General features: G+C 64.9%; 193 protein-coding genes, 2 tRNA genes, 1 other RNA gene, 7 pseudogenes and 1 riboswitch (2 of these 204 cut by a window edge). Of the genes and pseudogenes, 110 read left to right on the forward strand and 93 right to left on the reverse strand.

All coding sequences use genetic code 11. The features are described from left to right. Positions 1-186 carry the beginning of a glycosyltransferase family 4 protein gene (locus tag KNJ79_RS06600; protein WP_317153306.1) on the reverse strand. Its footprint begins 882 nt before the window's first position, so only the first 186 of its 1,068 coding nucleotides appear in the window; its start codon is at positions 184-186; the stop codon falls past the left edge of the window. 522 nt (positions 187-708) lie between these two features. On the opposite strand from KNJ79_RS06600, the gene KNJ79_RS06605 reads away from it, so the two are divergent. Next, positions 709-1,827, forward strand: a complete 1,119-nt coding sequence (locus KNJ79_RS06605; RefSeq protein WP_317153307.1) for an acyltransferase family protein — start codon at positions 709-711, stop codon at positions 1,825-1,827. Between the two features lie 95 nt (positions 1,828-1,922). Here KNJ79_RS06605 and KNJ79_RS06610 read toward each other — a convergent pair. Further along, a pseudogene (locus KNJ79_RS06610) lies at positions 1,923-2,492 on the reverse strand (integrase core domain-containing protein); the annotation flags it as partial. Positions 2,493-2,764: 272 nt separating this feature from the next. On the opposite strand from KNJ79_RS06610, the gene KNJ79_RS06615 reads away from it, so the two are divergent. From KNJ79_RS06615 to KNJ79_RS06630, 4 genes are all read left to right on the forward strand, one after another. Further along, positions 2,765-4,063 carry a hypothetical protein gene (locus tag KNJ79_RS06615; RefSeq protein WP_317153308.1) on the forward strand — a complete coding sequence of 433 codons (1,299 nt, stop codon included), beginning with the start codon at positions 2,765-2,767 and terminating at the stop codon, positions 4,061-4,063. Positions 4,064-4,076: 13 nt separating this feature from the next. Further along, positions 4,077-5,201, forward strand: coding sequence for a hypothetical protein (locus KNJ79_RS06620; RefSeq protein WP_317153309.1), 1,125 nt, complete (start codon positions 4,077-4,079; stop codon positions 5,199-5,201). Between the two features lie 164 nt (positions 5,202-5,365). Beyond that, positions 5,366-6,127 (forward strand): class I SAM-dependent methyltransferase, encoded by a 762-nt coding sequence (locus KNJ79_RS06625; RefSeq protein ID WP_317153310.1) that lies wholly within the window; start codon positions 5,366-5,368, stop codon positions 6,125-6,127. Beyond that, positions 6,106-7,440 (forward strand): MATE family efflux transporter, encoded by a 1,335-nt coding sequence (locus tag KNJ79_RS06630; protein ID WP_317153311.1) that lies wholly within the window; start codon positions 6,106-6,108, stop codon positions 7,438-7,440. The genes KNJ79_RS06625 and KNJ79_RS06630 overlap by 22 nt, the downstream gene beginning before the upstream one ends. 32 nt (positions 7,441-7,472) lie before the next feature. Here KNJ79_RS06630 and KNJ79_RS06635 read toward each other — a convergent pair. Continuing rightward, positions 7,473-8,422, reverse strand: a pseudogene (locus KNJ79_RS06635) (IS481 family transposase). Between the two features lie 56 nt (positions 8,423-8,478). Beyond that, the gene (locus tag KNJ79_RS06640) at positions 8,479-9,834 is read right to left on the reverse strand and encodes a sugar transferase (protein WP_317153312.1); all 1,356 of its coding nucleotides are present in this window, start codon (positions 9,832-9,834) and stop codon (positions 8,479-8,481) included. A gap of 348 nt (positions 9,835-10,182) precedes the next feature. Here KNJ79_RS06640 and KNJ79_RS06645 point away from each other — a divergent pair, with 348 nt between their 5' ends. The 8 genes from KNJ79_RS06645 to KNJ79_RS06680 all read left to right on the forward strand — a co-directional run bounded on the left by KNJ79_RS06645 (position 10,183) and on the right by KNJ79_RS06680 (position 23,435). Continuing rightward, positions 10,183-11,652 carry an O-antigen ligase family protein gene (locus tag KNJ79_RS06645; protein ID WP_317153313.1) on the forward strand — a complete coding sequence of 490 codons (1,470 nt, stop codon included), beginning with the start codon at positions 10,183-10,185 and terminating at the stop codon, positions 11,650-11,652. A gap of 4 nt (positions 11,653-11,656) precedes the next feature. Further along, positions 11,657-12,823 (forward strand): hypothetical protein, encoded by a 1,167-nt coding sequence (locus KNJ79_RS06650; RefSeq protein WP_317153314.1) that lies wholly within the window; start codon positions 11,657-11,659, stop codon positions 12,821-12,823. 123 nt (positions 12,824-12,946) lie between these two features. Next, positions 12,947-14,407 carry a protein adenylyltransferase SelO gene (locus KNJ79_RS06655; RefSeq protein ID WP_317153315.1) on the forward strand — a complete coding sequence of 487 codons (1,461 nt, stop codon included), beginning with the start codon at positions 12,947-12,949 and terminating at the stop codon, positions 14,405-14,407. Positions 14,408-14,491: 84 nt separating this feature from the next. Then, a complete protein-coding gene (locus KNJ79_RS06660; RefSeq protein WP_317153316.1) occupies positions 14,492-15,703 on the forward strand; it encodes a nucleotide sugar dehydrogenase in 1,212 nt (403 codons plus the stop codon). A gap of 179 nt (positions 15,704-15,882) precedes the next feature. After that, positions 15,883-18,198: an autotransporter assembly complex protein TamA gene (locus KNJ79_RS06665; protein WP_317153317.1), complete on the forward strand. Its 2,316-nt coding sequence runs from the start codon at positions 15,883-15,885 to the stop codon at positions 18,196-18,198. Next, complete coding sequence (locus tag KNJ79_RS06670; RefSeq protein WP_317153318.1) at positions 18,198-22,430, forward strand: translocation/assembly module TamB domain-containing protein; 4,233 nt, start codon at positions 18,198-18,200, stop codon at positions 22,428-22,430. The genes KNJ79_RS06665 and KNJ79_RS06670 overlap by 1 nt, the downstream gene beginning before the upstream one ends. A 17-nt stretch (positions 22,431-22,447) precedes the next feature. Beyond that, on the forward strand, positions 22,448-22,624 hold the full coding sequence (locus tag KNJ79_RS06675; protein ID WP_317153319.1) for a hypothetical protein: 177 nt from the start codon (positions 22,448-22,450) through the stop codon (positions 22,622-22,624). 37 nt (positions 22,625-22,661) lie between these two features. Further along, a riboswitch (yybP-ykoY riboswitch) is annotated at positions 22,662-22,769 on the forward strand. Positions 22,770-22,862: 93 nt separating this feature from the next. Then, a complete protein-coding gene (locus KNJ79_RS06680; protein ID WP_317153320.1) occupies positions 22,863-23,435 on the forward strand; it encodes a TMEM165/GDT1 family protein in 573 nt (190 codons plus the stop codon). A gap of 1 nt (position 23,436) precedes the next feature. Here KNJ79_RS06680 and galE read toward each other — a convergent pair whose 3' ends face one another. The 8 genes from galE to cyoA form a co-directional block, all read right to left on the reverse strand. Then, the gene (gene galE, locus KNJ79_RS06685; protein ID WP_317153321.1) at positions 23,437-24,468 is read right to left on the reverse strand and encodes a UDP-glucose 4-epimerase GalE; all 1,032 of its coding nucleotides are present in this window, start codon (positions 24,466-24,468) and stop codon (positions 23,437-23,439) included. 110 nt (positions 24,469-24,578) lie between these two features. After that, a complete protein-coding gene (locus tag KNJ79_RS06690; protein WP_317153322.1) occupies positions 24,579-25,112 on the reverse strand; it encodes a response regulator transcription factor in 534 nt (177 codons plus the stop codon). Beyond that, positions 25,109-26,413 carry an ATP-binding protein gene (locus KNJ79_RS06695; protein WP_317153323.1) on the reverse strand — a complete coding sequence of 435 codons (1,305 nt, stop codon included), beginning with the start codon at positions 26,411-26,413 and terminating at the stop codon, positions 25,109-25,111. Before KNJ79_RS06695 ends, KNJ79_RS06690 begins: the two co-directional genes overlap by 4 nt. Further along, complete coding sequence (locus KNJ79_RS06700) at positions 26,410-27,114, reverse strand: SURF1 family protein (protein WP_317153324.1); 705 nt, start codon at positions 27,112-27,114, stop codon at positions 26,410-26,412. The genes KNJ79_RS06695 and KNJ79_RS06700 overlap by 4 nt, the downstream gene beginning before the upstream one ends. Next, a complete protein-coding gene (cyoD, locus tag KNJ79_RS06705; protein WP_317153325.1) occupies positions 27,111-27,485 on the reverse strand; it encodes a cytochrome o ubiquinol oxidase subunit IV in 375 nt (124 codons plus the stop codon). Before cyoD ends, KNJ79_RS06700 begins: the two co-directional genes overlap by 4 nt. Continuing rightward, positions 27,482-28,117: a cytochrome o ubiquinol oxidase subunit III gene (cyoC, locus tag KNJ79_RS06710; protein WP_317153326.1), complete on the reverse strand. Its 636-nt coding sequence runs from the start codon at positions 28,115-28,117 to the stop codon at positions 27,482-27,484. Before cyoC ends, cyoD begins: the two co-directional genes overlap by 4 nt. Before the next feature lies 1 nt (position 28,118). Further along, positions 28,119-30,128, reverse strand: a complete 2,010-nt coding sequence (gene cyoB, locus KNJ79_RS06715; protein WP_317153327.1) for a cytochrome o ubiquinol oxidase subunit I — start codon at positions 30,126-30,128, stop codon at positions 28,119-28,121. 18 nt (positions 30,129-30,146) lie between these two features. Next, positions 30,147-31,325: a ubiquinol oxidase subunit II gene (cyoA, locus tag KNJ79_RS06720; protein ID WP_317153328.1), complete on the reverse strand. Its 1,179-nt coding sequence runs from the start codon at positions 31,323-31,325 to the stop codon at positions 30,147-30,149. 172 nt (positions 31,326-31,497) lie between these two features. Between cyoA and KNJ79_RS06725 the strand changes: the two genes are divergently transcribed. Then, on the forward strand, positions 31,498-32,823 hold the full coding sequence (locus KNJ79_RS06725; RefSeq protein ID WP_317153329.1) for an MFS transporter: 1,326 nt from the start codon (positions 31,498-31,500) through the stop codon (positions 32,821-32,823). Between the two features lie 142 nt (positions 32,824-32,965). On the opposite strand, the gene KNJ79_RS06730 is transcribed toward KNJ79_RS06725, so the two are convergent. Next, positions 32,966-34,978, reverse strand: coding sequence for a TonB-dependent receptor (locus KNJ79_RS06730; RefSeq protein WP_394357154.1), 2,013 nt, complete (start codon positions 34,976-34,978; stop codon positions 32,966-32,968). 103 nt (positions 34,979-35,081) lie between these two features. On the opposite strand from KNJ79_RS06730, the gene KNJ79_RS06735 reads away from it, so the two are divergent. Then, entirely contained in the window at positions 35,082-37,346 is a 2,265-nt protein-coding gene (locus tag KNJ79_RS06735) for an FdhF/YdeP family oxidoreductase (protein WP_317153330.1), read from the forward strand. 263 nt (positions 37,347-37,609) lie between these two features. On the opposite strand, the gene fdhD is transcribed toward KNJ79_RS06735, so the two are convergent. Genes fdhD through KNJ79_RS06755 form a run of 4 tightly spaced genes read right to left on the reverse strand, consistent with a single transcriptional unit; the run spans position 37,610 to position 41,193 of the window. Beyond that, on the reverse strand, positions 37,610-38,404 hold the full coding sequence (fdhD, locus tag KNJ79_RS06740; RefSeq protein ID WP_317153870.1) for a formate dehydrogenase accessory sulfurtransferase FdhD: 795 nt from the start codon (positions 38,402-38,404) through the stop codon (positions 37,610-37,612). 5 nt (positions 38,405-38,409) lie between these two features. Then, entirely contained in the window at positions 38,410-39,261 is an 852-nt protein-coding gene (locus KNJ79_RS06745) for an FAS1-like dehydratase domain-containing protein (protein ID WP_317153331.1), read from the reverse strand. A 53-nt stretch (positions 39,262-39,314) separates the two neighbouring features. Further along, positions 39,315-40,559: an MFS transporter gene (locus KNJ79_RS06750; protein WP_317153332.1), complete on the reverse strand. Its 1,245-nt coding sequence runs from the start codon at positions 40,557-40,559 to the stop codon at positions 39,315-39,317. 52 nt (positions 40,560-40,611) lie between these two features. Then, entirely contained in the window at positions 40,612-41,193 is a 582-nt protein-coding gene (locus KNJ79_RS06755; RefSeq protein ID WP_317153333.1) for a TetR/AcrR family transcriptional regulator, read from the reverse strand. A 149-nt stretch (positions 41,194-41,342) separates the two neighbouring features. On the opposite strand from KNJ79_RS06755, the gene KNJ79_RS06760 reads away from it, so the two are divergent. From KNJ79_RS06760 to KNJ79_RS06770, 3 genes are read left to right on the forward strand one after another with little or no spacing between them, the layout of a single operon-like run. Then, positions 41,343-42,527, forward strand: coding sequence for an efflux RND transporter periplasmic adaptor subunit (locus tag KNJ79_RS06760; protein WP_317153334.1), 1,185 nt, complete (start codon positions 41,343-41,345; stop codon positions 42,525-42,527). After that, a complete protein-coding gene (locus tag KNJ79_RS06765; protein WP_317153335.1) occupies positions 42,524-45,721 on the forward strand; it encodes an efflux RND transporter permease subunit in 3,198 nt (1,065 codons plus the stop codon). The genes KNJ79_RS06760 and KNJ79_RS06765 overlap by 4 nt, the downstream gene beginning before the upstream one ends. After that, positions 45,721-47,142: a TolC family protein gene (locus KNJ79_RS06770; protein WP_317153336.1), complete on the forward strand. Its 1,422-nt coding sequence runs from the start codon at positions 45,721-45,723 to the stop codon at positions 47,140-47,142. Before KNJ79_RS06765 ends, KNJ79_RS06770 begins: the two co-directional genes overlap by 1 nt. 172 nt (positions 47,143-47,314) lie before the next feature. Here the strand turns inward: KNJ79_RS06770 and KNJ79_RS06775 are convergent, their stop codons facing one another. After that, a complete protein-coding gene (locus KNJ79_RS06775) occupies positions 47,315-48,436 on the reverse strand; it encodes a sensor domain-containing diguanylate cyclase (protein WP_317153337.1) in 1,122 nt (373 codons plus the stop codon). Between the two features lie 138 nt (positions 48,437-48,574). Between KNJ79_RS06775 and KNJ79_RS06780 the strand changes: the two genes are divergently transcribed. The 3 genes from KNJ79_RS06780 (at position 48,575) to KNJ79_RS06790 (ending at position 50,270) form a co-directional block, all read left to right on the forward strand. Continuing rightward, complete coding sequence (locus KNJ79_RS06780; protein ID WP_317153338.1) at positions 48,575-48,958, forward strand: hypothetical protein; 384 nt, start codon at positions 48,575-48,577, stop codon at positions 48,956-48,958. A 72-nt stretch (positions 48,959-49,030) separates the two neighbouring features. Then, positions 49,031-49,327 (forward strand): hypothetical protein, encoded by a 297-nt coding sequence (locus KNJ79_RS06785; RefSeq protein ID WP_317153339.1) that lies wholly within the window; start codon positions 49,031-49,033, stop codon positions 49,325-49,327. 61 nt (positions 49,328-49,388) lie between these two features. After that, positions 49,389-50,270, forward strand: a complete 882-nt coding sequence (locus KNJ79_RS06790) for an SGNH/GDSL hydrolase family protein (protein WP_317153340.1) — start codon at positions 49,389-49,391, stop codon at positions 50,268-50,270. On the opposite strand, the gene KNJ79_RS06795 is transcribed toward KNJ79_RS06790, so the two are convergent. Beyond that, complete coding sequence (locus KNJ79_RS06795; protein WP_317153341.1) at positions 50,267-51,847, reverse strand: sulfatase family protein; 1,581 nt, start codon at positions 51,845-51,847, stop codon at positions 50,267-50,269. The two genes, KNJ79_RS06790 and KNJ79_RS06795, sit on opposite strands and share 4 nt — an antisense overlap. A gap of 10 nt (positions 51,848-51,857) precedes the next feature. Then, complete coding sequence (bglX, locus tag KNJ79_RS06800; RefSeq protein ID WP_317153342.1) at positions 51,858-54,164, reverse strand: beta-glucosidase BglX; 2,307 nt, start codon at positions 54,162-54,164, stop codon at positions 51,858-51,860. Positions 54,165-54,409: 245 nt separating this feature from the next. Here bglX and KNJ79_RS06805 point away from each other — a divergent pair, with 245 nt between their 5' ends. Beyond that, the gene (locus KNJ79_RS06805) at positions 54,410-57,478 is read left to right on the forward strand and encodes a TonB-dependent receptor (protein ID WP_317153343.1); all 3,069 of its coding nucleotides are present in this window, start codon (positions 54,410-54,412) and stop codon (positions 57,476-57,478) included. Between the two features lie 90 nt (positions 57,479-57,568). After that, positions 57,569-59,074 carry a glucoamylase family protein gene (locus KNJ79_RS06810; protein ID WP_317153344.1) on the forward strand — a complete coding sequence of 502 codons (1,506 nt, stop codon included), beginning with the start codon at positions 57,569-57,571 and terminating at the stop codon, positions 59,072-59,074. Positions 59,075-59,240: 166 nt separating this feature from the next. Here the strand turns inward: KNJ79_RS06810 and KNJ79_RS06815 are convergent, their stop codons facing one another. The 9 genes from KNJ79_RS06815 to KNJ79_RS06855 form a co-directional block, all read right to left on the reverse strand. Further along, the gene (locus KNJ79_RS06815; protein WP_317153345.1) at positions 59,241-61,406 is read right to left on the reverse strand and encodes a glycoside hydrolase family 2 protein; all 2,166 of its coding nucleotides are present in this window, start codon (positions 61,404-61,406) and stop codon (positions 59,241-59,243) included. A 3-nt stretch (positions 61,407-61,409) separates the two neighbouring features. Further along, positions 61,410-62,282 (reverse strand): endonuclease/exonuclease/phosphatase family protein, encoded by an 873-nt coding sequence (locus KNJ79_RS06820; protein WP_317153346.1) that lies wholly within the window; start codon positions 62,280-62,282, stop codon positions 61,410-61,412. Next, the gene (locus KNJ79_RS06825; protein ID WP_317153347.1) at positions 62,279-63,625 is read right to left on the reverse strand and encodes a GH1 family beta-glucosidase; all 1,347 of its coding nucleotides are present in this window, start codon (positions 63,623-63,625) and stop codon (positions 62,279-62,281) included. Before KNJ79_RS06825 ends, KNJ79_RS06820 begins: the two co-directional genes overlap by 4 nt. 76 nt (positions 63,626-63,701) lie before the next feature. After that, a complete protein-coding gene (locus KNJ79_RS06830; RefSeq protein ID WP_317153871.1) occupies positions 63,702-64,511 on the reverse strand; it encodes a carbohydrate ABC transporter permease in 810 nt (269 codons plus the stop codon). Continuing rightward, positions 64,511-65,407, reverse strand: coding sequence for a carbohydrate ABC transporter permease (locus tag KNJ79_RS06835; RefSeq protein WP_317153348.1), 897 nt, complete (start codon positions 65,405-65,407; stop codon positions 64,511-64,513). Before KNJ79_RS06835 ends, KNJ79_RS06830 begins: the two co-directional genes overlap by 1 nt. Continuing rightward, on the reverse strand, positions 65,404-66,672 hold the full coding sequence (locus KNJ79_RS06840) for an extracellular solute-binding protein (protein WP_317153349.1): 1,269 nt from the start codon (positions 66,670-66,672) through the stop codon (positions 65,404-65,406). Before KNJ79_RS06840 ends, KNJ79_RS06835 begins: the two co-directional genes overlap by 4 nt. 22 nt (positions 66,673-66,694) lie before the next feature. Further along, on the reverse strand, positions 66,695-67,720 hold the full coding sequence (locus KNJ79_RS06845; RefSeq protein WP_317153350.1) for a LacI family DNA-binding transcriptional regulator: 1,026 nt from the start codon (positions 67,718-67,720) through the stop codon (positions 66,695-66,697). Between the two features lie 90 nt (positions 67,721-67,810). After that, positions 67,811-68,908, reverse strand: a complete 1,098-nt coding sequence (locus KNJ79_RS06850; protein ID WP_317153351.1) for an ABC transporter ATP-binding protein — start codon at positions 68,906-68,908, stop codon at positions 67,811-67,813. Between the two features lie 46 nt (positions 68,909-68,954). After that, entirely contained in the window at positions 68,955-70,328 is a 1,374-nt protein-coding gene (locus KNJ79_RS06855; RefSeq protein ID WP_317153352.1) for an MFS transporter, read from the reverse strand. Between the two features lie 237 nt (positions 70,329-70,565). On the opposite strand from KNJ79_RS06855, the gene guaB reads away from it, so the two are divergent. The 3 genes from guaB to KNJ79_RS06870 all read left to right on the forward strand — a co-directional run bounded on the left by guaB (position 70,566) and on the right by KNJ79_RS06870 (position 73,876). Then, on the forward strand, positions 70,566-72,023 hold the full coding sequence (gene guaB, locus KNJ79_RS06860; protein WP_089214716.1) for an IMP dehydrogenase: 1,458 nt from the start codon (positions 70,566-70,568) through the stop codon (positions 72,021-72,023). Between the two features lie 102 nt (positions 72,024-72,125). Then, positions 72,126-73,316 (forward strand): RsmB/NOP family class I SAM-dependent RNA methyltransferase, encoded by a 1,191-nt coding sequence (locus tag KNJ79_RS06865; RefSeq protein WP_317153353.1) that lies wholly within the window; start codon positions 72,126-72,128, stop codon positions 73,314-73,316. A gap of 32 nt (positions 73,317-73,348) precedes the next feature. Then, positions 73,349-73,876, forward strand: a complete 528-nt coding sequence (locus KNJ79_RS06870; protein WP_317153354.1) for a tetratricopeptide repeat protein — start codon at positions 73,349-73,351, stop codon at positions 73,874-73,876. An 84-nt stretch (positions 73,877-73,960) separates the two neighbouring features. On the opposite strand, the gene mtgA is transcribed toward KNJ79_RS06870, so the two are convergent. From mtgA to KNJ79_RS06890, 4 genes are all read right to left on the reverse strand, one after another. Next, the gene (mtgA, locus tag KNJ79_RS06875) at positions 73,961-74,668 is read right to left on the reverse strand and encodes a monofunctional biosynthetic peptidoglycan transglycosylase (protein WP_089214101.1); all 708 of its coding nucleotides are present in this window, start codon (positions 74,666-74,668) and stop codon (positions 73,961-73,963) included. 42 nt (positions 74,669-74,710) lie between these two features. Further along, positions 74,711-75,832, reverse strand: coding sequence for a M23 family metallopeptidase (locus KNJ79_RS06880; protein WP_317153355.1), 1,122 nt, complete (start codon positions 75,830-75,832; stop codon positions 74,711-74,713). A 44-nt stretch (positions 75,833-75,876) separates the two neighbouring features. Next, positions 75,877-76,779 carry an RNA polymerase sigma factor RpoH gene (gene rpoH, locus KNJ79_RS06885; RefSeq protein ID WP_089214103.1) on the reverse strand — a complete coding sequence of 301 codons (903 nt, stop codon included), beginning with the start codon at positions 76,777-76,779 and terminating at the stop codon, positions 75,877-75,879. Between the two features lie 80 nt (positions 76,780-76,859). Then, positions 76,860-77,816 (reverse strand): RluA family pseudouridine synthase, encoded by a 957-nt coding sequence (locus tag KNJ79_RS06890; RefSeq protein ID WP_317153872.1) that lies wholly within the window; start codon positions 77,814-77,816, stop codon positions 76,860-76,862. A 127-nt stretch (positions 77,817-77,943) separates the two neighbouring features. Here KNJ79_RS06890 and KNJ79_RS06895 point away from each other — a divergent pair, with 127 nt between their 5' ends. The 9 genes from KNJ79_RS06895 to KNJ79_RS06935 all read left to right on the forward strand — a co-directional run bounded on the left by KNJ79_RS06895 (position 77,944) and on the right by KNJ79_RS06935 (position 85,327). Next, on the forward strand, positions 77,944-78,585 hold the full coding sequence (locus KNJ79_RS06895) for a histidine phosphotransferase family protein (protein WP_089214104.1): 642 nt from the start codon (positions 77,944-77,946) through the stop codon (positions 78,583-78,585). 58 nt (positions 78,586-78,643) lie between these two features. Continuing rightward, positions 78,644-78,925, forward strand: a complete 282-nt coding sequence (locus KNJ79_RS06900; RefSeq protein WP_089214105.1) for a type II toxin-antitoxin system RelE/ParE family toxin — start codon at positions 78,644-78,646, stop codon at positions 78,923-78,925. Beyond that, entirely contained in the window at positions 78,925-79,227 is a 303-nt protein-coding gene (locus tag KNJ79_RS06905; RefSeq protein WP_317153356.1) for a HigA family addiction module antitoxin, read from the forward strand. The genes KNJ79_RS06900 and KNJ79_RS06905 overlap by 1 nt, the downstream gene beginning before the upstream one ends. Positions 79,228-79,320: 93 nt before the next feature. Next, positions 79,321-81,729 carry a chemotaxis protein CheA gene (locus KNJ79_RS06910; RefSeq protein WP_317153357.1) on the forward strand — a complete coding sequence of 803 codons (2,409 nt, stop codon included), beginning with the start codon at positions 79,321-79,323 and terminating at the stop codon, positions 81,727-81,729. Beyond that, positions 81,726-82,163: a chemotaxis protein CheW gene (locus KNJ79_RS06915; RefSeq protein ID WP_245836426.1), complete on the forward strand. Its 438-nt coding sequence runs from the start codon at positions 81,726-81,728 to the stop codon at positions 82,161-82,163. Before KNJ79_RS06910 ends, KNJ79_RS06915 begins: the two co-directional genes overlap by 4 nt. A 63-nt stretch (positions 82,164-82,226) precedes the next feature. Beyond that, positions 82,227-82,601 carry a response regulator gene (locus KNJ79_RS06920; RefSeq protein WP_089214109.1) on the forward strand — a complete coding sequence of 125 codons (375 nt, stop codon included), beginning with the start codon at positions 82,227-82,229 and terminating at the stop codon, positions 82,599-82,601. Between the two features lie 9 nt (positions 82,602-82,610). Beyond that, a complete protein-coding gene (gene cheB, locus KNJ79_RS06925; RefSeq protein ID WP_317153358.1) occupies positions 82,611-83,720 on the forward strand; it encodes a chemotaxis-specific protein-glutamate methyltransferase CheB in 1,110 nt (369 codons plus the stop codon). Further along, positions 83,717-84,571, forward strand: a complete 855-nt coding sequence (locus KNJ79_RS06930; RefSeq protein WP_317153359.1) for a CheR family methyltransferase — start codon at positions 83,717-83,719, stop codon at positions 84,569-84,571. Before cheB ends, KNJ79_RS06930 begins: the two co-directional genes overlap by 4 nt. 66 nt (positions 84,572-84,637) lie before the next feature. After that, complete coding sequence (locus KNJ79_RS06935) at positions 84,638-85,327, forward strand: N-acetylmuramoyl-L-alanine amidase (RefSeq protein ID WP_089214111.1); 690 nt, start codon at positions 84,638-84,640, stop codon at positions 85,325-85,327. A 15-nt stretch (positions 85,328-85,342) separates the two neighbouring features. On the opposite strand, the gene KNJ79_RS06940 is transcribed toward KNJ79_RS06935, so the two are convergent. Together KNJ79_RS06940 and gyrA are read right to left on the reverse strand one after the other, a co-directional pair. After that, entirely contained in the window at positions 85,343-85,651 is a 309-nt protein-coding gene (locus KNJ79_RS06940) for a DUF952 domain-containing protein (RefSeq protein ID WP_089214112.1), read from the reverse strand. Beyond that, positions 85,648-88,374: a DNA gyrase subunit A gene (gyrA, locus tag KNJ79_RS06945; protein WP_170935427.1), complete on the reverse strand. Its 2,727-nt coding sequence runs from the start codon at positions 88,372-88,374 to the stop codon at positions 85,648-85,650. Before gyrA ends, KNJ79_RS06940 begins: the two co-directional genes overlap by 4 nt. Before the next feature lie 267 nt (positions 88,375-88,641). On the opposite strand from gyrA, the gene KNJ79_RS06950 reads away from it, so the two are divergent. From KNJ79_RS06950 to KNJ79_RS06960, 3 genes are read left to right on the forward strand one after another with little or no spacing between them, the layout of a single operon-like run. Then, on the forward strand, positions 88,642-89,856 hold the full coding sequence (locus tag KNJ79_RS06950) for a hypothetical protein (RefSeq protein ID WP_089214114.1): 1,215 nt from the start codon (positions 88,642-88,644) through the stop codon (positions 89,854-89,856). A gap of 58 nt (positions 89,857-89,914) precedes the next feature. Next, the gene (locus KNJ79_RS06955) at positions 89,915-90,838 is read left to right on the forward strand and encodes a hypothetical protein (RefSeq protein WP_317153360.1); all 924 of its coding nucleotides are present in this window, start codon (positions 89,915-89,917) and stop codon (positions 90,836-90,838) included. Further along, the gene (locus tag KNJ79_RS06960) at positions 90,835-92,214 is read left to right on the forward strand and encodes a sensor histidine kinase (protein WP_317153361.1); all 1,380 of its coding nucleotides are present in this window, start codon (positions 90,835-90,837) and stop codon (positions 92,212-92,214) included. The genes KNJ79_RS06955 and KNJ79_RS06960 overlap by 4 nt, the downstream gene beginning before the upstream one ends. Before the next feature lie 25 nt (positions 92,215-92,239). Here the strand turns inward: KNJ79_RS06960 and trpC are convergent, their stop codons facing one another. From trpC to KNJ79_RS06985, 5 genes are all read right to left on the reverse strand, one after another. After that, entirely contained in the window at positions 92,240-93,025 is a 786-nt protein-coding gene (trpC, locus tag KNJ79_RS06965; RefSeq protein WP_317153362.1) for an indole-3-glycerol phosphate synthase TrpC, read from the reverse strand. 115 nt (positions 93,026-93,140) lie between these two features. Then, positions 93,141-94,139: an anthranilate phosphoribosyltransferase gene (trpD, locus tag KNJ79_RS06970; RefSeq protein WP_317153363.1), complete on the reverse strand. Its 999-nt coding sequence runs from the start codon at positions 94,137-94,139 to the stop codon at positions 93,141-93,143. Then, the gene (locus tag KNJ79_RS06975; RefSeq protein WP_317153364.1) at positions 94,136-94,726 is read right to left on the reverse strand and encodes an anthranilate synthase component II; all 591 of its coding nucleotides are present in this window, start codon (positions 94,724-94,726) and stop codon (positions 94,136-94,138) included. The genes trpD and KNJ79_RS06975 overlap by 4 nt, the downstream gene beginning before the upstream one ends. A gap of 289 nt (positions 94,727-95,015) precedes the next feature. Then, the gene (gene trpE / locus KNJ79_RS06980) at positions 95,016-96,533 is read right to left on the reverse strand and encodes an anthranilate synthase component I (RefSeq protein ID WP_317153365.1); all 1,518 of its coding nucleotides are present in this window, start codon (positions 96,531-96,533) and stop codon (positions 95,016-95,018) included. Between the two features lie 2 nt (positions 96,534-96,535). Further along, positions 96,536-98,479, reverse strand: a complete 1,944-nt coding sequence (locus KNJ79_RS06985) for a peptidylprolyl isomerase (RefSeq protein WP_317153366.1) — start codon at positions 98,477-98,479, stop codon at positions 96,536-96,538. Positions 98,480-98,823: 344 nt separating this feature from the next. Here KNJ79_RS06985 and tpiA point away from each other — a divergent pair, with 344 nt between their 5' ends. Then, the gene (gene tpiA / locus KNJ79_RS06990; protein ID WP_317153367.1) at positions 98,824-99,567 is read left to right on the forward strand and encodes a triose-phosphate isomerase; all 744 of its coding nucleotides are present in this window, start codon (positions 98,824-98,826) and stop codon (positions 99,565-99,567) included. 162 nt (positions 99,568-99,729) lie between these two features. Here tpiA and KNJ79_RS06995 read toward each other — a convergent pair whose 3' ends face one another. Next, complete coding sequence (locus KNJ79_RS06995; RefSeq protein ID WP_317153368.1) at positions 99,730-100,890, reverse strand: CaiB/BaiF CoA transferase family protein; 1,161 nt, start codon at positions 100,888-100,890, stop codon at positions 99,730-99,732. Positions 100,891-101,050: 160 nt separating this feature from the next. Between KNJ79_RS06995 and KNJ79_RS07000 the strand changes: the two genes are divergently transcribed. The 11 genes from KNJ79_RS07000 to KNJ79_RS07050 all read left to right on the forward strand — a co-directional run bounded on the left by KNJ79_RS07000 (position 101,051) and on the right by KNJ79_RS07050 (position 117,379). Continuing rightward, positions 101,051-101,932, forward strand: coding sequence for a hydroxymethylglutaryl-CoA lyase (locus tag KNJ79_RS07000; RefSeq protein ID WP_317153369.1), 882 nt, complete (start codon positions 101,051-101,053; stop codon positions 101,930-101,932). Positions 101,933-102,165: 233 nt separating this feature from the next. Further along, a complete protein-coding gene (locus KNJ79_RS07005; RefSeq protein ID WP_394357171.1) occupies positions 102,166-105,144 on the forward strand; it encodes a TonB-dependent receptor in 2,979 nt (992 codons plus the stop codon). A 106-nt stretch (positions 105,145-105,250) separates the two neighbouring features. Then, complete coding sequence (locus KNJ79_RS07010) at positions 105,251-106,786, forward strand: tryptophan halogenase family protein (RefSeq protein WP_317153371.1); 1,536 nt, start codon at positions 105,251-105,253, stop codon at positions 106,784-106,786. Next, entirely contained in the window at positions 106,786-107,505 is a 720-nt protein-coding gene (locus KNJ79_RS07015) for a SapC family protein (RefSeq protein WP_317153372.1), read from the forward strand. The genes KNJ79_RS07010 and KNJ79_RS07015 overlap by 1 nt, the downstream gene beginning before the upstream one ends. Continuing rightward, positions 107,498-108,529: a cupin-like domain-containing protein gene (locus tag KNJ79_RS07020; protein WP_317153373.1), complete on the forward strand. Its 1,032-nt coding sequence runs from the start codon at positions 107,498-107,500 to the stop codon at positions 108,527-108,529. The genes KNJ79_RS07015 and KNJ79_RS07020 overlap by 8 nt, the downstream gene beginning before the upstream one ends. After that, positions 108,526-110,028, forward strand: coding sequence for a tryptophan halogenase family protein (locus KNJ79_RS07025; protein WP_317153374.1), 1,503 nt, complete (start codon positions 108,526-108,528; stop codon positions 110,026-110,028). The genes KNJ79_RS07020 and KNJ79_RS07025 overlap by 4 nt, the downstream gene beginning before the upstream one ends. Further along, positions 110,025-110,954, forward strand: a complete 930-nt coding sequence (locus tag KNJ79_RS07030; protein WP_317153375.1) for a glycoside hydrolase family 16 protein — start codon at positions 110,025-110,027, stop codon at positions 110,952-110,954. The genes KNJ79_RS07025 and KNJ79_RS07030 overlap by 4 nt, the downstream gene beginning before the upstream one ends. Then, positions 110,954-112,015: a LacI family DNA-binding transcriptional regulator gene (locus KNJ79_RS07035; RefSeq protein WP_317153376.1), complete on the forward strand. Its 1,062-nt coding sequence runs from the start codon at positions 110,954-110,956 to the stop codon at positions 112,013-112,015. The genes KNJ79_RS07030 and KNJ79_RS07035 overlap by 1 nt, the downstream gene beginning before the upstream one ends. Next, a complete protein-coding gene (locus tag KNJ79_RS07040) occupies positions 112,012-113,211 on the forward strand; it encodes an MFS transporter (RefSeq protein ID WP_089214132.1) in 1,200 nt (399 codons plus the stop codon). The genes KNJ79_RS07035 and KNJ79_RS07040 overlap by 4 nt, the downstream gene beginning before the upstream one ends. A 337-nt stretch (positions 113,212-113,548) precedes the next feature. Next, complete coding sequence (locus KNJ79_RS07045) at positions 113,549-116,035, forward strand: glycoside hydrolase family 3 protein (RefSeq protein ID WP_317153377.1); 2,487 nt, start codon at positions 113,549-113,551, stop codon at positions 116,033-116,035. Positions 116,036-116,155: 120 nt separating this feature from the next. After that, a complete protein-coding gene (locus tag KNJ79_RS07050; RefSeq protein WP_317153378.1) occupies positions 116,156-117,379 on the forward strand; it encodes an NAD(P)/FAD-dependent oxidoreductase in 1,224 nt (407 codons plus the stop codon). A gap of 6 nt (positions 117,380-117,385) precedes the next feature. Here the strand turns inward: KNJ79_RS07050 and KNJ79_RS07055 are convergent, their stop codons facing one another. Further along, a complete protein-coding gene (locus KNJ79_RS07055; protein ID WP_317153379.1) occupies positions 117,386-118,537 on the reverse strand; it encodes a BamA/TamA family outer membrane protein in 1,152 nt (383 codons plus the stop codon). Between the two features lie 385 nt (positions 118,538-118,922). Here KNJ79_RS07055 and KNJ79_RS07060 point away from each other — a divergent pair, with 385 nt between their 5' ends. Then, on the forward strand, positions 118,923-119,927 hold the full coding sequence (locus tag KNJ79_RS07060) for an autotransporter outer membrane beta-barrel domain-containing protein (protein ID WP_317153380.1): 1,005 nt from the start codon (positions 118,923-118,925) through the stop codon (positions 119,925-119,927). A gap of 140 nt (positions 119,928-120,067) precedes the next feature. Here KNJ79_RS07060 and KNJ79_RS07065 read toward each other — a convergent pair whose 3' ends face one another. Then, entirely contained in the window at positions 120,068-120,853 is a 786-nt protein-coding gene (locus tag KNJ79_RS07065; RefSeq protein WP_317153381.1) for an acid phosphatase, read from the reverse strand. 243 nt (positions 120,854-121,096) lie between these two features. On the opposite strand from KNJ79_RS07065, the gene KNJ79_RS07070 reads away from it, so the two are divergent. Next, on the forward strand, positions 121,097-121,630 hold the full coding sequence (locus KNJ79_RS07070; protein ID WP_089214136.1) for a DUF4136 domain-containing protein: 534 nt from the start codon (positions 121,097-121,099) through the stop codon (positions 121,628-121,630). 2 nt (positions 121,631-121,632) lie between these two features. Here the strand turns inward: KNJ79_RS07070 and KNJ79_RS07075 are convergent, their stop codons facing one another. Beyond that, positions 121,633-122,736 (reverse strand): BamA/TamA family outer membrane protein, encoded by a 1,104-nt coding sequence (locus tag KNJ79_RS07075; protein ID WP_317153382.1) that lies wholly within the window; start codon positions 122,734-122,736, stop codon positions 121,633-121,635. 248 nt (positions 122,737-122,984) lie between these two features. On the opposite strand from KNJ79_RS07075, the gene KNJ79_RS07080 reads away from it, so the two are divergent. Continuing rightward, positions 122,985-124,214, forward strand: a complete 1,230-nt coding sequence (locus KNJ79_RS07080; protein WP_317153383.1) for a BamA/TamA family outer membrane protein — start codon at positions 122,985-122,987, stop codon at positions 124,212-124,214. 27 nt (positions 124,215-124,241) lie between these two features. Here the strand turns inward: KNJ79_RS07080 and KNJ79_RS07085 are convergent, their stop codons facing one another. Then, positions 124,242-125,099 carry a bestrophin-like domain gene (locus tag KNJ79_RS07085; protein WP_317153384.1) on the reverse strand — a complete coding sequence of 286 codons (858 nt, stop codon included), beginning with the start codon at positions 125,097-125,099 and terminating at the stop codon, positions 124,242-124,244. A gap of 297 nt (positions 125,100-125,396) precedes the next feature. On the opposite strand from KNJ79_RS07085, the gene KNJ79_RS07090 reads away from it, so the two are divergent. Further along, positions 125,397-126,047: a response regulator gene (locus KNJ79_RS07090; protein ID WP_089214723.1), complete on the forward strand. Its 651-nt coding sequence runs from the start codon at positions 125,397-125,399 to the stop codon at positions 126,045-126,047. On the opposite strand, the gene KNJ79_RS07095 is transcribed toward KNJ79_RS07090, so the two are convergent. The 3 genes from KNJ79_RS07095 to KNJ79_RS07105 form a co-directional block, all read right to left on the reverse strand. Further along, entirely contained in the window at positions 126,034-126,789 is a 756-nt protein-coding gene (locus KNJ79_RS07095; protein ID WP_317153385.1) for a sensor histidine kinase, read from the reverse strand. The genes KNJ79_RS07090 and KNJ79_RS07095 overlap by 14 nt on opposite strands. Positions 126,790-127,002: 213 nt before the next feature. Then, the gene (locus KNJ79_RS07100) at positions 127,003-127,920 is read right to left on the reverse strand and encodes a formylglycine-generating enzyme family protein (protein WP_317153873.1); all 918 of its coding nucleotides are present in this window, start codon (positions 127,918-127,920) and stop codon (positions 127,003-127,005) included. A gap of 265 nt (positions 127,921-128,185) precedes the next feature. After that, a complete protein-coding gene (locus KNJ79_RS07105; RefSeq protein ID WP_089214140.1) occupies positions 128,186-128,836 on the reverse strand; it encodes a YidH family protein in 651 nt (216 codons plus the stop codon). A gap of 259 nt (positions 128,837-129,095) precedes the next feature. On the opposite strand from KNJ79_RS07105, the gene KNJ79_RS07110 reads away from it, so the two are divergent. Beyond that, positions 129,096-130,001, forward strand: a complete 906-nt coding sequence (locus KNJ79_RS07110) for a hypothetical protein (RefSeq protein ID WP_317153386.1) — start codon at positions 129,096-129,098, stop codon at positions 129,999-130,001. Positions 130,002-130,126: 125 nt separating this feature from the next. Here KNJ79_RS07110 and KNJ79_RS07115 read toward each other — a convergent pair whose 3' ends face one another. After that, the gene (locus tag KNJ79_RS07115) at positions 130,127-131,002 is read right to left on the reverse strand and encodes an outer membrane beta-barrel protein (RefSeq protein WP_212541875.1); all 876 of its coding nucleotides are present in this window, start codon (positions 131,000-131,002) and stop codon (positions 130,127-130,129) included. 412 nt (positions 131,003-131,414) lie between these two features. Here KNJ79_RS07115 and KNJ79_RS07120 point away from each other — a divergent pair, with 412 nt between their 5' ends. From KNJ79_RS07120 to KNJ79_RS07140, 5 genes are all read left to right on the forward strand, one after another. Beyond that, complete coding sequence (locus tag KNJ79_RS07120; protein ID WP_317153387.1) at positions 131,415-132,386, forward strand: SphA family protein; 972 nt, start codon at positions 131,415-131,417, stop codon at positions 132,384-132,386. 19 nt (positions 132,387-132,405) lie between these two features. Beyond that, positions 132,406-132,759, forward strand: coding sequence for a DUF1622 domain-containing protein (locus KNJ79_RS07125; RefSeq protein WP_317153388.1), 354 nt, complete (start codon positions 132,406-132,408; stop codon positions 132,757-132,759). A gap of 144 nt (positions 132,760-132,903) precedes the next feature. Then, positions 132,904-133,722 carry a DUF2092 domain-containing protein gene (locus tag KNJ79_RS07130; protein WP_317153389.1) on the forward strand — a complete coding sequence of 273 codons (819 nt, stop codon included), beginning with the start codon at positions 132,904-132,906 and terminating at the stop codon, positions 133,720-133,722. Then, positions 133,719-134,303: a DUF6515 family protein gene (locus tag KNJ79_RS07135; protein WP_245836430.1), complete on the forward strand. Its 585-nt coding sequence runs from the start codon at positions 133,719-133,721 to the stop codon at positions 134,301-134,303. Before KNJ79_RS07130 ends, KNJ79_RS07135 begins: the two co-directional genes overlap by 4 nt. Before the next feature lie 30 nt (positions 134,304-134,333). Beyond that, positions 134,334-135,215: a bile acid:sodium symporter gene (locus KNJ79_RS07140; RefSeq protein ID WP_317153390.1), complete on the forward strand. Its 882-nt coding sequence runs from the start codon at positions 134,334-134,336 to the stop codon at positions 135,213-135,215. Between the two features lie 24 nt (positions 135,216-135,239). Here the strand turns inward: KNJ79_RS07140 and KNJ79_RS07145 are convergent, their stop codons facing one another. Beyond that, the gene (locus KNJ79_RS07145; protein WP_317153391.1) at positions 135,240-136,061 is read right to left on the reverse strand and encodes a hypothetical protein; all 822 of its coding nucleotides are present in this window, start codon (positions 136,059-136,061) and stop codon (positions 135,240-135,242) included. A 576-nt stretch (positions 136,062-136,637) separates the two neighbouring features. On the opposite strand from KNJ79_RS07145, the gene KNJ79_RS07150 reads away from it, so the two are divergent. The 8 genes and pseudogenes from KNJ79_RS07150 (at position 136,638) to KNJ79_RS07185 (ending at position 142,437) form a co-directional block, all read left to right on the forward strand. Next, positions 136,638-137,813: a Fic family protein gene (locus KNJ79_RS07150; RefSeq protein WP_317153392.1), complete on the forward strand. Its 1,176-nt coding sequence runs from the start codon at positions 136,638-136,640 to the stop codon at positions 137,811-137,813. Further along, positions 137,806-137,985, forward strand: a complete 180-nt coding sequence (locus tag KNJ79_RS07155) for a hypothetical protein (RefSeq protein ID WP_317153393.1) — start codon at positions 137,806-137,808, stop codon at positions 137,983-137,985. Before KNJ79_RS07150 ends, KNJ79_RS07155 begins: the two co-directional genes overlap by 8 nt. Before the next feature lie 210 nt (positions 137,986-138,195). Continuing rightward, positions 138,196-139,353 carry a tyrosine-type recombinase/integrase gene (locus KNJ79_RS07160; RefSeq protein ID WP_317153394.1) on the forward strand — a complete coding sequence of 386 codons (1,158 nt, stop codon included), beginning with the start codon at positions 138,196-138,198 and terminating at the stop codon, positions 139,351-139,353. Further along, positions 139,325-139,972: a hypothetical protein gene (locus tag KNJ79_RS07165; RefSeq protein WP_317153395.1), complete on the forward strand. Its 648-nt coding sequence runs from the start codon at positions 139,325-139,327 to the stop codon at positions 139,970-139,972. The genes KNJ79_RS07160 and KNJ79_RS07165 overlap by 29 nt, the downstream gene beginning before the upstream one ends. A gap of 107 nt (positions 139,973-140,079) precedes the next feature. Next, entirely contained in the window at positions 140,080-140,289 is a 210-nt protein-coding gene (locus KNJ79_RS07170; RefSeq protein ID WP_317153396.1) for a helix-turn-helix transcriptional regulator, read from the forward strand. Positions 140,290-140,321: 32 nt separating this feature from the next. Next, positions 140,322-141,008, forward strand: coding sequence for a DNA-primase RepB domain-containing protein (locus KNJ79_RS07175; protein WP_317153874.1), 687 nt, complete (start codon positions 140,322-140,324; stop codon positions 141,006-141,008). Further along, positions 141,002-141,322: pseudogene (locus KNJ79_RS07180) on the forward strand (ATP-binding protein); the annotation flags it as partial. The gene KNJ79_RS07175 and the pseudogene KNJ79_RS07180, both read left to right, overlap by 7 nt. A gap of 206 nt (positions 141,323-141,528) precedes the next feature. Continuing rightward, the gene (locus KNJ79_RS07185; protein ID WP_317153397.1) at positions 141,529-142,437 is read left to right on the forward strand and encodes a hypothetical protein; all 909 of its coding nucleotides are present in this window, start codon (positions 141,529-141,531) and stop codon (positions 142,435-142,437) included. Between the two features lie 79 nt (positions 142,438-142,516). Here KNJ79_RS07185 and KNJ79_RS07190 read toward each other — a convergent pair. The 6 genes from KNJ79_RS07190 to KNJ79_RS07215 all read right to left on the reverse strand — a co-directional run bounded on the left by KNJ79_RS07190 (position 142,517) and on the right by KNJ79_RS07215 (position 148,204). After that, a tRNA-Lys gene (locus tag KNJ79_RS07190) sits at positions 142,517-142,592 on the reverse strand. Between the two features lie 119 nt (positions 142,593-142,711). Beyond that, a complete protein-coding gene (gene rodA / locus KNJ79_RS07195) occupies positions 142,712-143,818 on the reverse strand; it encodes a rod shape-determining protein RodA (RefSeq protein ID WP_089214729.1) in 1,107 nt (368 codons plus the stop codon). Beyond that, on the reverse strand, positions 143,815-145,731 hold the full coding sequence (mrdA, locus tag KNJ79_RS07200; protein ID WP_089214163.1) for a penicillin-binding protein 2: 1,917 nt from the start codon (positions 145,729-145,731) through the stop codon (positions 143,815-143,817). The genes rodA and mrdA overlap by 4 nt, the downstream gene beginning before the upstream one ends. Positions 145,732-145,738: 7 nt before the next feature. Next, positions 145,739-146,260 carry a rod shape-determining protein MreD gene (gene mreD / locus KNJ79_RS07205; RefSeq protein WP_317153398.1) on the reverse strand — a complete coding sequence of 174 codons (522 nt, stop codon included), beginning with the start codon at positions 146,258-146,260 and terminating at the stop codon, positions 145,739-145,741. Further along, the gene (gene mreC, locus KNJ79_RS07210; RefSeq protein WP_089214165.1) at positions 146,257-147,150 is read right to left on the reverse strand and encodes a rod shape-determining protein MreC; all 894 of its coding nucleotides are present in this window, start codon (positions 147,148-147,150) and stop codon (positions 146,257-146,259) included. Before mreC ends, mreD begins: the two co-directional genes overlap by 4 nt. A 7-nt stretch (positions 147,151-147,157) precedes the next feature. Next, positions 147,158-148,204 (reverse strand): rod shape-determining protein, encoded by a 1,047-nt coding sequence (locus tag KNJ79_RS07215; protein WP_317153399.1) that lies wholly within the window; start codon positions 148,202-148,204, stop codon positions 147,158-147,160. Positions 148,205-148,404: 200 nt separating this feature from the next. Between KNJ79_RS07215 and mutL the strand changes: the two genes are divergently transcribed. Further along, positions 148,405-150,228 carry a DNA mismatch repair endonuclease MutL gene (gene mutL / locus KNJ79_RS07220; RefSeq protein WP_317153400.1) on the forward strand — a complete coding sequence of 608 codons (1,824 nt, stop codon included), beginning with the start codon at positions 148,405-148,407 and terminating at the stop codon, positions 150,226-150,228. Positions 150,229-150,370: 142 nt separating this feature from the next. Then, complete coding sequence (locus KNJ79_RS07225; protein WP_141133894.1) at positions 150,371-150,883, forward strand: hypothetical protein; 513 nt, start codon at positions 150,371-150,373, stop codon at positions 150,881-150,883. Positions 150,884-150,887: 4 nt separating this feature from the next. On the opposite strand, the gene KNJ79_RS07230 is transcribed toward KNJ79_RS07225, so the two are convergent. The 6 genes from KNJ79_RS07230 to KNJ79_RS07255 all read right to left on the reverse strand — a co-directional run bounded on the left by KNJ79_RS07230 (position 150,888) and on the right by KNJ79_RS07255 (position 157,715). Continuing rightward, on the reverse strand, positions 150,888-151,343 hold the full coding sequence (locus KNJ79_RS07230) for a MaoC family dehydratase (RefSeq protein ID WP_089214170.1): 456 nt from the start codon (positions 151,341-151,343) through the stop codon (positions 150,888-150,890). A 41-nt stretch (positions 151,344-151,384) separates the two neighbouring features. Continuing rightward, on the reverse strand, positions 151,385-152,590 hold the full coding sequence (locus tag KNJ79_RS07235; protein WP_317153401.1) for a nucleotide pyrophosphatase/phosphodiesterase family protein: 1,206 nt from the start codon (positions 152,588-152,590) through the stop codon (positions 151,385-151,387). Between the two features lie 46 nt (positions 152,591-152,636). Next, positions 152,637-154,205 carry an alkaline phosphatase D family protein gene (locus tag KNJ79_RS07240; RefSeq protein ID WP_317153402.1) on the reverse strand — a complete coding sequence of 523 codons (1,569 nt, stop codon included), beginning with the start codon at positions 154,203-154,205 and terminating at the stop codon, positions 152,637-152,639. A 74-nt stretch (positions 154,206-154,279) separates the two neighbouring features. Further along, positions 154,280-155,284 carry a copper resistance protein B gene (locus tag KNJ79_RS07245; protein ID WP_317153403.1) on the reverse strand — a complete coding sequence of 335 codons (1,005 nt, stop codon included), beginning with the start codon at positions 155,282-155,284 and terminating at the stop codon, positions 154,280-154,282. Further along, complete coding sequence (locus KNJ79_RS07250) at positions 155,281-156,972, reverse strand: copper resistance system multicopper oxidase (RefSeq protein ID WP_317153404.1); 1,692 nt, start codon at positions 156,970-156,972, stop codon at positions 155,281-155,283. The genes KNJ79_RS07245 and KNJ79_RS07250 overlap by 4 nt, the downstream gene beginning before the upstream one ends. Next, a complete protein-coding gene (locus KNJ79_RS07255) occupies positions 156,969-157,715 on the reverse strand; it encodes a glutaredoxin family protein (RefSeq protein WP_317153405.1) in 747 nt (248 codons plus the stop codon). The genes KNJ79_RS07250 and KNJ79_RS07255 overlap by 4 nt, the downstream gene beginning before the upstream one ends. Before the next feature lie 41 nt (positions 157,716-157,756). Here KNJ79_RS07255 and KNJ79_RS07260 point away from each other — a divergent pair, with 41 nt between their 5' ends. Further along, on the forward strand, positions 157,757-158,158 hold the full coding sequence (locus tag KNJ79_RS07260; RefSeq protein WP_317153406.1) for a MerR family transcriptional regulator: 402 nt from the start codon (positions 157,757-157,759) through the stop codon (positions 158,156-158,158). A 168-nt stretch (positions 158,159-158,326) separates the two neighbouring features. Here the strand turns inward: KNJ79_RS07260 and ychF are convergent, their stop codons facing one another. After that, entirely contained in the window at positions 158,327-159,424 is a 1,098-nt protein-coding gene (gene ychF / locus KNJ79_RS07265; RefSeq protein ID WP_317153407.1) for a redox-regulated ATPase YchF, read from the reverse strand. A 148-nt stretch (positions 159,425-159,572) separates the two neighbouring features. Here ychF and KNJ79_RS07270 point away from each other — a divergent pair, with 148 nt between their 5' ends. After that, the gene (locus KNJ79_RS07270) at positions 159,573-160,238 is read left to right on the forward strand and encodes a CAP domain-containing protein (protein ID WP_317153408.1); all 666 of its coding nucleotides are present in this window, start codon (positions 159,573-159,575) and stop codon (positions 160,236-160,238) included. 240 nt (positions 160,239-160,478) lie between these two features. On the opposite strand, the gene KNJ79_RS07275 is transcribed toward KNJ79_RS07270, so the two are convergent. The 4 genes from KNJ79_RS07275 to KNJ79_RS07290 all read right to left on the reverse strand — a co-directional run bounded on the left by KNJ79_RS07275 (position 160,479) and on the right by KNJ79_RS07290 (position 164,270). Continuing rightward, positions 160,479-162,350 (reverse strand): PhoX family protein, encoded by a 1,872-nt coding sequence (locus KNJ79_RS07275; RefSeq protein WP_089214179.1) that lies wholly within the window; start codon positions 162,348-162,350, stop codon positions 160,479-160,481. Between the two features lie 152 nt (positions 162,351-162,502). Next, a complete protein-coding gene (locus KNJ79_RS07280) occupies positions 162,503-162,916 on the reverse strand; it encodes a GNAT family acetyltransferase (protein WP_317153409.1) in 414 nt (137 codons plus the stop codon). Beyond that, positions 162,913-163,482 carry an aminoacyl-tRNA hydrolase gene (pth, locus tag KNJ79_RS07285; protein WP_317153410.1) on the reverse strand — a complete coding sequence of 190 codons (570 nt, stop codon included), beginning with the start codon at positions 163,480-163,482 and terminating at the stop codon, positions 162,913-162,915. Before pth ends, KNJ79_RS07280 begins: the two co-directional genes overlap by 4 nt. Before the next feature lie 143 nt (positions 163,483-163,625). Further along, the gene (locus KNJ79_RS07290) at positions 163,626-164,270 is read right to left on the reverse strand and encodes a 50S ribosomal protein L25/general stress protein Ctc (RefSeq protein WP_089214182.1); all 645 of its coding nucleotides are present in this window, start codon (positions 164,268-164,270) and stop codon (positions 163,626-163,628) included. A gap of 163 nt (positions 164,271-164,433) precedes the next feature. On the opposite strand from KNJ79_RS07290, the gene rnpB reads away from it, so the two are divergent. Both rnpB and KNJ79_RS07300 read left to right on the forward strand, forming a co-directional pair. Next, positions 164,434-164,822, forward strand: an RNA gene (rnpB, locus tag KNJ79_RS07295) — RNase P RNA component class A. Positions 164,823-164,897: 75 nt separating this feature from the next. Beyond that, the gene (locus KNJ79_RS07300; protein ID WP_170935394.1) at positions 164,898-165,056 is read left to right on the forward strand and encodes a hypothetical protein; all 159 of its coding nucleotides are present in this window, start codon (positions 164,898-164,900) and stop codon (positions 165,054-165,056) included. Here the strand turns inward: KNJ79_RS07300 and greB are convergent. Together greB and KNJ79_RS07310 are read right to left on the reverse strand one after the other, a co-directional pair. Further along, positions 165,047-165,529, reverse strand: a complete 483-nt coding sequence (gene greB / locus KNJ79_RS07305) for a transcription elongation factor GreB (RefSeq protein WP_317153411.1) — start codon at positions 165,527-165,529, stop codon at positions 165,047-165,049. The genes KNJ79_RS07300 and greB overlap by 10 nt on opposite strands. A 175-nt stretch (positions 165,530-165,704) precedes the next feature. After that, positions 165,705-167,729 (reverse strand): lytic transglycosylase domain-containing protein, encoded by a 2,025-nt coding sequence (locus KNJ79_RS07310; protein WP_317153412.1) that lies wholly within the window; start codon positions 167,727-167,729, stop codon positions 165,705-165,707. A 110-nt stretch (positions 167,730-167,839) separates the two neighbouring features. Between KNJ79_RS07310 and dapA the strand changes: the two genes are divergently transcribed. From dapA to alaS, 10 genes are all read left to right on the forward strand, one after another. Continuing rightward, positions 167,840-168,715, forward strand: a complete 876-nt coding sequence (dapA, locus tag KNJ79_RS07315) for a 4-hydroxy-tetrahydrodipicolinate synthase (protein ID WP_317153413.1) — start codon at positions 167,840-167,842, stop codon at positions 168,713-168,715. 10 nt (positions 168,716-168,725) lie between these two features. Beyond that, entirely contained in the window at positions 168,726-169,211 is a 486-nt protein-coding gene (gene smpB / locus KNJ79_RS07320) for an SsrA-binding protein SmpB (protein ID WP_089214185.1), read from the forward strand. After that, positions 169,208-169,792: a DUF2062 domain-containing protein gene (locus KNJ79_RS07325; protein WP_089214186.1), complete on the forward strand. Its 585-nt coding sequence runs from the start codon at positions 169,208-169,210 to the stop codon at positions 169,790-169,792. Before smpB ends, KNJ79_RS07325 begins: the two co-directional genes overlap by 4 nt. 83 nt (positions 169,793-169,875) lie before the next feature. Continuing rightward, on the forward strand, positions 169,876-171,939 hold the full coding sequence (locus KNJ79_RS07330) for a M13 family metallopeptidase (RefSeq protein WP_317153414.1): 2,064 nt from the start codon (positions 169,876-169,878) through the stop codon (positions 171,937-171,939). A gap of 94 nt (positions 171,940-172,033) precedes the next feature. Continuing rightward, on the forward strand, positions 172,034-174,412 hold the full coding sequence (locus KNJ79_RS07335) for a hybrid sensor histidine kinase/response regulator (protein ID WP_317153875.1): 2,379 nt from the start codon (positions 172,034-172,036) through the stop codon (positions 174,410-174,412). Further along, on the forward strand, positions 174,402-174,752 hold the full coding sequence (locus KNJ79_RS07340) for a response regulator (protein ID WP_089214189.1): 351 nt from the start codon (positions 174,402-174,404) through the stop codon (positions 174,750-174,752). Before KNJ79_RS07335 ends, KNJ79_RS07340 begins: the two co-directional genes overlap by 11 nt. Positions 174,753-175,246: 494 nt before the next feature. Continuing rightward, entirely contained in the window at positions 175,247-176,326 is a 1,080-nt protein-coding gene (recA, locus tag KNJ79_RS07345) for a recombinase RecA (protein WP_317153415.1), read from the forward strand. A gap of 284 nt (positions 176,327-176,610) precedes the next feature. Continuing rightward, the gene (locus KNJ79_RS07350) at positions 176,611-177,237 is read left to right on the forward strand and encodes a glutathione S-transferase family protein (protein WP_317153416.1); all 627 of its coding nucleotides are present in this window, start codon (positions 176,611-176,613) and stop codon (positions 177,235-177,237) included. Further along, positions 177,227-177,817 carry a hypothetical protein gene (locus KNJ79_RS07355; protein ID WP_317153417.1) on the forward strand — a complete coding sequence of 197 codons (591 nt, stop codon included), beginning with the start codon at positions 177,227-177,229 and terminating at the stop codon, positions 177,815-177,817. The genes KNJ79_RS07350 and KNJ79_RS07355 overlap by 11 nt, the downstream gene beginning before the upstream one ends. A 72-nt stretch (positions 177,818-177,889) precedes the next feature. Then, positions 177,890-180,535, forward strand: coding sequence for an alanine--tRNA ligase (gene alaS / locus KNJ79_RS07360; protein ID WP_317153418.1), 2,646 nt, complete (start codon positions 177,890-177,892; stop codon positions 180,533-180,535). Positions 180,536-180,673: 138 nt separating this feature from the next. Here alaS and bla read toward each other — a convergent pair whose 3' ends face one another. Further along, positions 180,674-181,627, reverse strand: a complete 954-nt coding sequence (bla, locus tag KNJ79_RS07365) for a class A beta-lactamase (protein ID WP_317153419.1) — start codon at positions 181,625-181,627, stop codon at positions 180,674-180,676. 109 nt (positions 181,628-181,736) lie between these two features. Between bla and KNJ79_RS07370 the strand changes: the two genes are divergently transcribed. After that, positions 181,737-182,621: a LysR substrate-binding domain-containing protein gene (locus KNJ79_RS07370; RefSeq protein WP_317153420.1), complete on the forward strand. Its 885-nt coding sequence runs from the start codon at positions 181,737-181,739 to the stop codon at positions 182,619-182,621. A gap of 114 nt (positions 182,622-182,735) precedes the next feature. Here KNJ79_RS07370 and KNJ79_RS07375 read toward each other — a convergent pair whose 3' ends face one another. After that, on the reverse strand, positions 182,736-183,149 hold the full coding sequence (locus KNJ79_RS07375; RefSeq protein WP_317153421.1) for a holin family protein: 414 nt from the start codon (positions 183,147-183,149) through the stop codon (positions 182,736-182,738). Positions 183,150-183,205: 56 nt separating this feature from the next. Beyond that, positions 183,206-183,775, reverse strand: a complete 570-nt coding sequence (locus KNJ79_RS07380) for a glycoside hydrolase family 108 protein (RefSeq protein WP_317153422.1) — start codon at positions 183,773-183,775, stop codon at positions 183,206-183,208. A gap of 71 nt (positions 183,776-183,846) precedes the next feature. On the opposite strand from KNJ79_RS07380, the gene KNJ79_RS07385 reads away from it, so the two are divergent. Continuing rightward, positions 183,847-184,824, forward strand: a complete 978-nt coding sequence (locus tag KNJ79_RS07385) for an NADPH:quinone oxidoreductase family protein (RefSeq protein WP_317153423.1) — start codon at positions 183,847-183,849, stop codon at positions 184,822-184,824. A gap of 18 nt (positions 184,825-184,842) precedes the next feature. Here the strand turns inward: KNJ79_RS07385 and KNJ79_RS07390 are convergent, their stop codons facing one another. The 7 genes from KNJ79_RS07390 to ectA are packed head-to-tail and all read right to left on the reverse strand — an operon-like array spanning position 184,843 to position 192,085. Next, positions 184,843-186,195: an MFS transporter gene (locus KNJ79_RS07390; protein ID WP_317153424.1), complete on the reverse strand. Its 1,353-nt coding sequence runs from the start codon at positions 186,193-186,195 to the stop codon at positions 184,843-184,845. Continuing rightward, a complete protein-coding gene (locus KNJ79_RS07395; RefSeq protein ID WP_317153425.1) occupies positions 186,192-187,460 on the reverse strand; it encodes an MFS transporter in 1,269 nt (422 codons plus the stop codon). The genes KNJ79_RS07390 and KNJ79_RS07395 overlap by 4 nt, the downstream gene beginning before the upstream one ends. A gap of 22 nt (positions 187,461-187,482) precedes the next feature. Continuing rightward, complete coding sequence (locus tag KNJ79_RS07400) at positions 187,483-188,925, reverse strand: aspartate kinase (RefSeq protein ID WP_317153426.1); 1,443 nt, start codon at positions 188,923-188,925, stop codon at positions 187,483-187,485. Continuing rightward, the gene (thpD, locus tag KNJ79_RS07405) at positions 188,922-189,845 is read right to left on the reverse strand and encodes an ectoine hydroxylase (protein WP_317153427.1); all 924 of its coding nucleotides are present in this window, start codon (positions 189,843-189,845) and stop codon (positions 188,922-188,924) included. The genes KNJ79_RS07400 and thpD overlap by 4 nt, the downstream gene beginning before the upstream one ends. A gap of 30 nt (positions 189,846-189,875) precedes the next feature. After that, positions 189,876-190,277: an ectoine synthase gene (locus tag KNJ79_RS07410; RefSeq protein WP_089214202.1), complete on the reverse strand. Its 402-nt coding sequence runs from the start codon at positions 190,275-190,277 to the stop codon at positions 189,876-189,878. Positions 190,278-190,304: 27 nt separating this feature from the next. Continuing rightward, on the reverse strand, positions 190,305-191,612 hold the full coding sequence (ectB, locus tag KNJ79_RS07415) for a diaminobutyrate--2-oxoglutarate transaminase (RefSeq protein WP_317153428.1): 1,308 nt from the start codon (positions 191,610-191,612) through the stop codon (positions 190,305-190,307). 2 nt (positions 191,613-191,614) lie between these two features. After that, a complete protein-coding gene (gene ectA / locus KNJ79_RS07420; RefSeq protein WP_317153876.1) occupies positions 191,615-192,085 on the reverse strand; it encodes a diaminobutyrate acetyltransferase in 471 nt (156 codons plus the stop codon). Positions 192,086-192,394: 309 nt separating this feature from the next. Here ectA and KNJ79_RS07425 point away from each other — a divergent pair, with 309 nt between their 5' ends. Continuing rightward, entirely contained in the window at positions 192,395-192,886 is a 492-nt protein-coding gene (locus KNJ79_RS07425) for a MarR family winged helix-turn-helix transcriptional regulator (protein WP_089214204.1), read from the forward strand. Between the two features lie 146 nt (positions 192,887-193,032). Here KNJ79_RS07425 and ybaK read toward each other — a convergent pair whose 3' ends face one another. After that, positions 193,033-193,506 carry a Cys-tRNA(Pro) deacylase gene (ybaK, locus tag KNJ79_RS07430; protein ID WP_317153429.1) on the reverse strand — a complete coding sequence of 158 codons (474 nt, stop codon included), beginning with the start codon at positions 193,504-193,506 and terminating at the stop codon, positions 193,033-193,035. A gap of 43 nt (positions 193,507-193,549) precedes the next feature. Further along, positions 193,550-193,626 (reverse strand) — tRNA-Pro (locus tag KNJ79_RS07435). A 259-nt stretch (positions 193,627-193,885) separates the two neighbouring features. Here KNJ79_RS07435 and yajC point away from each other — a divergent pair. Genes yajC through secF form a run of 3 tightly spaced genes read left to right on the forward strand, consistent with a single transcriptional unit; the run spans position 193,886 to position 196,882 of the window. Continuing rightward, positions 193,886-194,215 carry a preprotein translocase subunit YajC gene (gene yajC, locus KNJ79_RS07440; RefSeq protein WP_089214206.1) on the forward strand — a complete coding sequence of 110 codons (330 nt, stop codon included), beginning with the start codon at positions 193,886-193,888 and terminating at the stop codon, positions 194,213-194,215. Between the two features lie 53 nt (positions 194,216-194,268). Continuing rightward, entirely contained in the window at positions 194,269-195,882 is a 1,614-nt protein-coding gene (gene secD / locus KNJ79_RS07445) for a protein translocase subunit SecD (protein WP_317153430.1), read from the forward strand. A gap of 16 nt (positions 195,883-195,898) precedes the next feature. Then, positions 195,899-196,882 carry a protein translocase subunit SecF gene (secF, locus tag KNJ79_RS07450; protein ID WP_089214208.1) on the forward strand — a complete coding sequence of 328 codons (984 nt, stop codon included), beginning with the start codon at positions 195,899-195,901 and terminating at the stop codon, positions 196,880-196,882. A 59-nt stretch (positions 196,883-196,941) separates the two neighbouring features. Here secF and KNJ79_RS07455 read toward each other — a convergent pair whose 3' ends face one another. The 5 genes from KNJ79_RS07455 to KNJ79_RS07475 form a co-directional block, all read right to left on the reverse strand. Then, on the reverse strand, positions 196,942-198,669 hold the full coding sequence (locus KNJ79_RS07455) for a recombinase family protein (RefSeq protein WP_317153431.1): 1,728 nt from the start codon (positions 198,667-198,669) through the stop codon (positions 196,942-196,944). Continuing rightward, the gene (locus KNJ79_RS07460; protein ID WP_317153432.1) at positions 198,654-198,860 is read right to left on the reverse strand and encodes a hypothetical protein; all 207 of its coding nucleotides are present in this window, start codon (positions 198,858-198,860) and stop codon (positions 198,654-198,656) included. The genes KNJ79_RS07455 and KNJ79_RS07460 overlap by 16 nt, the downstream gene beginning before the upstream one ends. Then, positions 198,847-199,083 carry a helix-turn-helix transcriptional regulator gene (locus tag KNJ79_RS07465; protein ID WP_317153433.1) on the reverse strand — a complete coding sequence of 79 codons (237 nt, stop codon included), beginning with the start codon at positions 199,081-199,083 and terminating at the stop codon, positions 198,847-198,849. Before KNJ79_RS07465 ends, KNJ79_RS07460 begins: the two co-directional genes overlap by 14 nt. A gap of 243 nt (positions 199,084-199,326) precedes the next feature. Beyond that, complete coding sequence (locus tag KNJ79_RS07470; protein WP_317153434.1) at positions 199,327-200,517, reverse strand: hypothetical protein; 1,191 nt, start codon at positions 200,515-200,517, stop codon at positions 199,327-199,329. Beyond that, on the reverse strand, positions 200,510-201,514 hold the full coding sequence (locus tag KNJ79_RS07475; RefSeq protein ID WP_317153435.1) for a nucleoid-associated protein: 1,005 nt from the start codon (positions 201,512-201,514) through the stop codon (positions 200,510-200,512). Before KNJ79_RS07475 ends, KNJ79_RS07470 begins: the two co-directional genes overlap by 8 nt. A 22-nt stretch (positions 201,515-201,536) precedes the next feature. On the opposite strand from KNJ79_RS07475, the gene KNJ79_RS22500 reads away from it, so the two are divergent. Further along, positions 201,537-201,611 carry a hypothetical protein gene (locus KNJ79_RS22500; RefSeq protein WP_394357172.1) on the forward strand — a complete coding sequence of 25 codons (75 nt, stop codon included), beginning with the start codon at positions 201,537-201,539 and terminating at the stop codon, positions 201,609-201,611. A 358-nt stretch (positions 201,612-201,969) separates the two neighbouring features. Beyond that, entirely contained in the window at positions 201,970-203,718 is a 1,749-nt protein-coding gene (locus KNJ79_RS07480; protein WP_317153436.1) for a ParB/RepB/Spo0J family partition protein, read from the forward strand. Between the two features lie 121 nt (positions 203,719-203,839). Here the strand turns inward: KNJ79_RS07480 and KNJ79_RS07485 are convergent, their stop codons facing one another. Next, the gene (locus tag KNJ79_RS07485; protein WP_317153437.1) at positions 203,840-204,010 is read right to left on the reverse strand and encodes a hypothetical protein; all 171 of its coding nucleotides are present in this window, start codon (positions 204,008-204,010) and stop codon (positions 203,840-203,842) included. A 225-nt stretch (positions 204,011-204,235) separates the two neighbouring features. Here KNJ79_RS07485 and KNJ79_RS07490 point away from each other — a divergent pair, with 225 nt between their 5' ends. From KNJ79_RS07490 to KNJ79_RS07500, 3 genes are all read left to right on the forward strand, one after another. Beyond that, on the forward strand, positions 204,236-204,814 hold the full coding sequence (locus tag KNJ79_RS07490; protein WP_317153438.1) for a hypothetical protein: 579 nt from the start codon (positions 204,236-204,238) through the stop codon (positions 204,812-204,814). Continuing rightward, the gene (locus KNJ79_RS07495) at positions 204,811-205,314 is read left to right on the forward strand and encodes a sigma-70 family RNA polymerase sigma factor (RefSeq protein WP_317153439.1); all 504 of its coding nucleotides are present in this window, start codon (positions 204,811-204,813) and stop codon (positions 205,312-205,314) included. Before KNJ79_RS07490 ends, KNJ79_RS07495 begins: the two co-directional genes overlap by 4 nt. 297 nt (positions 205,315-205,611) lie before the next feature. Beyond that, a complete protein-coding gene (locus tag KNJ79_RS07500) occupies positions 205,612-206,724 on the forward strand; it encodes a coiled-coil domain-containing protein (RefSeq protein WP_317153440.1) in 1,113 nt (370 codons plus the stop codon). Between the two features lie 60 nt (positions 206,725-206,784). Here KNJ79_RS07500 and KNJ79_RS07505 read toward each other — a convergent pair whose 3' ends face one another. Together KNJ79_RS07505 and KNJ79_RS07510 are read right to left on the reverse strand one after the other, a co-directional pair. Further along, entirely contained in the window at positions 206,785-207,057 is a 273-nt protein-coding gene (locus KNJ79_RS07505) for a conjugal transfer protein TraD (protein WP_317153441.1), read from the reverse strand. Further along, positions 207,041-207,346, reverse strand: a complete 306-nt coding sequence (locus tag KNJ79_RS07510) for a conjugal transfer protein TraD (protein ID WP_317153442.1) — start codon at positions 207,344-207,346, stop codon at positions 207,041-207,043. Before KNJ79_RS07510 ends, KNJ79_RS07505 begins: the two co-directional genes overlap by 17 nt. A gap of 173 nt (positions 207,347-207,519) precedes the next feature. Between KNJ79_RS07510 and traA the strand changes: the two genes are divergently transcribed. From traA to KNJ79_RS07565, 11 genes are all read left to right on the forward strand, one after another. Further along, the gene (traA, locus tag KNJ79_RS07515; protein WP_317153443.1) at positions 207,520-210,540 is read left to right on the forward strand and encodes a Ti-type conjugative transfer relaxase TraA; all 3,021 of its coding nucleotides are present in this window, start codon (positions 207,520-207,522) and stop codon (positions 210,538-210,540) included. Positions 210,541-210,554: 14 nt separating this feature from the next. Further along, positions 210,555-211,292 carry a DUF6118 family protein gene (locus tag KNJ79_RS07520; protein ID WP_317153444.1) on the forward strand — a complete coding sequence of 246 codons (738 nt, stop codon included), beginning with the start codon at positions 210,555-210,557 and terminating at the stop codon, positions 211,290-211,292. A gap of 418 nt (positions 211,293-211,710) precedes the next feature. Further along, a complete protein-coding gene (locus tag KNJ79_RS07525) occupies positions 211,711-212,085 on the forward strand; it encodes a nuclear transport factor 2 family protein (protein WP_317153445.1) in 375 nt (124 codons plus the stop codon). A gap of 73 nt (positions 212,086-212,158) precedes the next feature. Beyond that, on the forward strand, positions 212,159-213,154 hold the full coding sequence (locus KNJ79_RS07530) for a VOC family protein (RefSeq protein ID WP_317153446.1): 996 nt from the start codon (positions 212,159-212,161) through the stop codon (positions 213,152-213,154). Positions 213,155-213,212: 58 nt separating this feature from the next. Beyond that, positions 213,213-214,316, forward strand: coding sequence for an amidohydrolase family protein (locus tag KNJ79_RS07535; protein WP_317153447.1), 1,104 nt, complete (start codon positions 213,213-213,215; stop codon positions 214,314-214,316). A 77-nt stretch (positions 214,317-214,393) separates the two neighbouring features. Continuing rightward, on the forward strand, positions 214,394-215,911 hold the full coding sequence (locus tag KNJ79_RS07540; RefSeq protein WP_317153448.1) for an aldehyde dehydrogenase family protein: 1,518 nt from the start codon (positions 214,394-214,396) through the stop codon (positions 215,909-215,911). A gap of 71 nt (positions 215,912-215,982) precedes the next feature. Then, positions 215,983-218,388, forward strand: coding sequence for a TonB-dependent receptor (locus KNJ79_RS07545; protein WP_317153449.1), 2,406 nt, complete (start codon positions 215,983-215,985; stop codon positions 218,386-218,388). A gap of 163 nt (positions 218,389-218,551) precedes the next feature. Then, positions 218,552-219,937, forward strand: coding sequence for a sulfatase-like hydrolase/transferase (locus tag KNJ79_RS07550; protein WP_317153450.1), 1,386 nt, complete (start codon positions 218,552-218,554; stop codon positions 219,935-219,937). A gap of 117 nt (positions 219,938-220,054) precedes the next feature. Continuing rightward, a complete protein-coding gene (locus tag KNJ79_RS07555; protein WP_317153451.1) occupies positions 220,055-220,930 on the forward strand; it encodes a fumarylacetoacetate hydrolase family protein in 876 nt (291 codons plus the stop codon). A 22-nt stretch (positions 220,931-220,952) separates the two neighbouring features. Then, positions 220,953-221,426, forward strand: coding sequence for a VOC family protein (locus KNJ79_RS07560; RefSeq protein WP_317153452.1), 474 nt, complete (start codon positions 220,953-220,955; stop codon positions 221,424-221,426). Then, complete coding sequence (locus tag KNJ79_RS07565) at positions 221,423-222,646, forward strand: FAD binding domain-containing protein (RefSeq protein ID WP_317153453.1); 1,224 nt, start codon at positions 221,423-221,425, stop codon at positions 222,644-222,646. Before KNJ79_RS07560 ends, KNJ79_RS07565 begins: the two co-directional genes overlap by 4 nt. Here the strand turns inward: KNJ79_RS07565 and istA are convergent. The 3 genes and pseudogenes from istA to KNJ79_RS07580 all read right to left on the reverse strand — a co-directional run. Then, positions 222,624-223,140 (reverse strand): annotated as a pseudogene (gene istA, locus KNJ79_RS07570) (IS21 family transposase); the annotation flags it as partial. The gene KNJ79_RS07565 and the pseudogene istA overlap by 23 nt on opposite strands. Before the next feature lie 220 nt (positions 223,141-223,360). Continuing rightward, positions 223,361-223,651, reverse strand: a pseudogene (locus KNJ79_RS07575) (IS21 family transposase); the annotation flags it as partial. A 90-nt stretch (positions 223,652-223,741) separates the two neighbouring features. Next, complete coding sequence (locus KNJ79_RS07580) at positions 223,742-224,887, reverse strand: HlyD family secretion protein (RefSeq protein WP_317153454.1); 1,146 nt, start codon at positions 224,885-224,887, stop codon at positions 223,742-223,744. Between the two features lie 104 nt (positions 224,888-224,991). Here KNJ79_RS07580 and KNJ79_RS07585 point away from each other — a divergent pair, with 104 nt between their 5' ends. The 4 genes and pseudogenes from KNJ79_RS07585 (at position 224,992) to KNJ79_RS07600 (ending at position 230,331) form a co-directional block, all read left to right on the forward strand. Further along, positions 224,992-225,483 (forward strand): MarR family winged helix-turn-helix transcriptional regulator, encoded by a 492-nt coding sequence (locus tag KNJ79_RS07585; RefSeq protein WP_317153455.1) that lies wholly within the window; start codon positions 224,992-224,994, stop codon positions 225,481-225,483. A gap of 5 nt (positions 225,484-225,488) precedes the next feature. Further along, positions 225,489-226,370: an ABC1 kinase family protein gene (locus tag KNJ79_RS07590; RefSeq protein WP_317153456.1), complete on the forward strand. Its 882-nt coding sequence runs from the start codon at positions 225,489-225,491 to the stop codon at positions 226,368-226,370. Between the two features lie 60 nt (positions 226,371-226,430). After that, positions 226,431-226,972, forward strand: a pseudogene (locus tag KNJ79_RS07595) (transposase); the annotation flags it as partial. 422 nt (positions 226,973-227,394) lie between these two features. Continuing rightward, positions 227,395-230,331 (forward strand): TonB-dependent receptor, encoded by a 2,937-nt coding sequence (locus KNJ79_RS07600; protein ID WP_317153877.1) that lies wholly within the window; start codon positions 227,395-227,397, stop codon positions 230,329-230,331. A gap of 245 nt (positions 230,332-230,576) precedes the next feature. Here KNJ79_RS07600 and KNJ79_RS07605 read toward each other — a convergent pair. Next, positions 230,577-230,686, reverse strand: a pseudogene (locus KNJ79_RS07605) (IS481 family transposase) (it continues 883 nt past the right edge of the window).

Genomic DNA, 230,686 nt, shown 5'->3' on the forward strand with positions numbered 1-230,686 from the left:
ATAAGAAATTAAACAGGGAATAGTGCTTATATGCTTCAATACTCCAGGTAGGTCGTAACGGGATATTTTTTCGAAAACGGAAATATCATCATGGGACGATTCGATCTGCCTGATTAGGTAATAGGCATACTTCTCAATCCCGCCTTTTGCATGGGATCCGTTGGCTAGCAGTATAATAACGGACATGGGGCGGTCTGGCAAAGGGGACTCCTGACGCGACATCTAAGTTTGGAATGCGCATAGCTTTCGAGCCTGAGTGCCGCAAGGTAATCCGCTGGGAATGCTCGGGTGAGTTGGTCGCAGCGTGCCCAGAAGCCATTATCCTGATGAGCGTGTGTGTGTCGCCGATTTGCTATACGTGCTATGGCATCAGTGTCCCATGGGATGCAGAAATCAGTAGAGCTGGAGTTGGGGGAAACTAGCTCGCCGCTCTCTCTAGCTCCTGCTGTTGTTCGCAACTGCTTGCTTCGTCAAACTGGTTATCGCTTATCGCGCAAGCGACGGCCCGAGGCGGTGTCGAGCTCCGAATTGCAGGTGAGGGGCGACATGCGCTTCAGCGCTGTCCGATCTGAAATGAACCAGCGACTTCGTAGCCCGATTTAGCCCGAAATGCCTGAATGCGCGCTGTCCCCAATGTGGAGCACGGCACTTGTGGGAAGCTAGCCCACTTGCTACTGCCTCGCACCTCATCCAGGATGGAGATACGAGTTGCCCACTAACGATGCCGCCAAAGGTGGCGGATATATTGCCGGACTGGACGGAATTCGGGCGATTAGTGTCTCCTTAGTGATGATAGCGCACTTCGGCTTTGCGGACGTCGTGCCGGGTGGGCTGGGCGTGACAATATTTTTTTTCGTCAGCGGCTTTTTGATCACGACGTTGCTACTTCAGGAGCGTGCTCAATTTGGGCGTATTTCGCTCCCAAATTTTTATGCACGCCGGTTTCTTAGGTTGAGCCCTGAGCTTCTCCTGCTAATTATATTTGGATCCACTTTGGGATTGTCATACTCGTCGTTACGCATGTCAGATGTGGTTTCGGCCATCACGTATACTACGAACTATTATGCATTGTATTCCGAGCATAGCCTAAATGAATTTATGCGGTGGCCGCACCTTTGGTCACTCGCAGTTGAAGAGCACTTTTATCTAAGCTTTCCATTGGTGGTGCTTCTATTTGGAAAGCGCGCTCGTACGGTGATATGGATACTTGCGAGCGTTTGTGCCTCAATTTTAATTTGGCGCCTATGTATTGCGCAGTGGGGTGCTCCATTCGGCTGGGGGAATGCTGAACATCCTTACACTTATCTGGCTACCGACACGAGAATTGATAGTATTGCTTACGGATGTCTTTCGGGAGCGCTTCTCCAAGACAGGAACTTTCGCGCTCACTCGATTGTGGGTAGCTACACCGCGATCGCCGCAGCCGGAATTTTAATGCTATTCTCTTTGCTATATCGCGATATAGATTTTCGCGAAACAGTCCGTTATTCCCTCCAAGGGGCTTCGCTTATGTTGCTATTCTACGGACTGTTTGGACGCGGAGGCGCGCCAGTGATTTGGCTGCTTGAAATTGCTCCATTGCGGCATCTTGGTGTGCTTTCTTATGGCGCTTATTTATGGCATTTAGAAATTATCCGGGTATTTGAGTACGTAACCGATATCACACCAGATTCTCTGGGCCTTTCCGCGAGGATTGCTTTTGCTCTAGTTGGGTCGATAGCGACGTTCATTGTGGCCGACGCGTCGTTTCGATTGACTGCGCCCGTCCGCCGCTGGAGGAAGAACTTCCATATGAAAACCTCACAGGTTTCTGCCGGAGCCCCATAGTCTCCTAACCTCCAGATTTAGAGTGCGGTCGAAAATCGGCACGTGATTTCCTGGTTTTCAACAGCCAGGATTAGAGCCCATGGATTTGTTGCGCATTGCTGATCCAGTTCTGTGGCGAGCGCCGCCCGTGTGTCATATCCAAGCCCTGAGCGCGGCCGCGACAGTTGTAATCTTGGACCCGGGCCGCGATCACCTTGCGGACATATTCGAGGTCGAGGAACAGCGTCTCGTTCAGAAGCTCGTCACGCATCCGGCCATTGAAGCTTTCGACATAGCCGTTTTGGATCGGCTTTCCGCGTGCGATATAATTCTACTCGACGCCGACCTCACCGTGCCAAGCGAGCACCGCGTTCGATGTCAAATCGGTTTCACCGTCGCTGTCGATCATCCCTGGCCTGCGTCCTTCCTCGATCGGATCGCTAAGCTCGCGCACGAGCCGGCGCCCGTAGATTGAAGTGTCGGGCACCGCGCGCAGACACTCCCGGGTCACATCGTCGACGACATGAGGCCGCCGCTCGGCGCAGCGGAATATGCAGGCGCCGATAACCGAGCCGGCTACGTTGCTGCGCCAGCTCGCGCAGCTTCTCCCAAACCTCGGTATGGTCACCCCGCTGCGACCGGTAGCGAATGCTCTTCCGAGCGGCACCTGTGATACGGCACGCCCGCCCCCCTCCCTGCGATCCTCACGTGGATTTGCCGTTCGACGGTCGCCAACGTTGGCTAACCGCAGCAAGCGATCTTCGACCTTGTTGCTCCGCTTCGTGCCTGCTAGGCGCAATGCATCCTGCGGCCTTTTCGGCTTGAGTTCAGAGACGAGAGACCCTTGCTCGCCCAAAAAACATATCATTCGCGAGCGGCGGTTGCCGCGCCTCGGATTGCAACGCCGAAAGCGCGACCTCGCTTTGACGCGTTAGCGATCGCCTCTGTGGTATTCATCTTGGCTCGCCTTGTGTACCAGTTTACGCAATCAAAGTTTGCGCCGTCCTTTTTAGATGAGGCTCTCGTTGTTGTAGTAGGCCTTATGGCTCCTGCTGGATCATACTATTTATTTAAAGATGAGCTAGGCAGAAAAATACTTCTGAGTATTATTGCATATATATCAATAATATTATTGTCAAGCTTAATATTTAAATACTCTTTTGAAAGAGGAAGTTGGGCATTTTATAAGAGCTTTTTGCTGGATCTAAAATTTTTCATCTTCTTTCTTGGCGCTGCGGCACTCGCGCTTCGAAGTGAGAGGAGGGGGGGGCTGAGACGCGTCGTCCGATTGATCATGTTGTCGTTGGTGTTGGTCGCATTGGTTGATTCAGTTCAAGTGTTGCGTGACATCATGGGCAATGGAATAGGCTTTGATGGAGAGCCGCTGGCCACACGTGGAGCTTTTTTCCGACCGAACGGCTTCTTTCATCACCCAGTTCAAAGTGCGCAGGTTGCCCTGTTTGGATTTCTTTCCGCCCTAGGTTTTTTGGCTCGGCGGCTTACGACCGGGCGACTAGCTTTGGCAGTCTACCTCTTTCTGATCCTGATTTTTCATGTGTCGGTAAAGGAGATCATTGTAGGCTGCCTCTTTCTGCTCATGTTCGTCATGATTTTTGTTCGTACAAACGCATTTACAAAGGCGCTCGCTGTATTGCTTGGGGTCTCAGCGATTGGATCTGTGTTCGCATCTTCTGCTGGCGGAGAGGTGACCTCAAGAATCTCCTATTATACCAGCGAACAAGGATCGGATACGGTGCGGCGCGCGCTCTATCGCGGCGGATATGAGATCGCATTGGACCTGTTCCCGCTCGGCGCGGGTGCAGGCACCTTCGGAAGTGAGGGGTCCAGAACTGACGGCTACAGCAGTCTCTACTTTAAGTATGGAATCTACGGCCGGTGGGGAGCTAATAGGCAAAATGATACGTATCTTTTGGACACATTCTGGCCAAAAGTTATGGGTGAGTCTGGAATTGCCGGATTGGGGGCAATGCTTTCAATTATTTACCTAATGATATCATGTTCTTGGAGAGTGATGCGTCGAACAAGAGCGCCTGAGGATTTTGTGGCGTTGTCGGCGGTGATGGGCGTGATCATAATTTCGGTAGCGACCGCAGCCCTCAACGAAGAGCTAAATGGGGCAATATTCTTTCTCTTTGCAGCCATTGCGTTTGCTCGCTCTCGCGCCGTCGATCCGAAGCGATCCGGGAAGTCTGTGCGCTCGACATCGCGACCCACCTCGCGCTCGCATGGTCAGTGACGGAACGAACGTTATGCAGCAGCGCTTTGGTTTAGGTGCGTTGGATTTTGAGGTAGTCGGCGATGGGCCTTTGGCTCACGCAGTGCGCGAGGAGATTCATCCCCAATTTTTGCGGTGTGGCAACGGTCTCCCGGATGCGAGCTTTAAGTTCGGCGACTTCGGCTGCCCCCAAGGGGATCAAATTCGACTGAAGAATTGCAGCATTGGATCCAACTGGGCCTGGGTGGATGATGCGTATATTCCTCATTTGGTCAAAATTGATAAAGGCCGACTTGAGGTGCAAGTTTCGTCGAACGCTCGCCTTCTGGGGAGTCGGGTCGTTAGAAACATTTTAAAGCCGTTCGATAACAATTTTGACGATGTTTGGCGAAGAATTTCTAAACGGTTTTATTACCGCATTTTCATTCCTTACATTCAGCTTTATCAATTGAGTCGCGGGCAGACATTTTGCCACGCTAGTGCTTGCACGGACGGCGAGCGTACTGTTCTACTAATGGCGTGGAGTGGTATTGGGAAAACGACGAGCCTTCTTCAGTTGCTCCACTCATCTTCCAAATGGAAATTTATTTCCGACGATGTCGCGTTGCTGACTCGTGATGGTCAGGTTCATCGAACACCATTTCGGATGCAGCTCTATCCCTTCAATCTGGTCAGCGCGAAGCAGCAATCCGACTTATTTCGTGGCCGTTCAATGGGGGATCGGCTGCATTGGGTTCTACGGCAACGGTTCTTAGGCAAAGGTGCAGTCCTGAGGCGCGTCCAGCCCGACGAAATATGGGGCGCTGACCGCTCAGCCATGTCAGCACCTTTGACGCACGTGTTGTATCTGAGGCGAAGGGATGGGATTTCCGATTTTGCCCATCAAGTCGTCTCGGCTGAGGAAATTGCGCTCGCGATGGCACATATTATGCAGCATGAACTGGGACCGTTGACCCTCCTGCTTGAACAATCTGCAAGCGCTCAATTTCACGAGAACAGATTTGGGTTCGAATTGAATGCCGAGGGCGCGATGCACGGGGTAAGGGATATCGTGACATCTGGTCTGGGCAACGTTCAAGCTCCCCCGATGGTGCTTGACGTGCCAACTGGTGCTTCCGCTTCGGAGCTACTTTCGGCAGTGCTGGCGCGCGCTGGCTGATCGGAGCTGTCGCGAACCAATCGTGGCTTGAGTTTGACCACGTGCCGGGGCATGGGACACTTCATCAACCGCTGATTTTGATCGGCTCGGCCTTTCCCCGATTTCCATGCAGGAAGGCCGTATATTCCGTCCTCCTTGAGTCTATTGGAAGGTGAAAATTTTCTATGATCAAACAAATTAAGTCTTACTTGTCTCAGTTCACGATGTTGAGACGATTTTACCGTAAGCATATTAAGCGGGATCCTGAAGAATTCTATGTTTTTGAAAGGCAGGTTTGCGCCGGGTCGGACTTGGATTCAGTGACCCAAATTTTGAACCTCCTGAACTATTCGAAAACCGCTACGCCACCGTACGCCGCGAAGACTTATCCCGCCGGCTATCATACGATTTCTCTAGGTGGACACGAATTGCGCGGCCGCCGGAATCCCGCAGAACGCTTTTCCTATATCCCCGTTGATTTTAACGGGAAAACTGTCCTTGATGTTGGCTGTAACCAAGGCGGCATGCTCTTCGCTATTCGCGACCAGGTTGCCGGAGGCACCGGCGTGGATATCGACTATCGCCTGATTAATGCCGCAAATGCAATGAGGCGCCACGAAAATGCGAGCAATCTGAGCTTTTTCGTTTTTGACTTACAACGCGACCCACTCGCGCTACTGTCCGATCTTGTCCCGAACGGTCGGGTGGACGTCGCTTTCCTTCTCTCGATCTGTGCTTGGATAGAGAATTGGAAGGATGTCATCTACTCACTGTGGCAGCTTTCAGAGGAGCTCGTCTTCGAATCGAACGGTACGGAAAAGCAGCAGACCGCGCAGATGGCCTATCTCGCTACGCTTTATAGCGAGATCGACCTTTTGTCGGCCACATCGACTGATGATGAGAGCGCCCAGCGCAGCCTGTATTTGTGCCGCGGAAAAGTTATTTAGAGCTTGTCAATGATTCTACAGGTTTCTATTTCACCTTGAGAAAATTATTTGCGCTTTGCATGCGCTCTGTGAAGAGCGTGGGGTTGATTAGCGTTGATCAAGCCCTTTCGAGTCTGTCTAACCTTGTCGCCTCAATAATTGCAGCCCACGCGCTGGAGCCAGCGGATTTTGGGGTGTTTGGGATCATCTTTGCTATTTACTTGTTAGCGATCGATTCCGTACGCGCAATTACAGGGGAAACCTTGCTGCTTGCCGGCGCACAACGTGCGAAGGAGGCTGCTGCTATAAATTTAGTTGTTTCGGCAGCGTTCGGTCTTCTGATTGGCATGGTGGTCTTGGCGGGTAGTTACTTTGTGGATGGAGCGCTTGCAACGGGGCTGGCAATTTTGGGGTTTGGTCTCGCCGGTCTTACAGTTCAAGACACCATCCGGTACATAGGTTTCGCTGCTAAGCAGATTCATCTCTCCTTGATCGCAGACAGTCTATGGCTAGCGTTTATGGCGGTTGCTTCGCTCTTAACCGCGACCGGCGAGACTGCCTCACTTGCCCGCGTCGCTGGGACGTGGATATTTACCGGCTGCGCCGCAGCTCTGTGCACTCTGCCTTTTGTAAGGGTGCATGGCCCAATCTTCACACGCTTGACTCTGTGGTTGCGTGAAAAGCGCGTGATGATGGCTAGCCTGTTGATAGACAGAGGTATTGTCTCGGCAACACAGCAAAGCGTCATTTTCATCATCGCGATTCTAATCGGCCTTGAAGGCAATGCTGCTTACCGGGGCGCTCAGATCGTAATGGGGCCTATCAACGTTTTTGCCATGGGAATATCAACTGCCATGATCCCTCATTTCGTCGGGATCTGGCAGGAAAGACCTGAAGCCCTTCACCGGGAAGCAATTAAATTCTCGGTGCTGGGCGGCTTTTCGATACTAGCAATTTCGCAGGCAGCCGCTTGGATGCCGGATCAGATAGGTCGCGCGCTTGTGGGCCAATCGTGGCAACTTAGTCAGCCGATTCTTCACGCGATGGCGCTCATCATTCCATTGCAAATCTCGAATTTTGCTGCCTTGGGCGCGTTGCGCGCGATGGGGCGAGTTCGTGGGGCGCTAGTGGTGCGTGTGATTGTTGCTCCATCTACGGTGCTCGCCATAGCCGTAGCTGCATATTTCGGTAGTATCTCTGCCGTGGTTTGGACGCAGGCAGTTTGTACAGCGCTAGCTGCCGTTGTGTGGTGGAGCGTAACGAAAAAAAATCACCAACTTGGCTTAAAGGAGCTAATTGTGTCGAAATCGGCTTCCGTCGACAGTGGGAAATGAGGTGGTGCCGGTTTTCTGGACAGGGTGTTAAGCTAGGTGTTTAGTCCCAGCGTGTGATGGTGTGGCTCCATATTGAAGATATTTGGTTTTGATTTCCAGAGTTCTTCGATCGCCTCATAGGGTGTCCTGAACCGCAGCGCCTTCAACTGCTTGGCGAAGTTGTAAGCGACCAGCCAGTCGCCCACATGGCGGCGCAGTTCGTTGATCGAGGTATAGTGGAAGGATTTGACGGTGACCTCCTTGATGGTGCGCACCATCCGCTCGGCCTGGCCGTTGGTCCAGGGATGATAGGGCTTGGTGAGGCGACGCTCGATGCCGTTTGCCTCGCAGACGCGGCCGAAGATATGGCCGATCCACCCCAGTGCACCGCCCTGATCACGCTGAACGAACTGCACGCCGTTGTCGGTCAGGATGGTGTGGATCTTGTACGGAACCGTCTTGATCAGCACGCGCAGGAACGCTGCCGCAGCGAGCTTCGTCGCCCGGCGATAAATCCGGGCGAACACCAGCTTCGAGGTGCGATCCACCGCGACATAGAGGAAGCCTTTGCCGCCTTCGTGCGCAGTTCGGCGATATCGATATGGAAGTAGCCGATCTCATATTTCTTGAACTGCTTCGGCTTCTCGCGATCCGCTTTGGGCAACCGGCTGATCCCGTGCCGCTGCAAGCAGCGGTGAAGCGACGAGCGCGTCAGGTGCGGGATCACGTCCTTCAACGCAATGAAGACGTCATCGAGTGGTAATCGGGCCTGAACCCTGAGCGCCACGATCGCTGCCTCTTCCATCGGCGACAGCACGGTGCTGCGCCGTTCCCTCGGGCCCATCGGCATATCCTCGACCGACTGCCGGCTGCGCCACTTGATCACCGTCTTCTCGTTGATCCCGTACCGCTTCGCGAGCTGCGCGACCGGAGCTTGCGATCGCTGTAGCTCGCCTCGAATGGCGTGCGTGGTCTTGGCGTTCCCATGTAGAACCTGTCCCATACGTCCTTCCGCTGTGACGATGACAAATTACACCATCACACGCTGGGACTAAACATCTAGAAGGCGTTTTTGTGGAAAAGGACTGAAAAAGTCTGCAAAATGATTCTTACGTCAGTCAGCAGCGACCACTCGGCGATATATTCGAGGTCCGACTGCAGGCGGTTTGTCAGATCCAATTTCATCTCAGTCGCTCCGCGATACCCACGGATCTGAGCTAAGCCAGTCAAGCCCGGCTTGACCGAGTGCCTGTGCCAGTATCGATCATCAATATCCCAGAAGAGAGCATCTTCGGCTCGAGATCCCATTGCGTGCGGACGCGGACCGACTATGCTCATGCAGCCAGTTAGCACGTTGAGAAACTGTGGAAGCTCGTCGATGCTTGTCTGTCGAAGAATGCGCCCGAGCCGCGTTATGCGGTCGTCGTCCCGCGCGGCGGACCGGTCCCCATTGGCATCGGTTGCCTCGACGCGCATCGTGCGAAATTTCAGGATGTGGAATTTCCGATTGCCGAGCCCGATACGTTCCTGCCGGAAGAACGCCGGACCGGGGCTATCAAGCTTAACCATCAGCGCGACTATGCCCAAGAATGGAAGCAATATCGGCATAACTGGAAGGGTGACGGCGAGATCGAACGCGCGTTTCAGGGCACGATGCGTCCACGGCATCGGTCCCCCACTCAGCAGCAAACTAGCTTGCCCGGAACGGTGACTAATCCCGAGGGGATGGAGGTCAGTGAGTTCCGGCGTCACTATCTCGCTTGGCACATCGAGCGAGCGCAACATGGACGCCCACTGCATCCGATGGGCTGGCTGGCAATGGACGATGACCCTGTCCATTCCTTGGGCGACATGCGCTAAATTGGACACAGCGACAGGGTCGCTAGGATACGGCGACGAAAGCCCGAACGCACTCGCGTCAATTGAACCTTCCCCGCTTAGAGTGTTGCGCGGAACCTGATCGTAGATACAGAGATTGGCGAACGGGGATTCGCCGAGGTAGCGCCGTCCGATGCGCACTAGCAGGTTACGCCAGACCGTCAGCAATATTAGCGCAAAAACCGTGCCGAAGCCGAAGAGCAAACGTGAAAAATCTTCGCCAATTTTCATAAAGAAGGCGATCAGCAGCATGGCAGCGGCGGAAAATGCGAATGCGGTGCCGGCTCGCCATGCGCTCTTGAAGCCGTTGAGCAGAATTTTAACATGATGGCTCTGATTGTTCAGCGCGATGCCCAAATATATGGGTAGCGTGCAGAGCAAAATGCGGCCCACTTGATCTAAATCGATTTCGCCGGCACGGAACAAACTGGCAATCACGAACGCCAGCGAAATGCAGACGAGATCTACAGACATTGCCCAGGCAGAAAGATTAGCACGGCGCCTCCGCTTGTTAGCGAGCGGGGTCAAGCCAGCCATGGCCTTCCCCAAGTCTAACTTGCGAGACGTGCGGTGACTTAGGTCAGTGCTAGCCTGCGCGACCTTTGAACGGGCATCGGGCAGTGAATCGACTTTCATTTAAGTTACTCGAATTTCAGTGCGCGATGCCCCGTCAGTCCCCTGGCACCGCCTCAATTGCGACTTAAAATCTATCACTAACCCTTTCGTTCCGAGGTGCCGCTTTGCACAAACTCGCTTAGTGGGCAAGGCTGCTGAAATATCATACTGCATGGCGCCACCCAATCGGGATACGTGCCCACCTTGCTATCGTTTAGCGACGGACAGCCGCAGGTGGGCGACAGGTCGCGCCCCTCTCGGGCGTGCGACTTGACGGAGCAGTGCAATTCTTCCATCGACGGGCGCCTCGGCGAGGCGGATCGAGAGCGAGAGAGAGAAGCCATTTTTAAGCAGAACAGATTCGATTCGGGAGCTCAGACGTCGACGCTAACCCGCGCAAACGAGATCCTTCTATACGTGCTGCTGGTCTGCGCATTCACGCTCGGCGGCAGCGCAGGCGACGCAAGCTTGCGCATATTCGTGATCTGCGTTGTGGCATCCATCACGCTGCCCGTCGCGCTTCTCGCCGGGGCATGGGGTGCCGTCGGGCGGTTGCCCCTCTTGCTTAGGGTGGCGCTCGTACTGATCCCGCTTGTTCCGGCCCTCCAACTTGTTCCATTGCCGCCTGCTATTTGGGAGACGCTTCCCGGCCGGGATGTTCCCAAAGCCGTTTTCGATCTCGTCGGCGCGCGAGACCTTGCCCATCCGCTCACGCTCGCACCATCTGCGACTTTACTGGCACTGCTGATGCTATTGCCCCCCTACGCAGCGCTTTTCTCAGCTTCGCTTCTCGACGAGGCTGCGAGAGAACGCTGCGTCGCTCTATTTATCGTGCTGGTCGTGGCCTCGATACTGGTCGGCGTCATTCAGATGGGCAGCGCTGGAGCAACGTTCAATTTTTACAATAGCGCACATCGACGTAACCTCATCGGCTTTTTCGCCAATCGGAATCATGAAGGCTTGATGCTTGCGATAGGGGCGATTTTTTGCGTTGCATTCGTTAACATCCGCGCCCTGTCCAAACAGTCGGCTATCGCCTGGACGACCGTCCTTTCGATCACCTTCCTTGCGACCACGATCGGCACGACATCGCGTGCGGCCCTCGGCCTAATGTTTCTCGGACTCGTTGCGTCGGTCAATCTCTATTTCATTAAGGCTCAGGGAAAACGGAGAGGTTTGCTACTACTAGGTGCGATCGCCGTGGTGATAGCGCTGGTATATTTGCTCAGCTTCAGCACGGTTGTGACGAATGCACTTGAACGGTTCAATGATGTAGCAGACAATGGGCGCGGTGAAATCTGGCGAAACAGCTGGCCTTTGGTCAGTCAATATTTCCCTTGGGGGAGCGGCATTGGGTCGTTCGTACCTGCCTATGCTGCCCGCGAGCCACTCGATCACGTCACTGCGTATTATATCAACAGTCCACATAATGAATATCTCGGCGTTCTCATTGAAATGGGATTGCCTGGCATGTTTGTGCTCTGCCTCTTCGCTGCCGCGATCGCCGTGCGCGCAGTGCGATTGGTGCGTGCCCCGAATAAGGGAGGTGTCTTCGCACCACCAGCCGGTCTCGCCATCGGGCTCATAGCACTGCATTCAATCGTTGATTATCCGCTGCGCACGCCTGCATGGATCGTCGTGTTCGCAATCCTGATCACTTTCTTTTTCTCGGGCGCGGAGGAACGGAAGAGACGCGTTCGAGTCCGAATGGGCCGCGACCGAGAAGGAATGCAGGGATAGAGCCATGATACGCTACATCGCCTCCTTTGTTTTGTTCGCTGCCTTGCTTGGCCTGACTATCTTCACATTCGCCGATCGGCGCGGAGAACGAATTGCCGCCAAACCTGGTTGGGATCTGGCCGGTGTTACCAATGTGGAGATTCCACCTGAGACCGCAGAGAAAGCGAAAGCCGTCCTCGCTCGTCAGCCACTCAACCAGCCCGTCTTGAATCTGTTGTTTGCCATTGAGGCTCGAGGAAATCTGGCTCCCGATCGCCGCAAACGCTTCATCCAGACCCTCGAGGAACTTGGATGGCGCGATACCGCAGCCCAGCAGAATCTGATTATTGAAACGCTGCGCGACGCCGCGCCGCGTGAGGCGGTGCGGCGTGCGGATGCTCTATTACGCCGAGAAAAGCTTATACCTAATGTAATTACCATTCTCTCTCGAATTGAGATCTATCCCGAAGCTGCTGATCTGCTTATCGAGCGCCTCTCATTGCGGCCCCCATGGCGCGATAGCTATTTCGGTTTCAGTGGCACGCTGCGCAGCCAGGACGCGCTCGATGCCCGCATCCGACTTTTCGACAAGATGCTTGCCAAGGGCATGACTCTCACGCGATCGGACCTCAAGGCTTCGCTCGACGCCATGGTGCGGGCAGGCATGCAGGGGGAGGCCGTACGGATTGCCATGGCCGCCAACCCGGCCGGCGCAGGCCAGTCGGCCATCTACGACCCCGATTTCGCGAAATTCGTCGCTCTCGCGCCTCGCGACCGCGACAAGCCCCTGCCGTTCGAATGGACCGTGATCAGCCGCCCCGGCATATCCACGATGATCGTGCCTCGCGGTAAAACAGGGCAACTGCAGATCCGCTGGAACGGCGTCGGCGCGCCCGTCGTTGCAAACACGATGACGATGCTGAAGGAGGGCGATATGGCGCGCCTCGATGTCGGCGTCGACGGCGTCGATGCGCTGACCGGGCTTGAAAGCTTCACTTTCGGTCTGGCCTGCCGCGGCAAGGGCGCGGTTTCGTTCGAGGAAGGGCAGCCTCTGAAGGACAATGTCGCGCACTTCGTCGCAAGGGAAGCGGCGATGTGCGATTATCCCGAACTGGTGATGTACGGCCGGCCGCAAGCCGCGGACAGGCAAGCCGAGACGGCGATCGACGCAATTCGGCTGTCAACCTCCTAGGGAGGTGCGGCTGCTGGAGGGAGGGGGAGCCGTCCCCCGTCTCGTTCCGCGGTGTCTCGCGTCTGCTATTGTGGCCTGGCCGTCTCGCTTCCATATCGCGAGATCAACAGGGATCCGATGCCGATGAACATCGCCTTCGACAACAGCTTCCACCGCACGATGGAAGGCTTCTACGCCCCCGCCGAGGCGGCGCCGCCGCCTGCGCCCAGGCTGCTCGCCTTCAACCGCCCCCTCGCCGAACAGCTGGGCCTGACCCTTGACGCGAGCGACGAAGAGCTCGCCCGCCTCTTTTCGGGCGGCGAGCTTCCCGAAGGCGCCGCCCCACTCGCACTCGCCTATGCCGGGCACCAGTTCGGGCATTTCTCGCCGCAGCTCGGCGACGGCCGGGCGCTGCTGCTCGGCGAAGTGGTCGCGCCGGGCGGCGCGCGTTTCGACATCCAGCTCAAAGGGTCCGGCCCCACGCCCTTCTCGCGGAACGGCGACGGCAAGGCGGCGATCGGTCCGGTCTTGCGCGAATATCTCGTTTCCGAAGCGATGGCGGCGATGAACGTGCCGACGACGCGTTCGCTCGCCGCGGTTGCGACCGGCGAGCGCGTGCAGCGCGAGCGCGCACACCCCGGCGCGGTGCTCACGCGTATCGCCGCGAGCCACATCCGCGTCGGCACCTTCCAGTTCTTCGCCGCGCATTTCGGGGCCGAGCATCTGAAGCAGCTCGCCGATTATTCGATCGAGCGTCATTTCCCGGAGCTCGCCGATGCGCCCAATCCGCCGCTGGCGCTGCTCGAAAGAGTCGTCCTGCTCCAGTGCGACCTCGTCGCGCGCTGGCTCGGCATCGGCTTCATCCACGGGGTGATGAACACCGACAATGTCGCGATCAGCGGCGAGACGATCGACTATGGCCCCTGCGCCTTCATGGACCGCTTCGCTGCCGAAACCGTGTTCAGCTCGATCGACGCGAACGGCCGCTACAGCTACGCGCGCCAGCCGCAGATAATGCACTGGAACATGGCGCGCTTCGCCGAAGCCTTGCTCCCCGCGATCCACGCCGCCGACGAAGGCGGGGTCGAGGAGGCCAAGGCGGTCGTCGCGCGGATTCCCGACCTCTTCCGCACTGCGTGGCTGGCACGGATGCGCGCGAAGCTGGGGTTCGAGGAGGCGTTCGAAGGCGAGGGCGCGCTCGTCGATGCGCTGTTCGCCGAACTCGAGCGCCACGCGGTCGATTTCACCGGCTTCTTCCGCGCGCTCGCGTCCCTGCTGCGCGGCGACGGCGGCCCGCTCGCCGCGCTGCTGCCCGAACCGGACGCGATGGCGCCGTGGATCGCCGACTGGTGGGCGGCGATCGAGCGCGAGGGCGCCGACCCGGTCGCGCGCGCCAGCGCGATGGATGCGATCAATCCGCTCTACATTCCGCGCAACCATCTGGTCGAGGCGGCGCTCGAAGCGGCCGAGGGCGGCGACATGGCGCCCTGGTTCGCGCTGCTCGAGGTCGTCCAGAATCCCTTCGTCGAACGCGAGGCGTGTGGCGACTATGCAAAGCCGGCGCCGGCCGATTTTGGTCCCTATATAACCTATTGCGGTACCTGAAAGGCGTAGCCGCCGACCCCTTTGCCGAGTTGAGCGGGACCTTGCGGCTTGCTAGGGCGCTGCGGCTCAACCGAAAGCAGGAGCATGATAGTGTCCGACTCCCCTTCGCCTTCCGCATCGAGCGGCCGCAAGATCGCCGTCGTCGGGACCGGCTATGTCGGCATTTCCAACGCGGTCCTGCTCGCGCAGCGGAACCGGGTGGTGGCGCTCGATATTGATGCGAACAAGGTCGACTTGCTCAACGCGAGGCGATCGCCGATTTCGGATGCCGAGATCGAGGACTATCTTGCAAACCGGCCGCTCGACCTCGTCGCAACGACCGATAAGCGCGTGGCCTATGACGGGGCGGAGTTCGTGATCGTTGCGACGCCGACCAACTATGATCCCGACACCAATTATTTCGATACCGGATCGGTCGAGGCGGTGATCGCCGATGCGCTCGAACGAGCGCCGGGCGCGTTGATCGTCGTCAAATCGACCGTGCCCGTGGGCTTCACCGAGCGGATGCGCGCCGAAACCGGCAGCAATGACATCATCTTTTCGCCCGAGTTCCTGCGCGAAGGAAAGGCGCTCTACGACAATCTGCATCCGTCGCGGATCGTCGTCGGCGACACGCATCCGCGCGCCGGCGAATTCGCCCAGCTGCTGCTCGCCGCCTCGCTCGACCCCGACACGCAGGTGCTCCAGACCGGCAATACCGAGGCCGAGGCGATCAAGCTGTTTGCCAACACCTATCTCGCGATGCGCGTCGCCTATTTCAACGAGCTCGACACCTACGCCGCACTGCACGGCATCGACCCGCGCCAGGTGATCGAGGGCGTGTGCCTCGATCCGCGCATCGGGTCCTTCTACAACAATCCCTCCTTCGGCTACGGCGGCTATTGCCTGCCCAAGGACACCAAGCAGATGCTCGCCAATTACAAGGAAGTGCCGCAGAATCTGATCCAGGCGATCGTGTCGTCGAACACGACGCGCAAGGATTTCATCGCGGGCGAAATCATCAAGCGCGCCCCGCGCATCGTCGGCATCCACCGGCTCGCCATGAAGGCAGGATCGGACAATTTCCGCGCCAGCAGCATCCTCGGCGTGATGAAGCGCATCAAGGCGAAAGGGATCGAGGTTATCGTTTATGAACCGCTGCTCGAAGAGGAACTTTTCTTCAATTCGCGCGTGATCCGGAACCTGGAGGAATTCAAACGGGGCGCCGATGTCATTATCGCAAACCGCGTCACCGACGACCTCGCGGACGTCGCGGAAAAGGTCTACAGCCGCGACCTGTTCGGCGCCGACAGCTGACCCGGCGCCCGGCGATTGCGCAAGGCTGATTCGCGCGATTGGTCGCAAAGCCCAGAGAATGCGATTGCGCTGCCGATCCGGGCAGGTCACAAGTGCGGATCGGCAGAGACTTGATGCGAAATATTGAAAAGCGTCGCATATTTTTCGCGCCCCTGACTTTCGCGCGCACGCCGCGCGTCGTGCCTGCATTGCTGATCCTTTCGATATCGTGGCTCGCGTGCGGCCATATCGCTTCGGCGCAGGAGCGGACGGTTTCGCCCCCGCCGACACCCCCGGCCGCCGAAGCGCAGGACGCCGCCGGTGCAGCCGAGCCCGACGCGATCGCGGCGCCGACCCCGCCGCCGCCCGAGGTCCAGCTGCCCGAGGTCGCGCCGATCATCGACGAGGATGAGTTCGAGGACGCGATTCCGCCGATCGGCGCCGAGGACGATCCCGAACTCGACCGCCCGCTCGAATCGATCGCCGAGTTCGAGCGCCAGCAGGCCGAAAGGGCCAGGCAGGATAGGGCGAGACAGGACGCCGACAGCGAAGGCGTGGCGCCGCCGGCGGTGGACGGCACGCCGATCCCGGCGCTCGCCGACGGCGATACCGCCGAGCCGATCGGCGATGCGCCGATCAGCGACGGCGAACTCGCGGCGCCGCTGCCCGCGCTTGAGGATTTCAACGTCGAACCCGTCGAATTCGCCGAGCCCGAGGAAGAGGGGCGCGATCGCAGCGTCGAATATAGCGTCCAGATCACCGGGCTCGACGGTCCCGACGTCCGCTCCGACATCGACCTCGGCGATCTGTTCCACGACCTGTCGGCGCTCGAGGAGGGCGACGGCAAGGCCGACAATGTCGCGATGCTGCGCGCGCGGCTCGGCGCCGATGCCGAGCTGATGCAGCGCATCCTGTCGTCCGAAGGCTATTATGATGCGCAGATCGAAACGCGCATCGACCGGGCGCCGGTTGCCGAAGGCAATGGCAATGGCCAAGGGCAGGGACGCCGCCGCGGGCCGCTGACCGCGGTGATCGCGGTGACGCCCGGCGAGCGCTACACATTTTCCGACATCACGATCAAAGCCGAACCGACGGTGCCGCCGCGGCTGATCGAGGACAATTTCGCGCTGAAGGTTGGCGAGCCGATCATCGCCGAGCGCGTGCAGGGTGCCGAGGCCGCGATCGCGCTCAAGCTGCCCGAGGAGGGCTATCCCTTTGCGAAGGTCGGGCAGCGCGACATATTGCTCGACGGCGCGACCGCCGAGGGTGCCTACACGCTGCCCGTGACGATCGGCCCGCGCAGCCGCTTCGGCGGGATCGAGACCAAGGGCGACCTGGCCTTCGATGCCGAGCATGTCGAGGTGCTGTCGCGTTTCGGGCGCGGCGATCTTTACGACAGCCGCAAGGTCGACGATCTGCGGCAGGCACTCGTCGCGACGGGGCTGTTCTCGAACGTCGCGGTCGAACCGAAGCAGACCGGCGAAAGCGCCGGCGACGGCACCGAATATGTGACGGTCGACGTCACCCAGGACGCCGGGCCACCGCGCACGATCGCGGGAACCGCGGGCTATGGGACCGGCGAAGGGATTCGCCTCGTCGCCAGCTGGACGCACCGCAACCTCTTTCCGCCCGAAGGCGCGCTGATCGTCCGTGGCGTCGCGGGCACGCAGGAGCAGAGCCTCGGCGTGACGATGCGGCGTTCCAATGCCGGGCGGCGCGACAAGAGTTTCGAGCTGGTCGCCGAAGCGACGCGCAGCCGCTACGATGCCTATAATGCTTTGACCGGCCGCGTCGGGGTGCGCTGGGCCTATGAATCGACGCCGCTGTGGCAGAAGAAGTTCACCTATGCCTATGGTGCCGACCTGATCGCGACGCGCGAGGATGATTATGACTTCGCGCTCGGCGAGCGGACGAACGACTTTTACACCATCCTCGGCCTGACCGGACAGGTGGGGATGGACCGCACCGACAGCCTGCTCGATCCGACGAAGGGGTTCCGGCTGACCAGCCTGATCCAGCCCGAAGGGTCGATGCGCGGCGATTTCTCGCCCTATGTGCGCACCCAGATCGACGCGAGCGGCTATTATCCGGTGACGGACAGCATCGTGCTGGCCGGCCGGTTGCGCATCGGCTCGATCCTCGGCGCCGCGCGCGAGAAGCTCGCGCCGTCGCGGCGCTTCTATGCCGGCGGCGGTGGTTCGGTGCGCGGCTTCGGCTATCAGGAACTGGGACCGAAGGACCCGAACAACGATCCGATCGGCGGGCGCAGCCTCAACGAAGCCGCGGTCGAGGCGCGCTATCGCTTCGGCAATTTCGGCATCGTCGGTTTCGTCGACGCGGGGCAGGTCTATACGAGCTCGCGGCCTGATTTTTCCGATTTGCGCTACGGCGTCGGGGTCGGCGCGCGCTACTACACCAATTTCGGGCCGATGCGGTTCGACATCGCGACGCCGATCGACCGCCAGCCGGGCGAATCGAAGATCGCCGTCTATATCTCGATCGGTCAGGCCTTCTGATGGCCGATGACGCCCGCCTCGACGCCGAGGGCGCAGCCGCGGCGCCGGCGGCGAAGGGCTGGTCGCGCCGCATCGCGCGCGGCGCGGGAATAGCCCTGCTCGGCCTGATCGCGCTCGTCGCGCTGTTCCTGATCGGGCTCAACAGCGATGCCGGACGGCGCTTCGTCGTCACCCAGATCGAAAAATATGAGTTCGAGAACGGGATGAAGATCGGCATCGGCCGCCTCGACGGCTCGCTCTATGGCGAGATGATCGTGCGCGACTTTTCGCTGTCCGATCCGCAGGGGCGCTTCCTGACCTCGCCCGAAATCCGGATCGACTGGCGGCCCTTTGCTTATCTCGCGAACCATATCGACATCCGCTCGGCGACGGCGAAGCGGATCACGCTCGAGCGGCTTCCCGAATTCAAGCCGGTGCCCGATACGGGCGAGCCCTTGCTGCCCGACCTCGACATCGACGTCGGCAGGCTTGCGGTCGATCGCCTCGTCTTCGAACCCGCGGTCGCCGGCGAGCGGCAGGAGGCGCGGCTTTCGGGCAAGGTCGCGATCGCCGACCGCCGTGCACAGATCAGCGCCAAAGCCGAGACGATCGGAGGAGGAGCCAAGGGCGACGCGATCAAACTGCTGCTCGACGCAGTGCCCGAGAAGAACCGGCTTGCGATGACCCTCGACCTCCGCGCGCCGCAGGGCGGGGTGCTCGCGGCGATGGGCGGCTTTACCGAGCCGCTGACCGCGAAGCTCGATGGGCGCGGCGACTGGACGAAATGGGACGGCACGCTCGTCGCCGACCTCGGCGCCAATCCGCTGGCGCGGATCGGGCTGGCGGCGCGCGACGGCACCTTTGCGGTCAAGGGCAGGGCGCAGCCCTCGCGCCTGCTCGAAGGCACGGCGGCCGCGCTGCTCGGCCCCGAGACCGAAATCGCGCTCACCGCGGCGCTCGACGAACGCAAGGCGGCGCTCGACGGGCGCGTCGGCTCGGGCGCCATCCGGCTCGGGATCAGCGGCGGTGTCGATCTCGGCAAGAATCGCTACGACGCGTTGCAGCTTGCCTTCGTCCTGCTCCGTCCAAGCGCGGTCGCGCCCGGCGTGCGCGGCGACGGGGTTCGCGCGAGCGCACGCTTCGACGGCGCCTTCGCGACGCCGACGGTCGAATATCAGGCGAAGGCGAACGCGCTCGGCGTCAACGACATCATCGTCGAGGCGCTGAGCCTCGGCGGCAAGGCGCGCGTCGACGCCGATCAGATATTGATCCCGGTCGCGGGGCGCGCGGCGCGCATCCGCGGGCTCGATAGCGTCGCGGGCGGTCAGCTCACGCAGGTTCGGCTCGACGGCGACCTCGCCTGGTCGGACGGCCGCCTGCTCAGCGACAATCTGCGGCTGCGTTCGCCGCGCATCGACGCGAAGGCGATCATCGTCGCCGACACGAACAAGGGTTTCTATACCGGGGCGATCGACGGGCGCGTCAACAATTACCGGATCGAAAGCGTCGGCATCTTTAATATCGACACCAACATGGATCTGAAGACCGCACCGCGCGGCGGGTTCGAGATTGCGGGCAATGTCCGGGCGCGTTCGACCAAGCTCTTCAACGACGGGGTGCGCGACCTGCTCGGCGGCAATGCGGTGACGACCGCCAATGTCCGCTATGGCACCGACGGGATCGTCCGTTTCAGCAACCTGCGCCTGACCGCGCCGTTGCTGCGCGTGACGGGCGGGCAGGGGAGCTATTCGCCCGATGGTCGCATCCAGCTCAGTGCGCGCGCGAATTCGACGCAATATGGCCCGCTCGGGGTCGAGGTCGCGGGGACGATCAGCGACCCGCGCGCGGTGCTGCGTGCAGAGCGGCCCGGGCTCGGGATCGGCCTCGCCAATCTCGAGGCGCGGCTCACCGGCGCGCCCAAGGGCTATCGCCTCGCCGCGACGGGCGACACCGATTATGGCCCGCTCGCGGCCGACATCGTGCTGCTCACCGCAGCGGGGCCGCTGACGATCGACGTCGAGCGCGCCGACCTGTCGGGAATCGAGATGAAGGGACGCATCGTGCAGAGCGAGGCCGGCCCCTTCACGGGGCGGCTCGATGCGTCGGGGCAGGGACTCGGCGGCCTGGTCCGCCTCGGCGCCGACGGCCGGTATCAGACGGCGGCGATCAACGTGCGCGCCAACAATATGACGCTGCCCGGACCCGCAGGGCTCGTCGTCGGCTCGGCGGTGGTCGATGCCGATGTGACGCTATACGAGCAGCCGCGGGTCGTCGCCGACATCCAGCTCGCCGATACGCAGCTGCGCGAGGTCGACATCGCGGTCGGCCGGGTCAAGATCGACTATGCCGGCGGCCGCGGCCGCGCGCAGGCGCTTGTCGAAGGCGTGAGCGGCGTGCCGTTCCGCGTCGCGGTGAACGCCGATCTGCAGCCCGAGCTGTGGCGCGCATCGGTGAAGGGCCGCGCGACCGGCATCGCGTTCGAGACCGTTTCGCCGGCGCGGATCGTCCCCGGCGACGACGGCTATGAATTGCTGCCGACGACGCTCGACCTCGGGCGCCGGAGCAGCGCGCGAATCGCGGGCAAATATGGCGATGGCATTTTGCTGCAAAGCCGGCTCGACCGGGTCAATATGGCTTTGCTGAACGCGGTCTATCCCGACCTCGGCCTTGGCGGGCGCGCGAGCGGCAGCCTCGATTTCGCTCAGGCGAGCGCCGACGCTTTTCCCCGCGCCGACGCGCGGCTGACGATCGACAATTTCACCCGGACCACCGCGGCGCAGGTCAGCGAGCCGGTCGACGTCAATTTCGCGGGCAAGCTGCTCGCCGATGGCGGCGAGGCGCGCGCTGTGATCCGCAAGCGCGGCAGCGTCATCGGGCGGATGCAGGCGTCGCTCCGCCCGCTCGGCTCCGGCGCCGGCCCGTGGATCGAGCGGCTGCGCGCCGCGCCGCTCGGCGGCGGCATCCGCTACAACGGGCCCGCCGAAACGCTGTCCTCCTTTGCCGGGATGCCCGACCAGCGGATCGCCGGGCCGGTCGCGGTCGCCGCCGATTTCAGCTGCACCCTCGCGGCGCCGTGCCTGAACGGCGTCGTCCGCGGCAATGGCATGACCTATGAAAATGTGACCTATGGCACGCGCTTCACCGATATGGCCGTCGATGGCCGCTTCAGCGGCAACCGGCTCGAGATCCGGAATCTGACCGCGACCGCCGGCGACGGCGCCGTCACCGCGAGCGGCTTCATCAGCCTGGCCCAGGCCGAGGGCTATCCGATGAACCTCACCGCGACGCTCGACAATGCGCGACTTGCGCGCAGCGACAATATCGCTGCGCGCGCGACGGGAACGCTCAAGCTCACCAAGTCGAAGGGCGAGACGGCGCTGCTGTCGGGCGAACTGCGGCTTCCCGAAACGCGCTATCGCTATGTGCGCGAGGGTGCGGCGCAGGTGCCGACGCTGAGCGGGGTGCGCCGCAAGGCGCCGGCCGGGCGGCGCCGGATCACCGGCGAGGGGATGGCGGCGGCGAGCGGCAGCCTGTTCGACGCGCTGCGCCTCGACGTCCACCTGCGCGCGCCCGACGAACTCTATGTCAGCGGCATGGGTCTCGAATCCGAATGGGAAGCCGACGTGACGTTGGCGGGCACGACGGAGGCGCCGCGCGTAACCGGCGAAATCGAACTCGTCCGCGGCACGCTGGTCTTTGCGAGCCGGTCGTTCGAATTGCAGGAAGGCCGGGTGACCTTCCCGACGGGCGATCCCTATGACCCGTCGATCCAACTCGTCGCGACTGAAGCGATCGAGGATGTCGAGGTTTCGATCAACGTGTCCGGGCGCGCGTTGGCTCCCCAGATCACCTTCTCGAGCGTGCCGGGATTGCCACAGGACGAAATCGTGTCGCGCATCCTGTTCGGCGACTCGATCACCTCGCTGTCGCCGTTGCAGGCGGTGCAACTCGCAGCGTCGCTCAATCGGCTGAACAGCAGCGGCAGCGGCCTCAGCCCTCTGGGCTCGCTACAGTCGGCCACCGGCATCGACCGCCTGCGCGTCCTCGGGGCCGACGAAGCCGAAGGCCGCGGCACCGCGCTCGCCGCAGGGCAGCATATTTCGAACGACATCTATGTCGAGATCATCACCGACGGGCGCGGCTATACCGCGACCCAGCTCGAGATCAGCCTGTCGCGCGCGCTGTCGATTCTCAGCACCGCGGGCGGATCGGGCGAGACGTCGCTGTCGATCCGCTATCGCAAGAATTATTGATGCGCCGCGCCGCGATAATGCTGCCGCTGCTCCTGCTCGGCGCCTGCAAGGACGAGCCCGATTTCGACACGCGCTACGACAAGGCGGCAGCGGAGATCGAGGCGCGGGCAAAGGCGATGGACGCCGATGTCGCCGAAGCCGACAAGGCGGCCAAGGACGATGACGGGACCGGCGCCGCGCCGCAGACCCGTTAGCGATTCAAGCTTGTCAGCGCGCCGAAGCGCCGCTAATCCGCCCGCGTCATCTGGGGAGTAGCCAGCCGTCGCGCCTTGCGACGGGCCACCGCGTCAACATACTCGGTCGAGAGGCCGTGGTGCGGTGGGAGCGGGATCACCGTTCGGGCGAGACCAATGGCATCGTGCCTCCGTCCGGGCCGGGCGGCGGGCGGGATGTCCGTTGGAATCGTTAGCCGCCCGGCCCCGGAGTTCGTTCATGGAAGCCCTGTTCACCTCGACCGCGGTGGTGGCCCTCGCCGAAATCGGCGACAAGACGCAGCTGCTCGCGATCCTGCTCGCGACGCGCTTCAAAAAGCCCGTGCCGATCATCTTCGGCATTCTCGCGGCGACGCTCGCCAATCATGCCCTCGCGGCGCTGCTCGGCGCGCAGGCGGCGGCCTTCCTCGACAGTCCGATCTTTCGCTATGCGATCGGCGCGTCGTTCATAGCAATGGCCGCTTGGACGCTGATTCCCGACAAGCTCGACGATGCGGATGCTCCGGCGCCCCGGTTCGGCGCCTTTCTGACCACCCTCATCGCCTTCTTCCTCGTCGAGATGGGCGACAAGACGCAGGTTGCGACGATCGCCCTCGGCGCGCGCTTCCACGACGTCGTCGCGGTCACCGCAGGAACGACGCTCGGCATGATGATCGCCAATGTGCCGGCGATCTTCCTCGGCCACGAACTGCTGAAGCGCGTCGATCTCGCCAAGGTCCGCCTCGTCGCCGCGACGCTGTTCCTCGCGATCGGGCTGTGGGTGCTGGCGCAGACCGCGGGATGGATCGGCTGAGCTATTCGGCCGGCTTGCCCTTCGCGTTGCGCATCGCGAGCGTGCGTTCGAAGGTCCAGCTCGATCCGCACATCGCGTCGAGCCCGCGCTGGGCGGTCCAGCCGAGCTCGTCGCGCGCGCGGTCGGGGCTGGCGTAGCAGCTCGCGACGTCGCCGGCGCGGCGGGGGGCGATGCGATAGGGGATTTTGACGCCGTTCACCCGCTCGAAGCTCGCGACCATGTCGAGCACCGAATAGCCTTCGCCGGTGCCCAGATTCCAGATCCCGAGCGGCGCGTCGCCCGCGGCGATCGCGCCCAGCGCCGCGACGTGGCCCTCGGCCAGATCGACGACATGGACATAGTCACGCACCCCGGTGCCGTCGGGGGTGCCATAGTCGTTTCCGAACACCGACAGCTCGGGCAGGCGGCCCGCCGCGACGCGGCTGATGAAGGGCATCAGATTGTTCGGAATGCCGCTGGGATCTTCGCCGATCAGCCCGCTGTCGTGGGCGCCGACGGGGTTGAAATAGCGCAGCACCGCGATCCGCCAGTCGGGATCGGCGGCGGCGATGTCGCCGAGCATCTCCTCGATCATCAGCTTGGTGCGGCCATAGGGGTTGGTCGCCGACGTCGGATGCGCCTCGTCGAGCGGCAGATATTGCGGCTGGCCGTAAACGGTCGCGCTCGACGAAAAGACGAGCGTCTTCACGCCGCTGTCGATCATCGCCTCGATCATCGACAGCGTGCCGCGGACATTATTGTCGTAATATTTGATCGGCTCGGCGACCGATTCGCCGACCGCCTTCAGCCCCGCAAAATGCACCACCGCCTCGGCGCCATGCTCGCCGATCGCACCGCGCACCGCAGCGCGGTCGCGAATGTCGCCGACGATGAGCGGGATCGGCTTGCCGGTGATCGTTTCGAGCCGGTCGATGACGTCGGCCTGGCTGTTCGACAGATTGTCGAAACAGATGATGTCGTGTCCGGCGGCGGCGAGCGCGACCGCGACATGGCTGCCGATATAGCCGGCGCCGCCGGTCAGGAGAACTTTCAACTCAGCACCTCATTCTCGTTCGGGTCGGCGCGAGCTAGCGCGTTTGCGGGGGCGCTGCCAAGCCTTGCGGGGTGCGGCGGCGCATTTGGGCGATGGTCGCCCGGCCGCGTTCAGCGGATCTGCCTTTTCTCGAGCTTTCGCGCGAGCGTGCGGCGGTGCATTCCGAGCCGGCGTGCCGTCTCCGAAATATTGAATCCGGTTTCGACGAGCGTCTGGTGGATATGTTCCCATTCGACGGTCTTGATCGAGGTCGCGCGCGCGTCGAGCGAGGCGTCGACATTGCCTTCGGTGCGCTCGAACGCCGCCTCGATATCGTCGGTGTTCGACGGCTTGGCGAGATAATAGGAGGCGCCGAGCTTGATCGCCTCGACCGCGGTGGCGATGCTCGCGAAACCGGTCAGCACGACGATCCGCATCGCCGCATCGGCGGCGCGCAGCGTCTGGACGCAGGCGAGGCCCGAGGCATTGCCGAGCTTCAAATCGACCACCGCATAGCCCGGCCGATAGTCGGCGAGCAGCGCATCGAGCTCGTCGGGTCCGTGCGCCACGCGCACCTCGTAATCGCGGCGCTCGAACGACCGCTTGAGCGTGCGCGCGAAACTCTCGTCATCCTCGACGATCAACAGGCGCCGCGCTTCGCTCATGATGCGTCTCCCTCCTCGCGCGCGATCGCAGAGATCGGCAGGACGATGCGGACCAGCGCGCCGCCGGCATCGCGGTTCGCGACGCTCGCGCCGCCGCCGAGCTTGCGCGCGACATTGACGAGCAGGAACAGCCCGAGCCCGCCGCCGGGCCGGCCCTTGCTCGAACGATAGGGCTGGCCGAAATGTTCCAGCATCTCGTCGCTGAACCCGGGGCCGCGATCGGCGATCTCGATCACCGCCATGTCGCCGTCGCGCGACGCGGTGATGCCGATCCAGTCGGGGGAGACCTCGGCGGCATTGTCCATGACATTGCCGATCACCTGCCGCAGCGCCGGGTCCGAAACGATCGCGACGTCGGGACCGAACAAATCGTTGAACTCGACCGTTCCGGGCATCCGCCCGGCGCGCGAGGCTTCGACGATGTCGGTCAGGAAAGCGCGCATCGTCGTCAGCTGCGGCGCTTCGCCGCGCGCTTCGCCGGCCGACATCAGGATACCGCTGACGATCGCCTTGCAGCGCTGCACCGCGGCGTCCATGTCGGCGAGATCGTCCTGCAGCTCGGCGTTGCGCGCGACCGCGGGCGCCGCCTTCCAGTCGCCGATCAGCACCGACAGCGTCGACAGCGGCGTGCCGAGCTCGTGTGCAGCGCCCGATGCGAGCAGGCCCATGCGCACGATATGATCCTCCTCGGCCGCGCGCTGGCGCGCCGTAGCGAGCGCCGCGTCGCGCTCGCGCAGATTACGGCTGATCCGGGTGACGAAGGCGACGAGCAGCACCGCGATCAGCACGAAACAGACGAGGCTGCCCTTCAGATACAGGCCGAGCGGATCGACGGCATAGCGTTCGGGCAGGAGGAGCGGGGTCGGATTCATCCGCAGCGCGGCGAGGCCCGCGAGCGTCGCGACGACAATCGCCCACGACGAGCGCGGGCTGAGCAGGATCGCGCCGATCACGACCTGAAGCAGGAAGAGCGACGCGAAAGGATTGGCGAGGCCGCCGCTGTGATGGAGCTGCCACGCGAGCGCCGCGACGTCGAAGAGCAACGCGGCGGTCAGCTCGATATTGGTGACCGCGCGCCCGCGCCCGAGCAGAGCCAGACTAATGAGGTTGATGAGGACGAGAACGACGAGCGCGGCGAGCAGCGGCGGCAGCGGCAGCACGATGTCCATCAGGCCGCTCACCACCGCGATGGTCGCGAGCTGCCCGCCCACGGCGAGCCAGCGCAGCTGGATCAGCAGCGCCATATTGCGGCGCCCGGCGTCGGCTTCGGGCGGTGCGATGGTCAGCGATGCGTCGGTCATTGCGCGCCTATATTGGACCGAAGCGGCGCCGGACGCCACAGGCGCCAGGCGAAAAACAGGCAGAGCAGGGCGAGCGCGAACCAGGTGAGGGCATAGACGAGATGATTGTCGGGAAAGCGAACCACGGTGAGTCCCCCGACCGGATAACCGCCGCTGTTCGGCGCCGCGTCGGCGTCGACGAAATAGGGCGCAACACGGCCGAGGCCCTTGGCCTTCGCGATCGCGGCGACGTCGCGCGAATACCAGCGGCCCGCGGCAGGGTCGTTCGCGCGCAGGAAGGCCCCGCCGGGCTCGTTGATCCGGAGCAGGCCGGTGACGATTACGCGGCCCGCAGGCCGCGATGCGGCGTCGCGCTTGTCTTGGGGCACGAAGCCGCGGTTGACAAGCACCGTGAAGGCGGGGGTTTCTAGCGGTGTGACCACCCAATAGCCGCCGCCGCGATCGGTAACCGCCTTCACCAGCACGCTCCTGTCGTGGCGCAGCCGCCCGCTCGCGCGGACGCGGCGATAGGCGTCCTTGTCGGCGGAGATATCCGGCCAGGCCGCCGGACCCGGCGCCGCGACCGGCGCGGTATGGATGCGCGCGTCGACCGCCGCGATCAGATCGTGCTTCCACGCCCGCCGCTCGACCTGCCACACCCCCAGCGCGACGAAGCCCGCCGCGAAGAGCAGCGCGAGCGCCGTCAATAGCGTGCGCTTCACGGCAGCTGGTTCATGTCGTGCGGCGTCGGCATCATGTTGGTGTTGAGGTGGTGCATCACCCACAAGGAGCCCGCGAGCATGATCCCGACGACGATGATCGTGAAGACGAGCGACGTCAGCGACCAGCCGCCTTCGGCCTTGGGCGTCATATGGAGGAAGAAGATCATGTGCACGACGATCTGCACCACCGCAAACGCCATGATGATGGCAGCGGTCGCTGGCGCCGACAGCGGCATCGTCATTACCATCCAGAAGGGGATGGCGGTCAGGATCACCGACAGGACAAAACCGATCATATAGTCGCGCATGGACGCGTGCGGCATCTCGATCTCGTGATGGTCGCCCGCGGCGTGGTCGTGGTTCGCGCTCATCGCAACATTCCCATCAGATAGACGATCGTGAAGACGCCGATCCACACGACGTCGAGGAAGTGCCAGAACATCGACAGGCACATGACGCGGCGCTTGTTCGCCGCGATCAGCCCGTGCCGGCCGAGCTGGACCATCAGTGTGACGAGCCAGACGGTGCCGAAGGTCACGTGAAGCCCGTGCGTTCCGACGAGGGTGAAAAAGGCCGAGAGGAAGGCGCTGCGCTGCGGCGTCGCGCCGATCTCGATGAAATGGTGGAACTCGTAGAGTTCGATGCCGAGGAAGGCGAGGCCGAAGAGGCCGGTGATCGCGAGCCACAGCTGCGTGCCGGCGACCTTGCCCTGCTGCATCTGGAGCACCGCAAAGCCATAGGTGATCGAGGAGAAGAGCAGCATCGCGGTGTTGAGCGCGACAAGCGGCAGCTCGAACAGGTCCTTGGGCGCGGGCCCCGCGGCATAATTGCCGCCGAGCACCGCATAGCAGGCGAACAGGATCGCGAAGATGAGGCAGTCGCTCATCAGATAGATCCAGAAGCCCAGCATCGTGCTGTGCCCTTCGGGATGCGCCTGTTCGTCGAGGTCGTAGAAGCTCGGCGCGTCGGTCGTGGCGGCGGGGGCGAGGGTGGTCGTGCTCATGTCAGGCTCCGGCCGCCGCAAGCTGGCGGGTGCGCGCATCCTCGACCTCGGCGATCGTCGCCGCCGGAATGTCATAGTCGCGCTTGTAGTTGAAGGTATGGCCGATCGCCGCCGCGATGAGCGCGACGAAGCCGAGGCCCGCGAGCCACCAGATATGCCAGACGAGCGCAAAGCCCATCACCAGGCTGATCCCCGCGAGGATCACCCCCGCACCGGTGTTCGCCGGCATGTGGATGTCGCGAAAGCCGCCGATCGGGCGCTCGTGCCCGCGCGCCTTCATGTCGTGCCACGCATCGAGATCGTGGATCACGGGGGTGAAGGCGAAATTATAGGCGGGCGGCGGCGAGCTGGTCGCCCATTCGAGCGTGCGCCCGCCCCACGGATCGCCGCTTTCGTCGCGCAGCTGGTCGCGCCGCCAGATGCTCACCGCGAACTGGACGAGCATCGCGGCGATGCCGACGGCGATCACCGCGGCGCCGATCGCGGCGACGACGAACCAGATCTGCAGGCTCGGATCGTCGAACACGCGCATCCGGCGCGTCACGCCCATCAGGCCAAGGATATAGAGCGGCATGAAGGCGAGCCAGAAGCCGACAACCCAGCACCAGAAGCTGATCTTGCCCCAGAAGACGTCGAGCTTGAAACCGAACGCCTTGGGCCACCAATAGTTGATCGCCGCGAACAGGCCGAACAGCACGCCGCCGATGATCACATTATGGAAATGCGCGATCAGGAAGAGCGAATTGTGGAGCACGAAGTCGGCCGGCGGCACCGCGAGCAGCACCCCGGTCATCCCGCCGACGACAAAGGTCAGCATGAAGGCGACGGTCCACATCATCGGCAGCTCGAAACGGATGCGGCCGCGATACATGGTGAAAAGCCAGTTGAAGAGCTTCGCCCCGGTCGGGATCGAGATCACCATCGTCGTGATACCGAAAAAGCTGTTGACGCTCGCGCCCGACCCCATGGTGAAGAAGTGGTGCAGCCAGACGATGTAGCTCAGAATGGTAATGCAGACCGTCGCATAAACCATTGAGGTATAACCAAAGAGCTTCTTGCCCGAAAAGGTCGAGGTGACCTCGGAAAAGACGCCGAACAGCGGCAGGATCAGGATGTAAACCTCAGGGTGGCCCCAGATCCAGATCAGGTTGACGTACATCATCGCCGACCCGCCGAAATCATTGGTGAAGAAATTGGTCCCGACATAACGGTCGAGGCTGAGCAGCGCGAGGCAGGCGGTCAGCACCGGGAAGCTCGCCACGATCAGGATATTGGCGCACAGGCTCGTCCAGGTGAAGACGGGCATCTTCATCAGCCCCATGCCCGGCGCGCGCAGTTTCAATATGGTGACGATCAGGTTGATCCCCGACAGCGTCGTCCCGACGCCGGCGATCTGGAGCGACCAGATATAATAATCGACCCCGACATTGGGGCTGTAGGCGATCCCCGACAGCGGCGGATAGGCGAGCCAGCCGGTTTGCGCGAATTCGCCGACGAACAGCGAGATCATGCACAGCACGGCGCCCGCCGTCGTCATCCAGAAGCTGAAATTGTTGAGGAAGGGAAAGCTGACATCGCGCGCGCCGATCTGTAACGGCACGACATAGTTCATCAGCCCGGTGATGAACGGCATCGCGACGAAGAAGATCATGATCACGCCGTGCGCGGTGAAGATCTGGTCGTAGTGATGCGCGGGCAGATAGCCCTCGGACCCGCCGAACGCCATCGCCTGCTGGAGCCGCATCATGATCGCGTCCGAAAAGCCGCGCAGGAACATGACGAGCCCCAGGATCATATACATGATCCCGATTCTCTTGTGGTCGATGGTGGTGAACCATTCCTTCCACAAATAGCCCCACAGGCGATATTTGGTGATCGCCGCAAAGATCGCGAGGCCGCCGATCGCGACCGCAACGAAGGTGACGACGAGGATCGGCTCGTGCAGCGGCAGCGCATCGAGCGACAGGCGGCCGAGGAAGGGGCCGGTTTCGGGAGCGGGGTGGGGCGTCATGTCGATTGTCTCGGTCGATCAGGATCGGGGCGCGGGGCGGCTGGCGAGGGCGACGGCGGCGCTATCGGGTTCGCCGGGGCTGGGCAGGCCGGCGCCGGTCAGCGGCGCGAGGTCGACCGGGGTTGCGTCGGGGCGGTCGTCCTGCGCGAGCAGCGGCGAGCTGCACAGCGCGCCGACATAGCGCTTGCCCCAATAGCCGGGCTCGGTGCCGCGCGCGGCGAATTTGTCATAGGTCAGGCTGCGCACATTGCGGATACCCGCGATCCCCGCACCGCCGGCGGCGTCGATCGACATCATATCGTGCATACACATCTTGCCCGGTTCGACGCAGAGGTTGACCACCGCGTCGAACAGTTGCGGCTCGACCGAGGCGAAGCGCTGCACGGGCACCTTCTCGCTCGGCTTTTCGAGCTTGAGGTATGCGGCGCGGTCGAGCGTTCCGCCGCCCGCTTTCGTTTCGGCGACCCATTGGGCGAAGCCGGCATCGGACAGGCTCTTCACCGCAAAGCGCATGTCCGAAAAGCCTGCGCCAGAATAATTGGCCGAGAAACCCGTATATTGTCCGGTCTTGTTGAAGACGCCGTGAAGTTTGGTCTCCATCCCCGGCATCGCGTAGATCTGCCCGGCGAGCGCGGGAATGTAGAAGCTGTTCATCACCGACGAGGCCGAGATGCGGAAGCGCACCGGATGATTCACCGGCAGCGCGAGTTCGTTCACCGTCGCAATGCCCTGTTCGGGGTAGATGAACAGCCATTTCCAGTCGAGCGCTACGACCTGGACGTCGATCGGCTGTGTTTCGGCCGCAATCGCCTGTCCGGGCGCGGTGCGCGCGAGCGGGCGATAGGGGTCGAGCAGGTGCGTCGCAACCCAGGTCACCGCGCCGAGGCAGATGATGATCAGCAGCGGCGCCGCCCAGATCACCAGTTCGAGCTGGGTCGAATGATCCCAGTCGGGCCGATAGGTCGCTTGCCTGTTCGCGGCGCGATACCGCCACGCGAACAATATCGTCAGCGCCATGACGGGGACGATGATCAACAGCATCAGGCCGGTCGACACGAGGATCAGATTGCCCTGCTGGCGCGCGACATCGCCCGCGGGATCGAGCACGACCATATTGCAACCGGCAAGGAAGGGAATCGCGGCCGCGGCCAGAATCAGCCGGAACCGGCGCGCAAGGCGGGGGGCAATGCTAGGCATGCGGCGCCACTAGGCCGACTTTGTTGCACTGCACATAGGACATTTTGTCCAATCCCTTGATCGCGATCAATGACGCAGAGGGCGTTTCATGCACGGGGCCAATGCCCTAATATACCGACTCGCGCGGCGGCAAGCCCGGCTGGCGCCGCGTCAGAAGCAGGAACAGGCTTTCATGGTTGCCGATACCGCGCCCACCGAGCAGGCCGAACGCGACGCGCGCGCGCTTCACGACGATGGTCACCCGATTTCGCCCGCCGAGATCGCGATCGGGGTGATCATCGGGCGCACGTCCGAATTTTTCGACTTTTTCGTCTATGCGATCGCCTCGGTGCTGGTGTTTCCGAAGCATGTCTTTCCGCAGTTCGACCCGCTGACCGGCACGCTCTGGTCGTTCGCGATCTTCGCGCTCGCCTTTTTCGCGCGTCCTGTCGGGACGGTGATCTTCACCGCGATCGACCGCGCCTATGGCCGTGGCGCCAAGCTGACGATCGCGCTGTTCCTGCTCGGCGGTTCGACCGCGGCGATCGCCTTCCTTCCCGGCTATGACTCGATCGGGCTCGGCGCCGCGGCGCTGCTCGCGCTGTTCCGCATGGGGCAGGGGGTGGCGCTCGGCGGTTCGTGGGACGGGCTCGCCTCGCTGCTCGCGATCAATGCGCCAGAGGGCAGGCGCGGCTGGTATGCGATGATACCGCAGCTCGGCGCCCCGCTCGGCCTGATCGTCGCGAGCCTGCTCTTCATGTTCCTGATTTCGGCGCTGCCCGCGCAGGATTTCCTCGACTGGGGCTGGCGTTATCCCTTCTTCGTCGCGTTCGCGATCAACGTCGTCGCGCTGTTCGCGCGGCTGCGCATCGTCGTGACCCCCGAATATGAGCGCTCGTTCCAGCACCGCGACCTCGAGCCCGCCCCGATGCTCGAGACGCTGCGCTCGAACTGGAAGGTGATCGCCGCGGGCGCCTTTGCGCCGCTCGCGAGCTTCGCGATGTTCCATATGGTGACGGTATTCCCGCTGTCGTGGGTGTTCCTGTTCACCGACGAGACGCCCGCGCGTTTCCTGCTGATCGAGGCGGTCGCCGCCTTCGTCGGCGTGCTCGCGATCATCGTCTCGGGCCTGCTCGCCGACCGCGTCGGACGCCGCACGATGCTGGGCGTCACCGCGGCGGCGATCGCGGCGTTCAGCGGCTTCGCGCCGCAGCTACTGGGCGCCGGCGAGGCGGGCGAGGCGGCGTTCATGCTGCTCGGCTTCGCGCTGCTCGGCCTGTCCTTCGGCCAGTCGTCGGGGGCGCTGTCGTCGGAATTCCAGCCGCGCCACCGCTACACGGGGTCGGCCTTCACCTCGGACCTCGCCTGGCTGTTCGGCGCAGGCTTCGCGCCACTGGTCGCGCTGTGGCTGTCGAGCGAATTCGGCCTGCTCGCCGCGGGCGCCTATCTGCTCTCGGGTGCGATCGGCACGCTGGTCGCGCTGTGGCTCAACCGCGAGCTTGCCCGCAACATCGGCTAAATTTTCGTGAATTGAGAAACTGCATGCGCCCGCGAAGGCGGGTGCCCATCATCCGGCGGCGCTATTTCGAACCGGCAGGAGATGGGTCCCCGCCTCCGCGGGGACACACTTGATTTGCCTGGCGCAGTTCACCTGCCACCGGTCACTTCCCGAATGTCACCCCGATCCACAACGTTCGCGGGGTGCCGAGGTCGATCGAGCCGCCCTGGTTGCGCGTCATCACTCGCGTATCGGTGACATTTTCGGCGCGCAGGACGAGCCGGGCGCGCTGCGCGAGCGGGACTTCGGCATAGAGGTCGAGCGTCGTCGCGGCGTCGAGGATGTCGCTTTCGAGATCATCTTCATATTGCGCACCGACATAGCGCAGCGTGCCCGCAAGGCTCCAGCCGGGCGCGGGCGCCAGGCTCAGCGTCGCGCTCGCGGCCCAGCGCGGCGTCTGCGCGGGCCGGTTGCCGTCGAGCGCGGCGGCGGGGCCGCTGCCTTGCGCCTCGGCATCGGTGTAGGCCGCCGATCCGCGAAAGCCGACGATCCCGCGCGTGATCCCCGCCGACAGCTCGACCCCGCGCGCATGGATCGCGTCGATATTGCGCCGCTGGCGCAGGTCGGGGCCGATGGTGACATTGGCGACGGCGTGCTTGACCTTGTTGTCGAACAAGGTTGCCGACAGGTCGATGCCCTTTGCGGGCGTAAGGTCGAGCCCGGCTTCATAGCCGACCAGCCGCTCGTTGCGCAGTTCGGCGTTGGCGAGGGTGGTGACGGGAAAGACGACGAAGGGGCGATAAAGCTCGTTGAGCGTCGGCAGGCGCAGCCCGCTATAGGCGGCGGCGCGCAGCCGCAGCGCGTCGCTCGCCTGCCACGTCGCGCCGCCGCGGACCGAGCCTTGCCAGCCCGAGCGGCCGGCGAAGCGGTCGTCGGCGACGACCACGCCCGCGCCATCGCGCTCGATAAAGAAGCCATCGGCGATGACATAGCGGTCGGCGCGTGCGCCCGCGGTCAGCGTCAGCGCGCCGAGGCTCCAGTCGTCCTCGACGAAGAGGCCGAGATCGCTGTTGGTGCCCCCGGCGTTACGGCGCGCGGTGACCTGGCCGGTCATCGCGCTCAGCGCATCTTCAAATAGTTCGCCATCAGAGCGGCGATAGTCGAGGCCGAGACGCAGCACATGATTGCCGCCGACCGGCGGGCGCAGTTCGAGCTTGCCGCCGAGGCCGGTCGAGGGCGTATTGCGCTGGTCGAGCACCGGCGTGAAGCGGCTCGACGAGATGACGATATTCGTAAAATTGCGCGCCTGAACATAGGCGAGCGCGTCGAACTGCCAAGCGCCGCGCCCGACGAGGCGCAGGCTCGCTTCCTGTCCCTCGCTCGACGAATCGGCGCCCTCGAAGCGCAGGGTGCGGCGATCGTCGAACGCCATCGCGCGCGCCTGCAATTCGACCGTATCGGTGAGCGGGGCGACGAGGCGGATCTGCGCCGACCAGCTGTCATAGGCGGCGCGCGCGGTCGCGGGGACGCGCTGGTCGGCGGGGGTGGTATAATAGCCCTGTCCGCGGTCCCAGCGCCCCGAGACGACGGCGAAACCGGCGCCGAGCGGGGCGGCGAGCGTCGCGCTCGCTTCGCTCTCGCCGCGATCGTCGACGAGCAGCGCGCCGCTCAACGGGCCGAGCGCCTCGGCATTGGCGCTCGCAAGTTCGATCGTCCCGGCAAGCGCGCCGGCGCCGAACGGCCCCGACCCCCCGCCGCGCGTGACCCGCACGCTCGCCAGCCGCTCGGGGGCGAGGGCGGAAAAGGGGATATAGCCGAAAAAGGGATCGGCGACCGGCACGCCGTCGAGCAGCATCGCCGCGCGGCTTGTCGCATTGCCGCCGAGCGCGCGCAAGGTGATGCCCTGTGCCGACGGGTTCGACGCGCGGCTGTCGGAACGGCGGAACTGCTGGAAGCCCGCGACCGACGCGAGCGCATCTTCGAGCCGCCCCGAGGCGGTTGCGGTGAGCGCGTCGCGGTCGATGAGGGTGATGTCATAGGCGGGCGTCGCCGGCGTATCGGCAAGCCCGGTGCCGGTGACGATGATCGCCTGCTCCTGGGCCAGCACCGGCAGGGGCAGCAGCATCAACGCGGTCAGGGGGAGGCGGGCGAGGCGGGCTGCGGCGGTTACGGTCATCGTCTGGAAAAGCCCCTCCGCTTTGATGTTTCGCCGACAGCGGAGTGGATATTGCGAGCGCAAAATGCTCTAATGCCACTCCCACAACGCCGGGACCGACGCCATGGCCGACCGCAAGCTGCACTACAAGACTTATACCGCGCCTGCCGGCGGATGGGGCGCCGCCGCGGCGACCGCCAAGGTGCTGCTCGAACAGAGCGTGGTGACCAAGGGGTCGCGCGCGCTGCTCGCGATGAACCAGCCGGGCGGCTTCAAATGTTCAAGCTGCGCCTTTCCCGACGCGAGCTGCACCAAGACCTTCGAATTTTGCGAAAACGGCGCAAAGGCGCTCGCGCACGAGGCAACCAAATTCCGCGTTACGCGCGACTTCTTTGCCCGGCACAGCGTCGCCGAGCTGATGGCGCAGTCCGACTATTGGCTCGAAATGCAGGGGCGGCTCACCGAACCGATGCGCTACGACGCCGCGAGCGACCATTATGTGCCGGTGAGCTGGGACGAGGCGTTCGCGACGATCGGGCGGCATCTGCGCGGACTCGACAGTCCGCACCGCGCCGAATTCTATACCTCGGGCCGCACCCCGAACGAGGCGGCCTTCCTCTATTCGATCTTCGTCCGCGAATATGGCACCAACAATTTTCCCGATTGTTCGAACATGTGCCACGAGCCGACGAGCCGCGGGTTGCCGCCCGCGATCGGCGTCGGCAAGGGCACGGTGATCCTCGACGATTTCGACCATGCGCAAGCGATCTTCGTCATCGGCCAGAACCCCGGAACCAATTCGCCGCGGATGATGACCTGCCTCGTCGAGGCGCGCAAACGCGGCGTGCCGATCGTCGCAGTGAACCCGATGCCCGAGCGCGCGCTCATCCGCTTCACCGAACCGCAGGACGTCGTACAGATGGCAACCCTGGGTTCGACGCCGATCGCGAGCGAGTTCGTGCATGTGAAGATCGGCGGCGACCTCGCGCTGTTGAAGGGCATGATGCGCGTGCTGTTCGAGCGCGAGGCGGCGGGGGAGGCGGTGCTCGATCATGCCTTCATCGCCGAACATAGCGAGGGGTTCGAGGCGCTGCGCGACGACGTCATGGCGCAGGACTGGGACGAAATCGTCGCGGTGTCGGGCATATCGGAGGAACAGATCCGCCGCTGCGCCGAAATCTATATCGCCTCGAACGCGACGATCATCTGTTACGGCATGGGTCTTACCCAGCACCAGAAGGGCTCGCAGCTGTTGCAGCAGGTCGCGAACCTGCTGCTGCTCAAGGGAAATTACGGCAAGCCCGGCGCCGGCATCTCGCCGATCCGCGGCCATTCGAACGTCCAGGGCGACCGCACCGTCGGCATCGACGAGCGGCCGAGCGAGGCTTATCTCGACCGCGTCCGCGAGGTTTTCGGCTTCGATCCGCCGCGCGCGCACGGCCATCACACCGTCGAATCGGTCGAAGCGATGCTGGCGGGCGAGGCGAAGGTCTTCATCGGCCTCGGCGGCAATTTCGTGCGCGCGGTGCCCGATACCGAGCGCGCCTATGCGGCGATGGCGAAGCTCGACCTGACCGTCGGCATCGCGACCAAGCTCAACCGCGGTCATCTCGTTCACGGCAAGGAGGCGCTGATCCTGCCCGTGATCGCGCGATCCGAACGCATCGAGACCGCGGACGGCGAACAATTTGTGACGATCGAGGATTCGATGTCGAACGTCACCGCCTCGCGCGGGGTGCTCGACCCGGCGAGCCCGGATCTGCTGCCCGAGGTCGAGATCGTCTGCCGCATGGCGATGGCGACGCTGCCCGAAAGCCGCGTCGACTGGGTGCGCTATATCGACGATTATGGCGCGATCCGTGACAAGATCGCCGAGGTCTATCCCGCAATCTACGAAGGTTTTTCGGAGCGGATCAAGGCGCCGCAGGGGTTCCATCTCGACATAGCGCCGCGGCGCCGCGCATGGCTGACCCCGAACGGCAAGGCGAATTTCCTCATCCTGCCCGGCCTGCACGTCGATGCGCCGGTCGACGAAGCCGATATGCTGCGGCTCGCGACCGTGCGCTCGCACGACCAGTTCAATACGACCATCTACAGCTACAACGACCGCTATCGCGGCGTCAGGGGCGGCCGGATGGTGCTGTTCGTCAACGCCGAGGACCGCGCGGCGCGCGGGCTGGAGGCCGGCGCGACGGTCGCGCTCGAAACGATCGCGAGCGACGGCATTGCGCGGCGGGTCGAGGGGTTGACCCTGATCGACTATCCGATGCCGCGCGGCGCGATCGCGGGTTACTATCCCGAACTCAACCCGCTGCTGCCGCTCGACTATTATGACCGGACGAGCGGCTGTCCGGCGGCGAAGTCGATCCCGGTGCGGATTGCGGTCTAGAGTGATTTCGAGTGAAATGGAACATTTCACGGCTCGGAAATCACTGCAAAACAAGAATCTAGAGTGCCGGTTTTGATTCCATCAAAACCGAACGCACTCTGGAGTTTGTTCCGTTCGATTTCACCTGAAGAGGACGGACTTCAGAGTTGGTGTGTCCCCGCGTAGGCGGGGACCCATCTCCGGCCGGTTCAAGATAGAGCCGGCAGGAGATGGGCTCCCGCCTTCGCGGGAGCACACGCGCTTCAATGAAATATGATCGGGCGCTAAAGATCCGGCTCGCCACTGATCAGCAGCGCCGAGTCGGCGCGGGCGAGCGCGAGTAAGGTCAGGCCTGCCGCCGCGGCGCGCTCGGCGGCAAGGCTGGTCGGCGCCGAAATGGTGACGAGCATTGGACAGCCGGCGCGCACCGTCTTTTCGACGAGTTCGTAGCTGCACCGCGCCGAAAGCAGGATGAAGCCGCTCGCCGCGTCGATCCCGCCGCGCGCGAGCGCGCCGAGCAGCTTGTCGAGCGCATTGTGGCGCCCGACATCCTCGCGCACGCAGCGAATGTCGCCCGCGGCCGAACAGAAGGCGGCGGCGTGTGCCGCGCCGGTCGCGCGCCCGAGCGGCTGGTGTTCGGCCAGCGCGGCGAGCGCCTTCGCGACCGCGTGGCGGTCGGTTTCGAGGCGCGCCGTGATGCGCGGCAGCGGGCGCAGCACCTCCTCGATATTTTCGAGACCGCAAAGGCCGCAGCTGCTCTCGCCGACCCGGCGGCGCGCGCGGTCGAGCGCGCGGCGGCTTTGTTCGGGCGCCAGCCACAGGCGGAGCGCGATCCCGCCTTCGAGCGGCTGAACATCGACTCGTTCGATCTCGGCGGCGCGCTCGACCAGCCCTTCGGAGAGGGCGAAGCCGACCGCATAATCTTCGAGGTCGGCGGGGGTCGCCATCATCACCGCATAGCCGATACCGCCGACCTCGACCGAAATCGGCATTTCGACCGGCACCTCTCGGACGAGAACGGCATCCGAGAGGTCGCCGAAGCCGATTTGCCGCACCGGTAGCGGCACCGAGGCGTGCATATCGGTCACAGCGTGGCGGTCGCTTGCATCACCTGCCGCCCGTCGTCCGCAAAGGCGCCGAGCTCGATCGCATCGCCGCCGCCACGCAGCACGAGATGCAGCGGCTCGCTGGCGATCGCGGGCGAAAGCCCACGAAAGGCGAAGCGGGCGAGCGCATTGTCGCCGAAGCGCCGCTGCGCAAGGTCGAGCAGCAGGGTCGCGGTGAGCGGTCCGTGGACGACGAGGCCGCGATAGCGCTCTTCGGCGATCGCATAGGGAAAATCATAATGGATGCGGTGGCTGTTGAAGGTCAGCGCCGAATAGCGAAAGAGCAGCGCTTCGGAAGGCTCGACCGTGCGGTGCGCGTCCCATTCGCTCGGGTCGAACCGTCCGCCGCCGGCGGGGGGCGGCGACAGCGGCGCGTCGGGGCCGGCGGCATCGCGAAAGACGATCGACTGGCTTTCGCGCACCGCGAGGCCGCGGTCGCCATGCGTTTCGTGCGCGATCTCGACGAAGACGAGCGCGCCGCTGCCGCCCTGTTTGGCGGTGATCGCGGCGATGCGCGAGCGGCGCGCGATCGCTTCCCCGGGGTGCAGCGGGTGCAGGAATTCGACCTGGCTCGACGCCCACATGCGGCGGGGCAGGGGCACAGGGGGCATGAAGCTTTCGACGCCATCGGTGCGGCGCGGATGACCGTCGGCGCCAAGCGCGGCGGTCGGCGCGTCGGGCAGCGCGAGGCACCAGTGAAAGCCCTGCGGCACGGCGCCATCGGTGCCTGCCGCCCGGTCGAGCGTCGCGAGCCAGCGTGTCAATGCGCCCGCCTCGACCCGGTCGCTCCGCCGGTCTTCGCGGCCGACCCATTGCTGCCAATCGCTCATGCTCTCTCCTCGTCCCCGCTTTTCGGTCCAGACCGGCGGCGATGCAAGCCGCGTCAGGGGACGACGCGCCCCTCGTCGCGGCGCGGCATCGGCGCGACGGCGCGCAGCAGCAGCGCCGACAGCGTCAGCCAGCCCGCCGCCGCAAGGATCGCCGCGGGCAGCGTCCAGATGTCGGCGAGCGTGCCGAGCAGCCATGCACCGAGCGCCATGCCGCCGAAGGTCACCGCCTGATAGATCGACAGGCAGCGGCCGAGGATCGCTTCGGGCGAGCGCAATTGCATCGCGACGTTGAGCGTCGTCATCGTGCAGACCCAGCATATGCCCGCGACGAAAGCGGCCGCGACCACCGGCGGCAGGCTGCGCGAAAAGGCGATCGTGACGAGCATCGCGGCGAAAACCAGCGACGAGGCGCCGATCAGCGTGTCGCTGCCCCAGCGGTGGCGCGCCTTGCCGACCCACAGCGCGGCAAAGATCGACCCGGCGCCGAAGCCGGCGAGCGCCAAGCCGAACGTCAGTTCGGTGCCGTGCAGCCGGTCGCGCACGACCGACGGCAGCAGCGCCTGGAATCCGGCCGCGCCGAAACCGAAGGCGAAGCCGCGCACGAGCACGCGGCGCACCGGGTTCGACTGGGCGCAGAAGCGGATGCCGGTCGCGATCGCCGAGAGGATCGGCGAACGTTTCGGCGGGTTGACCTCCGGATGCCAGCGCAGCAGCACGACGATCAGCGCGACATAGCTCAGCGCATTGAGCCCGAAGCCGAATGCCGGCCCCGCAAAGGAAATGAGCAGCCCGCCGAGCGCCGGGCCGACGCTGCGCGCGAGATTGAAGGCGATGGTGTTGAGCGCGATCGCCTGCGGCAGATGTTCGTGCCCGACCTGCAACCGCACCGAGGCCTGCCACGCCGGGGCATTGAGCGCGGTGCCGCAGCCGACCGCGAGGGTGAAACAGAGGAGAAGGAAGGGCGTGATCGCGCCCGACCAGGTGATGAGCGTGAGCAATGCCGAGACGATCAGCATTCCCGTCTGCGCCGCGAGCATCACGCGGCGGCGGTCGAAATTGTCGGCGATCGCGCCCGCGAAGACGCCGATCAGCATGATCGGGATCGTCGCGCTCGCCTGAACGAGCGCGATATAAAGGTGCGAGGGCGTCAGCTCCGTCATCAACCAGGCAGCCCCGACCGCCTGGATCGTCGATCCCATGTTCGACGCGAGGTTCGCGATCCAGATCGCGCGAAATGCAGGGAAACGGAACGGAGCGAGCGAGGAAGGAGCGGAGGGCTTGACGGGACTCACAGCCATGCGCCTAAACCGGCAATCCCGGTCGGGCAAGCCTGCGTCCTCGGGCGCTCTTTCAACAGCTCAGCGCTGCTTGGAACAGGCAGCGAAACCGGCCCTCGCATTCGGCGCGCTGATCGGGCGAACCGTCGAGCGCATCGACTCGCATGATCGTGCGCAGCACCCCGATTCCCATCAGGATCGCGAGCAGCATGTTCGCGCGCAGTTCGGCATGTTCGTCGCCGATAATCTCGGCGAGGGGGCCGAGGACGTCGAGATGGACGAGATCGCGGATGATCTGCCCCGCCTTGGGCGAGGAGGCCGAGCGCAGCATGATGACGAACATTTCCATGCGATGCTGCCGGTGGTCGTCGCCATCCTCGACGACGAGCTGCGCCAGATAGGCGGGAAGCTCGGCCGCGGTCAGCGGCTCGCGGATGAGCTTTTCTTCCTTGTCGACCGCCACGACCTCGCGGAACAGCCCTTCCTTGCCGCCGAAATAGCGGCTGATCAGCGCCACATCGACGCCTGCATCGCCCGCAATTTCGCGCAGGCCGACGCTGTCATAGCTTTCGCGCAGGAAACGCTCGCGCGCCGCCGCCAATATCGCGGCGCGCGTCGCGGCGGCGTCGCGCTTCCTGACCGTGGTTTTCGTCATGGTCAGGGTCTATCATGGCTGAGAAATAAATCAACAACTGTTGACTTGCCCGCCAATGCGGATTAGTCGGCGCAAAGGTATCGCGCGGCACCTCCCCCCTCCCTCATGCCGCGCGATGCCGAACCGCCCGTAAAGAAAAGAAAAAGCCCATGCCCATGCGCCCTCTCCTCGCGCCTTTGCTCGCCCTTTCGATGCTGCTCGCCGCCTGCTCGGGCGGCGGCGAGGGACAGGGCGGCCCGCCGCAATTGCCCGTCACCGTGGCGAATCCGCTCGTCAAGCAGGTCACCGAATGGGACGATTATGTCGGGCGATTCGAAGCGATCCAGAGCGTCGAGGTGCGCCCGCGCGCGTCGGGCTATCTGACGCGCACCCATTTCACCGACGGCCAATATGTGAAGGCGGGGCAATTGCTGTTCAGCATCGACGCGCGCCCCGCGCAGGCGGCGCTCGATCAGGCGCGCGCGCAATTGGCGAGCGCGCAGGCGACGCTCGCCAATGCGAAGACCGAACTCGCGCGCTCGACGACGCTCGCCGCGTCGCAGGCGGCGAGCCAGGAAGAGGTCGAACAGCGCCGCGCCGCGCTGCGCACCGCCGAGGCCAATGTCGCGGCGAGCCGTGCCGCAGTGCGCGCCGCCGAACTCAATGTCGGCTTCACGCGCGTCACCGCGCCGATTTCGGGCCGCGTCTCGCAGCGGCTCGTCGATCCCGGCAATGCCGTGACCGCCGATCAGACGGTGCTGACGACGATCGTGTCGACCAACCCGCTGCACTTCAGCTTCCAGGGGTCCGAATCGAACCTGCTTGCCTATGAGAATCGCGGCGACAAGCTGCTCGGATCGCCGGTGCGCATCCGCCTGCAGGGCGAGGATGATTATCGCTATCAGGGCCGGATCGACTTTGTCGACAATGCGCTCTCCACCGGATCGGGAACGATCACGGTGCGGGCGCGCGTTCCCAACAGCGACGGCAAGCTGCGTCCCGGCCTGTTCGGCCAGCTCCAGCTCGCCGCCTCGGCGCCGCACGATGCGATCATGGTTCCCGACACCGCGATCGTCACCGACGCCGCGCGCCGGCTCGTCTATGTGATTGGCCCCGAAAGCAAGGTGCAGGCGCGCCCGGTGATGCTCGGCCCGGTGATCGACGGGCTGCGCGTGATCCGTTCGGGGCTGACCGCGAAGGAGCGTGTCGTCGTCGGCGGCATCCAGCGCGCGATGCCGGGCCAGCCGGCAAAGACGCAGCCGGGGCGCATCACCGCCAGCGGCAAGGTCGTGACCGAAAAGGGCGCGGCGCCCGCCGCCAAGGGCGCCGCCGCGAAGAAGGCGAGCGCCCAGTGAAATTCAGCCGCTTCTTCGTCGACCGCCCGATCTTCGCGGCGGTCATCGCGATCTTCATCACGCTGATCGGGGCCTTCGCCTATCCGCAGCTGCCGCTGTCGCAATATCCGGAAATTGCGCCGCCGACGATCAGCATCACCGCCTCCTATCCCGGCGCGTCGCCCGACACGATCGCCGAAACGGTCGCCTCGACGCTCGAGCAGGAGATCAACGGCGTCGAGAATATGCTCTATCTGCAATCCTCCTCGACGCAGGGGGTGGCGCAGATCACCGTGACCTTCGAACCGGGCACCGACCTCGATGCCGCGCAGGTGCTGGTGCAGAACCGCGTCGCGCTCGCCGAGCCGCGGCTGCCCGAACAGGTGCGCCAGATCGGCGTGCAGGTGAACAAGCAGGAATCGGGCTTCCTGATGATCGTCGCGCTGACCTCGACCGATCCCGCGATCGACATCGACTATGTTGGCAATTACGCCAATTCGACGCTGCGCGACCGGCTGCTCCGCCTCGACGGTGTCGGCGGGGTGCAGATTTTCGGCGGCGGCTTTTATTCGATGCGCGTCTGGATCGACCCCGACAAGGCGGCGGCGCGCAATCTGACCGCGGGCGAGATCATCGCCGCGCTCGAAACGCAGAATGTCCAGGTCGCGGGCGGCTCGGTCGGCGCGCCGCCCTATGGCAAGGGCAACCCCGCCTTCGAACTGCCGCTCGAAGTGCAGGGGCGCCTCGTCTCGCCCGAGCAATTTTCCAATGTCGTGATCAAGACCGACGTTCAGAATGGCGCGATCACCCGGCTGAAGGACGTCGCGCGCGTCGAGCTCGGCAGCCAGGACTATAGCGTCCGCGGGGTGTTCGACGGCAAGCCCGGCGTCGGCATGGCGGTGATCCAGCAGCCCGGCGCGAACGCGCTCGACGCCTCGAATCTCGTGCTCAAGGAGGTTGAGGCGGCGTCGAAGGATTTCCCGCCGGGGCTCGAATATCAGATACCCTATAATCCGACCGAATATGTCGCGGCCTCGGTCGAAGCGGTGCAGCACACGCTGGTCGAGGCGCTTGTGCTCGTCGTCCTCGTGGTGATGGTCTTCCTCCAGACGTGGCGCGCGGCGATCATCCCGATTATCGCCATCCCCGTGTCGCTCGTCGGCACCTTCGCGGTGCAGCTTGCGCTCGGCTTTTCGATCAACTCGCTGTCGCTCTTCGCGCTCGTGCTCGCGGTCGGCATCGTCGTCGACGACGCGATCGTCGTGGTCGAGGCGGTCGAAAAGCATATCCGCGAAGGGCTCAGCCCGCGCGAGGCGGCACATCGGACGATGGACGAGGTGTCAGGCGCGCTGCTCGCGATCGGGCTCGTGCTGATCGCGGTGTTCGTGCCGACCGCCTTCGTCCCGGGCATCCCCGGCATCTTCTATCAGCAGTTCGCGGTGACCATTGCCGCGGCGACGGTGTTCTCGACACTCACGTCGCTGACGCTGTCGCCCGCGCTCGCCGCGCTGCTCCTGAAACCGCACGAGGAGGGGCATCACGCCGAGCCGAAGAATCCGGTGCTGCGCTTCGGCCGCCGCGCCGCGGACAAGTTCAACCAGGGGTTCGATAGACTTTCGGATCGCTATGGACACACGACGGCGAAGCTGGTTCGCAAGACCGGGTTGATGCTGATCATCTATGCGGTGCTGCTCGCCGCGACCGGCTGGCGGCTCACCGCGACGCCGACGGGCTTCATTCCCGAGCAGGATCAGGGTTTCCTGATCGGCGTCGTGCAGCTGCCGCCGGGCGCCTCGCTCGATCGCACCAGCGAAGTGCTGGCGCGCACGCAAGAGGTCGTTTCGCAGATGGAGGGCATCGACGGCACCGCATCCTTCGCGGGCCTCGACGGGTCGAGCTTCTCGACCGCCTCGAACGCCGGCACGATGTTCATTCGCCTCAAGGATTGGGAAGAGCGCGGCAGCAAGCTCAGCGCCACCGCCCTGTCGCAGAAATTGTCGGGTGCGCTCGCCATGGCGCTGCCCGAGGCCAATGCCTTCGTCATCGCGCCGCCGGCGGTGCAGGGGCTCGGCAACGGCAACGGTTTCATGATGATGATCGAGGGGCGCAGCGGGCAAAGCTATCACGACCTTGAAAAGGCGACGCAGGCGATGATGGGCGCCGCGGCGCAGAACGACCAGGTGACGCAGGTCTTTTCGCTGTTCAACACCGGCAGCCCGCGCATCTTCGCCGATGTCGACCGCGACAAGGCGCTGATTTTGGGTGTCGAGCCCAGCCAGGTTTATGCCGCGCTCGGCACCTATCTCGCCTCGACCTATGTCAATGATTTCAACTTCCTCGGCCGCACCTTTCGCGTGACCGCGCAGGCCGAACCGACCGCGCGCAGCCGGCTCGAGGATGTCGGGCGGCTGCAGGTGCGCTCGTCGACGGGGGAGATGGTGCCGCTGTCGTCGGTCGCGACCTTCCGCAACGATAGCGGCCCGACGCGCGTGGTGCGCTACAACCTCTTCCCCGCGGTCGAATTGCAGGGGCAGGCGGCGCCCGGCGTGTCGTCGGGCGACGCGCTCACCGCGATGGAAAATATTGCGGCCAAGACGCTGCCCGACGGCTTCGCCTATGAATGGACCGCGCTCGCCTATCAGCAGAAGGCGGCGGGGAGCAGCGCGGTGCTGATCTTTCTGCTCGCGGTGGTGTTCGTCTTCCTCGTGCTCGCGGCGCAATATGAATCGGTGCCGCTCCCGCTTGCGGTGATCCTGATCGTGCCGATGTGCATCCTCGCGGCGATGCTCGGGGTCAATCTGCGCGGGATGGACAATAATATCCTCACGCAGGTCGGCCTCGTCGTTCTCATCGCGCTCGCGGCGAAGAATGCGATCCTGATCGTCGAATTCGCGAAACAGGGCGAGGAAGAGGAGAAGATGTCGACCATCGAAGCCGCCGTCCATGCTGCGCGCTCGCGCCTGCGCCCGATCCTGATGACCAGCTTCGCCTTCATCTTCGGCGTCATCCCGCTCGCCATCGCAACGGGGCCGGGGCAGGAGATGCGCCGGGCGCTCGGAACCGCGGTGTCCTTCGGGATGCTCGGTGTGACGATTTTCGGGCTGATCTTCACCCCGGTCTTCTACGTCGTGTGCCGCGGACTCGCCGAGCGGGGGAAGAATTGGGTCAAGGATCGCCGCCGCCGGGCGGGCGACGCGCCGGTGGAGGCGCAGTGATGACCCGCTCGATCCTTCTCGCCGCCAGCGCGCTCACCCTGTCGGCGTGCGCCGTCGGCCCCGCCTATCATTCGCCCGAACCGGCGGCGCCGTCGCAGGCGCCCTTCCTCGAAGCGGGCAAGTCGCCCGCCTTCACCGGCGACCAGCCGCCGGGCGAATGGTGGAGCCTGTTCGGCGATCCGACACTCGATGCGCTGGTTCAGCAGGCGCTCGCGGCCAACACCGACCTGCGCGTCGCCGCCGCCAATCTGGCGCAGGCGCGCGCGGTGCTCAAGGAATCGCAGGCCGGCCGCCTGCCGACGACGAGCGTCGGCGCGAGCGGCGCCTATGCCCGCCAGTCGGGCGCGACCACCGGTATCGGCCCGGTCGAGGGTGAAAGCTATGATGTCGGGCTCGACGTCGGCTATCAGGTCGACCTGTTCGGCCGCGTCGAAAGCGCGATCCGCGCGAGCCGCGCCGACGCCGACGCGGTGCAGGCGGCGTTCGACCTGACCCGCATCACCGTCGCCGCCGAAACGACGCGCGCCTATGCCGATGTCTGCTCGTACAACCGCCAGCTCGCGGTCGCGCAGGAAACGCTGCGCATTCAGGAACAGACCTTCGACCTGACGCGCCGCCTGTTCGAGGGCGGCCGCGCGACGCGGCTCGACACGGGGCAGGCGGGGGCGCTGCTCGAACAGACGCGGGCGACCTTGCCGACGCTGAAGGCCCAGCGTTCGGCGGCGCTCTACCGGCTCGCGGTGCTCACCGGCAAGCCGCCCGCCGAGGCGCCCGAAGTCGCGCTGCAATGCCAGGTGCCGCCCGAGCTCGACCGGCCGATCCCGGTCGGTGATGGCGCGACCCTGCTTGCACGCCGTCCCGACATCCGCCGCGCCGAACGCGAGCTTGCGGCGGCAGCAGCGCGGGTCAATGTCGCGACCGCCGACCTTTATCCGAGCATCAGCATCGGCGGTTCGATCGGATCGACAGCGACTTCGCTTTCGGGAATCGGCGATTCGGACAATTTCCGTTTCTCGATCGGTCCGCTGATCTCCTGGAGCTTTCCCAATATCGCGGTCGCTCGCGCGCGGCTGCGACAGGCCGAGGCGGGCGCCGACGCGGCGCTCGCGACGTTCGACGGCACCTGGCTTTCGGCGCTGCAGGAAACCGAAAGCGCGCTCGCCAACTATGCCGGCGAGCTCGACCGGCTCGCGGCGCTGCGCCGCGCGGCGGATGAGGCAGGGGAGGCGGCGCGGATCGCGCGGCTGCGCTATCGGGCGGGGCGCGAGAATTTCCAGGTCGTGCTCGACGCCGAACGCTCGCTCGCCGAGGTGCAGGCGGCGATCGCCCAGTCCGAGCAGCAGCGCTCGACCTATCTCGTCGCGCTCTTCCTCGCGCTCGGCGGCGGCTGGCAGGATGGGGCAGCTGTCCTCTCCGAATGAGAATCCATGCGTTCCCGCGAAGGCGGGAGCCCATCTCCTGCCAGCGCCATCTTGAACCAGCCGGAGATGGGTCCCCGCCTTCGCGGGGACGCACTGCACAGAATAAAAGGGGTGGGACGCACCCCCGTCGTCCCACCCCCGTGCGCCCCCGCAAGAGGGCGGCTTGTAGCCGTCAGGCGATCTCGATGCGGTTCCGTCCGGCCTGCTTGGCACGGAACAGCGCCTCGTCGGCGGCTTTCAGCGCGGCGCGCGGTTCGGGATAGCCGAAGACATCGGCTACCCCGCCCGAAAAGGTGATGACCCCGAAGGGCTGATCGGTCTTGCGGTTGATCAGGCGGCGGTCGGCGAGGCGCTCGCGCGCATCGTCGAGCTTCTTCGCGACCTCGCGCGGCGTCAACCCGCGGAACAGCATCACGAATTCTTCGCCGCCGTGGCGCGCGACGTGGCAATTATCGTTCGAAATCTGCGCCAGCGTATCGGCGATGACCTTGAGCACGCGGTCGCCGGCATCGTGGCCGTGGATATCGTTGATCGCCTTGAAATTGTCGATGTCGCAAAAGGCGACGCTCAGCGCGAACGGGGTTTCCTTGCCTTCGCGATAATGGCGTTCGAATAGCGCTTCGAACGCGCGGCGGTTCGGCAGACCGGTCAGATAGTCGACCTCGGCGTCGCGCTTGGCGCGCGCGAGGTTGCGGCGCAGCGATTTGGCCTCGTCCTCGCTCTTGCGCATCTCGTCCTCGGCCTTGCGCGTGCGTTCGAGCATCGCCTTGGCGAGATCGGCGAGATTCGAGACGATCTGGCCGGTCTTTTGCAGCTGTTCGAGGTCGGTCAGATGTTCTTCGAGTTCGCTGCCATAGTCGCGCGTCATCTGGTGCGCCGCCTTGCTGCGTGTCTGAAAGGCTTCGAGATTGGTTTCGAGCTTCGCCATCAGGCGGTCGAGGTCGGCCTGCCCCTTGGGGTCCGCCTCTTCGCCGCAGATCTCGTCGATCCACTGCTGGGTTACCCCGCCGTGGGTGACTGCGCGCGCCGCGACCTGACGCGCGAGCCGCGGATTGCTGCCCGAAAAGGCGCCGTGTGCGATCACCAGATTGGCGGGCGACACGTCGAGATCATTGTCGAGCAGAAAGCGGCCGATCGCCTCGATCAGATCGGCGCGAACCTGCCGGACGCGACTGGGGTTTCCGTCGGGCGGCGCGCCCGGATCGGCGGCGATGCCGCTGCGGCCGGGGCGTAGCCCCAGCCAGCCAAGGAGCCGCCCTACCGGCTCACCCGAAGATGTCGCGTGTGTGGTCATGCGGAGATTAACGGGCGGCGGGGGCGGCGTTTAAGCCGACTTTGCTCCATTTTCGCGGCAAAATTTCGCGATGCGGTGAGAACGTCTTGCTTCCGTTGGCTTTACCTTGTGCGGCGCAGCGCTTAACGACATTGGCGCATGATTTCGATCCTGTCTCTCGGCCGCAAGCGCTTCGCGGGCCTGCTCGCTTGGCTTGCGCTGGCGTCGCTCGGCGTCGTCGGCGCACCCCGCGACAGCGCGGCGTTCGACGGTCATGCGCAGAAGCCGGTCGTGGGCGCACTGCAGACCGGATCGGGGCCGGTCCTTCGCTCCGCTGCGGTCAAGATCGGCGCCGCCTGCCGCAATGGCGACGACGATCGGCGTGCATCGGGTGGTCCCGGTCCTGCCGGGTTGCCGCCGGCGATCATCCTCGCGGCGCCGGTTGCCGCGGCTCCGGTCTACGAACCCGTCGCCGCTCGCGGCGTCGCGCTCGCCCGCCGTCGCCCCTATGCCGCGCGCGCGCCGCCGGCCCGCCCTGTCTGAACCTTCGCCGGGCGCCGCGCGCGCCCCGATGACGGTGCGTCTCTTTGCGGGGGCGCAATGACGGATATGATCATGACAGACGACAAGGACGGGTCTGCTGCGCAGGCTCAGGCGGCGCGTGCGGAGGATATTTTCCGCCGCTATCCCGCCATCACGAAGGAAGAGGCGCAGGAAGCGCTGATGTTTCTCAAGCGGGGGCGTCACCTCGATGTGGGGCGGGTGACGGGCATGGCCGAACTCCAGACCAGCATCGAGGCCTTTCGGCACGACCATCGCCGAGCGCTTCGCGTGAGCATTGGCGAATATGCGATGTTCGCCGCCGGAGTTTTCTTGTTCATCGGCGGGCTGTTCTGGGTGCTTGCCGGATAATTTAGTCCCGGTCGCCGCGGGCGCCTTGCAGCGCCCGCGGCCTCGCCCTATCGTCCTTGCCATGACGATATTCCGCTTTTTGAACGGCTTGCTGCTGGCAACGGCACTCGCCGCCACCCCCGCCGCGCGCGCCGACGAGCCCCGGTCGATCCTCTTCATCGGCAACAGCTTCACCCAGGGCGCCAATTCGGCGGTGCTGCGCTATCGCGTCGATACGGTGACCGATCTCAACGGCGGCGGGGTCGGCGGCGTGCCGGCGCTGTTCCGCCGCTTTGCCGAGCAGGCAGGGCAGGATTGGACAGTCTCGCACGAATTGCGCGGCGGGACGACGCTCGCGCAGCATCTCGCCGACCGGCTGGACGTGATCGCGAAGCCGTGGGACGTCGTCGTGATGCAGGACTATAGCGTGCTCGATCCCGAGCATCCGGGCAATCCGGCGGTGACCGCGAAGAGCGCCCCCGCACTCGCCGCCGTCGTGACCCGCGCCAATTCCGACGTGCGCGTTTACCTCACCGCGACCTGGTCGCGCGCCGACCAGGTCTACAAGCCTTCGGGTCATTGGCATGGCCAACCGGTCGATCGCATGGCGCTCGATCTGCGCAAGGCGCTCGACGGCGTCGATGCGGCGTCCACCGACATCGACGGCGTCCTGCCGGTGGGTGAGGCATGGAACCGCGCGATGGCCGAAGGCGTCGCCGACCCCGATCCCTATGACGGCATCGCCTTCGGGCAGGTCGATCTGTGGAGCTACGACCAATATCATGCGAGCGCCGCGGGCTATTATCTCGAGGCGCTCGTGGTGTTCGGCCGCGTCACCGGCGTCGATCCGCGCAGCCTGGGCAGAAAGGAACTCGCCGCGCACGAAATCGGCCTCGACCCGCGCGTCGCCGAAGCGCTTCAGCGCGTCGCGGCCGAGGAGCTGGGGCTCCCCGCCGCGCCCTAATTCAGCGGCGCATCGACCGGCGGACCGTCGCTGTCGCCATATTGGCGGCGCAGCGCGACGAGGCGCGTCTTCATCGCCGCGATCCGGCCCTGCATCGCGGGGTCGTCGATGCGGTTGTGCATCTCGTGCGGGTCGCGCTTCAGGTCATAGAATTCCCACGCATTGATGTCGTCGCTGTAGAAGCGGATGAGCTTGTAGCGATCGTCGCGCATCCCGTAATGCGCGCGCACCGAGTGAAAGCCCGGAAATTCGTAATAATGATAATAGATGTCCTTGCGCCAGTTCGCGGGCGTCCGGCCGCCGAACAGCGGGACGAGCGAGCGGCCCTGGATCGTGTCGGGGCCCTTCACCCCGGCAAGGTCGAGGAAGGTCGGCGCATAGTCGATATTCTGGATCGGCGCCGCGATCTTCGTTCCGGGGCGGATATGACCGGGATATTGGATCAGGAAGGGCGTGCGCAGCGACTCCTCGTACATGAAGCGCTTGTCGAACCAGCCATGCTCGCCAAGGTAAAAGCCCTGGTCGGAGGTGTAGATCACCACCGTATTCTTCGCGAGCCCGCTCTCCTCCAGATAGTCGAGCACCTTGCCGACGCCCTCGTCGACCGCCGCGATCGTGCCCAGATACTGCTGCATGTAGCGTTGATATTTCCACAGCGCGAGGTCGCGGCCCGAAAGGTTCGCCGCGTTCATCTTGTCGTTGTCGGCCTGCATTGCGGCGTCCCACTGCGCCTGCTGGTCGTGGGTCATCCGGTCGAAGGCGCCCGGCCAGCGATTGTAGCGCAGCCGCGCCGATCCCTTCGCGACCGTCATCTTGAGGTCGTGCCCCTCATACATGTCGCGATAGATGTTCATTTCCTGCGCGGCGGCCGCCTTGCGTCCCTTGTAGTCGTCGAAATAATTGGCGGGGACAGGGAAGGTGACCCCCTGATATTTGGTGATATGGCGCAGCGCCGGCATGAAATTGCGGTGCGCCGCCTTGTGGTGGATCAGGATCGCAAAGGGCTTCGACTTGTCGCGCCCGTTCTTCAGCCAGTCGAGGCTGTAATCGGTGATCAGGTCGGTCGTATAGCCCGCCACGATGCTGCGCCCCTTCGGCGTGATGATGTCGGGGTTGTAATATTCGCCCTGGTCGTCGAGCACTTTCCAGTCGTCGAAGCCGATCCCCTTGGGCGTGCCGTTGATGTGCCATTTGCCGAACATCGCGGTCGTATAGCCCGCCTGCGCCAGCGCGCGCGGCCATACCCACGAGCTGTTGTCGAAATGCTGGCCGTTCTGGGTGAAGCCGTGCGCATTGCTCTGCCGCCCGGTCAGCATCGTCGCGCGGCTCGGCCCGCACAGCGAATTGCCGACGAAGCTGCGCGTGAAGACCGCGCCATTTTTTGCGATGCGGTCGATATTCGGCGTCGGCGCGAGCTTCGACAGCGCCGAGCCATAGGCCGAGATCGCCTGATAGGCGTGATCGTCGGACATGATATAGACGATGTTCGGCCGCGGGGCCGGCTGCTCCTTCGCGGAAGCGACGCCGGCGAGCATCAGCGGGACGGCGAGCGCGGCGAGCGAGAGATGATGGCGCATCCTTCGCCTCCTATTTCGTCAGCTCGAAATCGGCCTCGGACCCTTCGGCCGACGACGGCCCGACCCGCAGCTTGAACTGGCCGGGCTCGCTGCCCCAGCTCATGTCGGCGCGGGTGAAGGCGAGGTCGGCGTCGGTCAGGGTGAAGCTCACCCGTCGCGATTCGCCCTTCTTGAGCATCAGCTTCTGAAACCCCTTCAGCTCCTTCACCGGCCGCGTCACCGATCCGACGAGGTCGCGGACATAGAGCTGGACGACCTCCTCGCCGTCGCGCGCGCCGCTGTTGGTGACGGTGACGGTCGCGGTCAGCGGCTCGCCGGGCCGGATGCTTGTCTTGCTCAGCGTCACCGGCGAATAGGTGAAGCTCGTGTAGCTGAGGCCATAGCCGAAAGGATAGAGCGGCGTGTTCGGCGTGTTGAGGTAGCGCGAGACATATTTGGCATTCGGCTGCGCGGGGTCGATCGGCCGCCCGGTGTTCTTCATGTCGTGGAAGATCGGCACCTGCCCGACGTTGCGCGGAAAGGTGATCGGCAATTTGCCCGACGGATTATAGTCGCCGTAAAGCACATCGGCGATCGCATGGCCGCCCATCGTGCCGGGGTACCAGGCCTCGAGGATCGCATCGACATGGTCGTTCGCCCATTCGATGCTGTTCGGCCGCCCGCTCATCAGCACGAGGATGATCGGTTTGCCGGTCTTCTTGAGTTCTTCGAGCAGTGCCTGCTGGTTGCCGGGCAGGTCGAGCGAGGTGCGGCTCGCCGCCTCGCCGGTCATGTCCCAGCGCTCGCCCATCGCGGCGACGATCACGTCGGACTTCTGCGCGAGCGCGATCGCCTCGGCGAAGCCGTCGGTCTTGCCCGAATCCTCGAAGGCGTAGCTCGCGCCCTTGGCATAGGCGACGATCTGCCCCTTCGGCGCGCGCGCCTGCATCCCTTCGAGCAGGGTTACGGGACGCGTCTTGCGGTCGCCCGCGGCCGCCCAGCTGCCGATCATGTCGGCCTTGCTGTCGCCGAGCGGGCCGATCACCGCGATCGACTTCGCCGACGCGGCGAGGGGGAGGGCGCCGTCGTTCTTGAGCAGCACCATCGACTTGCGCGCGACGTCGCGCGCGGCGTCGAGGAAGTCGGCGCGATAGACGGTCGCCTTTTCGCGCGCCTCGTCCGAATAGCGATAGGGATCGTCGAACAGGCCGAGGCGGTATTTCATCTCGAGGATCGCCTTCACCGCGGCGTCGATGCGCGCGACGTCGACCTTGCCCTCGGCGACCGATTTCGCAAGGTTTTCCATATAGACCGCGCCCTGCATGTCCATATCGACCCCGGCGTTGATCGCCTGCTCGCCCGCCTGTTTCAGATCCTTCGAATAGCCGTGCGCGACCATTTCGTTGATCGACGTGTAATCGGTTACGACGAAGCCCTTGAAGCCCCATTTGTCGCGCAGCACGTCGGTCAGCAGATAATGATTCCCCGAGGCGGGAATGCCGTCATATTCGTTGAACGAGGTCATGAAGGTCGCGGCGCCGGCATCGGCGGCGGCCTTGAACGGCGGCAGATAGATGTCGCGCAGCGTCCGTTCGGAAATGTCGACCGTATTATAGTCGCGCCCCGCCTGCGCCGCGCCATAGGCGGCGAAATGCTTCACGGTCGCCAGAATGGTGTCGGTGGCCTTGAGGTCGCTGCCCTGAAAGCCGCGCACCCGCGCCTCGGCGATACGGCTGCCCAGATAGACGTCCTCGCCGGCGCCTTCGGACACGCGGCCCCAGCGCGGGTCGCGCGCGATGTCGACCATCGGCGCGAAGGTCCAGTGAAGGCCCTCGGCCGCGGCTTCTGCCGCGGAAATTCTTGCTGATTTTTCAATGGCATTCAAATCCCAACTCGCGGCTTCGCCGAGCGAGATGGGGAAGATGGTGCGGTGGCCGTGGACGACGTCATAGCCGAACAGCAGGGGGATTTTCAGCCGCGTTTCCTCGACCGCCAGCCGTTGCAGGTCGCGCGTATATCTGGCGGTAAAGGCGTTGAAGATGGACCCGATGCGCCCCTTGCGAATATCCTCCTGATAGCCCTTGCGCATCGTCGGCCCGGTCGAATCCCAGTCGCTGGTGAGCAGCGACAACTGGCCGATCTTTTCCTCGAGCGTCATCTTCGCCATCAGATCGGCGATGAAGCGGTCCATCTTCGGGTCGGGCTTTTCCCATCCGGTCGAATCGACCGGCGCCGATTCGGCCGCCGGTTTCGCCAGCAGCGGGGCGGGCGAAAGCGCGCCGGAGAGCAATAATGTCGCGAGCGTCAGGTGCGTGAGGTTGCGCGGCATCGACGGCATGATTCGTCCTTCCCAAAATATTGTCTTGGGCCTTCAGCACGGAGAAACGGCTGAAATCCACCCTTTTCGAAGCGAGCGCCATAGGTTCGCCCGTGTTGCTTGCCCCCTATACAGCGATTGTGAAACCGGTTACAAACCCAAAATACCAAGACGGGCTATCCCGCGATTCGTCGTCATGCCGGTGGCAAGGCCGGCCGACGGAAGAAGCGAGCGCGGGCGCCGGGGCTACAAAAAGGGAGGATGCCGTGACGTCAGTACAGTCTCATCACATTCATGGTGCGCGCCGTTCGCGTGCCCGCGCACTCGCCGCCGCGCTCGCATGGAGCAGCGCCGCCGGCGCGCTCGCGCTCGGCGTTGCGGCACCCGCGCACGCGCAAGTGTCGAACGCTTCGCTGCGCGGCACGGTGAAAGCCGAGGGCGGGGTCAGCCAGGTCACCGCGATCAACGTCAACACCGGCTTCCAGCGCAGCGTCGCGGTCGATGCGAACGGCGGCTATAATTTCGCATCGCTCCCCGTAGGCACCTATCGGCTCGAGCTGACGACGCCGGACGGGGTGCGCAGCACCGACGAATTCACGCTGAGCGTCGCACAAAACGCCGTGCTCGACTTCGATTTCTCGGCGCCCGACATCGCGACCGGCGGCGAAGACGCGATCATCGTCACCGGCACCCGCATCCGCACGATGGAAGGCGGCGAGGTCGGCACGAACATCAGCCAGCGGCTGATCGAACAGCTGCCGCAGAACAACCGCAACTTCCTCGCCTTCGCCGACCTCGCACCGGGCGTGCAGTTCATCACCAACAGCAGCGACCAGTCGCGCCTGCAGGGCGGCGCGCAGGGCAGCCAGGCGGTCAACATCTTCATCGATGGCATCGGCCAGAAGGATTATGTCCTCAAAAACGGCATCACCGGCCAGGATTCGACGCAGGGCAACCCGTTCCCGCAGCTCGCGATCGGCGAATATCGCGTCATCTCGTCGAACTACAAGGCCGAGTTCGATCAGGTGAGCTCGGTCGCGGTCACCGCGGTGACCAAATCGGGCACCAACGAATTCCATGGCGAAGGCTTTTTCGACTTCACCAACCAGGACCTGCGCGACCGGCTCCCGAACGAAATCTATCCGACGACGATCGACAAGGTGCGGACCAAGGACATGCAGTTCGGCGGATCGCTCGGCGGTCCGATCATCGAGGATATGCTGCACTTCTTCGTGACCTATGAGGGCAAGCGCCGCACCAACCCGCGCGACGTCGCCCCTGGGCTCGACCTTCCGGTCAGCTATTTTCCATCCGAATATCAGGGCTATTTCGGCCCCGCGACCGAGACGTTCAACGAAAATCTCTATTTCGGGAAATTGAATTTCACCCCGACTTCGCGCGATCTGTTCGAATTTTCGGTCAAATATCGCGACGAATCGGGCGAGCAGTTCAACAGCGGGATCAGCGCCTTCGACACGCGCACGATCGCGAAGGTCGAGGAATGGCGCGGGCTCGCGCGCTGGGAGCATACCGCCGACACGTGGATCAACGATTTCAAGGTCGCCTATGAAGATGTGACCTGGGGGCCGCGCCCGCTCCAGTTCGGCAACGTCACCGTATTCAACGCGATCGTCCCCGACGCGAGCGGCACCGGTACGCGGCGCGGCGACATCTTGCGCTTCGGCGGCGGCACGAACTTCCAGGACAAGGGACAATCGGGCTGGCAGGTGTCGAACGACTTCACCTACACCGGTTTCGACAATCACACGATCAAGGCCGGCGTGAAGGCGAAATGGGTCGAATTGCACACGACGCAGCTCAACGGCGTGAACCCGGTTTTCACCTATAATGTCAATTACGACCCCGACGGCGACGGCAGCTTCAACGACAGCATCCCCTATCGGATGGCGTTCGGCGCACCGGTCGGCGACGCCGATCCCAACATTACCTCCGACAATTTCCAGCTCGGCCTCTATATTCAGGACGATTGGGAGGTTTCGGACCGGCTGACGCTCAACCTCGGCGTGCGCTGGGATTATGAGGAGACCCCGGCCTTCCTCGACTATGCCCACGATCCCGCGATCGCGGCCTTCGTCAGCGGCCAGGCCTCCTATACCGCGCCCGACGGCACGGTCACGCCGCCCTATACCAATCTGCTCAACGCCAATTACGACATCAACGACTATATCTCGACCGGCAGCGAGCGGAAGGCGTTCACCGGCGCATGGCAGCCGCGCGTCGGCTTCACCTATGAGATCGACGAGGAGGGGCGTTTCGCGGTCTTCGGCGGCTACGGCCGCTCCTATGACCGGACGCAGTTCGACTTCATCCAGCAGGAACTGATCCAGGGCCTCTATGCGACCCGCACGTTCAACTTCAACAACCCCGGCGACGGCGACAATGTCTGCACGCCGAGCGCGACCTGCATTCCCTGGGACCCGGTCTATCTGACGCAGGCCGGGCGCGATGCGCTGCTCGCCGGGCTGCCGCCGGGCACGGGCGGCGAGCTGCGTTTCATCAAGAACGACCTGAAGATGCCCTATTCGGACCAGTTCAGCCTGGGCGTGCGCGGGCGTTTCGGCCTGCTCGATACCGAGGTTGGCTACAGCTATGTCGAAAGCCACGACGGCTTCGCCTATCTGCTCGGCAATCGCAATGCCGATGGCAGCTTCTTCGTCATCAATCCCGACACCGGCATCCCCGGATCGCCCTTCGGCTCGCCGCCGGCGCCGTTCGGCAGCATCATCATCGGCACCAACGGCATCGAGACGCGCGCGAACACGGCCTATCTGAAGCTGTCGAAGCGCTATACGATCGCCTCGCCGTGGAGCCTCGATGCGACCTATACCTTCACCGATGCCGAGGAGAACCGGCAGTTCGGCGAGGTGTTCAGCCTCGATTTCCCGAGCATGGAGGACTATCCCTTCATCACCTCGACCGGCGTGCGCAAGCATCGCTTCGTCGTCGCCGGCACGGTCGATATTCCGGGCGGCTTCACCCTGTCGGGCAAGTTCCAGATCGCCTCGCCCAAATATCTGGCGCGAGTCGTTTCGAGCGCCGGCCCGCCGCCGAGCCGTGACGTGGTTACGACCAAGACCGACGGCAACGGCGATCTGTGGGGCTATCGCCAGATGGACCTGTCGATCACCAAATATGTGCCGATCAAGTTCGTCAGCGACGAGGCGCGGCTGCGTTTCCGCATCGACATCATCAACCTGTTCAACGATCGAAACTACAACAGTTTCAGTGCGGAAACGGGTGCCCGCAATGTCGAGAATGTCGCCATCGACGGCCCACCGCGGACGATCAAGCTTTCGGCCGGTTTCCAGTTCTGAACCGGTCGAACCAGCGGGCGTCCGGTCACACCCCCTCCCGCGACCGGGCGCCCGCTTTTAGGGGCCAGCCCCTAATCTTTGGAGTATGATATGACCTTCCGGCTCGGGTCGCTCGCCTTGCCTTTCCTGGCGCTCGCCGCCTGCACGCCCGCCGCGACGACGGCGCCTGCGCCCTCGTCCGCCCCGCCGGCGCTCGCGCCGCTGACCGAGGCGCAATTTGCCGAGGATCTGAGCGAGCGGACCTTCCGCTATTTCTGGGACACGACGAGCCGCGAGCGCTGCCTTGCGCCCGATCGCTGGCCGAGCAATCCCTTCTCGTCGATCGCCTCGACGGGCTTTGCGCTCACCGCTTTCGGGATCGGCGCCGAGCGCGGCTATGTAACCCGCGACGAAGCGGCGGAGCGGACGCGCGATTGCCTGCGCTTCTACTGGACCGCGCCGCAGGGACCGGCGGCGAGCGGCGTCAGCGGCTACAAGGGCTTTTTCTATCATTTCCTGAACAATGCGGACGGCACGCGCCGCGGCAAGACCGAGCTGTCGACCGTCGACACGACGCTGCTGCTCGGCGGCGTGCTCTTCGCGCAAAGCTATTACGACCGCGATACGGCGGTAGAGGCCGAGATCCGCGACCTTGCGGAAAAAATCTACGCCCGCGTCGACTGGACTTTCGTCCAGCGCAGGAACAGCAGCATCCCCTCGGGCAACGGCGGCGGAGCCGACGCGATCGCGATGGGCTGGTATCCCGAACGCGGCGCGGGCGGCGATTTCGGGACGCACGACTGGGTCGGCTATAATGAAGGGATGCTCGTTTACATCCTCGCGCTCGGCTCGCCGACGCATGCCGTGAGCAAGGACGCCTGGGACAAGGGCTGGGCCGCGCGTCTCGACGAGGATTGGGGCCGCTTCTATGGCCGCGACTTCCTGCAGTTCGAGCCGCTCTTCGGCCATCAATACAGTCATGTCTGGGTCGATTTCCGCGGCATTCGGGACGCGTTCATGCGCGGCAAGGGCATCGACTATTTCGAGAACAGCCGCCGCGCTACGCTGTCACAGCGCGATTATGGCGCCGACAATCCGAATAATTGGACCGACTACAGCGCCGACATCTGGGGCTGGACCGCGTCGGACGGCCCCGGCTATTCAAAGGACAAATATAGCGTCAACGGCACGCCGCGCAGCTTCAACGGCTATATGGCGCGCGGGGTAAGTGCGAAGCGGATCGTCGACGACGGCACGATCGTCCCGACCGCGCCCGGCGGCTCGGTCGCCTTCGCGCCCGAAGCGGCGATCCCCGCGCTGATGGCGATGCGCGTCAAATATGGGGCGCGGCTCTATAGCCGCTATGGCTTCAAGGACGCGATCAACCCCAGCTTCACCTTCACCGATGCCGGATCGAAATCGGGCGCGGTCGATCCGCAGCACGGATGGGTCGCGGGCGACTATCTCGGCATCGACCAGGGCCCGATCCTCGCGATGATGGAAAATCACCGCAGCGGGCTGGTGTGGAAGGTGATGCGCAAGAATCCGCACATCATTCGCGGGCTCAAGCGCATCGGTTTCACCGGCGGCTGGCTCGACGAGGCGAAGGCCGAGTAAGCGTAAACATGTGCGCTCCCGCGAAGGCGGGGCCCCATCTTCCGGCCGGTGCCATGTTGAACCGGCCGAAGATGGGGCCCCGCGTTGGCGCTACGCGCCGCCTTCGGCTCCGCGGGGACACACGAACGCTCCTACGCGTTCATTACAGTCGATCGCCCTCGGGCCGTCACGGCGCTGCGAGCGTCCAGCGCACCTCGTCGCGCACCGGCCCCGACGGAAAGTCCGCGCGCGCCGTCACGACATTCTCGCCCGGCGCCAGCGTTGCATCGGGAAATGTGCAAATCCGGTCCGCGCAGGCAATGTCGCCGAGCGAAGCGCCGTTGAGCGTCAAGGCCACGCGCGGCGCATTGCTGTAAACCTTGATCGCGGTTTTCGCATCGGTGCGATCGCGCCAGCGGCGGCTGGTGATGTGGACGACCGGCGCATTGGACCATTGCGCCTTGTAATAATAAAAGGCGTCCTTCTTGACCTTACGATCATAGGTGACCAGCCCCTTGTCGTTGATGTCGGTCGCGTCGCCCTCCTGCCGCACCTTCGAAGCGAAATCGAACATGTTCCAGATCCACGTCGCCCACAGATAGGGACGGTCGCGCAGCTGCGGCCAGCTCTGTTCGTGGAGCCAGCTCTGATATTCCTCGGGGTGCGGGCGCCCGCCGGCATTGATCTTGTGGCTTGCCGGATCGGCGACATGCTGGGTGAGCGCGCCGCCCGCGCCATATTCGCTGACCGACAAAGGCACCGCGGGATAGCGCGCGTGCATCCGGTCGAGATGCGGGCCGAGGTCGGCGGGCTTGCCGTAATACCAGCCATAATAGCGGTTATAGCCGACGAGATCGGTGATCCCGGTCAGCGGCGGCTGGACGGGCCTGGCGTCCGGCGTCAGCGTCTCGTGCGTCGCTTCGCAGCAATCGGCCATCACCGTCGGGCGCGTCGCATCTTCGCTGTGCGCGAGCGCGTTCAACTCGCGCAGCAGCGGCCGCGCATCGGCCTTGGGATCGAGCCGCCCGAGCGCGACGTCGAGATCGACCTCATTGCCGACCCCCCAGGTCACGACCGAGGGATGATTGTAATTCTGCCGGATCAGCTCCTGCAATTGCGTGCGCGCATTGGCGACGAGATCGGGCGATGCAGTTGCCGCGCCGAACGAGATCTTGTTCACGAACGGAATCTCCGACCAGACGATCATGCCGTAGCGGTCGGCGAGTTCGTACCAGTCGGGCGCATGCTGATAATGGGCAAAGCGGACGGTGTTCGCGCCCATTTCGGCGATCAGCGCCATGTCGCGCTCATGGTCGGCGCGGGTCAGCGCCCAGCCCTTGCCGAGATAGTCCTGGTGCCGCGACACCCCATGGAGCGGCAGATGCCTGCCGTTGAGGAAAAAGCCCTGCTCGGGGTCGAAGCGGATGGTGCGAAAGCCGACCGGCACGCTCACTGCGTCGAGCGTGCCGCCTGCATCGGCGAGGCGCGTGTCGAGGCGATAGAGATAGGGATCGGCGCGCCCGTCCCAGCGGTGCGGCGCGGGGACGTCGATCGAAAATTCGAGGCCGCGCTGACCCGCCGCGACTGGCCGCGTCGCTTCGCCGATGCTGCGGCCTTCGGCATCGCGCAAGGTCGCAACGAGGCTCTGTCCGGCGGCAATGCCTTCGAGTTCGACGCGGACGTCGAGGCGGCCCGATCCGTCGCTCTCGACCACCGGCGTTGCGAACACGCCCGCGCTGCCATGATCGCCGAGCGCGATATGGCTCGGCGCGACATGGAGCAGGCGCACGCCGCGATAGGGGCCGCCGTGGATGAAGAAATCGCCGTCGAGCGGGATCACGCCGGCGGTGCTGCTTCCCGGCGCCGGCGCGCTGTTGTCGGCGCGCAGCAGCAGGATATTGGCACGCGCCGGATCGAGATAGCCGGTCAGGTCGAAGCGGAAGCGCGACCAGGCGCCCGCATGGCGTCCGACATGGCGGCCGTTCACCCACAGGTCGGCGATGTTGCCGACCGCGTCGAATTCGATGACATGACGCTTGCCGGCGGGCAGGGTGCGGCCGTCGAGGCGCAGCCGGTACCAGCCCTTGCCCTGCCGGTTGTCGGTCGCGCCAGTGCGGCCGATCCGATATTCGCCGAGCCGGTTCCACGTATGCGGCAGCGTCACCGCCTGCCATTCGGCGTCGGGCAGGGCGAGCGCCGTTTCGGGCGTCAGCGCGTCGTCGAAACGGAATTGCCAGCCTTTGGCTAGTTCGGTGGCGCTGCGGGCGGGCGGTGGCGGCGCGGCTTGCGGCGGCGGTGTCGCCGCACAGGCGGCGACGAGCAGCGCAGCGAGGAGCGTCGGCCACCGCCACATGGATCAGCAGCCCTTGCCGACGCACAGGTCGGCCAGCACCGGATAATGGTCGGAGGGCAGTCGGCCCCCCGTCTGCTGCGTGATCGTTGCGTGACGCAGCACCGCGACGCCGTCGTTCACGAAGATATGGTCGATCGGGCTGCCGGCAAGCTGTTCGATCTTGAAGCCGGTGAAGGTGCCGTCGGGGCCGAAATGCGGCGTGCGGCTGATATCCTGCGTGTCGTGCAGCGCGATCAGCCCGGCGCCCGGCGCGAGGATCGCCTTGTAGGGCGCGCTGCCCGTCTCGCTGTTGAAATCGCCCATCAGCACGACCGCGTCGCCCTCTTGCCGATGGTCTCCGATCCAGCGGCGGATCAGCTTCGCGCTTTCGACCCGCGCGACCTCGCCGATATGGTCGAAATGCGTGTTGACGACGAGAAAGTTCTGCGCGGCGCTCCTGTCCTTCAGCCGCGCCCAGGTCGCGATGCGCGGCAGCGCGGCATCCCAGCCCTTGCTGGGCGTGTCGGGCGTCGGCGACAGCCAGAAAGTGCCCGAGCCGAGCAGGGCGAAGCGATCGGGACGATAGCCGAGCATCGAAAATTCGCCGGCCTCCTTGCCGTCGTCGCGGCCGACGCCGACGAAGGTGTAGGCGGGCAGGTCGGCCTCGACCTGCCGCTTCTGGTGCAGCAGCACTTCCTGCATTCCGACGAAATCGGGCGCATAATAAGCGACGAGGCTGGTCAGCGCCTTCCTGCGATGCGGCCAGGCGTCGGCGCCGTCGGAGGCGAGGTCGAGGCGGATGTTATAGGTCATCGCGCTGACGCGATCGGCTTTGTCCTTCGCGGCGGCGGGCAGGGCGAGCAGCGCTGCGAACAGGGTGATCAGCCAGCGTTTCATGCGAGATTTCCTCCATTGGTCTTGATGATATTGGCGTAAAAGCGCGCGCTGCGCTTGGGGCTCCGGACCTGCGTCGCATAGTCGACATGGACGATGCCGAAGCGCTTCGAATAGCCAAGCGACCATTCGAGATTGTCGAGCAGCGACCAGACCATATAGCCGCGCACATCGACGCCCTTTTTGATCGCATCGCCGATCGCGGCGATATGCGTGCGCAGATAGTCGCAACGCAGCGGGTCGTCGATGCCGTCGGGGCCGGCCTGCGGCGGATCGTAGAAGGCGGCGCCATTTTCGGTGATATAGACAGGGATATCGCCATAGCTGTCCCTGAACCACAGCAACATGTCGGTCAGCGCGGGCGGGCAGACCTCCCAGCCGGTGGTCGTGTGCGTCGCATTCTGCGGCACCGGCGCGGCGCCGACCGGCCACGCGCCCGGATCGTCCTTCACGACGCTGCGCGTATAATAGTTGATGCCGACGAAATCGAGCGGCTGGTGGATCTGGGCCATGTCCTCCGCGGGCCATTCGGTCCACGCCTCGCCGAAAATCCCTGCCAGTTCGGCGGGATAGCGTCCTTTCAGCGCGGCATCCAGATATTGCCGGTTCATATAGGCGTGCGCGCGCTCGGTCGCAGCGATGTCGGCGGCGCTGTCGCTCGCCGGATATTTGGGCTCGATATTGACGACGAGGCCGATCTCGTGCGCCCCCTCGGAACGATAGACCTCGACCGCGCGCCCGTGCGCGCGCATCAGATTGTGGCTCGCGATCGGCGTCTCGAACAGGTTGCGATGGCCGGGCGCGAGCGCGCCGTGGAGATAGCCGCCATCGGTAATCACCCACGGCTCGTTGAGCGTCACCCATTTCCGCACGCGGCCGTCGAGCGCGCGAAACATTGTCGCGGCATAGTCGGCGAACCAGTCGGCGCTGTCGCGATTGAGCCAGCCGCCGCGATCGTCGAGCGCGACGGGCAGATCCCAGTGATACAAGGTCAGCAGGGGTTCGATGTCGTGCTTCAGCAGCTCGTCGACCAGCTTTTTGTAGAAATCGAGCCCCGGCTCGTTGACCCGGCCCACCCCCTCGGGCAGCACCCGGCCCCAATTGACGCTGAAGCGATAGGCCTTGAGCCCGATTGCCTTCATCAGCGCAACGTCGGCGTCCATGCGGTTATAATGGTCGCACGCAACATCGCCCGTCTCGCCCTTTGCCGCCATCAGCCGCGGATCGTGGCTGAAGCGCTGCCAGATGCTCGCCCCCGCGCCGTCGGCGAGCGGCGAGCCCTCGATCTGATAGGCGGCGGTTGCGGCGCCCCACAGGAAATCGTCGGGGAAAGCGCTGTTCGTCATCCATTGTCCTTGTCACGGGGGCGACGATGCTGCTGCAAACGGCACGCTTGCCTTGTCGCCGTGAGGTGAAGGCGGCTCATCCTTTGACGCTCCCGGCGAGCAGGCCGCTCAGATAGAAGCGCTGAAGCGCGAGGAAGAGGATGAGGACGGGGAGGGTGGTGACGACTGCGCCCGCCATCATCAGCTCATTGTCCTGCACATGCTCGCGGCTCAGGGCCGCGAGTGCGACGGGGAGCGTATAGAGTTGCTGGTCGGCAAGGACGATCAGCGGCCACATGAAATCGTTCCAGCTCGACAGGAAGACAAAGAGCGCGAGCGTCACGACCACCGGCGTCAGCAGCGGCAGCACGATATGGCGCAATATTTCGCCTTCGCTCGCGCCGTCGATGCGCGCCGCTTCGAGCATTTCGTCGGGGATCGACAGGCAATATTGGCGGACGAGGAAGATGCCGAAGATGCCCGCGAGCCACGGGACGAGCGCCCCGGCATAGCTGTTGACGAGCCCCATCGCCTTCAGCTCGAGGAACAAGGGCAGCATTCCGATCTGCCCCGGCACGACGAGCGCGGCGACGAGCAGGCGGAAGACCGCATCGCGGCCGCGAAAGCGCAGCTTGGCAAAGGCATAGCCCGCGGGGACGGTGAAGAGCAAAGCGAGCAGTGTCGCGAGCGTCGAGACGAACAGGCTGTTGGCGAGGAAGCGCCCCACGCCATAGGTGCCGAAAAGCTGCCGGTAATTTTCGAGGCCGGGATTTTCGGGAAGCAGCGGCGGCGGAAATTGCGCCGCCTCGCCCGGCGCCATGAAGCTGACCGACAGCATCCACAGCAGCGGTGCTATGGTCAAGAGCGCGACGAGCGCGGCGAAGCCGGTGACGAGTGCGCGGCGCATCAAATCGCCCCCGCGCGCCTGGCGAAGCGCAATTGCACGAGCGTGACCGCGAGAATGCAGAGGAAGAGCAGCACCGCGACTGCCGCGCCCGAGCCGAGGTTCCACCATTTGAACCCTTCCTCGTACATGAAATAGAGGATGGTGACGGTCGATTGCGCGGGGCCGCCCTCGGTCATCACATAGGGCTCGGCGAAAAGCTGGAACATCGCCGCGACGGTCAGCACGGAGACGAGCAGCAAGGTCGGGGCGATCGCGGGCAGGGTGACGTGGTGCAGCCGCATCAACCATCCCGCGCCGTCGATCCGGGCGGCTTCGTCGAGTTCGCGCGGCACCGTTTGCAGGGCGGCGAGGAAGATGATCATATTATAGCCGAAGGTCTTCCACGCGACGAAGATCAGGATCGCGGGCAGCGAGGCGGTCGGGCTGCCGAGCCAGTCGATCGGCCCCGCGCCGGCCAGCGACAGCAGATAGTTGACGAGGCCGTAGCGCGTGTGGAGCAGATAGCGCCAGACGACCGCGGTCGCGACGAGCGTCGTCACATAGGGCGCGAACAGCGCGACGCGCCAGACCGGGCGCCAGCTCAGCCAGCGCGAATGGACGAGTATCGCGGCGCAGAGCGACAGAAGGGCCACGAGCGGCGTCCCGATCGCCACGAACAGCAGGCTGTTGCCCATCGCGTTCCAGAACAGCGGATTTTCGACCAGGCGCGCGTAATTCTCCAGCCCCACGAAGCGCAGATTGGCGATGTCGCCGAGCGCATAAATGTCGAAATCGGTAAAGCTGAGCAGCAGCGATGCCAGCGCCGGGATCAGGAAGAAGATCAGGATCGCCGCAAGCGCCGGGCCGGTCATCGCCCACCCCGCGCGCGCCTCCTCCGCTCGCCGCTCGGCATTCACAGCGCGCGCCCCTTCTCCAGCATCCAGCGCCGCTTTTCGAGCAGCCGGTCGGCGCGTGCGTCGATCTGTGCCGCCGCCTCGTCGACGCTGTATTCGCCGCGCACCATGCGCTCGGCGACCAGCTGCATCGCGGTCACGATCCGCTCCCATTCGGGCACTTTCGGCAGCGCGCGGGCGCGTTCGAGCTGGGTAGCGAATGGCGCGACGACAGGGTCGCTCGCAAGCCCGGCCTGCTGCCACGCCGCGCGCCGCGCGGGCAGGTCGCCGGTCAGCGCATGGAACTCGATCTGCGCTGCGGGCGCGAGCAGCTGCGCGAGGCAATCCCACGCATGGTCGTTCGCGCGATGGTCGGCGAAGACCACGAGGCTCGATCCGCCGGGCGCCGCCGATCCGATGCCGTCCGGGCCGGGATTGGGGGCCGTCGCCCATTTGCCCCGAAAGCCGGGCGGCAGCCGCTCGCCAAGGTCGCCGATCGTCCATGGCCCCGAAATGAAGACGCTGAACCAGCCGCGCGCGAACTCGTTCCACAGGTTCGCGATCTGCGTCGCCGACACGCGCGGCGCGAGCCCTTCGTCGAACAGCGACTTGTAAAAGGCGAGCGCCGCCTTGAACTCGGGGTCCGAAAAGGCGCCGCGCCCGTCGGCATCGCGCAGCAGCCGCGCGCCCGCCGACTGGGCGATGGTCAGCAATTGCTCGAATTCGTTGAGCGGCAGCCACAGCGCATAATTGCCGTCGCCGGCGAGGCGCTTCACATCGTGCAACATGCGCTTCCACGCCGCCCATTCGAGCGGCGGCGTATCGTGTCCGGCGCGCGCAAGCCTGTCGGTGCGATAAAATTGCAGGCGCGTATCGACATACCAGGGAACCGCCCAGACCTCGCCGCCGATGCGGTTGGTATCGACCACCGCCGCGAATTGGTCGGCGAGCAGCCCCTGCATCGAAGCGGGAACGGGGGCGATCGCGCCGATCGTCGCCATTTCGGCGATCCAGCTGTTCCCGACCTGTCCGATCGCGGGCAGCGACCCGCCGGCGAAACCGGTGAGCAGCTTCTGGTGCGCCGCCGACCAGGGCAGCGGCTGCACCCTTACGCGCGGCGCCCCGGGCGCGCGCCGCATCGTCTCGACGAGGCGCGGCAGTGCCGCCGCTTCATTGCCCATCGCCCAGATGGTCAGCGCGTCGCCGCGCCGCACGCCGCAGCCGCCGAGCGCGGCAAACAGGGGCAGCGCGGCAAGCGCGCCCGTCATCCGGCGCCGCGTCAGCTCCATGCCGTTGGTTGCGCCGCCAGCCTCATCGTGCGAGCGCCTGCGCCTCCGCCGGATGCGATTCCAGCGTCGTCCCGCGCGCCATCAGCGTCGGGGTCAGGATCGTCGCGCTCGCCGCACCCAGCGCATCGCCGCGCAGCAGGCGGAGCAGCATCATCATCCCCGTCGAACCGAGCTGGTCGATCTTGACCCGCATCGTCGTCAATCCCGGGCTGACGTGCCGCGCGAGCGGAATGTCGTCGAACCCCGCGACCATCAGGTCGCCCGGCACCGACTTGCCCGCCTCGGCGAGCTGCATGATGCAGCCGACCGCCATCAGGTCGTTCGCTGCGAATACCGCGTCGGCGGGCAATTGGCCCTGGAGCAGCAGACGCGCCGCCTCGGCCCCCGCTTCCTCCGAAAAGTCGCCGGGCAGGATCACCGGGCTGCGTTCGCCCGCGATCTTCGCCATCGCATCGGCGAAACCGCGCTGGCGGTCGCGCGCATCGCGGTTGTGCTTGGGTCCGGCGATATGGACGATGCGCCGTGCGCCGCGTGCAAGCAGTGCCTCGGTCATCGTCCACGCGCCGCGATAATTATCGACCGCGACATAGGGCAGATCGAGCGTCGCCGCATCATAGTTGAGCAGCACCGTCGGCAGGACCGGGTCGAGGTGCGCGGCGAGCGTTTCGGGCTTCAGTTCGGGCGGCATGACGAGCAGCCCGTCGACGCGCCCGCGCATCGCGGCGATCGCCGCTGCGGTTTCGTGCGCGCTGCCGTGCATATTGCCGAGCAGCAGATGCAGCCCGGCCTCATGCGCGACAAGGTCGATGCCGCGGATGATCTCGGAGAAAAACTCGCCGAACAGATCGGGCAGGATCACCCCGACCGTGTCGCTCTTGCGCCGCGTCAGGCTGCGCGCGCCGCTGTGCGGGACGAAATTGAGCTTTTTCACCGCGGCCATCACCGCCGCGCGCGTCGGGCCGGTGACATTGCTGTGGCCGTTGATCGCGCGCGAGGCGGTGGCGACCGAAACGCCCGCTTCGCGGGCCACGTCCCTCAATGTTGCCATAGGCTCACCCCCCTCTTCCCCATGGGCCGGGTCGCCTTCGCGACTCCGGCCGGTCGCGCGCCGGGCACGGAAGATTGCCAAAGTAACCGGTTACACGACGCCATGGCAAGCATCTTCCTCGGCTTCCGCCGCAAGGCGGCGGCCATCGGCATCGAACAGGTGAAGCCGGTCGGCCGGAAAGCCGACCGGAACGCGCTCGCCTTCGCGCAGCCGCCCGTCGTCGCGGATCTGGCACGCGATCGTCTCGCGTCCCGCGCCGCGCAGGTGCAGCGTCGCAAGCCCGCCGAGCCGTTCGACGAAGGCGATCGCAAAGGGCAGGCCGTCCGCCGCTCCGATCGTCACATCTTCGGGCCGCACTCCGACCGAAACCGGCGTGCCGGGGGGCAGGCCTATGCCCGGCGGCAGCGCGATCGCGCTGCCCTCGGCCAGCATCGCCGCGCCGCCCTCGATGACCGTCGCGGGCAGAATGTTCATGCGCGGCGCGCCGATGAATTGCGCGACGAACAGATTCGCCGGCCGCTCGTAAAGCGCGCGCGGCGTGCCGGCCTGCTCGATACGGCCATCGCGCAGCACGATGATCCGGTCGGCGAGCGTCATCGCCTCGACCTGATCGTGGGTGACATAGAGAGTGGTCGTGCCGAGCGCGCGGTGCAGTTCGGCGAATTCATAGCGCATTCGGACGCGCAGGTCGGCGTCGAGGTTCGACAGCGGCTCGTCGAACAGAAAAAGCTGCGGCTTGCGCACGATCGCCCGGCCGATCGCGACGCGCTGCCGCTGGCCGCCCGACAGCGCGGCGGGCTTGCGGTCGAGAAGCGCTTCGATGTTCAGGATTTCGGCGGCGCGCTGCACCGCGGCGTCGATCTCGGCCTTGCTTGCCTTCGCGATCCGCAGGCCGAACGCCATATTGTCATAGGCGCTGAGGTGCGGATAGAGCGCATAGCTCTGGAACACCATCGCGATGCCGCGCTCGGACGGCCCGAGGCCGGTGACGTCGCGCGCGCCGATGCGGATTGTCCCGCCCGTCAGATCCTCGAGCCCGGCGACCGCACGAAGCAGCGTCGACTTGCCGCAGCCCGACGGCCCGACGATCACCGCGAACTCGCCGTCCGCGACGTCGATCGAAACGCCTTTCAGCACCTCGACGTCGCCGAAACGCTTGCGGGCGCGCTCGATCGACAGCCCCGCCAAGCTCAGCGCCCCCGGCCGGGGCCTGCCGCCGGGCCGCCGTGCCCGATCAATGGACCGTGGCCGCGGCCGCCGCCTGCACCGGCGGCGTGCGCGCCGCGGCGAGCGCGAAGGCACACAGCAGCGCATAGCAGAGCGCAGGCAGGATCAGCGCGGTGCCATAGCCCCAGGCGTCGGACAGGCTGCCGACAAGCACGGGGATCGCTGCGCCGCCGACGATTGCGGTGCAGAGCAGCCCCGACGTCGCCTCGGCCCGCGCCCCGGCGCGCTCGAGCGTCAGCGTGAAGATCACCGGGAACATGATCGAGTTGAACAGCCCGATCGCGAGCGCGACGAAGCCAGCGGTGACGCCGCCGACGGTGACGACATAGAGGCAGAGACCGCAGGCGATCGCGGTAAAGGTCGCGAGCAGCTTCGTCGCCGAAACGCGCGCGAGCAGCAGCGACCCGATCGCGCGCCCGACCATCGCGCCGCCCCAGTAAAAGGCGACCGCCTTGCCCGCTTCCTGGAGCGAGACGCCCGCGACACCGTCGCTGCCCATGGTAAAGCCGAGCAGCGGCACGCCGAAAGGCGCGTCGGACTGGCCCCATACCGCGTCGCTGTTGAGAAACAGCGCCATCTGCGTGCCGATCGCGACTTCGGCGCCGACATAGAGGAAGATGGCGAGCGCGCCGAGCCTGGCCCAGCGCGAGGCGAAGGCTTCGCCCATCAGTTCGAAGATATTGGCGCGCGCGGTCCCGAGCGGCGGCGGCGGCACGGCGGCGTCGACGATGCGGCGGCTGATCCAGAAAAAGAGGAACAGCGCCGCGATCAGGCCGCAGATCCAGAAATAGGCCGAATCGATCCCGGCGAGCGCCTGTTTGCGCACCGCCTCGGTCACGACCGCGCCCTCCTTGACCTCGACCCCCTGCAGGAACAGGTGCGCGCCGATCAGGGGGCCGATGAAGGTGCCGAAGCTGTTGAAGGTCTGGCTCAGGGTCAGGCGGAAATGGCTGCGCTTCGGGTCGCCGAGCGCGGCGGCGAGCGGGTTCGCCGCGACCTGCAGCACGGTGATCCCGCTCGCGAGCATGAACAGCCCGAGCAGCACGAGCGGATAGACGGCAAGGTTCGCCGCGGCGAGCATGACCAGGCAGCCGCCGACCATCGTCGCGAGCGCGATCAGGATCGAGGGCACCGAATGGACGCGCGCGATCAAGGCCGCGGCGGGGAAGGACATGACGCCATAGGCGATGAAGAAGGCGGAGGCCGACAATTGCGCCTCGGCATCGCTCAGCGTGAAGATACCCTTCACCGCGGCGACCAGCGGGTCGATCAGCGACGTGATGAACCCCCAGGCGAAGAACAGGACGGTCACCGCGGCGAAGGCGGCGAGGGCGGTCGATCGGCCGCCCGGGGCAGCTCGCGTCTGGTTCGTCAATTCCATGCGGTTGGACCTCTTCCCCTTGGATGTTATGGAGGCGGTGGTCTAACGAGCGCCATCACACGAGGCAACCGGTTCCACCCGTCCGGGGCTTCGCATAGCTTTGCAGTGCGAAATAATCGTGCGTCGCCCACTGGCGCGGCACGGCGCGACTGGTTACATGGGCCGCCACCAAACGAATCGCGCGCATCGCCCCTTTGCTGCCGGGGCGGAAGCCGCCCGCAGCAGAAAGTGGCATCCATGCAGATCAAGACCGGCCTCACCTTCGACGATGTGCTGCTGGTGCCGGGGCCTTCGGACATATTGCCGTCCGACGCCAATCTCGCGACCAGATTGACGAGCGAGATCAGCCTCAACATCCCGATCCTCTCGTCGGCGATGGACACGGTGACCGAGGCCGACATGGCCATCCTGATGGCGCAGATCGGCGGCATCGGCGTGCTCCACCGCAACCTGACCGTCGAGGAACAGGCGGCGGCCGTGCGGCAGGTCAAGCGCTTCGAAAGCGGCATGATCGTCAACCCGATCACCATCGGTCCCGACGCGTCGCTTTCCGACGCGATCGCGCTGATGGCGCAGCATAATATCTCGGGCATCCCGGTGGTCGAGGCCGCGGGCAAGCTCGTCGGCATCCTGACCCACCGCGACGTGCGCTTCGCCGAAAACCCCAGGCAGCCGGTGCGCGAGCTGATGACCGCCGACAATCTCGCCACCGTGCGTCCCGGCGTCGGCCAGGACGAAGCGCGCCGCCTGCTGCACCAGCGCCGCATCGAAAAGCTGCTCGTCGTCGACGACGCCTATCACTGCGTCGGGCTGATCACCGTCAAGGATATGGAGAAAGCGGTCACCTATCCCGAGGCGACCAAGGATGCGAGCGGGCGGCTGCGCGTTGCCGCGGCGACGAGCACCGGCGATGGCGGTGTCGAACGCGCCGAGGCGCTGCTCGATGCCGAATGCGACCTGATCGTCGTCGATACCGCGCACGGGCACAGCAAGATGGTCGGCGCGACGGTCGAGAAGATCAAGAAATTGTCGAACCGGGTGCAGGTGCTCGCGGGCAATGTCGCGACCGGCGATGCCACGCGCGCGCTCGTCGATGCGGGCGCCGACGGGGTGAAGGTCGGCATCGGCCCCGGCTCGATCTGCACGACGCGCGTCGTCGCAGGCGTCGGCGTGCCGCAGCTCACCGCGATCCTCGACAGCGTCGAGACCGCCGAAAAGCTGGGCGTCCCGATCGTCGCCGACGGGGGGCTGCGCACTTCGGGCGACATTGCGAAAGCGCTCGCGGCGGGTGCGTCGAGCGTGATGGTCGGATCGCTGCTCGCCGGCACGGCGGAAGCACCGGGCGAAACCTTCCTCTATCAGGGCCGCACCTACAAAAGCTATCGCGGCATGGGCAGCGTCGGCGCGATGGCGCGCGGCTCGGCCGACCGTTATTTCCAGCAGGACATCAAGGACCAGATGAAGCTGGTCCCCGAAGGCATCGAGGGGCAGGTGCCGTTCAAGGGCCCGGCAAAGGACGTGATCCATCAGCTCGTCGGCGGCGTGAAGGCGGCGATGGGCTATACCGGCAGCCGCACGCTCAAGGATTTGCGCGAGCGCGCGACCTTCGTTCAGATCACCAACGCGGGCCTGCGCGAAAGTCATGTCCACGATGTCGCGATCACCCGCGAGGCGCCGAACTATCCGGTGGGTTAGGCACTTGCTCCGTCATTGCGAGCGCAGCGAAGCAATCCAGCGAGGTTTACGCCGCTCTGGATTGCTTCGCTGCGCTCGCAATGACGAACTTGGGCACCATCCATGACCCCCGCCGCGCGCATTCAGACCGCGATCGAGATCCTCGACGCCATCGCCGCCGCGGCGCGCGAGGGTGGCGCGCCCGCCGACGCGATCTTCGCCGAAGCGATGCGTGCGCGCCGCTATGCGGGGTCGAAGGACCGCCGCGCGATCCGCGCCCATGTCTATGACGCGATCCGTGCGGTGCGGTCGGCGCCGCCGTCGGGGCGCGCGGCGATGCTCGTGCTCGCCGACGCCGATCCGGGGCTCGCGGCGCTGTTCGACGGCTCATCCTATGGCCCCGCGCCGATTTCGCCCGACGAACCGCGCGCCGAGCCGGGGCTGGCCCCACCGGCGCTCACCGACCTCTTCGACCCGCTCGTCGGTGAAGGGGAGGGAGAGGCGATGCTAGCGCGCGCGCCGCTCGACCTGCGCGCGAACCGTATCGCGGCGAAGCGCGACGACCTCGCCGCGCTCTTCCCCGACGGCGAAGCGATCGCCGGCGCGTCCGATGGCTGGCGCCTGCCGCCCGAAACCGCCGCCGCGCAGCATCCCGCCTATGCCGAGGGGGCGTTCGAGGTGCAGGATGCCGCGAGCCAATATGCGGCGGCGGCGCTCGATGCCGCGCCCGGCATGGCGATCGTCGATCTCTGCGCGGGCGGCGGCGGCAAGACGCTCGGACTCGCTTCGCTCACCGGCGATGCCGCCGCCATCCTTGCCTGCGATACCAATCGCGCGCGCCTCCAGCAGCTTCCGCCGCGCGCCGCGCGCGCCGGGGCGACGCGCATCGAAACGAGGCTGCTCAACCCGGGGCAGGAAAGCGCGATGCTCGCCGACTGGCAGGGACGCGCGGACCGCGTCTTCGTCGATGCTCCCTGCTCAGGCAGCGGGACGTGGCGGCGCAGCCCCGAACTGCGCTGGCGGCTGACCCCCGCGCGGCTGGGTCGCCACATCGCCGATCAGGCGCGCCTCGCCGATATAGGTGCCGATCTGGTGGCGCCGGGGGGCAAACTTCTCTATGCCGTCTGTTCGATCATCGCACGCGAGGGGCGAGACCAGGTGGACGATTTTCTGAAGCGCCATCCCGGCTGGAGCGCCGACACGGGCTATCTTCCCAAAGGCGTCGGGCGCGCCGCGGGGCACGGTTTTCTGCTGTCGCCGGGGCACGACGGATGCGACGGCTTTTTCCTCGCAAGGCTGACAGCGCCATGTTAGCATCGCCGCGAACCAGATATTGGGAGAATGCAATGCGCGTCAGCTTTCTGGCTCTTTCGGCCGGTCTGATCCTCGCCAGCCTGCCCGTCGCCTCCGATGCGCAGCGCGCCGACAACGACATCCTGCCCGCCTCGGTGGCGCTTCAGAAGCAAGGCGAAGCCGCGCAGCATCAGGGCAATCTCGACGCCGCGGTCGATTATTATGAATCGGCGCTCGCCGCCGACCCGCGCAACCGCTCGGCGATCATCGCGCTCGCGCAGGTTGCGCGCGCGCAGGGCCTGCCCGGCAAGGCGATCGGCCTCTATCGCGAGGCGCTGCTGCTCGAACCCAACGACCTCACCGCGCTGACCGGACAGGGCGAAGCGCTCGCCGACAAGGGCGCGGTCGAGATCGCGCGCGAAAAGCTCGCCGATGCGCAGCGCGTGTGCCGCGGCGAATGCCCGCAGGTCGCCGCCCTCGAGCGCGCCATTTCGGCCGCCGGCGAAACGAAGCGTGTCGTCGCCGCCGATGCGGTGGCGCCGAAGCCGGCGGTCACGACGACGGCGAGCAGCCAGAACTGACGCGAAGGGCGCAGCGGTTTTCGGGACTGCTGGCGGGCGACGGCTCACGGTTGGGAGGCTTGTCCGCTCCCCACACCGACCGCGCTACCGATAAACGCACGCATCCAGCCCATCGCGCCGCACGACGCCGATGCGCGCGCGGATCGTGTTACCATAGCGGCGCGTAAAGCCCGATGGGCTGATCGCTTCGCGCTTCTTGGGCAGCGGCAGGATCGCGGCGATGCGTGCTGCCTCGGCGGGCGTCAGCTTGCCCGCGCCATGCTTGAAATAGCGCTGCGCCCCCGCCTCGACGCCATAGGTGCCGATCCCCGTCTCGGCGACGTTCAGATAGACCTCCATGATCCGCCTTTTGCCCCAGATCGTCTCGATCAGAAAAGTGAACCACACCTCGGGCACCTTGCGCACATAGCGCGCCCAGCCGCTCCCCTGCCACAGGAAGACATTTTTCGCGGTCTGCTGGCTGATCGTCGATCCGCCGCGCAATTTCTTGCCCTTCGCATTGCGTTCGATCGCCTGTTCGATCGCCTCGCGGTCGAAACCATTGTGGCTGCAAAATTTGCCGTCCTCGGCCGCGATCACCGCGCGCACCATGTTGCGGTCGATATGCGAAAGGCCGGTCCAGTCCTTGGTGATGCCACCCGAATCGGCGAGCATGGTAAAGGTCACCGGCGGCGGCACGACGGCATAGAGCAGCACCCACGCCGCGCTGATCGCGATGAACCAGAGCAGCCATTTGAACGGCCGCAGATACCAGGGGAGTTTGCGGCGGCGGGCTTTAGTCGCGGGGCTCATCGCCGCGTCTCTATCGCAGCGCGGGGCGGTCGGACAAGCGGCTCATTCGGGAAAGCGGACGACGCTGTTCGCCGGCGGCAGCGCCGGGCCGGGGGCGAGCGGTGGTGCCGGCCGCCACGGCGTCCCGAGGTCGCCGATCGACCGATAACCGCCGATCCGCGTCGCACCCTCGATCAGAAAGGGCAGGCCTTCGGCGGCGAGCGGCGAGGGCGCCGATGCGACGTGAAAGTGGAGGTGCGGCGCACTGCCCTGACCCGTCAGGCCGAGGCGCCCGATCACCTGCCCGCGCGTCACCCGGTCGCCGGGCTTCACGCGGAGGCCGGGCTGCAGATGCTCGTAAAAGGCATAGCGGCCGTCGCCGAGGTCAAGCGCGACGAAATTGCCGCTCGCGTCGCCGATCGCGACTTTTGGGAGGTCGGCGCGCAATTCGGGCTCGGCGAAATCGTCGCGCGTCGCGGCCACCACCGCATCGGCGACGGCGAGCACCTCGGCGCCATAGCTCAGCGAGTCGGCGAGCGTCCTGCCGTCCGAACGGTCGAAACGCCCTTTGGCGTCGACTTTCATCCAGTCGATCGCGAAGCGGCCCGGGATCGTCGCTTGCCCGGCGACGGCATAGGGCACCCGGCGATGGCCGCGCTCCATTTCGGGCGCATAGACGGCGACCCACGGACCTCCGCGCAGCGGCGGGCCGAGACGGGGGAGGGGGCGCGCGTCGATCGCGACGCGCCCGGCGTCGACGATGTGCGCCCCCGTCGGGCGGGCCAGCGTCAAGCGGTGCGCAAGGGCGTCGGGTGCGCGACCGCCCGTCAGCGGAACGTCGAGATAGGCGATGACGCGCTCGCCCGGCGCGATCGTGGGACCCTTGCGATCGCCTCCCGACGGGATGTGGCCAAGCGCCGTCGCCAGCGCTTCGCCCGACAGCGCGAGGAGGGCCGTCCCGTTCGCGGCATCCTCCACCGCGATGCGGTCGAGTGTCAGCGGCTCCGACGCGAAATTGGTGAGGTGCAGCTCATAGACGAGATGTCGGGTGTCGCCGATCCGCACCGGGCCGGGCCGATAGGGGATTTCGGCATCGAAAGCGTCGATGACGGCGTGCTCCGGCGAAACCGGAGCCGCCGCTGCAACGGGCGCGGCGAGAGCCGCGAGCAGGGGAAGAAGCCACATGGCGCCACCTTAGGTCAGGCGGCGCCATCGGCAAATGCTTCGGTTCAAGCGCCGATCAGGCGGCGCTCGCCGGCGAGCTTGAGCATCGCCTTTTGCAGCTTCTCGAATGCCCGCACCTCGATCTGGCGGACGCGCTCGCGGCTGACGTCATAGACCTGGCTCAGATCCTCGAGCGTTTTCGGATCGTCGGTCAGGCGGCGTTCGGTCAGGATATGGCGCTCGCGTTCATTGAGCGTTTCGAGCGCTTCGCCCAGCAGGTCGTGCCGCACGTCGCGCTCTTCGGCTTCGGCGACGCGTTCGTCCTGCAACGGCTCTTCGTCGCCGAGCAGATCCTGCCACTGGCTGTCGCCATCCTCGCCCATCGGCACGTTGAGCGACGTGTCGCCGCCCATCGCCATGCGGCGATTCATGCTGACCACCTCATCCTCGGTGACGCCAAGGTCCTTGGCGATCTTTGCGACATTCTCGGGGCTAAGGTCGCCATCCTCGAACGCTTCGAGGTTGTTTTTCATCCGGCGGAGGTTGAAGAACAGCTTCTTCTGCGCCGCGGTGGTGCCCATCTTCACGAGGCTCCACGAGCGCAGGATGAACTCCTGAATCGACGCGCGAATCCACCACATCGCATAGGTGGCGAGGCGGAAGCCGCGTTCGGGGTCGAATTTCTTCACCCCCTGCATCAGCCCGATATTGCCTTCCGAAATCAGCTCGCTGACCGGCAGGCCATAGCCGCGATAGCCCATCGCGATCTTCGCGACGAGGCGCAGGTGCGAGGTGACGAGCTGCGCCGCCGCCTCATTGTCGCCATGCTCCTGAAAGCGCTTGGCGAGCATATATTCCTGCTCGGGGGTAAGGAGCGGAAATTTACGGATTTCGGCCAGATAGCGGTTCAGACTGGCTTCGCCGCCCAGTGCAGGCACTACGGCCGGGACATTGCTTTTGTTAGCCATTGAAAGAGTGTCTTCCCTAAAACCTGAAATCATCCTGCCGCGGGTTTGTCCCGCGGTCAAAATAGATTTTCATTCGAAACCTAAACGCGCAATTCATTGATCAGTTCCCGCATATCCGCTGGGATTTCGCTATCGAGCGCGACTTTGTTACCGGTCACCGGATGAATAAAACCCAAATGAGCCGCGTGCAATGCCTGGCGGGTGAAATTCCGCGCCTTCAGCACATCCGACAGCGGCTTTCGGGCGCGTCCATAGACCGGGTCGCCGACGAGCGGATGGCCGATATGCGCCATATGCACGCGCACCTGATGCGTGCGGCCGGTTTCGAGCCGGCATTCGACCAGGGTGGCGCCGTTCAGCGTCTCGACCGTCCGGTAATGCGTCACCGCGCGCTTGCCGCGTCCCGCGGCGACCACCGCCATCTTCTTGCGATTGGTCGGCGACCGCCCGAGCGCGGCGTCGACCGTCCCGTTCGCGGGCATCGGCCGTCCGGTCGCGAGCGCCAGATAGCGGCGGTCGATGCTGTGCGCCGCGAATTGCTTGGCCAGCCCCTCATGCGCCTTGTCATGCTTCGCGGCGACGATCAGCCCGCTCGTATCCTTGTCGATGCGGTGGACGATCCCCGGCCGCGCGACCCCGCCGATTCCCGAAAGCTGCCCCGCGCAATGGTGGAGCAGCGCATTGACCAACGTGCCGTCGGCATTGCCCGCGGCGGGATGGACGACCATCCCCGCGGGCTTGTCGACGACGATCAGATGCACGTCCTCATAGGCGATGACGAGATCGAGATCCTGCGCGATATTATGCGCGGGCGCAGCGACAGGAAGGCGGATTTCGAGCGCCGCGGCCGCCGCGGCTTTCGTCGCCGGGTCCCACAGGATCGCGCCGCTCGCATCGGCGACGCGGCCGCCCTTGATCAGCGTCTTCAGCCGTTCGCGCGACAGATTGGGCAGCGCCTCGGCGAGCGCCCGGTCGAGCCGCAGCCCGGCGGCACCCTCGGTCAGCGTCACATGCAAAATCTGATCGTCCCCCGGCATCATCGGCGATGTGGCCCCGAAACGCCAAAAATCAAGGGGGTTGCGCTTGCCCTCGCGGGGGCTGCTGCCCTAGGAGCGAGGGAGCCGGAAACATCCGGACGCTGCGCTGGGGAGCCTTGCATTCATTATGACCGATGACCGCGTCGATTTCGCCTCCATGCTGGCCTCGCGCCTTTGCCACGATCTGCTCAGTCCCGTGGGCGCCTTCGCCAACGGGCTCGAACTGCTCGCCGACGAAAAAGACCCCGAAATGCGCGCGCGCTGCCTCGATCTTCTCGAACAGAGCGCGCGGACCTCGGCGGCGAAGCTCAAATTCTTCCGGCTCGCCTTCGGTTCGGCGGGCGGTTTCGGCGAGGCAGTGCCGCCCGCCGAGGCGAAGGCGGCGATCGAGGGGATCATGGCCGACCGCCCGATCGAGCTCAACTGGATGATCGGCGACGAGCCGCTGCCCAAGCCCGCGGTGAAGATCATCCTCAACCTCGCGCTGATCCTCGTCGATGCGCTGGTGCGCGGCGGGCGGCTCGACATCGGCTGCGAACGGCAGGGCGAGGGGATCGAGATCGCGCTCCATGCCGAGGCCGAACGCATCCTCGTCGATGCCGATGTCGAACGCATCCTGCAGGAAGGCGAGGCGAGCGCCGCCATGACGTCACGCACCGCCCCCGCCGTGCTCGTTCAGGCGGTTGCGGCGCAGAATGACGGACAGGTGATGCTCGCGCGCGAAACCCCGACTTCGCTGCTCGTGGGCGCAGTGCTCAAGGGTCGATAGATATGTCGCGTGTCAATTAACACTTGACATATTGCCAAGCCATGCTTTACACATTGGCATGGAGATCGGGAGTATCAGGCACAAGGGTCTGCGTCGCTTTGCGGAAAGCGGTTCGGCCAAAGGGGTCATGCAGCCGGACCGGCTCCGCGACATGCTGGCCTTCATCGTTGCCGCCGCCTCGTTCGACGAACTTGGCACGCCGCCCAATTTCGGGCTTCATCCGTTACGCGGCGACCGCGCGGGACGTTGGGCCATGACGGTAACCCGCAATTATCGGCTGACGTTCACGCGGATCGATGATCGAACCATCGGCGATCTCGATTTGGAGGATTATCACTGATGACTATCCAGCTTCATGCGTCCTTAGCCGTCCACCCTGGGCCGTGGCTGCGGCGCAATATGGTGGAACCCTATCGCCTGAACGTGTCGCAGGCCGCCAATCATCTGCAGGTGAGCCGCGCGGCGATGAGCAATTTGCTGAACGGGCACGCCGATCTTTCGCCGGAGATGGCGGTTCGCTTCGAAAAGGCTTTCGGCGTGTCGGCGGCGACGCTGCTGAGGATGCAGGCGGCTTTCGATCTGGCGCAAGTTGAGGATGCGGCAAAGGCGCTCAGGATCGAACGGTTGCCGGAGCCGGCCTGAGCCGCGACGGGCCGCTCGTCGCTCCCCCGGTAAAGCCCTCTTTAACCAATGTTCGCCATGGTGGCCGCTCGATTGGGGGCACCGGTTACCGCGATGGACGATCTGCTGAACGATTTTCTGGCCGAAACGTCGGAAATTCTTGCCGAAGCCGGCGGGGCGCTGGTGGCGTGGGAGGCCGATCCCGCCGACCGCGAGCGGCTCGACGCGATCTTCCGCTTCGTCCACACGATCAAGGGCAGTTCGGGCTTTCTGTCGCTGCCGCGCGTCACCGCGCTCGCGCACGCGGCCGAGGATGCGCTCGACCAGGTGCGGCGCGGCCAGCGCCAGGCCGATGCGGCGCTCGTCACCGCGGTCCTCGGCATCGTCGATCGCCTGTCCGATCTTTGCGCCGCGCTCGGCACGCAGGGCAGCGAGCCCGCGGGCGACGACAGCGCGGTCATCGCCGCGCTCGCCGCGACCGGATCGGCGCCCGCAGCCCCCGCCGAAAGCGCCGCCGAGCCCGCGCGCTCCGACGCCGAAGCCGACGATCTTTCGCTCGACCTTCAGGCGTGGCGGTCGATCCGCGTGCCCTTGCCTCTGCTCGACAGCGTGATGACCGGCGTCACCGACATCGTCCTCGCCCGCAACGAATTTTCGCGGATGCTGCGCGAAAGCGGCGCCGACGCCTCGCTCGTCGCCTCGTTCGACCGCCTCTCCGATTCGATCGCCGCGATGCGCCAGTCGGTCAGCCACATGCGGATGCAGCGGATCGACAAGCTGTTCGCTCCGTTGCCGCGCATCGTCCGCGATCTCGCGCAGGATCTGGGCAAGAAGGTCGAATTCAGCGCCACCGGCGGCGAGGTCGAACTCGACCGCGAGATGATGGAGAATATCCGCGATCCGCTGATCCACATCGTCCGCAACGCGCTCGACCATGGCATCGAACCGCTCGATCAGCGTGTCGCCGCGGGCAAGAGCGTCACCGCGACCTTGTCGGTGTCGGCGCGCCAGTCGGGCAACCAGATCGAGATCGAGGTGCGCGACGACGGGCGCGGCCTGTCGCCCGACGCGCTGGCCGCAAAGGCGATCGCCTCGCGCATCCTGACCGCCGCCGAAGCGCGCGCGCTCAGCCCGAAGGACAAGCTCGAGCTGATCTTCCGCCCCGGCTTCTCGACCGCCGCCAAGGTGACCTCGGTGTCGGGGCGCGGCGTCGGCATGGACATCGTCAAGGCGAATCTCGAACGGATCGGCGGCATCGTCGAGCTGCGTAACGAGGAAGGGCGCGGGCTCGCGATCGTGCTGCGCGTGCCGATGACGCTGACGATCATTTCGGGGCTGATGGTGCGCGCCGCGGCGCAATATTTCGCGATTCCGCGCGGTGCGGTTCGCGAGATTCTGCTCGAAAACAGCGACAGCGTGCGCATCGACCGCGTCGGCGGCGGCGAACTCGTCACCGTGCGCGGCGAACAATTCCCGTTGCTCCGCCTCGAAACGATCCTCGACTGCGACGTCGATGAAAGCGACGATGCCGACGAGCGCGCAATCGTGATCGTCCGGCCGGGGCAGGGGCTCAGCTATGCGATCAGCGTCGCGGCGATCCACGACCATGAGGAACTGGTGATCAAGCCCGCCGCGCCGCCGATCATGGCGACCGGCCTCTACGCCGGAACGACGCTGCCCGATAACGGGCGGCCGGTGCTGCTCCTCGACGTGCAGGGCGTGATGGCCGCCGCGGCGATCGACGCGTCCGAAAGCGGGCGCGCCGCTGCCGGCGTCGGCGAGGCGGAGGATGCCGCCGCGAGCGTGCGCGATGCGGCGCAACTGCTGCTCTTCCGCGACATCGACCAGCGCCTGCGCGGCGTGCGCCTTTCGGTCATCGAGCGGGTCGAAGAAGTTCCCGTCCTCGCGCTCTTCGAAAGCGCCGGACAGGTGCGCGCGCAGATCGGCGAACAGATTTTCCCCGTCCACGCCGATCGCCTGCCCGACACGCAAGGCACGGTGAAGCTGCTGCGGCTCCACGACGGCCGTGCGGTGCTCTGCTATCCGATCGACGCGGTGATCGACATCGTCCGCCTGCCCGATGCCGTTCAGCCCGCCGCCACGCCGGGACTCATCGCAGGCGTCGTCCTCGTCGGCGGCGAGCCGGTCGAGGTGATTGATCCTTTCTGGCTGATGGAACGCTATGCACCGGTCGCGGCACCGCTCGTCGAGACACGGCAGCCGCTCTGCACTCTTGCGGGCGATCAGGATGGCTGGGGCGACAATTTCCTCGCGCCGCTGCTCCGCCAGGCGGGCTATCGGGTCGCCGGCAGCGACGAAGCCGGCGGCGAACGCCCCGACGTGATGCTCTGTCTCGCCGACGATCCGGCGCAGTGCGGCGCTGCCGGCGACGATGTGCCGATGATCCGGCTGCGCGCTTCGTTGGAGGCGGCCGCGTCCGACGAGGAAAGCGTTTATCGCTACGACCGCCAGGCGCTGCTCGAAGCGTTGCGCCGGCGCGTCGGGGGAGGCCGCGCCGCATGATGGACAAGCTCTACCTCGTCGCGCGCATCGCCGACACGCGCGTCGCGCTGCGCAGCCGCGCGATCAATTCGGTCGTCGTCGTCGGCACGCCGGTCGCGGTTCCCGCCGCGCCGCCGCATGTCGCGGGGCTCTTCGCGCTGCGCAGCCGCGTGCTGACGCTCATCGATCCGCACGTCGTCGTCGGGCTCGCCCCGGTGCCGGTTGCCGCGGGGCAGCGCGTGATTGTCGTCGACGTTGCGGGCCACGGCTATGCGCTGCTCGCCGACGCGATCGAGGACGTATGCTTCATCGACGCACCCGAAACGCGCGTCGCGGGCAAATTGCTGCCCGGCTGGGCGCGCATCGCCGAGGCGATGATCGAACATCAGGGTGCTTCGCTGCTCGTCGTCGATCCGGCGCGGCTCATCGCCGAACCGGTGGCGAGCGCTTATTAACGGGCTGGACACTCCTTCGCGTTACTACGGCGCGAACCTCGGGGGGGTCGGAGGGAATATAGAATGTCGAAATCTTGTCTGGTCGTCGATGACAGCAAAGTGATTCGCAAGGTCGCGCGTCATATCCTTGAAAGTATGGAATTTGCGGTCGAGGAAGCCGCCGACGGGCAGGAGGCGCTCAGCTTTTGCCGCGCGAATCGCCCCGACGTCATCCTGCTCGACTGGAATATGCCGGTGATGAGCGGTATGGAATTCCTCGGTGCTTTCAATGATCTGGACTTCGGTCTTGAGGAACGGCCGCGCGTTGTCTTCTGCACGACCGAAAACAGCATCGACCATATTCGCGCCGCGATCGAAGCGGGTGCCGACGAATATGTGATGAAGCCGTTCGATCGCGAAACGCTCGAAGGAAAGCTGCAGCTCGTCGGCGTTGCCTGAGAGCTGAAGGTGACCCAGCCCCGACCCGAGATTCCCGAGCCCGTCGGCGCTACCGAAGTCGCGACGGCGCGCAGCGTCCGCGTGATGCTCGTCGACGACAGCCTCGTCGTGCGCAGCATCCTCGAACGGATCGTCGAGCAGCGTGCCGAACTCAAGATTTGCGCGTCGGTCGCCTCGGCGCACGAAGCGCTCGCCTATCTGGCCTGCGAGCCGGTCGATGTCGTCGTCCTCGACATTGAAATGCCCGGCATGAACGGCATCGCCGCGCTGCCGCACATATTGGAGCGAGCGCAGGGCGCGCGCGTGCTGATCCTGTCGTCGAACTGCATCGAGGGCGGTCCCGCGGCGATCGAAGCACTCGCACTCGGTGCCAGCGACACGCTCGCGAAGCCGGGCCGCGGCAGCTTTTCGGGGCGCTTCGCCGACATCCTGACCGAACGCATCCTGACCCTCGGGCAGCAGCCGCTTGCGGTTCCGGTGCTCTGCGCCCTCCCGCCGGCCGCGGTGAAGCCGGCGCCCGCGCTCGAGGGGATTCATCCCGCCGAATGTATCGCGGTCGCCGCCTCGACCGGCGGCATCCCCGCCTTCGCCAATTTCCTGGCCCACCTCGATCCGCGCGTGACCGCACCGATCCTCCTTACCCAGCATCTGCCCGACGCCTTCATGGAATTTTACGCGCGCCAGATCGCGACGATGACCACGCGCAAGGTTTGCGTCGCGACGGCCGGAATGGCGGTCGAGCGCGGCCACGTCTATCTCGCGCCGGGCGACGCGCATCTGCGCGTCGTCGAGGGCGCGCGCGGCCCCGAAATCGCGCTCGACCGCCATCCGGTCGAGAACGGCTGCTGCCCGTCGGCCGACCCGATGCTCGATTCGGTTGCCGCCGTCTATGGCAAGGCCGGTGTCGCGGTGGTGCTCAGCGGCATGGGGCGCGACGGCGCGCTGGGCGCGGCGCGGCTCAAGGCGGCGGGCGGCACGGTCTTCGCGCAGGCGCCCGAAAGCTGCGTGATCTGGGGTATGCCCGGCGCGGTGAGCAAGACCGGCATCGCCGCGGCGACGCTCAATCCCGACGCCATCGCGCTGATGCTCGGCAGCCTCGCGGGGGGATGCAAGCCATGATGGGCGGTGGGGGCGGCAGCGATTCGGCCTATCGCGTGCTGATGGCCGTGCTCGAATCGCGCACCGGCCAGACCTTGTCGCCGAGCCGCATCTGGCGCATCGAAATGTCGCTGAAGCCGGTGATGCAGCGCCACGGCATCGCCGACCTCGACGCGCTCGTCGCGGCGCTCGTCACCTCGACCAGCCGCCAACTGCTCGACGACACGGTCGACGCGATGCTCAACAACGAGACCTTCTTTTATCGCGAACACAGCGTCTTCGACGATATTGCCGCCACCGCGCTCGACCATCTGCGCACGATCAACGCCGCGTCGCGCCGGATCACCATCTGGCATTGCGGCGTGTCGACGGGGCAGGAAGCCTATTCGATGGCGATGCTGTTCGCCGAACAGGAGGCGCGCTGGGCCGGCTGGACGATCCAGATCGTCGGCACCGACGTCAGCTATCATGCGATTTCGCGCGCGCGCGCCGGCATCTATTCGCAGTTCGAAATTCAGCGCGGGCTGCCGGTGCAGCGCATGGTGCGCTGGTTCGACCAGACCGAGGCGGGGTGGCTGGCCAAGGCCGATCTGCGCCGGCGCGTCGATTTTTCGGTGCAGAATATGCTCGTCGACCGGCCGCCGCTTGGCGGTGCCGCCGATCTGATCTTCTGCCGCAACCTCTTGCTCTATTTCGCCAAGCCGATGCGCGAAAAGGCGTTCGCGCGGTTGCGCGCCGCCGCCGCGCCGCAGAGTTTCCTCGTCCTCGGCGCGGGCGAAACGGTGCTCGGCCAGACCGATCAGTTCGTCGCCAGCCCGCGGCTGCGCGGCCTCTACGAGCCCGCCGACCAGAAGGTGCGGCGCGCGGCCTGACTTGCAATTTGCCCCCCGCTGGCGCAAGCGGAGGCGGGGCGGCAGCAGGGATGGACAGCGACACGCATGAGCGATTTTATCGAACGCTGGTCTCCCAATTTCGACGAGCGCGCGCTGCCTGTCTCGATGATCGTGCTGCATTATACCGGCATGAAGACCGGCGCCGAAGCGATCGACCGGCTCGCCGACCCCGCCGCGAAAGTCTCGGCGCATTATGTCGTCAGCGAGGATGGGCAGATCACGCATATGGTGCCCGAGGACAAGCGCGCGTGGCACGCGGGCGCGTCGCACTGGCGCGGCATCAACGACGTCAATTCGGCGAGCGTCGGCATCGAGATCGTCAATCCGGGGCACGAATGGGGTTATGTCCCCTTTCCCGACGAGCAGATCGCCTCGGTCGTCCGGCTCGTCCATCTGATCAAGGACCGCCATGCCGTCACGCGCGGCAATGTCGTCGGCCATTCGGACGTCGCCCCCGCGCGCAAGCAGGACCCCGGCGAGCTTTTTCCCTGGGGCGAACTCGCGCGCCGCCGCCTCGCGCTGCCGCGCCCGACGAAAAAGCTCACCGATCCGCTATGGACCGACGCGGGTTTCCTGCTCGCGCTCGAACGCTTCGGCTATGACGTGACCGACGGTTTCGCGGCGACGGTGGCGTTCCAGCGCCGCTTTCGCCCCGAACTGATCGACGGCACGATCGACGGCGAATGCCGCGCGATATTGCTGGCCTTGCTGCTGCCGCAGCCCGAAGGGGACTGAGGCGCCGCCCGCCGGTCAATCGCGCTTGGTGACCGTCACCACCGCGTCGATGGGCAAATCCCCGTAAAGGTGGGGAAAGAGCGCACCGCCGCGCGCTTCCTCCCAGCGGATCGCGTCGCCGAGCAGGGTCAGATCGACCTCGGCGATGTGCAGCCCCGATTGCCCGGCGAAATGCTTCTCGAGCGTCCCTTCGACCTGTTCGGCGCTCGACAGGTGGATATAACCGTCGGCGATGTCGATCGGCGCGCCGCGGAACACCCGGTCGCGCTCGAACTCGGCCCATTGCTGCGCGGTCAATATCTTGAAGGCGGTGGCGGCGCTCATGCGTCGCCGTCCTTGGCCGCTTCCGCCGGCTCGACCGCTTCGCCGGCCTCTTCCTCGCTCTCCTCAATCAGTGCCGCCGACACGACATGCTCGCCCTCGGCGACGTCGAACAGCCGCACGCCCGCCGAGCCGCGGCCGATGACGCGCAGGCTGTCGAGCCCCATGCGGATCAGCTTCGCCTGGTCGGTGACGAGCATCAGCTGATGCGCCTGCGTCGCGGGGAAACTCGCGACCACCGGCCCGTTGCGGCCGATATTGTCGATGTTGGTGATCCCCTGGCCGCCGCGGCCGGTGCGGCGATATTCGACCGCCGACGACAGCTTGCCATAGCCGTTGGCGCAGACGGTCAGGATGAACTGCTCGCGCGCCGCCAGCTCGGCATAGCGCGCGTCGTCCATGCGGCGCGGCGTGCGGTCGGGGTCTTCGCCCTTCCACGGCGCGTGGCGCAGATAATCCTCGCGCTCCTCCTGATCGGCGATGCCGGTGCGGTGCAGGATCGACAGCGAGATCACCTCGTCGCCCGCCGCGAGGCGCATCCCGCGCACGCCGGTCGAGTTGCGGCTCTGGAATTCGCGGACATCGTCGCCGGCAAAGCGGATCGCCTTGCCCTGCCGCGTCGCGAGCAGCACATCGTCGCTTTCGTCGAGCAGCGCGACGCCGATCAGCCGGTCGTCGGCATCCTCGCCCTCGAACTTCATCGCGATCTTGCCGTTCGACGGCACGTTGGTGAAGGCGTCCATGCTGTTGCGGCGCACGCTGCCCTTCGCGGTCGCGAACATGACGTGCAGCTTGCCCCACTCCTCTTCATCCTCGGGCAGCGGCAGCACGGTCGAGATCGTCTCGCCGGTTTCGAGCGGGAGCAGGTTGACCATCGGCCGCCCGCGCGTCGCGGGGCCGCCTTCGGGCAGGCGCCACACCTTCATGCGATAGACGCGGCCGAGGGTCGAGAAGAAGAGCACCGGCGTGTGCGTCGAGGTGACGAACAGCTCGGTGACGACATCCTCGTCCTTCGTCGCCATGCCGGCGCGCCCCTTGCCGCCGCGGCGCTGCGCGCGGAAGGTGTCGAGCGGGGTGCGCTTGATATAGCCGTCCATCGTCACCGTGACGACCATCTCCTCGCGTTCGATCAGATCCTCGTCGTCGATCCCGTCGGCGGCGGGCGCCATCAGCGTCTTGCGCGGCGTCGCGAATTCGTCGCGCACCGCGACGAGTTCCTCGCGCATCACGCCATAGAGTTTGACGCGATCGGCGAGGATCGACAGCAGCTCCTCGATGACCGCCGCCAGCTCCTTCAATTCGTCGCCGATCTCGTCGCGGCCGAGCGCGGTCAGGCGGTGGAGGCGCAGGTCGAGGATCGCCTTCACCTGTATTTCGGAGAGGCGATAGACGGCGCTCTCTTCCATTTCGCCCTCGATCGCTTCGACGAGGCGGATATAGGGCGCGATTTCGCCGATCGGCCATTCGCGCGCGAGCAGCGCCTCGCGCGCCGCGGCGGGGTTCGGCGCGCCGCGGATGATCCGCACCACCTCGTCGAGGTTCGACACCGCGACGACGAGCCCCAGCAAGATGTGCGCGCGGTCGCGCGCCTTCGCGAGCTCATATTTGCAGCGGCGGGTGATCACCTCTTCGCGAAAGGCGATGAAGGCCGTCAAAATATCCTGCAGCCCCAGCATCTCGGGGCGGCCGCCGCGGATCGCGAGCATGTTCGCGGGAAAGCTCGACTGCGCCGGCGTGTGCCGCCACAGCTGGTTGAGCACGACGTCGGCGGTCGCATCGCGCTTCAGGTCGATGACGATGCGCACCCCTTCGCGGTTCGATTCGTCGCGAATGTCGGCGACGCCCTCGATGCGCTTGTCGCGCGCCGCTTCGGCGATTTTTTCGACGAGCCCCGACTTGCCGACCTGAAAGGGGATCGAGGTCAGGACGATCGACCGGCGCCCTTCTCCCCTGCCGCGGCCTTCCTCGATCTCGTGCGTCGCGCGCATCATGATCGAGCCGCGCCCGGTGGTATAGGCGTTGCGGATGCCGCCCTGGCCCAGGATCATCGCGCCGGTCGGGAAATCGGGACCCGGGATGATCTGCATCAGCTCTTCGGTCGACAGCGGCGCGCCGCCCTCGAGCTGGCGGTCGATCGTCGCGAGGCAGGCGTCGATCACTTCGCCCAGATTGTGCGGCGGGATGTTCGTCGCCATGCCGACCGCGATGCCGCCCGCGCCGTTGACGAGCAGGTTCGGAAAGCGCGCCGGGAGGACCGTCGGCTCTTCGCGGCTCGCGTCATAGTTGGGCTGAAAGTCGACCGTATCCTTGTCGAGATCGTTCAGCAGCACCATCGCGGTCTTGGCAAGCCGCGCCTCGGTGTAACGCATCGACGCCGGCGGATCGGGGTCCATCGAGCCGAAATTGCCCTGACCGTCGATCAAGGGCACGCGCAGCGACCAGTCCTGCGTCATGCGCGCGAGCGCGTCATAGATGGCGCTGTCGCCATGCGGGTGATAATTGCCCATCACGTCGCCGACGATCTTCGCCGATTTCTTGTACGGCCGGCCGGGGACGAAGCCGCCTTCCTGCGCGGCATAGAGAATGCGCCGGTGGACGGGCTTCAGGCCGTCGCGCACGTCGGGAAGCGCGCGGGCAACGATCACGCTCATCGCGTAATCGAGGTAGGACGTCTTCATTTCATCGACGATGTTGATCGGCGACACGCCATCCTCGGACGGCGGCATAGGCGTATTTTCTTCGGTCAAGACCCGGCCTTTTTTCTGCTTATCGGGAGATGCTTCGGGCCTAGCCGATGGGGCGCCGATATGCCAGTGATTCGCGCGGTTTCGGCGGGATTTTTTCACTTTTGCGGCACGGGCCGAAAGCGGCGTCCGGCGGAGGCGAATTCGCGCCGGATTGCGGCGGCATGGCGGCACAGAAGCGGCTTGCCAATCGACGGTCTGCGCCTAAAGGTTCGGCGCCATGCGCTTTTCCAAGATCCCTGACGGCCCATGGCCCTGATCGCGCTGGTGGGGGCCAGCGAGCCGCTGCCCGATGGCGGGCTGCGCGCGCTCGTGTCGGTGGCGGGCGAGACTCTGCTCGAACGGCAGGCGGCGCGGCTCGCCGATGTCGGCGTCACGCATATCGCGGTGTCGGTGGGCGCCGTGCCGGGCGAACTGCTCGCGACCTGCGACCGCATCCGGCGCCGCGGCATGAAGGTGACGCCGGTGCGCGGCGCCGGCGACCTGCTGCCGCTCGTCGAGCCCGACGACCGCATCATCCTCGTCGCCGACGGGCTGCGCGCCGGGGGCACGCACTATGCCGCGATCGCCAAGCCCGGGTCGCCCGCGATCCTCGTCACCGGCGACACGGTGCTGACGCAGGGGTTCGAGCGGATCGACGCGACGCGGCGCTGGGGCGGGCTCGCGTGCATCTCGCAGCCGATGGTCGCCGAACTCGCCGCGATGCCCGGCGAATGGGACATGATGCTCACCTTGCTCCGCCTCGCGGTGCAGGCGGGATCGCGGCGGCTCTATTGCGAACCCGCGCTGTTCGAGCAGGGCGAGATCGCGATCGTCGCCGATCGCCCGACCGCGGCGCTGATCGAGCAATCGAGCCTGCAACGCGTCGAATATGGCGGCATGGGGCTCGGCCGCTCGGCGATCATGATGCCGCTCGTCCGGCTCGCGGGGCCGCTGCTCGTCCGCTCGCCCGCGACCGCGCGCTATCTGCCCTTTCTGACCGGCCTGTCGTGGGTGATCGTCGCGCTGCTCGCGGCGAGCGGGCTCGCGGCGGCGGGGGCGCTGGTGGCGGTGTTCGGCGGGCTCGGCCTCGCGGCGATGCGCTTCCTGTCCGCCTTCCGCGCCGAAAGCGCCGCGCAGGACCGTTGGCGCGAGGTCATCCGTACCTTCGCCTGGGTGCTGCTCGCGGTCTTTCCCTGGCTGCTTTCGCTCGCCGCGCCGGGCCATGTCATGCCGCCCTTTTCACAGGCCGCACTGGCGCCCTGCCTCGCCGCAACGATCCTGCTCGCGCGCTGGCTCTATGTCGATTCGGGCGAAAAACGGCGCTTCCACTGGCTGCTGCCCGACGCCGATCAGGCGTGGATCATGCTCGCGCCGGCGCTGTTGTTCGGCTTCGCGGCGCCGATGTTCGCGATCCTGCCGCTCCTCGCGCTGTTCCAGATCCTGCTGTGGTTGCGTCTCGCGCGGCGCCCGGAGGCGCGGTAAGACGGTGCGCTTCAAGGTTTAGAGCGCATTAACGCCATTCTGATATGGCCCGACACGCATGAGTGACTCTTTCGTCCCCCCCGGCATTGATTTGCCGCCGTCGACGCTGCCGGCGCGCCTCGCCGAGCTGGCGGCCTATCTGGCGGCGCCTGCGGCCGGGCGGCTGACCGAGGAGCAGCGCGCGCTGGCGCTCGGCATCGCGCGGCGCCTGGTGTGCGAGATCGCGCGCGAGCTCGACCGGGGGATCGACGCGGACATATTGTGGCAGAGCTGGCTTGCCGACGGCGTGCCGGCGGCGGCGCGGCTCGCCGCGCCCTGTTTTGCGCGCGCCGAGGAACATCGCTGGCGCGAACAGTCAATGCAGCAGGCGGCGATGCCGTTCGCCGGCGCGGCGGGCGATGCGCGGCCGGAGAGCGAGCAGGAGACGCTGTCGGCGGTCGATCGCGCCTATCTGCAACTGCAGATCGCCGACGGGCGCCGCCGCGATGCGCTCGGCAGCCCCTGCATTGCGCCGGCCGACCTCGACCCGGCGCTGTTCCGCACGCTGCTGCTCGACATCGCCGCCTGGCAGCTCGGCCGGATCGAGGGCGATCAGGGGGAGGGGGCAAGGCTCGGCAACGCCGTCAACGGCCTGATGGCGAAGCAGGCGAGCGCCCCCGGAATCGACGCCGCTGCACGCGACTATCATGCGGCGCTGGCGGCCGAACAGGCGCTCGCCGAAGCGGCCGAAACGGCGATTGCGCGGCACGACTGGCCGGCGCTGATCGCGCTTGCGGCTTCGGCGCATGGCGCGCGTTTCGAAGCGATGGCAGTGGCGCTCCTCAGCGCCGAACCGGCGGCATTGCCGTTGCTGCTCGCACCGCTGCGCCTGGACCGCGCCGCGCTCGCGCCGCTCGAAGCCTCGCTCGCCCAGCTCACCGATCGCGCCGTTCCCGGCGTTCTGGCCGACCATTCGGCGCCGTGGGCAGAGGTGCGGGGATGAGCGAGCGCATCGTCCGGGGCCGGATCGACCGTGCGGGCATATTGGTCAGCGCCGATGCCCCGCTGTTGAAGCTGCAACGGCGCGCCGGGGCGGGGCTCGACCGGCCGCTGGCGCTGCCGCAACTCGCGCGGCTCGTCGCGCTCGCCCAGCGGCTTCAGCGCGACATCAGCCGGCCGCTCTATGCCGCCGACGATCACAGCGACATCCACGCTCTGGTGCGGGTCATGCCCGATGCCGACGGCGCCGATCTGGAGATCAGCGACTGGCGCACCGGGCCGGTCGGCCAGCCGCAGGTGCCCTCGATTCCCGACATGGCCGCGGCGCCGCACGCCTGGGCGTGGGAATGCGACGGCCAATTGCGCCTGGTCGTGCTGCGCGCCGGCGTCGATGCGCCGCCGGTGCCGGCCGGCTGGGAAGGCTTGTCGCTGTCCGAACAGTTCGAGCTGCAGCCCAATGAGGCGGGGCGGTTCGCCGTCCTGCGCGCGCTCGCGCAGCAATCACGCTTCGAGGGGCAGCGCGTGCGCGTTGCCGGCGCCAATGCCCATGCGGCCTGGATGCTCTCGGGCGACCCCCAGTTCGATGCAACCGGGCGTTTTACCGGCTTTCGCGGCATCGCGGTCCCGGTCGACGGGCCGGGTTCGGCGGCGGGCGCACCCGAACCGCGCACCGATCCCGCCTTCGGCTCGCTGCCGCTGTCCGATCCGCAGTTCGGGCGCCGGATCGACGGTGCGCTGCGCGGCCCGCTCAGCCGGATCATCGCCACCGCCGAAACGATCTCGGGCCAGTTCGACGGACCCATCCGCGCCGATTATGCGCGCTACGCCGGCGACATCGCCCATGCGGGACGGCATTTGCTCGGGCTCGTCGACGATCTCGCCGATTTGCAGAATATCGAACGCCCCGGCTTCAAGGCGGCGCGCGATGAGATCGACCTTGGCGACCTCGCCCGGCGCGCGGTCGGGCTGCTCGGCATGAAGGCCGAGGAAAAGGGGATTCGCATCGACACCCCGCGCCCCGACGATCCGATGCCCGCGTGGGGCGAATTCCGCCGCGTCTTGCAGGTGCTGTTGAACCTGCTCGGCAATGCGATCCGCTATTCGCCGCTCGATTCGCAGATCTGGATCCGCGTCGATCGCGACGGCGACCGCGCCTCGGTGACGATCGCCGATCAGGGGCAGGGGCTGTCGGCCGACCAGCAGGACGTGGTGTTCGAGAAATTCGAACGCCTCGGCCGCACCGACAGCGGCGGCTCGGGGCTCGGCCTCTATATCGCGCGGCGCCTCGCGCGCGCGATGGAGGGCGACCTGACGGTCGAAAGCGCGCCGGGGCAGGGCGCGCGCTTCACCCTGACCCTCCCCGCGCGCGATCCCGGCTAGCCCGGAAAGGCTCCAAGCGCGCGCTTCAGCCCTCGAGCAAGGCTTTCGTTGCCGCCGTGACGTCGGCCTGACGCATCAGGCTTTCGCCGACGAGGAAAGCGCGCACGCCGCTCGCCGCGAGCCGCCGGCAATCGGCGTGGGTCGCAATGCCGCTTTCGCCGACGAGCAAGGTTCCCGGCGGCACCAGCTTCGCGAGGCGTTCGGTGACCGCGAGGTCGGTCTCGAAAGTCCTGAGGTCGCGGTTGTTGACGCCGATCAGGCGCGATTTGAGCTCCCTCAGCGCGCGCTCCAGCTCGGCTTCGTCATGCACTTCGACCAGCACGTCCATGCCGCGTTCGATCGCCGCGGCCTCGATCTCGCGCATCGCGCCGTCTTCGAGCGCCGCGACGATAATCAGGATCGCATCGGCGCCGATCGAACGCGCTTCGGCGACCTGCCACGGGTCGATCATGAAATCCTTGCGCAGCACCGGCAAGGGGCACGCCGTGCGCGCGGCGATCAGATATTCCTCATGCCCCTGAAAATAAGGCGCGTCGGTGAGCACCGACAGGCAGGCCGCGCCCCCCGCGGCATAGGCGCGCGCATGATCGGCAGGATTGAAATCCGCCCGGATCAACCCCTTGGACGGCGAGGCTTTCTTGATTTCGGCGATCAGGCCGAAACCGCCCGCGGCGATCTTCGCCTCCAGCGCGGCGGCGAAGCCGCGCACCGGGCCGGCATCGACCGCGTCGAGCGCGGCGACCGAGCGCGACTTGCGGCGCTCGGCGACTTCCTCCGCCTTGGTCGCCAATATTTCGGTGAGCTTGTTCACTGGGTGCGTCCCGCTTGTCCGTCATTGCGAGGGCCGCAGGCCCGCGGCAATCCAGAGCTGCGCAAGACCGCTCTGGATTGCTTCGCTTCGCTCGCAATGACGAGGAAAAAAGTGCTCATTTATACGCGATCCAGCAATTGAGCAGCGCGTTGGCGAGGCCCTTGTCGATCGCCTCGGCGGCTTCCTCGACGCCCTCGACGAGCGTATCCGCGGCGCCCGCGACGATGAGCGCCTCGGCGGCATTATAGAGCACCGCGTCGCGATAGGCGCCGGGCTCGCCCATCAGCAGGCCTCGCAGCGCCTTCGCATTATACGCCGCATCGCCGCCGCGGATATCCGAAATCGGCCGCGTCGGCAGGCCCGCGTCGGCGGCGTGGCTGCGCTGCATCCGAACGCCCTCGGGGGTGACGACCGCGACCTCGTTGCCGCCCGCGAGCGACAGTTCGTCGATCCCCTCGTCGCCCGAGATCACGCGCGAATGGTCGGTGCCGAGCCGGTGGAGCGCCTCGGCATAAACGGGGACATAGGCGGGGCGCGCGATGCCGATCAGCTGGCGCCGCACGCGCGCCGGATTGGCGAGCGGCCCCATCAGGTTGAAGATGGTGCGGCGGCCGAGCGCCTTGCGGATCGGCATGATGCGCGCCATCGCCGGATGGTGGTGCGCGGCGAAGAGGAAGCAGATGCCGAGATCGGCAAGCTGTGCTTCGGCCATTTCGCTCGCGCGCGCCATGTCGAGGCCGAGCGCTTCCAAGGTATCGGCGGCCCCCGACTTGGAGGAAGCGGCGCGATTACCATGCTTTGCGACCGGAACCTCGCACGCCGCGACGACGATCGACACCGCGGTCGAGACGTTCAACGTATGATGCCCGTCGCCGCCGGTGCCGCAAACGTCGATCGCGCCTTGGGGGGCCTCGATCGGGATCAGCCGGTCGCGCATCGCCTGCGCTGCCGCGGCGATCTCGGTCGCGGTCTCGCCGCGGTCGGACAGCGCCGACAGGAAGGCCGCGACCTCATCGTCGCTGCCGCCGCCGTCGAGCATCGTCGCGAACGCCGCCTCGGCTTCGTCCCGATCCAGAAGCGCCGCCGGGTCGGGAAAGGGGCCGAAGCGACTCATGCCGCCTGCCGCTTGGCGACCGGCAGCCCCGCCAGCGCCATGAAATTGGCGAGCATCGCATGACCATGTTCGGTCGCGATGCTTTCGGGGTGGAACTGCACGCCATGGATCGGCAGCTCGGCGTGGCGGAAACCCATCACCGCGCCATCGTCGCTCGTCGCGTTGATCGGCAGGCAGTCGGGAATATCGACGACCTCGAGGCTGTGATAGCGCGTCGCGGTGAGGGGGGAGGGCAGGCCTGCGAACAGTCCGCTGCCGTCGTGACACACCGGCGAGGTCTTGCCGTGCATCAGGTGGCCGCGCTGCACCGTGCCGCCGAAATGCTGCCCGATCGCCTGATGTCCCAGGCACACGCCGAGCAGCGGGCGCGCCGCATCGGCGCAGGCGGCGACGAGATCGAGGCTGATCCCCGCCTCGTTCGGCGTGCAGGGCCCCGGCGAGATCAGCAACGCGTCGGCCCCCGTCGCGAGCGCTTGCGATGCGGTCAGCGCATCGTTCCGCTCGACGCGCACCTCGGCCCCCAGCTCGATCAGATAATGAACGAGGTTGAAGGTGAAGCTGTCGTAATTGTCGATGACGAGGATCATGGACGTCGCCCTAATCGCTTTGGCGCGGTGGGGGAAGGGCGATGTCGTCGGCTCCGAGCCGGAATAAATGCGCGCAGAGGCGCAGAGATCGCAGAGGAAATAGTTCACGCGGAGACGCGGAGGCGCGGAGAGGAAGCGCCGGGCCGTCAGGCCCCATTCCATCTCGACGTCGCATCAAATCGCGGCGTGAGATGACAAGGGCCGCTTTGCGGCAAGTGCCATCTCTCCGCGTCTCCGCGTGAACCATCTGACCCATTTCTCTGCGATCTCTGCGCCTCTGCGCGCAAAATCACTGCCCGTATCCCGGCGTCCCCGCAAGCCGCACCGCCTCGCGCGCCGCAGCGAACAGCGCGCCCGCCTTGGCTTCGCATTCGCGCTGTTCATAGGCCGGATCGCTGTCGGCGACGATGCCCGCGCCCGCCTGCGCATACATGGTGCCGTCCTTGACGATCGCGGTGCGCAGCACGATGCAGCTGTCCATATTGCCGTCGGGCGCGAAATAGCCGACCCCGCCCGCATAGGGCCCGCGGACGTCGGCTTCGAGCTCGGCGATGATCTGGCACGCGCGCACCTTGGGTGCGCCGCTGACGGTGCCGGCGGGAAAGCCTGCGAACAGCGCGTCGATCGCATCCTTGCCCGGCGACAGGCGGCCGATGACGTTCGATACGATGTGCATGACGTGGCTGTAATATTCGACGGTATAGCTGTCGGTAACGGTGACGCTGCCGCCGCTCGCCGCGCGGCCGACGTCGTTGCGGCCGAGGTCGAGCAGCATCAGATGCTCGGCGCGCTCCTTGGGATCGGCGAGCAGGCTCTCGCGATTCTCGGCATCCTCGGCGCTCGTGCGGCCGCGCGGCCGGGTGCCGGCGATCGGGCGGATCGTGATCTCGCCGTCGCGCACGCGCACCAATATCTCGGGCGACGATCCGATCAGCGCAAAGCCGGGGAGGTCGAGGAAATAGAGGAAGGGCGAGGGGTTGATCCGCCGCAGCGCGCGATAAAGGTCGAAGGGCGGCAGGTCGAAGGGGGTCGAAAAACGCTGCGAGAGCACGACCTGAAAAATGTCGCCCGCCGCGATATAATCCTTTGCCGCGCGCACCATTTCGGCATAGCGTTCGGGGCTCGTTGCGGCGTTGCGGACGATGTCGCCCGGCTGCGCGCCGGTGGCTGCGCGCGCGGCGTGCGCGTTCGCGCTCGACAGCCGCGCGGCGATGCCTTCGAGCCGGTCGTTCGCCGCCTCGATCATCCGGTCGATCGCGCCGTCGGCGTCGGGCCAGATCGGCGCGATCAGGAACAGTTCGTCGGCGAGCCGGTCGAAGACGAGGATCGTCGTCGGGCGCACGAAGATCATGTCGGGCAGGCCGAGCCCCGCGCCCGGCGCACGCGGAATGCGCTCGACGAGGCCGATCGTTTCATAGGCGAAAAAACCGACGAGCGTTGCCAGCGCCTTGGGCAGGCCTTCGGGCACGTCGAAGCGGCATTCGGCAACCAGGTCGCGCAGCGCCTGCAGCGCGCCGCCCGCCAGCGGCACGAAGGCGCCCTTGTCGTGGCGCCAGTCGCGGTTGATCCGCGCCGCATCGCCGGTCGCTTCGAACATCAGGTCGGGATCGAGCCCGATCAGGCTGTAGCGCCCGCGCGTCTCGCCGCTTTCGACCGATTCGAGCACCCAGTCGCCGCGCCCCGGCTCGATCAGCTTGAGCGCGGCCGAAACCGGCGTTTCGACGTCGGCGATCAGCCGCTGCCAGACGACCGCGCTGCGCCCCTGCGCCAGCGCCTCGAGCGCTGCGGCTCTGCCCTCGAGCGCCACTTCTACTGAACCGCGGCCGCTCCGGTCAGCTCCTTGCGAAGCTGCTCGAGCAGGTCCTTGTTGATCTGCACCTCGGCGCGGCGCTTCGCCTCGGTCGCGAGTTGCGCGACCAGTTCGTTGCCGAATGCCGGGCCGAGCGGCCGTGCGAGGCCCTTGACCTGTTCGGGGTCGATGTCCTTGGCGTCGGGGCGGTCGACCTTGCCCAGCGAAATCACCATCCAGCCGCGATTGCCGGGGATTTCGAGCGTCTTGACGCTGCCCTCGGCCATCGAAAAGAGCAGTGCGAGTTCGGGCGGCACCTGCGCGCCGTCGCGGGCGATTTCGGCGCGGCTGCCGCCGATCGCCTGGACATTGCCGATATTGGGCCCGGCGGCGCGGACCGCAGCGGGCAGATCCTTGCCGCCCTCGACCGCCTTGACGATCGCGCGCGCCTTGTCGCGGGCGACCTTCTGGCCCTGCGCGAGGCGCCAGTCGGCGAGCAGTTCGCTGCGGATTTGGCCAAGCGGCGGCGGCGCGGCGGCGACGATCGATTTGACCGCGAAGACCGCGAATTGCTCATTCTGCTTGAGCGTCGCGAGCTGGCCTTCGCCTTCCGATGCGCCCTGGAACGCCTGCGTGACCATCGGCGCGAGGTCGGGCGACAGGGCGAAGTCGGGCTTCGCGGGCGCGCTGCCGCTCGGCAGGATCGCGGGGGTCTCGTGCAGTTCCAGCTTGCGGTCGGACGCGACCTCCTCGATCGAGGCGCCGCCGTTCACCGCATCCTGCACCGCGTTATAATAATCGACGACCGCCTCTTCGGCCTTGTTCTTTTCGAGCTGGGCGCGAATCTCCGGCGTCGCGTCGGCCAGGCTGCGCGCCGGCGTCGTGGTGACATTTTCGACGCGCGCGATCGACCAGCCGAGTTCGGTCTGCGTCGGGCCCAAAAGCTCGCCCTCCCTGGCGGCAAAGGCGGTCTTGGCGGCGTCGGCGCTCGTCGTCGCGGCATAGGCCGATTGGGTGAGGTCGCCGGTGTTCGAGCTCGAAAGCCCCGCGGCCCTGGCGGCATCGGACAGCGACGCGCCGCCGCGAACCTTGGCCGCGATGGCGTCGGCAGTCTTCTTGTCGGGGGCGATCACCTGCGCCAGCCGGCGCGTTTCCTTGGCGGCATATTGCGCGGCGTTGCGCTTGTAGAATTCGGCGATTTCGGCGTCGGTCACCGGTGGCGCCTTGACCGAGCCACGATCGAACAGCGCATATTGGATCACGCGGCGCTCGGGGATCGAATAGCGCGCGACATTCTGCGTCAGATATTTGCGCAGCACATCGTCGCCCGGATCGCTTTTGGGCGCAAAGGGGCTCGCGGGCACGAAGGTCGCCAGACCCTGCCGCTTTTCGAGGAGCAGCGCCGCATAGGGCTCGGCCATCGCGGGCGGCACCGCCGGCACGCGGCCGATCGGCGCGGCGACCTGTTCGGCGAGCAGCTGCTGCGCGATGTCGCGGCGAAGCTGCGTCTCGGTCATGCCGTTCTGCGTCAGAAAGGCCTCGAAACGCGCCTGGTCGAAACTGCCCGACACGCCGGCAAAGACCGGAAGGTCGGCGATGCGGCCGTCGACGAGCCGCTTGCTCACGCCAAAGCCCATATCTTCGGCCAGTTGCTCGAAGGCCGCGCCCTCGACGAGCTGGTCGAGCACCTGATCGAGCCCGCCCGATTCGACAAAGGCCGCCATCGTCAATCCGGGCTGCTGTTCGCGCGTCTGGTTATACGCCATCCGCACCCGGTCGCGCAGTTCGCCAAGGCCGATGTCGGTGTTGCCGACGCGCGCGACATTCGCGCCGCCGATGCCGCCGAAGCTCGAGTTGCCGGTCACATCGCCCAGCGCGAAGGCGAGGCCGACGATCACGACAAAGGCAAGCGCGAGGAACTTGCCGACGGCAGATCCGAAAAGGCGGCGAAGGGCGGTAATCATCGAAGGGGCAATCTTTCGCGGCTGGGCGCACGAAGGCGCGGTCGGGCGCTGCTTTAGGCGGGAGGCCGGGCTGCATCAAGGCGGGAAACGGATTCGGCCCGCTTGCGCGCCGCCCCGATGTATGATCATCTTTGAGTGAGTAAGCCCGTGTGCTCCCGCGGAGGCGGGAGCCCATCTCCCGACGGCTCTATCTTGCATGGGCAGGATCTGGGTCTCCGCGTTGGCGCTACGCGCCGCCTTCGGCTCCGCGGGGACACATGATCTTTCACAGGCGCTTCATTCAAGGACGATGATGTTCTAGGGCCAGCTCCGCGGGCGACGAGACCCGCGACGAGGAGGGATGAATGGTGCGGCGCAAATATGTGGTCGGCAACTGGAAGATGAACGGGCTCAGCGGCGCGCTGGCCGAGGCCGAGGCGATTTTCGCCGGCGCCCGCGCGCACGAAGCCGTCGATGTCGCGCTGTGCCCGCCCTTCACGCTGATCGGCCCGATGGCGGCGCTTGGCGGCGCGACCGGCGGGCAGGATTGCCACCCGCAGCCGTCGGGCGCCTTCACCGGCTCGGTATCGGCTCCGATGCTCGCCGATGCCGGCGCGGCGCTCGTCATCGTCGGCCACAGCGAACGCCGCGAGGGGTTCGCCGAGCGCGACGCCGACGTCAAAGCGAAGGCGGGGGCGGCGCTGGCCGCCGGGCTGTCGGTGATCCTCTGCGTCGGCGAACCGCTCGCCGTGCGCGAATCGGGCGGCGCGATCGACTATGTGCTGGCGCAGGTGCAGGGTTCGCTGCCCGGCGACTTCGACCCCGCGCGGCTCGCCGTCGCCTATGAACCGATCTGGGCGATCGGCACCGGCCGCGTGCCGACGATCGAGGATGTCGCCGCGATGCACGGCGCGATCCGCGCCGCCCTGTCCGACCGGATCGGTGAGGGTGCGGCGGCGGTGCGCCTGCTCTATGGCGGATCGGTCAATGGCGACAATGCGGCCGATCTGCTCGGTGCGCGCGACGTCGACGGCGCGCTGGTCGGCGGCGCCAGCCTGACCGCCGCGAAATTCCTGCCGATCATCGAGGCGGCGGCGCGGGTGGGGTAGGCAAGAGGTTTGTCGTCTGGATGAATGCCCGCGATAGTTCGTGTGTCCCCGCGGAGGCGGGGACCCATCTCCTGTCAGTGCAAGATGGCACCGTCGGGAGATGGGCTCCCGCCTTCGCGGGAGCACACGAACTTTGCCAGGCGATTCATCGACGCGGCAAGCCTATCGCCCGAGCCAGCGTTTCAGCACCTCTTCGGTATCCTGCCCGACTTCGAGCGGGGCCGGGCGACGGACCGAGCCGGGGGTCGCCGACAGCTTGGGGAAGACTCCCTGCATCGTCACTTCGCCGAATTCGGCGTCGGGCAGGGTGACGAGCGCCTCGCGCGCCGCGAAATGCGGGTCGGCGAACATATCTTCGGCGTCATAGACGCGTCCGGCGGGCACTCCCGCCTCGATCATCTTCGCCTCGAGTTCGGCGATCGTCATCGTCCGCGTCCAGTCGCCGATCAGCGCGTCGAGTTCTTCCTGCCGCGCGCCGCGCGCGCGGTGCGTCGCGTAGCGCTCGTCGCTCGCGAGTTCGGGGCGTCCCATCGCGGCGGCGAGCCGCGCGAACACCCCATCCTGATTGGCGCCGATCAGATATTCGCCGTCGCGGCACGGATAGACGTTCGAGGGTGCGATGCCCGGCAGCGTCGATCCGGTGCGCCGGCGCTTGGTCCCGCTCGCCGAATAGTCGGCGACGGTCGATTCCATCACCTGCAGCACCGCTTCATAGAGCGCCGAATCGACGATCTGGCCTTCGCCGGTGCGGCTGCGGTGATGCAGCGCGGCGAGCGCGCCCATGCAGCCATAGGTCGCGGCGAGCGTGTCGCCGATCGACACGCCCATGCGCGCCGGCGGCCGGTCGGGATAGCCCACGATGCCGCGCCAGCCGCCCATCGCTTCGCCGATGCCGCCGAAGCCCGCGCGCTGCGAATAGGGGCCGGTCTGGCCGTAACCCGACACGCGCACGACGATCAGCCCCGGATTGGCCTTGCGCAGTTCGGCGGGGTCGAGATTCCATTTCTCGAGCGTGCCGGGGCGGAAATTCTCGATCAATATGTCGGCCTTCGCGATCAGCTCGCGCGCGAGCGCCTGTCCCGCCTCGCTGCGCAGGTCGGCGGCGACCGAATATTTGTTGCGCGCGATCACCCGCCACCAGCTCGGCCTGTCGCCCTGGCCCCAGTGGCGCATCTGGTCGCCGGTTTCGGGCGGCTCCAGCTTGACGATCTCGGCGCCCATGTCGCCGAGCAGCTGACCGCAGAAGGGCCCGGCGATCAACTGCCCCATCTCGACGACCCTGATGCCGTGCAGCGCCCCCGCCTTGCCGTCCCCGTTCGTCATATCGCTCCCTTCGGGCGTCCATCTCGCCTATCATGACCCTTATGCGGCGAAACGCGCCGCAAGCCATGGCCATGATATACTTAGAATGCTATGCAATTGGCAACCTGCCAAATGTGCGCGACGATCGAGAAGTTGAACGACGATGGAAAAGCGAGTGGAAATGGTCGAAGTCGGCCCCCGCGACGGGCTCCAGAACGAAAAGGACATCGTCGCGACCGCCGACAAGCTCGGCCTGATCGAGCGCGCGATCGCCTGGCGCGCGCGGCGGATCGAGGTGACGAGCTTCGTCAATCCCAAGCGCGTGCCGCAGCTCGCCGACGCCGAGGAACTGGTCGCGCTGCTGCCCGAGCGGAGCGACGTCACCTACATCGGCCTCGTCCTCAACCGCCGCGGCGCGGAGCGCGCGCTCGCCACCGGGCGGATCGACGAACTCGGCGCGGTGTGCGTAACCAGCGACACGTTCGGGATTCGCAATCAGGGACAGACTGCGGCCGAATCGCTCGATGCGGCGCGGGAGATCGTCGCGCTGGCGAAAGCGGCGGGGCGAAGCGCGCAGATCACCATCGCGACCGCTTTCGGCTGTCCGTTCGAGGGCGAGGTGGCGATCGACCATGTGGTCGAAATGGCGAAGCGCGCCGCCGATGCGAATCCGCGCGAGGTCGCGCTCGCCGATACGATCGGCGTCGGCGTTCCCGCACAGGTCGCCGAACTGGTCGGCCGCGTCGCCGAAGCGATCGCGCCGCTGCCGGTGCGGGTGCATTTCCACAACACGCGCGGCACCGGCCTCGCCAATGTCTGGGCGGCAGTGGGCGAGGGCGCCGCGGTGGTCGACGCCTCGCTCGGCGGTATCGGCGGCTGTCCCTTCGCGCCGGGCGCCGCGGGCAATGTCGCGACCGAGGATGTCGCCTATATGCTGGAGCGCAGCGGTATCGCGACGGGCTTGTCCTTGCCCGGCCTCGTCGAGGCGGCGGGCTGGTTCGCCGGCGTCATGGACCGGCCGCTCCCGGCACTCGTCAGCCGGGCTCCTGCTTTTCCCTCCTGAGTGCAGCCAACGGCGATTTTGCTGCGCAAAAAGGTGCAGCATTTTTGCATCACATTGCCCGCAATCGTATGCGAGCCAGATTGACAAAGAGAACGTTCCCATTTAGGTGAACGTTCACATTCAACGAATGCCGCCTGACATAATGAGCGGCTGTGACAGGGGAGGACCAAGGGGTGCAGGCATCTCATAAGCTTTGGCTCGGCAGGCTGCTGGTCGGCACGTCGGCGTTCGCGATGATGGGCGTGGCGCAGACCGCCATCGCGCAGGACGTCGTCGACGATCCGGCCGCCGGAGACGCGATCGTCGTCACCGGCATCCGCGCGAGCCTCGCGGCCTCCGCCGACATCAAGCGCAACGCGCAGGGCGTCGTCGACGCGATTTCGGCCGAAGACATCGGCAAATTCCCCGACACCAACCTGGCCGAGTCGTTGCAGCGCATCACCGGCGTCTCGATCGACCGGTCGAACGGCGAAGGGTCGGTCGTGACCGTTCGCGGCTTCGGTCCGGAGTTCAATCTCGTGACCCTGAACGGCCGCCAGATGCCGACCGCGCTGATCGGCGACGGCGGCAGCGCGCCCTCGTCGCGTTCGTTCGATTTCGCCAATCTTGCGGCCGAAGGCATTTCGGCGGTCGAGGTGTACAAGACCGGCCGGGCGACGATGGAATCGGGCGGCATCGGCTCGATCATCAACATCCGCACCCCGCGGCCGCTCGACGAGCCGGGCCTGCGCGGCAGCCTTTCGGTGAAGGGCGTGCTCGATTCGTCGCGTAACTACAGCGATCCGATCACTCCCGAAGTGTCGGGGATCATCAGCGATACCTTTGCCAACGACACGATCGGCATCCTCGTCACCGCCTCCTATCAGCGGCGCAAGGCGAGCGTGAATCAGGCGAATGTCGGCTGGCGCGACGGCTATCTGGGCAGCGAAAACAACTGGGGGTCGCTGGCGCAGCCGACTCGTATCGTCAATGGCGTGGAGGAGCCGGACCCGCGCTATGCCAACATCACCAACCGCCCCGGCCCCGACGACGTCTATCAGGTGCCGCAGAACGCATCCTATGACCTCAACGACATCGACCGCGAGCGGATCAACGGGCAGGCGGTATTGCAATTCCGCCCGACCGACGCGCTGACCGCGACGCTCGATTACACCTATTCGCGCAACACCGTCGAAACGCGCAACAGCAACGTCGGCATCTGGTTCAACCATGACGATACGTCGAGCGCCTGGACCGACGGACCGGTCGCCGGCCCCATCTTCTATTCCGAACATTTCGGTGCGCCCGCCGGCACGCCGAGCCCCGACGCGCTCTATGGCGGCAAGGACCTGTCCTACAGCGGCGCGCTGACCAAGAACCGCGCGGAAAATAATTCGCTGGGCTTCAACCTGAAATGGGAGGCGCCGGGCGGCGTCACCGTCGAGCTTGACGCGCATCATTCGACCGCGCAGGTCAATCCGGTCAACCGCTTCGGGTCCAGCATGTCGCTGGGCAATGCGGTGTTCGGCGTCGAAAGCCAGGCGATCAATTTCGAGAACGACCTGCCGATCCTCTCTTACGAGATGTATCCGGGGATCGACGCGCTCGATCCCTCGTTCATCACGCCGACCGGCAACGCCTTCCGCAACGCCTATTTCCGCAACGAGATCAATCAGGTGCAACTGCGTGGCCATTACGACCACGATGAGGGTTTCCTCGATAGCATCGACTTCGGCGTATCCTTCGTCGACAGCAAGGTGCGCTCGGCCTTCGGCACGATCCAGAACGACGATACCTGGGGCGGTGCCGGTCCGGCTTCGGACATTCCCGACGACATCTTCTCGCTCGTGACGCTCCCCGACAAATTCCCGGGTCTTGCCCAGCCGGGAATGATCGACAGCTTCTATACCTTCGACTTCGAACGGCTCGCCGATCTGGTCGAGGAAAATTACCAGGCGTGCAGCGATCCCGCGACCGGCATGGCCGAGCCGGGAACCTGCCTCGCCGTCTTCAACACCGACCGGCGCATTCGCGAAAAGACGATCGCGCCCTATCTGCAGGTCGCAACCGAGTTCGACGCGTTCGACAATCCGGCGCATCTCGTCGCGGGCGTCCGCTATGAGCGGACCGATATCGCATCCTCGGCACTCGTGCCGGTCCCGACGACGACGACCTGGGTTGGCGACAATGAATTCAACGTCGTCTTTTCGGGCGAAAGCGATTTCACGCGATTCAAGGGCACCTATGATAATTGGTTGCCGGCAATCGACTTCGACATCTCGCCGATGGAGAATGTGAAGCTGCGCGCGTCGTACAGCCACACGATCACGCGCCCCGACTATGCCAGCATGCAGGGCGGGCGCACGATCGACACGCTGTTCCGCGTCGGCGGCGGCACCGGCGCGCAAGGCAACCCCGGGCTGGTCCCCTACAAGTCGAAGAATATCGACCTGTCGGCCGAATGGTATTATGCGCGCGACAGCTATATTTCGGCGGGCTTCTTCCACAAGGATGTCAGCAATTTCATATCCTCGACCCGCGTCGATAGCTTTGCTTTCGGGCTGACGACGCCGGTCGATGGTCCGCGCTGGCAGGCGGCGCAGGCCGATCTTGGGTCCGACGCCACCGTCGGGGAAATCCGTCAGTATATCTTCGAACATTTCCCCGAAACGACGACGATCACCGGTGGAGGAAACGGCAGCCCCTATACGGGCATCATTCACTCCGCGCCGGGCGATCCGCTGCTCAATTTCGAGATCACGCAGCCGATCAACAGCGATCAGACCGCGGCGATCGACGGGTGGGAGTTCGCGCTCCAGCACAGTTTCTGGGACACCGGTTTCGGCGTGATCCTGAACTATACGATCGTCAACGGCGACGCGACCTACGACAATACGCAGCCGTCGACTGTCGCCCAGTTCGCGCTCACCGGGCTCAGCGACAGCGCCAATGCGGTCGCCTTTTACGACAAGGGGCCGATCCAGGCGCGCGTCGCGTGGAACTGGCGCGACAAATTCCTGGCGGGGACGGGCCCCAACCCCTTCTATGTCGAGGAATATTGGCAGATCGACGCCAATGCGAGCTATGAGTTCATTCCGGGCCTGACAGGCTTCGTCGAGGTGATCAACCTGACCGGCGAAGGCCGGCGCGGGCACCTGCGGCACAAGAATAACGTCACCTTCGCATCGCCGGGCTTTGCTCGCTATTCGGCCGGGGTGCGGTTCAACTTCTGACGGGCCGGCGGCATCCTCCGCCGCCTCCCTGGCGCGAGAGCCGCACCGCTTGCCCGGTGCGGCTCTTTTGCGTGACGGCGTGCGGCGGCTCGCCTAGGATATTGGTATGGACCAGATGATCGGGAGCGTGGTGATCCTCGGCGGCGGCACCGCCGGCTGGCTGTCCGCGTGCCGGGTTGCCGCCGCGCGGCCCGACCTCGACGTGACACTGATCGAGGCGCCCGATATTCCGACCATTGGCGTCGGCGAGGGGACCTGGCCGACGATGCGCGCGACGCTCGCGGCGATCGGCATCGACGAGGCCGAATTCCTGACCGCGTGCGACGGGTCTTTCAAGCAGGGATCGCGCTTTGACGGCTGGGTCGATGGCGGCGCGGACGACAGCTATCTGCATCCCTTCACTGCGCCCCCCGCCATGCCCGCCGCCGATCTGATCGCCGCGTGGCGCGATTCGGACGGCACGCCGGATTTTGCCGCCGCGATGACGCCGCAGGCAGCGGTGTGCGCGCGCAACCTCGCACCGCGGCAGCGGACGATGCCGGCCTATCAGGGCGCGCTCAACTATGCCTATCATCTCGACGCGGGGAAATTCGCGGCGCTCCTGCGGCGTCACGCGGTGCAGCGCCTCGGCGTGCGGCATATCGCCGATCAGGTGGTCGAGGTCCGCGCGGACGACGCGGGCGACGTTGCGGCGCTGGTGACGCGCGATCTGGGCGCTGTCGCAGGCGATTTCTTCATCGACTGCAGCGGTCATGCCGCGATGCTGATCGGCGGGCATTGCGGCGTCGGATGGATCGACCGCAGCGACGTGCTGATCAACGATCGCGCCCTTGCGGCACAGGTGCCGACCGCGCCCGGCGCGCCGATCGCGTCGCAGACGGTCGCAACCGCGCACCGCGCGGGCTGGGTCTGGGACATCGCGCTGCCGAGCCGCCGCGGTATCGGCTGCGTCTATGCCAGCCGCTTCATGGGCGATGATGCCGCCGAGGCCGAACTGCGCGCCTATATCGCCCGCAATGTGCCCGGTGCGCCCCAGGTGCCGGTGCGGCGCCTGGCCTTTCCGACCGGCCACCGCGCGCGTTTCTGGCAGGGCAATTGCGTCGCGATCGGCCTGTCGGCGGGTTTCATCGAACCGCTCGAAGCCTCGGCGATCGTGATGATCGAACTCTCGCTCGACGCCCTGATCGACAATTTCCCCGCGCGGCGCGCGGTACTGCCGGTGCTCGCCGGGCGCTTCGATGCGCTGTTCCGCTATCGCTGGGACCGCATCGTCGAATTTCTGAAGCTCCATTATCTGCTCAGCCGCCGCGACGAACCCTATTGGCGCGCACAGCGCGACCCCGCCCATGTGCCCGAGCGGCTGGCGGGCCTGTTGGCGCTGTGGCGCGATCAGGCGCCGTCGCGCTGGGACTTCCCGCAGATCGACGAGATTTTCTCGGCCGAGAGCCACCAATATATTCTCTATGGCATGGGTTATCCGGTCCCTGGTCGGTTGGTGGCCAGCGATCGGGCCCGCGCGGCGATCGCCGAAAATATGCGCCGCGCCCGCGCGCTGGCTGCGGCACTCCCCGCCAATCGCGATTATCTCGATGCGCTGCTCGCCGATCGGGGCGCGGCAAATGTGCAAATGGAAGGATTTTGATGACCCGGCACGCGCCCCTCGACAAGAATAGTCACCGCGACCTGCGCGTGCGCACCGATGTCGGTGCCGACCTCGGCGATGCGGTGATGGCGACGCTGACCGTCCCGAGCGAATTTCGCAACATTCAGGGGCATTTCCCGATCCTGTTCCGCCGCGAGGCCGGACAGTCCGATTTCATTGCCGTCGCGCTGTTCGGTTTCGAGAATGGAGAGAATCTGTTTCTCGAGGGTGATCGCTGGGACGCGCGCTATCGCCCGCTGTCGCTCGCGATTCAGCCCTTCCTCGTCGGCCGCCCCGCGAGTGGCGACGGTCCGGGGCAGGTCCATATCGACCTTGGCCATGCGCGGATCGGCGGCGATGGCGACGGCGTGCGGCTGTTCGACGAAAACGGGATGGCGACCCCCTATCTCGAGGCCGCGGCCGAAAGGCTCGGCGCGCTCGACGAAGGCTATCGCGCGAGCGCCGCCTTTTTCGCGGCCTTGCGCGACTACGACCTGCTCGAACCCTTCACGCTCGACATCGAACTCGACGACGGATCAAAGAATTCGCTCGTCGGTTTTCATATCATCGACGAGGCGAAGCTGCGCGCGCTCGACGCGGCGGCGCTCGGCCGCCTGCATGGCGAGGGGCATTTGATGCCGATCTTCATGGCACTCGCGTCGCTGTCGCAGATTTCGGAGCTGGCGGCGCGCAAGAACCGCCGGATGCGCGATGGCTGAGCGCGACGCCGCCATCTATGATGGGCTCGCGCGCGTGCCGGAGGTCGCATGCGAAAAGGGGGCAGGGCTCGACGCGCTCCTGAAAGGCGCGCGCGAGCCCCTTGTTCTTCGCGGCCTGGTCGCCGACTGGCCGCTGGTCGCCGCCGGCAAGGAGTCCGCACGGGCGGCGCGGCGCTATCTGATGGACCGTGCCCGCGACCGGCCCTTTTCGGTCTCGATCGGGCCGCCCGGCCACGATGGCCGGCTGTTCTACGACGCCGACATGGCGATGAATTTTCGCAGCGGCACCGGCAAGCTCGCCGATATTTTCGCAGGGATCGATACGGCCGAGGAGCAGGGCGAGGCGCGCACCGTCTATCTCGGTTCGATCGACATCCCGTCGCATTTCGACGGACTCGACGAAGCCAACAGCGTCGACCTCGGCGCGCGCGAGCCGTTCAAGAGCATCTGGATCGGCACGCGCACGCGGATCGCTGCGCACAACGACTTTCCGGACAATCTCGCCTGCTGTGCGGTCGGCCGCCGCCGCTTCACGCTCTTTCCGCCCAATCAGTATCGCAATCTCTATCTGGGGCCGATCGACAACACCCCGGCGGGGCGCACGGTGAGCATGGTCGATTTCGACGCGCCCGACCTCGCCGCCCATCCGCGCTTCGTCGAAGCGATGGCGCATGGGCAGGTCGCCGAACTCGAACCCGGCGACGCGATCTTCATCCCGTCGATGTGGTGGCACCATGTCGAGGGGCTCGAGCCGTTCAATATCCTCGTCAACTATTGGTGGCGCGACACGCCCGCCTGGCTCGGCCAGCCGCAGGCCGCGCTCAATCACGCGATCCTCGCGATCCGCGACCTGCCGGCGGCCGACAAGGCGATCTGGCGCGACCTGTTCGACCATTATGTTTTCGATGCCGGTGAGGATGTCACCGCGCATATTCCCGAAAAGGCACGCGGTATCCTCGCGCCGCTGACGGCCGAGACCGCGGGGCGCCTGCGCGCCTTCCTGCTGAGGATGTTGAGCAAATGAACGAAGAGAAGCATGTGCGGCGCATCGTGATCGCGGGCGGCGGCACCGCGGGCTGGATGGCGGCGGCGGCGATCGCGCGGACGCTGGGGCCAGCCGTCGAGCTGACGCTGGTGGAATCCGAGGCGATCGGGACGATCGGCGTCGGCGAGAGCACGATCCCGCCGCTCGTCAATTTCAACCGGCTGCTCGGCATCAACGAGGCCGACTTCATGCGCGCGACACAGGCGACCTTCAAGCTCGGCATATTGTTCGACGACTGGAAGGATGTGGGGTCGCGCTATTTCCACAGCTTCGGCCTGACCGGCAAGGATCACTGGTCGGCCGGCTTCCAGCATTTCTGGATGCACGGGCGCGCCAAGGGGCACGACCAGCCCTATGACGATTATTGCCTCGAGCTGGTCGCGGCGCTCGACGGCAAGTTCGCGCATCTCCCCGACGACCGGATGAACTACGCCTATCAGCTCGATTCGGGGCTCTATGCCCGTTTCCTGCGCCGGATGGCGGAAAAGGACGGCACGAAGCGGATCGAGGGCAGGATCGGGCGCGTCGAACTCGACGCCGAAAGCGGCGACATCGCTGCGCTGGTCCTCGATGGCGACCGCCGGATCGAGGGCGACATCTTCCTCGACTGCACCGGCTTTCGCGCGCTGCTGATCGAAGGCGCGCTGCACGCCGGCTTCGACGACTGGACCCACTGGCTGCCGTGCGACAGCGCGATCGCGCTCCAGACGCCGAATGTGCGCCCGCCGGTGCCCTATACGCGCGCGATGGCGCACGATGCCGGCTGGCAGTGGCGCATCCCGCTCCAGCATCGCAGCGGCAACGGCCTCGTCTATTGCAGTCGCTACCTCGACCGCGATGCCGCGCTCGAACGCCTGCTCGGCAATATCGAGGGCGAGCCACTTACCGAGCCCAATTTTCTGCGCTTCACCAGCGGCGTGCGGCGTCGCCAATGGTATCGCAACTGCGTCGCGATCGGCCTGTCGGGCGGCTTCATGGAGCCGCTCGAATCGACGAGCATCCACCTGATCCAGCGCGCCGTGCTGCGTTTCGTGCGGATGCTGCCCGCCGGCCGCGTCAGCGCGCGCGACGTCGCCGAGTTCAACGATCAGCAGGGACAGGACATGGAGCAGATCCGCGACTTCCTGGTCCTTCACTATAAGGTCACGAACCGCCGCGACAGCGCCTTCTGGCGCCAATGCGCGGACATGCCGATCCCCGACAGCCTGACGCAGAAGATCGAGCTGTTCCGCGAAACCGGCCGCGTCTTCCGCCGCAATGAGGAATTGTTCGCCGAAAACAGCTGGGTGCAGGTGATGATGGGACAGGGGATCGAGCCGCAAAGCTATCATCCGATCGCGACCAAGCTGCGCGACGACGAGCTTGAAAAGCTGCTCGCGACGATCCGCGGGCAGGTTTCCGACACGGTCGCAAAACTGCCCGAGCACCACGCCTATGTCGCGCGTTATTGCGGCGCGGAGGCGGCCGAAGCGGCATGATCGCGGCGCTTGGCCTGATGCTCGCCGCGACGGCGGCCACCCCGGCGCCTGCGGGCGATTGGCGGCTCGTCTGGTCGGACGAGTTCGACGGCCCGGCGATCGACCGCGCGAAATGGGATTTCGACGTCGATTGCTGGGGCGGCGGCAATAAAGAGCGGCAATGCTATACCGGCGATCCGCGCAACGCCGCGGTCGAGGACGGCCGGCTGGTCATCACCGCGCGCAAGGAGCGGATGACCGGTCCCGCCTGGCCGGTCGCGCAGCGCAGCGACCCCGAAAAGGCGAAAGCGACCGCGACGAAGGACTTTACCTCGGCGCGGCTCGTGACGCGCGGCAAGGCCGCCTGGACCTATGGCAAGATCGAGGTGCGCGCCAAGCTGCCGCAGGGGCAGGGGACGTGGCCCGCGATCTGGATGCTGCCCGACGAGGCGCATTTTGGCGCCTGGGCCGCGTCGGGCGAGATCGACATATTGGAGGCGGTGAATCTGGGCGTCGCGTGCAAGGCCTGCGCGGGCGGCATCGAAAACCGCATCCTCGGCACGCTGCATTTCGGCGGCACCGCGCCGGATAATCAGCACAAGGGCGCCGAAACCACCTTGCCCGCGCCGCTCGACGGCTGGCACGTCTTCGGCATCGTCTGGCGCAAGGGTCGGTTCGACTGGACCATCGACGGCCGTGTCTATGCGACCCAGGTCGCGGGCGACTGGAACACGGTCGCAACCGACGATCCGGCCGCGCCCTTCGATCGTCCGTTCCACCTGATCCTGAACCTCGCCATCGGCGGCGGGCTGGCCGAGAGCCGGACCGCGGGCGGAGTCGATGAAACGGGCTATCCGAAGCGGATGGAGGTCGATTGGGTTCGCGTCTGGCAAAGCCGGACAAAGGACGCTAGCAGCACAGCCGAAGCGGGGGGCGAAAAAGACTGATGGGGCGTCGACGGCAGTCGGTAACGATCAAGCATGTGGCGGCGGATGCAGGGGTTTCACTGCAGACGGTGAGCCGCGTCATCAACAACGAACCCAATGTCCGGCCCGAAATGCAGAAGCGGGTGCAGGCGTCGATCGACAAGCTCGGCTATGTGCCGTCGATCGCCGCGCAGCGGATGAGCGGGTCGCGATCCTATCTGATCCTGGCGATCAACGACCGCGAGCGCACGATTGCCGACTGGCGCGGGCGGCAGGGGATCGACTGGGTCGACCAGATGCTGCTCGGCGGGATGCTCAAATGCGCCGAACTCGGCTATCGGATGATCTTCGAACTGGTCGACACGCATAACGACCATGTCGAGCGCGAATTGCGCGCGACGATCGCCGCGCTTCAGCCCGACGGCGTCGTGCTGACCCCGCCGCACTCGGACAATCCGCTGATCGTCGGACTGCTCGACAAGGCGAAGATCCCGTTCGCGCGCATCGGCTCGCTCGGCAACGGCGCGGGCATTCCGCTGACGATGGACGACGAAGGCTCGGCGCAGCTCGCGACCCGGCACCTGATCGACCTCGGCCACCGCCGCATCGGCTTCATCGCGGGCTCGCCCGAATATAATCTGAGCGGCTGGCGCGTCGATGGCTGGCGCGAGGAGATGGAGGCCGCGGGCCTCGCCGACGAAGCGCTGCTCGCGTGGGGCGATTTCAGCTATGCCTCGGGCGAGGCGGCGGCGCGGACCTTGCTCGACAGCGCCGACCCGCCGACCGCGATCATCGTCAGCAACGACCAGATGACGCTCGCGACGCTCGAGGTCGCGCGCGCGCGCGGACTCGAAATTCCCCGCGACCTTTCGATCATCAGCTTCGACAATACCCCGATCGTGCGTTTCACCCAGCCGCCGCTGACTGCGGTCGATCAGCCGATCGCCGAGACGGTGTCGCGCGCGGTCGAACTGATCATTGCGGCGCAGCGTGGCGAGGCACCGAGCAAAACGCCCACCGTCGTGCGCGGCAGTCTCGTCGAGCGCGGCTCGACCGCGCCGCCGCCCAAGGCGCGCCGATGACCGATCAGGAAACGCCGCGGCGCCAGTCGCTCGGCTTCCTGCTGCTCTATGCGCTCGCGGCCGCGGGCGGCGCGATGGCCTATGTGCCCTTCCTCACCATCTTGCTCCCCGCGCGGATGACCGCGCTCGCGGGCGAGGCCGATGTTCAATATCTCGGCTATGTCACCTTTTGCGGCGCTGTCGCCGCAAGCGCGGCGGGCATCCTCTTCGGCTGGCTCAGCGATATCACGCAGAACCGCCGCACCTGGATCGCCGTCGGGCTGACGCTGACGATCGCGCTTCTGCTCGCGGTCCCGCTTGCCGAGGATGTCGGGACGCTGATCGGCATCATCATCGCTTGGCAGTTCGCGCTCAACATGATGCTCGGGCCGCTGTCGGCGTGGGCGGGCGACTGCGTGCCCGACGCGCAAAAGGGATTGCTCGGCGGCCTTCTTGCCTTTTCGCCAACGCTCGGTGCCTGGTCGGGCGCGGTCGCGACGCACCCTGGGCTGGTGTCGGTCGACGGGCGGCTGGGGGTCGTCGCGCTGATGGTCGCAGGCGCCGTGCTGCCGGTGCTGCTGTTCGGCCGGCCGCGCCCCTTTCCCGAACTGACCGCGAAACCCGTGGTCCTTGCGGGGGAGGTGCGTGCGGCGCCCAAGGGGCCGGCGATCCGCATGTGGCTTGCGCGCCTGCTCGTCCAGATCGCCGAGGCGGCGCTGTTCGCTTATCTCTATTTCTGGTTCCGCTCGATCGACCCGACGATGGAGGATAATGAGAAAGCGCGGCTTTTCAGCATCGCGCTGACGCTCGCGGTGCCGATCGCGCTCGTCGCGGGGCGCTGGGCCGACCGCAACGACCGGCCGTTCCTGCCGCTGATCGTGGGAGCCAGCGTTTCGGCGCTGGGGCTGGTCGGCATGGCGCTCGCGGCCGACGCCGATGGCGCGAAGCTCGCCTATCTGTTGTTCGGGATCGCGACGACGGTCTTCCTCTCGCTCCATTCGGGCCAGACGCTGCGCATCCTGCCACGACCGGATCGCCGCGGGCGCGACCTCGGAATCTTCAACCTCACCAACACTATGCCATCGCTCATCATGCCGTGGCTGACGATCTCGCTTGTGCCCGGCTTCGGGTTCGAGATGCTGTTCCTGCTGCTCGCGGCGCTCGCGGTCGCGGCGGTCCTGCTGCTCGCCACCATGCCCCGCGCATTCCGGAACTAGGTCGTAAACTCATAAATGGCGCCATCGAGGTTTGAGGCAAAATGGCCCGGTGCGAGAAGAGAAGGCACAGGAATATGTCGATATTTCAAGACTTCTCGACGAAGCAATGGGCCATTTTGGTCAAATCCCTTCGGGACGCCCAAATGGCTTCCATCTCGGGGCGAAAGCCGCTTGGAAAGGCAACCAGCCTTCCCGGCGCGTCTTTCGCCCCGAGCTGTTCGCCATTTGGGCGCCTCGATGGCGCCATTTATGAGTTTACGACCTAGGCGCTTGATTTCGCATCGCCGCTATGCGAGATCAAAGATTGATAACGTTCACAATATAGAATGGGAGAGACATGAAGCGATCGGCATTTGCGATGGCGACGGCCCTTTTGCTCGCAGGCGCCGCCTTTGCCGCGGCGCCCGAGGGCGGCGACGCCGGATCGGCAACGGTCCATCCCGAACTCTGGCCGGCGGCGAAGAGCCCCGCGGCGATCACCGACGCGGCGACCGAAAAGCGCATCGACGATCTGCTCGCGCGTATGACCGTCGAGCAGAAGGTCGGGCAGCTGATCCAGGCAGACATCAGCACGATTACGCCGGGGGACCTCGAAACCTATCCGCTCGGCTCGATCCTCGCCGGCGGCAACAGCGGCCCCAATGGCAATGAACGCGCGAGCGCGGCCGACTGGGCGGCGCTCGTCGGCGAATTTCGCGCCGCGTCGCTGCAACCGCAGGCGAACGGCGTCGCGATCCCGATCATCTTTGGCGTCGATGCGGTACATGGTCACAATAATATCCCCGGCGCGACGTTGTTTCCGCACAATATCGGCCTCGGCGCGATGCACGATCCCGAACTGCTCCAGCGTATCGGCGCCGTGACTGCGGCCGAGATCGCGGGCAGCGGCATCGAATGGACCTTCGCACCGACGCTCGCGGTGCCGCAGGACCTGCGTTGGGGGCGCAGCTACGAAGGCTATTCGTCCGATCCGAAGCTCGTCGCCGCCTATGCGCGCGCGATGGTTCTCGGCCTGCAAGGGACGCTCGCGACCGGGCGTCCGGTCGGCGCGCACCATGTCGCGGCGACCGCCAAGCATTATCTTGCCGACGGTGGCACCTTCGAGGGCAAGGATCAGGGCGACGCGAAGATCGGCGAGGAAGAGCTGATCGCCAAGCATGCGCAGGGCTATCCCGCGGCGATCGACGCCGGCGCGCTCACCGTGATGGCGAGTTTCTCGAGCTGGAACGGGGTCAAGAACCACGGCAACAAGGGGCTGCTCACCGACGCGCTGAAAGGCAGGATGGGCTTCGAAGGCTTCGTGGTCGGCGACTGGAACGGTCACGGGCAGGTCGCGGGGTGCAGTGTCACCGACTGTCCGCAGGCGGTCAATGCGGGGCTCGACATGTATATGGCGCCCGACAGCTGGAAGGGGCTCTACGAAACGACGGTGCGGCAGGCCAAGGACGGCACGATCCCGGCCGACCGGCTCGACGACGCGGTGCGGCGCATCCTGCGTGTCAAATATAAGCTCGGGCTGTTCGATGTCGACCATGTCGACCGCGGCAACCCCACCGCCATCGGGGCGCCGGATCATCTCGCGGTCGCGCGCGAAGCGGTCGCAAAGTCGCTCGTGCTGCTCAAGAATAATGGCGGCGTGCTGCCGATCAAAGCCGGCGCGAACGTCCTCGTCGCGGGACCGGGCGCCGACAATATGGCGATGCAGTCGGGCGGCTGGACGATCAGCTGGCAGGGCACCGACGTGACCCACGCCGATTTCCCCAACGGCCAGACGATCTGGGAAGGGCTGAAGGCGGCGGTCGACGAAGCGGGCGGCAGCGCGACGCTGTCGGCCGACGGCAGCTTCACCGCCAGGCCCGACGTCGCGATCGTCATATTCGGCGAAGAACCCTATGCCGAATTTCAGGGCGACGTCCCGACGCTCGACTACCAGCCCGCCGAGGCGAAGGATCTCGCGACGCTGAAGAAGCTGAAGGCGGCGGATATTCCCGTGGTCGCGGTCTTCCTGTCGGGCCGCCCGATGTTCGTGAATCCCGAAATCAACGCCGCCGACGCCTTCGTCGCCGCCTGGCTGCCCGGATCGCAGGGGGCCGGGGTCGCCGACGTGCTCGTCGCGGGGGCGGACGGAAAGACGCGCAGGGACTTCACCGGCACGCTGCCCTTCGCCTGGCCGGTCGACGCGCGCTCGCCGGTCGAAAAGCCGCTGTTCGAGGTCGGCTATGGCCTGACCTACGGCTCGGCGCGCCGCGTTCCGGCGCTTCCCGAAGATCCCGGCGTCGATGTCGCGGCGATGATGAATGTCGAGACCTATTTCGCGGGCGGCCGCGCGCGCGCGCCGTGGAGTCTGTCGATCGCCGATGCCGGCGGCTCGCGCCAGGTCGAATCGGGACCGCTGGAGAGCAGCTATGGCCTGCTCGCGACGCGCTCGGTCGATGTGCAGGCGCAGGAGGACGGCAAATCCTTCGTCTGGACCGGGCCGGCGACCTTCAACCTGTCGGGGCCGGTCTCCGACCTGACGCGCCAGCTCAACAACAGCTTCGCGCTGCGGCTCGACTGGCGGATCGACGCCAAGGGCAGCGGCCCGGTGACGCTGGCGTTCGGCGGCGTCCCGCTGGCGATCGGCACGATGGTCGCGGCGGCCGCGGAAGGCGAGATTTCGACGCTGAAAGTCCCGCTGCGCTGCTTCGCCGACGCCGGCGCCAATGTGCAGCGCGTCGACTATCCGGTGTCAGTGAGCGCTGACAAGGGATTTGCCGCGACCCTGCTTTTAGCGAAGGTCGAAGCGGTCGGTGAGGATCTGCCCTGCCCGGCGAAGGTGGAGTAAAGTAGCATCGGTCGCGAAGAGGAGGATGCGGCAGGCAGTCTTTTTTCAACGCGAGGATTAAAGCGCCGCGCGAACAATGCTACCGCCGCCGCCGGACACACGGGCAAGGCGGAGCGGCAGATGCATTTCGACGTGGTGATTGTGGGCGGGGGACATGGCGGCGCGCAGGTCGCGGTGATGCTGCGGACGCAGAAGTTCGAGGGCAGTATCGCCATCGTCGGCGAGGAGACGGAGCTGCCTTACGAACGCCCGCCCTTGTCGAAGGAATATTTCGCGGGCGAGAAGGAATTCGAGCGCATCCAGCTGCGCCCTGCCAAATATTGGGATGAGCGCGCGGTGACGATGCTGCTCGGCAAGCGCGTCGTCAGCGTCGATCCGGCGGCGCATAGGGTCACGACCGAGGACGGCGAAACGATCTCCTATGGCAAGCTCGTCTGGGCGACTGGCGGCCGGCCGCGGATGCTGCCGATCCCGGGGGGCGACCTTCCCGGCGTGCAAGGCGTGCGTACCCGCGCCGATGCCGATGCGATGAAGGCGGCCGCCGAAACCGCAAAGCAGATCGTGGTGATCGGCGGCGGCTATATCGGGCTCGAGGCAGCGGCGGTGCTCAGCAAGGCGGGAAAGAAGGTCGTGCTCCTCGAAGCGCTCGACCGCGTCCTCGCGCGCGTCGCGGGCGAGGATCTGTCGCGCTTCTATGAGAAGGAACATCGCGAGCATGGGGTCGACGTCCGTCTCGGCGTGTCGGTCGAGGCGATCAAGGGCAGCGATCATGTCACCGGCGTCCAGCTCGCGGACGGCGAAGTCATTCCCGCCGACCTGGTGATCGTCGGTATCGGCATCGTCCCCGCGGTCGAGCCTTTGATCGCGGCGGGGGCCGAGGGCGGCAACGGCGTGCTGGTCGATGCCTATTGCAAGACGAGCCTGCCCGACATCTATGCGATCGGCGACTGCGCCGCGCATGCGAACGCCTTCGCCGAGGGCGCGTGCATCCGCCTCGAGTCGGTCCAGAACGCCAATGACCAGGCCAATGTGGTGGCAAAGGGCATCTGCGGCGCCGAGGCGCCCTATCATGCGATCCCGTGGTTCTGGTCGAACCAGTACGACCTGAAACTCCAGACCGCGGGCCTGTCGACCGGGCACGATCAGGCGGTGCTGCGCGGCGACCCCGCGACGCGCAGCTTCTCGGTCGTCTATCTGAAGAAGGGCAAGGTGATCGCGCTCGACTGCGTCAATGCCACCAGGGATTATGTGCAGGGCCGCATGATCGTCACCGCGGGGGTGACCGCGACCCCCGACCAGCTCGCCGACGCCGAAACACCGCTCAAGGCGCTATTGCCCGCATAGGGCTCCTCAGAAGGCTTCGCCGATCCCGAAATAGAAGGCCGCGCCGTCCTTTCCCCACGCGATGTCGGCGCGCAGGTTCACATTGGCGTCTTTCGAGGCGAGGTAGCGGATGCCGACGCCGCCCGATGTGAGCACGGTGCTGTGCTTCCAGATCGCGCCCGCATCCTCGGCGATCCCGCCGACCCCGAAAAAGGCGACGCCGCCGAGCTTGCCGAACAGATGCTGGCGCAGCTCGGCCTGGATCGCCCAGCTCGCGCCGTCGCGATAGCGTCCGGTTTCATAGCCGCGAAGGTCGCCATGCTGGCCGAACAGGCAGAGGTCGTAATAGGGCGCATCGTCCGACACGCTGCACGCCTGCTTGCGGATGCCCAGCACCGTGGTCCTGCCGAGCGGGAAATAGGCGTTGGCGTCGAGTTCGAACTTGTGATGCCCGAAATCGCTGCCGAGCCATGATGCGCCGTAGAGCAGGCTCCCGGTGACATAGACGCCCTTGCGCGGATTGGTCGCATTGTCGCGCTTGTCGAAGGTGAAAGAGGGGCCGATCATCCCGATCGCGCTGTTGCGTTCCAATGCCGGCGGTTCCAGATCGGGCCGTCCGGGAAGCGGGACCTTGATCGTCGAATCGAGGTCCATATAGAGCAACCGCGCGCCGACATAGAGGTGGCTGAGGAAACCCTTGTCGAAAATCCGGACCTGCGCGTCGGCCAGGCCTGCGAAGGCTTCGTCGTGCAGCTTGATCGAGACGCCGGCCGACCCGGCGTTGGGGCCGATACCGTAAAAGTTGAGATTGGCCTGCCCATAGCCGGCAAAGCCGACGAAGCGGACCCTGTCGTGCGTGTCGGACATGCGGTGAAAGACGCCGGCGCCCCAGCTGTCGGTGCTCGTATAGCCGCCGCCGAGGCCCGTGACCCACGGCTGGTCGGCCTTGTTGGGATTGTAATAGAGCACTGCGGCGCCAGCGATGCCGGTTCCGAACGCCGGGTTGGAGATCGGGATGGGCGCGACGACCAGATCGGCCTTGGCGTCGGGCGCCGGTTCGGCCGCTTGCGCCGGGGGAAGCGGAACCTCGACGCCCAGATCGTCGGAGGCGAGCGTCTGCGCCTGATCGGTCATTTCCTTGACGGGCAGATTCTGCGCGTCGGCGGGGGCGGCGCCCAACAGGAGTCCTGCAAGGATCAGCAAGACATGGCTCGCGTTCACGGCTCGGGACACAAGGGTTCGACCTCCGCTCGTCGGACTGGATGAACGGGGGTGATTGTTCCGGCTGGCCGCGCCGAAGGCGATAGGGGGAACTCTGGTCGTTCGCAGAGGCAAACCCTGACCGGCCCGGTCGCGGCGATGGAGGCGGCAAGCGCCGAAACTCGTTCCCGCACGGCAAGGATGGCGCGCGGGCCATTCCAGAAGGCCGCGCGGGACCATGGGCGCGGATCTTGCGCCTCGGTATTCGTCCGCCGGGCGTTTCGGGAAAACTCCCCGGGTCCAGGCCGCGGGCGATGCGCTATGCAGGGCGCGCACCCCCTGTGGCGATTGGGATGGAGTGAGGATGCGACGACCGGCGCTTGCCCCCCTGTTGATGATGGCGGCGGCGGGTTGGACGAGCCCTGCACCGGCCCGGCAACCGGCCGCCGAAGCCGAGCCATCGCTCCAGTCGGACACGGCGCCTCCCGAAAATGAGGAAGGGCCCATCGTCACCCCTGCGGATCAGGTCGAAAGCGAGCGCGCCTTCGGCCTGTTCCCGATCGGTGCACGGCAGGCGATCGAGCGCGGCTATGATCTTCCGCCGCCGCTCGGTGCCAGCGGCATGTACATCCACAATGTGCAGAATATGGACAGCCGCAACCTCGCGGTGACGGTCGCCCGCGGCGTCGATCCGCCGGAGGATGCCGATCTGATCGACGTCCCCTTCGTTACGACGCGGAAGCTCGAAAGCCACACCTCGAACTCCGAATTCAAGGCCGACCTGTGGGTTCTGCCCTTCCTCAACGTCTTTGCGGGCGTCGGCAAGGTGCGCGGACATATCGACATCGACGTCGACATCGACCTCGACGCCTTCGTGCCGCCGCCGATCTGCCGCCCGGCCAAGCCGTGCGGCCACGTCGACCTGCCGTTCCGCGGCACGGTCGACAATACCACGGTCACGGTCGGCGCGATCGCCGCCTATGGCGGGCGCGACTGGTTCGCTGCGCTTGCCGTTGCCAAGACGCTCAGCGTTTCGGAAAAGGACCGGTCGAACATCGAAACCACGAACATCGGCCTGCGCGCCGGTCCGAGGCTTCGTTTCAGCCCCGACGTGATCCTGTTTCCCTATGCCGGGGTGAACTATTTCGATCTCGACGCCACGGTGTCGGGCGTCGTGCGCAGCGGTCCGGTGCTGCCGGGCGACGACACGGTGAACCTGCGTTACCGGATCGACCTGTCGAGCAGCCGGCCGTGGAGTGTCATCAACGGCTTCAATCTGGCGCTCGGTCGCCGCCTGTCGCTGCAGGCCGAATATGACTGGGGCGAGGGGTCGGACCGGCTCGTGCTGACCGCGACCTATCGTCCTTGAGGGCGCGGTGGCCGCTTGCTTTCAAATTGGCCGGCAGGTCGGCCGCGGGGGGCCAGGGAGCATCGACCTGCCGGCCTTGGGACGAGGCGCCGTCGGCGCCTCGCGGAGAAACGGCGGCAAGCCGCTGCCGCCGTTTCGCGTCAGTCCGCCGGAACCGGGGCGGATACCGGGCAGGATGCGTCGTGCCGGTTCGCGATCGCGGCGATTTCGGTGCGCGCCGCGGCCAGGTCGGCGGTGAAAGCCGGGTCGGCGTGAAGCCGCGCCACCGTCGCCGCGGCGATCTGCCGTCCCGCGTCGACATCGCTCGCCCAGTGCGCGTTGCACACCATGCGGCTGACCCCGAAATCGCGCCCGCGTTGCAGGATCGCGTCGTCGCGCTGCGGATCGATCTCGGTCAGGACCAGCGCCCATCCCCATCCGAGTGCGCTGTGCCCCGACGGATAGGACCCGTCCTTGCGCAGCATCGCCTCATCGGGCGGGAAGCAGGTGCGGCCCTCATGCGCGACGAAGGGCCGGGTCCGCTGATAATGATTCTTGGCCTTGTAGGTCGACAGGCCGACGTCGATCGCCATCCTGCCGAGCAGCCGGTACAGCGCAGGCGTGGCCTTGGCATCGGGCGTGAAGCCCAGCGCACAGGAAAAGGCCTGGAAGATATGCGGCGGGTGCAGGTCGGCGTCCGACGCCGCTTGCTTCCAGCGCTCGCTCTCGGGCGGCACGGTGGTTTCGCGGCTCACCTCCTCATCGCGCGCGAACGCCGCCGACCCGGGCTCGGGGGGCGGCGGCAGCAACGCGAGGCTGTCGGGCAACTGGTCGCGCGCCAGATAGCCGGGCGGCAGCGCCGACATATCGGGCTGGGCGAACGCAGAGCCTTGCAGCAGCAGGAGCAGGGCTCCCGCCAGAGCAACGCTCGCCTTTTGCTTCACCATGTCTGACGTCCCTTTCCACTGGCGACACCAGCAGACCATTTTTTCGCGCGCGCGCCTATCGGGGTTTTCCATGACCACGGACCGGGTGCCCGGATCGAGCGCGTCCGGGCCGGTCCGCCGCGTCCGCACCGGCTTTGCGCCGTCCGTCCTCCGGGCCGAGACGGGCGCGCGATGGGGTTAATCCCGATAGCTTCGCGCGGCCGGAAAGGGGAATTTGGCACGGTGCTGTCAGGGAGACCCGAGATGAAGAGCAGACATTTGGCTATCCTTCCCGTGATGCTGGCTCTCGCCGCTTGCGCGAATACGCCGACGGTGAACTATGATGCAGATCCCAGCGCCAATTTCGCGGCCTATAAAACCTATAGCTGGGCCTATCAGAAGGTCCCCGACGGCGTGAACCCGCTGATTGCCGACCGCGTCCGCACGTCGATCGACAACAGCCTCGCCGCGCGCGGCTATACCAAGGCCGACCCGGGCGATTTCGCGGTCGGCTTCACCATCGGCTCGCGCGATCGCGTCGAGGTCAACGACATGGGCGTCTATGGGCCATTCTATCGCCCCTGGGGCGGCTGGGGCGGCTGGGCGGGGCCGCAGGTCGACGTCCGCAACGTCACCGACGGGACGCTGGTCATCGACGTCTATGACACCGGCACCAAGTCGCCCGTCTGGCACGGCACGGCGACGCAGGAAGTCACGAAGAATTCGGGTTCGCAGGAGAATATCGACAGCGCGGTGAACGCGGTGCTCGCGAAATTTCCGCCGCCCCCGAAGAAATAGGCTCAAAAGGCTTCGGCGATCCCGAGGTAGATTCCCTTCGAATCCTTCCCCACCGCGAAGTCGAGGCGCAGGTTGATGTTGGTCTGGCGCGAGGGGCGGTAGCGCAGGCCGATACCTCCGGCGGGCAGGAGGTTGCTTTGGTCGAGATCGCCGAGCGCCGGTGCTATTCCGCCCAGCCCGGCAAAGGCGACCATTCCGAAACGGCCGAACAGCTGGCGGCGCAGCTCGGCCTGCACCGCCCAGCTCGCGCGGTCGCGATAGCGTCCGGTCTTGTAGCCCCTGAGGTCGTTCTTCTGTCCGAAGAGGCACAGATTATAGAAGGGTGTCCCGTCCGACGCGGCGCAGAGCCCCGCGTGGAGCGCCAGCACGGTTTTCGCATCCTGCGGAAGATAGGCGCTGACACCCGCGGTCAGTCTGTGCGACCCGAAGTCGCCGCCAAGCAGCTTCGCCCCCCACATCCATTCGGCATGGGCATAGAGCCCGCGCCGGGGATTGAGCGTGTCGTCGCGCGTGTCATAGGATAGCGCCGGCCCGACCTGCATCAGCTGGCCGTCGGCTTCGTCGGGTGGAATTGCAAGATCGGGATATTCGGGCGGCAAATCCTGTTCGTGCGTCTCGCTCGAAAGATAGAGCATCCGCACGCCGGCATAGAAGCCGGGCGCAACGCGCATCTGGCCCTGCACCCGCAGCGCGGTGAATTTTTCGTCGAGGTTGACCGACACATTGCGGTCGCCCGCGGCCGGGCCGATGCCATAATAATCGGCAACGAGCTTTCCTGTGCCCGCAACCCCCGTGACCCTGAACCGGTCGCTGTCGAGCGACATGCTGTGCAGGCCGCCGATGAGCCAGTTGCCATTGCTCGTCTTCATCGCGGCGGCGCCGCTGATCCACGGCGAGGGGGCCTGGTTGGGGTTGTAGAAAATGACCCCGGCAACGACCAGGCCCGTGCCGAGCGAAGGACTCGTGATCGGCAGCGGCACCGCGAGCAGGTCCTTCTTGTCCGCCACCTGCGCCGCTGCCTGCACCTGTTCGTCGATCTCTTCCATCTGCTCGGCCTGCTCGGCCGCGAGCGCCGGCGCGCTGGCGCCGAGCAGCAGCGGCAGCAACAGCCGCGCAAGGCATCGGGGTCGCCGTGCCGCTTTAAAGGGGAAGGGCGGGCTCATCGTGCATAAGGCTTATCGCCGTTCGGGCGGCGATAAATCCCCACTAACCCCGAGGTCGAGAGGGACGGCTCGCAGCGTCGCTTGCGGCGATAATCCTTCCATGTCGGGGAATTCACCGATTGGGGGAGCGCCGCGCTTTCCGGATGCTTGGCGAACCGGCCGTTCCCGGCCGGCAACCGAACGGATGTCCGATGAAGCCTCCAGTCCGCACGATGATCGCGGTTGCGGCCCCCTGCTTAGCCGCGCTCGCCGGCGCGCTGCCCGCGTCGGGACAGGAAAATCCGCCGGCTGCCTCTGCCCCGGATTCCTATCACGCGCCGGAGGGCCCGCCGACGGAAGACAGCACGGAGACGGCCAAGCCCGAATCGAAGTTCCACCGGATGTTCTTCGACGAGACCGACGGCAAGCTCGACTTTTCGCGCCTGCTGGAAAAGGGCGGCTTTTTCCCGATGCCGGTCATCATCACCGAACCCGCGGTCGACGGCGGCTTCGGAATCGTCGCGCAGTTCATCACGCTGCCAAAGGAAAAGGGCGGCAGCATGACCCGGCGCATGGCCGGCGCGGTCAAGACCGGCAATGGTTCCTATGGCTATGGCTATTATCAGTCGGGTTCGATCGCCGACGGGCGGATCAGCTATAAATTCGGGGCGGGGCGGGGAAAGGTGACGCTGACTGCCTATCCGCGGCTGCTGCCGGCCGGCCTCGAATATACGAACAAATATGATTATGGCGTCCTCGGATCGGTGCAGTTCCACCTCGCCGATCGCCGCTTTTCGATCGGTCCGCTGCTCGATTTCCGGCAAATCCATTCGAAGATCGACATCGCCGGCCTGCCGGAGCAGCTCGACGACGTTTTCGACCGCAAGCTGAACACTGGCGCCGTCGGCCTCGGTGTGCATTTCGACGACCGCGACAATGCGTTGAGCCCGACCAAGGGATCGAACCTCTATGCCGAAGGCAAGTTCAACCTCGACGCGCTCGGCAGCGACCGGGAGTTTCAGAGCTATGCCCTGCACGGTTACGGGTTTCAGCCGCTCTCGTCCGACTGGCGGGTCGGCGCGAAGGTAGAGGTCGACGCGGTGCGCGGCAGCTATCCCGCCTATTTCGCAAGCTCGATCAACCTGCGCGGGGTCGAGGCGCGGCGCTATCAGGGCGGCGCGGCGGTAAGCACCGAGCTGGAGGCGACGCGGCGGCTCGACGATCGCTGGTCGATCGTCGGCTTTGCCGGCATGGGATACACCGACGCGGGCGGCAAGCGCATCTACGCGGATTCGGGAACGATCGTCGCGGGCGGCGCCGGATTTCGCTATCGCATCGCGCGCAAGCTGGGCCTCGACGCCGGGGTCGATGTCGCGGTCGGTCCCGGCGGCGCGATCTTCTATCTCCAGTTCGGCCACGCCTGGGGCTTCGGAATGGATTGAAGCCTCTGGCCGGGGCGTTTGCAGGGCTCATGGGCCGGCAGAGGGCGCCGCGTTCGCGCTGCCGAAGCTGCCAGGCGGCTGCGCCTTCATCGTCTCGAGCAGCTCGAGCATCGGCCGGTTGTCCTCGACGACGCCGCCCCCCGTCGCGCGATCGAGGTCGATGATGAGGAGCAGCGCGCTGCCGAACAGCACGAGCAGCAGCGCGGCGGTCAGCCGGCCGCGCTCGCCCGACAGGACATAGCCGAACACGCCCGCGGCGACGAATTGATAGACCAGCAGCACGACGAAGACCTCCAGCGGCACATGCGATCGTCGCGACTGCTGCCGCGCGGCATCGTCGTCGATCATCTCGTTGATCGATTCGATATAAATGCTCGCAAATTCATGGTCGGGGATCGCCGGATAGGCATCGACGAGGCGGGACCATAGCTGCGTGATCATCGCATTGCTCCGCGCCAGCAATTCCTGCTGCTTCGGCCCGCGCGGCTCGCGCGCCAGCGCAATCCGGTTCTCGGTATAATCCCTGAGAAGATTGCCGATCGCGCTGCGGTGCGGTTCCTCGATCAGCTGCGTGCGCAGATAGGCGGTGCCGATCGCGTTGGATTCGGCCAGAACCATCGAGCGCCGGTTGTCGAAGCGATCGACCGCCATCGAAAAGGTGAAGCCGACGAGCAGCGCGAGCAGGCCCATGACCGCCGAGACGATATAGCCGATCTCCGAGCCTTCTTCCTTGGCGTCCTTGTCGTCGGGCTTCGGCGGGGCTTTCCGCTTTCTGCCGCCGCGCAGCAGCCAGCCCGCGAGCGCGGCGACCAGCATTCCGCCATAAAGCGTGATCCCGATTAGCCAGATCGGGGTGGTGAGAAGCCAAAGCCCAAATGCCGCCATGCCGCGCTCCTTCCTGAAGGCCGCAATCTGGCAGCGCCGCCGTGCGGACAATATCGGTAGAAATCCCCAAAACGGATTTCGCCGATCGGGAGTTCCTGTCGGCGGGCTGCGTTTGGCGGGCCGAAAACTCCGCTGCGCTTGCCGGCGCCGGGCGGCTTTCGATCCCCTCGCGGGTGAATAGAGGGTCGGGTCGCCCCATATCCATAGTTATTCCTGATGGACGCCTTCGCCGGAATGGGCAATCATCGCTCGTTCTTGAGGCTGCGGCGCATCGCGCCCGACGACGAGAGGGAGGCCATGAGTAGCCCGGTCAGGCGAATCGTCATCGCGGACGATCATGAAGCGATCCGCGTCGGAGTTCGAACCACCCTGTCGGCCAACCCCGACTGGCGGATCGTCGGTGAGGCAGACAACGGGCGCGACGCGCTGGAATTGATCCGCTCGACTCAACCCGACATCGCCATTCTCGACTATTCGTTGCCGATGATGAACGGTCTCGAGCTGACCCGCGCGATCAAGCGCGAGCTGCCACGGGTCGAGATACTGATCTTCACCATGCATGATCGCGAGGATGTCCTCGCCGAATTGCTGGCGGCGGGGGTGCGCGGCTATCTCGTCAAATCCGATGCGACCAAGCATCTGATCTCGGCGGTCGAGGCGCTGGCGATCCGGCGACCCTATTTCTCGGGGCAGGTGTCGCAGACTCTGCTCGACCGGTTTGTCGAATCGACGACGCGCACGACCACCAATTCGCCGCTGACCTCGCGCGAGCGGGAAATCGTGCAGCTGATCGCCGAAGGGCTGCTCAACAAGGAGATCGCGGCGATCCTGGGGCTCAGCATCAAGACGATCGAGACGCATCGCGCCGCCGCGATGCACAAGCTCGATATAAAGACCGCGGCGGGGCTGGTGCGCTACGCCGTGCGCAACAATATCATAGAGCCCTGAACCCCCCATTGGCGCCGAACTGCGCCACGTTCAGCGGGCATCGGTTGTTCAACAGCCGCGGCGCGATCGCTGTAACCACGGTGCCATGGTCGCCCGCGCGAACAGAAAAGCGGCCGCACAGGCCCGCCATCCGGGCCTGCATGCCGCTGAGGCCCACCCCGCGCCCGCTTCTTTCGGTGCCGCCGCTGCTCTTCTTCCAGCGGCCATTGTCGCGGATACGAAGCACCTGCCAGTTCTGTCGCGAGGTCAAGCGAACGCGCGCATGACGCGCGCCGCTATGCTTGTAAACGTTCATCAGCGCGGCCTGCGCGACGCGGAACATCGCCAGTTCCGCCTCGCGACTCGCCGCCGGGCGATAGCCGCTTCCGTCGAACACTATGTCGATGCCGGTACGCGCCGCGAGCCCCGCCACGAGCGAACTCAACGATTCGCCGAGTCCGAAACGGTCGAGTTCGGGCGGGTTGAGCAGATAGCTGAACGAACGGATCTGTCGCTGCAGTTCGCCGATCCTGTTCTGCGCCGCATTATGCGCCCGGATGCGCGATTCGTCCCTGCCGCCGCGGAGCGACTGGATTTCGAATTCGAGCGCGAGCAATTGTTGCGCCAGGACGTCGTGCAGGTCGCGTGCGATCCGCCGCCGCTCGTCGTCGCGCGCCTCGAGCATCTTGATGTGAAGATCTTCCGGCGTGCAGATCATCGCGCTGCCTGCCGCCGACATTTCGTCGGCCAGCCGTTCGATCAAAGCAGAATATTCAAAGGAAACCATGTCGAGCGCCCCTCAATTCACCTGAATGAATGATTGCACGATCCCGACCCTCCGATGCGGTTATCCTAACCGCAAAGGAGCGACGTTCCCCCCAAGCAACATGCTACATAAAATCCCTGAATAATCAACAGGGAATACGCGCAACTATAAATAACTCCTGTCGTTTTTCTGTATCCGCTTCGATTGTCATCAATTGGTAAAGTTGCGCCTTACACATCGAAAGCCGACATGGCTCGTGGAGGTGTCGATCGGCTGTGCATGACGCGCCGCCGGACGATAACGCTGACAGTAATTCGGGGCGCACAGGTGCGAGCCGCCCTTGAGCACCTTGCGCGGAATGCGAATCTCGGGCTGCGCCGGGTCATAGCTCCGTTCGCGCGCCGCCCCGCGGGGATTGCGGGGGGCGCAGCAGGGGCGGCTCGTCGCCGCTTCGTGGCCATCGGCGAAATAATCGCTCGTCCATTCCCAGACATTGCCGATCATGTCGAACAACCCGTATCCATTTGCGGGAAACTCCCGAACCGGCGAGGTGCGGGCATAACCGTCGGTCAGCAGATTTTCGTTCGGAAACGCGCCTTGCCAGGTGTTCGCCATCGGTTTGCCGTCCGGCATATAATCGTCGCCCCAGCCATAATCGGCGCGGTCGAGACCGCCGCGTGCGGCATATTCCCACTCGGCCTCGGTCGGCAGCGACTTTCCGGCCCACTCGGCATAGGCCTGCGCATCGTCATAGGAGACGTGGATCACCGGATGGTCCTCAAGGCCGTCGAGCGACGAATCGGGGCCGAGCGGATGCCGCCAGTCGGCGTCGAAGCGATAGTCCCACCAGGCCATGCTGTTCAGCGGAACGGGATGGCCCGGCGGAGAAAAGACGAGCGAAGCGGGCCGCAGAAGTTCGGGAAGCGCGCCTGGATAATCGGCGGGATCGGGCGCAATCTCGGCGGTCGTCACATGACCGGTCGCTTCTACGAATGCGGCAAAATCGCGGTTCGTCACCGGGGTCACGTCGATCCAGAAACCATCGACGGCGACGGGATGCGCGGGTGCTTCCTCGGGATAATGCTTGTCGGACCCCATCCAATAGGTGCCGCCCTCGATATAGATCATGCCCTGCGTCGATGGCGCGGCGTGGCCGAGGTCGTCGATATTGGGACGCTTCTCCACAGAAGCCCTCCTTTTCCTTAGGGGTGATAGAGAATTCTAGGGGGTTCTACCATCGGTAAAAACCCCGGCGGCGGCCGATTTGAATCCGGCCGTGCCGGGCGGCGAAAATAGCGTTTGCCGCGGGCGGGGCGGCTGCGATCCCGCGCCCGGACTCTTGTTTTACCGTGATTTTCGAGCCGTGAAATGTTCCATTTCACTCGAAATCATTCTAGCCGAACAGCGAAATATTGAAGATGATGCTGAGCAGGGCGAGCAGGCCGACGATCAGCAACAGGATCGCCACGACGAGCGCGACCGAGACCGGATAGGCGCTCTGGCCATGGATCAGCTGGCTGTCGATCATCTCCTTGCGCAGGTGGCGCAATTGCAGCGCGAACTGCACATGACGCCAGATTCCGCCGATCAAAATGATCATGCCGAGCACGATCAATATTCCGCCGAAATTCCCCGGCGCCCGCCCGCTGGTGATCGCGCCCGAATCGGCCAGCTTTCTGAACACTTGATAGATGGTAAAGCCGAAACTGATCATCGACAGCGAGGTCCGGATTTCCGACATCAGCGTCCGGTCGGCCGACATGCGCGTGCGCTGGATCGACATGCCCGTACGCCGCATCGACATTTCAGTGCGGTTTTCCGACAGGTCCGTGCGGTGCATCGACAGGTCGGTGCGATATTCGGACAGATCGGTCCGGTGCTCCGAAAGGCCCGTGCGATGGCGCGAGAGGCCGGTGCGGAAGTGCGAATAGATGGTGGGAATCTCCTCTCCCTTCGCCGAACTGGTGTCCGGGATCGGCGGCACCGGCGTCGGGGCGAGGCGCTCCGGGCGAACGGGGGACTTGGCGGGCGTTTGTTCGGCCATGCTGGGGCTTCCCTGCAAAAGAGGACTGAAGGTCCGCCGAAACTCTCCCGCCGGCCCTGCCTCGACAATCGGGGTTACCCCGCACCCTCGTGCAAACTGGGCCTGAGCGCTTCGCAGACCGCCCCGTCGGCGGGAGTTGCGGGAGGCACGCTCAGGGCCCGAAACTTTCCGCTCGCGGGATAGTCCCGATGGCCAGCGAGGCGCAGCAGGGCAAATCTGGCCCTGATGATCTGACAATCGTGCAAGGGAGACCGGCTTTATGCGTTTCCGTCCTCGGGCGCTCCCGCGCGTCGCGATCGCGCTCGCGCTATGCGCAGGCGTTCCCGCATCGCTGCGCGCGCAGGACAGCGCGGCTCCGGCCGATCCGGATGCCGCCGATGCCGCTTCGGCGGACAGCGCTCCCGCCGACCGGCCCCCCGACGCCGCGCCGCCGCCCGCGGCGGCTGGCGAAGGCTCGTTGGCGCAGCAACTCGCCAATCCGGTCGCGAACCTGATATCGGTGCCCTTTCAGGCGAATTACGATTGCTGCTACGGCGAACGCGACGGCGACCGCTTCACGCTCAACATCCAGCCGGTGATTCCCGTCAGCGTCGGGGACGACTGGAACCTCATTACGCGAACCATCGTGCCGATCATCAGCCAGGAGCCCACCGTCGTCGGCGGCGAGGGCGCGACCGGCTTCGGCGACGTGCTGCAGAGCTTCTTCCTTTCGCCCAAAGAAGCGAAGAACGGCCTGGTCTGGGGCGTCGGGCCGGTCTTCCTGTGGCCGACGGGGGCCGATGCATTCAGCGCGCAGAAGTTCGGCGCCGGTCCGACCGCGGTGGTGCTGAAGCAGGGCAAGGGCACCACGCTCGGCCTGCTCGCGAACCATGTCTGGTCGGTGGCGGGGAAATCGGCCTATCCCGACGTCAGCCAGACCTTCCTCCAGCCCTTCTTTACCCGCACCTTGCCCGATTCGACCAGCTTCACGCTCAACACCGAGACGAGCTATGACTGGAAGTCGAAGAATTGGGTGGTGCCGATCAACTTTTCGGTCGGCCATGTGGTCAGGGTCGGCGATCAACCGATCAATCTGACCGTCGGCGCGCGCTACTATGCCGAACGGCCCGACGGCGGCCCCGAATGGGGCACGCGCTTCGTGCTCACGCTGCTCTTCCCGAAATAGAGTGATTTCGAGTGAAATGGAACATTTCACGGCTCGGAAATCACGGCAAAACAAGACTCTGGAGTGCCGGTTTTGATTCCATCAAAACCGAACGCACTCTAGCTGGAGGACCCCGCCCGCGGGCGTCAGAACGAGGCTTGCAGGACGAGCGCGGGGCCATAGAGCTTGTACCGGACCCGGCCGTTCCAGCGATCCTTGTCGACGCCCAGGCGATAGTCGACGTAGCGATAGACGACTCCCACCGCTATATTCTTCGTCGCCAGATAGTTGAGGCCCGCCTGAACATTGACGAGGCGCCCGTCATAATCGTCGATGTTGAGCGACAGATAATCGACGCGGCCGTTGAACTCGACCTTGGGCGCGATCTTCCAGGTCGCGAAGACACCGAGCGTCGGCAGCGGCGCGAGTACTTTGCGGCGACGCAATTCGCTCGACGCGCTTTCGCCGCCGACGCTGCCTTCGCCCATGATCGAAAGGTCAAAACGGGTTACGTGCGCGCCGAGTGCGGCCCCCAGCTCCAGATTGTCGTTCTGAACAAAGGCATAGCCGACCGTCAGCCGATAGATGTCGCTGTCGAAGCCGCTTTCGACCTCGGCGTTCACCGGATAGGTCACATTGTCGAACACGATGTCGCGCTCGAGCGCTGTCGCGCCGGTGCGTTTGAGCTTGTAGAAGTCCGCACCGACGATCACCTTGCCGAAGCGTGCGCCGGCCGTGATCGAGGGCAGAATCTCGTCATTGTCGAGCTTCAGATCGTTTTCGAAGTCGATGTCGGTGCTCGGAATCTGCTGGTTCTCCGCCGCGACGCGCACATCGGTGTCGACCTTCGGGAAAAAGGCCATCGCGCTGATCCAGTAATCATTGTCGAGGGTCTGTGCCCGGACGGGTGCCTGCCATGCCAGGGCGCAGGCGAGGGTGAGCAGCGTCCGGCCGGCGCGAAAGGGGCGGGGGCGGCCGGACCCGCGCGGGCCGCCGTCTGCTGCGGAAATCACCTTGTCCATGCTTCGCTCCTGACAATGGCTTGTGACCTGTCCCACCGGGCGTTCAGCGAGAGCCATCGCGCCCAGGCGGCGGAGGGGCAGAGTCGGTCGCGCGGAGGAAGAAATCGCCGCCCCCTGTCGACCCGTGACATCGCCCGCCGTCTTCAAAGGCGTGGAACTCCACGGATGACCGTCAGAATAGGGGCGATCCAGAGTGTCGGGTATCAGGGTGTTTCCCGAGAAAGCAGGGCAGGAATCCCGAACGCTTGGGGAAATGCCCGAGACGATGTCTTCCGCGGCTTGCGCCGGTTGCGGGTCCCGACCCGAGGCGGCCCTTGGGGCGCGTCTGCGGCCCGCCAAGGGTTAATCCCGATAAGCGGACGCGGCAGAGAATGCCACAATCGCGGCGAGACAAATCGACGGAGATTGACGTATGCGACTGTTCAAAACGATGATCCTGACCGGCGGCGTGCTGGCGCTCGGCTTCGTGCCAGCCATGGCGAACGCCACCGAATCGGGCGCTTCGCTCTATCTGCTCGGTTCGGGCGGTCCCGGCGCAGCCGTCATGCCGCCGGTCGAGGGCGTCTTCTTCGACAAAACCATCTATGTCTATGACGGCGACGCCAGCGCGCGCCGGCAATTCCCCCTGAACGGCAATATCGTCGCGGGTCTCGACGCGACCATCATCGCGAGCTTCGACACGATCCTCGCCGTTCCTTCGACGGACTTTCTCGGCGGAACGCTCGCCGTCGGCATGACGCTGCCGCTCGGCGCGCCGATCGTCGACGTCGATGCCGTGCTGACCGGTCCCGGCGGAGGCAGCGTGGGGACGGACCGGCACGACAGCGCGCTCACCGTCGGTGACCCGGTCGGCGTCGTGATGATGGGCTGGCACGGGGAGAAATGGCATGTTCAGCTGTCGAGCATGATCAATATCCCGCTCGGCCATTATCGCGAGGACCAGCTCGCGAATCTGTCGCTGCACCGCTTTGCGGTCGACGGCTCGGTCGCGGTCAGCTGGCACGATCCCGCATCGGGGTGGGACATATCCGCAAAGGGCGGCTACACGCTGAACGGCGACAACGACTATACCGGCTATGACAGCGGCGACGAGGTGCATGTCGAGGCCGCGGTCGAAAAGGCGCTTTCGCCCAAATTCTCGCTCGGCGCCCAGGCCTATTATCTGAAGCAGGTCACCGACGACCGTGGCGGAGCGCTCGGCCCGTTCAAGGGCGAAGCGGTCGCGGTCGGTGCCACCGCGGCCTATAATGTCGTGATGGCGGGAACGCCGGCGACCTTCCGCGGGCGCGTCATGCAGGAACTCGACGCGACTAATCGTCCCAAGGGCACGTCCTTCTGGCTCGATTTCTCGATCCCGCTGACGATGAACATCCCCGGGCAATAAGCCGGCCGGGGCGGCTCTGGTGGAAGAAGCCCTGCGCCTGATCGCCAGCTATTCGGCGCTCGTGCTCGAAGCGATCGTCGCGCTGATCGTGATGTATGGCGCGTTCGAGGCGCTGGCGCGGATGGTGGAGCGCGGGTTGCGCCGCGAAGGGCGATGGAGCCGGCGGCAAATATGGCTGCAGTTCGCGCAGTGGATCGTGCTCGCGCTCGAATTCGCGCTCGGCGCCGACATCATCCGCACCGCGGTAGCGCCGACATGGGACGATGTCGGGAAACTCGCCGCGATCGCCGCGATTCGCACCGGGCTGAACTTCTTCATCGAGCGCGACATCTATGAATTCGAACCGCGGCCGGAGCGTGCCTCTGGCGAATAGGCCCTGCGATGCAGGGTCGAAATCCCGCGGCTTCAGCACAATCCCCGATGGGGCTCGAAGGGCCGGACGGGCAGACTGACGAAGAAGAGGCGTGAGAATCCTGCGCGATTCCGCAACTCGTCCGGCAAAGGAAAGGATGAACTCATGGTCAGTCCAGGAATATTGCGGCTCGCGCTGCTGCTCGGCGCTGCGCCGCTCGTCGGCGGCGCCGCGCTGGCACAGGACGATGCGGCGAAGCCCGCGGCGAGCGCGGCAGCCGACGACGACGGCAGCAATCCGATCGACCCGGAGGCCATGGCCGCGGTCGACAAGATGAGCGCGGCGCTGCAGGCGCTTTCGTCCTTCCACACCAAATCGGACATCACGACCGAGGTGGTGCTCGCGACCGGGCAGAAGATTCAGTTCGGCGGGACGATGGACACCTATGCCAGGCGTCCCAATGCCTTCAAGATCGTCACCAGGCTCGATGGCAAGTCGCGCGAGCTCTATTATGACGGCAAGACCTTTACGATCTTTGCGCCCACCCTCGGCTATTATGCCGACTTCCCGGCACCCGGCACGATCGCGGCGACGATCGACAAGGCGAGCGACGAATTCGGCATCGAGGTGCCGCTCGCCGACCTGTTCACCTGGGGCAGCGATCCCGCGATCCGCGCGCGCGTGCAGGAAGCGATGGTGATCCGGCCCGAAACCGTCGGCACGCGGACCTGCATGCATTATGCCTTCCGGCAGGAACATGCCGACTGGCAGGTCTGGATCGACCAGGGCGGCAAGGCGCTGCCGTGCAAGATCGTGATCACCAACAAGACCGACCCCGCGATGCCGCAATATTCGGCGGTGATCGACTGGGCCTCGACCGCGGTTCCGGCGAGCGAAAATCTTGCCTTTTCGCCACCGGCCGACGCGCACCGGATTGCGATCGCCGATGTTTCCGAAATAACCTCTGACGGAGAAGGGCAATGATCCTCATCGTGAACGGCGGCCTTTTGGCCGCATCGCTGGCGCTCGCCGCTCCGGCAGTGCCGACCGATCTGCCCCGCGTCGCGGGCGATCCGGCTACGTCGGTCCTGGCGCTCGAAGCGGACTATCTGCAACGAACGCGAACGACATCCAGCCGGTCGGGCACGGCATCGCGGGCAAAGGGTTCGCGTCCGCCTGCGCGCAGCGGCGCAAGCGCGAACGTCAATCATTCGAATGTGAGCCGCAACCGCAGCGTCAACAACGCCAACGTCAATCGGAACGTCAACCGGAACGCCAACGTCAACGTGAACCGCAACGTCGATGTCAACGTCCACAACGACTATCACGGCGGCTATTATCACGACGATTGGGATGATTGGGACGATGACTGGCACCCGGTCGCGACGATCGCCACCGCGGCGGTGACCGCGGCCGTCGTCGGCAGCATCGTGAACAGCGTGCCGCCGAGCTGCAGCACTGTCGTCGTCAACGGCATCAGCTACTCGCAATGCGGCAACACCTGGTACCAGCCCCAATATGTGGGCTCGTCGGTCCAATATGTGGTGGTCAATCCGCCGCGCTGACTCCGTCCCCCTGGCCAGAAAGTCCCGTCCATGACGCCTCTCATGATCGTCAAACTGGCCACGGTGCTCAGCATCGTGCTGCTGCTCTTCGGGCTCGCCTTGCGGGCGAAGATCGCCGATCTCGGCTATCTCGTCCGCGAGTGGCGGCTCGGGCTGGGCGCCTTCGTCGCGATGTTCGTGTGCGTGCCCGTGGCGGCCTTTCTGCTCGCGCGCTTCCTCGATCTCCAGCAACCGGTGGCGATCGCGCTGATCGCGATGGCGCTGTCGCCGCTGCCGCCGATCCTGCCGGGCAAGCAGCTGAAGGCGGGCGGTGAGGCAGGCTATGTCACCGGGCTGATGGTCGGCGCGTCGCTGCTGTCGCTGGTGGTGGCGCCGCTCGGCGTGTGGGTCGCGGCGCATCTGTTCGATGTCGATGTTTCGGTCGCGCCGTCGGCGCTCGTCAAGCCGCTGCTCATCTCGGTGTTCGCGCCGATCGCGCTCGGGTTGCTCGCCGCGCCGCTGCTCGGCAAGTCGGTGCCGCGGGTCAGCGAGATCTGCACCAGGGCGGGGACGATCCTTCTCCTCCTCGTCGTGCTCGCCTTTCTCGTGCTCCTCGGGCCGCCGATGTGGAAGCTGGTCGGCGACGGCACGCTGCTCGTCTTCGCCGCGGTCGCGATCGTAGGGCTCGTCGCGGGAACGCTCCTCGGCGGCCCCAATCCGGGCGACCGGTCGGCGCTGGCGCTCGCGGCATCGGCCCGGCACCCGGGCGTGGCGCTCGCGATCGCCGTTCATACGATGCCGAACGTTCCTCTGATGCCGGCTGCCGTCGTGCTGTCACTGATCGTCTCGATCGTCCTCAGCTTCCCCTATTTGCGGATGGTGGGTCGCAAACAGGGCGACGGGGGGAGCGCCGCGGCGACTCCGCCATCCTGACCCGGGCGGCGAAGGGCGCGGGATCTATCGGCGTCCGATCGCGTAGTCGATCCGGATCCGCACCCAGCTGCCGACCATCAGGCGTCCTCCGCGCCTTGGCGGACGCACCCGGAATTGCCAGGCGGCGGCGAGGATCGCGCGATTGATCTGCGAACCTTGCGGATATTCGTCGAGCGCGATGCAGCCCTCGACGCGATACTCGGACGCCGTGCGGCAGGCGATCAAGCCCCAGCCGGGACCGCTGGCGGTCGACAGATAGCCGCGCAACTCGTCATCGCTCGGCTCGCGGTACCAGGCGGCCGCATAGAGCGGCTCGCCATTCGGTGCCGTCCCCACTTGCGGCGTGTCCTGCGAGGCTGCCCCGCCGCGGTTGGCCGGACCGTAAACCTGTCCGTCGGATGGGCGAATTACGGCGCGAGGCGTCCGCGGCGCGGGCGGCTGCGTGCCTGGCGCGGGCAAGGCAGGCGCGGGCATGGGTTCGACGACCGGCGGCGGAGGCAGCGGCTGGGGCGCTTGCGGCGGCGTTTCGGTTGGTGGGGACGGCGGGCTCTCCTTGGCCTGCTCGCGTTTCGGATTGTCCGTCTCGGGCGATTGTTCCGCATTCCCCGCGGCTTCGAGCGTGACGAGCGTAACCTGTTCGTCACGGACGTCGACCGGCTTCCCCACGCCGAAGGCAAGAAGCATGATCAGCAGGACGCCCGTGATGAGCAACGCCAGCCCGATGGACAGCGCCCGTCGTCCCGCGCCGATCCCCGCCATGTCGGCGGAAGGCGCGGCCCGGGCAGGAAGGATGGAGAGCAATTTCCGGTAGCGGCGACCGCTGGTCGAGATGTCCGGCGCCGCCATTTGCGCGGGAATAATGGGCCGCCGGGGCAATGACAAGGCTCGGCTAAGCTGGCGACGCGGAATTCGGCACTACGGGTGGCGACGCCATTGCGGGCCCGCGAAAGCTCGGTTCGAAAGCGGAGAAAATGGTGGACGCACTAGGGCTCGAACCTAGGACCCGCTGATTAAGAGCTTGATATTAGGTCTTTTTACTCTTAATCATATCGTGTCATATTGTCCATAGACAATTGACCGGTCGTGTCTTTGACCGTTCACTCTTCCGCAGATCACTTTATGCTCTTTCGTGCAATCTCAGGCGCCCAGGACCCCCTCGATACCCACACGGAAGATCCTCGATTTTCTGGGTACCAGATTGTGGGAGAGGGCAAGGCTTTTGATCTTTCCACCAGCCTTGCCACAACGTCATATCGAACGTGACTGTCTGCGTCAGGAATATTCCCGCACGCAGCATAGCCGTGATTTTTGGATCGTCGCTAGTAACGAGTAGTTGACTTTCGTGCGCTATAAGTCACGATATCGTTACTAGCGGTTCGGAAAAGGCACGCTGCCGTTCCTTGCCGCTCATGAAGGGCCATCATGACGAAACGAACAACGGGTGAATATGAGAAGGTGATCGCGGGTGGCGAGGAGGTTGCGGCCTTCCTGCCTTTTGCCTTGCCGCCACGTGACCCAGCGTTCGTTATATCCGAGGCACTCGGCAAGCGTTTGCGAGCCGCTGAGCAAGCTCTGGTGCGGCTTGATCTGGCAACCGAGATGGTGCCGTCGCTCGACTGGTTTCTCTATGGCTTTGTTCGCAAGGAAGCGGTGATCTCATCACAGATCGAAGGCACGCAGGCAACGCTGCTCGACCTTCTCAGCTTCGAGGCGGAAGACGTAAAGGCGCCCGATGCGGACGTGGAAGAGGTCTGCAATTATCTCGACGCCCTGAACCACGTCCAACAGGAGCTGGCGAACCCGTCGGGCATTCCGATTTCCATGCGTCTCCTACATGATGCGCACCGCCGATTGATGGACGGTGCCAGGGGCGCAACCAAGCAGCCCGGCGAAATCCGGCGCAGCCAAAACTGGATTGGGGGCAGCAGGCCGGGCAACGCCGCGTTCGTGCCGCCACCGCCCACGCGCGTGCCCGAGCTACTGAGCGCGCTCGAAAAATACATTCACGCGGATGACGACTTGCCCGCGCTCATCCGGGCAGGGCTGGTCCATGTTCAGTTTGAAACGATCCACCCCTATCTCGACGGCAATGGGCGCATAGGCCGCTTGCTGATTTCGTTGTTGCTCCAGCATTGGAATCTGCTCCGCGCGCCTTCGCTTTACCTGAGCCTGTTCTTCAAGCGTCATCGTGCCGAATATTACCGGCGGTTGGATGCCGTTCGCACGGAAGGCGATTGGGAAGGCTGGATCGATTTCTTTCTCGATGGCGTGGCCACCATCGCCGACGAGGCGGTGGCATCGGCGCAAGATATTTTCGCGCTCATCGGCCAAGACCGTGCAAAACTGCTAGCAAGCGATGCGGCCTCCGTTTCGGCTGTTAAGCTGTTTGAGGAATTGCCCAATCATCCGATTGTCACGGTTGCTTCAACCATGTCCTTGCTTGGGATCAGTAAGCCAACCGCTATCCGCGCGATTGAGATGCTGATGTCGATAGAGGTTCTGACGGAAACAACCGGTCGGCGTCGGGATCGCAGCTTTGCCTATGGTGGTTATGTTGATTTGCTTCGGATTGGTACGGAGCTTGGGAACGATGGATAAGGCAGAAACCGATTTATCATCTTTGATTGCTGCCGACGAAAAAACCGCATGGCAAGAGCTGAAGCGGCTGCTGGGACAGAGGATTACTGAGAGTCTGGCGGGCGCGCTGTCTACCAATGACATCACCTCTATCATTGATGAGGAGTTGGAGCCCCGCCACTCCGACACGTAATCGCGTGAGACCGAAAATCCAGAATCAGTGTCGCAGCACTTGGTCCGAATATCGATGCTGGCTCTCTATCCAAACGACCCCCGGGTGCGGGCGGCATGGTCAAATCGTGTCACGCTGCACTTTCCCGATGCAGGTCCTCCGCGAGCCGGGATTTTCTTTGAGATTGGCGGATTTCCGTGATTATTGAAGTGTCATTCGAAAGGATGACACATGCGAAAGGCCCTGACTGCAAAGACCCTCGAAGCCCTGAAGCCGAAGGCAAAGCGCTACGAGGTTCATGATCTTCATTGCCCCGGAATGAGCGTCCGAGTCTCGGCGCAGGGCCAGAAGGTCTTCACGGTCAAGTTCCGCTACGGCCTTGAACAGAAACGCATGAAGCTAGGCGTCTATCCGCGTATCTCGCTCGCCACGGCCCGCGAAAAGGCGATCGACATCTTGCGGCAGGTCGATGAAGGCATCGATCCGACTAAGCGCAGGCGCACGGCCAATATGAAGGTCGAGAATATCTGCCGCGAATTTATTCGGCTTCACGCCATGCCGCGCAACAAGAGCTGGCGCGAGGCCGAACGCATCTTGGAACGCGAATTCGTCGGCACCTTCGGGCAGCGGGACATTCGCGAGATCAAGCGGTTCGATGTGCTGGAAATCATGGACGCTGCCGTCGCGCGCGGCTCGACCTATCAGGCCAATCGTATCCATTCGAACATGCGCAAGCTGTTCAACTGGTGTGTCGAGCGCGGCATCCTTGATGCCAGTCCCATCAATGGCCTGAAGCCGTTGACCAAGGAGGAGTCGCGCGATCGGGTGTTGGAGGATAACGAGATCGTCCGGCTACTGCGTGCTTGCCGCAACGATGTCTATCCTTTCCGCCAATTCGTGCCGATGTTGCTCGCTACGGCGCAGCGCCGGGGAGAGTTGGCCGAGATGCGCTGGAGCGAAGTCGATCTCGACGCCAGGCAATGGGTCATTCCCGCCGAACGCTCGAAGAACGGCAAACCGCATGTCGTGCCGCTCAGCGCCTATGCGCTTGCCGTCCTTGATGAGGTGCCGCGTTTCCTCGAGTGCGACTATGTGTTCACGACCACCCGCCGGTCACCCGTCAGTGGCTTTTCGAAGATGCTGCGCCGTTTGTCCGAAGGTTCCCAGACGTCCGGTTGGCGCTTGCACGATCTGAGGCGAACCGCCGCCTCGGGTATGGCTCGGCTAGGCCTAGCGCCGCATGTGGTCGAAAAGGTGCTGAACCATATTTCGGGCACGATTTCCGGTGTCGCTGCTGTCTACAACCGTTATGGCTACGACCAAGAGAAACGCGACGCCTTGGAGCAATGGGGGCAACTGCTTGAAGGATATAACCAGCGAACTGAATGAACTTTTCGGCGATGCCGTCATGCAAGAGATTGCGAAAATCGCCGGTGTTGCGGACGAGGCGGCGATTGCCGACCTACAAACCCGGCTGAAAGCGGTTGGCGCCGAATATCGTCGCATCATTTCCATCACACCTTGCGACCTGCCGGGCGCGCCCTCGGACGATACGCTGTCGCAGCGGCTGGCCTGGGTGGATGCGCAGTTGCTCAATCCCGTAGCGCGGCTGCTCGAAGCCCTAGAGCCTGAAAATCGTCACCTGCTGTCGCTGTGGCCCGAGGAGCCCGACCCCGAACTGATCCCAGACTATGACGAGATCGCCGAGCAATTGAGAAGCTTGCGGATGCTTGGGCAGAACCTCGCCATCATCGTTGCCAAGTACCGGTTTCATGATCTGCCGCCCGGCCCGCTGATCCGATACCGGATCGTCGCCGCTATCGCAGAAGTGCTCGACGAAGCGCTACCCGACCTTCGCCCCAGCCGGGGCACCTATGACGCCAGCACCAAACAATTCCACGGCGTCTATCCCGCTTTGGTCCGTCGCATCTTTCTGGAGATCACCGGCCTGCATGAGCAGTTGGATCGGCTGATTAAGGAACAGGTCGACGAACGCCGCCGACAATGAACATGCCATCGGTTTGCCCGATGACGTGTTCATTCGCCTCTGTAGAATCTCTTCGTCGCGTGGTCCTAATAATTCGCCGTCATTGAACGCGAAGAAAGGACCAAATCATGACGGCATTGAATCCAAACAAGCTTTTATTGGTGCGAGAGGACTTACCGCGCCTTGGCATTAACTTGTCGCCATCGACACTGCTGCGGCTGGAGGCGGCCGGGAAATTCCCCAAGCGCGTCCGTATTGGCGCGCATTCGGTTGCGTGGCTCGCTTCTGAAATCCATGCCCATATCGAAGCGCTTGCCGCCGAACGGGAGGCGGCGTGATGCATGTTCCACAAAGTCTGGCGTCGCTCACCATGACGCCTGAGAATCTGGCGCAGGGAAAGGCCAAGGTCAGTTTTCTCAGGCGCATTTGGGCAGACCACGATGATCGGGCCTACACCTTTCTGGCCGCTCGCAGCGGCAAAAGGTGGATCGAGCACTCGATCCGGGGCCGTCGCAAAAATGCGATCGAGGAATTTCTGAAGGAACACGATCCGCATGTCTGGGACGTCTACTTTTGCCCCAACGCATTCAGCCAGCCCAATCGGAAGACATCCAGTGCACTGCCGACCCCGTTCGCGTGGTGCGATATCGACGATTCCAGTCCGGCGGCCTTCAAAACTTCTCCGAACATACTCTGGGAGACCTCGATCGGTCGATATCAGGGCATTTGGTGCTGGAACGAGATGCTCCCACCTCACACGGCTGAACAGATATCAAAAGGGCTGCTCCGCTTCGGCGGCGATAAGGGCGGATGGTCGATTACCAAATATCTACGAGTGCCCGGGACGATAAATCACAAGCCGGAGCGCAATCGCGATCAGGTTCGCCTCTTGAGATTCGATCCGAGCCCGCAACCCGTGCCCGATTTTCCGATCAGACAAGGCAACGGTTTGGCTGTTTTTACTGGCGACATTGATCCGAGCCGCTTCGAGATCGCCGATGTAGTAACGCGCTATCGGCGCAAGGTATCGCTGTTTGCTCGGTCACTCATGTGGTGACACGCCTCGAAGAGGAGACCCGGATCGGCAAGGGCGGGACCTTGGCGGCGCAGCTGTCGCGGCTCGACCTGATCGTGCTCGACGAGCTCGGTTATCTGCCGTTCGCCCGCTCGGGAGGGCAGTTGCTGTTCCACCTCATCAGCAAGCTTTATGAGCGGACCAGCGTCATCATCACCACGAACCTCGCCTTCGGCGAATGGCCGACCGTGTTCGGCGATCCCAAGATGACCACGGCGCTGCTCGACCGCGTCACCCACCACTGCGATATCGTCGAGACGGGCAACGACAGCTGGCGCTTCAAAAACCGCAGCTGACAGCCACCTTCGGCGCCTTCAAAAATCTATCTTGCGCTGCGCGCGCCTCCGGTCGGGCTACGCCCGCCCTCCGCCGCACGCAGCGCAAGGCCATCTTCAACAAACCAGCATCATATTATCCGAAAAGGGGGTCCCTCTTCGACGCCGATCGGGGGTCCCTTTTGAACGCCGTTTGACAGTTCACCGAACTAGACCTCAACGCGACGATGCTCACCGAAGAGCTTCGTGATCTGATGATCAACAGGGCGAAAGCGCTGGATGCCAAGAAGGTGCCCCCAGATGATTTTTGGAAACATCCGAGCATCAACCACTGGTCCGGCCTCGTTCACACTTCGCCCCGAAAAGCGGACGATCGCCGCAAGGCTGCATTTCTCGCCGAGTGGCATTCCACGCTGCAAATTCTGCGAGATATCGGCACAACGGTAAGCCTTGCCCCCAATCGCCCGGCATGGGTCGGCGCGACTGCATCGCCCGGTGCACAGGCTGATCAGTTTCTCCATGCCCATTACTATCATCGCACGTTTGACGGGCGACGCGCCGACTATGAGCGGCATTTTGAGCAAAATAGGAATAACCCTGTCAAAGCGCGTGCAGAGGCGATCGAGTGGTGGAGAGGTTTGGCAAGAGCGCCCACAAACGAAGATGTAGCCATTAATATTACGGCACTCCGTCTCCAGGAGATGCTGAAAGAGGATGCTCTTCGGCAACTGTCGCAGTCTGACTTCCGTCAGGTGGCGGGTGACGTGCACGCCATGATCGAGTTTTCCCGACGGGTTCGCAACAGCATGGTGGGACTGCAAACCAGCGGGATCAAATATTCGATACCCGAAAAGCTAGACGCTCTGAGCGAGCACATCTGGAAAGCCAAATCTGAGAATGGGTCCCGCGTGACGGATGTGATCTGGCACATCTTGTATGGTGGGCCCGATGACCTCCTACCCGAACGCCTTTGGGAAGCCGTGGCCGATCCTAAATGGAAGCTCGAATGCATGGGCATCAGCGCTTACGGCGAACTCGTTGGGTGGGCCATGCCCGACAAGTTTCCTCCAAGAAATGGCCGGACATCGAAGGCGCTGAGATCGCTCGGCTATGACGTTCAAGTCCACGTCTCATAGGCGACCAAACAATCTGGTACCCCAGTGGGACCCCGCACCCGGTCACCGCTGCGATCTTGCATTTAAGTCATTGAAAAGGTGGTGGACGCACTAGGGCTCGAACCTAGGACCCGCTGATTAAGAGTCAGCTGCTCTACCAACTGAGCTATGCGTCCACTTGCCGGATTGCGGCGGTGCCGGCAGCGGGTTTTACCCCTCTTTGCTGCGAAGCGAGCGGCCCGCTATCATGGCCTTGCCCGCATGGCAATGGCTTTCGTCGATATTTTTTCGCACCTCAGTGAAAGCGGCGCGTGCCGGTCTTGCTGTCGTTGTCGATCGCCAGGATGATGCCGACGCAGGTCATGATCGTCAGCATCGACGATCCGCCATAGGAAAAGAGCGGCAGCGGGATGCCGACGACGGGCGCTAGGCCCATCACCATCATCAGGTTGATCGCGATGTAGAAGAAGATCGTCATCGTCAGCCCGGTCGCGGCGAGCTGGCCGAAGCGCGTGCGCGCGCCCAGCGCGATGCGCGTCGACCAGCGAAGCAGCAGGAAAAAGGCGATCAGCAGCGCGACCCCGCCGATCAGACCCCATTCCTCGGCCATCGTCGCGAAGATGAAATCGGTGTGGCCTTCGGGCAGATAGTCGAGGTGGCTCTGCGACCCGTTGAGGAAGCCCTTGCCGCCGATCCCGCCCGACCCGATCGCGATCTTCGACTGGCTGATATGATAGCCGGCGCCGAGCGGGTCGCTCTCGGGGTCGAGGAAGATCAGCACGCGCTTTTGCTGATAGTCGTGGAGCATCGAGAAGAGCACCGGAAGCGCCGCCGCACCCGCGATCGCCGCGCTGCCGAACCACCACAGCGGCAGGCCCGAAACGAACATGACGATCGCGCCGCTCGCGCAGATGGCGAGCGCGGTGCCAAGGTCGGGCTGAAGCATCACGAGCCCCGCGGGAAGCCCGATCATCACCAGCGCGGGCCACAGCGCGGTGATCGTGCGCGTGCTTCCGGGCGGCAATTGGGCGTAGAAGCGCGCGAGCGCGAGCACGATCGTGACCTTCATCAGTTCGGACGGCTGAAGATTGATGAAGCCGAGGTTGATCCAGCGCTGGCTGCCGCCGCCGACGAAGCCGAGCAGCTCGACCGCGAACAGCAGCGCGACCACCGCCAGATAGGCGAGATAGGCGAAATCCTCGAAAAACTTGAGCTTTATCCGTCCGAGGATCAGCATGCCGATCAGGAAGACGAGGAAGCGCACGCCCTGGTTGAGCGCCCAGGGGGTCATGCTGCCCCCCGCCGCCGAATAGAGGACGAGCAGGCCGAAACCGGTGATCGCCGAAAGCAGCGCAATGAGTTTCCACGGAATGCGCTGGATCGCGGGCGGGACCGGGATCATGCGCCGGGCTCCGGATCGGGCTGCGCCGCGCCGGCCTTCCACGCGGCGAAATTGCGCGCCATCCGTTCCTCGATCGTGCCCCCCCAGCCGGCTTCATATTCGGTGAGCGCCGCCATCGCCTTGTCGCGGTCGAACAGAAAGGTCATCACGTCGCGCGCGACCGGATAGGCCGAACTCGAGCCGGCGCCATGCTCGATCACCACCGCTGCGGCATAGCGCGGCGCGTCGAAGGGGGCAAAGGCGATGAACAGGCCATGGTCGCGATATTTCCACGGCACGCCCATGCCGCCGCGCCCCTTGCTCAGGCTAACGACCTGCGCGGTGCCGGTCTTGCCCGCCATCTTGACGTCCTCGATCGGCAGGCGCGCGCGTCCCGCGGTGCCCGCGCCGTTGACGACCTGATTCATCGCTTCGCGCACGAGGCCGATATGGTCGGGCGCGAAGCCGAGGCTCTGGATCGGTGCGCGATTGGCGTCGCGCGTCAGGTGGGGCATCAGCGCGTTGCCCGTCGCGAGCCGCGACGCCATCACCGCGAGCTGGGTCGGGTTGACCAGCACATAGCCTTGACCGATCGTCGCGTTCACCGTGTCGGCGATCGTCCAGGGGCGGCCGTATTTTTCCATCTTCCAGTCGGGGCTGGGCATGGTGCCATAGCTTTGGCTGGGGACGGGGAGGGGAAATTTCTGCCCCAGTCCCAGCCGCTTGCCCATCGCCGCGATGACGTCCATCCCCATCTGCTGCGCGAAGTGATAGAAATAGACGTCGCAGCTCTGATAGATGCCCTTCGCCATGTTGACCTGGCCGTGGCCGCGCCGGTTCCAGCAGTGGAAGACGCGGTTGCCGACGCGCAGGCCGCCGCCGCAAAAGGTCGTGGCTTCGGCGGGAAGCCCCGCCTCGAGAAAGCTCATCGCGACCATCGGTTTCACCGTCGAGCCGGCGGGATAGAGGCCGCTCAGCGTCTTGTTGCGCAGCGGCACATGGTCGTTCTGGCTCAGCCACTTATATTCGGCGACGCCTATGCCGCTCGAAAAGCTGTTCGGGTCGAAACTCGGCATCGACGCCATCGCGAGCACATCGCCGGTCAGGCAGTCGATCACGACGACCGAGCCCGATTCGGGACCGAGCCGCCGCGCCGCATATTCCTGCAGGTCGGCATCGACCGTCAGTTGCACCGTCTGGCCCTGCACGTCGGGCTGCGTCGACAGTTCGCGCACGACCTTGCCGCGCGCGGTCACCTCGACCCGGCGCGCGCCGGGCTTGCCGCGCAGCACGGGTTCAAAATATTTCTCAAGCGCTTGCTTGCCGATCTTGAAACCCGGCGTGATATAAAGCGGGTCCTTCGCCTCTTCATATTCCTCGGCATTGGGGGCGCCGACATAACCGATCAGATGGCCGACCGCGGCGCCCGTCGGATAATAGCGCGCAAAGCCGCGCGCCGGCGCGATGCCGGGCAGGTCGGGCAGGCGGACGAGGACCGAGGCATATTCGGCTTCGCTGACGTCCTCCTTGACCGCAACCGGCTGAAACCCCGACGAGCTTTTCAGGTCGCGCCGGATCCGCTGCATCGTATCGCCATCGAGGTTCAGCAGCGTCTCGAGCTGGCCGAGGACGAAGTCCTTGTCGTGGAGGCGGTCGGGGATGATGTCGATGCGCAGCGACACGCGGTTGTTCGCCATCGCCTTGCCGTTCCGGTCGACGATCCAGCCGCGCCGCGGCGGCACGAGCGTCAGATTGACGCGATTGCTTTCGGATTCAAGGACGTAGCGATCATTGTCGATAATCGAGATATAGGCCATGCGCGCGGCAAGCGCGACGCCCACGGCGGCTTGCGCGCCGCCGACGACGAGCGCGCGGCGCGTGAAGGTGATCCCCCTCCAGGCTTCGGTGATCGGCGGGCGCTTTTGTCGGGGCATCGAGGAACTATCGGCGTTTCAGGCGGAAATTGTCAAACCGGCCGGTAAGGCGGAGGAAGAAGGGAACGAGCAACGCCGAGATGACGACCTGCGGCGCGACGAGCCCCAGCACGCGGCCGGTCGGCGCGTCCGGATGCGCGATCAGCGCCGCCGCCGCCTGAACCACAGCGAGAAGCAGTGCGGCGATGCCCCAGTCGTGGAAGAAGCCGCGCCAATAGATGCGCTGCGCGAAATAGTGGATCGCGATGCTCGCGAGGGTCCACAGGCAGACCGCGGTGCCGATCGGCGCGCCGCTGAACAGATCGTCGACCAGCCCCAGCGGCAGCCCGATCCACACCGGCCACATCTCGGTGCGCAGCAGCTGCCAGCACAGGAAGAAAAGCAGGCCGAGCGGCGGCAGAACCGGCGAATTGGCGATCAGCGGCAGCATCAGCGGCAGCGCCGACGCGGCGATCACCGTCGCGACCGGAACCGCGCGCATCCGCCAGAGCGACGCCGGTTCGCCGAGGCGCGGGCCGGCACGGTTCATGGAGCCTCGGACGGCGGTGTCGCGGGCACCGCTTGCGCCTCGATATTGTCGGGCGTGTAGGGACGCAGCACCGCCACCGCATCGACCTTTGCCGGATCGGCGAGCGGCCGCGCGAGCGCGCCATCGTCCTGCCGGCTGACGACGATCGCGACCGGAATGTTCGGCGGATAGAGGCCGCCGGTGCCCGAGGTGACGAGGATATCGCCGGGCTTGAACGGATTGTTCGCGATGTTGAGCGTGCGCACGTCGAGATTGCCGTTGCCGCGGCCCGACGAAATCGCGGGCAGGCCATCGCGTGCGCGGCGCACGGGGACGACATTATCGACGTCGGTGAGCAGCAGCACCTGCGAGACCGAAGGCCCGGCGGTGAGCACCCGGCCGATCAGCCCGTCGGCGCCGCGCACCGGCTGGCTCGGCGCGACCCCCAGATTGCGCCCGATGCTGAGCAGCGCGATGCGCCGGCTGCTCGTCGAGGTCGAGGTGAGCAGATAGCCGTGCGCGAGCGCCGCGCGGTCGGTTTCCTGAAGCTTCAGGAGTGCCTTGAGCTGGCGGTTCTCTTCCTGCAGCGCGCTCGTCGCGACCAGCTTGCGCCGCGCTTCGGTCAGTTCCTTGCGCAGCCGGCGGTTCTGCGTCCCCGCCTTCACATAGGCCGAAACATTGTCGTCGATGCCGGAGATCGACCCGGTCACCGAACGCGTGACGCGCGCGACCGGCGCCGCAAGCTCCTGGCTTGCGATCCTCAACTGCGCGAAACCGACGGGGTCGGCCACCGAGAGCACGGCCAGCAACAGCCCCGCGAGCGCTCCCGTCACCGCGATGACGTAAGCCGCGAACAGGCTGTACTGCGCCTTTCGGGATTGCCCCGGACGCCGATGTGCCGGGCGAGCCACGGACTATTTACGCTTGCTGGAGCACGCCGCGAAAGGCGGGGTCCTCCATCGCGCGGCCGGTGCCGATCGCGACGCAGGTCAGCGGATCGTCGGCGACCGTCACGGGAAGCCCCGTCGCATCGCGCAGCAGTTCGTCGAGTTCGCGGATCAGCGCGCCGCCGCCGGTCAGGACAATGCCCTGATCGACGATGTCGGCGGCGAGTTCGGGCGCGGTATTTTCGAGCGCGATGCGCACGCCCTCGACGATCGTGCCGATCGGCTCCGACAGCGCTTCGGCGATCTGCGCCTGGTTGATCGAGATTTCCTTGGGCACGCCGTTGACGAGGTCGCGGCCCTTGATATGAATCGTCAGGCCGGTGCCGTCGGCGGGAATGCGCGCGACGCCGAAATCCTTCTTGATCCGCTCGGCGGTCGCTTCGCCGATCAACAGATTGTGATGGCGCCGGACATAGGAGACGATCGCCTCGTCCATCTTGTCGCCGCCTGCGCGCACCGAGGTGGTATAGGCGAGGCCGCGCAGGCTGAGCACGGCAACCTCGGTCGTGCCGCCGCCGATATCGACGACCATCGACCCGATCGGTTCGGTCACCGGCATGTCGGCGCCGATCGCCGCGGCCATCGGTTCCTCGATCAGCCACACCTGGCTCGCGCCCGCGTTCGACGCGGCGTCGCGAATCGCGCGGCGTTCGACGCTCGTCGAGCCCGACGGCACGCAGATCACGATCTCGGGGCTGCGAAAGGCGTTGGGCTTGCCGCCGTGGACCTTCTTGATGAAGTGCGCGATCATCTGTTCGGCGACGTCGATGTCGGCGATCACGCCGTCACGCAGCGGGCGGATCGCCTCGATGCTGTCGGGGGTCTTGCCCATCATCAGCTTCGCATCGTCGCCGACCGCCTTGACCCGCTTGATCCCGTTCAGCGTCTCGACCGCGACGACCGACGGTTCGTTGAGCACGATGCCCTTGCCGCGCACATAGACCACCGTGTTAGCGGTGCCGAGGTCGATAGCCATGTCTTGGGAATTGAACTTGAGCCAGCGAGAAAAGAAGGACATCGATACTGCTTCCTGTCATCGAAGCCGCCAGCCCCGAACGGACCGCGCCCCCATTGTCGTCGAATCCGCGTGTCCCGGGCCGGCGACAGGACCAAATCAAGGGAGAGATTCCGGCTCGACCTGGGGGGCCATGCTGGACAAAGCGATCGGGCTGTGCGGATGGGTCGCGATTTGCGTCCGACTGCGCTAGGAGACGCGTCATGTCAATACGCCGCCTGCCGGAAAAGCTCGTAAATCGGATCGCAGCGGGCGAAGTGGTCGAAAGACCGGCCGCGGCGCTCAAGGAACTGGTTGAAAACGCCATAGATGCCGGCGCGACTCGCATTTCGGTGCGAATCGCCGAGGGCGGCATATCGCGGCTCGAGGTCGAGGACGATGGCTGCGGCATGACCGCCGCCGACATGGCGCTCGCGCTCGAACGCCATGCGACGTCCAAGCTGCCCGACGACGCGATCGAGGATGTCACGACGCTCGGCTTTCGCGGCGAGGCGTTGCCCTCGATCGCCAGCGTCGCGCGGCTGACGCTCGAAAGCCGCGTCGCGGGCGGCGACGGCTGGCGGCGCATCGTCGACAATGGCGCGCTGGCGGGGGAGGGGCCGGCGGCGCTTGCGAAGGGCACGCGCGTTCTGGTTGAGGATCTGTTCGCGCGCGTCCCGGCGCGGCGCAAATTCCTGCGCAGCGCGCGCAGCGAATATGCCGCCTGCCTCGACGTCGTGAAGCGGCTCGCGATGGCGCGCCCCGACATCGGTTTCACATTCGACCATGACGGGCGGCGCGCGCTCGACGTTCAGGGCGGGCAGGACCGGCTCAGCCGCGTCGCGGCGCTGACCAGCCGCGACCTCGCCGCGAACAGCATCGGCGTCGATCTCGATCGCGGCGAGGTGCATCTCGGCGGCGTCATCAGCCTGCCGACCTTCAATCGCGGCATCGCCGATCATCAATATCTGTTCGTCAACGGCCGCCCGGTGAAGGACCGGCTGCTCGTCGGTGCGCTGCGCGGCGCCTATGCCGACCTGCTCGCGCGCGATCGCCATCCCGTCGTCGCTTTGTTCCTCGACCTGCCGGCGCACGAAGTCGATGTGAACGTCCATCCGGCAAAGACCGAGGTGCGCTTCCGCGACCCGCAGCTCGTGCGCGGGATGATCGTCGGGGGGCTGCGCCGCGCGCTCGACGAGCATGGCTTTCGCAGCGTCCAGCGCCCCGCCGAAGCCGCGCTCGCGGCGTGGCAGCAGGAACCGGTGGCGCCCGCGCAGCCGGCGACGGGCCTCCTCTTCGGCCATCACGCGCCGCGCGAAGCGCCGGCCGTCCATCTGTTCGGGGCCGAGCAGGCGCCCGCTCCCGGTGAGATCACCGCGCGAGTTTATGACCGGATGACCGCCTTCGCTCCCGCACCGCTCGCTGGCCGCGCCGAAGTCGCCACCGCGCCGCCGCCCGAGGCCGCCGAGCATCCGCTCGGCATCGCGCGCGGACAGATAGCGAAAACCTATATCGTTGCCGAGGCCGAGGACGGGCTCGTCATCGTCGACCAGCATGCCGCGCACGAACGGCTCGTGCTCGAAACGCTGAAGCGCGGCATGGCGGGGCAGGCCGTGCCGTCGCAGGGGCTGCTGATGCCCGAGGTTGTCGAGCTCGACGAACCCGCGTGCGACCGGCTCGAGGCCGCAGCGCCGCAGCTCGCGGCGCTCGGCGTGGAACTCGAACGCTTCGGCCCGGCCGCGGTGATGGTGCGATCGACCCCGGCGATGCTCGGGGCGATCGACTGCACCCGGCTCGTCACCGACATTGCCGACGATCTCGCGGGCTACGACGCCGCGCTCGGCCTTTCGGAAAGGCTCGAACTCGTCGCCGCGACGATGGCGTGCCACGGCTCGGTGCGCGCCGGGCGCACGCTGAACGTCGCCGAAATGAACGCGCTGCTCCGCCAGATGGAGGTGACCCCGCACTCGGGCCAGTGCAACCACGGGCGGCCGACCTGGGTGAAGCTGGCGATGGACGACGTCGAAAAACTCTTTGGCCGGAAATGATTGGCCGCCGCGGGCCGATTCTCTCGCTGGCAACGGTATCATGACGGTCTTGCGCGAGCGAAACTGTCTCGTTACGGGTCTCCGCGTCATCGGGAGCGCGCGCTTTCATGCGCGTTTCTCCCGGACCAAAGGAGAATATTCGATGCGATCCCCTCTCGCGGCGCCGCTCGGCGCCCTGTTCCTGCTCGCGGCCTGCTCGGGCCAGTCCCAGACCACCGATCAGCCGGCGAAGACCGAAGCCGCCAATGACGAGAACAAGCTGCCCGACACCGGCAGCGGCGACCCGATCGAACTCGCGGCGATCGAAAAGGGCGAAATGCTGCGCCTCGATGGCGAACTCGGCTGCGCCTTCACGGTGAAGGGCCAGTCGGCCCCGGCTTTTGTGGCCAAGGCGAATGTCGGCGACGACCAGCTCGCCGCGGGCGCGGTCAAGGTCGGCAGCACGGTTCAGCGCGTTGCCGGCTCGGGCGGCTTCGGCGCGCTCGAAAAAGGTCTCGAAATGTCGGGACCGGGCCTGAAGCTGACGCTCGAGCGTGCGTCGGACAAGCCGGTTCGCACCGAAGGCGAGCAGAAAATCTACGAAGCGAAGCTGAACGTCAACCGCACCTATGGCGGCCAGCAGGCCTTCGAAGGCGAATGGAGCTGCGGCGCCTGAACCTTCAATCCGCGTCCGGATTCCGGACGCGGATCAACCCAGTCGAGCGCATCGTCATCACCGGCTCGTCATGCTGGTTGATGACGGTGAGCTTCGATTCGAACAATCCCATCTCGCGCCGGCTGGCCGAGCGCCGCTTGCTCAGCACCTCGGTCTCGCAGCGTAGCGTGTCGCCGGGATAGACGGGCTTCAGCCAGCGCAGTTCGTCGATTCCCGGCGACCCGAGCCCTGCCTGCTGCCTTTCCTTCATATTGTCGACCATCATCCGCATCGCCATCGACCCGGTGTGCCAGCCGCTCGCCGACAGGCGCCCGAAATAGGTCTGTGCCGCCGCCTCGTCGTCGAGATGAAAGGGCTGCGGATCATATTTGCCGGCGAAGTCGATCACTTCCTCGCGCGTGACCAGCTTGTTTCCGAAGCGCTGGACCGCGCCGACCTCGATATCTTCATAATGGAGCATGGCGCTGCTATGGCGCGAGGCGCGTCCCGAAGGCAAGCCGCCTAATTCCCGAGCCGCCTCGCCAGAACCCCGGTCGCGTCGCTCGGCAGCGGCGCGACGCCGAGCAGCTTCATCAGCAGCGGATAGACTTCGATATTATCGACGACGCCGATATCGCCCCTCAGTCCGGTATTCGCGGCGACGAACAGCGCCAGCATCTGGGGGTCCTGATTGTCATAGCCGTGCGCACCGCCGCCGACCGGCCATTCGGGTTCGCCGGCGATGATCGTCCAGCCCGCCTCGGCGATGCAGATGATCGCGGCAACGCGCGGATTATGGCCATAGTGGAGCCGCTCGGGCAGGTCCTCGCGGCGATAGCAGCGCATATGATCGTGCGGTTTCAGCAGCGCCCCTGCGACGCGGTCGTCGGTTGCGGCGGCGGGCTCGATCGCGGCATAGGGGCCGGTTTCGACCGCGATGATGCTCGGCAGGTCTATGAGGTCGGAAATCTGGATGACGCGCGACGCATCGACCGCGCGCATCCCGTGGTCGGCGACGATCAGCAGGCGTGCGGGCTGGTCGATCGCGGCGAGCCCGGCGACGAGATCGCCGATCCGCGCATCGACGCTGCGGATCGCCTCGTTGACCTCGGCGCTGTCGGGGCCGAATCGGTGCCCGGCGGTGTCGACGATGTCGAAATAGAGGGTGACGAAGGCCGGGCGGATGCTCGCGGGCCGGCGCATCCAGTCGAGCACCGCATTGACGCGCTGCGCGCCCGAAACATGCTGGTCGAAACGCTGCCAGTCGTCGGGCCGCGCGTCGTGGATCGCGACTTCGCTGCCCGGCCAGAACATCGTCGCGCTGCGCACCCCCGCCTTGTCGGCGGTCACCCATGCGGGCTCGGCCTCGTCCCACCAGAAGGGATCGAGCGATTGCCTGGCGTCGCCCAGGCTGAAGATCTGGTCGGGGCGGCGCGGGTCGATCATCCGGTTGCCGACGATGCCGTTGGTGTCGGGACGCTTTCCGGTGACGATCGCATAGTGATTGGGAAAGGTCTTGGTCGGAAAGGACGGGCGCAGCGCCCCATGCGCGCCCTCGGCCGCGAGCCGCGACAGCGTCGGCGTGATGCCGCGGTCCAGATAATCGGCGCGAAAGCCGTCGATCGAGATCAGGATCGTGACCGGCGCGCGGTCGCCCGCCTCCTCGGCAAGCGCGGGCGCCGTGACGAGCAGAAAAAAGGCAAGGAGCAATGAGGCGATGCGGGTCATGGGCGCTTCCGCTAAGGGGCTTTCGTGACGGTCGGAAGACAATGGCTCAGGCCATCCGGATGCCGGGGGTGCCATTCTCGACCACGCCCGTGGCGCGCTTCGACAGCGTGTTCACGGGCGTCGTCACCTTGTCGACGACCATGAAATGCGTCTGCCACGCGTCGCGATTGACGTCGCAGACCAGATAGCCGCGCTGGTCGTTCGCGAATTTGAGCTCGGGATTATTGGCCAGGAAGCGGTCGGTGCCCGGCCGCCGGTCGCTGCCGTCGCCGCCGCTCGAGATCGAGGTGCCGACGAATTCGGCGCCGACGACCTTGTCTTGCCGGACCAAATCGCCGCAGAAATTCTGATGCTCGTCGCCGGTCAGCACGACGGCATTCTTCACCCCGCCAAGGCGCGCCAGCATCCGCTCGCGCGGCGCTTCATAGCCCGCCCAGCTGTCGAGATTGACGATCTTCTCCTTCTCGTCGTCGTAGCGTCGCCGGTCGAGCGACATCATCGTCACCTGCTGCGCGATCGCGTTCCACGTCGCGCCGCCTTCACCCAGAATTTTGGCGAGCCATTCTTCCTGCGCCTTGCCGAGCACCTGCGCCTGCTTGTCGAATACCCCCGCGCAGGGGGGCTTGAAGCCGTCGCCGCACGGCTGGTCGCTGCGATACTGCCGCGTGTCGAGCAATTGCATCGACATGAGATCGCCGTAGCGCAGCTCGCGGTTGAGCGCGACCATGCCGTTCACGGGCAGCATCGAGCGGCGCACCGGCATATGCTCGTACCACGCCTGCATGGCAGCCTGCTTCCTGAGCATGAACACCTCGGGCGGCGGGGCGTCGGGGTCGTTGCCGTCGAGCCCCATCTTCCAATTGTCGATGTCCGACACCCAGTCGTTGCGGATTTCATGATCGTCGAAGCTCGACAGGAAGGGATGCACCGACCGCGCCGCCTGCAGGTCGATGTCGCCGAGCTGCTGCGCATAAGCGGCGCGGAAATCGGAAAGGTCGATCAGACCCCGCCGCGCGTTGGTGCGCACCGGCCGCGTCGGCAGGCCGGTGTCGAACAGATAATCCTGGCTATATTCATAGATGAAGTCGCCATAATGATAGACGAAGGCGAGTTCCTCGCGCGCGAGGTGGCGATAGGCGCCGAAAAAGCCCGATTCGAAATGCTGGCAGCCGCAGACCCCGAATTTCAGCGCATCGACGCGCGCGCCGACGCGCGGCAAGGTGCGCGCCCGGCCGCGCAGACTGCGCTCGCCGGCGGCGGTGAAGCGATAATAATAGGGGCGGTCGGGCTGCAATCCTGCGACCTCGACATGGACGCTGTGCGCAAGTTCGGGCCGCGCGAGCGCTGTCCCCCTGGCGACCACATCGCGAAAGCCGCCGTCGCTCGCAACCTCCCACTCGACCGGCAGCGAGGCGAGCGGCATCCCGCCGTGCGGTGCCATCGGCTCGGGCGCGAGCCGCGTCCAGATCACGAAACCGTCGCTCGTCGGATCGCCCGATGCGACGCCGAGGCTGAACGGAAAATCGCGGAACAGCCCGCCCTCGGCGCGCAGCACCGCCGGCGCCGCGAGTCCGGCGAGGGCGGCGCCAGCGATAAAGCGGCGGCGGTCGAACATGGCGGGGCTCCTGCAGGGCGAATCGGTGGCCCTGCGATAGCCGAGTTGCCGCCCATATCAATGACGGCGCTTCCCTAGAACCAGACGCGCAATCCGGCGACGAAGGCGGGCCGCGACGGATCGTCGCCGCCAGCACGGGCGATGCGCGCGGTGTCGCCGAGCTTTCGTTCCCATGCGACGCCGACATAGGGCGCGAACTGGCGCGCAATCTCGTAGCGCAGGCGCAGGCCCGCCTCGATCGCGGTGAAGCCGCTGCCCATGGCAAGCTCGGGCACCGCCTGAAAGGCGAAACTCGCCTCGACACGCGGTTGCAGGATCAGCCGCTGGGTGATTCGCTGGTCATAGCTCGCCTCGGCGCGGCCCGAGACGTCGCCTGCGTCGGACAGGAACAGCGCGCCTTCGACCTCGAACCAATAGGGCGCGAGGCCCTCGACACCGAGCACCGCATAGGTCGGTGACGGGCCGGGGCCGAAATCCTGCCGGATGCCGGCTTGCGCGTTGAAATAGGGGCCGATGGCGTGGCTCCACAGCGCCTGCACCTCGCCGCCTTCGAACGGCCCGCCACGGTCGCCTTCACCCTCGCTCTTGATCGTCAGCCGGTCGATGTCGCCGCCGAACCAGCCCTCGGCGTCCCAGGCATAGCCGTCCCTTCCGTCGCGCACGCGCCACTCGGCGCGGTCGACCATGATCTGCGAAAAGGTGCCGCCGCCATGCTCGGCATAGAGGCGCCTGCGCGACGCCGCCATCGCCTCCGCGCCGAAGACCGCGTCGGCGGCATCGACGGGCGGCGCGGGCGGGGCGGGTGTCTCGGGCGCAGGCGGTTCGGTGGCGGGCTTGCAATGTCCCATCGCCGCATGTTCCGGCGGGCAGGGGGATGAAGGCGGCGGATCGGGCGGCATCGGCGCTGCGGTGCAATGCCCCATCGCCGCATGTTCGGGCGGGCAGGGCGGCGGGGCCGGTTCGGCCGGGGCGGGCATCGAGCAATGCCCCATGGCGGCATGTTCGGGAGAGCAGCTTTGCGCCGGCATCGCCGGTTCCTGCGGCTGCGCGGCGAGCAGCGCGATCGCGAGCAGGCTCATGCCGCTTCCTCCGGCCGCACGGTCACGACCTGCATCATCCCCGCGTGCATGTGATAGAGCAGGTGGCAATGGAACGCCCAGTCGCCATAGGCGTCGGCGGTCAGGTCGAACGTCACTGTGCCGCCCGGCTGGACGTTCACCGTATGCTTGCGCGGCGCATGATCGCCCTTGCCGGTGACCAGTTCAAAGAAATGGCCGTGGAGGTGGATGGGATGCGCCATCATCGTGTCGTTGACGAGCGTGACGCGCACGCGCTCGCCCTGGGTGAAGGGAATCGGCTCCTTGACTTCGTTGAGCTTCACCCCGTCGAACGCCCACATATAGCGCTCCATATTGCCGGTCAGGTGGATCTGCATCCGCCGCGTCGGCGCGCGCGTATCGGGGTTGCGGTGCAGCGCGGCGAGATCGCGATAGGTCAGCGCGCCGGGCACATCCTCCAGCCCCTGGCCGGGCTCGCCGGTGCGGTCCATCGGCATCGGCGAAATGCTCTGCACCGTCGGCGTGTCGGCGACCGTGGGCGCCAGGCTCAGGTCGCGCATCTTATGATTCATCTTTGCGCTATCGCCGCCCGACCCGTGTCCCATCGCGCCATGGTCCATGCCGCCCATGCCCATGTCCTTCATCGTCGCGAGCGGCCGCGGGCGCAGCGGCGGAACAGGCGCGGTCATGCCGGCGCGCGGCGCGAGCGTCGCGCGCGCCATGCCCGACCGGTCGACGCTCTCGCCGACGAGCGTATAGGCGCGGTCCTCGGGCGAGACGATCACGTCATAGGTTTCCGCGACCGCGATCTGCAATTCGTCGACCGGGACCGGGCGAACATCCTGTCCATCGGCCTGCACCACCGTCATCTTCAGCCCCGGAATCCGCAGGTTGAAGGTCGTCATGGCCGAGGCGTTGACGAAGCGCAGCCGCACCCGCTCGCCGGGGGCGAAGAGCGCGGTCCAATTGTCCGCGGGGCCATGGCCGTTGACGAGATAGCTATAGGTCGATCCGGTGACGTCGCTGATGTCGGTCGGGTCCATCCGCATCGCGCCCCATGCGGCGCGTTCGCCGAGCGGCTGGCCTTCGCCCGAAAGCAGGTCCGCCAGCGTCTGCTTCTGCCGGTTGAAATAGCCGCCCATCTGTTTGAGCTTTTTGAAGATCACATGCGGATGAAGCGCGCTGAAATCGGACAGGACGACCACATGCTCGCGATCATGGGGCGCCGGATCGTCGCCCGCGGGGTCGATCACCAGCGGGCCGTAATGGCCAAGCTGCTCCTGCAAGCCCGAATGGCTGTGATACCAATAGGTGCCCGCCTGCCGCACCGGAAATTCATAGGTGAAGGTCTTGCCGGGCGCGATGCCGGGAAAGCTCAGTCCCGGCACCCCGTCCATCTGAAAGGGCAGGATCAGGCCGTGCCAGTGGATCGAGCTGTCTTCGTCGAGTTCATTGGTGACGTGGATGCGCGCGGTCTGGCCTTCCTTCAGCCGGACGAGCGGGCCCGGCACGGTGCCGTTGATCCCGATCGCGTGGCGCATCTTGCCATCGACGTGCAGCATCTGGCGCGCGATCGTCAGGCGGATGTCGTCGCCGCCGACGGCAGGCAGGCCCGCCGACACCGGCTGCGCCCATGCCGGAAGCCAGGGGAAGAGCGCGGCGGCGCCGCCGGCAAAGAGCAGCGAACGGCGGTCGAGACGGGCGCTCACATCGGCCTCGCGAGCATCCAGATCGCCATGCCGACCATCGCCAGATTTTCGGTCAGCGAAACGAAGCCGAGCGGCACCTTGCTGCTGCCGCCGACGCAGGCGCATTTGATCGCGCGCTTGTCGATATAGACCGCCTTGAACACCGACACGGCGCCGATCGTGCCGATGAACAGCGCGACGGGGATCGACAGCCAGTCGAGCGCCTGCGCCGTCATCAGCACGCCCGCGAGCCCCTCGGCGAACGGATAGACATAGCTGTAGGGCACCCAGCGCCGCGCCAGCAGGTCGTAGTTCAGGAACATCGTCGAGAAACTCTCGACGTCCTGGAGCTTGAGCAGCGCGAGCGCGCACATGCTGAACGAGACGAACCATTCGGCCGCGCGCACCGTGAAAGGCGATCCGAAAGCGGCGAAGGAGGCGGCGAGCGCCATCAGCGCGGTCATCGCGAAGAGCGCGGCGACGGGGCGGTAGCTGGTCGCATCGGGATCGCGCACCGACAGCCCGAAATGGCGCCGCAGATCGTCGTATCCGCCGATCCGCCTGCCGTCGATGAAGGTCTGCGGCGTGGTCGCGACGCCATGTTCGGCCTTGAATGCGTCGGTTTCCTCGCGCGTTTCGAGCCAATGGTCGTCGACGTCGAAGCCGTGGCTTTCGAGCAGATGCCGGGCCTTCAGCCCATAGGGGCAGATGTGGCCCGGCATGACCATGCGATAGAGGGTGGCGGTGCTTGTCTGTTTCGTCATTCGCGTCCTATAGCGTCCGTACCATAGTACGGAGTCAAGCGATGCGGTTCACGATCGGAAAATTGGCCGCGGCGGGCGGTGTCGGGGTCGAAACGATCCGCTATTATCAGCGACGCGGCCTGATTGCGACGCCGGCGCGGAGCGGCGGCGACGGCTGGCGCGGCGGGGTGCGGCGCTATGACGAAAACGACCTGCGCCGCCTCAGATTCATCCGCTCGGCGCAGGCAGCGGGCTTCACGCTCGACGAGATCGGCGAATTGCTCGACCTAGAAGCAAGCGACGACCGCCCTCGCGTCCGCGCGCTCGCGCACCAGCGGATTGCAGTGCTCGACGAAAAAATCGCGCAAATGACCCAAACCCGCGCCGCGCTGGCGCGCCTCGCCGACGAATGCGCGGTGAGCAAGGCGGGGCCGTGCCCGATATTGGCGTCGTTCGAGGGATAGTGATCCGGATAGATAGGGTCGCATATCTTACTTCGTCATCCCCGCGAAAGCGGGGATCCAGAGCGTGCATGCGCTTACTTCGCCCCTGGGTTCCCGCTTTCGCGGGAATGACGAATGTCGGTTGGGTCTGCACTCACCCCCAACCCGATCTCGCGCCGGCGACGCCCCTCAACTATGCAGAAAATGCATCACGTCGCCGTCGTTGACGACATAGGCCTTGCCCTCGGCGCGCAGCTTGCCCGCTTCGCGCGCCTTGGCCTCGCCGCCCAGTGCGACATAATCGTCATAGGCGATCGTTTCAGCGCGGATGAAGCCCTTCTGGAAGTCGCTGTGGATTTCGCCCGCCGCCTCGGGGGCGGTCGCGCCCTTGTGGACGGTCCAGGCGCGCGCTTCCTTCGGCCCGACGGTGAAGAAGGTCAAAAGGTGCAGCAGCTCGTATCCTGCGCGGATGACGCGCGCGAGCCCGGTTTCGTGCAGACCCATTTCCTCGAGGAACAGCATCCGTTCGCCCGCTTCCATCCCGACGAGTTCGCTTTCGATCGCCGCGGAGACGATCACCGCCTGTGCGCCCTCGGCCTTGGCGCGTGCAAAGACGGCTTCGCTGTGGGCGTTGCCGTTCGCCGCATTGGCTTCCTCGACATTGCAGACATAGAGGACGGGCTTGACGGTCAAGAGCTGCGCTTGGCGAAGGATGCGCGCTTCCTCGACGTCCCTGGGCTCGGTCAGCCGCGCGGGCTTGCCGGCACGCAAGAGTTCGAGCGCCTGCCCGAGCACCGAGGCCGCGGCCTTGGCCTCCTTGTCGCCGCTCGTCGCCTTCTTCTGAAAGGCAGGGACGCGCTTTTCGAGGCTTTCGAGGTCGGCGAGCAGCAACTCGGTCTCGACCGTCTCGGCATCGGCGACGGGGTCGACCTTATTCTCGACATGCTGGATGTCGTCGTCCTCGAAACAGCGCAGCACATGGACGATCGCATCGACCTCGCGGATATTGCCGAGGAACTGGTTGCCCAGCCCTTCGCCCTTCGACGCGCCGCGCACCAGGCCCGCGATATCGACGAAGGCGAGCTGGGTCGGGATGATCTTCGCGCTGCCGGCGACCGCGGCCAGCTTGTCGAGTCGCGCGTCGGGCACCGCGACATTGCCGATGTTCGGCTCGATCGTGCAAAAGGGATAATTCGCCGCCTGCGCCGCCTGCGTCTCGGTCAGCGCGTTGAACAGGGTGGACTTGCCGACATTGGGCAGCCCGACGATGCCGCATTTGAAACCCATGAGTCCGGTATCTTTCGTCAATTTGGGGGAGGCGCAGCGTGGTGCGCCCCTTTGGCTGCGCGCGCTAGCCGGTCCCGGCCGATTTTGCCAGCCCTGGCGATGCGGGCGGTTGCCGGGCGTTCAGCATGACCCGATTAGGGCCGGCCATATGGTCGCACGATATTTTCCGATAGTCCGCTCCGCCGCGCCCTTTGCGGCCGTCCTGCTGTTCCTGCCCATCGCCGCGGCGGCATCGCCGCGCGGGTTCGAAGCCGATGTGCTCGACGAACTCAACGCGATGCGCGCCGATCCCGAGGGCTATACCGGCGAACTGCACGATTACCGCGACCGCATCGACGGGCTGATCGCTTATGGCACGGACGGCGAGGGGGATTTCCAGACGCGCGAGGGGGTGCGGCCGGTGGACGAAGCGATCGCGCAGCTCGGCCGCACTGCGCCGCTGGGCGAGCTGCGGTTCAGCGCCGTGCTGGCGCGCGCCGCCGCCGATCATGTCGCGGCGCAATCGCGCAGCGGCGGCGTCGGGCATATCTCGAACGGTCGCAACCCCGGCGCGCGCGTCGTGGCGCGCGGCGGCGGCCGTTATGTCGGTGAAGTGATCACCTATGGCCACAGCGACCCCGCCTCGGTCGTCCGGCAGCTGATCGTCGACGACGGCGTGCCGGGGCGGGGCCATCGCTGGCAGCTGCTGTCGGCGCGCTATCGTTATGCGGGCGTGGCGTGCGGTCCGCATCGCCTGTGGCGGACGATGTGCGTGATCGACCTCTCCGAAACCCCCGACGGATCGCCTCCGCCTCCGCCGAAGCGGTCGCCCTAGAGGCCTGGATCATCGTTGAAGGAAGGGCTTGGGAAAGTTCGTGTGTCCCCGCGAAGCCTGTCCTGAGCGCCTGCAAGGCAGTCGAAGGGGCGGGGACCCATCTCCGGCCGGTTCCGTATCGCGCCATCAGGAGATGGGCTCCCGCCTTCGCGGGAGCGCACGGGCTTGTTCAGTCAAAGGTGATCAGGCTCCAGGCGAAGCCGCCCGCCGCGCCGGGATGCGCGGCGGGCGTCGGTCGCGTCAGTTGCCGATCGGCGCGCTGTCTTCGCGCTGAATCACTACCGTCGACGAGCGCGGTTCCTCGCCGTCGACCGGCCAGTTGCCGTTCGGATGCTGGATGTTCACGAAGAAGGTCTTGAGATCGGGCGTATAGGCAAGGCCGGTGATCTCGCAGCCGTTGGGACCGACGAGGAAGCGCTTCGATTCCTTCGTCGTCTGGTCGATGTAGAACATCGCATTGTGGCCGAAGGTGCCGTCGATGGTCGTGCCCGGAACGCCCGAATTGCCGGGGACGCTGTGATCGGTCTGCACCCACAGGCGGCCCTGCGGGTCGATGCGGATGCCGTCGGGGCTCGAAAAAGTGTCGCCGTCGATGTCGCCGATGAGGTTGCTGCCACCCGCCGCGAGCGACGGATCGCCCGCGAGCAGGAAGATTTCCCAGCTGAAGCCCGTCGCCAGCGGATCGTTGCCCGTCTCGCTGAACCTGATGATATGGCCGTGCAGGTTGGTGACGCGCGGGTTGGCGGCGTCGGTGACCGCCCGGCGGCTGTTGTTCGTCAGCGTGACGAAGACCGCGCTGTTGTCGGGCGCGACCGTGATCCATTCGGGGCGATCCATCACCGTGCCGCCCGCGACGCGCGCCGCGGACGGGCAGTTGATCAGCACGTCGGCCTGATTGTTGAAATCGACCGTCGTGGGCGCCGGCGGCGTCGTGCTCTGGCTGACATTGCCGGGGTCCTGCGCGCCCGCGGTCAGGCCGTTGACGCCCACGCTCAGCTCGCGCCACTCGCCCGAACCGTCGGCGTTGAAGCGTGCGACATAGAGGGTGCCATAATCGAGCAGGTCGGTATTCGCGGCGCGGTTGTCGGGATTGAACGCCCGGTCGGGGACGAATTTATAGATGCAGCCCGGCGTCGAATCGTCGCCCATATAGAAGGCGACGCGATTGTCGCCGTTCGCCATGAAGGCGACATTCTCGTGGCTGAAGCGGCCCATCGCGGTGCGCTTCGTCGGGGTCGCGAGTTCGCGCAGCGGGTCGATCTCGACCACCCAGCCGTAATTATGCTCGGGCTGCGTCGGGTCGAGATAATTGTCGGTCGTCTCTTCGCAGGTGAGGTAGGTGTTCCACGGCGTCCGGCCGCTCGAGCAATTGTTGAGCATCCCCTTGATCGTGCCCGACAGCACGCCCGCGGCAGGGCCGCCGGCGCGATAGCTGCCGTTGCCGGTATAGCGCTTGTTATAGGTCGATCCGTCCTTGACCGCCCAGCTGCCGTCGCTGCCCTTCGCGACCTCGACCACGCCGATCCCGACCGCCGACAGCGCGAGCGCCTTTTGGTCGGCCGAGGCGGTGGCGGGGTCATAGTCGCCCGCCATCAATATGTTGAAATCGGGATATTCGAAGTTGATCGCCAGCAGCCCGCCTGTGTTCGGATCAACGTCGGGCAGCTCGAAATATTCCATGCCGTCATGGTTGCCGCCGGCCCATTTCTCGGCGTCGGCGGGAGTGGGGTAGCTGCCCGAATAGGGTGCGCCCGATTCGATCGAATCGCCGGCTTTCAGCAGCACCGCGACCGAATAGCCCGCGGGCACGGTGACCGTGTCGTCCTCGTTCGCCTCGACCGGCTCGAACGTCACCTCATAGCTGACCGGCGTCGGGGTCGGCGTGGGGGTCGGCGTCGGGGTCGGGGTGGGGGTCGGCGTCGGGCTCGAATCGTCGTCATCGCAGCCGGCGAGCGCCACGGCGGGGATCACCGACAGGCCGAGCAGGCCCTTGCGCAGGATCGAGCGGCGCGACGGGTTGCCGGCGACGATCGCTTCCAGGCTGTCGGGTCCGTTCAAATCGTCGGTATCGCGGCGGTACGGCGCGCGCGCCTCGTCGGTCAGATATGACATGCAGTGCCCCTTTTCGCTGTGGCTGTGGATGCGAAAGGCGGCATGCCCTCGCATTGGCGGGGCGGTGGTCGCAGAGCGGCGTTGCGCCGTCGTTGCAATATTGCGTCAAAACAAAGTTTGCAGGTTACGCTCTTGTTACAAGAGCTTGCGATTCACCTGGCGAGCCAGCGCCCAAAGACCTGGACGCCCTGCGGTTCCCAGCCCAGATGGCGATAGAGCGTCGCCGCGTCGTTGCCGTCGCGGACCATCAACTCGACCTTCGGGCAGCCTTGCCCGCGCAGCCAGTCGCACGCCGCGTCGAGCAGCCGGCGCGCAAGGCCTTCGCCGCGCCGCGCGGGGGCGACGCCCAGATAATAGATCCAGCCGCGATGCCCGTCGAAGCCAGCCATCACCGTCCCGGCGATTGCGCTCCCTTGCTCGGCGACGAGCACCGTCGCGGCGGCATGGCCGAGCGCGCGGTCGAAATCGGCTTGCGGGTCGTTCCATGGCCGCGTGAGGTCGCACGCGCGCCACAGCGCGACCACCGCCGCGCCATCGCTCGCCCGCGCCGGCCGGATCGCGGTCACGGCTGCAACCGCAGCGCGAGATCGCTCTGGAAGCGCGCCTCGTCGCCGTCGGCGAGCCACGGCGCCTCCGCCGCGATCGCGCCGAGCAGGTCGGTCAGCGGCTCGATCTCGCTCTTGGCATAATTGCCGAGGACATGGCCGGTCACCCGGTCCTTGTGCCCCGGATGGCCGATCCCGATGCGCACGCGCCGGAAATCGTCGCCGATATGCGCGATCATGCTGCGGATGCCATTATGCCCCGCCGCGCCGCCGCCCTGCTTGACCTTGACCTTCATCGGCGCGAGGTCGAGTTCGTCGCAAAAGGCGGTGACGTCCTGCGGCGCCAGCTTGTAGAAATCCATCGCGGCGCGCACGCTGCGGCCGCTTTCGTTCATGAAGGTCGCGGGTTTGAGCAGCAGCACGCGCTCGCGGCCGATGCGGCCGTCCTGCAGCCAGCCCTGGAATTTCTTCGCGGGCGCCGAAAAGCCGTGCATGTCGGCGATGACGTCGAGCGCCATGAAGCCGACATTGTGGCGGTGCATCGCATATTGGGGCCCGGGATTGCCGAGGCCGACCCACAGCTGCATATCAAAAACCCCTCCACGTTCGGGGAGGGGCAGCGAGCCCCGGATCCAGTCCGGGGCGCAGCGGGGTGGGCACTGGGCTCCGCGCGACCCCCAAAACCCCACCCCAACCCCTCCCCCGAAGGGGAGGGGCCAGAGCTTGGTGATCAGGCTTCTTCGCCGCCTTCGGCAGCGGCTTCGCCTTCGCCCTCGTCCTTGGTCGTATCGCCTTCGCTCGACTTCATCGCCGAGGGGGCAACGATCGTCGCGATGGTGAAGTCGCGATCGGTGATCGCGCTCTCGCTGCCGGCGGGCAGCGTCACATTGCTGATGTGGATCGAATCGCCGACGTCATAGCCGGTGACGTCGATCGCGATCTCGTCGGGGATGTGCGCGGCGTCGCAGACGAGCTCGAGCTCGTGGCGAACGATGTTCAGCACGCCGCCGCGCTTCAGGCCCGGCGCCAGCTCTTCGTTCTGGAACACGACCGGCACCGACACATGGACCTTGGCGTCCTTGGCGATGCGCAGGAAGTCGGCGTGGATCGGGCGATCCTTGACCGGGTGGAAAGCGACGTCCTTGGGCAGCGTGCGGATGGTCTTGCCGCCGACTTCGATCATCACGACCGAGTTCATGAAATGACCCGTCATCAGCTGCTTGACCAGCAGCTTTTCCTCGACGTGGATCATCAGGGGTTCTTCCTTGCCGCCATAGACGACGGCGGGGACGCGGCCGTTGCGACGCAGGTCACGCGAGGCTCCCTTGCCTCCGCGTTCGCGCGTCTCGGCCGTCAGCGTCAGCTGATCGCTCATAATATTTCTCCGAGAAACAGTTCAACAAGCCCGCCACGCCTCCAGGGATGACCATGACGGAAGCGCGGGCGCATAGCGGGGAAGCGACGGAAATGCAAGCGGCAACGGCCGTCGCCAACCGCCCTATCGCCATGTCGCGCACTTCGCGCTATAAGGGATCGCGCCAGAGGGTCGGGCGATCGCCGCCGCGCGTCTGCGCGGGGGAGGAAAGTCCGGGCTCCACGGAAACCACGGTGCCGGATAACGTCCGGCGGCTTCGGGCAACCGGAGTCAGGGAAAGTGCCACAGAGAGAAGACCGCCAAAGGCTTCGGCCCGGCGAAAGGTGAAAGGGTGCGGTAAGAGCGCACCGCGCGGACGGTAACGGACGCGGCACGGCAAACCCCACCGGGAGCAAGGTCGAATAGGGATGGCATGGGGTGACCCAGGGCTGGTTCCGGCCCCGCCGTCCGGGTTGACTGCTTGAGCGTCCGGGCAACCGTTCGCCTAGAGGAATGATCGCCCATCCCCGGAAACGGGGTGGACAGAACCCGGCTTACAGACCCTCTGGCCATTCTCTCCCCTGCAGGCGCGGAACTGGCCGCGCAGGCGGCGCGTTGCTTTTGACGCAAGAGAACGGGAGACCGAGCATGAAAGTCGTCGAAGACCATATCGAAGTCACCGACGAAGAAGCCTCGAGCGGGATCAAGGGGCAGGGCGTCCGCTATGTCCTCGGCATTTCGATTTTTCTCGCGGTGATCGTCCTCTCGGCGGTGTGGATCATCCCGGCGTTGCTGCGTCAGGGATAGTCGACCGCAACGACTTCCCATTCCTTGGGACCGGCGGGCAGCAGGACCGTCCTGAGGTCGCCGATCGCTGCGCCGCGCAAGGCGCGCGCGAGCGGGCTGTTCCAGCCGATGCGTCCCGCGCCGGCATCGGCTTCGTCGTCGCCGACCAGAGTGACGGTGCGCCGCATATCCTCTTCGTCGGCGAGCTCGACCGTCGCGCCGAACCAGATGCGGCTCCTGTCGGGCTGCTGCGCGGGATCGACGACGCGCGCGGCCTTCATCCGCCGCGCGAGGAAGGCGAGCCGCCGGTCGATCTCGCGCAGCCGCTTGCGGCCATAGATATAATCGCCATTCTCGCTGCGGTCGCCATTGCCCGCGGCCCAGCTGATCGTCTCGACGAGCTTGGGTCGTTCGTCGCCGAGCAGCGCGTCATATTCGGCGCGCAGCGCGGCAAAGCCCGCGGGGCTGATGATGTTGCTGCGCTCCCCTGTCATCCGCTCATCTCTTGGCGCGTGCCCCCTGTGAATAAATCCCTCGGGAAAGGCGTGTGTCCCCGCGAAGGCGGGGACCCATCTCCGGCAGGCGCAAGATGGAGCCGTCGGACGATGGGCTCCCGCCTTCGCGGGAGCACACAGCTCGTTTGGGCGAAAGCGATGCCGACGCGGATCGTCACCCCGGCGTCGGTTTGCCGAGATAGAAGCTCAGCGGCGCGTCGGGCAGCTTGCGCCCGTCGTCGCGCAGCGTGTCGTAAACCACGGCATTTTCGAGCACGCGCTGGACGTAATTCTTCGTTTCAAAGATCGGAATCGCCTCGATCCAGTCGACCATGCTGATCGCGCCGGTGCGCGGATCGCCGTTGGCGCGCAGCCATTTGTTCACATTGCCGGGCCCGGCGTTGTAGGCGGCGACCGCGAGCGGATAGCTGCCGCCGAAATAACGCAGCATCTGCTGAAAATAGGTGGACCCGAGCGTCATATTATAGCTGCTGTCGGTGGTCAGCGCCGAAGCATCGTAGCTGAGCCCCAGCTTGCCCGCGACTTCGCGTGCGGTGCCGGGCATCAGCTGCATCATCCCGCGCGCGCCGGCGTGGCTGATCGCCTGACGGTCGAACTGGCTCTCCTGCCGGCTGATCGCGTGGATGAAGGTCCAGTTGCCCTCGTGCCCCGCTGGCACGCGCACCGTCGGAAAGCCCGATACCTCGACCGCGTCGAGGCTGTTCGCCTGCGCGCTGCGCCCGATCATCACACCCAGGTCGGGGCGGCCGATCTGTTTCGCGAGCTGGCCCGCGAGGACATGGTCGGCGGGGGTCGTCGCCTCCTGCGCGAGCGCGCGCAGGAACAACGACTGCTCGCGCCACGCGCCGATCTCGCCGAGCGCACGCGCGGCGCGGACGAGGCGATCGTCCTCGAACGCGGCCCGTTCGGCTTGCGAGACCTGCACTTTCGGCTCGGGCAGCGGCTTCGGCTGCGGCCGGTGCAGCCGCTCGAGCGACAATTGGCCATAGAATTGGTCATAATGCTGCGCGGCGTCGGCGAATTCGGCGTTGGCGGCGTCGCGCTTGCCCGCCGCGAGTTCGGCGCGGCCCGCCCAATAATAGCCCTTGGTCCGCGTCTGCGCCGAGCGCGCGGCGTCGCCATAGGCCCTGAACATCCGCGCGGCATCGGCGGGACGGCCGATGTCCTTGAGCGCGATCTGACCGGCGAGCCACGCGAGCGACGTATAATCGTCGCGCACCCCCAGCGGGGTTTCGCGCACCACTGTGCCCGGCGGCAGCGCGTCGTCGAGCCGGCTCGCGATATTATAGGCGGTCAGCTTGTCGCCCCCCGCGTCGGCGAGGCGCGCGTTGGTGAGCAAGGTTTCGAGCCATTCCTCGGCGTCGAGCGGCGGCGCCGACAATTGGCGCGGACCGGCGAGCAGCGCGCGCGCTTCGCCGACGCGGCCCGACCGGCGCAGCCACGTCGCCTTGGCGGTGATATAGCCCGCATCGGTGCGCAGGATCGACGGATTGGCCGCCTCGACCGCCGCCGCCTGCATCGCGGCATCGACCGCGCCGCTGCGCATCGCGAGCCTTGCCGCGAACACCGCGCGTTTCTGCGGCGAGGTGAAGCCGAGCTGACGTGCGGCGGCCGCGGTGTCGTTCGACCACAGCAGGCGGTCCATGCGTGCATCATGGTCGGCCGCCGTCAGCGCGCCGGGGAAGAAAGACAGCACCCGGCTGATCTCGTCGTCGCTGAGCGAACCGCCGACCCACGCGCGGCGCACCGCGGCATTGGCCTCGTCGCGGCGGCCCGAGGCGCTCAGCGCGAGGGCGAGACGCAGCTGTCCGCTCGGCGTCTTCGGCGGATAGGCGGTGAAATAGGCGAGCGTGCGCGCCGGATCATAGCTGTCGACCGCGATCGCCTTTTCGGCGCGAACGCGCATCTTCTCGGCATCGGGCCAGCCCTTGTTCGCCATCAGGAAGCGCGACAGCCGGTCGAAGGACGCATTCTGGTCCTGCGTCAGCCGGCGCCATTCGATCAGCGCGTCGCCGACCGAATTGGTCGCGCTCGGCGGGGCGGTCGAGACCGACGCGAGCCCCATCTGGGCGCGATACCAGGCCATTTGTTCGGGAGTAAGCTCGCTGGCCGAGGCCATGCCGGGGATCAACAGGGCGGCCGCGAGGGCGAGGCGGGAAATGGGGGACAGTCGGATCATGCGCGGCATGATAGCGGCAAACTCCTTGCAGCGCGCTGAATAGGCGTCCATTAGGCGGCGCGCCGGCCAATTCTATCGGTTACCGCCGAAATTTTGTAAAGGAGCCTCGCATGTTTTCGGGTTCGATTCCCGCCTTGGTGACGCCGTTTCGCGACGGGGCGTTCGACGCCCCCGCCTTCGCGCGTCTGGTCGACTGGCAGGTCGGCGAGGGATCGAAAGCGCTCGTGCCGTGCGGGACGACGGGCGAGAGCCCGACCTTGAGTTTCGACGAACATTATCGGGTCATCGACTGCTGTATCGAGGCGGCGGCGGGGCGGGTGCCGGTGATCGCCGGCTGCGGGTCGAACGACACCGCGACCGCGATCCGCCATATGCGCCACGCGCAGGCGGCGGGGGCCGACGCGGCGCTGATCGTCGCGCCCTATTACAACCGGCCGACGCAGGACGGCCTGCTCGCGCATTTCAAGGCGCTCGCCGACGCGAGCGACCTGCCGATCGTCGTCTATAATGTTCCCGGCCGTACCGTCACGGACATCAGTGCCGAGACGATGTGCAAGCTCGCCGAAATCCCCAGCGTCGTCGCGGTCAAGGACGCGAGCGGCGACCTCGCCCGCGTGACGATCCATCGCGCCGGCGCGGGGGCGGGCTTCTGCCAGCTGTCGGGCAACGACGATCTGTGGCTGCCGCACGCCGCGATGGGCGGCGTCGGCTGCATCTCGGTCACCGCGAACGTCGCGCCGCGCCTCTGCGCCGATTTCGCCGCCGCCTGCGCCGCGGGCGAGTGGAGCCGCGCGCTCGGCTTGCACGACCGCCTGTTCGGCTTGCACAAGGCGATGTTCTCCGACGCGTCGCCCGGCCCCGCAAAATATGCGCTGTCGCGCGTCCACGACTGGTTTTCGCCCGAAGTGCGCCTACCTATCATTCCGGCGTCCGCCGCTTCGCGCGCCGCCGTCGATGCCGCGCTCGCCGCGGCTGGAGTTCTCTAGGTTTCTTCCAATGGCCCGTCCGCAGTCCGCCGCCGAATTCGACAAGAAGAAGGTCGTCGCCGAAAACCGGCGCGCGCGCTTCGACTATAGCATCGAACAGGTGTTCGAGGCGGGGATCGCCTTGCAGGGGACCGAGGTGAAGTCGCTGCGCTTCGGCGAAGGGACGATCGCCGAAAGCTATGCCGAGGTCGCGGGCGGCGAGGTGTGGCTGATCAACGCCAATATCCCCGAATTCAGCCACGGCAACCGCTTCAACCACGAGCCGCGCCGGCCGCGGAAACTGCTCCTCAACGGGCGCGAGATCAACAAGCTGCATGCCGGCGTCGCGCGGCAGGGGATGACGCTCGTGCCGCTGTCGGTCTATTTCAACAGCCGCGGCCGCGCCAAGGTCGAGCTCGCGCTCGCCAAGGGCAAGAAGGCGCACGACAAGCGCGAGACGATCAAGGAACGCGACTGGAAGCGCGACAAGCAGCGGCTGATGAAAGAACGCGGATGAGCCGCATCCGGCAATGGGTCGCGCGCAACCTGCCGCGCCGCGAGGATATGGCGAAGAGCCGCTGGATCCGGCCCTTTGCCCACCGCGTCCTGCGCCCCGAACTGTGGCGCTTCACGCGCCGATCGGTGCCGCGCGGGGTCGCGCTCGGCGCGCTCGTCGGGATCATCGTGCCTTTCGCGCAAATTCTCTTCGCCGCGATCCTCGCGCTGCCGGTGCGCGCCAATGTGCCCGTCGCGGCGCTGACCACCTTCATCACCAATCCGCTGACGACGCCGCTCGTCTGGGTCGCGGCCTATGAAACCGGCAGCTTCATCCTGCGCGTCGATGCGATGACCTATGGCCGCCCGATCGGCACCGCGGTGCGCACCACCGATGTTGGCGACATGATGCAGTGGCTGACCGGCGCCGCGACGATCACCGCCTTCGGGCTGATCGTGCTCGGCGTGGTGACGGCGGCGGTGCTCTATGTCGTGACCGCCTTTGGCTGGCGCTGGTTCATCGGCGACAAGTGGCGCCGCCGGCGGCGCGGGCGCGCCGACCAACGACTTGAGCCATCGACGAGCGACAACGGCGCCGGTTGAACGCGCGCGCGGCCCGATTATAGCTGGATCATCGCGATCGCTCCGTCCGGGGCGATGCCATCTGTTGATACTGGGGACTTTTCATGACTCGTTCGATCCGATTTCCGCGCCTGATGGCGACGGCGGCGCTCGGCGCCATCCTTTTCGGCAGCGCTGCCAGCCCGCTCGCGGCGAAGGAAGACGCCGCGACGACCGCCGCCACCGCCGCGCATACGCCCGAGATCGGCAGCTATGGCTTCGACGCCAAGGGCATGGACACGACGGTCCTGCCGGGTAACGACTTCTATGCCTATGCCAACGGCACCTGGGCGAAGGACACCGCGATCCCTGCCGACAAGTCGAATTACGGTATGTTCACCGCGCTCGCCGACCTGTCGCAGAAGCGCACGCAGGAGATATTGGAAGCGGCGAAGAGCGACCCGGCCAGCATGATCGGCCGCGCCTATGCCTCCTTCCTCGACGCGCAGGCGGTTGAGGCAAAGGGCCTCGCGCCGATCGAGCCGTGGCTGAACAGGATTCGCGCCGTCGACAAGGCGGGGCTCGCGAAGCTGCTCGCCGAGGCGGACCGCAGCGGCGTGTCGCATTTCTTCGGCGGTTACGTCGGACAGGACGACAAGAATCCCGACGTCTATATCTATTCGCTCTATCAGGGCGGTATCGGCATGCCCGACCGCGATTTCTATCTGAAGCCCGGCGAGCGCAACGAAAAGCTGCAGGCCGCCTATCTCCAGCATCTTGAAAACATGCTGACCCTCGCGGGCGAAACCAACGCAGCAGCGCGCGCGAAGGCGATCTACGACCTCGAAAAGTCGATCGCGACGGTCCACTGGGACAAGAACGACAGCAGCGACGCGACCAAGGTCTACAACAAGATGACCATCGCCGAGCTGCAAAAGGCGGCGCCGGGCTTTGACTGGGCCGGCTTCATCCACGGCGTCGGGGTTCATGAGAATCAACTGCTCGTCGCCCAGCCGAGCGCCTTTACCGGTGAGGCAAAGATCATCGCCGATGCGCCGATCGAGGTGATCCGCGACGCGCTGATCGTACGCAGCCTCGACGGCTTCTCCGACGTGCTCCCCGATGCGGTGGCGAAGGAAAGTTTCGCTTTCTATGGCACCGCGCTGTCGGGCACGCCCGAAATGCAGGAACGCTGGAAGCGCGCGGTCGATTTCACCACGAACAATATGGGCGAAGCGGTCGGTAAGGATTATGTCGCGAAATATTTCCCGCCCGAAACCAAGGCGGCGATGGAAAAGCTGGTGCAGAATGTCCTCGTCGCGCTCGGCCACCGTATCGACAATCTGGCGTGGATGCAGCCCGAAACCAAGGTGAAGGCGAAGAAGAAGCTCGCCAATTTCACCGTCAAGATCGGCTATCCCGACCGCTGGAAGGATTATAGCTCGCTCGTCATCAAGTCCGACGACCTGTTCGGCAATGCGCTGCGTTCGAACCAGTTCGCGCACGACGATAATATCAGCCGCCTCGGCGGGCCGATCCGCCGCTGGGAGTGGGGAATGACGCCGATGACGGTCAATGCCTATGCCAATTTCAGCATGAACGAGATCGTCTTCCCGGCCGCGATCCTGCAGCCGCCCTTCTTCGATCCCAACGCCGATCCCGCGATCAACTATGGCGGCATCGGTGCGGTGATCGGGCATGAGATCAGCCATCATTTCGACGACCAGGGCTCGAAATATGACGAGACCGGCAAGCTCGCCGACTGGTGGACGCCGGCCGACGTCAAGGCGTTCGAAGCCGCGGGCAAGGCGCTCGCCGCGCAATATGACGCCTATGAAGTGCTCCCCGGCGAACATCTCGACGGCACCTTCACGCTGGGCGAGAATATCGGCGACCTCGCCGGGCTCAACATCGCCTATGACGCCTATAAGGCGTCGCTGAACGGCCAGGAGGCGCCGGTGATCGACGGCACGACCGGCGACCAGCGCTTCTTCCTCGGCTGGGCGCAGGTGTGGCGGCGCAACTACCGCGAGCAGAATTTGTCGCAGCGGATCACGACCGACCCGCATTCGCCCTCGATTCAGCGGACTTGGGTCTCGCGCAACCTCGATCCCTGGTATAAGGCCTTCGCGGTAAAGGACGGCCAGAAGCTCTATCTGGCGCCAAAGGATCGTGTCCGCATCTGGTGATGCGCCAACAAGGGGAAAAGCGTCATTGACCGCGACAAGCCTGCCTTCCGCTGACGGCGATTTCAGCAGGGGGGCGGGGCCCGCGCGCCCGGCGATGCCCGGCGGCCTGTCGCGAGTCGACCTCGCGCTCGTCGCGGGGCTCGCGCTCGTCTCGGTGGCGCTCCTCTTCTGGGCGACGCGTGACGCCGTCCTTGCCGGGGGCTTTCTGGCGGGGCTGGCGGTCGCGGCCGGCGGTCTTCTCTTCGTGCGGCGCCTGTTTCCTGCCGCCGCGGCGGCCGAGGCGGCGGCGACCGACTGGACGATGCTGCGGCAGGCGGTCGCGCACGACGATGTCGCGATCGCGGTGACCGACCGCGGCGGGCGGCTCGTCTGCGCGAACGATCTTTTCGCGACGTGGATGGGCGGCTTCGTCACCCCGCCGGGGCTGCCGCTCGACGGCGCGGGCGCGGAGCGGCTCAAGGATGCGGGGCGCGGCGCGTGGCGCGACGGCGAAGGCGTCGTCGAGGATCTGGCGATCGGCGCGCTGCGGCTGCGCGCACAGGTGACGCGCACCGGGCAGGCCGAGGATTATCTCGTCTGGCGCTTCGCGGCGCAGGAACGGCTCGACCTTGCCGGCGAAATCGTCCGCCACCTCGAAGGGCCGGCGGGCCGCACGCTCGGCGAGGCGGGGGTCATGGCGGCACTGGTCAGCGCCGAGGGTCGGTTGCGCGTCGCCAATCAGGCTTTTTTGCTGCGCGCGCTGGGGGAGGCCGACCAGGCGCATTATGCCGGGCGCGACGCCGCGCAGATGTTGCGCCTCGACGACGCCGGCGCGCTTTATTTCACCAACGAGGGCGACCGTGCGACGCCGGTGCGCCTGATCCAGGTGCCGCTCGCGCCCGCGGATAGCGTCGGGCCGATGCTGCTCGCGCTGATCGACGAGGATATCGGCCCCGCCGACCGCGGCACCGCGCAAAGCTATGTCGAAACCTTGCTGTCGCTGCTGCCCTTCGGCCTCGCGATGGTCGATCGCGATGGCCGCTTTCTCTATATGAACCGCGCCTTCAAGCGCGCCGCCGGGGTCGCCGAAGGGCGGCTGCCGCGCTATCCGGGCGATCTTGTCGTCGGCGAGGACAAAGGGCCGCTCGCCGACATGATCCGCCGCCACAGCAGCGGGCAACAGGTCGGCGGCGACCTGTCGATCCGTCTGGCCGGGCAAAGCGACGATCCGGTGTCGATGCGCGTCGTCGGGGTGCGCGGGCTCGGCGAAGCCGCGGTTCTGCTCAGCCTCAAGGATTCGAGCGAGGAATCGCGGCTCAAGCGGCAGGTCGCGCAGCAATCGAAGATGCAGGCGGTCGGCCAGCTCGCGGGCGGCGTCGCGCACGACTTCAACAACATCCTGACCGCGGTGCTCGGCAGCTGCGACCTGATGCTGATGCGCCACACGCCCGGCGACAGCGACTATGACGACATCCAGCAGATCCGCAGCAACGCGAATCGCGCCGCCAGCCTGACGCGGCAATTGCTCGCCTTTTCGCGCCAGCAGACGCTGCGGCCGCAGATTTTGCAGCTTCCCGACGTGATTTCAGAGGTTTCGCACCTGTTGAAGCGGCTGATGGGCGACACGGTCGAACTTGTTGTGCATCACGGCCGCGGGCTCGGCGCGGTGCGCGCCGACCCGGTGCAGCTCGAACAGGTGATCATCAACCTTGCCGTCAATGCGCGCGACGCGATGCCCGGCGGCGGCACGATGACGATCGAGACCTTTCCTGTCTCGACCGCCGAGGTGCGCGTGATGGGCAGCGAGATCATGCCGCCCGCCGACTACAGCGCGCTGCGCATCTCCGACACCGGCAGCGGCATTCCCGCCGATGTGCTGCCCAAGATTTTCGAGCCCTTCTTCACCACCAAGGACGTCGGCAAGGGGACGGGGCTGGGGCTTTCGACGGTTTACGGCATCGTCAAGCAATCGGCGGGATTCATCTTCGCCGACAGCAAGCCGGGCAAGGGCGCGAGCTTCACCGTCTATCTGCCCGTCCACCGCGCCGCCGGCGACGCGCCCGCGCTTCCGGTGCCCGCGGCGCGGCCGAAGAAGAGCCAGTGGGGCACCGGCACCATCCTGCTCGTCGAAGATGAGGATATGGTGCGCGCGGTCGCGGAACGCGCGCTGGTCCGTGCGGGTTATAATGTCGTGGCGGCGCAGCAGGGCGAAGAAGGACTCGAACGGTTCGACGCGATGGACAAGATTGATCTGGTGGTCAGCGACGTGGTGATGCCGGTGATGGACGGCCCGGCGATGGTGCGCGCGATGCGTGCGAAAAAGCCCGATCTGCCCATATTGTTCATGTCGGGCTATGCCGAGGAACAGTTGCGCCAGTCGATCGACATCGACCATGTCGCCTTCCTGCCCAAGCCCTTTTCGGTCGCGCAGCTCGCCGAGGCGGTGTCGGCGGCGCTCGATGACGCCGCGCATCGGAACTCCGATGGCGGATGATCGCCGCCTCCTGCTCGTCGAGGACGATGTGCTGATCGGCATGATGCTCGTCGACATGCTCGACGCGCTCGATTTTCCCGAGCCCGCGCAGGCGACGACCAACGAAGAGGCGCTCGCGATCCTCGACCGCGAACCGATTGCGGGTGCGCTCGTCGACATCAATCTGGGTGAGGAAAAGGGCTGGCCGATCGCCGATGCGCTCGCCGCGCGCGGCATCCCCTTCGCCTTCACATCGGGCGGCGGCGACGTGATCCCGCCCGCGCACGCCGATCGCCGGCTGGTGACCAAGCCCTTCCGGATCAGCGACATCGAAGCGACCCTCGCGGACCTTCTCTCCTAGGGCGTGGTTGCTCTTGAATGAGGCGCATGGGAAAGTGCGTGTGTCCCCGCGAAGGCGGGGACCCATCTCCGACCGGTGCGAGATTAGAGCAAATTGCGCGAAATCTGAATCATCCGCATCCCCGAGCGAAGACGAGGGGCTCGTTCGAGCGGAGCGAGAACCGCAGCGTCGCCGCCTCGACTTCGCTCGGGGAGACGGTGCAGATTTCCGGCACGATGCTCTAGGCCGTCGGGAGATGGGCTCCCGCCTTCGCGGGAGCGCACGGCTTATTCAGTCAAAGATGATCTTGCTCATAGCCCCGACGAACGCCGGGACCGCCGTTGGTCACGATCTTCGCTGCCGCGCAAACCCTCCGATGCTTTTGTCGATCCCGATAGAGATGACCGCCGAACATTAATTCCGTTCCCCTCTTGTTCCACGAGAACAAATGCCGTACACGATGGTCCGGGCGTTGCGATGCGTCTGCCGTCGCTCTAAGCAGGAAAGGGACGGTCATGGCCGGACAATTGTCACTCGTCGAATCGGGGAAATCAGTGAACGGAACGGACAGGCAGAAGGCGCTCGACGCCGCCTTGGCGCAGATCGACCGCGCCTTCGGCAAGGGCTCGGTGATGAAATTGGGCTCGAAGGAGGCAATGCAGGTCGAGGCGGTTTCGACCGGCTCGCTCGGGCTCGACATCGCGCTGGGGGTCGGCGGACTGCCGCGCGGCCGCGTCATCGAAATCTATGGCCCCGAAAGCTCGGGCAAGACCACCCTCGCGCTGCACTGCATCGCCGAGGCGCAAAAGACCGGCGGCACCGCCGCCTTCGTCGACGCCGAACATGCGCTCGATCCCGTCTATGCGAAGAAGCTGGGGGTCGACATCGACGAGCTGATCGTGTCGCAGCCCGACACGGGTGAACAAGCGCTCGAAATCGTCGATACGCTCGTGCGTTCGAACGCGATCGACGTGCTCGTCGTCGACTCGGTCGCCGCGCTCGTCCCGCGCGCCGAAATCGAGGGCGAGATGGGCGACAGCCACGTCGGCCTGCAGGCGCGGCTGATGTCGCAGTCGCTGCGCAAGCTCACCGGCTCGATCAGCCGTTCGCGCTGCATGGTGATCTTCATCAACCAGCTGCGCATGAAGATCGGCGTGATGTACGGCAATCCCGAGACGACGACCGGCGGCAACGCGCTCAAATTCTACGCCTCGGTCCGCCTCGACATCCGCCGCACCGGGCAGATCAAGGACCGCGACGAGATCGTCGGCAACACGACGCGCGTCAAGGTCGTCAAGAACAAGGTCGCGCCGCCGTTCAAGCAGGTCGAATTCGACATCATGTACGGCCAGGGCATTTCGAAGATCGGCGAAATCCTCGACCTCGGCGTCAAGGCCGGGCTCGTCGAGAAATCGGGCGCCTGGTTCAGCTATGATTCGGTGCGCATCGGCCAGGGCCGCGAGAATGCGAAGAATTTTCTGTTGGAAAATCCTGAACTTATGCAGCGACTCGAGACGGCGATCCGCGGCCGTACCGAGGCGGTGGCCGAAGAGATGATGACCGGCCCCGATGCGGACGACGATAGCGATCTTTGATCGCGACTGAACGCCTTCCGGCCGGTCATGCCCCTCCCGACCGGCCGGCCGACGGCGGCGGGCCATGGAATCGCCCCGGCTTTGGCCGGACCGGTTCCGCTCCTTGGGTCTGCACCCCTCTCGCAGACCGGCCCGCCCGCCGTTGATCGCTTGCTCCTGCCGAGCGCCCTTCCGTCCTGAAGCGGCGCTCGAACTTCATCGGCAAACTTCATTGGCAAGCGGGCGCCGGGTCGGATACGCCGATTGCCGGCCCGCGCGGGGTCGTCGTCATCGAGGAGTGCGCCATGACCCTGATCGTCCATCATCTCAATAACAGCCGCTCGCAGCGCATCCTCTGGCTGCTCGAGGAGATCGGCGCGCCCTACGAGATCAAATATTACGAGCGCGACGCGACAACCAATCTCGCGCCGCCCGAGCTGCTCGCGGTGCATCCGCTCGGCAAGTCGCCGGTGCTCGAAGACGACGGCCGCGCGATCATCGAATCGGGCGCGATCGTCGAATATCTGTGCGAGCGCCACGGCGGCGGTCATCTCGTGCCCGCGCGCGGCACCGACGATCATGTCAGCCATCTCGAATGGCTGCATTTCGCCGAAGGTTCGGCGATGACGCCAATCCTGCTGCGCCTCTACACCGCGCGTCTCGGCGCCGCGGCGGAGCCGCTCGAAGCGCGCATCGCGCAGCAGCTCGATTCGCATTTCTCCTACATGGAGAGCAAACTCGGCCCGAGCGGCCATTTCATCGGCGATGATCTGTCCGCCGCCGACGTCATGCTGAGCTTCCCTGCCGAAATCGCGGTGATGCAGGGCATGGCGCCGCGCTATCCGAAGCTCGCCGAGTTCGTGAACATGTGCCACGCGCGCCCCGCGTGGCAGCGCGCCCGCACTAAGGGCGGGGCCTATTATGGCTATTGATGGCCGCGGCCGAATATTGCTCGTCGCCGCCCTGCTGGCGACCAGCGTTCCTGCCGCCGCCGCGCCGCCGGTGGCCGGGCCCGAAGTCGAACGCGAGGTGGTTGCGCCCGAGGGCGTCGATTTCAAACCGGCCGCGACCGACGAGGAAGGGGCGGTCGATCGCTTCGCCGAATACACGCTCGCGCTGGCACGGCGCGATTATGCCGCGGCCTATGCAATGCTGCGCCCGTCGCTCCAGGCGTCGAGTCCGCGGTTCGACTGGGAGGCCGATCTGCGCAAGCGCGGCGGCCTGTGGGCCGACGGGACGATCCGTATCCTGCGCTTGACCTGGTATCTCGATCCCGCCGGGCAGCCGTCCGGTGTCTACGCCGCTTTCGATTTCCGCGGTGACCGCAAGGACGGAACGATGGATTGCGGCTATGTAGTCGTCCACCGCGCCACATCGGCCGCACCCTTCACCGTCGTGCGCACCGACACGTCCGAAGTGCCGTCCGACATGATGGAGGACGGCGTGCCAAAGGTCGACGTGCTGCGCCAATTGCCCTGCTATCTGGGCAAGGGGATCGCCACCGCCTTCTGATCGCATGCGCCGATCTGCTTGAGGGGCGTTTCCCGGCTTGTCGGGAGGGGGCAAAGCCCTTAATTCGCGCGCATGACATCGACCAACGACATTCGCCGCTCCTTCCTCGATTATTTTGCGAAGGAGGGGCACCATATCGAGCCGTCGGCGCCGCTGGTGCCGCACAACGACCCGACACTGATGTTCGTCAACGCCGGGATGGTGCCGTTCAAGAATGTCTTCACCGGGCTCGAGAAGCGCCCTTACAGCACCGCGGCCTCGTCGCAGAAATGCGTGCGCGCCGGCGGGAAGCACAATGATCTCGACAATGTCGGCTTCACCGCGCGGCATCATACCTTCTTCGAAATGCTGGGGAATTTCTCCTTCGGCGACTATTTCAAGGAGCAGGCGATCCACCATGCGTGGACGCTCGTCCACAAGACGTGGGGCCTTCCCGCCGACAAACTGACCGCGACCGTCTATCATACCGACGACGAGGCGTTCGACCTGTGGCGCAAGATTTCGGGACTGCCCGAAGAACGGATCATCCGCATCGCGACGAGCGACAATTTCTGGTCGATGGGCGACACCGGGCCGTGCGGACCGTGCAGCGAGATTTTCTACGATCATGGCGATCATATCTGGGGCGGACCGCCGGGATCGGCCGAAGAGGACGGCGACCGCTTCGTCGAAATCTGGAACCTCGTCTTCATGCAGTACGACCAGCAGCCCGGCGGCGCGCGCGTCGACCTGCCGCGGCCGAGCATCGACACCGGCATGGGGCTGGAGCGCGTCGCGGCGGTGCTGCAGGGCGTCCATGACAATTACGACACCGACACCTTCAAGGCGCTGATCGCCGCCTCGGTCGAACTGACCGGCGTTCCCGCCGACGAGGCGCGCAAGGCGAGCCACCGCGTGATCGCCGACCATCTGCGCGCGTCGAGCTTCCTGATCGCCGACGGCGTGCTGCCGTCGAACGAGGGGCGCGGCTATGTGCTGCGGCGGATCATGCGGCGTGCGATGCGCCACGCGCACCTGCTCGGCGCCAAGGATCCGCTGATGTACCGGCTGCTGCCGTCGCTGACCGCCGAGATGGGCGCCGCCTATCCCGAGCTGATCCGCGCCCAGCCGCTGATCGCCGAGACGCTCGAACGCGAGGAGACGAAGTTCCGCCAGACGCTCGACAAGGGGCTGCGGCTGCTCGACGAGGCAACCACCGGTATGGACAAGGGCGCAACGCTGCCCGGCGACGTCGCGTTCAAGCTCTACGACACCTATGGCTTCCCCTATGATCTGACCGAGGATGCGCTGCGCACACAGGGCATCGCCGTCGATCGCGAAGGCTTCGACGCGGCGATGGCGCAGCAGAAGGCGGCGGCGCGCGCGGCGTGGAAGGGCAGCGGCGAAAAGGCGTCGGACGAAATCTGGTTCGACCTCGCCGAAGCCAATGGCAGCACCGAATTCACGGGCTACACCGCGACCGAGGGCGAGGGCGAGGTGATCGCGCTCGTCAAGGACGGCGTGCCGGTCGACACCGCGCAGGCGGGCGACGCGGTCGTCGTGCTGACCAACCAGACGCCCTTTTACGGCGAGAGCGGCGGCCAGATGGGCGACAGCGGCACGATCAGCGCGCCGGGCGGGTTCAAGGCGTCGGTGCGCGACACCGGCAAGCCGCTCGGGCGGCTGCACACGCATCAGGCGGTGATCGAGAGCGGCAGCCTGAAGGTCGGCGACACGGTGCATCTGAGCGTCGATGCCGCGCGCCGCGACCGCATTCGGGCGAACCACAGCGCGACGCACCTGCTGCACGCGGCGCTGCGTAACCGGCTCGGCGATCATGTGACGCAGAAGGGCAGCCTTGTCGCTGAGGATCGCTTCCGTTTCGACTTTTCGCACCCGAAGGCGCTCACTGCCGAAGAGATCGCCGACATCGAATCGCAAGTGAACGCGCAGATCCGTGCCAACGAGCCGGTGACGACGCGGCTGATGACCCCCGACGACGCGATCGCCGCGGGCGCGATGGCGCTGTTCGGCGAGAAATATGGCGACGAAGTGCGCGTGCTCAGCATGGGCAAGGCCGACGAGGCGAGCTATTCGGTCGAGCTGTGCGGCGGCACCCACGTTCGCGCGCTCGGCGATATCGCCTTGTTCAAGATCGTCGGCGAAAGCGCGGTGTCGTCGGGCGTGCGGCGTATCGAGGCGCTGACCGGCGAAGCGGCGCGCCAGTGGCTGCTCGGCCGCGACGAGGCGCTGAAGGCGGCGGCGGCGGCGCTCAAGACCTCACCCGACGAGGTGCCGGCGCGCGTTGCCGCCATGGCGGAGGCGCTGAAGAAGGCCGAGCGCGAACTCGCCGACGCGAAGAAGGCGCTCGCGATGGGCGGCGGCGCTGCGAGCGGCGGCCCGGCGGTCGAGGAGGTCGGCGGCACGAAGCTGCTCGCGCAAATCGTCGAGGGGCTCGACCCCAAGGGTCTGCGCGGCGCGGTCGACGATATGAAGAAGCAGGTCGGCAGCGGCGTCGCGATGCTCGTCGCGGTCAACGATGGCCGCGCGTCGGTCGCGGTCGGGGTGACCGACGATGCGACCGCCTCGCGCAACGCCGTCGAGCTGGTCAAGGTCGCGGTCGCCGCGCTCGGCGGGCAGGGCGGCGGCGGCCGTCCCGACATGGCGCAGGGCGGCGGTCCCGACGGTGCGGCCGCCGACGCGGCGGTGGCGGCGGTCAAGGCGGCGCTGGCCGCCTGACCCGATAGTTGAAAGAGCGTGTGTCCCCGCGAAGGCGGGGACCCATCTCGCGCCGGTTCAAGATGGAACCGACCGGAGATGGGCTCCCGCCTTCGCGGGAGCACACGGCTTTTCCCTAGTTCAAGATGGGAATGATCTTCACCGCATGGCCGCCCATTCGACGGCGAGGCGCGCGGCCGACGCGAGGACGGCTTCGTCCTCGGCGCGCATATCCTTGCTCGCGACGGGGCCTTCATAATAGGCGGTGATCAGCAGCGGCGCGCCTTGGGGCGGGAAGGCGATCGCGATGTCATTATATTTGTTCATCATGCCGGTCGGCGTCGCAGTGCCGGTCTTGTGACCGAAACGCCAGTCCGCCGGGATGCCGGCGCGCAGGCGGCGGGTGCCGGTGGTCGTCGCGACGCCCCAGTCGACGAGGCGGGTTCGCGATGCGGGCGATAGCGCATTGCCGAGCAGGATGGTGTCGAGCAGCGCGGCCATGGCGCCGGGGGTCGTCGTGTCGCGCACATCGCCAGGGGCGACGCTGTTCAGCGCCGGCTCGGTCCGGTCGAGGCGCGTCACCGGATCGCCCCATGCGCGAAACTGGCGCGTCACGGCTTCGGGGCCGCCGACGAGGGGGAGCAGCAGGTTGGCGGCGGCATTGTCACTGGTGGTGATCGTCGCCTCCATGAGTTCGGCGACGGTCAGCGCGCCTTCGCCGACCCGCTTGCTGGTGACGGGGGAATTGGGGATCAGATCGGCCTTTCCGTAAGGCACGCGGCGGTCGAGCGCCAGCTTGCCGTCGTCCACCGCTTTCAGCACCACCGCCGACAGCGGCCATTTGAAGGTCGAGCACATCGCAAAGCGTTCGTCGACGCGGTGGCCGGTGATGCGCCCGCTGGCCGCGTCCCGAAAGCAAACGCCCAGGCGGCCGCCCGCCTGCCGCTCGAGTGCCGCCAGTTTCCGGGCGATCGGGTCCGCTTTTCCCTCCGGCTTTTGAGCCGGTGCGCCGTCGGCTTCGCGCGTGCAGCCCGCCAGCAGCGTCCAGCCCGCGAAGGCGGCAGCCGGGGTGAGGGAGAGGATGCGGCGACGCGAAAGGGCGGGAAGGGGCATGGTGACAATCCTCATATAACCGGAAGGAGGCCGCAATAGTTTCCGCATTTGGCGCGCTGGCCAAGCGATGATAGGTCAGCTTCACCATTAGATTTTCTAAGGGGTCTGCATGGCGGTCACCGAAATCTCCCTGAATCTGCTGCGCGCGTTCGACGCGGCGGCGCGGCAGGCGAGCTTTACCGAGGCGGCGAAGGAGTTGTTCGTGACGCAAGCCGCGGTGAGCCACCAGATCAAGGCGCTCGAGACCTGGCTCGGCAAGAGCCTGTTCCATCGCACCTCGCGCGGGCTGGTGCTCACCGACGAGGGCTTGCTGCTCGCGCCGACCGTCGCCGATGCGCTGTCGCGGATCGAGGAGGGGATCGACCGGGTGCGGCTCGGCGTCGCGCGCGACGTGCTGACCGTCGGCGTGGTCGGCACTTTCGCGGTCGGCTTCCTGATGCGCCACCTGCCCGATTTCCGGCGGCGATATCCGCATATCGAGCTGCGCCTGCTCACCAACAACAACAAACCCGACGCCTCGACCGACAGCCTGGACCTGTCGATCCGCTTCGGCGACGGCGCGTGGCGCAGCGTCGAGGCGGTGCGCGTGATGGAGGCGCCGATGACGCCGCTCTGCGCGCCCGCGATCGCCGACACGCTGCACCACCCCGCCGACCTGGCGCGCTGGCCGCTGCTGCGGTCGTATCGCGCGCAGGACTGGCCGGCGTGGTTCGCGGCGGCCGGCACGGCCCCGATCGTCGCGCGCGGGGCGCAGTTCGACACTTCGATCATCATGGTGCAGGCGGCGCTGCTCGGCGAGGGGGTCGCGCTCGCGCCGCCGGCGATGTTCGAAGCGGAGCTTGCCGACGGGCGGCTGGTCCAGCCGTTCGGCGCCGAGGTCGATGTCGGCGCCTATTGGCTGACGCGGCCCTTGGCGCGGGCCGAGCGTGAGGCGGAGCGGGCGTTTGCCGAGTGGCTGGTGGGGCGGGCGAACGAGTTTACTCGCGCCCTATGAGCGAGTGGTGTGTCCCCGCGCAGGCGGGGACCCATCTCCGGCCGGTTCAATCTCGCGACAACCGGAGATGGGCTCCCGCCTTCGCGGGAGCACACATCATTTTGGGGTAGCGACTCACCCCTCGACACCCTTCGCCTTCCCCCACGCCCGCGCGGCGGTGTAGCCGAGATAGCCGGTGCCGAAGAGTGCGTAGAGCGGCTCGGGGATGCCCGACAGATAGGCGTTCATTCCCTCGGCGATGCCCCTGGCCATCTCCGGCCGCGCGGCGGCGATCAGACCCATCGGGATCGCCCAGAGCAGCAGCACATACATGACATAAAGGAAGCTCGGCCGCGCGCGGCTCGTCCACGGGTCGGCGCTGTTCGCTTCGGCGACGATCGCGGTCATCCGCGTGCGGATCGCCTCCATCTCCTGACTGCCTTCGAGCTTGAGTAGCTCAAGCTTGGCGCGGTCGCGCGCTTCGGGGTCGGGGATGATCTTGTCGATCAGCTTGGCAATGGGGCCGATCAGGCCTTCGATGATGCTCATTCCGGTGCTCCTGCATGTTCAAAGTTCAGAGAAGTTCAGCCCAATGGCGGGATGCATCAGCCGTCGCCGATGCGGTTCGCGAGCCAGCCGTAGAGAAAAGCCTCCTGGCTCGGGCGGCGTTCGGCGAGCGCGATGTAGCGTTCGCCCTGCAGCGCTTCCATCGCGCGCAGCAGCACCGTCTCGCCCGCTGCGCCGCGCGTGCGGAGGAAGCCGTCGAGCGCCGAGAGGGTGCGCGGGCCGATGGCGCGATCGACCGCGATGTCGGGATAATCGCGCGCGGCGCGGTTGGGCGCGTTGAGCGCGCGCTGGAGAAAGCCGGTCGCGACGGCGGTGCCCATGTTGACGCCGGTGTCGAACAATTCGGCGGCGATCTGCGGCGCGCGCAGGGCGACCTGGTCGAAAAGCGGGTGGTGCCAATAGAGGCGGCGATAGATCGACGCCGCGGTCTCGCGGGAGAGAGCGGACATCGCGCCGGCATAGCCCTCGGCGCGCGCCACGGCTTCGGTGATGCCCCAGCAGGTCGCGCCGCCACGGTCGGCACCGTGGTTTACATATCGGCCTTCGCGGTCGATGACGGCTTCGATCAGCGCGTCGGCGAAGCAGGTGAGGGGATCGGGTTTCGGCATGATTCGCTCCTTTGGTGCATATGAGGCAATTGAAAGAACCATATAGGAACAATGTAGGAAAGGATTTTTCGATGCGGGCTTTAGAGGTGGCCGAATTGGCACCCCACCATGGCGGCTGCGCGCTTGTCGATCGGCCCGTTCCGGCACCGGGGCCGGGCGAGGTGCGCGTGCGGGTGCGCGCCGCCGCGGTGAATTTTCCTGACCTGTTGATGACGAACGGTGGCTATCAGCTGAAACCCGAACTGCCCTTCACGCCCGGGCTCGAATTCGCGGGCGAGGTCGAGGCGTTAGGCGAGGGCGTCGCAGGCTGGGCGGTCGGCGACGCGGTGGTCGGCGGCAATCGCTTCGGCGCGATGGCCGAGGCGATCACCGTCCCCGCGCGGGCACTGCGCCGCAAGCCCGAGCGGCTGAGCTGGGAGGAGGCCGCGGCCTATGGCGTCGCCTATCTGACCGCCTATGTGTCGCTGGTGCGATGCGGCCGCGTCGCGGCGGGCGAGTGGGTGCTCGTCCACGGCGCGGCGGGCGGGGTCGGGCTGGCGACGGTCGATCTCGCCAAGGCGCTCGGCGCGCGCGTGATCGCGGCGGCGAGCAGCGCGGCGAAGCGCGAGGCAATCGCCGGGCTTTACGCGCCCGACGCGGTGATCGCGGCCGAGCCCGGCTTTCGCGACACGGTGAAGGCGCTGACGGGCGGCAATGGCGCCGACGTGATTTTCGATCCCGTCGGCGGCGACATCTTCGACGAATCGACGCGCTGCATCGCGTTCGACGGGCGGCTGCTCGTCGTCGGCTTCGCATCGGGCCGTATCCCGGAGGTGCCGGCGAACATCCCGCTTATCAAGGGCTTTTCGGTCGTCGGGGTACGCGCGGGCGAATATGGCCGGCGTTTTCCCCAACGCGGGGCGGAGAATCTGGCGGCGATCGACGCCCTCGCGGCTGATGGACGCATCCGCCCCCACGTCCACGCCGTGCTCGATCTTGCCGACTGGCGCGCGGGATTCGCGATGCTCGAACGGCGCGAGGCGGTAGGGAAGGTGGTGCTGCGGCCGTAGGGGGGATGGCAGTCCGCCTCAGCCGGTTGCGCCACCCGCCGATGCAAAGGGATTGCCGCGCAGCGATTGGCCCGCGGTTTCAGGCATGAAGCGCAGCGCGACGAGTCCGACGAGACAGGAGAAGATCATGTAATAGGCGGGCATCAGCTGGTCGCCGGTCCGGCTGATGAGGCCGCTGCCGATCGCGGGCGCGGTGCCGCCGAAGATCGAGGTCGAGACATTATAGGCGATCGCGAACCCCGCGAAGCGCACCGAGGTCGGGAAAAGCGCAGGAAATGTTGCCGAAATCGTCGCAAGCTGCGGCACATAGAGCAGGCCCAAAAGGATGAAGCCGGCGATCGCGCCGGCGAGGCCGGTGCCCATCAACAGGTAGAGCGGCACGACGCCGACGAGCAGCCCGAGCAGCGAGAAGCGCCACATCGCGCGGCGGCCGATACGGTCCGAAAGCGCGCCGGCGAAGGGCAGGAAGAGCATCATGAACAACATGCCGATGATCGGCACGATCAGCGCCTCGTCGGTGGTGAGGCCGATACGGCGCTGAAGATAGGTCGGCATGTAGCTGAGCAGCGTATAATTGACGACGTTGAGCGCGACGACCAGACCGCCGACGACGAGCAGCGGGCGCCAGTGATCGCGCGCGAGCGTGGCGAGGCCGGGCGCCTGGCGGGCTTCCTCGACCACACATTCTTCGAGGAAGATCGGCGTATCCTCCATCTTCGAGCGCAGATAGGTGCCGATGAGGCCCATCGGTGCGGCGATCAGGAAGGGGATGCGCCAGCCCCAGTCGTGCATCGCCGCGTCACCGAGCGTCAGCGAAAAGAACAGCATCAGCGAGGCGCCGAGCGAGAAGCCGGCGAGGGTGCCGAATTCGAGGAAGCTGCCGAAGAAGCCGCGCCGGTCGTCGGGGGCATATTCGGCCATGAAGGTCGCCGCGCCGCCATATTCGCCGCCGGTCGAAAAACCCTGCACCATGCGCAGGACGATGAGCAGGGTCGGCGCCCAGACGCCGATATGCGCATAATCGGGGATCAGCCCGACGCCGAAGGTCGCCCCCGCCATCATCAGGATGGTGAGCGCGAGCACCGACTTGCGCCCGATGCGGTCGCCGAGCGGTCCCCAGAAGAGGCCGCCCAAGGGCCGGACGAGGAAGGAGATGGCGAAGGTCGCGAGCGCGAACAGCACCGCCTCGTCGGTATCCCCCGGAAAGAGCGCCGCCGAGATATAGGTGACGCCATAGGCATAGATGCCATAGTCGAACCATTCGGTCGCATTGCCGAGTGCCGAGGCGGTGATCGCGCGGCGCAGCGTCGCGGGATCGGTCTTGTCACCCGCCGGAGCGCATAGGTCCGGGGTCATCGTCTGCGTGGTCATGGCGTCACCTGTTGCTGGGGAGCGGCCCCCGCGGCCGCGTCGTCATCGTCGGGAAAAGCGGGATCGAGCAGCGCCGCGGTGGGCGTCGTGCGCGGCAGGATCTGGAAGTCCTGCTGCGCTTCGGCCGGCACCGCATCGGTCGCGGCGAGGCGCCAGAGGCCGAACGCGAGCATCGCCGCGGCTGCGAGCGCGATGAAGAGGAAGAGGCCGCCCGCGCCGGCGATCGTCATCGCGGTCGCGCCGGCGATGGGGCCGGCCGCGGCGCCCGCCGAATAGAGCAGCACGAGCTGGCCGCTCGCGGTGACGCGCTCGGAGGGGAGGAGGCGATCGTTCGCGTGCGCGACGCTCAAAGGATAGAGGGCGAAGCTGAGGCCGCCGAAGAGGAAACCGAGCGCGAGCAGGACGATGCCGAGTGGCTGGAGCGCGAGGCCGGCGCTGACCGCGAGCGTCATCGCGAAGCCGCCGACGATCACGCGGCGGCGGTCGTAGCGGTCGGAAAGGCGTCCGAGCGGCCATTGCAGCGCGACGCCGCCGAGGATCACGATCATCATGAAGGTCGCGGTATCGGCGAGGCTGAGCCCGAGGCGGCGCGCGTAGATGGCGGCGAGGCCATAGAAGGCGCCGAGCAAGAGGCCGGTGATGCCGGCGCCGACGACGCCGAGCGGCGAGGCTTCGAAGAGGCGGCGGAGCGGCAGCGAGGCGGCTTCCTCGAGCGCGGGCGCGTGGCTGCGCGTCAGGCAGACAGGGATGATCGCCAGCGAAATCAGGATCGAGGCGAGCTCGAAGGGGATTTGCGGCGCGGTGTTGCCCGAACGGAGGAGGAGCTGGCCGAGCGCCTGCCCCGAATAGAGCGACACCATGTAGAAGGCGAGGATCGTCCCGCGCGTTTCGGGTTCGGCGCGGTCATTGAGCCAGCTTTCGACGCAGATGAAGACGCCGGCGACGCACAGCCCGTCGATGAAGCGCAGTGCGCCCCACAGCAGCGGCTGCTGGAACAGCGCATAGGTGAGGGTGCTCGCCGAGAGCAGCGCGACGAACGCGGCATAGGCGCGGATATGTCCGACGCGGCGCACGATGCCGCCGGCACGCAGCGCGCCGAGAACCAGCCCGCCGAAATAGGCGGTGGCGACGAGTCCGATCACCATCGTCCCGCTGCCCGCGCGCTCGAGCCGGAGCCCGATCAGCGTCGACAGGAAGCCGCTGCCCGCCATCATCACGAAGATCGCGATCAGCAGGCTTCGGACCGGATGGATCGAAGCGAACATGGGCGTCGCGCCGGCGGCCGCGTCAGGCGGCGCGCCGGTCCTCCACCGCGGCTTCGTCCTTTTCGACCAGCACCTGATGCAGCACGCGCACCGCCCGATCGAAATCGCGCGGCTCCACGAGGAACTGGACGTCGACGTTGCGGATCTGGTGCTGCATCGCGATCACCGAAACGCCCGCATCGTCGAGCGCGCGCATCGCGTCGGGCACGAGCCCGGACCGCGAGATGTCGCTGCCGATCACCGAAACCATCGCGATCGGGCGCTTGGTGATCTCGGCCTCGGGATATTTTTCCTGCAGATCGACGAGCGCCTTGTTCACCGCCGCGGCGCTGGCCGACAGATAGTGGGTGATGGTGTTGGCGTTCGACGATTTGCTGACGATCCACAGCTTGTGGCGCGTCAGCGCGTCGAGGATCGCGGCGTCATAGCCCTTCACCCCGACCATATCCTGTTCGAAGAATTGCAGCGCCTGCATCTGTCGGATGCCGGTGACGATCTCGACCTTCGGAACGTCGGAGACATAGTCGCCGGTGACGAGCGTGCCTTCGTCCTCGCGGTCGAAGGTGTTGCGCACGCGCAGCGGAATGCCCGACTGGCGCAGCCCGCGGCCGGCGCCGGGGTGGATTGCTTCCATCCCAAGGTTCGCGAGCTGGTCGGCGACGTCGTAGTTGGTGCGGCCGATCTTGCGCGCCTTGTCTTCGCCGACCAGCTTCGGATCGGCGCTCGACAGGTGAAACTCCTTGTGGATGATCGCCTCGCGCGCGCCGGTGAGCACCGCGAGCCGCGAAAAGGTCATCTCGGTATAGCCGCGCGCATAGCGGCGCACCATGCCGCCCTCGCAGCCGGCGTAGCCGGTGACGATCGGAAGCGTCGTCTTGAGGTCGATCGACGCGAATGCCTCCCTGATCCGCTCGTCGAGGCTCCTGAGATCATCCTCGTCCCAGAGGGTCAGGTCGACGAACTGTGCGTTGACGTCGCGGTCGCGGAGCAGCAGCGCGGTGCTGTGCGCGCTGTGCGCCTCGCCGATCCCGGCGAGCAACTCGCGCACCGTCACCAGCTGTTCCTTCAGGCTGAAGCGGCCGTGGCTGCGCAGCCGCGCGAGATCGTCGAGGCAGGCGGCGACCGCGTCGATGCGGGCATCGACGAAACGGTCGGCCTCTTCGCGGCTTTCGGGGCGCGCGAACATTTCGGCGTTGCGCGACCGCATCGCGTCGCGCACCGTGCCCATCGCGTCGCGCCACGCGTCGGCATCGTCATGGTCGACGAAATGGCCATAGACTCCGGGTTCGCCGGTCTTCTTGTTCTCGAGCAGCAGGTTCGTCATCCCGGCGTAGGCCGACACGACGAAGATGCGGTTGTAGAGCTGCTTGCCCGACCGTCCCGCGATCAGGACATTGTCGAACAGGGTGGCGGTGGCGGCCATCGACGTGCCGCCGATCTTTTCGACGCTGTGCGTTCCGGTCATGCCGCCAGCTCCTGCTGGGTGAGCGGCCCGTGCCGGGCGGTCAGCGCCTCCGGCTCGCCGCGATAGGCGAGGAAATAGGGACGCGGCTTGCGGGCGCCGAAGGGCGCCTGAAGCCGGTTGCTCACCGCATTATAGACGAAGAAGGCGTTCGAGCGCGGGAAGGGCGTGATATTGCCGTTCGATCCGTGCATCAGATTGCAGTCGAAGATGATGACCGTGCCGGGCTTGCCGGTCGGTGCGACGATGCCCTTTTCGAACGCCATTTCGGCGAGGCTGTCTTCGTCGGGGACGCCATATTCCTGCTTCTTGAGCGAGCTGAGATAATGATTCTCGGGCGTTTCGCCGACGCAGGCGAGGAAGTTGCGGTGCGAACCCGGAATCACCATCAGCGGCCCGTTGTTCGCATTATTTTCGGCGAGCAGAACCGACATCGACAGCGCGCGCATCCGCGGCATGCCGTCCTCGACGTGCCACGTCTCGAAATCGCTGTGCCAGTAGAATTCCTTGCCCTTGAAGCCGGGCTTGTAGTTCAGGCGCGACTGGTGGAGATACACCTCGTCGCCGAGCAGGAAGCGCGCGACCTCGGCCAGCCGCGCGTCGGCGGCGAGCCGCGCCATCACGTCGCTCTGGCGATGCAGTTCGAAGATCGAGCGGACTTCCTTGCTCTGCGGTTCGGCGATGATCGTTTCGGGCGCAAGCGCCGCCGGATCGGCGAGCAGCTTGCCCGCCGCCGCCTGAAGATGCGCGACTTCGGCGTCCGAGAAGATGTCATCGAGGACGAGATAGCCGTCGCGGTCGAATCCGGCCGCCCGCTCGCGGGCGATCGGCGCGTCGGCGGTCCATTCGCTATGGACCACGGGGTCGAGGCGCGGCAGCAACTGGGGCGTTGCCGCCTGCCTGGATGGGTAGATGTCTGTCATGGGACGTCCCCCTGCTCTTGTGTTTGTGGGTCAGTCGGCGGCGACCATGTCGGCTTCGGCCGGATAGGCGCCGTTTTCGTCGTGCACTTCCTTGCCCGTGACTGGCGGATTGAACACGCAGGCGGTCAATATGTCGGTTTCGGGGCGCACGATGTGGCGGTCATGGTCGTTGAGCGCATACATCACGCCGGGCTGAAGCTTGTGGATTTCGCCGGTGGCGAGATCCTCGATCGTGCCGGTGCCCTTGAGTATGAGAACCGCCTCGAGATGATTCTGATAGTGCATCTTCAGTTCCTGGCCCGCGAACATCGTCGTGACGTGGAACGAAAAGCCCATATTATCGTCCTTGAGGAGCAGGCGGGCGCTGGCCCAGCCGTCCGAACGGACGTTGCGGTCGCTCTTACGGATCTCGCCGAGATTGCGGATGAACATGAAATAATCTCCTGATTTTCTAATTGGTTATTCGGCGGCGACGGCGAGGTCGTCGGCCATGGCCTCCCGCAGCCGCGCCTCGAGGATGTCGAGGCCCTGCGCGAGCAGCGCGGCGTCGATGACGAGCGGAGCGAGCACCTTGATGACCTCGCCATGCGCGCCGCTGGTTTCGATAATCAGCCCGTCCTCGAAGCACGCCGCGGTCACCGCGTCGGCAAGCTCGCCCGAGCCGACGTTGATGCCGCGCATCATGCCGCGGCCGCGGGTTTCGAAGCCATGTTCCCTGGCCATCGTCTCGAGCCGCTGCTCGAGCAGCGTGCCGCGGCGCGCGATGTCGTCCTCGAACGCCGTATCGCTCCAGAAGTGGCGGAGTGCGGCGGTCGCGGTGACGAACGCATGGTTGTTGCCGCGGAAGGTGCCGTTATGTTCGCCCGGCGACCATTGGTCGAGTTCGGGGCGGAACAAAGTCAGCGCGAAGGGCAGGCCCATGCCCGAGAGCGATTTCGCCTGGGTGACGATGTCGGGGGTGAAGCCCATGTCTTCAAAGCTGAAGAAGTTGCCGGTGCGGCCGCAGCCCGCCTGAATATCGTCGACGATGAACAGCGCGCCATGTTCCTTGGCGAGCGCGGCAATCTTGCGCAGCCATTCGGGCGACGCGGCGTTGAGCCCGCCTTCGCCCTGAACGGTTTCGACGAGGATCGCGGCGGGCGCGTCGAGACCGCTCGACGGGTCGGCGAGCCGTTGTTCGAGCAGTTCGGCGGTGTCGACGTCGGGGCCGTAATAGCCGTCATAGGGTTCGTGGCTGACGTGGCTCAAAGGCACGCCCGCGCCGCCGCGCTTCGCGGCATTGCCGGTGCAGGCGAGCGCGCCGAGCGTCATGCCGTGAAAGCCGTTGGTAAAGGCGATCACCATTTCGCGCCCGGTGACCTTGCGCGCGAGCTTGATCGCCGCCTCGACCGCGTTGGTTCCGGTCGGGCCGGTGAACATCGCTCGATAGTCGAGCCCGCGCGGCTTCAGGATCAGATCTTCATAGGTGCTGAGGAATTTTTCCTTGGCATCGGTATGCAGGTCGAGCCCGTGCGCGATGCCGTCGGCCGAGATATAGTCGATCAGCGCCTGCTTCAGGATCGGATGATTATGTCCATAGTTGAGCGTCGAGCAGCCCGAGAGGAAGTCGAGATAGCGGCCGCCCTGATTGTCGTGCATCCACACGCCTTCCGCCTTGTCGAACTGGCGCGGCATGGCGCGCGCATAGCTGCGCACTTCCGATTCGCGGCGCTCATAGATGCTGCGGTCGGGAATCCGGCCCGACGGTTTGGGGGTCGTAATGGTCATGATTATTGTCCCTGTTTTTCCTGCGGTTGGCTTTTGTTCTGGTTATGGGTGAGCGGCCCGATGCGGGCCTGATATTCGGTGTCGTGTGCGCCCGCGAAATGCGCGTCGCGTTCGAACAGGGCGCTGCGTTCGAGCGGCGCGTTCCAATCGCGCGCGAGGCCGCGGAACAGCGCCCAGGATGCGGCATTGCCGTCGGTCACCGTCGTGATCAAATGAGTGACGCCGGCCTGTTCGGGGCGACCCAGCAGATGGTCGATCATCCGGCTCGCGAGCCTTTGCCCGCGCGCCGCCGACGACACCGCGACCTGCCACACGAAGAAATCGTCGGGGTTCGACGGGGGGCGGTGGCCCGAGACCCAGCCGACCACCTGCCCGTCCCGTTCGGCGACGACGCAATGGTCGGCGAAATGCGTGCATTGGACGAGGTTGCAATAGGCCGAGTTGCGATCGAGCGGCGGACAGGCCGCGATCAAGGCGGTCACCGCGGGACCGTCGGTCACCCGCGGCTTGCGCAGCGTCAGCGCGCCGTCGGTGGCATCGGAATCATTCGTGTCGGGCAAGGACGCATCGTCTTTTTGCCGGTCAAAGATTATTCATCTCCTGAAATATCTGTTTCGCTATACCCGTTCACCGGGTCCTTTGAAAGCGCGCGATACATAGCGATTCCTCCCTCAAGATCAACCCCGGCGGGACAAACTGTTTCACTACATGAAATAAAAATTGCCCGGGAGCGACGCGATATTGCCGTTGGCGGCGCTGCGCGGCGCGGGTAAGCAGGCGCGATGGAGAGCGATATCCCCAATGCCACCCTGCGCGCGCTGCGCCGCATCCTGCGCGCGACCGAGTCGGGCAGCCGCAAATTGGCGGCGATGACGGGGTTGACCCCGTCGCAGCTGCTCGTGCTCAACGAAATCGGCGGCGGCGAAGCGGTGACGCCGGGGCGCGTCGCGCAGCGCTTGCAGTTCAGCCATGCGACGATCACCGCGATCGTCGACCGGCTGGTCGCGCAGGGACTCGCAACGCGCGAGCGCAGCGACCGGGACAAGCGCCAGTTCCTCTTGTCGGCGACGCCCGCCGGCCGCGCGGCGCTCGCCGAGGCGCCCGATCTCTTGCAGATGACCTTTGCCGAACGTTTCGCGGTGCTCCCCGCCTGGGAGCAGGCGATGATTCTCGCGGCGGTCGAGAAGCTCGCCTTCGTCCTCGATGCGCAGGACATCGACGCCGCGCCGCTGCTCGATACCGGCGCGATCGACCGGGCGGAGCGCAAGGGTTAGGAAATGAACCGTTTGTCCTGAGGAGGGGCTGAGCTTGTCGAAGGCCCGTCTCGAAGGACGCTGATGCTACGGTCCTTCGAGACGCCATTTCGACGGGGCTCAATGGCTCCTCAGGACGAACGGTGTCTTGTGGGTTCGATCCTGTTTCAGGTCGCGATCGGCGCGACGGTAGCACCGAGCAGTTCCACCGCGCCGCGCGGATCGAGCCGGACCTGCAGCCCGCGCTGGCCACCATTGATGTACACGCGCGCGTGCGCGAGGGCGGCTTCGTCGATGACGACGGGCAGGCGGCGTGTCTGGCCGAAGGGGCTGACCCCGCCGACCTTGTAGCCCGCGACGCGCTCGGCCTGCGGCACGGGCATCATCGCCGCCGATTTGCCGCCGAGCGCGGCAGCGACGCGCTTCATCGACAGTTCGCGGTCGGAAGCGAGGATCGCGCAAGCCGGCCGGCCGTCGACGAGCAGCATCAGCGTCTTGAGGACGCGCGCGGGGTCTTCGCCGAGCGCTTCGGCGGCCTGGAGCCCGACGCGCGCGGCGTCCGGATCATAGTCATAGCGGTGGATGGTAAAGGCGATACCCGCCTGTTCGAGCGCCTTTGTGGCGCGCGTCGCTCGCGACATGGCAATCTTCCGCGGAAAAATGTCGATGGTGCGAAGATGTAAATGGTCGGGACGAGAGGATTCGAACCTCCGACCCCCACACCCCCAGTGTGATGCGCTACCAGGCTGCGCTACGTCCCGACCGGCCCCGTGGGGCAGGCGAGGCCCCTAGCGCGCCTTCGCGGCCGATGCAAGCGCGGCGAACGCCGATCCGTCGCAATCGCGCACCGGTGGCTTGAACCCGCCGCGAAAAGCCCCATTTGCGCCCGGCCTGCCGAGGGGAACGGACCGCAGCCATCGGTTGCGCACCGCGCCCCTGCGTGATAGGCGCCGCGCCATCATTTCGCGCGCCGTTTTTCGGGAAGGGGAGCGGCGCTTTCGAACGGAAAGTCTTTCATTCATGTCGACCTCATTGCTTCTGACCCAGGCGGCCGGATCGGGGGGCGGGGCAGCCGGCTTCCTGATGCTGGTGCCCTATCTTCTGATCTTCGTCGTTTTCTGGTTCTTCCTGATCCGCCCGCAGCAGGTGCGGATGAAGGAGCATCGCGCCAAGGTTGCGGCGGTGAAGCCGCGTGACCAGGTCGTTACCGGCGGCGGCATCGTCGGCAAGGTCACGCGCGTCGACGACGATTTCGTCGATGTCGAAATCGCGCAAGGCGTCAAGATCAAGGTCGTCAAGTCGACCCTTTCGGACGTCCTGCAGCCCGGCGCCAAGCCCGCCAACGACTGACGCGGCGCGGCCCGCCATCCTGCGGGCCGGCCTTCCTGACGGATTCACACCCCATGCTCGATTTCCCGCGCTGGAAGACCACCGGCATCAGCATCATCCTGCTGTTCGGCATTCTTTTCGCCATCCCCAGCTTTCTGCCCGACAAGGCGTTCGAGAGTCTGCCCTCCTTTGCGCAGACCAAGGTCAATCTGGGCCTCGATCTTGCCGGCGGCAGCCATTTGCTGCTCGAGGCCGATCTTGCCGACCTCAGGAAGACCCAGCTTTCCAATATGGAAAAGACCGTGCGCACCGCGATGCGCGGCGAGCGCGGCGCGGGCGACGACATCGCGATCGGCGAGCTGCGCAACGCGAACGGTCAGATCAGCTTCCTCGTGCGCGATCAGACGCAGCTCGACGAAGCGCGCGAGCGGCTGTTCCGCGAAACGCAGGGCGCGGGGCTGACCGGCCAGCGCGACTGGAATATCGAGGTGGTCGATACGACGCGCATCGTGCTGACTCCCACGCAGGTCGGGCTCGACCAGGCGGTCGATCGCGCGATGGACACTGCGCGCGACATCATCGACCGCCGCGTCAATTCGCTCGGCACGCGAGAGCCGACGATCATCCGCCAGGGCGACGATCGCATCGTCGTGCAGGTGCCGGGCCTCGACGACCCGCAGCAATTGAAGGATCTGATCGGCAAGACCGCGAAGCTGGAATTCCGCATGGTCGACGCCAATGCCGACCCCAATGAAGCCGCGCAGGGGCGCGCGCCAGTCGGCAGCGAAATCGTGCCCTATGCGCCCGGCGAAGGCAGCGGCGCGGCGTTCGAGGTGCTGAGCCGTCAGGTGATGATCAGCGGCGAACAGCTGATCGACGCGCAGCAGAGCTTCGACCCGCAGACCAGCTTGCCGGTGGTCTCGATCCGCTTCGATTCGGGCGGCTCGTCGACCTTTGCGCGCGTGACCTCGCAGAATGTCGGCAAGCGCTTTGCGATGGTGCTCGACGGGCAGGTGCTTTCGGCGCCGTCGATCAACGAGCCGATCCTCGGTGGCAGCGCGCAGATTTCGGGCAATTTCACCGTCGCCAGCGCGAACGCGCTCGCGATCTCGCTGCGCTCGGGCGCCTTGCCGGTGAAGATGGCGGTGGTCGAGGAACGCACTGTGACCCCCGAGCTCGGCGCCGATTCGATCCGCAAGGGCGCGATCGCGGGCATCGTCGCGACGGTCGCGGTGCTCGTCTTCATGATCGTCGTCTATGGCCGTTTCGGCATCTATGCCAATGCCGCGCTGGCGTTCAACATCGCGCTGATCGTCGCGATCATGGGCATGTTCAACGCCACGCTGACCTTGCCGGGCATCGCGGGATTCGTGCTCACCATCGGCGCCGCGGTCGACGCCAATGTGCTGATCAACGAGCGTATCCGCGAGGAATTAAAGAGCGGACGGCGCGTTTTCCAGGCGGTCGAGATCGGTTATAAGGAAGCGAGCCGCGCGATTTTCGACGCCAATATCACCAACGTCATCGCCGCTGCGTTGATGTTCTGGTTCGGCTCCGGCCCGATCAAGGGCTTTGCCGTGGTGCTGACGATCGGCATCGTCACCAGCGTCTTCACCGCGGTCACCGTCACGCGCCTGTTCGCCGCCCGCTGGCTCCACGCCAAGCGCCCCACGGCGCTCAACATCTAAGAAAGGGACCGAAGCCATGCGTCTGCTGAAACTCGTCCCCGACGACACGAACATCCACTTCCTCAAATGGCGCAACGTCGCGATGGCGATCAGCGTGCTGATGATCATCGCCTCGATCGCGCTGGTCGCGGTGCGCGGCCTGAACCTCGGCGTCGATTTCGTCGGCGGCCAGTCGGTGCGCGTCGAATTCACCGGCGCGATGCCGCCGATCGACGAAATTCGCGAAAAGGTCGGCGATATCGGCCTGGGCGAAGCGACGATCCAGCAATTCGGATCGGACAAGGCGGTGTCGATCCGCACCGCGCTGCCCGAAGGCGACAAGGCTGCGGCCGACCGCGCGGGCAAGCGGCTCGTCGACGGCATCCACAAGGCGTTTCCGGGATCGAAAACCGGATCGGTGGAGACGGTGTCGGGCAAGGTGTCGGACGAATTGCTTCGCACCGGCGCGCTCAGCCTCGCGCTCGCGATGGTCGCCATCTCCATCTATATCTGGATACGCTTCGAATGGCAGTTCGGTGTCGGCGCGCTGTTCGCGCTGTTCCACGACGTCGCGCTGACCTTCGGCTTTTTTGCGCTGACCCAGTTGCAATTCGACCTCAACATCGTCGCCGCATTGCTGACGATCATCGGTTATTCCTTGAACGATACGATTGTGGTGTACGACCGCATTCGCGAAAATCTTAAGAAATATCGCAAGATGCAGATCATCCCTCTGCTCGACCTCAGCATCAACGAGACGCTGGCGCGCACGGTGATGACCAGCTTTACCATGCTGATCGCGCTCGCGGTGCTGCTGTGGGTGGGGCCGGACGTGATCTTCGGCTTCACTGCGGCGATGCTGCTCGGCATTTTCGTCGGCACCTATTCGTCGATCTATATGTCGGCGCCGATCCTCGTCTGGCTGAAAGTCGGCCCCGACAGCTTCGTCCCGCGCACCAGCGCCGCGACCGAAGGCGCCGAGCGGATCGCGAGCAAGAATGACGACGGCGCGGTGGTCTGACCCGCGCAGAGGCCGGATGGCGGCTTTTGGGGTGGGGAGCGGACGTTCCTCACTCTTTGTCATTCCCGCGAACCCGGGCACACCTTTGTTATAACTCGGTCTGCGTCGGGATGCGGATTTTCATTCACGAAGTCGAGAATGCCCATCAGTGAGCCATGCAGCGTGGCATGAACCTCGCCGCGCTTGTCGCCCGGATGCAGCACGATTTTGCCGACAAGTGATCGAATGTCGGCGGACGCATCGAGCCGAGCTTGCGGGTCTTTGAGCGTTTGGGTGAGCTTGGCGACCTTGCGCTTATAGATTTCCGCGATGCCGGGATGCACATCGGGAATGCCGACCGGCGCTTCGGCGAGCCGCGCGGTGATTTCGGCCTTCTCGCGTTCGAGTTCGGCCATCCGCGCCTTCATGGAGGGCTGATACAGGCCATCCTCGATCGCGGCCATGATGCCCGCCACGGCCTTTTCGACCTTCGCCAGCGCGCGGGTATCGGCATCGGCCTGAATGCGCCGCTCGCGGTTCTCGCGGTTGATATGCGCGGCATAGGCGGCAACGGCGGCGTCGATCTTGTCGGCCGACACCAGCCGCTCGGCGATACCGGCGAGCGCGCGGCGCTCCAGTTCTTCGCGCCGGATCGTCCGGCTGTTGGCGCAGTTCCGACTACGATGATGGCCAATGCAGCCATAACGATCGGTAGTGACGATCGCATAGTTGCCGCCGCATTCCCCGCATTCGAGCAGACCCGACAGAAGATAGACCGGACGCCGCAGGCCATTGACGCTCCTCGCTTGAGCCGCTTCCTTACGGCCTTCGTTGCGCGCGGCGAGCGCCTTCTGCTGACGCTTGGCCGCGTCCCATAGCTCATCGCTGACGATACGCAGTTCGGGCGCCGCCTTGCGCACCCACTCGGATTCGGGATTGAGCCGGGTGACGTCCTTGCCGGTGCTCGGGTCTTTCACCTTGTGCTTGTGGTTCCAGACCCGGACGCCGACGTAGAGTTCATTGTTGAGGATGCCGAGACCCCGGCGCGGCGTGCCGCGGATGCTCGTGTCGCGCCACGGCTTTCCCGAAGGCCCCGCTATGCCGTCCGCGTTGAGGTCACGCGCGATGGCGATCGGGCTTTTTCCCGCCGCAAACTCGCGGAAGATGCGTTCGACGATCAACGCCTGCGCGGGATCAATCTCGCGCTCGCCGCGCACGAGCTCGCCCTCGCTCGAAAGCCGCCGGACCATGCGATAGCCATAGCCAACCGCCCCAGCCGAGAAGCCCTTTTCGACGCGTCCGCGCAGTCCGCGATGCGTCTTCTTCGCTAGGTCTTTGAGGAAAAGCGCGTTCATCGTGCCCTTGAGCCCGACGTGCAGTTCGGAGATTTCACCTTCGGCCAGGGTAACGAGCGGCACGCGCGCGAACTGGAGATGCTTGTAGAGCGTCGCGACGTCAGCCTGGTCGCGCGATACCCGGTCGAGCGCTTCGGCGACGACCATATCGAACTTGCCCGCCTGTGCATCGGCGAGCATCCGCTGGACATCCGGTCGCAGGATCATGCTCGACCCCGAAATGGCCGCATCTTCATAGCTGGCGACCACCTGCCAGCCCTCGCGTTGTGCTAACTCGCGGCAGAGGCGCTGCTGATCGGCGATCGACGCCGCATTCTGCTGGTCGGAGGAATAGCGGGCATAGAGCGCGGCGCGGATCATGGCATTATTCTTTCCAAGGACGGGATGAAGGACCCGCACAGACGGATAAGACAGTCTCGCGCGCCACGACCTTAGCGTCAACGCTTTGGCCACGGTGGATTTTTCGGGATGGGCTCGTTGTCGTTCGCCGCCTTGCGGGTGCGGATATGTTCGCGGGCGATATGCCGCCCGATCGCTTCGGCGATGCGCGTCAGCGCCGCGTCGATCGCGGCGGGATCGAGCGCGGTGCCATTGTCGTTCCCGGCGGCGAAGCGGTCAGGGCGCGGGGCATCATCCTCTTGCATGGCCGGCCCGCTGTGCATCGCGGTTGTCATTGTCGGCGCGATAGCCGGGCGGATCGGCGATCCAGCGGTTGACGGCAGACTCGTGCCAGCCCGCGCCGTGGACGCTGATCCGCACCTGCGCCGGGAAGGTGCCTTCGGCGATCTTGCGATAGAGGGTCGAACGCGACAGCCCGGTGCGGGCGAGGACGGTCTGGAGACGAATGATCCGGTCGGGGGCGTGCAAGGAGGCTACTCCATCGGCTAACGGTTACTGGGCTCCCCTGAGCTTCAGAATTGGCGATTCGGCCATGCCTTGCAAGAGCATGAGCACTGTCGTTCCGTTCGCGATGGCGGGTGCTGGCGTCTCCTGGCGTCCATCGGCGTTTCGTGGCGGCCAATGGCGGGCGGAAATATTTTTCCCATGCTGTCCCGAGGATGAGCTTCGAAGCTATTTTTGCACCTGCAACCCCGAGCCCTTTAGGGAAAATTATCGCCAGGGCGCCAAACATGCCCACGATCCACTCGGCGCCAGTTTGAAGAAGGCAACTGTCGTAGCAAGAGCGCCTACCGTCAGAATTATACCGACGCCAATCAGCGCACGGCGGTGCCAGTCGATGCGGGTTGTGAGATCAACAAATACGTCCGTGAACTGGTCGGCGACCATCGCAAAGTCATCGTCCAATCGCTTCTGCTGCCGCTCGACTTCCTGGCCGATAGCAGCGAGCGTCTTCCATTGATTGAGGCCCGCAATCGTGAGCATCCCGACGAATATCCAAGCCCCGAGAAACACGCCAAGATTGGTCCAGAATGCGACGTCGCAGCCCTTCACTTCCTTCAACTGCGACACAACGACGATGGTGGCTATCGGGATTCCGAGAAGCTGACCCTGAATGTCGACAATCGTCTTGTGGATCTTAGCCACAAACTCGAGACGGGCTGCCTCCACTTCATTGCGAATTTTTGAATAAGAAAAGCTCGAGGTAAAGAGCCGGTAACCCTTCTCGACTTCGTCGGCGAGACGACCGAGGTTGCGGATGATGAAACCGAAGCGTTTGTCCGATCGCATCGATCCGACCATCTCGATCAGCGTGGTCTGAAGAATCGTTCTTTTCTCGTCGACGTGCAATTCAACTGCGAACAATTTGTTCAGACGCTCAGCCTCGGTGACGACGTCCCCGAGTAAATCCCGTTGGCCGAATTGGATCGGTACGATCAATTTTTCTTTTCCAATAAAAATCAGCTGTCGCAACGTCTCATCGACGAGTGAAGCGGTTTCTCTCAGAATCGAGACGACCGTAAGAACGGCGCGGTAGCGAAGCAGAACCTCTGGAGCTGGCTCATCCCCTGACGCGAATCCGGGTTCTTTCACAAAATAGCGTACCGGCTCTTCGAGAACGGCGCCTGGCGATCCAAAAAGCTCGTCAAAGGAGGATACAAGTAGTCCCATCTTGGCAACGTTAGGACGGCCGACGTTGACGCGTATTTGTGCGCCAGCTTTGAGTTCGGCGTCTCCTTCTACCGAAATCTGGGCGTCGGCATAAAGATCGTCATTTTCCATGATCGCCGACAGTGTCGCGGCCATCTCCTCGGTAGCGATCGTGAGGATGCCGCCGTCTTCCGTATCGAACCGCGTGGCACGATAGATCGCAACGAGATCGGCGAAGGTGACGCTAGACACCTGCCATCCCTTCGGCGCGCATCTGTTCGACCAGTTCCGCAGGTACGTCGAATAGCGTCAGCGAGTTGTTTTCCTTGTTGAAGCGTACAATGCTTTTGTCGATCGCCTCGCGTGCGAATTCCACCGTCCACATCTTTGTTTTCCCTGTGAGTCGGACCAGCGCTTTCAGTGCGCTAGCGTTAGGAACGAAACCTTCATTTAGCTTGCGATCCGTGTCGCCAAGATAGGCCGCGAGCCTGGCAGGATCCTTTGGCATCAAGCGGTTCGCCAAGGTTTCAAATTCGACAGGCTCTTTGGCTTTGTTTGCCTCGCCGAGCACATCCATCGCCTCTTTCAGGAAGGTGGTGGCGACCGCGTCTTCCATCTTTTCCGCGACCGTGAAGCCTTTGAGCGCCTCGACAAGGCTCTGGGTATCCTTGCGTTCGAGAATGGCGGAATCGCAGCCGAGGAAGTCTCTGAAATAGTCGGAGACGTTTCCCTTGCCTTTCAGGAAGCTCAGATACCGATCGTCGCCGTTCGCCCAAGCGGACAGATTGATCCGACCTGCGAAACGAAAACCGTCAAGATCGAGGTGTTCCACGTCCTGCATGTCCAAGCTTTTGGTCAGGGCCGCGCTCAGCTTGTCCGTGATGATGGTAACTAGCAGATAATCGCTTCCTTCGCGCCTGAAATGCGCGAAAAACACGTGCCCGCCTTCCGAAGCGGCCTTTTTGCCCGCCTCGCGCGCAAGATGGTCCATCATTCGCGCGGTCAGATTCAGAAAGTCTTTTTCTTCCGCTGTAACGTAGCCGCGAACCTGTTCCTCAGTGGGCGACCCTTCTGCCGTGGTGAAGCGGCCGTGCGACTTCGATGTGCGGCGATTATAAAGGTCATAGATGGTCGTAATGACGCGTTCAGCCGTTCCGCTTACAGGAAGCAGCTTATCCGACAATTTGACTGAATATGTGGCATCTTTGCGATTCAGGTCGTGAATCGCCAACGCAATAATCTCGTTCAACCCGCTTCCCCCAAAAGACCGAATGACTTTCGTAGTTTGCCCCAGAAACGCCCGACTGCAAAGTCAAGCTGAACATATCTTAGCCTTTTCAGATTAAGCAAAGTATTTTGACGTCCCACCTGCGGCGGCCGCGCTCTACTCCGCTTCGCTCCACCGAGCCAGCACTACGCGCCGTCTCGTCGACTGACGCCGTGACGATCGACTGACGCGGGGCCGGCTTTCGCCGGCCTGAATGTCATCGCACTCACGCGCGATGGCGTGGGCCTCCGGCCGTGCGGGGTGGTCGTCGCTCTCCTCTGAGGCCCGCCCGTCAGGGCGCAACCCCTTCGGGGTCCTCCATTACATTCCGGCCTGCGGTGCGCCCTGCCTTGGTGGCGGGCCTCTCCGGTCGCTCTCGCCGCCCACCCCGCTTAGCCGGGGCTGCGGTGGTTTGGAAGAGCAAAGGAGATAGGATCATGGAACTCAAGCATATCGAACTTTCGCAGCTTTCGGTGTCACCCGCCAACATGCGCGGGATCACGAAGAAGCCGGACCTCACCAACATCCTGCCATCGGTAAGGGCGCGCGGCATCCTCGTTCCGCTGATCGTCCGTCCGAGTGCCGAAGGCGACCGGTATGAAATCGTCGCGGGCAAGCGGCGCTATCATGCGGCGCTCGGCGTTGCCGAAGAACGGGACGGCATCGACCCGCTGCCCTGCGCGGTGATGGAGGCCGGGGACGACGCGGCGGCCTTGGAGGCATCGCTGATCGAGAATATTGCCCGCCTCGATCCCGACGAGGTGTCGCGCTGCGAATCCTTCACCCGCCTCGTCCGCGAAGGACGGAGCATCGAGGATATCGGCATCACCTTCGGGCTCACCAGCTTGCAGGTGAAGCGGACGCTGGCGATCGGCAATCTGCTTCCCCGCATCCGCACCCTATATCGCACCGACAAGATCGATGCCGTGACCATGCGGCATCTGACCCTCGCCACCAAGGCACAGCAGCGCGAATGGCTGGCGCTCGTCGATTGTGCCGAGAAGCACGCGCCGACCGGAAGCCAACTCAAGGCATGGCTGTTCGGCGGCAGCGCGATCGCCGCCAAGGTCGCGATGTTCAATCTTACCGATTACCCGGGCGAGATTGTCTCCGACCTGTTCGGCGAGGACCGCTATTTTGCCGACGCCGATGCTTTCTGGACCGCACAGATGGCCGAGGTCGAGAAGCAGGCCACCTTCTACCGCGATGCCGGCTGGACCGATGTCGTCGTCATGGAGCGCGGAGCCTATTTCAATAGCTGGGAGCATGAACGCTGCCCGAAGAAGAAGGGCGGCAAGATATTCGTGACCGTCAGCCATCGCGGTGAGGTCGCCTTTCACGAAGGCTATATCACCACCAAGGAAGCGCGGCGGCGCGCCAAGGGCGAGGCCAACGCACCCAAGCCGGTGCGTCCCGAGGTCAGTGCGGCGCTCGGCAACTATATCGACCTGCATCGTCATGCCGCCGTGCGCGCATCCTTGCTGTCTGAACCGGGGATCACGCTGCGCATGATGGTCGCCCATGCCATCGTCGGATCGCCGCTGTGGCGGGTCGATGTCGAGAGGCAGCGAGCGGCGAGCGATGCAATTTCCGAGAGCGTCGAGGTGTCGGCGAGCGAAGCGGCGTTCGATAAGGCGCGGCGCGCGGTGCTGGACTTGCTCGGGTTCGATCCCGAAACCCCCACCGTGGTTGGCGGCTATGACGGCGCGCACGGCGTTGCGGGGCTGTTCACCCGTTTGGCGGCGCTGTCCGACGAAGCGGTGATGGGCATCCTTCCCGTCGTGATGGGCGAGACGCTGGCGGTCGGCAGCGCCGAGGTCGACTTGCTGGGGCGGTTGACCGGCACCGATATGCGTGAGTGCTGGAACGACACGGCGGTGCTGCCCGACCTCATTCGCGACAAGCAACTGTTGAATGCCGTCGTCGCCGAGGTCGCGGGGGCCGATGTGGCCGAAGCCAATGCCGGTGCGACCGCCAAGGTGCAGCGCGGGATTCTCGTCGATTGCCTCATCGGCAGCAATGGCCGGGCCAAGGTGGACAATTGGCTTCCCCGCTGGTTCGCCTTTCCTCCATTGGGCTATACCGAGCGGGGCGGCATCGGCTGTGTCGAACGGAGCGAAGGCATCGCGGAGTTGCTCGCCTCGGCACAGATCGAAGACGAACCGGAGCTTCGCGAGGCGGCTTGATGATTGGCGGCGCGCAATTGGAGGAACGGCCACGCCCGTTCCTCCAAAATTTCGCACCGGCGCGAAAGCGCCGGGCATTCTGTTCTTGCTACCAACCGAGAAAGCACCGGCGCGTTGGTCGCTAGCCCAGCGCCGCGCTTTGCTCGTCTTCCAGCCGTTTGACCTCGCGTTCCAGCACCTCGCGGATGAAGGCCGCCCTGCGCTGCCGCCCGACCAGCTTGTCGATACGCTCGCCAAGCCCTTCCGGCAGACGGACATTGGTCGATTTCACATTGAGCGGCGGCCTTCCCATGCTCGCGTCGTAACCAAGCAGGGCGGGCGTTCAATCGGAAGCCGAATAAGCGGCACCGGTTATTGAATATTTCCTGCCTTTCGCGCTATAAGCGGTGCCGCTTACTGGCCCCGAGCGCCGATGGAGGCGTCCGAGGCGATGAGCATGGAAGGAAGGTCCATCATGCCACGCAACATTCCTGCCGATGATTCGGCGATGGGTTCAGCGACATCTCGCCGCGCTCTTTTGAGCGCATTTGCCGCTGCACTCGCCGCGGCGCTTGCCGCTCCTGTCATATCTCCCTGGGATCATGCGCTGACGCTGCTTCACGATCGGTATGACGATGAACCGACCGCGCTCGTTCGGACCAAGGAGCGACGGAGTTTAAGCCGCTTCCGCTATGACAATGCCGAAACCTTTTTCGAATCTTTGGACCGGGGTTTCTACGATCGGCGCGACGAGATGCTCTATCAGTCGGGTATCGTCGCCCAGCTCGCGCTGACGTCGCACCTGCTCGACGTCGGCTTTTCCGACCAGTGGAACGCCCGGCATGTCCGGCTCGATATTGCCAAAGGGCTGGCTTACGCCAACGCAACCGGCTTCGCGCATCACTGCCCCGATATGGCGCGCCTTGCGGCGGTTCTCTCGCCCTATTGGAAGTGGGGTCATGCGCACCAGTTCGACCAGCCGCGACCTGACGATGGCGGGTTCACCCTTGACGCCGTTCGTCCGATCCTGCGCGCCTTGCTCGATCGCGTGCACGACGTGACCGGACATCCGCGCCCCGGAAGCTCGCGTCATCGCCAGCGGGAGGCGCGGTTATGACTGCGCCGGTTTCGACCGCCGCCTTCGACACATTCTATCGGGGTGAGCGCGGACGGATATTTGGATATTTCAGGCGGAAGGCTGGGCGCGACGCGGCGCCCGATCTGACGCAGGAAGCCTTCGCGCGGCTACTCCGCAGCGGAGCGCTCGAACGGGTCGAAAACCCGCAAGCCTATCTGACCCGGATCGCGCGCAATTTGCTGATCGACCGCGCGCGCTGGAAGACATGCGGCGCCTTCTATCCGCTCGACGAGGAACGCGATGCGGTTTCGCAGGCCGAACAGGCATGGCGGATCGAGGCGATCGACCTGTTTCGGCTCTACCGGCAAACCGTGCGCACCATGCCGCCCAAGACGCGGCGCGTCTTTGTGATGCGCCGGGCGAAGCGCATGAGCTACAAGGAAATTGCCGCCCGGCTCGATATCAGCATCGCCACGGTCGATTATCACATGGTGCAGGCGCTCGCGCGATGCCGCGCGGCGATCGCGGCGCAAGGGTGACGGAATGGACCATGTCCTCACTCGATGAACAACGCAGCACCGCGATACAGCGTCTGCCTCCGCTGCCCCGTGCCCTGTTCCTGCTTCACAATTTCTATGGTGGCGAGATCGACGCAATGGCCAACGAGCTTGGAGCAGGTCGCGAAAGGGTCGCGGCGGCGGGCGCAAGAAGACCATCACGCGCCGCGCAAAATAGCTCATAGGTCAAAAGGGCCATTGTTTCTAATCGAACTGCTGGTGCAGTGTGATGCATAATTTCCGGTCGATCATGGGCGCGTAATCGGGCAGAATAGCCCGATGAGCAGCAACCCGTTTGGTTTTCCCGACAACGCTACCTATCGCTTGATGCGCGAGGAGCTTCAACGCGCAGAACAGCTGCGCCGGGCGCTAGGTCCGGACTATGTTCGTCGGGCGATCGAAGACGTGGAGCGACAACGCGCATTGCTCACCGCTCTCGATTGGGATCAAACTTTTCGCGCCGCGCGTGAAGCGCTCCGTTTGGCGCAGGAGCAGCGGCAGTCTCTCTGGCAGTTGGCGAGTGCCGATTGGGCCTTAGCTGCCCGCGAAACCGCGCGCGATATCGCGCTTCAGCAGCAAAGCTTGATCGAGCAGCAACGCGAACTTACCGGTTCGATGGCTGGCGCGATGAAGGTTCTTCAAGCTCAGTCGTCTATGTTGGATACTGCGTTCGGTGTAGCAGACTTCGCAGCGCGCCAACGCAGTCTCATCGACCAGATCGCGCCGGCGATGCAACTGTACGGCGCGATCGCCCAACGGATGCGAATGATCGATTTTGCGACATTGCGCGCGAGTGCCGATGCCGTAGATTCTAGTTTGGCCGCGGTAGCGGAGAGTGTGATTGAGGCACAGCAGCTCGCAGAGGCCATGGCTGCGACCGAGGACACCCACGAACGCGCGAAATTGCTGCATCGCTTCCTCGAAGTTCTGTTCGCCCCCTTCGGACGCTTCGGAGTCAATACGGTAGGCGAGTATGAGAATATGGGGCTGTTCGGATTGCTCAGTATTCTGTCCGCTATCCTATCGTTCATCACTGCTTCGTTGCCGCCTGCCCAAAGCCCGGAAGACAAAGCGGCCTTTGCTGAGTTGAACGGCAAGCTCGACAGAATGCAAGCGGAAGAACGACGCTACCACGATGTGAAGGCGGAACGAGATCAAGCATTTCTGGCCGGAATGCCCCGCGGCCAGTTATCACGGGCCGCGACGCTGCGACGCCGCCCGCATCGCGATGGCGAGATAGTTTTTCGAGCTGACGTCGGCATGGAGTTGGCCATCGAAAAATCCGAAGGTCGTTGGCGGCTTGTCGTTTTTCGCGACCCGCTGTCGGATCAACTCATGCGCGCCTGGGTCTATTCCACAGCCATCATGTCCTTGGGCGAGCCCGTAGAGTGAGGCTGACGCATTATGGCAGCCAGAGATGGCTGCCACGTGGGTGAGCCCTATGCCAGCCGATCATTCGGCATCCAGCGTCTCAGTGCCAAACGCTCGCTTGCCTCTTCGTTTCCAGATCGCAGCGGCGTTTGTGCCTGCCTCGCTTCTCAGCTTGTCGGCCACCCACAGGAAGGCGCCATAGAGCATCGCGCGATCGTCGTCGGTGAGATCGACGAGTTCGGCCTTCACTACGAGTCCGCCCAACTCAATGAGTTGCCGCGTGCGTTCGCGCCGCCTGATCTGCCACTCGCGTAGGCCGGTTCGTGCCTTCACCGCTTCAAGCCGATGTCGCATTGCGATCGTGCGCCGTGTCATTCGCTGCACCGCGATCAGGTCGCGCCGCAGCTTTGCGCGCGCCGCGCTGAAAGAAGCTCGCGCCCGCCTTGCGCCAGCCCTCGCTGGCACCCGTGTCTTTCGTCGCCGCCGCGCTGAGCAATGCGCCGGCGAGCATGTCGGCATCGAGGGCATCGGCGCCGGTTGCAATGACGAGTTCGCCAAGCTGGCGAACGCGGCGTTCCTTGAGGGTCTTCGCCTTGGCTTCGAGCGCCTTCAGTTCCGAATCGATATCGCGCGGTTTACGCATGACCAAGTCTCCATTGAGTGACGATGCGGCCATGATAGAAGAAGCGCGGCGCCAGCGCAGTAGTGTCGCCGGGACAGTCTGACACCGCCTAGTCCCGTCCGAGAATTTATTCGAGAAGGGCGCGCTTATACGTCGTGCCGACGTGCGCTTCGCAGTGTAACTGAACGATCGCTATGGCGATCTTCCATTTCAGCGTGCAGGTCATCGGGCGCACTTCGGGCCGCAGCGCGGTCGGCGCAGCCGCCTATCGCGCGGGCGAGCGCCTGCACGACGAGCGCCTCGACCGCGACCATGATTTTCGCGCCCGCTCGGGTGTCGAGCATAGCGAAATCCTCCTGCCCGAAGGTGTGCCGGACCGCTTCTCCGATCGCGAAACCCTCTGGAATGAAGTCGAGGCGGTAGAGCTACGCAAGGACGCGCAGCTCGCGCGCGAAGTCGAGTTCGCGATCCCGCGCGAGATGACGAAGGAACAGGGCATCGAGCTTGCCCGCGATTTCGTCCAGACCGAGTTTGTCGACCGCGGCATGATCGCCGACCTCAATGTCCATTGGGACATCGGCGCGGACGGGCTCGTCAAACCCCATGCCCATGTCATGCTCACTATGCGCGAGGTCGGCGAAGACGGGTTCGGGGCGAAGGTTCGCGAATGGAACGAGCACGCGCATGTCGGCCAGTGGCGCGAACGCTGGGAGGCCCATGTCAATGCGCGGCTCGCCGAACTCGACATCGATGCCCGCATTGACCATCGGTCGCTGGAAGCACAGGGCATCGCGCTCGAGCCGCAGGACAAGATCGGCGGCCCCGCGCAGCGCATGGAGCGCGAGGGCCAGCTTGCCGACCGCGCGGAACTCCACCGCGAGATCGCGCGCGAGAACGGCGAGCGGATCATTGCCGATCCCGGGATCGCGCTCGACGCGATCACCCACAGCCAGGCGACGTTCACAAACCGCGATCTTGCCATGTTCGCGCATCGGCACAGCGATGGGCGCGAACCGTTCGATGCTGTGCTCAGCGCGGTGCGATCGTCGCCCGACCTGATCGCGCTCGGCAAGGACGGGCGTGGCGAAGACCGGTTCACCAGTCGCGAGATGATCGAGACCGAGCAGCGGTTACAACGCGCTTCGGAATTGATGGCGCAGCGCGAGCGGCATCGCGTCAGCGCGGGCGACCGGGAAGCGGCGCTTCGCGCAGCAGCGGAGCGCGGCCTGGAGCTGTCGGGCGAGCAGCGCGCGGCGTTCGATCATGTGACCGACAAACAAGGTCTCAGCGTCGTTATCGGCTATGCGGGAACCGGCAAGAGCGCGATGCTCGGGGTTGCGCGCGAGGCGTGGGAGGATGCCGGGTTCCGTGTGCGCGGTGCCGCGCTGTCGGGCATTGCCGCCGAAGGCCTGGAGAATGGCTCGGGCATCGCGTCGCGCACCATCGCGAGCTTGGAACATGGCTGGGCGCAAGGCCGCGATTTGCTCACCGCTCGCGACGTGCTCGTCATCGACGAGGCGGGCATGGTCGGCACGCGGCAGATGGAACGCGTTTTGTCCCATGCCGCCGACGCCGGCGCGAAGGTCGTGCTGGTCGGCGATCCGCAGCAATTGCAGGCGATCGAGGCGGGCGCGGCGTTCCGCTCGATCCACGAATGGCACGGCGGCATCGAGATTACCGAGGTGCGCCGCCAGCACGAAGGCTGGCAGCAGGATGCGACCCGGCACCTTGCCACCGGCCGCACAGGTGAGGCGATCGACGCCTATGCCGGGCGCAGCATGGTTCATGCTGCTGACACACGCGAGACGGCGCGAGCCGAGCTGATCAATCGCTGGGATCGCGACCGGCGGGCGAGCCCCGATGCCAGCCGGATCATTCTGACCCACACCAATGCCGAGGTGCGCGAGCTTAACGACGCCGCACGCGAGGCGATGCGCGCATCGGGCGATCTTGGCGACGATGTGCGCGTGAAGGTCGAACGCGGCGATCGGGATTTTGCTTCCGGTGACCGCATCATGTTCCTGCGCAACGAGCGCAGCCTGGAGGTGAAGAACGGCACGCTCGGGACGATCGAGCGCGTCGGCGAAAGCAGTATGGCGGTGCGCACCGATGAGGGGCGCAGCATCGCGTTCGACGTCAAAGATTATTGCGACCTCGATCATGGCTACGCCGCCACGATCCACAAGGCGCAGGGCATGACGGTGGATCGGACGCATGTGCTGGCGACGCCGGGCATGGATCGCCACGGTGCCTATGTCGCGATGTCGCGTCACCGTGACGGGGTGGCGCTCCACTACGGCCGCGACGACTTCAAGGATCAGAGCAGGTTCGTCCGCACGCTATCGCGCGAGCGGCCCAAGGATATGGCCAGCGATTACCAGAAGGCCGACCCGGCGCGAGACTTCGCCGAGCGGCGCGGCATCGGCTTCCGCGAGCGGGTCGCGGAAATCGCGCGCGCGGGCGCGGAGAAGGCGCGTGGGATTTTCGACGGCCTGCGTCTCTCGCTTCCCGATCAGGATCGCGGGCCAGCGTCCCCGCCAGAACAGAAGCGGGGCATGTTCGATGGCCTCGACCTTAGCGGCGCTATGCTCAGGGCCGAGCACGATCCTGCCCGCCAGCAGCAGCGCGACCATGACCCGCAGCCGATGCGTGCCGGAGGCTTGCGCGGCGCGGTCGAGCGTTACGCCAGGGCGCTCGACGCGATTCACCAGACGCGCGCGCAGGGCATCGACCCCATGCCGCACCAGCGCGCGGCGTTGGACCGGGCCGGGCAAGCGCTGGACGCGATCCGGCCTGAAGGCACCACCGATTTGAACAGCGCGTTCCGGGGCGGCCCGGAGTTGATCCGCGAGGCGGCCGAAGGGCGCGGCCAGGCCGCCGTGCGGGCGATGCAGGCGGAAGCCGAAATCCGCATAGACCCCTTCCAGCGCGCCGACCGCTTCATAGAGGGCTGGCAGCAGTTGCGGCAGCAGCATCAGGAGTTGGTGCGCGACGGCAATTTCAGGGGCGCGAAGCGCGTATCGCAGGAAATGGCCGGCATGGCCAAAAGCCTCGAACGCGACGCCCAGCTTGAATCGGTGCTCGGTGGGCGCAGCCGCGAACTTGGGCTCGAGATCAGCCGCGACATGGGGCGCAGCCTGTCGCGCGACCTCGCAAACTCCATCCCGTTCGATCACGGCCGCGACCTCGGGCGCGGCATGGGCATCGGTCATTAGTCAGGAGAAAACAGATGGACGAACAACGATTGCCATCGAATGCGCCGGAGCCGGAACCCCGAGAGGAAACCGCAGCGGAAGCGTTCGCCCGGCTCGACGACCGGGTGGCGGGCCTGGATGGGCGCATCGCGCTCATGGCGCGTGCGGTCGAGCATATGGCGACCGAGCGGTTGAACATCGAAATCCCCGATTATAATCCGACGCTGGAAAAGACGAACGCATACCTCGCTGCGATCCACAAGAGGATGAAGGCGATCGAAGATTCACCCGCGCTCGACATGACCCCGGAGGACATGGGCGCGCGCATCGCCGCAGCAGCGTACAAAGCCCGCGAGGCCGACCGGGCCAGCGTCGAGCGAGTCCAGCAGAGTCAGGCAGACGCGGCGCAGGCATTGCGTCAGATCATCGGCAATGCCCGCACGCGGGAGCAGCAGCGCGAGCATCTGTGGTGGGGCATCGGTGGCGGAGTCCTCGTCGGATGCCTGTTGTGGGCGATTCTGCCTGGCGTGGTCGCGCGCATCATGCCGGTTGGCTGGTATTTGCCTGAACGTATTGCCGCACGCATCGTGCGCGAGCCGACGCTATGGGAAGCCGGTATCCGCATGATGCAGGCCGATAACCTCGAGGCTTGGCAGGCTATCGTCGATGCCGCCGAGATGAGGCGTCGGAATAGGAAGGCTATCAATGCCTGTGAACAAAGGGCCGCCAAGGCAAAGAAACCGGTGCAATGCACGATAAAGGTGGGGCGCTAAAAGGGTCAGCCGGGTGCTAAGTGCTGCACTTCACTGGCGCACGCCTCGAAGAGGAGACCCGATCGGCAAGGGTGCGGTGCTGCGCGAAAAGAGTGGCCACGCCATCGAGCAGGACCGTCCCGACGTCCTGAAGCAGCGGCATGACAGGGCCTGTCAGAAGTTTTGTGCGTGAGGCCATAAGGTGGAATGGAAAGGACCCATCATATGGCAATCGACAAGGAAGTTATGGATCAGTTGCTGGCAGGACGCCGCAGGACACTCTCAGGCACTACACCGTGCACTCCGGGGCAAGCGCCTATTGTCTGTGGGATTAAAAGATCACTCATAAAATTCGCATTCCCGCCATGCACTGACAGTCGGCCCATGCACTGACAGTCGGCCCATGCGCGAGGAGCGCCTGCAAAATGAGGGGATGTCAATGATCACACCGATCGATCGAGAGCGTCTCGGCAGCGCGACGTCGGCGCATGAAGTTACCGGGCGTGTATTCGAGCATCACCTTGGCGCGTTCGCCGAAGGTCTCGCTGCCGTGATGTCCGACTATGACGGCGCTTCAATCCTTGTCACACCGGAAAGAATCTATCGCGGCCTGGACGAGATACGCGATTTCTTCCAGATGTTTATGGGGGGAGCTACGCCGGAATTTTGGGAAGCCTTCACCATCCGCGCGAAGGTAGTGGAAGGCGAAGTCGCCTATCTGGTCTGGGATTCACAACCTCAGGTGGCGCTCGCCACGGACACTCTCGTCGTGCGTAACGGAAAGATCGCGGTGCATACCTTTACGTCCAACTAGCGAGGGGACGGGCTATGTCTCGCAAGGTCTGCGCCACGCATATGGAACAAACAGGCGGCAAGGGAGGGAGCGCATGATCGTCGGAATCAAAGGTCTTCGCTACGAGGTGGATAATCTGGATGTTGCTGTGAACTTCAGTTCCGACCTAGGCTTGAGGTTGCAAAACCACAACCCCGAGTGCGCCTTGTTCACACTTCCAGACGGGGGGTTCGTCGAGTATCGGCCCTTGGGCGACCCCGCGCTTCCCCGCGGTGCGATCGAAGGCCCGGGGGTGCATGAGGTTATCTGGGGGGTCGATTGCGAGGAAGCGCTAGACATCCTCCTTAATGATCTCGCGCGCGATCATTCGATCAACAGCGACGAACAGGGCGTCCATCACTTCGTGCCCTCCTTCGGAATCCCGATGGCACTGACCCGCTGGCAGCGGAACGTTCCGACGGCCTGTCCCGATCCGGAAAACGCGCCCGGCAAAGTCAACCGGCTCAACAGGAACCGAAAATGGTTCAAGCGCGCCTATCCGCGAACCATCACTCACGCCGTTTTCCGTTCCCCCGAATACCAAGCGCCGCCGGTCTTCATGATCGAACGGTTAGGTTTCAGGCTCAGCGATGTCCAGTGCGGCATCGCGGCCTATGTCCGAGCGGACGGTAGAGGAGATCATCACAATTTCGCGGTGCTTAACGCGAACGGACCGCTGCCCAATTGCGATGGCAAGACCAGGTTTGATCATTCGAACTTCTGCGTGGAGGACATTGATGAATTGATGGTCGGAGCCAATTACCTGGCGCGGCGCGGATGGGGTGTTTCGCCGATCGGGGTGGGGCGGCATCGCGCTGACTCCGCATTGTTCTATTACTTACCGAGTCCCTTGGGAGGAGATATAGAATATGGAGCAGACGGCGATCTCTTCGACGACAGATGGATACCCAGACGATTTCATATTCCACTCTTCGCATACGCAAGTTGGGTCCACAATATTCCTGAGTTCTTTCGCGAAGAACCCGCGTGGGAATTCACGTTCCTAGACGATGCTGATCTAAACAATCCAGAAATCTTAATGCTGGGATGACACCCGTCCTGGTAAATATTTCCTGTCAGATATCCACTCTTCACTGGAGCCAAGTAATATGACCAAACGGTTAGAAAAGATCGAAACGCACGCTCACTACATACCCGCCGCCGTTTACGGAGCGGCCGGGGAATACGGTCCGGAGAAGATAATAGATGACGAACTCGGTCTGAGGATGTGGCGAGCAGGAAAGTGGCAGTCGGAAAAGAGCATATTCCGGCGGGGTTCCTTTTCAAACAAGATTTCAAATACGAAATCCGACGAGATGGAAGTTCCCATTTTCGAAAACCCAGATGCCTCGGCGCGACTGCAAATGATGGATGATCTTGACATTGACGTCATGGCGATTTCGGCCAGTCCCATGATATATTGTTACGGTGCACCCAAGGGCGACGGGATAAGATACGCCCAGACTTACAACGACGAAATGGCGAAATATTGCAGCGCGGATCCTAACCGACTTTTTTTCATTCCAACGCTGCCCATGCAGGATATTCCGGCGGCAATTGCCGAAGCCCGGCGCGCGCATAGCTTGGGCGGACGAGGAGTAAATATCGGCACCGATATGATTGCCGGCATGGATTTGGACGACGAAAGACTCCATCCGTTTTACGAATATTGCGCAGCCGAGAACGTGACGATCTGGCTTCATCCGGCACCCATCGGAACCGACGACCCAGGTCACGATCCCGACAAGAATGCTGAGGACAAATATTCGTTCGGTTGGCTCCTCGGTTATACCGCGCGCGAAACCGTGGCCTTTGGCGCCCTTGTGTACAGCGGAATACTTGACCGTTTCCCCAGCCTCAAGATTTGTCTACCCCATGGCGGGGGTTTCGTTCCGTATCAGATCGGTCGGCTGGAATACGCAGCCCAAAAAAAGCTTTCCAGCAACATGGTAAACGAAAAACCTGTGCGGGATTACCTGAAAAACTTCTACTTTGACAACGTGGTCCACGATGTTCAGGCAAGACGGTTCCTCATCGAGATCATGGGGCCTGACAATGTCTTCGTTGGGTCCAATTTTGGCGGATGGGACTACGTCAACGGATTCCAGTTCGCCGCCGACATGGTCGATGACCCGCTTGATCTTCGTAAGCTTTGCGCGACCAACGCGATCAAATTGTTCGACCTTGCGGGGATGGGACGAGAGATCGCCTGACAACGGGCGACCGACGAACGCCATGTTCGCCGGTCTGCCAAGCAATGTGGATCCGATGATTTCCGGAGGACATAAGCATGGAATTTAGTGTAACGGAGGCCAGCCGACAACTTGGGATAAAACCTCGCTACGACAATTATATCGGCGGCGCGTGGCGCTCGCCCGTCGAGCGAGGGTACTTCGAAAACGTCTCGCCAGTCGACGGCAGCGTACTGTGCGAGGTGGCCAGGTCCACCAAGGGCGACGTCGAGCTTGCCTTGGATGCCGCCCACGGCGCAAAAGTCAATTGGGCGCGGACCTCGCCGGCCGCGCGGGCCGCCGTGCTATTGCAGGTCGCGGACAGGATCGAGGCCAACGTTGCAAGGCTTGCGACGGCTGAGACGCTCGACAACGGAAAGCCGATCCGCGAGACGACGACTGCGGATCTGCCCCTGATGGTTGACCAGTTCAGGTATTTCGCAAGCTGCATCCGCACGCAGGAAGGTACGCTTTCGGAGATCGATCATGAGACGGTCGCCTATCACTTCCATGAACCGCTGGGCGTCGTGGGATTGATCATTCCCTGGAACTTCCCGCTTCTCCTCGCGGCGTGGAAGATCGCACCGGCGATAGCCGCGGGAAACTGCGTCGTGCTTAAACCGGCCGAACAGACGCCGCTGTCGATAATGCTTCTGATGGAATTGATTGGGGATCTCATCCCGCCAGGCGTAGTGAACGTGGTCAACGGCTTCGGCGAGGAGACAGGACAGGCGCTCGCCCGAAGCGAACGCATCGCGAAGATCTCATTCACCGGCGAAACAACGACCGGCCAACTCATCATGGGATATTCCGCTCAGAACATCACGCCCGTGACGCTCGAATTGGGGGGGAAAAGCCCCAATATCATCTTCTCCGACGTTATGAACGCGGAGGATGACTTGCTGGACAAGGCGCTTGAGGGCTTTGCGATGTTCGCCCTCAACCAGGGCGAGGTTTGCACTTGTCCCAGCCGTGCGCTTGTTCAGGAGTCGATCTATGAAGCTTTCATGGAAAGGGCGCTCAAGCGGGTGGGCTCAATCCGGCAAGGCAACCCGCTCGACCCGGATTCGATGATCGGGGCCCAGGCGTCTCAGGACCAGATGGCGAAAATCCTGTCCTATATCGACATCGGTCGCGACGAAGGCGCGCAGGTTCTGACGGGCGGCGGCCCCGCGGAAATCGCTACCGAGCTGGCGGGCGGCTTTTATGTAAAGCCGACGGTTCTTAGCGGTCGCAACGAGATGCGGATTTTTCAGGAAGAGATCTTCGGCCCGGTGTTGGCGGTTGCCACGTTCAGCGACGAAGAAGAAGCCGTCGCGCTGGCCAACGCAACGCCGTATGGGCTCGGTGCGGGCGTCTGGACACGCGATCTCAGTCGGGCATTTCGCGTCGGTCGCGGCATTCAGGCTGGGCGGGTGTGGACGAATTGCTATCACCTCTATCCTGCCCATGCCGCGTTCGGGGGGTACAAGAAATCAGGCTTCGGACGTGAAACACACAAGAAGACTCTTGAGCATTATCAGCAAATCAAAAACCTTCTTGTAAGCTATACTCCAAAATCAATGGGATTATTCTGATCTAACGATGAAATAAACGATTTCGGATCCTATAGAGGGTTATCATCATATATGCTGGGGGAGGATATTTTATGGCAGAATGGCTCAAAAAATCCGCGTTGCTCGGTTACTGTTCCTTGGCGATGGCGACTGGCGCTGAGGCGCATGCGCAAAACACTGCTCCCGAAGGCATCGAGACTTCGACGACGGAGCCATACACCGAAGATGCAGCAGGCATGGGCAACGAGATCGTCGTCACTGCAAGGGGCAGAGAACAGCGCCTGCAGGACGTGCCGGTTTCGGCAACGGTCGCGAGCGGAGAGAACCTTGTCGAACGCAACATCACCGATCTCCAAGGACTGTCCCGTGCGCTGCCCAACATCAATGTGTCGCCTGCTCCGTTGTCGGATTTCGTGATCATCCGCGGCGTCGGTTCCTCAGTGAACCTCGGCTTCGAGCAGTCGGTCGCTACATTCGTCGACGGGATCTACCGGGGCCGGGCGCGCTCCACCCGCGCTGCCCTGTTTGACATCGACCGGGTCGAGGTGCTGCGTGGACCGCAAACGACATTCTTCGGCAACAACGCCATTGCCGGTGCCATCAATGTGACCACACGCAAGCCTGGACAAAGGCTTGAGGCGAACGGCACCGGGTTTTATGCGCCGAACCTGGGCGAATACAATCTTGAGGCAGGCATTTCGGTTCCGTTGTCGGAAAATTTCGCGGTGCGGCTGGCCGGGCAGCAATCAGGCATAACCGACGGCTACATCTACAACAGCTATTTGGATAAGAGGGGTCCGCATCTCAACGACAGAATTGGCCGCCTGTCATTGTTCTGGACGCCCACCCAGAACCTGACCGTGAATGCGCGTCTCGATATCGGACGAAGGCGGGACAAACACAATTTCTTCGCCGAACTCGTCGATTGCCCGCCGAGCGTGGCTGGAGTGCCGGCGCTCGGAACCTGCGCGCGCTATCTCAACGCCAACGGCGGTGTGGTCGAAGACGAGCTGAACCGCAGATCCGCATCGGAGGATTCGTTTCTCAACTACGATCATCTCGAAGCCGAGCAGACCGCCACGCTACGCGCGGGCGACAATGAATTGATGTTGAGGACGGGCTACTTCGAGCACGACTACCGTCTGGTCAACGAATTGACCGGTGTGCCCGGAACGCAGGGTGGCAGCGTGATCGGTACGCGCTATGGCGTGGCTGCCAATATTAATGAAGACCTCGATCAGTTCAGCCAGGAGATTCGTTTTTCCAGTCCGGCGGATAACAAGTTTTCCTACATGGTGGGCGGCTACTATTCGCGAACCGAGCTTGAATTAGAAGTCTACCATGGCATCTGGTTCCTGCCGATGTGGGCCTTCGCGCCTCCGGGCACCTACCCGCCCAATACGCCGATCGCGCACCGGTTCTTCACCAAGGAGAAGAGCGAACAGTTGTCCGCCTTCGCATCTCTTTCACTGCAACTGAGCGACCGCCTCACGATTGACGGCGGCATCCGGTACAGCCGAGTGAAAAAGCGCGCGAGCCGCAGAGTGGAACTTGGCGCGTCGGGCGATCTGCCGACCCGCGAGAATTTTGTCCCTGGCCCGTCCGAGGCGCAGGCCGCCATCGCTGCGGTGGTGGGAGACAGGTTCACCGACTTCGCGCCGAACCGCCGCACCGACGACAAGCTGATGCCTTCGGTCACCGTCAAGTATGAGTTTTCGCGGGACACGATGGCCTACGCCTCCTTCACAAATGGCTTCAAAGCTGGCGGCTTCGCGATGTGGTTCAGCGAGAATGGGCAGTTCGATCCCGAAACCGTTGATGCGTTCGAGATCGGATTGAAGGCCCAGGCCTTCGATGACGCGGTTGCGATGAATTTGGCGGCTTTCTACAGTAAATACAAAAACCTTCAGGAGACAGTGACCTTTCTGAATCCGGCTGGCGGCATTGTGCAGAGGGCAGATAATGCCGCCAAGTCAGTATCGAAGGGCATCGAAGCCGGTCTCACTGTCCGGCCGGTGCCCGGCCTCACCTTCAAGGCCGACGTCGCTTACCTGATAGCCAAATATACGCAGTACCCGAACGCGCCTTGCACACCGGTTCAGGCGTTCCAGGCAGGTGGCGGCGCCTGCACACAGGATCTGTCTGGCGTTAGGCGCTCGTTCTCTCCACGCTACAGCGGCACCGTGTCCCTAGCCTACAACTACCCAATTACTGAAAAGCTGGAAATCAACGTCGACGGGAATGTCTACTTCACGTCCTGGTACTTCAACCAACCAAATGGAGACCCGACCACTCGATCGGACGGTTACGCAAAGCTGGATGCGCGAATCGCGCTGGGGGCACGGGGAGGCCACTGGCAACTGGCCATCGTCGGTCGCAACCTCACCAACAAGCTTACCGCCTCGTTCCGCAATTTGGCCGCGACGGCTCCTGGCTCAACCCACGTTCTGGCCGATGCGCCCCGCTCGGTGGGGCTGCAGGCCCGGTTCTCCTTTTAGCCGCGGTAGTGGAGAAGGAGGTGAGTGGGAGGAAGCCGGTCAGCGCTTTGCAGGCAGCCGTCCGCACGCACGGTAGGGGATCCTGAAAGTGCGCATTGGGACGACGCGGCGGTTAGAACCGTGTTGGGCACTCGCAACTACGGAGAGAGAAAGGTTTTGACCCGTGAATGACAGCATGACTCGTCGGACCGCTCTCAAGGGAGCGGTCGCTTCGCTTGCCGGCATTCCGCAAGCGCGGGCAGCGGACAGGGGACGCCAGCCTAATGTCCTGTTCATCCTGGCGGACGATCTCGGTTATGCCGATGTCAGTTGCTATGGGGCTCGCGACTACGAAACGCCGGCGATCGACGCTCTCGCCGCGACCGGGACAAAGCTCACGCAAGGCTATGCGAATTCTCCAGTCTGCTCGCCTTCGCGAATAGCGCTTGCGACAGGCTGTTACCCCCATCGTTTCAAGCTGGGCTTGGAGGAGCCGCTTAGTCCCAGACTGAAGACCCTTTCGCTTCCCAGCGGGCAGCCGACTATCGCGACGTATTTTCGCAACGCAGGCTATCGCACCGGTCTGATCGGGAAGTGGCACGTTGGCGCGCTGCCTGCAAACTCCCCGCTCGACTTCGGCTACGATTTTTTCCTTGGGCCCATGCATGGCGGTGCCGACTATTTCTCCCATCGGATCGATGTGAAAGGAAACGATCCAGCCGATGGCTTGTATCTAGGTAGGCAGCGGGTCAAACGGAGCGGCTATCTCACCGACGTTTTTGCCGATGAGGCAATACGCTTCGTACGGGAACCGACCGTCCGGCCTTTTTTCCTCAGCCTGCATTTCACCGCGCCGCATTGGCCCTGGGAGGGCCCCGGCGACGCGGACAGATCGCGTGAAATCACCAACATCATCGATCTCGACGGCGGCAGTCTGAAAACTTACATGGCCATGATGACGGCATTGGATGCCGCGATCGGTCGAGTTCTCGGCGCCTTGGACGACCTAGATATTACGCGGGACACCATCGTTGTCTTTACTAGCGACAACGGTGGAGAACGGTTTTCCGATATGTGGCCGCTGACGGGAGTGAAAGGTGAATTACTTGAAGGGGGAATCCGCGTTCCATTGGTCGTTCGGTGGCCCGGCAGGATTCCAGCCGGCGCAACCAGCGAGCAGGTCATGGCATCGTTCGACTTTCTTCCGACGCTGTCGGCGGCGACCCGCCGCCCTGCAACGGAACAGGGCTACCTCGGCGACGGGATCGATCTTCTCCCGATACTGACGGGCGAGCGCGGGCCAGTCGATCGAACACTGTTTTGGCGTTACAAGACGGCAAATCAGATAGCCGCTCGTGTGGGAAAATGGAAATACCTCCATATCGAAGAACGTGAGTATCTGTTTGATCTTGAAAATGATCCGAGGGAAAGAGTGCAACTTCGACATAAGCACAGCGCCACTTTCAACAGTATTAGGGGGATGTGTGCCGAGTGGGATAAATCAATGCTGCCTTACTCAGACAGTAATTACAGCGAGAATGTGAAAGATATTTATCCTGATAGATATTGAGCCAGCATTCCCAATGAGATTTGTTGGATAGCCGCGTCCGCAGGATATGGACGGACCCAAATTGATCAGACGCCGTGCTTCGGATTTTTCAGGCATTGACGAGAAATGGAGAACTAAATGAGGTTGGCGCGATACCGAATTGAAGGACGTCAGGCCCTCGGCGTTATCGAGGATGACAGCGTCATTGATCTTTCCGGAGCCTTTCCCGATCTCGCTTCCGTCGAACAGGTGATCGAGAAGGGCGAGCGAGGCCTGGATGCGGTGCGTGACTTTTGCTGCCGTCGGCCTGCCGACTTCGCGCTTGCCGAGGTGGAACTGCTCCAGCCAATCCTGAGCGCCGGAAAGTATCTGGCCATCGGCCTCAACTACAGGTCCCATGCGGAAGAGGCGCGATTCATGGTCAGCCAGCCGGCCGCTCGGCAATACTGGTTCAACAAGCAGATCACTTGCCTGAGCGGCCCATTCGCCGAAATCGACCCCGGGGTATCGAAGCAGGTTGATTACGAGGTGGAACTCGGCGTGGTGATTGGGAAGCCGGCGAAGGGCGTGTCAGCGGCCTCTGCGCTCGATTTCGTATTTGGATATTTCGTGGCGAACGATGTGTCGGCCCGGGACTGGCAAGCGCATGCGCCGTCATTCACAGTCGGCAAGTCCTTCGATACGCACGGGCCGATCGGCCCTTGGATTGTAACAGCCGACGAGATTGGGGATCCCCAGGCGCTCGACCTGAAATGCTGGGTGAACGGCGAACTCCGTCAATCTTCCAACACCTCGGAGATGCTCTATACGGTCGCCGAACAGATCGAATATCTTTCAACGGCCTTTACTCTGATGCCGGGAGATCTTCTGGCCACTGGCACGCCGGAGGGAGTGGGGATGGCGCGTCAGCCGCCCGAGTATCTCAAGCCAGGCGATGTCGTGCGCTGCGAGGTACAGGGCATCGGAGCCATCGAAAATCGGATCGGTCCGGGAACTGACAAAAGGATCCGTTGAACGCGAGAGAGGTAATCGGAAGATGCTTCGACGTCTCGATCATTATTCCATCCGCACCACAGATCTGCATAGCTCACAGGCGTTCTATACCAACGTTCTTGGGCTTGTCGCCGGCAAGCGACCGCCCTTCGCCTTTCCGGGAGTCTGGCTCTATTTTGCCGAAGACAGCCCGGAGTTCGGGGTAGTCCATCTTATCGGCGCCGGCGAAGGCGAGGACTGGGATCTGACCGAGTATCTGGGCCAACGGAGTGGGCAAAGCGGTGAAGGGAACGGTAGCCTCGATCACATCGCATTCGTCGCCGATAACATTGAAGGCTTCTGCGGACGCCTGGACTCGATGGGAATCGATTACAACTCGCGCAGCGTTCCGGAACTCGGTTTGGTCCAAGTATTCCTTATCGACCCCGACGGCATAACCATAGAACTGAACTTTCCGGACTCGCGGGTCGAACTGCTCAGTGAAACGGATGTTCCACGGAAGAGAGCGAAGCAGTGACCGCATCAACCCGCAGGGTCGTCATCATAGGCGGCTCGATCGCGGGGCTTTGCGCCGCGAACCTTTTCGAGCGGGCGGGCTGGAGCGTAGTGGTCGCCGAACGAACGAAAGGGCAGCTTTCCGGGCGTGGAGCCGGAGTGGTGACGCACCCTGGGTTCCACCTTGCCATGGCCAAGGCCGGTGTCGGGACTCAGACCATGCGCTTTCTCGAAGTGACCGGAAGGGCGGTCTATGGCCGGGACGGAAGTTGCATGCAGACGCTCGATCTGCCCCAAAGGCTCGTCGCCTGGGGACAGATTCATGCCTTTCTTGCGGGACATCTCCGCAGCACCCGCATACTGTCTGGCAGGGCCCTGACCCATTTCCGACAGGACGAGGCCGGAGTCACCGCGTTTCTTGAAGGCGGAGGCGAACTCGAGGGCGACCTGCTTGTTGGGGCTGACGGGCTTCGTTCCAAGGTCCGGGAACTGCTCGGCATCGCGCAGAAGCCGCTATACGCCGGTTACGTCGCCTGGCGGGGGCTGGTGGACGAGCGCGCGCTGCCCGCTGGAAGCCGGGAAGACCTAATGTCCCGGTTCACTTTCGGTTTCCCTCCCGGTGAGCAGATCCTCGGGTATCCGGTCATTGGCCGTGGCGTCAGTTCGCCTGGCGTGAGAAGATTCCTCAACTATGTCTGGTACAGGCCCGTGTCGCGTCATCGCACGCTTGCCGATATGCTGACCGGCTCCGACGGCAACCAATATCATGACGGCATTCCGCCGAAGCTGTTACGGCCCGACATTCTCGCTGAGATCCGCGCCGACGCCGCGAAAGTCCTTCCACCGCAATTCGCCGACGCAGTTGCGGGGACTGCGCACCCCCTGCTGCAACCTATTTTCGACTTCGCGGCTCCGGCGATGACGTTCGGCCGGGTTGCACTGATCGGGGACGCCGCATTTGTGGCCCGACCCCATTGCGGGATGGGAGTGACCAAGGCGCTTGAGGATGCGGTTGCGCTGTCCGAGGCCTTCAGCAATGGTTCGCTGCCGGTCGCACAGGCTCTCGCCCGTTATGGGGCAGTCCGTCTCGAGACGGGGCGTGCGCTTGTTCGCCACGCCCAGGAGCTGGGAAACTGCATCGCGCAAACTCCGGTCGAGGTTGAGACAGTTCAGGCAGAGGTCGATCACCTCATTCGCAACGTTGCGGTTGCCCCGGCTGCGCCTCCGGCACGGGCGTCATGAAGTTGAGCCGGGCATGCTTCACCAGCCCCTCGACCTTGCCCTTGTCGTTCCCCTTGCAGGACGGCCGAAGCGATCCTGGAACAGATAATGGCTGACCAGCTCGGTGAAGGCTCGGGTGCGCTCGCGCTTCCCATCGCCGCAGATCTTCGCCAGGGCGATCGCCGTGTTGTCATAGAGGATCGACAGCGGCACGCCGCCGAAGAAAGCAAAGACCGACACGTGCTCGTCGAGGAACGCTTCGGTCGTCTCGCGCGGATAGGCCTTGACGAAGCAGGCATCCGACTGCGGCAGATCCATGCACAGGAAGTGGATCTTCTGCCGCACGCCGGCGATCACGCCGAGCGCTTCGCCAAAGTCCACTTGCACGTGGCTCGGCGGATGCGCCAGCGGCACGAGTGTCTCGCGCCCACGCGCTCGGCTGATCCGAACGTAGTCTTCACCACGGTATAGCCGCCGGCATAGCCGTGCTCGTCACGCAACTGTTCGAAGACCCTGTCGCGCGACAATCAGGGTAGTAAGCGATAATTTTCCCCCACGCGGGGCGGAAGGGCGCGGGCTTCGGCAGGAAGCCGGCGCCTAATTTCGTTGTATCTAATTTCGAACGTGCTTTGCTCAGGCGGCGGTAGCGATGACGCTCGTTTCGAACGTCATTTCGGCGGCCTTTGTATCGACCCAGTTTCCGGGCAGCAGGTCGTCGATGGGCTCGCCGTCGCCGCGGGTGTAGGAGCCCTCGTAGCCCAGCGCGACGAGATCGGCGTGCATCTGCTTGGCCGTGCGCCGCTGCTTGCGCGACTTGCCCGCCTCGATCCGCAACCATGCCGTCAGCTTATCGGCAAACGGGTCCAGCTTGCTCGGCCGGTCGGGCACCTTGAACTTCGGCTCCACCGTGCCGGCACGCAGGTACTTGCGGATCGTGTTCCGCGACAATCCCGTGCGCCGCTCTATCTCCCGGATCGGCATCCCCTCGCGGAAATGCCAACGCCGAATTACGCTCAGTAACGCCATGTCGATCACTCCATAATCCTCCGACACAACTGCCAGAGGAACGGTCAGAACATGGGTCACTTCTCAGTGGAAATTATCGATCCTCCCGGGTCAACTCTCAGTGGCAATCAACACTCCGGCAGCGTTTCGCGTGTCGACTACTGCCACAACCGACATGCCCGGGACGAGCAGACGACGCACTTTGGGCGAGGCTATTATCGCGATACGAACCGTTATCCGCTGAACGATCTTGGTGAAATTCCCTGTGGCGTTTTCGGGCGGCAGGATCGAAAATTCCGCTCCGGTTCCGGGCGAGATGCTCTCCACGCGTCCAGCAATCTCAAAGTCGGGAAGAGCATCGACCTCGAGCCTGACCGGTTGCCCTGCCCGCAAAAGGCCGACCTGCGTCTCCTTGAAATTAGCGATGACGTAGATTTCGTTCACCGGAACCACCCTCGTCAATCGTTGACCGGGCTGAACGAATTGGCCGACCCTTACTGTTAGATCGCCAACGCGACCTCCCTTGCTGGCTCGCAGCAAAGTCGATGTAACATCTAGGTCGACCGCTTCCAGCTGCGCGCGGGCCGCGTCAGCCTGGGCTCCGGTCTGGTCGATCTGTTTGAACAAAGTGGCTCTCCGACCGCTGGCGGCAGAGACTGCTGCCTGGGCAGCGACAAAGTCGGCGCGCGCTTGCTGAGCCTGTGTCTCATATTGTTGAAGCTTTTCTCTCGGCTCCGCACCGGTGGCGGCGAGGGGGCGATACCTCGCTACCTGCTCATTGGCGAGGTCGAGTGCCGCGCGCTTGGCGGCGAGTTGGGCCCGCGCCTGTCGAATTGCTGAGTCCTGTTCGGTTACTTGCGAGCGGATTGTGTCGGCGCCGGCCAGCGTCGCCGCGATCTGCGCACGCGCCTGTTGCGCCTGGGCTCTATAATCTCGCATATCTAGTTGCAAGAGCGCCTCGCCGGGACTGACCCACCCGTTCTCAGAGACGAGCACCGCGTCCACGTATCCGGCCACTTTTGATGAAACCACAACGCTGTCGGCCGCGATATAGGCGTTGTCGGTCGACTGCATGTACTGCCCATAGGTGACATGCCTGTAATACCACCAACCACCTGCAATGAGCGCAGCAGTGATGGCTATGATGAGGATGAGGCGAAATTTGGGTTGCGATTTCACACTGGCTGCGAGCGCGCGATCCTGCTCCCGCTCATTTGGTTCGTCGGTCATCTGCCTCTTTCGAAGGATTTTGGACATGTGCTAAGTCGCTTCATGGCGTGGCGTAGACCGTTCCATCCAGTTAGTAAAATCGTTTAGTAATTTTGGTTTTGGCATTCCGACGAAACGGACTAGGCAGCGGTATGAACGCAAATCTCGACACATTGCCGCAGCCACGGCTTCGCGAAGGCGCCCTCACCGACGACGACCGTATGCTATATTTAATGGACGAGATTAGTCGTGGGGCGAGGCGCGCATACGACGCACGGATTTCCAAGATTGGCCTCAATCAGACACAGTGGCGCATCATCGGACAACTTCTCCGCGAACCATTACTGACTCAGGCCGGAATTGCCAAGCGACTGGAGCTGGAATCCGCCACGATCGGTCAAGCCGTCGCTGGACTTTGTGGGAGAGGATTGATCGAAAGGCGACGAGCCAAAACGGACGGACGGGCATGGCAGCTCATCCTGACCGAGGAGCTCGACAGGTTGTTGCCCCAACTGAGAGAAGCCGCGGACGGGCTGCATAGGATCCTATGGCGGAAAGCCACGCGCGACGAAAAACGGACGTTGCTGGACATTCTTGTGCGGATTGCGTCGAATCTCGATCAGAGCCGGACCGATGCGGAATAGGACATATGCCTGGGTTCCGAGATAAACCGATAGGAGACATCGCACGCGCCGCCGAGATAGGGCAGATTCTTGTCCGGCACGGCGCCAAAAGCCTGGCGGGCGCGCTCGGAGTCATTCCGCATCCGGCCAAGTCAATCGATCCAGGTGAATTGCGGCCGGCGGCGGTCGTCGCACTCCTGCGCGACATTGGTCCGATCGGAATAAAGCTCGGACAGCTGCTGGCGACGCGCAGCGATCTGTTTTCCAGGTCCTGGATTGCTGCCTTCGCGACGCTCCACGATCAGGTTTCTCCGGTGCCATTCGAAGAAATCGAGCCCATCCTTGCCGCAAGCTGGGGAGCTGACTGGCGAGGGGAATTCACCCAATTCGATGAACAACCACTGGCTTCGGCTTCGGTAGCGCAGACCTACTCTGCTTCGCTGCTCGACGGCGCCGACGTTATCATAAAGGTGCGGCGTCTGGGTACTGCTGCGCGAATGGAGGCCGATGTGCGGCTGCTGACGCGCCTCGCCTTCGTTGCCGAGGATCGATCCCCTGAAATCGCCCGCTATCGCCCCGTAGAGTTCCTGCGAACCTTTGGCAGAAATCTTGCCTGGGAAATGGATATGGCAGCCGAAGCTCGTGCATGCGAGCGTATCGGTGGCTATCTTGACACGCTGGGGATCAAGACTCCAACAATTCATTGGGAACTGACGGGGATACGGGTCAACGTCCAGGAGCGGCTGTATGGAACGCCCGCGTCTGCGCTCGAGGCCGGTTCGACCGACCCACACGTGGCGGCGTTCGCGAGACAATATGCGAATGCAGTTCTGCGCATGATCATTATGAATGGCGAATTCCATGGTGATCCACATCCAGGCAATGTTTTCCTTATCGGGGAACAGTGATCTGCCCCCTTCTGAGTGGTCCAAAATTGATGATATCTTGGATTACGAAGGAGATTATGAATGCCGGCCAAGAAGCATCGCCCGGAAGAGATTATCGGCAAGCTGCGTGAAGCAGAGGTTGTGCTGGCGCAGGGCGCCACGACCGCCGAGACGTGTCGGCGGATCGCGATCAGCGAGCAGACTTATTACCGTTGGCGTAAGGAATATGGCGGCCTGAAGACCGATCAGGCGCGGCGAATGAAGGATCTTGAGAAGGAGAATGCGAGGCTTCGCCGTGCGATATCGGACCTGACGCCGGACAAGCTGATCCTGCAGGAGGCCGCCCGGGGAAACTTCTGAGCCCCGCGCGCCGAAGGCGTTGTATCGACCACATCATGAAGATGATGCCGGTGTCCGAGCGGCGGCTGTGCCGCGTGCTCGGACAGCACCCATCGACGCAGCGCAAGGCGCCACGCGGGGCGGATGACGAAGCGGCCCTCACTGAGGATATCATCGCATTGGCGCGGCAATATGGTCGTTATGGCTATCGCCGGGTGATGGCGTTACTGCGTGATGCGGGCTGGCGTGTGAATCGCAAGCGGGTCGAGCGCATCTGGCGCCGCTGAGCTGCACCCCGTTTCTGGACCGCCCTGCTGGCGGCTTTCCAGCGTGCTGACATCAGGGCGGGCCATGTGCCGCAGCCGCATCCAAAAGTCGTCGGCGCGCGCTCGACCGCGCCAAGGCTGAAGCGCTGACAGCAAGCATCGGATGTATAAACTGATATCTTCGGATCTGAGATGGCACACCTCCCACCGCCCCGAGCAAAATAATAAAGTGCCATAATAAAGTTCTTTACCAAATGCCGAAAAACTGCTCATCTTCCAGCCGAGCGGCGAGAATCTTTTCCTCTCCGGAAATCTCCTTCTGGCCACTCCTCAAACTCGGGGCAGCTCGGCGAGCTGCCCCATTTTTGAACATCGACAATCGGGGACAAGGACGGGTTCGCGCAAGAAACGAAAAAATCGAGACAGGGAGAGATAGGGTGATGAATAAGAAAGCCTATTGGTTGGCAAGCGCCGTCGTGATGGCGTTGCCACAGGTCTCAAATGCTCAGGAAGTCATAGCCGAAGACCCAGATGGCGGTGACAATGTCATCGTCGTGACAGCGCAACGTCAGGCGCAAAGCTTGCAAGACGTACCGATCGCTGTCAGCGCATTCAGCGCTGAGGCGCTTGAAAGCCAGCAGATCGAAAATGCCTCGGATCTACAGCTGACGCTGCCCAATGTATCTTTCTCGAAAGGCAATTTCACCTCAGCTTCATTCACTATTCGCGGCGTTGGCGACCTGTGCGTCGGCGTCACCTGCGATGCTGCGACCGCAATCCATGTCAATGGATCCCCCTTGTTCGGAACACGCCTGTTCGAGACCGAATATTTCGATCTGGAAAGGATTGAAGTCCTTCGCGGACCTCAAGGCACCCTGTTCGGCCGGAATGCGACCTCCGGGGTCGTGAATGTTGTGACCGCGAAACCCAAACTCTCCCGTTTCGAGGCTGAAGCGCAATTCGAGTATGGCAATTTCAACAGCATCGAAGCGCGTGGCATGGTCAACGTCCCGATCGGGGATATGATCGGCGTGAGGCTGGCGGGCATATATGTGAACCGCGACGGTTATACGACGAATCTCTATGATGGATCGGACATCGACGCTCGGGACCTCTATGCGTTGCGAGGCTCCCTTCGTTTCGAACCCGGTCCTGATACGACGATCGATCTCATGGGCTATTATTTCCGGGAAAAGGACACGCGCCTCAGAAACCAGAAACAAACGTGCCAACGCGATCCATTGGGCGTGCTCGGATGCCTGAACAATCGACGTGATTTCGATACCACGAACGCAAATTCAACGGTCGGTGCGACGCTCAGTTCATCCGAGTTCTTCGCCATTCAGGGCATTCCCGCCGTGCTCGGCCTCGGCAGCCTTTATGGCCCTGATGGGTTTTCCGGGTTTCAGGAGCCTGGCGATGTGCGTGTCGTCAACACGGCCTATACCCCCTTCTATTTTGCCGAAGAGCTACAGGTGCAGGCGCGCCTTGAGCAAAAATTCGGCGCGATGACCCTGACGGCCACCGGCATTTATCAGGATACTGAAGTCGATTCCAGGCAGGACTATTTTCTTGGAATTCAAAGCCGTGCCGGTTTCGCCCCGGCGCTCAATACGTTGGACTTTTTTGCGGCTAACGGATTACCGACAGGTCTTGCTCCGCCGGCGCCAGCCTTCATTCCCGGCTCTTCGGCCTATTTTTCGCCGATTGCCGGCGCTCTAATCCCGGACGGTCCGCAGGGCGTGCTGTGCACGTCGGATAATGATGATGGAAGCAGAGGCGCTTTCGAAGGGAACTCGCTGTGTTCCGAAACGCCGCTTTCTTTCGATCGATCTTCGGAACAACGCGAATCGTGGAGCGGAGAGCTCATTCTCACGAGTGACTTCGACGGGCCGTTCAATTTCCTGTTGGGGGGAATTTACGCGAAATCGAAAACCACCGACAATAGCTATTATGTGAACTCGTTTGCGCTCGATTACGCCAGTGCCGTATTGGGTTCATTCGGCTCCTTGTCGGGCGGCCTTCCGCCATCCTATTTCGCGACGTCAATGTATCGGAACAACTCGCTGGAATCGAATCTAGAGAGCTATGGCATTTTCGGCGAGGTCTATTTCGATCTAAGCGACCGGCTGACGTTGACCGGGGGGCTGCGTTACAACAATGACAAGAAGGATGTGACGGCGCGTACGACGCTGATCAGTTTCCTGAACCCTTATGCCAATGATGGAGATCCGTTCGATACCCCGATAACGCCCCTCACCGGGCCGTCTGGGCTTTTCGATGCCGACCCGGGGACGCCGGGCCAACAGCTCGCCCAGTTTCGCGAAGTAAGCTTCGACGAAATTACCGGACGAGCAGTTCTGGCCTTCGAGGTTACGCCAGACAATTCACTCTATGCATCTTATTCTAGGGGTTACAAATCCGGCGGGATCAATCCTCCGCTTTCTCCGATTTTCGCCGTCAGCGAGAGTTTCGGCTCTGAATCGATCGATGCCTTCGAGATCGGCTCCAAGAACGTCTTCGCAAACGGCGCGTTGCAACTCAATGCCACCGCGTTTTACTACAAATATAGTGGACTGCAGCTCAGCCGCATCGTGGCAAGAACGTCCGTGAATGACACGGTTGACGCCAATATCTGGGGTGTCGAACTGGAGTCTGTCATCAGGCCGGACCCGAACTGGCTTATCAATCTGTCCTTCAGCTATCTCAATGCCAAGGTCGCCGGCGATCAATTCTTCTCCAATCCGCGTGATCCGGGCGGCGGGGATCCTGATGCCGTGATTATCAAGGACATCAGCAATGGTGCGCACTGCGCTGTCACGGGACCTGCGCTTGGCGTTGCTGATGCGTTCGTTGCGGGCGTAAATGCGGCTCTCGGCCTTCGCGCACCGCAGGAATTTCCTTCGGACGGCAATATCGCCTCCAGCGGCGCGTTCGGCATTTGCGGTGTCCTCGCGAGCGCTATCCCTGCGAACAGCGGGATCCAGGTATTGAGTCCTGGCGTCGAGGTTAACATCAAGGGCAACACATTGCCGCAAGCGCCGAATGTCAAGGTCTCGATGGGCGTGCAGTACACGGCAGAGGTCGGGAATGGTATGACACTCGTCCCCCGCGTCGACATTTCCATGACCGGAAAGCAATATGGCAATATCTTCAACGGCAGGATTAATCGCATCCAACCTTTCGTACAGGCTAATGCAGTTTTGCAGTTGAATGGTGCCGACGAGCGCTGGTTTGTCCGGGGGTTCGTTCAGAATATCTTCGATAGCAACTCAGTTACCGGACTTTATGTCACCGATGCATCTTCCGGTAATTTTACGAATATCTACACGCTTGATCCGCGGCGTTATGGTGTCGCGATCGGCGCAAAATTCTAATGATTTAGCTGTCCCAATCGATCGGGAAAAATTATACCGCATGAAAATCGCGGCGTCGGAGTGCCAGTAGCAGGCCCTCCGACGCCGATTTCATGCGCAATTGCAGTCTTGGGCGAGGAATGGGTGTGAGATACGTCCGGCGTGCGCACTGCGGAAACTTGCGTCTCGCGCGAGCGATATGGGAGGCACATTGGCTCCTGCCCCTCGAATCTGACCGGCCCCCACCGAGTGGTCCGCGTGGACTGTTAGGTGTTTAGTCCCAGCATGTGATGGAGTGGTTTCATATTGAAGATATCTGGCTTGGATTTCCAGAGCTCTTCGATGGCCTCGTAGGTTGTCTTGAAGTGCAGAGCCT

Origin of the sequence: Sphingopyxis indica (assembly GCF_032879645.1) — a bacterium.
GTDB lineage: Bacteria > Pseudomonadota > Alphaproteobacteria > Sphingomonadales > Sphingomonadaceae > Sphingopyxis > Sphingopyxis indica.

Bases quoted from the DNA above. Each gene is read 5' to 3' on its own strand.
- KNJ79_RS06620 (WP_317153309.1), top strand. From the start codon at position 4,077: ATGCAGCAGCGCTTTGGTTTAGGTGCGTTGGATTTTGAGGTAGTCGGC.
- KNJ79_RS06625 (WP_317153310.1), top strand. From the start codon at position 5,366: ATGATCAAACAAATTAAGTCTTACTTGTCTCAGTTCACGATGTTGAGA.
- KNJ79_RS06640 (WP_317153312.1), bottom strand. From the start codon at position 9,834: ATGGCTGGCTTGACCCCGCTCGCTAACAAGCGGAGGCGCCGTGCTAAT.
- KNJ79_RS06650 (WP_317153314.1), top strand. From the start codon at position 11,657: ATGATACGCTACATCGCCTCCTTTGTTTTGTTCGCTGCCTTGCTTGGC.
- KNJ79_RS06655 (WP_317153315.1), top strand. From the start codon at position 12,947: ATGAACATCGCCTTCGACAACAGCTTCCACCGCACGATGGAAGGCTTC.
- KNJ79_RS06660 (WP_317153316.1), top strand. From the start codon at position 14,492: ATGATAGTGTCCGACTCCCCTTCGCCTTCCGCATCGAGCGGCCGCAAG.
- KNJ79_RS06670 (WP_317153318.1), top strand. From the start codon at position 18,198: ATGGCCGATGACGCCCGCCTCGACGCCGAGGGCGCAGCCGCGGCGCCG.
- KNJ79_RS06675 (WP_317153319.1), top strand. From the start codon at position 22,448: ATGCTGCCGCTGCTCCTGCTCGGCGCCTGCAAGGACGAGCCCGATTTC.
- KNJ79_RS06680 (WP_317153320.1), top strand. From the start codon at position 22,863: ATGGAAGCCCTGTTCACCTCGACCGCGGTGGTGGCCCTCGCCGAAATC.
- KNJ79_RS06690 (WP_317153322.1), bottom strand. From the start codon at position 25,112: ATGAGCGAAGCGCGGCGCCTGTTGATCGTCGAGGATGACGAGAGTTTC.
- KNJ79_RS06695 (WP_317153323.1), bottom strand. From the start codon at position 26,413: ATGACCGACGCATCGCTGACCATCGCACCGCCCGAAGCCGACGCCGGG.
- cyoD (WP_317153325.1), bottom strand. From the start codon at position 27,485: ATGAGCGCGAACCACGACCACGCCGCGGGCGACCATCACGAGATCGAG.
- cyoC (WP_317153326.1), bottom strand. From the start codon at position 28,117: ATGAGCACGACCACCCTCGCCCCCGCCGCCACGACCGACGCGCCGAGC.
- cyoB (WP_317153327.1), bottom strand. From the start codon at position 30,128: ATGACGCCCCACCCCGCTCCCGAAACCGGCCCCTTCCTCGGCCGCCTG.
- cyoA (WP_317153328.1), bottom strand. From the start codon at position 31,325: ATGCCTAGCATTGCCCCCCGCCTTGCGCGCCGGTTCCGGCTGATTCTG.
- KNJ79_RS06725 (WP_317153329.1), top strand. From the start codon at position 31,498: ATGGTTGCCGATACCGCGCCCACCGAGCAGGCCGAACGCGACGCGCGC.
- KNJ79_RS06730 (WP_394357154.1), bottom strand. From the start codon at position 34,978: ATGACCGTAACCGCCGCAGCCCGCCTCGCCCGCCTCCCCCTGACCGCG.
- KNJ79_RS06735 (WP_317153330.1), top strand. From the start codon at position 35,082: ATGGCCGACCGCAAGCTGCACTACAAGACTTATACCGCGCCTGCCGGC.
- fdhD (WP_317153870.1), bottom strand. From the start codon at position 38,404: ATGCACGCCTCGGTGCCGCTACCGGTGCGGCAAATCGGCTTCGGCGAC.
- KNJ79_RS06745 (WP_317153331.1), bottom strand. From the start codon at position 39,261: ATGAGCGATTGGCAGCAATGGGTCGGCCGCGAAGACCGGCGGAGCGAC.
- KNJ79_RS06750 (WP_317153332.1), bottom strand. From the start codon at position 40,559: ATGGCTGTGAGTCCCGTCAAGCCCTCCGCTCCTTCCTCGCTCGCTCCG.
- KNJ79_RS06755 (WP_317153333.1), bottom strand. From the start codon at position 41,193: ATGACGAAAACCACGGTCAGGAAGCGCGACGCCGCCGCGACGCGCGCC.
- KNJ79_RS06760 (WP_317153334.1), top strand. From the start codon at position 41,343: ATGCCCATGCGCCCTCTCCTCGCGCCTTTGCTCGCCCTTTCGATGCTG.
- KNJ79_RS06770 (WP_317153336.1), top strand. From the start codon at position 45,721: ATGACCCGCTCGATCCTTCTCGCCGCCAGCGCGCTCACCCTGTCGGCG.
- KNJ79_RS06775 (WP_317153337.1), bottom strand. From the start codon at position 48,436: ATGACCACACACGCGACATCTTCGGGTGAGCCGGTAGGGCGGCTCCTT.
- KNJ79_RS06780 (WP_317153338.1), top strand. From the start codon at position 48,575: ATGATTTCGATCCTGTCTCTCGGCCGCAAGCGCTTCGCGGGCCTGCTC.
- KNJ79_RS06785 (WP_317153339.1), top strand. From the start codon at position 49,031: ATGACAGACGACAAGGACGGGTCTGCTGCGCAGGCTCAGGCGGCGCGT.
- KNJ79_RS06790 (WP_317153340.1), top strand. From the start codon at position 49,389: ATGACGATATTCCGCTTTTTGAACGGCTTGCTGCTGGCAACGGCACTC.
- KNJ79_RS06795 (WP_317153341.1), bottom strand. From the start codon at position 51,847: ATGCGCCATCATCTCTCGCTCGCCGCGCTCGCCGTCCCGCTGATGCTC.
- bglX (WP_317153342.1), bottom strand. From the start codon at position 54,164: ATGCCGTCGATGCCGCGCAACCTCACGCACCTGACGCTCGCGACATTA.
- KNJ79_RS06810 (WP_317153344.1), top strand. From the start codon at position 57,569: ATGACCTTCCGGCTCGGGTCGCTCGCCTTGCCTTTCCTGGCGCTCGCC.
- KNJ79_RS06815 (WP_317153345.1), bottom strand. From the start codon at position 61,406: ATGTGGCGGTGGCCGACGCTCCTCGCTGCGCTGCTCGTCGCCGCCTGT.
- KNJ79_RS06820 (WP_317153346.1), bottom strand. From the start codon at position 62,282: ATGAAACGCTGGCTGATCACCCTGTTCGCAGCGCTGCTCGCCCTGCCC.
- KNJ79_RS06825 (WP_317153347.1), bottom strand. From the start codon at position 63,625: ATGACGAACAGCGCTTTCCCCGACGATTTCCTGTGGGGCGCCGCAACC.
- KNJ79_RS06830 (WP_317153871.1), bottom strand. From the start codon at position 64,511: ATGCGCCGCGCACTCGTCACCGGCTTCGCCGCGCTCGTCGCGCTCTTG.
- KNJ79_RS06840 (WP_317153349.1), bottom strand. From the start codon at position 66,672: ATGGAGCTGACGCGGCGCCGGATGACGGGCGCGCTTGCCGCGCTGCCC.
- KNJ79_RS06845 (WP_317153350.1), bottom strand. From the start codon at position 67,720: ATGGCAACATTGAGGGACGTGGCCCGCGAAGCGGGCGTTTCGGTCGCC.
- KNJ79_RS06855 (WP_317153352.1), bottom strand. From the start codon at position 70,328: ATGGAATTGACGAACCAGACGCGAGCTGCCCCGGGCGGCCGATCGACC.
- guaB (WP_089214716.1), top strand. From the start codon at position 70,566: ATGCAGATCAAGACCGGCCTCACCTTCGACGATGTGCTGCTGGTGCCG.
- KNJ79_RS06865 (WP_317153353.1), top strand. From the start codon at position 72,126: ATGACCCCCGCCGCGCGCATTCAGACCGCGATCGAGATCCTCGACGCC.
- KNJ79_RS06870 (WP_317153354.1), top strand. From the start codon at position 73,349: ATGCGCGTCAGCTTTCTGGCTCTTTCGGCCGGTCTGATCCTCGCCAGC.
- mtgA (WP_089214101.1), bottom strand. From the start codon at position 74,668: ATGAGCCCCGCGACTAAAGCCCGCCGCCGCAAACTCCCCTGGTATCTG.
- KNJ79_RS06880 (WP_317153355.1), bottom strand. From the start codon at position 75,832: ATGTGGCTTCTTCCCCTGCTCGCGGCTCTCGCCGCGCCCGTTGCAGCG.
- rpoH (WP_089214103.1), bottom strand. From the start codon at position 76,779: ATGGCTAACAAAAGCAATGTCCCGGCCGTAGTGCCTGCACTGGGCGGC.
- KNJ79_RS06890 (WP_317153872.1), bottom strand. From the start codon at position 77,816: ATGCCGGGGGACGATCAGATTTTGCATGTGACGCTGACCGAGGGTGCC.
- KNJ79_RS06895 (WP_089214104.1), top strand. From the start codon at position 77,944: ATGACCGATGACCGCGTCGATTTCGCCTCCATGCTGGCCTCGCGCCTT.
- KNJ79_RS06900 (WP_089214105.1), top strand. From the start codon at position 78,644: ATGGAGATCGGGAGTATCAGGCACAAGGGTCTGCGTCGCTTTGCGGAA.
- KNJ79_RS06905 (WP_317153356.1), top strand. From the start codon at position 78,925: ATGACTATCCAGCTTCATGCGTCCTTAGCCGTCCACCCTGGGCCGTGG.
- KNJ79_RS06910 (WP_317153357.1), top strand. From the start codon at position 79,321: ATGGACGATCTGCTGAACGATTTTCTGGCCGAAACGTCGGAAATTCTT.
- KNJ79_RS06915 (WP_245836426.1), top strand. From the start codon at position 81,726: ATGATGGACAAGCTCTACCTCGTCGCGCGCATCGCCGACACGCGCGTC.
- KNJ79_RS06920 (WP_089214109.1), top strand. From the start codon at position 82,227: ATGTCGAAATCTTGTCTGGTCGTCGATGACAGCAAAGTGATTCGCAAG.
- KNJ79_RS06930 (WP_317153359.1), top strand. From the start codon at position 83,717: ATGATGGGCGGTGGGGGCGGCAGCGATTCGGCCTATCGCGTGCTGATG.
- KNJ79_RS06935 (WP_089214111.1), top strand. From the start codon at position 84,638: ATGAGCGATTTTATCGAACGCTGGTCTCCCAATTTCGACGAGCGCGCG.
- KNJ79_RS06940 (WP_089214112.1), bottom strand. From the start codon at position 85,651: ATGAGCGCCGCCACCGCCTTCAAGATATTGACCGCGCAGCAATGGGCC.
- gyrA (WP_170935427.1), bottom strand. From the start codon at position 88,374: ATGCCGCCGTCCGAGGATGGCGTGTCGCCGATCAACATCGTCGATGAA.
- KNJ79_RS06950 (WP_089214114.1), top strand. From the start codon at position 88,642: ATGGCCCTGATCGCGCTGGTGGGGGCCAGCGAGCCGCTGCCCGATGGC.
- KNJ79_RS06955 (WP_317153360.1), top strand. From the start codon at position 89,915: ATGAGTGACTCTTTCGTCCCCCCCGGCATTGATTTGCCGCCGTCGACG.
- KNJ79_RS06960 (WP_317153361.1), top strand. From the start codon at position 90,835: ATGAGCGAGCGCATCGTCCGGGGCCGGATCGACCGTGCGGGCATATTG.
- trpD (WP_317153363.1), bottom strand. From the start codon at position 94,139: ATGAGTCGCTTCGGCCCCTTTCCCGACCCGGCGGCGCTTCTGGATCGG.
- KNJ79_RS06975 (WP_317153364.1), bottom strand. From the start codon at position 94,726: ATGATCCTCGTCATCGACAATTACGACAGCTTCACCTTCAACCTCGTT.
- KNJ79_RS06985 (WP_317153366.1), bottom strand. From the start codon at position 98,479: ATGATTACCGCCCTTCGCCGCCTTTTCGGATCTGCCGTCGGCAAGTTC.
- tpiA (WP_317153367.1), top strand. From the start codon at position 98,824: ATGGTGCGGCGCAAATATGTGGTCGGCAACTGGAAGATGAACGGGCTC.
- KNJ79_RS06995 (WP_317153368.1), bottom strand. From the start codon at position 100,890: ATGACGAACGGGGACGGCAAGGCGGGGGCGCTGCACGGCATCAGGGTC.
- KNJ79_RS07000 (WP_317153369.1), top strand. From the start codon at position 101,051: ATGGTCGAAGTCGGCCCCCGCGACGGGCTCCAGAACGAAAAGGACATC.
- KNJ79_RS07005 (WP_394357171.1), top strand. From the start codon at position 102,166: ATGATGGGCGTGGCGCAGACCGCCATCGCGCAGGACGTCGTCGACGAT.
- KNJ79_RS07010 (WP_317153371.1), top strand. From the start codon at position 105,251: ATGGACCAGATGATCGGGAGCGTGGTGATCCTCGGCGGCGGCACCGCC.
- KNJ79_RS07015 (WP_317153372.1), top strand. From the start codon at position 106,786: ATGACCCGGCACGCGCCCCTCGACAAGAATAGTCACCGCGACCTGCGC.
- KNJ79_RS07020 (WP_317153373.1), top strand. From the start codon at position 107,498: ATGGCTGAGCGCGACGCCGCCATCTATGATGGGCTCGCGCGCGTGCCG.
- KNJ79_RS07025 (WP_317153374.1), top strand. From the start codon at position 108,526: ATGAACGAAGAGAAGCATGTGCGGCGCATCGTGATCGCGGGCGGCGGC.
- KNJ79_RS07030 (WP_317153375.1), top strand. From the start codon at position 110,025: ATGATCGCGGCGCTTGGCCTGATGCTCGCCGCGACGGCGGCCACCCCG.
- KNJ79_RS07035 (WP_317153376.1), top strand. From the start codon at position 110,954: ATGGGGCGTCGACGGCAGTCGGTAACGATCAAGCATGTGGCGGCGGAT.
- KNJ79_RS07040 (WP_089214132.1), top strand. From the start codon at position 112,012: ATGACCGATCAGGAAACGCCGCGGCGCCAGTCGCTCGGCTTCCTGCTG.
- KNJ79_RS07045 (WP_317153377.1), top strand. From the start codon at position 113,549: ATGAAGCGATCGGCATTTGCGATGGCGACGGCCCTTTTGCTCGCAGGC.
- KNJ79_RS07050 (WP_317153378.1), top strand. From the start codon at position 116,156: ATGCATTTCGACGTGGTGATTGTGGGCGGGGGACATGGCGGCGCGCAG.
- KNJ79_RS07060 (WP_317153380.1), top strand. From the start codon at position 118,923: ATGCGACGACCGGCGCTTGCCCCCCTGTTGATGATGGCGGCGGCGGGT.
- KNJ79_RS07065 (WP_317153381.1), bottom strand. From the start codon at position 120,853: ATGGTGAAGCAAAAGGCGAGCGTTGCTCTGGCGGGAGCCCTGCTCCTG.
- KNJ79_RS07070 (WP_089214136.1), top strand. From the start codon at position 121,097: ATGAAGAGCAGACATTTGGCTATCCTTCCCGTGATGCTGGCTCTCGCC.
- KNJ79_RS07080 (WP_317153383.1), top strand. From the start codon at position 122,985: ATGAAGCCTCCAGTCCGCACGATGATCGCGGTTGCGGCCCCCTGCTTA.
- KNJ79_RS07085 (WP_317153384.1), bottom strand. From the start codon at position 125,099: ATGGCGGCATTTGGGCTTTGGCTTCTCACCACCCCGATCTGGCTAATC.
- KNJ79_RS07090 (WP_089214723.1), top strand. From the start codon at position 125,397: ATGAGTAGCCCGGTCAGGCGAATCGTCATCGCGGACGATCATGAAGCG.
- KNJ79_RS07100 (WP_317153873.1), bottom strand. From the start codon at position 127,920: ATGATCTATATCGAGGGCGGCACCTATTGGATGGGGTCCGACAAGCAT.
- KNJ79_RS07105 (WP_089214140.1), bottom strand. From the start codon at position 128,836: ATGGCCGAACAAACGCCCGCCAAGTCCCCCGTTCGCCCGGAGCGCCTC.
- KNJ79_RS07110 (WP_317153386.1), top strand. From the start codon at position 129,096: ATGCGTTTCCGTCCTCGGGCGCTCCCGCGCGTCGCGATCGCGCTCGCG.
- KNJ79_RS07115 (WP_212541875.1), bottom strand. From the start codon at position 131,002: ATGGACAAGGTGATTTCCGCAGCAGACGGCGGCCCGCGCGGGTCCGGC.
- KNJ79_RS07120 (WP_317153387.1), top strand. From the start codon at position 131,415: ATGCGACTGTTCAAAACGATGATCCTGACCGGCGGCGTGCTGGCGCTC.
- KNJ79_RS07130 (WP_317153389.1), top strand. From the start codon at position 132,904: ATGGTCAGTCCAGGAATATTGCGGCTCGCGCTGCTGCTCGGCGCTGCG.
- KNJ79_RS07135 (WP_245836430.1), top strand. From the start codon at position 133,719: ATGATCCTCATCGTGAACGGCGGCCTTTTGGCCGCATCGCTGGCGCTC.
- KNJ79_RS07140 (WP_317153390.1), top strand. From the start codon at position 134,334: ATGACGCCTCTCATGATCGTCAAACTGGCCACGGTGCTCAGCATCGTG.
- KNJ79_RS07145 (WP_317153391.1), bottom strand. From the start codon at position 136,061: ATGGCGGCGCCGGACATCTCGACCAGCGGTCGCCGCTACCGGAAATTG.
- KNJ79_RS07150 (WP_317153392.1), top strand. From the start codon at position 136,638: ATGACGAAACGAACAACGGGTGAATATGAGAAGGTGATCGCGGGTGGC.
- KNJ79_RS07155 (WP_317153393.1), top strand. From the start codon at position 137,806: ATGGATAAGGCAGAAACCGATTTATCATCTTTGATTGCTGCCGACGAA.
- KNJ79_RS07160 (WP_317153394.1), top strand. From the start codon at position 138,196: ATGCGAAAGGCCCTGACTGCAAAGACCCTCGAAGCCCTGAAGCCGAAG.
- KNJ79_RS07170 (WP_317153396.1), top strand. From the start codon at position 140,080: ATGACGGCATTGAATCCAAACAAGCTTTTATTGGTGCGAGAGGACTTA.
- KNJ79_RS07175 (WP_317153874.1), top strand. From the start codon at position 140,322: ATGACGCCTGAGAATCTGGCGCAGGGAAAGGCCAAGGTCAGTTTTCTC.
- KNJ79_RS07185 (WP_317153397.1), top strand. From the start codon at position 141,529: ATGCTCACCGAAGAGCTTCGTGATCTGATGATCAACAGGGCGAAAGCG.
- rodA (WP_089214729.1), bottom strand. From the start codon at position 143,818: ATGATCCCGGTCCCGCCCGCGATCCAGCGCATTCCGTGGAAACTCATT.
- mrdA (WP_089214163.1), bottom strand. From the start codon at position 145,731: ATGCCCCGACAAAAGCGCCCGCCGATCACCGAAGCCTGGAGGGGGATC.
- mreD (WP_317153398.1), bottom strand. From the start codon at position 146,260: ATGAACCGTGCCGGCCCGCGCCTCGGCGAACCGGCGTCGCTCTGGCGG.
- KNJ79_RS07215 (WP_317153399.1), bottom strand. From the start codon at position 148,204: ATGTCCTTCTTTTCTCGCTGGCTCAAGTTCAATTCCCAAGACATGGCT.
- mutL (WP_317153400.1), top strand. From the start codon at position 148,405: ATGTCAATACGCCGCCTGCCGGAAAAGCTCGTAAATCGGATCGCAGCG.
- KNJ79_RS07225 (WP_141133894.1), top strand. From the start codon at position 150,371: ATGCGATCCCCTCTCGCGGCGCCGCTCGGCGCCCTGTTCCTGCTCGCG.
- KNJ79_RS07230 (WP_089214170.1), bottom strand. From the start codon at position 151,343: ATGCTCCATTATGAAGATATCGAGGTCGGCGCGGTCCAGCGCTTCGGA.
- KNJ79_RS07235 (WP_317153401.1), bottom strand. From the start codon at position 152,590: ATGACCCGCATCGCCTCATTGCTCCTTGCCTTTTTTCTGCTCGTCACG.
- KNJ79_RS07240 (WP_317153402.1), bottom strand. From the start codon at position 154,205: ATGTTCGACCGCCGCCGCTTTATCGCTGGCGCCGCCCTCGCCGGACTC.
- KNJ79_RS07245 (WP_317153403.1), bottom strand. From the start codon at position 155,284: ATGAGCCTGCTCGCGATCGCGCTGCTCGCCGCGCAGCCGCAGGAACCG.
- KNJ79_RS07255 (WP_317153405.1), bottom strand. From the start codon at position 157,715: ATGACGAAACAGACAAGCACCGCCACCCTCTATCGCATGGTCATGCCG.
- KNJ79_RS07260 (WP_317153406.1), top strand. From the start codon at position 157,757: ATGCGGTTCACGATCGGAAAATTGGCCGCGGCGGGCGGTGTCGGGGTC.
- ychF (WP_317153407.1), bottom strand. From the start codon at position 159,424: ATGGGTTTCAAATGCGGCATCGTCGGGCTGCCCAATGTCGGCAAGTCC.
- KNJ79_RS07270 (WP_317153408.1), top strand. From the start codon at position 159,573: ATGGTCGCACGATATTTTCCGATAGTCCGCTCCGCCGCGCCCTTTGCG.
- KNJ79_RS07275 (WP_089214179.1), bottom strand. From the start codon at position 162,350: ATGTCATATCTGACCGACGAGGCGCGCGCGCCGTACCGCCGCGATACC.
- pth (WP_317153410.1), bottom strand. From the start codon at position 163,482: ATGCAGCTGTGGGTCGGCCTCGGCAATCCCGGGCCCCAATATGCGATG.
- KNJ79_RS07290 (WP_089214182.1), bottom strand. From the start codon at position 164,270: ATGAGCGATCAGCTGACGCTGACGGCCGAGACGCGCGAACGCGGAGGC.
- KNJ79_RS07300 (WP_170935394.1), top strand. From the start codon at position 164,898: ATGAAAGTCGTCGAAGACCATATCGAAGTCACCGACGAAGAAGCCTCG.
- greB (WP_317153411.1), bottom strand. From the start codon at position 165,529: ATGACAGGGGAGCGCAGCAACATCATCAGCCCCGCGGGCTTTGCCGCG.
- KNJ79_RS07310 (WP_317153412.1), bottom strand. From the start codon at position 167,729: ATGATCCGACTGTCCCCCATTTCCCGCCTCGCCCTCGCGGCCGCCCTG.
- dapA (WP_317153413.1), top strand. From the start codon at position 167,840: ATGTTTTCGGGTTCGATTCCCGCCTTGGTGACGCCGTTTCGCGACGGG.
- smpB (WP_089214185.1), top strand. From the start codon at position 168,726: ATGGCCCGTCCGCAGTCCGCCGCCGAATTCGACAAGAAGAAGGTCGTC.
- KNJ79_RS07325 (WP_089214186.1), top strand. From the start codon at position 169,208: ATGAGCCGCATCCGGCAATGGGTCGCGCGCAACCTGCCGCGCCGCGAG.
- KNJ79_RS07330 (WP_317153414.1), top strand. From the start codon at position 169,876: ATGACTCGTTCGATCCGATTTCCGCGCCTGATGGCGACGGCGGCGCTC.
- KNJ79_RS07335 (WP_317153875.1), top strand. From the start codon at position 172,034: ATGCCCGGCGGCCTGTCGCGAGTCGACCTCGCGCTCGTCGCGGGGCTC.
- KNJ79_RS07340 (WP_089214189.1), top strand. From the start codon at position 174,402: ATGGCGGATGATCGCCGCCTCCTGCTCGTCGAGGACGATGTGCTGATC.
- recA (WP_317153415.1), top strand. From the start codon at position 175,247: ATGGCCGGACAATTGTCACTCGTCGAATCGGGGAAATCAGTGAACGGA.
- KNJ79_RS07350 (WP_317153416.1), top strand. From the start codon at position 176,611: ATGACCCTGATCGTCCATCATCTCAATAACAGCCGCTCGCAGCGCATC.
- KNJ79_RS07355 (WP_317153417.1), top strand. From the start codon at position 177,227: ATGGCTATTGATGGCCGCGGCCGAATATTGCTCGTCGCCGCCCTGCTG.
- alaS (WP_317153418.1), top strand. From the start codon at position 177,890: ATGACATCGACCAACGACATTCGCCGCTCCTTCCTCGATTATTTTGCG.
- bla (WP_317153419.1), bottom strand. From the start codon at position 181,627: ATGCCCCTTCCCGCCCTTTCGCGTCGCCGCATCCTCTCCCTCACCCCG.
- KNJ79_RS07370 (WP_317153420.1), top strand. From the start codon at position 181,737: ATGGCGGTCACCGAAATCTCCCTGAATCTGCTGCGCGCGTTCGACGCG.
- KNJ79_RS07375 (WP_317153421.1), bottom strand. From the start codon at position 183,149: ATGAGCATCATCGAAGGCCTGATCGGCCCCATTGCCAAGCTGATCGAC.
- KNJ79_RS07380 (WP_317153422.1), bottom strand. From the start codon at position 183,775: ATGCCGAAACCCGATCCCCTCACCTGCTTCGCCGACGCGCTGATCGAA.
- KNJ79_RS07385 (WP_317153423.1), top strand. From the start codon at position 183,847: ATGCGGGCTTTAGAGGTGGCCGAATTGGCACCCCACCATGGCGGCTGC.
- KNJ79_RS07390 (WP_317153424.1), bottom strand. From the start codon at position 186,195: ATGACCACGCAGACGATGACCCCGGACCTATGCGCTCCGGCGGGTGAC.
- KNJ79_RS07395 (WP_317153425.1), bottom strand. From the start codon at position 187,460: ATGTTCGCTTCGATCCATCCGGTCCGAAGCCTGCTGATCGCGATCTTC.
- KNJ79_RS07400 (WP_317153426.1), bottom strand. From the start codon at position 188,925: ATGACCGGAACGCACAGCGTCGAAAAGATCGGCGGCACGTCGATGGCC.
- thpD (WP_317153427.1), bottom strand. From the start codon at position 189,845: ATGACAGACATCTACCCATCCAGGCAGGCGGCAACGCCCCAGTTGCTG.
- KNJ79_RS07410 (WP_089214202.1), bottom strand. From the start codon at position 190,277: ATGTTCATCCGCAATCTCGGCGAGATCCGTAAGAGCGACCGCAACGTC.
- ectB (WP_317153428.1), bottom strand. From the start codon at position 191,612: ATGACCATTACGACCCCCAAACCGTCGGGCCGGATTCCCGACCGCAGC.
- KNJ79_RS07425 (WP_089214204.1), top strand. From the start codon at position 192,395: ATGGAGAGCGATATCCCCAATGCCACCCTGCGCGCGCTGCGCCGCATC.
- ybaK (WP_317153429.1), bottom strand. From the start codon at position 193,506: ATGTCGCGAGCGACGCGCGCCACAAAGGCGCTCGAACAGGCGGGTATC.
- yajC (WP_089214206.1), top strand. From the start codon at position 193,886: ATGTCGACCTCATTGCTTCTGACCCAGGCGGCCGGATCGGGGGGCGGG.
- secD (WP_317153430.1), top strand. From the start codon at position 194,269: ATGCTCGATTTCCCGCGCTGGAAGACCACCGGCATCAGCATCATCCTG.
- secF (WP_089214208.1), top strand. From the start codon at position 195,899: ATGCGTCTGCTGAAACTCGTCCCCGACGACACGAACATCCACTTCCTC.
- KNJ79_RS07460 (WP_317153432.1), bottom strand. From the start codon at position 198,860: ATGCAAGAGGATGATGCCCCGCGCCCTGACCGCTTCGCCGCCGGGAAC.
- KNJ79_RS07480 (WP_317153436.1), top strand. From the start codon at position 201,970: ATGGAACTCAAGCATATCGAACTTTCGCAGCTTTCGGTGTCACCCGCC.
- KNJ79_RS07485 (WP_317153437.1), bottom strand. From the start codon at position 204,010: ATGGGAAGGCCGCCGCTCAATGTGAAATCGACCAATGTCCGTCTGCCG.
- KNJ79_RS07495 (WP_317153439.1), top strand. From the start codon at position 204,811: ATGACTGCGCCGGTTTCGACCGCCGCCTTCGACACATTCTATCGGGGT.
- KNJ79_RS07500 (WP_317153440.1), top strand. From the start codon at position 205,612: ATGAGCAGCAACCCGTTTGGTTTTCCCGACAACGCTACCTATCGCTTG.
- KNJ79_RS07505 (WP_317153441.1), bottom strand. From the start codon at position 207,057: ATGCGACATCGGCTTGAAGCGGTGAAGGCACGAACCGGCCTACGCGAG.
- KNJ79_RS07510 (WP_317153442.1), bottom strand. From the start codon at position 207,346: ATGCGTAAACCGCGCGATATCGATTCGGAACTGAAGGCGCTCGAAGCC.
- traA (WP_317153443.1), top strand. From the start codon at position 207,520: ATGGCGATCTTCCATTTCAGCGTGCAGGTCATCGGGCGCACTTCGGGC.
- KNJ79_RS07520 (WP_317153444.1), top strand. From the start codon at position 210,555: ATGGACGAACAACGATTGCCATCGAATGCGCCGGAGCCGGAACCCCGA.
- KNJ79_RS07525 (WP_317153445.1), top strand. From the start codon at position 211,711: ATGATCACACCGATCGATCGAGAGCGTCTCGGCAGCGCGACGTCGGCG.
- KNJ79_RS07530 (WP_317153446.1), top strand. From the start codon at position 212,159: ATGATCGTCGGAATCAAAGGTCTTCGCTACGAGGTGGATAATCTGGAT.
- KNJ79_RS07535 (WP_317153447.1), top strand. From the start codon at position 213,213: ATGACCAAACGGTTAGAAAAGATCGAAACGCACGCTCACTACATACCC.
- KNJ79_RS07540 (WP_317153448.1), top strand. From the start codon at position 214,394: ATGGAATTTAGTGTAACGGAGGCCAGCCGACAACTTGGGATAAAACCT.
- KNJ79_RS07545 (WP_317153449.1), top strand. From the start codon at position 215,983: ATGGCAGAATGGCTCAAAAAATCCGCGTTGCTCGGTTACTGTTCCTTG.
- KNJ79_RS07555 (WP_317153451.1), top strand. From the start codon at position 220,055: ATGAGGTTGGCGCGATACCGAATTGAAGGACGTCAGGCCCTCGGCGTT.
- KNJ79_RS07560 (WP_317153452.1), top strand. From the start codon at position 220,953: ATGCTTCGACGTCTCGATCATTATTCCATCCGCACCACAGATCTGCAT.
- KNJ79_RS07580 (WP_317153454.1), bottom strand. From the start codon at position 224,887: ATGTCCAAAATCCTTCGAAAGAGGCAGATGACCGACGAACCAAATGAG.
- KNJ79_RS07585 (WP_317153455.1), top strand. From the start codon at position 224,992: ATGAACGCAAATCTCGACACATTGCCGCAGCCACGGCTTCGCGAAGGC.
- KNJ79_RS07590 (WP_317153456.1), top strand. From the start codon at position 225,489: ATGCCTGGGTTCCGAGATAAACCGATAGGAGACATCGCACGCGCCGCC.
- KNJ79_RS07600 (WP_317153877.1), top strand. From the start codon at position 227,395: ATGAATAAGAAAGCCTATTGGTTGGCAAGCGCCGTCGTGATGGCGTTG.